Source organism: Halomonas sp. MMH1-48 (genome assembly GCF_022348105.1).
GTDB classification, from domain to species: Bacteria; Pseudomonadota; Gammaproteobacteria; order Pseudomonadales; family Halomonadaceae; genus Vreelandella; species Vreelandella piezotolerans.
Window position 1 is genome coordinate 114,133 of record NZ_JAKRFL010000002.1, and the last position, 222,022, is coordinate 336,154.

The 222,022-nt window shown below is 59.9% G+C and carries 211 protein-coding genes, 2 tRNA genes, 2 rRNA genes and 1 pseudogene (1 of these 216 cut by a window edge); 101 read left to right on the forward strand and 115 right to left on the reverse strand.

The genetic code is table 11. The features are described from left to right. The 5 genes in view from MHM37_RS02620 to MHM37_RS02640 are tightly spaced (at most 35 nt apart) and all read left to right on the forward strand, a layout consistent with a single transcriptional unit that may run on beyond the window. Positions 1-244 carry the 3' portion of an ABC transporter permease gene (locus MHM37_RS02620; protein ID WP_139525078.1) on the forward strand. The gene continues 734 nt to the left of window position 1, outside the view, so the window shows 244 of its 978 coding nt (coding positions 735-978); its start codon lies beyond the left edge, outside the window; the stop codon is at positions 242-244. Continuing rightward, entirely contained in the window at positions 241-1,074 is an 834-nt protein-coding gene (locus MHM37_RS02625) for an ABC transporter permease (RefSeq protein WP_153843997.1), read from the forward strand. The genes MHM37_RS02620 and MHM37_RS02625 overlap by 4 nt, the downstream gene beginning before the upstream one ends. 9 nt (positions 1,075-1,083) lie before the next feature. Continuing rightward, on the forward strand, positions 1,084-2,715 hold the full coding sequence (locus MHM37_RS02630) for an ABC transporter ATP-binding protein (RefSeq protein WP_239295846.1): 1,632 nt from the start codon (positions 1,084-1,086) through the stop codon (positions 2,713-2,715). Between the two features lie 35 nt (positions 2,716-2,750). Further along, the gene (locus MHM37_RS02635; RefSeq protein ID WP_239295845.1) at positions 2,751-4,133 is read left to right on the forward strand and encodes an FAD-binding oxidoreductase; all 1,383 of its coding nucleotides are present in this window, start codon (positions 2,751-2,753) and stop codon (positions 4,131-4,133) included. Positions 4,134-4,158: 25 nt separating this feature from the next. Next, a complete protein-coding gene (locus MHM37_RS02640; RefSeq protein ID WP_239295844.1) occupies positions 4,159-5,283 on the forward strand; it encodes a histidinol-phosphate transaminase in 1,125 nt (374 codons plus the stop codon). A gap of 52 nt (positions 5,284-5,335) precedes the next feature. On the opposite strand, the gene MHM37_RS02645 is transcribed toward MHM37_RS02640, so the two are convergent. From MHM37_RS02645 to MHM37_RS02700, 12 genes are all read right to left on the reverse strand, one after another. Beyond that, positions 5,336-6,292, reverse strand: a complete 957-nt coding sequence (locus MHM37_RS02645; protein ID WP_239295843.1) for a branched-chain amino acid transaminase — start codon at positions 6,290-6,292, stop codon at positions 5,336-5,338. Then, a complete protein-coding gene (locus MHM37_RS02650) occupies positions 6,289-7,395 on the reverse strand; it encodes a class II histone deacetylase (RefSeq protein ID WP_239295842.1) in 1,107 nt (368 codons plus the stop codon). The genes MHM37_RS02645 and MHM37_RS02650 overlap by 4 nt, the downstream gene beginning before the upstream one ends. Beyond that, on the reverse strand, positions 7,392-8,423 hold the full coding sequence (locus MHM37_RS02655) for a histone deacetylase family protein (RefSeq protein WP_239295841.1): 1,032 nt from the start codon (positions 8,421-8,423) through the stop codon (positions 7,392-7,394). The genes MHM37_RS02650 and MHM37_RS02655 overlap by 4 nt, the downstream gene beginning before the upstream one ends. Positions 8,424-8,443: 20 nt before the next feature. Then, a complete protein-coding gene (locus MHM37_RS02660; protein ID WP_239295840.1) occupies positions 8,444-9,718 on the reverse strand; it encodes a TRAP transporter large permease in 1,275 nt (424 codons plus the stop codon). Further along, positions 9,715-10,260 (reverse strand): TRAP transporter small permease subunit, encoded by a 546-nt coding sequence (locus MHM37_RS02665; protein WP_139525070.1) that lies wholly within the window; start codon positions 10,258-10,260, stop codon positions 9,715-9,717. The genes MHM37_RS02660 and MHM37_RS02665 overlap by 4 nt, the downstream gene beginning before the upstream one ends. Before the next feature lie 45 nt (positions 10,261-10,305). Further along, positions 10,306-11,379, reverse strand: a complete 1,074-nt coding sequence (gene dctP / locus MHM37_RS02670; protein WP_139525069.1) for a TRAP transporter substrate-binding protein DctP — start codon at positions 11,377-11,379, stop codon at positions 10,306-10,308. Between the two features lie 106 nt (positions 11,380-11,485). Then, positions 11,486-12,430, reverse strand: a complete 945-nt coding sequence (locus MHM37_RS02675) for an ornithine cyclodeaminase family protein (protein ID WP_139525068.1) — start codon at positions 12,428-12,430, stop codon at positions 11,486-11,488. 1 nt (position 12,431) lies between these two features. Further along, the gene (locus MHM37_RS02680) at positions 12,432-12,788 is read right to left on the reverse strand and encodes a RidA family protein (protein WP_139525067.1); all 357 of its coding nucleotides are present in this window, start codon (positions 12,786-12,788) and stop codon (positions 12,432-12,434) included. 116 nt (positions 12,789-12,904) lie between these two features. Next, positions 12,905-13,672: an AraC family transcriptional regulator gene (locus MHM37_RS02685; RefSeq protein ID WP_239295839.1), complete on the reverse strand. Its 768-nt coding sequence runs from the start codon at positions 13,670-13,672 to the stop codon at positions 12,905-12,907. 119 nt (positions 13,673-13,791) lie between these two features. Continuing rightward, positions 13,792-14,148, reverse strand: coding sequence for a RidA family protein (locus MHM37_RS02690; protein WP_239295838.1), 357 nt, complete (start codon positions 14,146-14,148; stop codon positions 13,792-13,794). Between the two features lie 191 nt (positions 14,149-14,339). Next, entirely contained in the window at positions 14,340-20,504 is a 6,165-nt protein-coding gene (locus tag MHM37_RS02695; RefSeq protein WP_239295837.1) for a calcium-binding protein, read from the reverse strand. 282 nt (positions 20,505-20,786) lie between these two features. Beyond that, a tRNA-Leu gene (locus MHM37_RS02700) sits at positions 20,787-20,873 on the reverse strand. 113 nt (positions 20,874-20,986) lie between these two features. Between MHM37_RS02700 and queA the strand changes: the two genes are divergently transcribed. From queA to secF, 5 genes are all read left to right on the forward strand, one after another. Further along, positions 20,987-22,018: a tRNA preQ1(34) S-adenosylmethionine ribosyltransferase-isomerase QueA gene (gene queA / locus MHM37_RS02705; protein ID WP_239295836.1), complete on the forward strand. Its 1,032-nt coding sequence runs from the start codon at positions 20,987-20,989 to the stop codon at positions 22,016-22,018. Between the two features lie 36 nt (positions 22,019-22,054). Then, positions 22,055-23,200, forward strand: coding sequence for a tRNA guanosine(34) transglycosylase Tgt (tgt, locus tag MHM37_RS02710; RefSeq protein WP_239295835.1), 1,146 nt, complete (start codon positions 22,055-22,057; stop codon positions 23,198-23,200). Positions 23,201-23,278: 78 nt separating this feature from the next. Further along, entirely contained in the window at positions 23,279-23,605 is a 327-nt protein-coding gene (gene yajC, locus MHM37_RS02715) for a preprotein translocase subunit YajC (protein WP_044628915.1), read from the forward strand. A gap of 134 nt (positions 23,606-23,739) precedes the next feature. Next, positions 23,740-25,593 (forward strand): protein translocase subunit SecD, encoded by a 1,854-nt coding sequence (gene secD / locus MHM37_RS02720; RefSeq protein ID WP_139525063.1) that lies wholly within the window; start codon positions 23,740-23,742, stop codon positions 25,591-25,593. Positions 25,594-25,642: 49 nt separating this feature from the next. Further along, positions 25,643-26,569, forward strand: coding sequence for a protein translocase subunit SecF (secF, locus tag MHM37_RS02725; protein WP_239295834.1), 927 nt, complete (start codon positions 25,643-25,645; stop codon positions 26,567-26,569). Between the two features lie 121 nt (positions 26,570-26,690). On the opposite strand, the gene MHM37_RS02730 is transcribed toward secF, so the two are convergent. After that, positions 26,691-27,485 carry an inositol monophosphatase family protein gene (locus MHM37_RS02730; RefSeq protein WP_139525061.1) on the reverse strand — a complete coding sequence of 265 codons (795 nt, stop codon included), beginning with the start codon at positions 27,483-27,485 and terminating at the stop codon, positions 26,691-26,693. 140 nt (positions 27,486-27,625) lie between these two features. Between MHM37_RS02730 and MHM37_RS02735 the strand changes: the two genes are divergently transcribed. From MHM37_RS02735 to MHM37_RS02805, 15 genes are all read left to right on the forward strand, one after another. Continuing rightward, the gene (locus MHM37_RS02735; RefSeq protein ID WP_239295833.1) at positions 27,626-28,372 is read left to right on the forward strand and encodes an RNA methyltransferase; all 747 of its coding nucleotides are present in this window, start codon (positions 27,626-27,628) and stop codon (positions 28,370-28,372) included. A 103-nt stretch (positions 28,373-28,475) separates the two neighbouring features. Beyond that, on the forward strand, positions 28,476-29,390 hold the full coding sequence (gene cysE, locus MHM37_RS02740) for a serine O-acetyltransferase (protein ID WP_343218240.1): 915 nt from the start codon (positions 28,476-28,478) through the stop codon (positions 29,388-29,390). 77 nt (positions 29,391-29,467) lie between these two features. Further along, on the forward strand, positions 29,468-29,935 hold the full coding sequence (gene iscR / locus MHM37_RS02745) for a Fe-S cluster assembly transcriptional regulator IscR (RefSeq protein ID WP_239295831.1): 468 nt from the start codon (positions 29,468-29,470) through the stop codon (positions 29,933-29,935). A 31-nt stretch (positions 29,936-29,966) separates the two neighbouring features. Further along, on the forward strand, positions 29,967-31,136 hold the full coding sequence (locus MHM37_RS02750) for an aminotransferase class V-fold PLP-dependent enzyme (RefSeq protein WP_239295830.1): 1,170 nt from the start codon (positions 29,967-29,969) through the stop codon (positions 31,134-31,136). 43 nt (positions 31,137-31,179) lie between these two features. Further along, the gene (locus MHM37_RS02755; protein ID WP_139525056.1) at positions 31,180-31,506 is read left to right on the forward strand and encodes an iron-sulfur cluster assembly accessory protein; all 327 of its coding nucleotides are present in this window, start codon (positions 31,180-31,182) and stop codon (positions 31,504-31,506) included. 177 nt (positions 31,507-31,683) lie between these two features. Beyond that, on the forward strand, positions 31,684-32,109 hold the full coding sequence (gene ndk, locus MHM37_RS02760; RefSeq protein WP_153843982.1) for a nucleoside-diphosphate kinase: 426 nt from the start codon (positions 31,684-31,686) through the stop codon (positions 32,107-32,109). Positions 32,110-32,191: 82 nt separating this feature from the next. Next, positions 32,192-33,376 (forward strand): 23S rRNA (adenine(2503)-C(2))-methyltransferase RlmN, encoded by a 1,185-nt coding sequence (rlmN, locus tag MHM37_RS02765; protein WP_139525054.1) that lies wholly within the window; start codon positions 32,192-32,194, stop codon positions 33,374-33,376. 115 nt (positions 33,377-33,491) lie between these two features. Beyond that, a complete protein-coding gene (pilW, locus tag MHM37_RS02770) occupies positions 33,492-34,226 on the forward strand; it encodes a type IV pilus biogenesis/stability protein PilW (protein ID WP_139525053.1) in 735 nt (244 codons plus the stop codon). 40 nt (positions 34,227-34,266) lie between these two features. Continuing rightward, positions 34,267-35,259: a RodZ domain-containing protein gene (locus MHM37_RS02775; protein WP_239295829.1), complete on the forward strand. Its 993-nt coding sequence runs from the start codon at positions 34,267-34,269 to the stop codon at positions 35,257-35,259. Positions 35,260-35,267: 8 nt separating this feature from the next. After that, the gene (ispG, locus tag MHM37_RS02780; protein WP_239295828.1) at positions 35,268-36,383 is read left to right on the forward strand and encodes a flavodoxin-dependent (E)-4-hydroxy-3-methylbut-2-enyl-diphosphate synthase; all 1,116 of its coding nucleotides are present in this window, start codon (positions 35,268-35,270) and stop codon (positions 36,381-36,383) included. Between the two features lie 69 nt (positions 36,384-36,452). Continuing rightward, the gene (gene hisS / locus MHM37_RS02785) at positions 36,453-37,763 is read left to right on the forward strand and encodes a histidine--tRNA ligase (protein ID WP_239295827.1); all 1,311 of its coding nucleotides are present in this window, start codon (positions 36,453-36,455) and stop codon (positions 37,761-37,763) included. Positions 37,764-37,842: 79 nt separating this feature from the next. Next, complete coding sequence (locus MHM37_RS02790) at positions 37,843-38,502, forward strand: tetratricopeptide repeat protein (protein ID WP_219862839.1); 660 nt, start codon at positions 37,843-37,845, stop codon at positions 38,500-38,502. After that, a complete protein-coding gene (gene bamB / locus MHM37_RS02795) occupies positions 38,502-39,683 on the forward strand; it encodes an outer membrane protein assembly factor BamB (RefSeq protein WP_239295826.1) in 1,182 nt (393 codons plus the stop codon). Before MHM37_RS02790 ends, bamB begins: the two co-directional genes overlap by 1 nt. Further along, positions 39,680-41,083, forward strand: a complete 1,404-nt coding sequence (der, locus tag MHM37_RS02800; RefSeq protein ID WP_139525047.1) for a ribosome biogenesis GTPase Der — start codon at positions 39,680-39,682, stop codon at positions 41,081-41,083. Before bamB ends, der begins: the two co-directional genes overlap by 4 nt. Positions 41,084-41,272: 189 nt before the next feature. Then, positions 41,273-41,887: a hypothetical protein gene (locus MHM37_RS02805; protein WP_139525046.1), complete on the forward strand. Its 615-nt coding sequence runs from the start codon at positions 41,273-41,275 to the stop codon at positions 41,885-41,887. A 15-nt stretch (positions 41,888-41,902) separates the two neighbouring features. On the opposite strand, the gene MHM37_RS02810 is transcribed toward MHM37_RS02805, so the two are convergent. Next, entirely contained in the window at positions 41,903-42,775 is an 873-nt protein-coding gene (locus MHM37_RS02810) for an ATP-binding protein (protein ID WP_153843976.1), read from the reverse strand. A 97-nt stretch (positions 42,776-42,872) separates the two neighbouring features. Between MHM37_RS02810 and MHM37_RS02815 the strand changes: the two genes are divergently transcribed. Next, positions 42,873-43,676: a M48 family metallopeptidase gene (locus tag MHM37_RS02815; RefSeq protein ID WP_139525044.1), complete on the forward strand. Its 804-nt coding sequence runs from the start codon at positions 42,873-42,875 to the stop codon at positions 43,674-43,676. A gap of 19 nt (positions 43,677-43,695) precedes the next feature. Beyond that, positions 43,696-43,953 (forward strand): hypothetical protein, encoded by a 258-nt coding sequence (locus MHM37_RS02820; protein WP_139525043.1) that lies wholly within the window; start codon positions 43,696-43,698, stop codon positions 43,951-43,953. A gap of 69 nt (positions 43,954-44,022) precedes the next feature. Here MHM37_RS02820 and aroE read toward each other — a convergent pair whose 3' ends face one another. From aroE to MHM37_RS02845, 5 genes are all read right to left on the reverse strand, one after another. After that, positions 44,023-44,841: a shikimate dehydrogenase gene (aroE, locus tag MHM37_RS02825; protein WP_219862832.1), complete on the reverse strand. Its 819-nt coding sequence runs from the start codon at positions 44,839-44,841 to the stop codon at positions 44,023-44,025. A gap of 9 nt (positions 44,842-44,850) precedes the next feature. Then, positions 44,851-45,783 (reverse strand): oxygen-dependent coproporphyrinogen oxidase, encoded by a 933-nt coding sequence (gene hemF, locus MHM37_RS02830; RefSeq protein WP_219862830.1) that lies wholly within the window; start codon positions 45,781-45,783, stop codon positions 44,851-44,853. A gap of 98 nt (positions 45,784-45,881) precedes the next feature. Continuing rightward, positions 45,882-46,439: a Sua5/YciO/YrdC/YwlC family protein gene (locus MHM37_RS02835; RefSeq protein WP_239295825.1), complete on the reverse strand. Its 558-nt coding sequence runs from the start codon at positions 46,437-46,439 to the stop codon at positions 45,882-45,884. Positions 46,440-46,487: 48 nt separating this feature from the next. Then, positions 46,488-47,609: a DNA-processing protein DprA gene (gene dprA, locus MHM37_RS02840; protein ID WP_239295824.1), complete on the reverse strand. Its 1,122-nt coding sequence runs from the start codon at positions 47,607-47,609 to the stop codon at positions 46,488-46,490. A 33-nt stretch (positions 47,610-47,642) separates the two neighbouring features. Continuing rightward, positions 47,643-48,689: a LysM domain-containing protein gene (locus MHM37_RS02845; protein WP_139525038.1), complete on the reverse strand. Its 1,047-nt coding sequence runs from the start codon at positions 48,687-48,689 to the stop codon at positions 47,643-47,645. A gap of 176 nt (positions 48,690-48,865) precedes the next feature. Here MHM37_RS02845 and def point away from each other — a divergent pair, with 176 nt between their 5' ends. The 8 genes from def (at position 48,866) to MHM37_RS02885 (ending at position 57,261) form a co-directional block, all read left to right on the forward strand. Further along, positions 48,866-49,378 (forward strand): peptide deformylase, encoded by a 513-nt coding sequence (gene def, locus MHM37_RS02850; RefSeq protein WP_153843971.1) that lies wholly within the window; start codon positions 48,866-48,868, stop codon positions 49,376-49,378. 137 nt (positions 49,379-49,515) lie between these two features. Next, on the forward strand, positions 49,516-50,508 hold the full coding sequence (gene fmt, locus MHM37_RS02855; RefSeq protein ID WP_153843970.1) for a methionyl-tRNA formyltransferase: 993 nt from the start codon (positions 49,516-49,518) through the stop codon (positions 50,506-50,508). Beyond that, positions 50,505-51,836 carry a 16S rRNA (cytosine(967)-C(5))-methyltransferase RsmB gene (gene rsmB, locus MHM37_RS02860; RefSeq protein ID WP_239295823.1) on the forward strand — a complete coding sequence of 444 codons (1,332 nt, stop codon included), beginning with the start codon at positions 50,505-50,507 and terminating at the stop codon, positions 51,834-51,836. The genes fmt and rsmB overlap by 4 nt, the downstream gene beginning before the upstream one ends. 38 nt (positions 51,837-51,874) lie before the next feature. Continuing rightward, positions 51,875-52,081, forward strand: a complete 207-nt coding sequence (locus MHM37_RS02865; protein WP_044628944.1) for a dodecin — start codon at positions 51,875-51,877, stop codon at positions 52,079-52,081. 111 nt (positions 52,082-52,192) lie between these two features. Beyond that, on the forward strand, positions 52,193-53,566 hold the full coding sequence (gene trkA, locus MHM37_RS02870) for a Trk system potassium transporter TrkA (RefSeq protein ID WP_219862816.1): 1,374 nt from the start codon (positions 52,193-52,195) through the stop codon (positions 53,564-53,566). 48 nt (positions 53,567-53,614) lie between these two features. Further along, entirely contained in the window at positions 53,615-55,063 is a 1,449-nt protein-coding gene (locus tag MHM37_RS02875; protein ID WP_139528406.1) for a TrkH family potassium uptake protein, read from the forward strand. Positions 55,064-55,099: 36 nt separating this feature from the next. Then, positions 55,100-56,353, forward strand: coding sequence for a TraB/GumN family protein (locus MHM37_RS02880; RefSeq protein WP_219862814.1), 1,254 nt, complete (start codon positions 55,100-55,102; stop codon positions 56,351-56,353). Continuing rightward, positions 56,350-57,261, forward strand: coding sequence for a DMT family transporter (locus MHM37_RS02885; RefSeq protein ID WP_239295822.1), 912 nt, complete (start codon positions 56,350-56,352; stop codon positions 57,259-57,261). Before MHM37_RS02880 ends, MHM37_RS02885 begins: the two co-directional genes overlap by 4 nt. Here the strand turns inward: MHM37_RS02885 and MHM37_RS02890 are convergent. The 3 genes from MHM37_RS02890 to MHM37_RS02900 all read right to left on the reverse strand — a co-directional run bounded on the left by MHM37_RS02890 (position 57,258) and on the right by MHM37_RS02900 (position 58,893). Next, positions 57,258-58,034, reverse strand: coding sequence for a DTW domain-containing protein (locus MHM37_RS02890; protein ID WP_239295821.1), 777 nt, complete (start codon positions 58,032-58,034; stop codon positions 57,258-57,260). The genes MHM37_RS02885 and MHM37_RS02890 overlap by 4 nt on opposite strands. A 77-nt stretch (positions 58,035-58,111) precedes the next feature. Next, the gene (locus tag MHM37_RS02895) at positions 58,112-58,591 is read right to left on the reverse strand and encodes a hypothetical protein (protein WP_176558261.1); all 480 of its coding nucleotides are present in this window, start codon (positions 58,589-58,591) and stop codon (positions 58,112-58,114) included. Then, the gene (locus MHM37_RS02900) at positions 58,588-58,893 is read right to left on the reverse strand and encodes a nucleotidyltransferase domain-containing protein (RefSeq protein ID WP_139528402.1); all 306 of its coding nucleotides are present in this window, start codon (positions 58,891-58,893) and stop codon (positions 58,588-58,590) included. The genes MHM37_RS02895 and MHM37_RS02900 overlap by 4 nt, the downstream gene beginning before the upstream one ends. Positions 58,894-59,062: 169 nt before the next feature. Here MHM37_RS02900 and bioB point away from each other — a divergent pair, with 169 nt between their 5' ends. Genes bioB through bioA form a run of 6 tightly spaced genes read left to right on the forward strand, consistent with a single transcriptional unit; the run spans position 59,063 to position 64,759 of the window. Further along, entirely contained in the window at positions 59,063-60,151 is a 1,089-nt protein-coding gene (gene bioB / locus MHM37_RS02905) for a biotin synthase BioB (protein ID WP_153843501.1), read from the forward strand. Next, a complete protein-coding gene (bioF, locus tag MHM37_RS02910) occupies positions 60,138-61,283 on the forward strand; it encodes an 8-amino-7-oxononanoate synthase (RefSeq protein ID WP_239295908.1) in 1,146 nt (381 codons plus the stop codon). Before bioB ends, bioF begins: the two co-directional genes overlap by 14 nt. Further along, complete coding sequence (locus MHM37_RS02915) at positions 61,280-61,993, forward strand: alpha/beta fold hydrolase (protein ID WP_139528399.1); 714 nt, start codon at positions 61,280-61,282, stop codon at positions 61,991-61,993. Before bioF ends, MHM37_RS02915 begins: the two co-directional genes overlap by 4 nt. Next, positions 61,990-62,775 carry a methyltransferase domain-containing protein gene (locus MHM37_RS02920; RefSeq protein ID WP_239295820.1) on the forward strand — a complete coding sequence of 262 codons (786 nt, stop codon included), beginning with the start codon at positions 61,990-61,992 and terminating at the stop codon, positions 62,773-62,775. The genes MHM37_RS02915 and MHM37_RS02920 overlap by 4 nt, the downstream gene beginning before the upstream one ends. Next, positions 62,772-63,494: a dethiobiotin synthase gene (bioD, locus tag MHM37_RS02925; protein ID WP_239295819.1), complete on the forward strand. Its 723-nt coding sequence runs from the start codon at positions 62,772-62,774 to the stop codon at positions 63,492-63,494. The genes MHM37_RS02920 and bioD overlap by 4 nt, the downstream gene beginning before the upstream one ends. Beyond that, entirely contained in the window at positions 63,491-64,759 is a 1,269-nt protein-coding gene (gene bioA, locus MHM37_RS02930) for an adenosylmethionine--8-amino-7-oxononanoate transaminase (RefSeq protein ID WP_239295818.1), read from the forward strand. The genes bioD and bioA overlap by 4 nt, the downstream gene beginning before the upstream one ends. A gap of 55 nt (positions 64,760-64,814) precedes the next feature. On the opposite strand, the gene MHM37_RS02935 is transcribed toward bioA, so the two are convergent. The 6 genes from MHM37_RS02935 to MHM37_RS02960 all read right to left on the reverse strand — a co-directional run bounded on the left by MHM37_RS02935 (position 64,815) and on the right by MHM37_RS02960 (position 71,847). After that, positions 64,815-65,528: an NAD-dependent deacylase gene (locus MHM37_RS02935; protein ID WP_239295817.1), complete on the reverse strand. Its 714-nt coding sequence runs from the start codon at positions 65,526-65,528 to the stop codon at positions 64,815-64,817. A 32-nt stretch (positions 65,529-65,560) separates the two neighbouring features. After that, on the reverse strand, positions 65,561-67,327 hold the full coding sequence (gene aceK, locus MHM37_RS02940; RefSeq protein WP_219862797.1) for a bifunctional isocitrate dehydrogenase kinase/phosphatase: 1,767 nt from the start codon (positions 67,325-67,327) through the stop codon (positions 65,561-65,563). 97 nt (positions 67,328-67,424) lie between these two features. Next, positions 67,425-67,934 carry a CIA30 family protein gene (locus MHM37_RS02945; protein WP_139528393.1) on the reverse strand — a complete coding sequence of 170 codons (510 nt, stop codon included), beginning with the start codon at positions 67,932-67,934 and terminating at the stop codon, positions 67,425-67,427. A 96-nt stretch (positions 67,935-68,030) separates the two neighbouring features. Continuing rightward, positions 68,031-69,464, reverse strand: a complete 1,434-nt coding sequence (eat, locus tag MHM37_RS02950; protein ID WP_239295816.1) for an ethanolamine permease — start codon at positions 69,462-69,464, stop codon at positions 68,031-68,033. Positions 69,465-69,596: 132 nt separating this feature from the next. After that, positions 69,597-70,439, reverse strand: a complete 843-nt coding sequence (gene eutC / locus MHM37_RS02955) for an ethanolamine ammonia-lyase subunit EutC (RefSeq protein WP_219862792.1) — start codon at positions 70,437-70,439, stop codon at positions 69,597-69,599. Beyond that, on the reverse strand, positions 70,432-71,847 hold the full coding sequence (locus tag MHM37_RS02960; RefSeq protein WP_219862790.1) for an ethanolamine ammonia-lyase subunit EutB: 1,416 nt from the start codon (positions 71,845-71,847) through the stop codon (positions 70,432-70,434). Before MHM37_RS02960 ends, eutC begins: the two co-directional genes overlap by 8 nt. 212 nt (positions 71,848-72,059) lie before the next feature. Between MHM37_RS02960 and MHM37_RS02965 the strand changes: the two genes are divergently transcribed. Then, positions 72,060-73,028 (forward strand): helix-turn-helix domain-containing protein, encoded by a 969-nt coding sequence (locus tag MHM37_RS02965; RefSeq protein ID WP_239295815.1) that lies wholly within the window; start codon positions 72,060-72,062, stop codon positions 73,026-73,028. On the opposite strand, the gene MHM37_RS02970 is transcribed toward MHM37_RS02965, so the two are convergent. Beyond that, the gene (locus MHM37_RS02970) at positions 73,009-75,813 is read right to left on the reverse strand and encodes a GGDEF domain-containing protein (protein WP_239295814.1); all 2,805 of its coding nucleotides are present in this window, start codon (positions 75,811-75,813) and stop codon (positions 73,009-73,011) included. The genes MHM37_RS02965 and MHM37_RS02970 overlap by 20 nt on opposite strands. Positions 75,814-76,321: 508 nt before the next feature. Here MHM37_RS02970 and MHM37_RS02975 point away from each other — a divergent pair. The 4 genes from MHM37_RS02975 (at position 76,322) to zigA (ending at position 79,281) form a co-directional block, all read left to right on the forward strand. Continuing rightward, positions 76,322-76,684 carry a helix-turn-helix transcriptional regulator gene (locus MHM37_RS02975; protein ID WP_176558260.1) on the forward strand — a complete coding sequence of 121 codons (363 nt, stop codon included), beginning with the start codon at positions 76,322-76,324 and terminating at the stop codon, positions 76,682-76,684. A 213-nt stretch (positions 76,685-76,897) separates the two neighbouring features. Further along, complete coding sequence (locus MHM37_RS02980) at positions 76,898-77,512, forward strand: class I SAM-dependent methyltransferase (protein WP_153843489.1); 615 nt, start codon at positions 76,898-76,900, stop codon at positions 77,510-77,512. Between the two features lie 119 nt (positions 77,513-77,631). Further along, positions 77,632-77,907: a TIGR03643 family protein gene (locus tag MHM37_RS02985; RefSeq protein ID WP_153843488.1), complete on the forward strand. Its 276-nt coding sequence runs from the start codon at positions 77,632-77,634 to the stop codon at positions 77,905-77,907. Between the two features lie 147 nt (positions 77,908-78,054). Then, complete coding sequence (gene zigA / locus MHM37_RS02990) at positions 78,055-79,281, forward strand: zinc metallochaperone GTPase ZigA (protein ID WP_239295813.1); 1,227 nt, start codon at positions 78,055-78,057, stop codon at positions 79,279-79,281. Between the two features lie 10 nt (positions 79,282-79,291). On the opposite strand, the pseudogene sulP reads toward zigA, so the two are convergent. From sulP to MHM37_RS03020, 6 genes and pseudogenes are all read right to left on the reverse strand, one after another. Next, a pseudogene (sulP, locus tag MHM37_RS02995) lies at positions 79,292-81,024 on the reverse strand (sulfate permease). Positions 81,025-81,093: 69 nt separating this feature from the next. After that, a complete protein-coding gene (locus tag MHM37_RS03000; RefSeq protein ID WP_153843486.1) occupies positions 81,094-81,522 on the reverse strand; it encodes a TIGR01244 family sulfur transferase in 429 nt (142 codons plus the stop codon). 33 nt (positions 81,523-81,555) lie between these two features. Further along, positions 81,556-82,464 carry an MBL fold metallo-hydrolase gene (locus MHM37_RS03005; RefSeq protein ID WP_153843485.1) on the reverse strand — a complete coding sequence of 303 codons (909 nt, stop codon included), beginning with the start codon at positions 82,462-82,464 and terminating at the stop codon, positions 81,556-81,558. Between the two features lie 166 nt (positions 82,465-82,630). Next, entirely contained in the window at positions 82,631-82,849 is a 219-nt protein-coding gene (locus tag MHM37_RS03010; protein WP_153843484.1) for a DUF1653 domain-containing protein, read from the reverse strand. Beyond that, positions 82,846-83,694 carry a tRNA cyclic N6-threonylcarbamoyladenosine(37) synthase TcdA gene (tcdA, locus tag MHM37_RS03015; RefSeq protein WP_239295812.1) on the reverse strand — a complete coding sequence of 283 codons (849 nt, stop codon included), beginning with the start codon at positions 83,692-83,694 and terminating at the stop codon, positions 82,846-82,848. Before tcdA ends, MHM37_RS03010 begins: the two co-directional genes overlap by 4 nt. 8 nt (positions 83,695-83,702) lie before the next feature. Further along, positions 83,703-84,476 carry a pseudouridine synthase gene (locus MHM37_RS03020; RefSeq protein ID WP_239295811.1) on the reverse strand — a complete coding sequence of 258 codons (774 nt, stop codon included), beginning with the start codon at positions 84,474-84,476 and terminating at the stop codon, positions 83,703-83,705. 266 nt (positions 84,477-84,742) lie between these two features. Here MHM37_RS03020 and sodC point away from each other — a divergent pair, with 266 nt between their 5' ends. Together sodC and MHM37_RS03030 are read left to right on the forward strand one after the other, a co-directional pair. Next, positions 84,743-85,273 (forward strand): superoxide dismutase [Cu-Zn] SodC, encoded by a 531-nt coding sequence (sodC, locus tag MHM37_RS03025; RefSeq protein ID WP_239295810.1) that lies wholly within the window; start codon positions 84,743-84,745, stop codon positions 85,271-85,273. Between the two features lie 200 nt (positions 85,274-85,473). Then, positions 85,474-86,943: a carbon starvation protein A gene (locus MHM37_RS03030; RefSeq protein WP_239295809.1), complete on the forward strand. Its 1,470-nt coding sequence runs from the start codon at positions 85,474-85,476 to the stop codon at positions 86,941-86,943. Positions 86,944-87,056: 113 nt separating this feature from the next. Here the strand turns inward: MHM37_RS03030 and bfr are convergent, their stop codons facing one another. From bfr to lptF, 5 genes are all read right to left on the reverse strand, one after another. Beyond that, on the reverse strand, positions 87,057-87,542 hold the full coding sequence (gene bfr, locus MHM37_RS03035; RefSeq protein WP_139528362.1) for a bacterioferritin: 486 nt from the start codon (positions 87,540-87,542) through the stop codon (positions 87,057-87,059). 183 nt (positions 87,543-87,725) lie between these two features. Next, complete coding sequence (locus MHM37_RS03040) at positions 87,726-87,932, reverse strand: (2Fe-2S)-binding protein (protein WP_139528361.1); 207 nt, start codon at positions 87,930-87,932, stop codon at positions 87,726-87,728. 157 nt (positions 87,933-88,089) lie between these two features. Then, the gene (locus MHM37_RS03045; protein ID WP_230834473.1) at positions 88,090-88,563 is read right to left on the reverse strand and encodes an RDD family protein; all 474 of its coding nucleotides are present in this window, start codon (positions 88,561-88,563) and stop codon (positions 88,090-88,092) included. 34 nt (positions 88,564-88,597) lie between these two features. Continuing rightward, a complete protein-coding gene (gene lptG, locus MHM37_RS03050) occupies positions 88,598-89,662 on the reverse strand; it encodes an LPS export ABC transporter permease LptG (RefSeq protein ID WP_153843510.1) in 1,065 nt (354 codons plus the stop codon). A gap of 5 nt (positions 89,663-89,667) precedes the next feature. After that, a complete protein-coding gene (lptF, locus tag MHM37_RS03055) occupies positions 89,668-90,747 on the reverse strand; it encodes an LPS export ABC transporter permease LptF (RefSeq protein WP_139528359.1) in 1,080 nt (359 codons plus the stop codon). Between the two features lie 134 nt (positions 90,748-90,881). Here lptF and MHM37_RS03060 point away from each other — a divergent pair, with 134 nt between their 5' ends. From MHM37_RS03060 to MHM37_RS03135, 16 genes are all read left to right on the forward strand, one after another. After that, the gene (locus MHM37_RS03060) at positions 90,882-92,402 is read left to right on the forward strand and encodes a leucyl aminopeptidase (RefSeq protein ID WP_153843480.1); all 1,521 of its coding nucleotides are present in this window, start codon (positions 90,882-90,884) and stop codon (positions 92,400-92,402) included. A 154-nt stretch (positions 92,403-92,556) separates the two neighbouring features. Beyond that, positions 92,557-93,678 (forward strand): branched-chain amino acid aminotransferase, encoded by a 1,122-nt coding sequence (locus MHM37_RS03065; RefSeq protein WP_239295808.1) that lies wholly within the window; start codon positions 92,557-92,559, stop codon positions 93,676-93,678. A gap of 80 nt (positions 93,679-93,758) precedes the next feature. Further along, complete coding sequence (locus tag MHM37_RS03070; RefSeq protein ID WP_153843478.1) at positions 93,759-94,190, forward strand: DNA polymerase III subunit chi; 432 nt, start codon at positions 93,759-93,761, stop codon at positions 94,188-94,190. Between the two features lie 55 nt (positions 94,191-94,245). After that, positions 94,246-95,424 (forward strand): MFS transporter, encoded by a 1,179-nt coding sequence (locus MHM37_RS03075; protein ID WP_153843477.1) that lies wholly within the window; start codon positions 94,246-94,248, stop codon positions 95,422-95,424. Positions 95,425-95,498: 74 nt separating this feature from the next. Beyond that, positions 95,499-96,278, forward strand: a complete 780-nt coding sequence (locus MHM37_RS03080; protein ID WP_153843476.1) for a SapC family protein — start codon at positions 95,499-95,501, stop codon at positions 96,276-96,278. 34 nt (positions 96,279-96,312) lie between these two features. Beyond that, positions 96,313-97,740 carry a TolC family protein gene (locus tag MHM37_RS03085; RefSeq protein ID WP_153843475.1) on the forward strand — a complete coding sequence of 476 codons (1,428 nt, stop codon included), beginning with the start codon at positions 96,313-96,315 and terminating at the stop codon, positions 97,738-97,740. Further along, positions 97,727-99,865: a type I secretion system permease/ATPase gene (locus MHM37_RS03090; RefSeq protein WP_153843474.1), complete on the forward strand. Its 2,139-nt coding sequence runs from the start codon at positions 97,727-97,729 to the stop codon at positions 99,863-99,865. Before MHM37_RS03085 ends, MHM37_RS03090 begins: the two co-directional genes overlap by 14 nt. Further along, a complete protein-coding gene (locus MHM37_RS03095; protein ID WP_153843473.1) occupies positions 99,862-101,178 on the forward strand; it encodes an HlyD family type I secretion periplasmic adaptor subunit in 1,317 nt (438 codons plus the stop codon). The genes MHM37_RS03090 and MHM37_RS03095 overlap by 4 nt, the downstream gene beginning before the upstream one ends. 106 nt (positions 101,179-101,284) lie before the next feature. Further along, positions 101,285-104,131, forward strand: a complete 2,847-nt coding sequence (locus MHM37_RS03100; RefSeq protein WP_239295807.1) for a valine--tRNA ligase — start codon at positions 101,285-101,287, stop codon at positions 104,129-104,131. Between the two features lie 201 nt (positions 104,132-104,332). Continuing rightward, positions 104,333-105,382, forward strand: coding sequence for an aminoglycoside phosphotransferase family protein (locus MHM37_RS03105; protein ID WP_239295806.1), 1,050 nt, complete (start codon positions 104,333-104,335; stop codon positions 105,380-105,382). Positions 105,383-105,406: 24 nt separating this feature from the next. Continuing rightward, positions 105,407-106,624, forward strand: coding sequence for an ABC transporter substrate-binding protein (locus MHM37_RS03110; RefSeq protein WP_239295805.1), 1,218 nt, complete (start codon positions 105,407-105,409; stop codon positions 106,622-106,624). Positions 106,625-106,660: 36 nt separating this feature from the next. Next, positions 106,661-108,349, forward strand: a complete 1,689-nt coding sequence (locus tag MHM37_RS03115; protein ID WP_239295804.1) for an ABC transporter permease subunit — start codon at positions 106,661-106,663, stop codon at positions 108,347-108,349. 24 nt (positions 108,350-108,373) lie between these two features. Next, the gene (locus MHM37_RS03120) at positions 108,374-109,009 is read left to right on the forward strand and encodes an ATP-binding cassette domain-containing protein (protein ID WP_239295803.1); all 636 of its coding nucleotides are present in this window, start codon (positions 108,374-108,376) and stop codon (positions 109,007-109,009) included. Beyond that, a complete protein-coding gene (locus tag MHM37_RS03125; protein WP_275437093.1) occupies positions 108,996-109,715 on the forward strand; it encodes a TIGR04283 family arsenosugar biosynthesis glycosyltransferase in 720 nt (239 codons plus the stop codon). The genes MHM37_RS03120 and MHM37_RS03125 overlap by 14 nt, the downstream gene beginning before the upstream one ends. Beyond that, positions 109,705-110,328: a TIGR04282 family arsenosugar biosynthesis glycosyltransferase gene (locus MHM37_RS03130; RefSeq protein ID WP_239295802.1), complete on the forward strand. Its 624-nt coding sequence runs from the start codon at positions 109,705-109,707 to the stop codon at positions 110,326-110,328. Before MHM37_RS03125 ends, MHM37_RS03130 begins: the two co-directional genes overlap by 11 nt. 54 nt (positions 110,329-110,382) lie before the next feature. Then, a complete protein-coding gene (locus tag MHM37_RS03135; protein ID WP_239295801.1) occupies positions 110,383-112,518 on the forward strand; it encodes an FAD-dependent oxidoreductase in 2,136 nt (711 codons plus the stop codon). A 37-nt stretch (positions 112,519-112,555) separates the two neighbouring features. Here the strand turns inward: MHM37_RS03135 and MHM37_RS03140 are convergent, their stop codons facing one another. Next, entirely contained in the window at positions 112,556-112,957 is a 402-nt protein-coding gene (locus tag MHM37_RS03140) for a helix-turn-helix transcriptional regulator (RefSeq protein WP_239285333.1), read from the reverse strand. Positions 112,958-113,117: 160 nt separating this feature from the next. Between MHM37_RS03140 and MHM37_RS03145 the strand changes: the two genes are divergently transcribed. Both MHM37_RS03145 and MHM37_RS03150 read left to right on the forward strand, forming a co-directional pair. Beyond that, positions 113,118-114,500 carry a sensor domain-containing diguanylate cyclase gene (locus MHM37_RS03145; RefSeq protein WP_219862722.1) on the forward strand — a complete coding sequence of 461 codons (1,383 nt, stop codon included), beginning with the start codon at positions 113,118-113,120 and terminating at the stop codon, positions 114,498-114,500. A 41-nt stretch (positions 114,501-114,541) separates the two neighbouring features. Next, positions 114,542-115,741 carry an FAD-dependent oxidoreductase gene (locus MHM37_RS03150; RefSeq protein WP_239295800.1) on the forward strand — a complete coding sequence of 400 codons (1,200 nt, stop codon included), beginning with the start codon at positions 114,542-114,544 and terminating at the stop codon, positions 115,739-115,741. Between the two features lie 12 nt (positions 115,742-115,753). Here MHM37_RS03150 and MHM37_RS03155 read toward each other — a convergent pair whose 3' ends face one another. Together MHM37_RS03155 and gloA are read right to left on the reverse strand one after the other, a co-directional pair. Beyond that, on the reverse strand, positions 115,754-116,173 hold the full coding sequence (locus MHM37_RS03155; RefSeq protein ID WP_231125620.1) for an META domain-containing protein: 420 nt from the start codon (positions 116,171-116,173) through the stop codon (positions 115,754-115,756). 67 nt (positions 116,174-116,240) lie between these two features. Then, a complete protein-coding gene (gene gloA, locus MHM37_RS03160; RefSeq protein ID WP_139528339.1) occupies positions 116,241-116,681 on the reverse strand; it encodes a lactoylglutathione lyase in 441 nt (146 codons plus the stop codon). Positions 116,682-116,894: 213 nt separating this feature from the next. Between gloA and MHM37_RS03165 the strand changes: the two genes are divergently transcribed. Continuing rightward, entirely contained in the window at positions 116,895-117,965 is a 1,071-nt protein-coding gene (locus MHM37_RS03165; protein WP_239285339.1) for a metal-dependent hydrolase, read from the forward strand. Between the two features lie 23 nt (positions 117,966-117,988). Here MHM37_RS03165 and MHM37_RS03170 read toward each other — a convergent pair whose 3' ends face one another. From MHM37_RS03170 to rho, 8 genes are all read right to left on the reverse strand, one after another. Continuing rightward, positions 117,989-118,717 carry an MliC family protein gene (locus tag MHM37_RS03170; protein WP_239295799.1) on the reverse strand — a complete coding sequence of 243 codons (729 nt, stop codon included), beginning with the start codon at positions 118,715-118,717 and terminating at the stop codon, positions 117,989-117,991. Positions 118,718-118,765: 48 nt separating this feature from the next. Further along, entirely contained in the window at positions 118,766-119,275 is a 510-nt protein-coding gene (locus MHM37_RS03175) for a DUF3087 family protein (protein ID WP_139528336.1), read from the reverse strand. 61 nt (positions 119,276-119,336) lie between these two features. Further along, a complete protein-coding gene (locus MHM37_RS03180; protein WP_239295798.1) occupies positions 119,337-120,410 on the reverse strand; it encodes a 3-deoxy-7-phosphoheptulonate synthase in 1,074 nt (357 codons plus the stop codon). A gap of 3 nt (positions 120,411-120,413) precedes the next feature. Continuing rightward, positions 120,414-120,593 carry a hypothetical protein gene (locus MHM37_RS03185; protein WP_139528334.1) on the reverse strand — a complete coding sequence of 60 codons (180 nt, stop codon included), beginning with the start codon at positions 120,591-120,593 and terminating at the stop codon, positions 120,414-120,416. Positions 120,594-120,965: 372 nt separating this feature from the next. Beyond that, positions 120,966-121,094, reverse strand: coding sequence for a hypothetical protein (locus MHM37_RS17075; protein WP_255303977.1), 129 nt, complete (start codon positions 121,092-121,094; stop codon positions 120,966-120,968). Between the two features lie 65 nt (positions 121,095-121,159). Continuing rightward, the gene (locus MHM37_RS03190) at positions 121,160-121,924 is read right to left on the reverse strand and encodes an NAD(P)H-flavin reductase (RefSeq protein WP_139528333.1); all 765 of its coding nucleotides are present in this window, start codon (positions 121,922-121,924) and stop codon (positions 121,160-121,162) included. Between the two features lie 42 nt (positions 121,925-121,966). Then, entirely contained in the window at positions 121,967-123,460 is a 1,494-nt protein-coding gene (gene ubiD / locus MHM37_RS03195) for a 4-hydroxy-3-polyprenylbenzoate decarboxylase (RefSeq protein WP_139528332.1), read from the reverse strand. Positions 123,461-123,510: 50 nt separating this feature from the next. Beyond that, the gene (rho, locus tag MHM37_RS03200; RefSeq protein WP_139528331.1) at positions 123,511-124,770 is read right to left on the reverse strand and encodes a transcription termination factor Rho; all 1,260 of its coding nucleotides are present in this window, start codon (positions 124,768-124,770) and stop codon (positions 123,511-123,513) included. A gap of 477 nt (positions 124,771-125,247) precedes the next feature. On the opposite strand from rho, the gene ppx reads away from it, so the two are divergent. Further along, positions 125,248-126,798 carry an exopolyphosphatase gene (ppx, locus tag MHM37_RS03205; RefSeq protein WP_139528330.1) on the forward strand — a complete coding sequence of 517 codons (1,551 nt, stop codon included), beginning with the start codon at positions 125,248-125,250 and terminating at the stop codon, positions 126,796-126,798. Here the strand turns inward: ppx and tilS are convergent. The 18 genes from tilS to rpsB all read right to left on the reverse strand — a co-directional run bounded on the left by tilS (position 126,795) and on the right by rpsB (position 147,501). Then, entirely contained in the window at positions 126,795-128,084 is a 1,290-nt protein-coding gene (gene tilS, locus MHM37_RS03210; protein WP_239295797.1) for a tRNA lysidine(34) synthetase TilS, read from the reverse strand. The two genes, ppx and tilS, sit on opposite strands and share 4 nt — an antisense overlap. Further along, positions 128,065-129,021: an acetyl-CoA carboxylase carboxyl transferase subunit alpha gene (gene accA, locus MHM37_RS03215; protein WP_139528328.1), complete on the reverse strand. Its 957-nt coding sequence runs from the start codon at positions 129,019-129,021 to the stop codon at positions 128,065-128,067. The genes tilS and accA overlap by 20 nt, the downstream gene beginning before the upstream one ends. A gap of 146 nt (positions 129,022-129,167) precedes the next feature. Then, the gene (gene dnaE / locus MHM37_RS03220) at positions 129,168-132,671 is read right to left on the reverse strand and encodes a DNA polymerase III subunit alpha (protein ID WP_139528327.1); all 3,504 of its coding nucleotides are present in this window, start codon (positions 132,669-132,671) and stop codon (positions 129,168-129,170) included. 42 nt (positions 132,672-132,713) lie between these two features. Then, the gene (rnhB, locus tag MHM37_RS03225) at positions 132,714-133,331 is read right to left on the reverse strand and encodes a ribonuclease HII (protein ID WP_219862705.1); all 618 of its coding nucleotides are present in this window, start codon (positions 133,329-133,331) and stop codon (positions 132,714-132,716) included. Then, positions 133,321-134,496 (reverse strand): lipid-A-disaccharide synthase, encoded by a 1,176-nt coding sequence (gene lpxB / locus MHM37_RS03230; protein WP_219862703.1) that lies wholly within the window; start codon positions 134,494-134,496, stop codon positions 133,321-133,323. The genes rnhB and lpxB overlap by 11 nt, the downstream gene beginning before the upstream one ends. 29 nt (positions 134,497-134,525) lie before the next feature. Next, positions 134,526-135,293: an acyl-ACP--UDP-N-acetylglucosamine O-acyltransferase gene (lpxA, locus tag MHM37_RS03235; protein ID WP_153843453.1), complete on the reverse strand. Its 768-nt coding sequence runs from the start codon at positions 135,291-135,293 to the stop codon at positions 134,526-134,528. Then, positions 135,290-135,733 carry a 3-hydroxyacyl-ACP dehydratase FabZ gene (gene fabZ, locus MHM37_RS03240; protein ID WP_044629712.1) on the reverse strand — a complete coding sequence of 148 codons (444 nt, stop codon included), beginning with the start codon at positions 135,731-135,733 and terminating at the stop codon, positions 135,290-135,292. Before fabZ ends, lpxA begins: the two co-directional genes overlap by 4 nt. Positions 135,734-135,868: 135 nt before the next feature. After that, a complete protein-coding gene (gene lpxD / locus MHM37_RS03245) occupies positions 135,869-136,906 on the reverse strand; it encodes a UDP-3-O-(3-hydroxymyristoyl)glucosamine N-acyltransferase (protein WP_219862701.1) in 1,038 nt (345 codons plus the stop codon). 51 nt (positions 136,907-136,957) lie between these two features. Beyond that, on the reverse strand, positions 136,958-137,458 hold the full coding sequence (locus tag MHM37_RS03250; protein ID WP_139528410.1) for an OmpH family outer membrane protein: 501 nt from the start codon (positions 137,456-137,458) through the stop codon (positions 136,958-136,960). Between the two features lie 19 nt (positions 137,459-137,477). Further along, a complete protein-coding gene (gene bamA / locus MHM37_RS03255; protein WP_239295906.1) occupies positions 137,478-139,808 on the reverse strand; it encodes an outer membrane protein assembly factor BamA in 2,331 nt (776 codons plus the stop codon). A gap of 121 nt (positions 139,809-139,929) precedes the next feature. After that, positions 139,930-141,288, reverse strand: a complete 1,359-nt coding sequence (gene rseP, locus MHM37_RS03260) for an RIP metalloprotease RseP (protein WP_239295796.1) — start codon at positions 141,286-141,288, stop codon at positions 139,930-139,932. A gap of 43 nt (positions 141,289-141,331) precedes the next feature. Next, positions 141,332-142,528, reverse strand: a complete 1,197-nt coding sequence (ispC, locus tag MHM37_RS03265; RefSeq protein WP_239295795.1) for a 1-deoxy-D-xylulose-5-phosphate reductoisomerase — start codon at positions 142,526-142,528, stop codon at positions 141,332-141,334. Further along, the gene (locus MHM37_RS03270) at positions 142,525-143,346 is read right to left on the reverse strand and encodes a phosphatidate cytidylyltransferase (protein WP_239295794.1); all 822 of its coding nucleotides are present in this window, start codon (positions 143,344-143,346) and stop codon (positions 142,525-142,527) included. The genes ispC and MHM37_RS03270 overlap by 4 nt, the downstream gene beginning before the upstream one ends. Further along, positions 143,339-144,124 (reverse strand): polyprenyl diphosphate synthase, encoded by a 786-nt coding sequence (gene uppS, locus MHM37_RS03275; protein WP_219862695.1) that lies wholly within the window; start codon positions 144,122-144,124, stop codon positions 143,339-143,341. Before uppS ends, MHM37_RS03270 begins: the two co-directional genes overlap by 8 nt. A gap of 87 nt (positions 144,125-144,211) precedes the next feature. Next, positions 144,212-144,769 carry a ribosome recycling factor gene (gene frr, locus MHM37_RS03280; RefSeq protein ID WP_139528318.1) on the reverse strand — a complete coding sequence of 186 codons (558 nt, stop codon included), beginning with the start codon at positions 144,767-144,769 and terminating at the stop codon, positions 144,212-144,214. 4 nt (positions 144,770-144,773) lie between these two features. Then, positions 144,774-145,544 (reverse strand): UMP kinase, encoded by a 771-nt coding sequence (gene pyrH, locus MHM37_RS03285; RefSeq protein WP_139528317.1) that lies wholly within the window; start codon positions 145,542-145,544, stop codon positions 144,774-144,776. A 122-nt stretch (positions 145,545-145,666) separates the two neighbouring features. Continuing rightward, the gene (gene tsf / locus MHM37_RS03290; protein ID WP_139528316.1) at positions 145,667-146,536 is read right to left on the reverse strand and encodes a translation elongation factor Ts; all 870 of its coding nucleotides are present in this window, start codon (positions 146,534-146,536) and stop codon (positions 145,667-145,669) included. A 212-nt stretch (positions 146,537-146,748) separates the two neighbouring features. Beyond that, positions 146,749-147,501: a 30S ribosomal protein S2 gene (gene rpsB, locus MHM37_RS03295; protein WP_139528315.1), complete on the reverse strand. Its 753-nt coding sequence runs from the start codon at positions 147,499-147,501 to the stop codon at positions 146,749-146,751. 322 nt (positions 147,502-147,823) lie between these two features. Between rpsB and map the strand changes: the two genes are divergently transcribed. The 7 genes from map (at position 147,824) to MHM37_RS03330 (ending at position 155,726) form a co-directional block, all read left to right on the forward strand. Further along, complete coding sequence (gene map / locus MHM37_RS03300) at positions 147,824-148,615, forward strand: type I methionyl aminopeptidase (protein ID WP_139528314.1); 792 nt, start codon at positions 147,824-147,826, stop codon at positions 148,613-148,615. Next, on the forward strand, positions 148,615-151,290 hold the full coding sequence (locus MHM37_RS03305) for a [protein-PII] uridylyltransferase (protein ID WP_239295793.1): 2,676 nt from the start codon (positions 148,615-148,617) through the stop codon (positions 151,288-151,290). The genes map and MHM37_RS03305 overlap by 1 nt, the downstream gene beginning before the upstream one ends. Before the next feature lie 248 nt (positions 151,291-151,538). Beyond that, the gene (gene dapC, locus MHM37_RS03310) at positions 151,539-152,735 is read left to right on the forward strand and encodes a succinyldiaminopimelate transaminase (RefSeq protein WP_239295792.1); all 1,197 of its coding nucleotides are present in this window, start codon (positions 151,539-151,541) and stop codon (positions 152,733-152,735) included. A gap of 33 nt (positions 152,736-152,768) precedes the next feature. Continuing rightward, positions 152,769-153,113, forward strand: a complete 345-nt coding sequence (locus MHM37_RS03315) for a Spx/MgsR family RNA polymerase-binding regulatory protein (RefSeq protein ID WP_239295791.1) — start codon at positions 152,769-152,771, stop codon at positions 153,111-153,113. Between the two features lie 42 nt (positions 153,114-153,155). Beyond that, positions 153,156-154,181: a 2,3,4,5-tetrahydropyridine-2,6-dicarboxylate N-succinyltransferase gene (gene dapD / locus MHM37_RS03320; protein ID WP_239295790.1), complete on the forward strand. Its 1,026-nt coding sequence runs from the start codon at positions 153,156-153,158 to the stop codon at positions 154,179-154,181. Further along, positions 154,168-155,340, forward strand: coding sequence for a succinyl-diaminopimelate desuccinylase (dapE, locus tag MHM37_RS03325; RefSeq protein ID WP_239295789.1), 1,173 nt, complete (start codon positions 154,168-154,170; stop codon positions 155,338-155,340). Before dapD ends, dapE begins: the two co-directional genes overlap by 14 nt. Then, on the forward strand, positions 155,337-155,726 hold the full coding sequence (locus tag MHM37_RS03330) for a hypothetical protein (RefSeq protein WP_153843443.1): 390 nt from the start codon (positions 155,337-155,339) through the stop codon (positions 155,724-155,726). Before dapE ends, MHM37_RS03330 begins: the two co-directional genes overlap by 4 nt. A 61-nt stretch (positions 155,727-155,787) precedes the next feature. On the opposite strand, the gene MHM37_RS17080 is transcribed toward MHM37_RS03330, so the two are convergent. Further along, complete coding sequence (locus tag MHM37_RS17080) at positions 155,788-156,318, reverse strand: cold shock domain-containing protein (RefSeq protein WP_139528307.1); 531 nt, start codon at positions 156,316-156,318, stop codon at positions 155,788-155,790. A 110-nt stretch (positions 156,319-156,428) separates the two neighbouring features. On the opposite strand from MHM37_RS17080, the gene MHM37_RS03340 reads away from it, so the two are divergent. After that, on the forward strand, positions 156,429-156,677 hold the full coding sequence (locus tag MHM37_RS03340) for a SlyX family protein (protein ID WP_139528306.1): 249 nt from the start codon (positions 156,429-156,431) through the stop codon (positions 156,675-156,677). Positions 156,678-156,699: 22 nt separating this feature from the next. Here MHM37_RS03340 and ald read toward each other — a convergent pair whose 3' ends face one another. From ald to radC, 7 genes are all read right to left on the reverse strand, one after another. Next, on the reverse strand, positions 156,700-157,818 hold the full coding sequence (ald, locus tag MHM37_RS03345; protein WP_219862680.1) for an alanine dehydrogenase: 1,119 nt from the start codon (positions 157,816-157,818) through the stop codon (positions 156,700-156,702). A 179-nt stretch (positions 157,819-157,997) separates the two neighbouring features. Beyond that, positions 157,998-158,435 (reverse strand): thioesterase family protein, encoded by a 438-nt coding sequence (locus MHM37_RS03350; protein ID WP_153843441.1) that lies wholly within the window; start codon positions 158,433-158,435, stop codon positions 157,998-158,000. A 48-nt stretch (positions 158,436-158,483) separates the two neighbouring features. Then, a complete protein-coding gene (locus MHM37_RS03355) occupies positions 158,484-159,674 on the reverse strand; it encodes a class I SAM-dependent rRNA methyltransferase (protein ID WP_139528303.1) in 1,191 nt (396 codons plus the stop codon). Positions 159,675-159,753: 79 nt separating this feature from the next. After that, complete coding sequence (gene mutM / locus MHM37_RS03360; protein WP_153843440.1) at positions 159,754-160,581, reverse strand: bifunctional DNA-formamidopyrimidine glycosylase/DNA-(apurinic or apyrimidinic site) lyase; 828 nt, start codon at positions 160,579-160,581, stop codon at positions 159,754-159,756. A gap of 136 nt (positions 160,582-160,717) precedes the next feature. Next, positions 160,718-160,873, reverse strand: coding sequence for a 50S ribosomal protein L33 (rpmG, locus tag MHM37_RS03365; protein WP_009098622.1), 156 nt, complete (start codon positions 160,871-160,873; stop codon positions 160,718-160,720). Between the two features lie 37 nt (positions 160,874-160,910). Further along, complete coding sequence (gene rpmB / locus MHM37_RS03370; protein ID WP_038481085.1) at positions 160,911-161,147, reverse strand: 50S ribosomal protein L28; 237 nt, start codon at positions 161,145-161,147, stop codon at positions 160,911-160,913. A gap of 263 nt (positions 161,148-161,410) precedes the next feature. Continuing rightward, positions 161,411-162,085, reverse strand: a complete 675-nt coding sequence (radC, locus tag MHM37_RS03375; protein ID WP_139528301.1) for a DNA repair protein RadC — start codon at positions 162,083-162,085, stop codon at positions 161,411-161,413. 218 nt (positions 162,086-162,303) lie between these two features. Here radC and coaBC point away from each other — a divergent pair, with 218 nt between their 5' ends. From coaBC to slmA, 5 genes are all read left to right on the forward strand, one after another. Beyond that, the gene (gene coaBC / locus MHM37_RS03380; protein ID WP_239295788.1) at positions 162,304-163,560 is read left to right on the forward strand and encodes a bifunctional phosphopantothenoylcysteine decarboxylase/phosphopantothenate--cysteine ligase CoaBC; all 1,257 of its coding nucleotides are present in this window, start codon (positions 162,304-162,306) and stop codon (positions 163,558-163,560) included. 2 nt (positions 163,561-163,562) lie between these two features. Next, complete coding sequence (gene dut, locus MHM37_RS03385) at positions 163,563-164,024, forward strand: dUTP diphosphatase (RefSeq protein ID WP_139528299.1); 462 nt, start codon at positions 163,563-163,565, stop codon at positions 164,022-164,024. 42 nt (positions 164,025-164,066) lie between these two features. Beyond that, positions 164,067-165,455, forward strand: coding sequence for a phosphomannomutase/phosphoglucomutase (locus tag MHM37_RS03390; RefSeq protein ID WP_239295787.1), 1,389 nt, complete (start codon positions 164,067-164,069; stop codon positions 165,453-165,455). A 97-nt stretch (positions 165,456-165,552) separates the two neighbouring features. After that, positions 165,553-166,452, forward strand: coding sequence for an acetylglutamate kinase (gene argB / locus MHM37_RS03395; RefSeq protein WP_054644931.1), 900 nt, complete (start codon positions 165,553-165,555; stop codon positions 166,450-166,452). 21 nt (positions 166,453-166,473) lie between these two features. Next, a complete protein-coding gene (gene slmA / locus MHM37_RS03400) occupies positions 166,474-167,082 on the forward strand; it encodes a nucleoid occlusion factor SlmA (protein ID WP_219862673.1) in 609 nt (202 codons plus the stop codon). A 93-nt stretch (positions 167,083-167,175) separates the two neighbouring features. Here the strand turns inward: slmA and rpoH are convergent, their stop codons facing one another. From rpoH to ftsY, 4 genes are all read right to left on the reverse strand, one after another. Next, entirely contained in the window at positions 167,176-168,045 is an 870-nt protein-coding gene (rpoH, locus tag MHM37_RS03405) for an RNA polymerase sigma factor RpoH (RefSeq protein WP_139528295.1), read from the reverse strand. 242 nt (positions 168,046-168,287) lie between these two features. Then, positions 168,288-169,334 (reverse strand): permease-like cell division protein FtsX, encoded by a 1,047-nt coding sequence (gene ftsX / locus MHM37_RS03410; RefSeq protein WP_153843436.1) that lies wholly within the window; start codon positions 169,332-169,334, stop codon positions 168,288-168,290. Continuing rightward, entirely contained in the window at positions 169,331-169,999 is a 669-nt protein-coding gene (ftsE, locus tag MHM37_RS03415) for a cell division ATP-binding protein FtsE (protein WP_139528293.1), read from the reverse strand. Before ftsE ends, ftsX begins: the two co-directional genes overlap by 4 nt. Continuing rightward, positions 169,996-171,396: a signal recognition particle-docking protein FtsY gene (ftsY, locus tag MHM37_RS03420; RefSeq protein WP_239295786.1), complete on the reverse strand. Its 1,401-nt coding sequence runs from the start codon at positions 171,394-171,396 to the stop codon at positions 169,996-169,998. The genes ftsE and ftsY overlap by 4 nt, the downstream gene beginning before the upstream one ends. An 89-nt stretch (positions 171,397-171,485) precedes the next feature. Here ftsY and rsmD point away from each other — a divergent pair, with 89 nt between their 5' ends. Together rsmD and zapB are read left to right on the forward strand one after the other, a co-directional pair. Beyond that, on the forward strand, positions 171,486-172,106 hold the full coding sequence (rsmD, locus tag MHM37_RS03425) for a 16S rRNA (guanine(966)-N(2))-methyltransferase RsmD (protein ID WP_219862669.1): 621 nt from the start codon (positions 171,486-171,488) through the stop codon (positions 172,104-172,106). A gap of 115 nt (positions 172,107-172,221) precedes the next feature. After that, entirely contained in the window at positions 172,222-172,416 is a 195-nt protein-coding gene (gene zapB, locus MHM37_RS03430) for a cell division protein ZapB (protein WP_139528290.1), read from the forward strand. Here the strand turns inward: zapB and rimI are convergent. The 8 genes from rimI to MHM37_RS03470 form a co-directional block, all read right to left on the reverse strand. Then, positions 172,413-172,859, reverse strand: a complete 447-nt coding sequence (rimI, locus tag MHM37_RS03435; RefSeq protein WP_239285346.1) for a ribosomal protein S18-alanine N-acetyltransferase — start codon at positions 172,857-172,859, stop codon at positions 172,413-172,415. The genes zapB and rimI overlap by 4 nt on opposite strands. Further along, complete coding sequence (locus tag MHM37_RS03440; protein ID WP_239295785.1) at positions 172,856-173,662, reverse strand: hypothetical protein; 807 nt, start codon at positions 173,660-173,662, stop codon at positions 172,856-172,858. Before MHM37_RS03440 ends, rimI begins: the two co-directional genes overlap by 4 nt. Next, complete coding sequence (locus MHM37_RS03445) at positions 173,659-173,967, reverse strand: BolA/IbaG family iron-sulfur metabolism protein (RefSeq protein ID WP_139528287.1); 309 nt, start codon at positions 173,965-173,967, stop codon at positions 173,659-173,661. The genes MHM37_RS03440 and MHM37_RS03445 overlap by 4 nt, the downstream gene beginning before the upstream one ends. Before the next feature lie 40 nt (positions 173,968-174,007). After that, a complete protein-coding gene (locus tag MHM37_RS03450; RefSeq protein WP_219862661.1) occupies positions 174,008-175,411 on the reverse strand; it encodes an MFS transporter in 1,404 nt (467 codons plus the stop codon). A gap of 89 nt (positions 175,412-175,500) precedes the next feature. Then, positions 175,501-175,887 (reverse strand): hypothetical protein, encoded by a 387-nt coding sequence (locus tag MHM37_RS03455; RefSeq protein WP_137093711.1) that lies wholly within the window; start codon positions 175,885-175,887, stop codon positions 175,501-175,503. 89 nt (positions 175,888-175,976) lie between these two features. Beyond that, the gene (gene lysS / locus MHM37_RS03460) at positions 175,977-177,488 is read right to left on the reverse strand and encodes a lysine--tRNA ligase (RefSeq protein ID WP_139528285.1); all 1,512 of its coding nucleotides are present in this window, start codon (positions 177,486-177,488) and stop codon (positions 175,977-175,979) included. A gap of 35 nt (positions 177,489-177,523) precedes the next feature. Further along, positions 177,524-178,622 (reverse strand): peptide chain release factor 2 gene (gene prfB / locus MHM37_RS03465; protein WP_139528284.1). Its coding sequence is split into 2 segments (ribosomal slippage): positions 177,524-178,546 and positions 178,548-178,622, totalling 1,098 coding nucleotides; the frame shifts between segments, so codons are not numbered across the junction. 272 nt (positions 178,623-178,894) lie between these two features. Continuing rightward, the gene (locus MHM37_RS03470) at positions 178,895-180,247 is read right to left on the reverse strand and encodes an outer membrane protein transport protein (protein ID WP_153843429.1); all 1,353 of its coding nucleotides are present in this window, start codon (positions 180,245-180,247) and stop codon (positions 178,895-178,897) included. A 262-nt stretch (positions 180,248-180,509) separates the two neighbouring features. Between MHM37_RS03470 and MHM37_RS03475 the strand changes: the two genes are divergently transcribed. Then, complete coding sequence (locus MHM37_RS03475; protein ID WP_139528282.1) at positions 180,510-180,956, forward strand: MerR family transcriptional regulator; 447 nt, start codon at positions 180,510-180,512, stop codon at positions 180,954-180,956. Further along, positions 180,929-183,442 (forward strand): heavy metal translocating P-type ATPase, encoded by a 2,514-nt coding sequence (locus tag MHM37_RS03480; RefSeq protein WP_239295784.1) that lies wholly within the window; start codon positions 180,929-180,931, stop codon positions 183,440-183,442. Before MHM37_RS03475 ends, MHM37_RS03480 begins: the two co-directional genes overlap by 28 nt. Before the next feature lie 88 nt (positions 183,443-183,530). Here MHM37_RS03480 and MHM37_RS03485 read toward each other — a convergent pair whose 3' ends face one another. The 11 genes from MHM37_RS03485 to ffh form a co-directional block, all read right to left on the reverse strand. After that, positions 183,531-184,148, reverse strand: coding sequence for a YitT family protein (locus MHM37_RS03485; RefSeq protein ID WP_153843428.1), 618 nt, complete (start codon positions 184,146-184,148; stop codon positions 183,531-183,533). 71 nt (positions 184,149-184,219) lie between these two features. Next, positions 184,220-186,007 (reverse strand): DHHA1 domain-containing protein, encoded by a 1,788-nt coding sequence (locus MHM37_RS03490; protein ID WP_239295783.1) that lies wholly within the window; start codon positions 186,005-186,007, stop codon positions 184,220-184,222. Between the two features lie 15 nt (positions 186,008-186,022). Continuing rightward, positions 186,023-187,411 carry a threonine synthase gene (thrC, locus tag MHM37_RS03495; protein ID WP_239295782.1) on the reverse strand — a complete coding sequence of 463 codons (1,389 nt, stop codon included), beginning with the start codon at positions 187,409-187,411 and terminating at the stop codon, positions 186,023-186,025. A 3-nt stretch (positions 187,412-187,414) separates the two neighbouring features. After that, on the reverse strand, positions 187,415-188,731 hold the full coding sequence (locus MHM37_RS03500) for a homoserine dehydrogenase (RefSeq protein ID WP_139528408.1): 1,317 nt from the start codon (positions 188,729-188,731) through the stop codon (positions 187,415-187,417). Positions 188,732-188,816: 85 nt separating this feature from the next. Continuing rightward, the gene (locus MHM37_RS03505) at positions 188,817-189,608 is read right to left on the reverse strand and encodes a DsbC family protein (protein ID WP_239383764.1); all 792 of its coding nucleotides are present in this window, start codon (positions 189,606-189,608) and stop codon (positions 188,817-188,819) included. Beyond that, the gene (gene xerD, locus MHM37_RS03510) at positions 189,583-190,464 is read right to left on the reverse strand and encodes a site-specific tyrosine recombinase XerD (RefSeq protein WP_239295780.1); all 882 of its coding nucleotides are present in this window, start codon (positions 190,462-190,464) and stop codon (positions 189,583-189,585) included. Before xerD ends, MHM37_RS03505 begins: the two co-directional genes overlap by 26 nt. Positions 190,465-190,568: 104 nt before the next feature. Further along, positions 190,569-190,925: a 50S ribosomal protein L19 gene (gene rplS, locus MHM37_RS03515; protein ID WP_054640811.1), complete on the reverse strand. Its 357-nt coding sequence runs from the start codon at positions 190,923-190,925 to the stop codon at positions 190,569-190,571. 147 nt (positions 190,926-191,072) lie between these two features. Continuing rightward, positions 191,073-191,849 carry a tRNA (guanosine(37)-N1)-methyltransferase TrmD gene (gene trmD / locus MHM37_RS03520; protein WP_139528407.1) on the reverse strand — a complete coding sequence of 259 codons (777 nt, stop codon included), beginning with the start codon at positions 191,847-191,849 and terminating at the stop codon, positions 191,073-191,075. Between the two features lie 77 nt (positions 191,850-191,926). Beyond that, positions 191,927-192,472 (reverse strand): ribosome maturation factor RimM, encoded by a 546-nt coding sequence (gene rimM / locus MHM37_RS03525; protein WP_239295779.1) that lies wholly within the window; start codon positions 192,470-192,472, stop codon positions 191,927-191,929. A gap of 51 nt (positions 192,473-192,523) precedes the next feature. Further along, positions 192,524-192,772, reverse strand: a complete 249-nt coding sequence (rpsP, locus tag MHM37_RS03530; protein WP_009098555.1) for a 30S ribosomal protein S16 — start codon at positions 192,770-192,772, stop codon at positions 192,524-192,526. A 295-nt stretch (positions 192,773-193,067) separates the two neighbouring features. Then, entirely contained in the window at positions 193,068-194,480 is a 1,413-nt protein-coding gene (ffh, locus tag MHM37_RS03535) for a signal recognition particle protein (RefSeq protein ID WP_139528275.1), read from the reverse strand. Between the two features lie 267 nt (positions 194,481-194,747). Here ffh and ccsA point away from each other — a divergent pair, with 267 nt between their 5' ends. Together ccsA and MHM37_RS03545 are read left to right on the forward strand one after the other, a co-directional pair. Further along, positions 194,748-195,545, forward strand: a complete 798-nt coding sequence (ccsA, locus tag MHM37_RS03540) for a cytochrome c biogenesis protein CcsA (protein WP_139528274.1) — start codon at positions 194,748-194,750, stop codon at positions 195,543-195,545. 101 nt (positions 195,546-195,646) lie between these two features. Further along, positions 195,647-196,921, forward strand: a complete 1,275-nt coding sequence (locus MHM37_RS03545) for an HlyC/CorC family transporter (RefSeq protein WP_139528273.1) — start codon at positions 195,647-195,649, stop codon at positions 196,919-196,921. Here the strand turns inward: MHM37_RS03545 and MHM37_RS03550 are convergent. Together MHM37_RS03550 and MHM37_RS03555 are read right to left on the reverse strand one after the other, a co-directional pair. Beyond that, positions 196,918-197,598: a 1-acyl-sn-glycerol-3-phosphate acyltransferase gene (locus MHM37_RS03550; RefSeq protein ID WP_139528272.1), complete on the reverse strand. Its 681-nt coding sequence runs from the start codon at positions 197,596-197,598 to the stop codon at positions 196,918-196,920. The genes MHM37_RS03545 and MHM37_RS03550 overlap by 4 nt on opposite strands. After that, positions 197,595-198,209, reverse strand: a complete 615-nt coding sequence (locus MHM37_RS03555; RefSeq protein WP_139528271.1) for a TetR-like C-terminal domain-containing protein — start codon at positions 198,207-198,209, stop codon at positions 197,595-197,597. Before MHM37_RS03555 ends, MHM37_RS03550 begins: the two co-directional genes overlap by 4 nt. Positions 198,210-198,398: 189 nt before the next feature. Between MHM37_RS03555 and MHM37_RS03560 the strand changes: the two genes are divergently transcribed. Then, positions 198,399-199,085, forward strand: coding sequence for an SOS response-associated peptidase (locus MHM37_RS03560; protein WP_139528270.1), 687 nt, complete (start codon positions 198,399-198,401; stop codon positions 199,083-199,085). Beyond that, positions 199,085-201,928: an insulinase family protein gene (locus MHM37_RS03565; protein ID WP_239295778.1), complete on the forward strand. Its 2,844-nt coding sequence runs from the start codon at positions 199,085-199,087 to the stop codon at positions 201,926-201,928. Before MHM37_RS03560 ends, MHM37_RS03565 begins: the two co-directional genes overlap by 1 nt. Before the next feature lie 17 nt (positions 201,929-201,945). Here the strand turns inward: MHM37_RS03565 and sbcB are convergent, their stop codons facing one another. From sbcB to minC, 4 genes are all read right to left on the reverse strand, one after another. Beyond that, positions 201,946-203,439 (reverse strand): exodeoxyribonuclease I, encoded by a 1,494-nt coding sequence (gene sbcB / locus MHM37_RS03570; RefSeq protein WP_139528268.1) that lies wholly within the window; start codon positions 203,437-203,439, stop codon positions 201,946-201,948. A gap of 123 nt (positions 203,440-203,562) precedes the next feature. Next, entirely contained in the window at positions 203,563-203,814 is a 252-nt protein-coding gene (gene minE, locus MHM37_RS03575; RefSeq protein ID WP_016915987.1) for a cell division topological specificity factor MinE, read from the reverse strand. Next, on the reverse strand, positions 203,811-204,629 hold the full coding sequence (gene minD, locus MHM37_RS03580; protein WP_139528267.1) for a septum site-determining protein MinD: 819 nt from the start codon (positions 204,627-204,629) through the stop codon (positions 203,811-203,813). Before minD ends, minE begins: the two co-directional genes overlap by 4 nt. Before the next feature lie 149 nt (positions 204,630-204,778). Continuing rightward, the gene (minC, locus tag MHM37_RS03585; RefSeq protein ID WP_139528266.1) at positions 204,779-205,516 is read right to left on the reverse strand and encodes a septum site-determining protein MinC; all 738 of its coding nucleotides are present in this window, start codon (positions 205,514-205,516) and stop codon (positions 204,779-204,781) included. A gap of 181 nt (positions 205,517-205,697) precedes the next feature. Here minC and MHM37_RS03590 point away from each other — a divergent pair, with 181 nt between their 5' ends. Further along, positions 205,698-208,505 (forward strand): DUF349 domain-containing protein, encoded by a 2,808-nt coding sequence (locus MHM37_RS03590; RefSeq protein ID WP_239295777.1) that lies wholly within the window; start codon positions 205,698-205,700, stop codon positions 208,503-208,505. Positions 208,506-208,605: 100 nt separating this feature from the next. On the opposite strand, the gene phbB is transcribed toward MHM37_RS03590, so the two are convergent. Further along, on the reverse strand, positions 208,606-209,352 hold the full coding sequence (phbB, locus tag MHM37_RS03595) for an acetoacetyl-CoA reductase (protein ID WP_139528264.1): 747 nt from the start codon (positions 209,350-209,352) through the stop codon (positions 208,606-208,608). A 276-nt stretch (positions 209,353-209,628) separates the two neighbouring features. Here phbB and MHM37_RS03600 point away from each other — a divergent pair. Beyond that, positions 209,629-209,705: transfer RNA gene (locus MHM37_RS03600), tRNA-Met, on the forward strand. 583 nt (positions 209,706-210,288) lie between these two features. Beyond that, positions 210,289-211,233: a co-chaperone YbbN gene (locus MHM37_RS03605; protein WP_153844039.1), complete on the forward strand. Its 945-nt coding sequence runs from the start codon at positions 210,289-210,291 to the stop codon at positions 211,231-211,233. Between the two features lie 21 nt (positions 211,234-211,254). Here the strand turns inward: MHM37_RS03605 and MHM37_RS03610 are convergent, their stop codons facing one another. Beyond that, positions 211,255-212,418, reverse strand: a complete 1,164-nt coding sequence (locus tag MHM37_RS03610) for a PatB family C-S lyase (protein WP_153844038.1) — start codon at positions 212,416-212,418, stop codon at positions 211,255-211,257. A gap of 39 nt (positions 212,419-212,457) precedes the next feature. Between MHM37_RS03610 and MHM37_RS03615 the strand changes: the two genes are divergently transcribed. Continuing rightward, on the forward strand, positions 212,458-212,889 hold the full coding sequence (locus tag MHM37_RS03615) for a hypothetical protein (protein ID WP_153844037.1): 432 nt from the start codon (positions 212,458-212,460) through the stop codon (positions 212,887-212,889). Between the two features lies 1 nt (position 212,890). Here MHM37_RS03615 and MHM37_RS03620 read toward each other — a convergent pair whose 3' ends face one another. Beyond that, on the reverse strand, positions 212,891-213,250 hold the full coding sequence (locus MHM37_RS03620) for a hypothetical protein (protein ID WP_139528241.1): 360 nt from the start codon (positions 213,248-213,250) through the stop codon (positions 212,891-212,893). Positions 213,251-213,356: 106 nt separating this feature from the next. Here MHM37_RS03620 and MHM37_RS03625 point away from each other — a divergent pair, with 106 nt between their 5' ends. The 5 genes from MHM37_RS03625 (at position 213,357) to MHM37_RS03645 (ending at position 216,119) form a co-directional block, all read left to right on the forward strand. Beyond that, on the forward strand, positions 213,357-214,163 hold the full coding sequence (locus MHM37_RS03625; RefSeq protein ID WP_239295776.1) for a hypothetical protein: 807 nt from the start codon (positions 213,357-213,359) through the stop codon (positions 214,161-214,163). A 66-nt stretch (positions 214,164-214,229) separates the two neighbouring features. Then, positions 214,230-214,637 carry a thioesterase family protein gene (locus MHM37_RS03630; protein WP_139528239.1) on the forward strand — a complete coding sequence of 136 codons (408 nt, stop codon included), beginning with the start codon at positions 214,230-214,232 and terminating at the stop codon, positions 214,635-214,637. A 40-nt stretch (positions 214,638-214,677) separates the two neighbouring features. Further along, positions 214,678-214,980, forward strand: a complete 303-nt coding sequence (locus MHM37_RS03635; RefSeq protein ID WP_139528238.1) for a hypothetical protein — start codon at positions 214,678-214,680, stop codon at positions 214,978-214,980. Between the two features lie 12 nt (positions 214,981-214,992). Continuing rightward, positions 214,993-215,514, forward strand: coding sequence for a DUF501 domain-containing protein (locus tag MHM37_RS03640; protein ID WP_139528237.1), 522 nt, complete (start codon positions 214,993-214,995; stop codon positions 215,512-215,514). A gap of 59 nt (positions 215,515-215,573) precedes the next feature. Next, a complete protein-coding gene (locus tag MHM37_RS03645; RefSeq protein WP_139528236.1) occupies positions 215,574-216,119 on the forward strand; it encodes a TIGR00730 family Rossman fold protein in 546 nt (181 codons plus the stop codon). A gap of 13 nt (positions 216,120-216,132) precedes the next feature. Here the strand turns inward: MHM37_RS03645 and MHM37_RS03650 are convergent, their stop codons facing one another. Together MHM37_RS03650 and MHM37_RS03655 are read right to left on the reverse strand one after the other, a co-directional pair. After that, on the reverse strand, positions 216,133-216,639 hold the full coding sequence (locus MHM37_RS03650; RefSeq protein WP_139528235.1) for a hypothetical protein: 507 nt from the start codon (positions 216,637-216,639) through the stop codon (positions 216,133-216,135). Positions 216,640-216,677: 38 nt separating this feature from the next. Then, positions 216,678-217,172, reverse strand: coding sequence for a tetratricopeptide repeat protein (locus MHM37_RS03655; protein ID WP_139528234.1), 495 nt, complete (start codon positions 217,170-217,172; stop codon positions 216,678-216,680). 249 nt (positions 217,173-217,421) lie between these two features. Here MHM37_RS03655 and MHM37_RS03660 point away from each other — a divergent pair, with 249 nt between their 5' ends. After that, on the forward strand, positions 217,422-218,453 hold the full coding sequence (locus tag MHM37_RS03660; RefSeq protein WP_139528233.1) for an NADP(H)-dependent aldo-keto reductase: 1,032 nt from the start codon (positions 217,422-217,424) through the stop codon (positions 218,451-218,453). A 113-nt stretch (positions 218,454-218,566) separates the two neighbouring features. After that, positions 218,567-219,346: a peroxide stress protein YaaA gene (gene yaaA / locus MHM37_RS03665; RefSeq protein WP_139528232.1), complete on the forward strand. Its 780-nt coding sequence runs from the start codon at positions 218,567-218,569 to the stop codon at positions 219,344-219,346. Positions 219,347-219,348: 2 nt separating this feature from the next. On the opposite strand, the gene MHM37_RS03670 is transcribed toward yaaA, so the two are convergent. Beyond that, positions 219,349-219,924: an isochorismatase family protein gene (locus MHM37_RS03670; protein ID WP_139528231.1), complete on the reverse strand. Its 576-nt coding sequence runs from the start codon at positions 219,922-219,924 to the stop codon at positions 219,349-219,351. Positions 219,925-220,066: 142 nt separating this feature from the next. Between MHM37_RS03670 and MHM37_RS03675 the strand changes: the two genes are divergently transcribed. Continuing rightward, a complete protein-coding gene (locus MHM37_RS03675; RefSeq protein ID WP_239295775.1) occupies positions 220,067-220,915 on the forward strand; it encodes a Tim44-like domain-containing protein in 849 nt (282 codons plus the stop codon). A gap of 121 nt (positions 220,916-221,036) precedes the next feature. Here MHM37_RS03675 and MHM37_RS03680 read toward each other — a convergent pair whose 3' ends face one another. From MHM37_RS03680 to MHM37_RS03690, 3 genes are all read right to left on the reverse strand, one after another. Further along, complete coding sequence (locus tag MHM37_RS03680) at positions 221,037-221,225, reverse strand: hypothetical protein (protein WP_139528229.1); 189 nt, start codon at positions 221,223-221,225, stop codon at positions 221,037-221,039. Between the two features lie 288 nt (positions 221,226-221,513). Continuing rightward, positions 221,514-221,629: ribosomal RNA gene (gene rrf / locus MHM37_RS03685) — 5S ribosomal RNA — on the reverse strand. A 155-nt stretch (positions 221,630-221,784) separates the two neighbouring features. Beyond that, positions 221,785-222,022 (reverse strand): 23S ribosomal RNA (locus MHM37_RS03690); the annotation flags it as partial.

Below are 222,022 nucleotides of genomic sequence, written 5' to 3' on the forward strand. Positions count from 1 at the left end.
TCTGCTTCCCATCATCACGCTGGCGGGCCTGCAGGCCGGGCAAATGGTGGGCGGGGCGATCCTAACCGAAACCGTGTTTGCCTGGCCCGGTATCGGCCGCCTGATGTTCGAAGCGCTGCAGCAGCGGGACTACAACCTGCTACTGGGCATTTTCTTCTTCTCGGCGGCGCTGGTCATCGTCTTCAACATCATCACCGACGTGGTGTATCGCCTGGCCGATCCGCGTATCAAGGGGGCGTCATGAGCCTTTTCGCACGCTTTGCGCAGAACCGTGGGGCCCTCGTGGGGCTGGTCATTCTGCTGCTGATGATTGCCATGGCGGTGCTGGCCCCCGTGCTGTTTCCTGAATCGCCCTGGCGCATGGTGCAGCGGCCTTTTTTGCCGCCGTTCTCCCAGGAGGGCTTTTTGCTGGGCACCGACACCATGGGCCGTAACGTGGCGGCGGGCCTGATGCACGGCGCGTGGGTCTCGCTATTGATCGGGCTGGTATCCACCTGCGTTGCTTTATTGATTGGCGTGCCGCTTGGGGCCATTGCCGGTTACTACGGGGGCTTGGTCGATGACGCGCTGATGCGCTTTACCGAGTTCTTCCAGACGATTCCCAACTTTGCGCTGGCCATCGTGCTGGTGGCGATCATGCAGCCCAGCGTCACCTCGATCGTCCTGGCGATTGCGATTGTCAGCTGGCCGCCGGTGGCGCGTTTGGTGCGCGCGGAGTTCATGTCGCTGCGCAACCGCGAGTATGTCGAAGCCGCCCGCTTGGTGGGCCAATCCAATAGCACGATCATTCTGCGCCAGATTCTGCCCAACACGTTATCGCCGATTATCGTGCTTGCCTCGCTGATGGTGGCCACCGCGATCCTGCTGGAGTCGGCGCTGTCATTTCTCGGTTTGGGCGATCCCAACGTGATGTCCTGGGGCTACATGATTGGGGCGGCGCGAACGGTCATTCGTCAGGCGTGGTGGCTAAGCTTCTTCCCTGGTTTGGCCATCCTCCTGACGGTGCTCGCGCTCAACCTGGTGGGCGAAGGACTCGACGACGCCCTTAACCCGAAACTTTCCCGCGAACGCTAGGAGCTCGCCATGACGGATGTCACTACAGAAACGGTCCTTAGCATTCGCGAACTGAGCATTGCCCTCCCGAAAGGGGCCGACCGTGCACTCGCGGTCGAGGGCGTGAGCTACGAGGTCATGCGCGGTGAAATCATGTGCGTGGTGGGTGAATCGGGCTCCGGCAAGTCGATGGCGGCGAACGCCATCATGGGCCTGCTGCCCAAAGGCGTGAATGCCACCCAGGGCGAGGTACTGTTCGAAGGGCAGGATCTGCTCGCTATGACGGAAAAGCAGCACCGCACCCTGCGCGGGTTGAAAATCGGCATGATTTTCCAAGAGCCGATGACCGCCCTGAACCCGCTGATGCGCGTCGGCGCACAGATTGCCGAAGTATTCGAAGCCCACGGTCAGCTTACCCCCAAGGAGCGCCAGGCCCGCGCACTAGAACTGCTCATCGAAGTCGGTATTCCGCAGCCGGAGAAAGCCATTCGCGCCTACCCGTTCGAGCTTTCCGGCGGCCAGCGCCAGCGGGTGATGATCGCCATGGCGCTGGCGCTGGAGCCCACGCTGCTGATTGCCGATGAGCCCACCACGGCGCTGGATGTCACCACCCAGGCGCAGATTCTGGCGCTGATTCGCGACCTGCAGCAGCGGCGCGGCATGGCCGTGATGTTCATCACCCACGATTTTGGCGTGGTGGCCGAGATTGCCAGCCGCGTGTGCGTGATGCGCCACGGTAAAATCGTCGAACTGGGCGACGCCCGCTCGGTGCTGGAGAACCCTCAAGACGCCTACACCCAGGCGCTGATTGCGGCCATTCCCAGTAATGCGGTGCCGCCCCACCGCGACACCGACCAGGTCGCGCCGCTGCTGGAAATCAAGGGGCTGCAAAAAGTGTTCCGCTCGCGAGGCGGCTGGTTCAAGCCTGCCCGCGAGGTACATGCGCTGAATGACGTATCGCTCACGCTCGCCCGGGGGGAAACCGTGGGTATCGTGGGCGAATCCGGCTCGGGGAAATCGACTCTGGGCCGCTGCGTGGTGCGCCTGGAGCATCCGGATAGCGGCGAGCTGCTGCTGGACGGCGTCAACCTCTCGCAGCTAAAAGGCGACGCGCTGCGCCGCGAGCGCCACCGGGTGCAGATGATCTTCCAAGACCCCTACGCCTCGCTCAACCCACGCACTAAGGTGGGCATGGCGATTGCCCAAGGGCCGATGGCCAACGGCACGCCGAAGGCCGCCGCACTGAAACAGGCAGGAGAGTTGCTCGATATGGTGGGCCTGGGCGCCAGCGCCGTGGAGCGCTACCCCCACGAATTTTCCGGCGGCCAGCGCCAGCGAATCGGCATCGCCCGAGCGCTGGCGCTCAACCCGGAACTGATCGTCGCCGACGAAGCCGTCTCCGCCCTCGACGTCTCCATTCAAGCCCAGGTGCTGGAACTGCTGGAGGAATTGAAACAGCGCCTATCGCTTTCGCTGCTATTCATTACCCACGACCTGCGCGTCGCCGCTCAGCTGTGTGACCGCATCGTGGTGATGCAACACGGCCGTATCGTCGAGCAAGGCAGCGCCGAGCAGATTTTTCTCGCCCCGCGTGAGGCGTATACCCAAGACCTGCTCGACGCCATTCCAGGCCGCGAAGCGCCCGTGGCAGCCACCGCGTGATTGACGAAATGGACACGATAGGCGAAGGAACACACATGCAAATACCCCTGAAAACGCTGCGTGCCATCGTCGGCGCGCCTCATGTATTGACCGGCGACGATGTGAGCAGTCGGCGTGAGGATTGGATGACCGGCGCCCCCTGCCAAGCAGGCGCTATCGTTCGGCCGGCGGATACAGAACAGCTCTCGGCGGTGATGCACGCCTGCCATGAGTCAAGGCAGCCAATCGTGACTCACGGCGGTTTGACGGGGCTGGTGCACGGCGCCGAAGCATGCCCCGACGAGCTGGTGATTTCCCTCGAACGCATGACGGCCATCGAAGAGATAGACCGCGTGGGCGGGACGCTGACCGTGCAGGCGGGGGCACCGCTGCAGCGGGTGCAGGAAGCCGCCAGAGAGGTAGGCCTGCAGTTCCCGTTGGATTTGGGCGCGCGGGGCAGTTGCACCATCGGGGGCAATATCGCCACCAACGCCGGGGGCGTGCGGGTGATTCGTTACGGCATGATGCGCCAACAGGTGCTGGGGCTAGAGGCCGTCATGGCCGACGGCCGGGTGGTCAGCTCCATGAACCGGATGCTGAAGAACAACGCCGGGTTCGATTTAAAGCAGCTCTTCATCGGCAGCGAAGGCACGCTAGGGATCGTTACCCGCGCCGTGCTACGCTTGCAGCCCCCGACGCCTTTTGAACAAACCGCAATGGTGGCCTGCCCCTCCTTCGACGCACTGACGGGGCTGCTCAGCCAGATGGGGAAAGCGCTGGGCGGCAGTTTGGGTGCTTTCGAAGTCATGTGGCAGAACCACTACCACTTGCTGACGGAAACGCTTGGCCGCCACGCTCCACCGATTGCTCCTGAGCACCCTTTCTATGTGATCATCGAATCGCTAGGCAGCGATGCCGAGCGTAACGCTACCCAGTTTCGTGAAGCCTTGGAAAGCTTGCTAGAGAGCGGGCTGATCGTCGATGCTGTCTTGGCGCAGTCGAGCACCCAGCGCGACGGCCTATGGGCAATACGCGAGGATATCGAAGGCCTGGTCAAAGGCCTTGCCCCCGTATTGACCTTCGATGTCAGCCTGCCGATTGCCGAGATGCAGCGCTATACCGATGCGCTGGAAGCGCAGTTGACCAAGCGCTGGCCCGACGCACGACTGGTGGTGTTTGGCCATTTAGGTGATGGCAACCTGCATATTTCCGTAAGCGCGGGCAGTGCCGAGCTGCCGGTTCGGCGCGAGGTAGAGGCCATGGTTTATCAACCGCTGGCCGCACTGGGCGGCTCGGTCTCTGCCGAGCACGGTATCGGCCTGGAGAAACGTCCCTGGCTAAGCACCTGCCGCTCTACCGAGGAAATCGAACTGATGCAGACGCTGAAGCACGCGCTTGACCCACACCGACTACTGAATCGCGGTAAGATTTTAAGCTAACCACTTTTATATTTAGGATTCGCCCATGTCCTCGCATACAACGCCCCGCTACCCCGCGCACCTGACCGGCGAAGGCCCCCACAACCCTTTCCCGGGTATCAAAGTATTGGAGCGGAAACTTGGCCGGGAGCTTCCCCATCGGCTGGGCTCTAACGAGGGGTTAGACATGCCGCACCGCGCCCTGCGGGAGCACTTTGGCGACGCGGTGGCACAGCACGTGTACTGCTATGGCGATGCCGAGGCCTTGGGAGTGCGCCAGCGCTTGAGCGCGCAGCAGAACATTCCGCTGGAGCATCTGCTGGTGGATGCCGGTGCCGATAGTCTGATCGCCCTGGCGCTGCGCACTACCTGCACGGCGGGCGATGCGGTGGTGAGCACCGCAGGCACCTACCCTACCTTCGGTTACTTCGCCCAGGGCCAGGGCTGCCACTTGATCGAGCCCAGCTACCGTGAAGCCCCCGGCGTGCTCGCCCCGGATTTAGAAGCGCTGGCAGCCGCCGCCCATCAAGAAGAGGCGCGGTTGGTGTATTTGGCGAACCCCGATAACCCCAGCGGTCACCTGCATAGCGATAGCGCGATTCTCAAGCTGCGCGAGGCACTGCCGGAAGCGTGCTGGCTGCTGCTGGACGAGGCCTACGGCGATTTTCGTGACGACGCGGGCAGCGAGTTTCTCGGCCAGGCGCTGCCGGGCGTGATTCGCCTGCGTACGCTCTCCAAGGCGCACGGCCTGGCCGGGATGCGTATTGGCTACGCGATTGCCGAGCCCAACGTGCTGGCGATGATGATGAAAGTGCGTATTCACTACGCAGTGTCGTCGTTCACCCAGGCGGCGGCTGAAGTCGTGCTCGATCACCCCGACGAAGTACGCCAGCACATCGAAGCGGTGAAAGCCCGCCGCGAGCAGCTGGCGCTGCACTTTATCGGCCTGGGGGCCGACGTGCTGCCCAGCGCGACGAACTTCGTCGGCATTCGGCTACCCAGCGCGGAGTTGGCGGCGGCGGTGCATCAGGAGCTGTTGGCCGAGGGCGTGCTGGTAGCCCGCCTCGCCCACCCGGAATTGGCCAACGTGATCCGGATTACAGCGGTCGAAGACGCGTTAGCGCCCGGCAGATTGGCCACGCTGGAAAAAGCGCTTCAGCAGCACGGCTAGCGCCGTTTGCCCCGGTGCGATGCCGGGGCGATTAAAAAGCGATCAGCCACCGTTATGCCGGTGTTAGCCAGTGCCGGTAGGCGTCTAACTCGCCGCGCACTGCTTGGCGATAAAGATGCTGGAGCCGAGCCGTCACGCTATTCGCCGCCATCGGCTCGCTAAGGGGCGGCGCCCCGGCGCGAGTGCCGATTCTGCGCCCATCCAGCTCTCTTAGCGGCAGAATTTCGGCGGCGGTGCCGGTCAAAAATGCCTCATCGGCGGTGTAAAGCTCATCGCGGGTAATGCGCCGTTCTTTGACTTCGATGCCCAACACATCCCGGGCCAGTTGAATGACGCTATCCCGGGTGATGCCCTGCAGGCAGGAGGTCACTTCCGGGGTGTGCAGCACGCCATCACGCAGTAAAAAGACGTTCGCCGCCGAGGCCTCGGCCACGTAGCCTTCGGGGTCGAGCATGATGGTTTCATCAAAGCCCGCTTTGACTGCCGTGTTGAGCGCCAGCATCGAATTCACGTAGTGGCCGCTGGTTTTAGCACGGCAAAGGCTGATGTTGACGTGATGGCGCGCCCAGGAAGAGGTCAAGGCGCGCAGACCGTGGGACGCTGCGTGCGGGGAAAGGTAGGGCCCTAGACCCCAGGCGGCAATCATCACATGGGTGGTCAGCCCCTGGGCACGCAGCCCCAGGCCTTCGGCGCCTAGAAACACGGTGGGCTTTAAATAGGCGCTGCTTAGCCCGTTTTTGGTCAGGCTCTCACGCTGAGCATCGATCAGTTCGGCTTCGCTAAACGGCAGCGGAATATCCAGCGCGTGGGCGCTTTCCACTAGCCTTCGCGTGTGCTCCGCCACCCGAAACAGCTGCGGGCCTTGCGGCCCTGCGTAGGCGCGCACGCCTTCAAAACAGCCCATGCCATAGTGCAGCGTATGGGTGAATATATGCACTTTGGCGTCCCGCCAGGCCAGCCACTGGCCATCTTGCCAAATCCAGCCGTCACGATCATAAAGCGGTGTCATCGGGTTATTTGCTCCCACTGTTGTTGCCAGCCATCGATGAGCGCCTGCTGATGCGGCTGCAGCGCTTGGTAGCCCCAGGCGGCAATTTCGTCGTTTTGCGGGTCGAATACAGCCGTGTGGCTGCCTGCGAGGGTTTGGATCACCGCGTGGCCGCAGAGCGGCACATAGCCTTCGGAGTAGCCGCCTTCATGCACCACCACCAGCTTGCCGCTGCAGCAGCGTTCTGCCACAGCCTTAACTTGGGCGGTCATAGTGGCGAAGGCTTGGCTGTTGAGCAGCATTTTGCCGAGCGGGTCTTTGGCGCAGGCATCATAGCCGCAGGCCACCACGATCAGGTCGGGGGCGAACGCTTCCAGCGCGGGCAGCACCAGCGTTTCCATGGCATACGCGTAGGCCCCTAGGCCACAGCCAGGAGGCAGCGGCAGATTCAGGTTGGCGCCTAACCCGGCCCCTTCGCCCTGCTCATTGAAACCACCGGTGTCCAGCGGGTAGTTGGCCGCTTGATGTATAGAAATGGTGAAGACATCGGGGTCGTGATAGAAAGCCGCCTGCTGGCCGTTGCCGTGGTGAACGTCCCAATCGAGTATCGCGACCCGGTTAGCTTGGCCCAGGGCGCGGGCACGCATCACCGCCACGGGAATATTGCCCAACAGGCAGAACCCTCGACCCTGGTCGGCTTCGGCGTGGTGGCCCGGCGGGCGACACAGCGCATAGGCGTTAGCCACCTCGCCCAGCGCCACGGCCTCCACAGCGGCAATGGCCAACCCTGCTGAGCGCGTCGCCGCCGCCCAACTGCCCGGCATGTAAGGCGCGCAGTCGCCGCCATTGCCACCCTGGGCGTTGTCTCCTGCCTGCAGTTCCCCCAGGTAGCGCGGGGTATGAAAACGCCGCAGGTCGGCCAGCGTGGCAGCAGGGGGCTTGACCACGTGCAGCTCGTCGATCAGCCCGCTGACTTCCAGAATATTTTTCAACCGCCGCTTACTCTCGGGACTTTCCGAGGCGGCTTGGGGCTGCAGGAATTCGCCGGGCGAAGAGAACACGCCGATGGCGCCCTGGTCGTGCCAAAAGCAGCGCTCGTGCCAATAGAAACCGGTGCTGCTCATACGTTAAACCCCTGCATAAAGGCCGCCAGGTTGGCGCTTAAATGCTCGGTGGGGTAGCCACCCTCCTGCACGATGACCATGGGTAGCGCGAGCGCTCGCAGGCGTTTTCCCACCTCGATGAACGCCTCGGTTTCCACGTTGAGGCCCGCGAGCGGGTCCTCTTTATGGGCATCGAGTCCGAGTGCCACCACGACGGCATCCGGTTCAAAGCGCTGCAGGTGGTCGATCAGGATCGCCAGGGCATCCAAATAGACCTCGCCATCGCTGCCCACCGGCAGAGGGAGATTGACGTTGGCCCCTACACCTTCATCGCCACCCTCTTCGTCCGCGCCGCCCCAGAAAAAGGGATAAAAATCACTCGGGTCAGCGTGCAGCGAGCCTGTCCATACGTCGCCCCTGGCGTAGAAAATATCCTGGGTGCCGTTACCGTGGTGCAGGTCCACATCGATGATCGCCACCTTGGCAAAACGTTCGCGCAGCACGGTGGCGGCCAGCGCCGAGTTATTCAGCAAACAAAAGCCGCCAGCCCGCTCCGGCCCGGCGTGATGGCCCGGCGGGCGGCATAGCGCATAGGCAACTTCCTCCCCCGCCAGCACGGCTTCAGCGGCTGCCTGGGCAGTGGCGGCGGAGGCCAGTGCGCCTTGAAAACTGGTCGCGCTAAGCGGGCAAGCCATATCGTGCAGGTGCCAGCCCGCTTGCCCAATGGGATGGCGGGGGTAGTGGAAGCCGCCGCCGCAGGGGTGAATGTTGGGTGCCACGAACTCGGCGGCATTGGGCAGCGCCTGCCAGCGGGCGTAGATCGTTTCGAGAAACGTCAAATAGCGCGGCGTATGAATCTGCTCCAGGCGTTTACGCAGCGTGGGAGAGTCTGACTCCACTGGCGCAGTGAGCACTAAGCCAGCCTTCTCTAACCCCTGCGTTAGCAGCTCGGCACGCACCGGGCCCTCTGGAGAGGCGGCGGGCTGGCCACGTAGCAGGAAGGTAGGCGGCGCATGCATCGCTTGGTCAGGGTGGTAAAAACACTTCATGAGTCGCAGTCCTTAGCTAGTCACAGCAGTGACGGTATCCAGGTGGAGAGCGCCGGGAAGGCCGCCAGCAGCACGATCACCACCAAGAACGAGACGTAAAACGGCAGCGATGCCACGATGGCCCGTTCGTAGGGCACCTCGGCTATTCGCGCGGCCGTCATTAGCGTCATTCCCACCGGCGGTGTAACGTTAGAGATATTGAGCACCACGATCATCAGGATAGCGAAGTGGAGCGGATCAAAGCCAAGCTGAATCATCGCGGGCACTAGCACTGGCGCAATGACCACCAGCGCGGGCAGTACGTCCATTACCGTTCCCACCACCAGAAGCAGCAGGCAGACCAGCATCAGCTGCACGAAGGCCGCATCGCTAAAGGTGGTGATGATTCTGGCCGCATCCCGAGCGATACCGGAGCGGGTCACGAACCAGCCCAGCACCGCCGAAGTGGCCAGCAGGAAAAACACCACCCCAGAAAAGCGCACGGTGGTGACGAGCGCCTCCCAGATTTTTCGCCACGTCAGGTTCCGGTAGAACACCACGCCGATCACGATGGCGTACACCGCCGCAAACCCCGACGCTTCGGTAATGGTCGTGAGGCCTGAGAGAATGCCGCCCAGAATGATCAGCGGTACCACCAGCGCGGGTAGTGCCAGCACGAACGACATGATCGCCATCTTAAACGGCGTGGGTGCCTGCTTCGGGTAGTTGCGCTTCCAGGCTAAAAAGAAGCTGACGCCCAACAATGCCAAGGCCATTAGCAAGCCAGGGATGATGCCACCGGCAAACAAGTCGATGACCGAAATATCCCGCAGCAACGTAGCGTAGACCACCATCACCACGCTGGGGGGAATGATCGGCCCGATGATCGACGAGCATGCAGTCACTGCCGCCGCATACTCCGCGTCGTACCCCTGCTTTTTCATTTCGGGAATCATGATTTTGCCGATGGCCACCGTATCGGTCACCGCTGCCCCCGTGAGGCCCGCAAAGAATACCGAGACCGAAATGTTCACGTGAGAAAGCGAGCCCCGTACTCGGCCAAACAGCGCATTGTTGAAGGCAATCAGCTTGTGGGTTAGCCCGCCCTGGTTCATTAGCTCAGCAGTGAAAATGAAGTAGGGTACGGCGATCAGCAGAAAGCCGGAAACGCCGGAGAACATACGGTCGGCGATGATGCCGAGCATCCGTTCGCCGCCAATGGCAAAACCGCCCGCCAACCCGGACATCGCCATCACGACGGCTACCGGCGCGCCAATCAGTAGCAGGACGACGAACGCAATGATCGCAGGTGTCATGAGCGGTGCTCCCTATCAGCGGTGTCGATAAGCTCGCCAATCACGTCCTGCTCGTCCATAAAGTGTTCCAGCAGTGCAAACCCATGCACCAAGTGCAGCAGCATCATCACGCCGCTTATCGGCACCACGATGGCAGTGACCTTGCTAGGAATGCGGATTTGGTCAGAGACCATGTACACCTGGGTGGCGCTAGTGAAGTAGTCCCAGCCGTACCAGGTGAGCAAGAGTGCAAATAGGCCGATCACCGCTAGGCAGAGCCCGGCGGCCACCTGCACCATCACTTTTGGCAGGCTGCGTACCAGCAGTGTCATGGCGACGTGCTCGCCATAGCGCAGTGAAATCGTCATCGAAAGAAAACCAATCCAAGGTAGGAACAGCCGCGCAAGCGAGTAGGTCCAGCTCAGCGTGCTGCCCGTGATCAGTTTGTATAAAAATGCGGTAAAAGAGATGCCCAGCATCGCCAAAATACAGCCTACACACACCACGATAGCGACCTGATTGACCAGATCGCTCACGCGACGTAAAGGAGTCAAAACGCCCATGGCCATTCCTCACGCTGGGGCGTAAGGCCCCAGCGTTGATTACCGTTATTGTCCGTAAATTCGCAGATCATCTTCCGCTAGCTGCTGGCCCACGCGTTCGACCTCATCCAGCAGGCCCTGCACACGCGCTTCGTCCATTCCGAAGTCATTGACGATCCACTCCTGCCAGGCGGGGCGGGCAATCTCGGCCATGCGCTCACGTTCGGCATCGGGCATCAGATAGCAGGCCTCGAAACGCTCGCATGACTCGACCCAACTGGCGGTGGCAAGGGCGCCCGACATGCCGTGGCTGAGCTGAATAGCCTCCCGTGCCGAGCTAATTACCGCCTGCTGATGGGATTCCGGCAGCGATTGGTACCAGGACTCGCTCACCATCCAGGGCGCGCTGTTATACACATGCCCGGTGAGCGTGGTGTAGTCGGTCACCGCATCGAAGTTGAACGTGGTATTGAGCACCGGCGCGTTGAACTGGCCATCGGCTAATCCGGTTTCCAGTGCGGTGATCAGCTCGCCCCAGGGCAGTGGCGTCGCGGAGGCGCCTAGCGAGCGCATGATGGCAACGTGGGCCGGGTTCTCTTCAGTACGAATATTGAGCCCTTCTAGGTCTTCCAGGGTCTCGATCAAGCGGACGTTGTTGGTGAAAGCCACGAAGCCGCCGCCGTCATCGAAGGTACCTAGATAGCGCATGTTTGCGGCCTCCACGGTGCCCGACATAAAGTCGGCAAACCACTCGCTATCGAAGAACGTCCACGCCTGCCGCCAGCTGGTAAAGAGGAACGGCGCGGTCACCGCTTGGTAGTCGCCATAGAACGACGACATGGCCCCGGCAGACATGATGGTGGACTGTAACGTACGGCCACCCTGCACTTCCGAGCCATTTTCTACTTCAGAGCCGAGTTGGCCGCCGCCGAAGATCGTCACTTCGAGATCGCCATCGGTGCGGGCTTCGACGAGATTCTTAAAATGCACCAGCGCCGGATAGATTTCGTTGTTGCTCATATCCTCCGGAAGTTGGGTCGCAATCACCATTTCATAAGATTGGGCCTGGGCCGTGTTGCTGGCAATGGCCAGCGGGAGGGCTGCTAGGGCAGTGAAGAGTAAAGAGCGCTTAGCGTTCATAACACACCTCGTTTTGGTTATTGATGGTCTTCGTTATGACTGGCGTTGCAGTGCTGTGGCATAGCGGCCTTTATTGTTGTTGTCTGGCCAGGCCTGCAGCGTGATTTTATGAATGATGCTTGGGCAGTGACTCCCATAGTTCGATGGCGGCGGCGAGATCCTCAAGAGAGGCGCCTACCGATTTAAACAGCGTGATGGCCTCCTTACCCGAGCGCCCTGGTTTGGCCCCGGACAGCACCTCGGCCAGCTCCGCTTGAATGGCGTCAAACTGAAAAGCGCCCTCCTCGATGGCCTGCAGAATATCCCCCGCTTCGCCTTTTGCGCCTGCGTAGGTGTCTACGAACACCTGCGCGCGGCCTAAACACGCGGCATCGGTTTCGCGCATTTGTGGGCGAAACGCGCCGATTAAATCCACGTGCGTACCCGGCGTGAGCCATTCGCCTTTGATGATCGGTTGGGTGGAGAGCGTCACACAGCTGATGATGTCGGCCTCAGCGACAGCGTCGGGTAACGCGTCTACCACCTGAGTAGCAAAGCGGTCTGCATACTCCTCGGCAATCGCGGCGGCTTTATTGGGGTTACGGCCCCATATCAGCACCCGTTTGATGGGGCGCACGCTGGCGTGGGCTTCGATCACCATCGGGGCCAGTTTGCCGGTACCCACCACTAGCAGGGTGTCGGCATCTTCATTGGCCAATGCTTGAGCCGCCAGCGCCGAAGCAGCGGCGGTACGGCGGCGGGTTAGTTCGCTGCCATCGATACACGCCAACGGCTGGCCGTGTTTGCCTTCGCTGAGCAAGTAAAGCCCCGAAATAGCCGGAACACCGTGCTCGGCGTTTTGCGGAAACACGTTGACCATCTTCACACCGATATAGCCAGCAGCTTCCCAGGCGGGCATCAGCAGCATGGTGGCTTCGCCGTCGGGCCGGTGCATGGCGTGATGGTGGCGCGGTGGTGACTCCACTCCGTTCACAAAGGTATGCCGCAAACGGTCGATGACGCCCTGCCAAGTGAGATGCTGTGCGACTTCCGCTGCCGAAACGACCTGCATATCAAGCCTCCGGCAGCGCAGCGATGACCATGATTTCCACCTTCCACTCGGGCTTGGCCAATTTGGCTTCTACCGCAGCACGCACCGGTGGGCGACCAGGCACGACCCAGGCATCCCAGGCTTGGTTCATTTGGTCGAATTCCGCCATGCTGGTGACCCAGATTTGCGCCGAGATCAACTGCTCTTTAGAGGTGCCTGCCTGGGCCAGCAGTTGGTCGATACGTGCTAACACCTGCTCCGTTTGTCCGCGCATATCGGCGGTGGCATCCGAGGGTACTTGGCCTGCGAGATAGACCGTGCCGTTATGCACGGCGACTTGGCTCATGCGGAGGTTGCTGTCTTGATAGGTCACGCCCATGGGATCTCTCCAAGGAAGGTGGGGTTCCTCTTGAGACTACGACGATGCCTTGGCGTGTGCTTGCCCGAAACTCGGGTAAATTTGCCCGCAAGTCAGGCAGACAGGGACGTCAGCCATTAGCGGTCAGATGAGGGGGAGATCTCGAAGTAACGCCGATAGGCGCGGGAAAAACTGCCCTGATCGCGAAAACCCACCAGCATGGCAATGTGACCAAGGCTCAGTGCGCTATGTCGTACCAGCGTGCGCGCATGCTCTAGCCGCCTGCGCTGCACATAGGCCAGCGGCGTTATCCCGGTGAGCTCTCGAAAACAGCTATGGAAGTGCCCAGGGCTCAATGCACACAGCGCCGCTAACTGCTCGACACGTATGTCATCTGCCAGATGTTGGTCTAGCCAGGCATCCAGGCGCTCTAAGTCGAGCCGTTCGCTGATACAGCGCACCCCAAGCTGGTCAGCCGTCTGTTTTGGCGCATCCTGCAGGTACATATAGAGGGCCCGCAGCAGCAGAACGGCAATTTCGTTTTGCAGCGCCGGGCACTGATCCAGCTGATGCGCCAGCGCATGAGTCAGTTGATTCAGGGCGGGGGGTACGGTAAAGAAGCGCGGCTTATCGAATAAGCGCTCGATCTCACTGCCTTTTTCCAGCGTGGCCAAGTGCTGTACGGGAATATCCAGCACCAGCGTTCGATTGCTGCCATCGCCTTGGTACTCGTGATGGCGCGATGAGGGGATCAAACAGCCTCGGCGAGCGGTCACCCGCTCACCCTGGCCTTCCATGGAGAGTTCAGTCACGCCACACGTCGCCAGTATCAACTGGTGAAAGTCGTGAGTGTGTGCCACCTGTTCTTGCGCTAGGTTGCGGCTATGCAGCTCGAACTGGGACATGACCGTACCGTTCGGGAAGTGTGAGAAGAAGACTCCACTATAAAACGATCGCGGAATAAAAAGCGAGGGGGCGTTAACGCTTGGTTAACGCCCCCTCGCTACTGCCTTGAGATAACCGATCAGGCGTCGGGCAGTGCCGCGATGACCATGATCTCCACTTTCCACTCGGGCTTGGCCAGCTTGGCTTCCAACGCGGCGCGCACCGGCGGGCGACCCGGCACTACCCAGGCTTCCCACGCTTCGTTCATTTCTGCGAACTCGGCCATGTCGGTGACCCACACCTGGGCAGAGATCAAGTGCTCTTTCGAGGTGCCCGCCTGCGCCAGCAGCTCATCGATACGCGCCAACACCTGCTCGGTTTGCCCACGCATGCCCACCGTGGCATCCGCCGGCACTTGGCCCGCAAGGTAGACGGTACCGTTATGAATGGCCACTTGGCTCATACGCGCATTGCTTTCGTGATAGGTCACGCTCATGGGGTTATCTCCAGCGAAGAGGGGTATGTTATTGCGTTGATATGCCATAAAGCACCGCCTTTATACGACGCTTGGCGGCATTCAACAATAGATAGGGGGGCTGGGTGATGGTGGGTTGAGGGAATCACGTGGGAAGCAAATTAAAACCCCCAGGCTGCCGAAAGGCTGCCTGGGGGTTGCTTGGTTATGCGTTAGGTAATAATGGAGTAGTTGGTGTTCACTTCTTCGAAATTATTGAGATCTATATTTTCGAAGTTGGCTATCAACTGAGTGTCGAAACTTGTATCCGACTCCTCTACCCGGAATAGCAGGGCATCATCATTGATGTCGACCGTATCGCCATTGCCAGCTAATAGATAAACAACGTTTCCAGTGCCAAGCCCCAGATTAGCTAACCAGCTTGCCCCGTCATTCACAAATTCTTCGGCACTGAAGACAACGAAGGCTTCATTAGCCCCTAGCGCTTGAGCTGTATCGTAATTAGCAAAGCCTGAGCCATCACCACGGAGCGAGTTGAACTCATCGTTCATTAATTCGACGATGAGCTGATCACCACCCGCGCCAGTGCTGAAGTCGATAATGGGGTCACCCAATGTTTCGCTACCATTCAGGGTGTAAGTGAGGCTGTAGGGTGATGCTGGAAAGCCTGCTTCCTCTGTATAGGCAATATCGGTGCCCGAGAAAGCCTGCCTGTTAGCTTGGCCCTCTCCGTTTTCTATCTCACCATTTACACCACTTCCAGTAATGATCACCCCATCGGCTTCACGCAGGTAGTCATTATTCGTCGTAATCCCAATATCCTCATAACCAGCCAGGGTATCTTTAACTACCCAGTCCATTAAGCTATCAACAGATACGTCAGCGCCATTTTGCGCCCCATCGATCAAACGCTCTACGAGCTGATAAATGCGCTGAGCATCGTAGGCATTAAGCTCACCAATATCGAAAGGGGTAGCATCGATCAAGGTATAGTTTTCTGCTAAGCCAAACTCTGATGGCAGCCTATCGAGAGCTTCCTCCAAGCTGTAACCGACAACGAAGCCAGCGTCCACAAAGGTATCTAGCTGCACCAGCGCTTCGTATTGCGAAATAGAAATTTCGCTATCCGTCACTCGCACTTCGGACGCATTTTGGATGCCTGCATCATCACGGACAATCACCTCTCCTGATACATCATCCAGCAGGTTGGTTGCAGAGTCTTCGACACGCCATGAGTAAGCATCTAGCTTTGACGGTGCTGTACCTGCAGCGTTGATAAGGTCATCGAGCGTTGCATCAAGTGTGTTGGCATCAGCAACATTGAAAGGAGTCGCAAAAGCCACCACCGGCGCACTCAATATACTTAGAGAATAGCCAGGATTGCTGCTAGCAATGTCTAAAAACGCAATTCTATTATCGTAAGCCTCTTGAGGCGTAAAGCTCACGTTTGTGAGAGTGCTGGTCTGAAGTGTATTCAGAACAGACACCTCATTATCTGCCACGGTTACGAATTTCAGGAACTGACTTGCTGTCAATTCTGTTTCAGTCAATTGGATTGCTTGCGCCAATTCAACCCATGGAGCATCGACGTCAATATTTTCCACAGAGTCTTCGATGGTCCAAACTACCAAAGACTCAATATTCACTGGTGGCACATTAGACGCGCCATCTACAACATCAAACACACGCTGATATTCAGCTTCAGCAGTGGCGGAAGAAACTCCCACATACTCTAGCGGGCCATTAGCATTCGCTAACACACCATAATTGTTTTCAAATTCTTCATTTTCAATAAAGGTGATATCAATATCTTCATCGTAATAAAAATCTACTCGCACATTGACCAAGTCAGAAGGAGTTAGCAATCCCTCCAAACCATTCAAGTACTCATCCTCGAACACGATCGAGGCATCCGTTAAAGTGATGTTTAAAGCTTCACTGATGATGGGTGGAAATTCAGTACCACTTTTTTGAGCAAGAATATTCTCTGCACTGTCTTCAATAGTCCAGCTGTAAAGCCCATCTAGAGTTGTACCATCTACCTGTGTATTACGGGCAGCACTGTCCGTACCACCAAGCAGAACATCGACGGCATTTCTATAGGTTAAAGCATCTGCGACCGAGAGATTTTGAGCTTGGTAGGGCTGCTCAGTATCAATAATATAATTCGTCGCCAGTCCACTATTATCCTCTAGATAAATACCCACCGCATCTTCGAGTGTATACGACTGAATTTCAAACCCAGGAATTTGCTCCAGAATGCCGTATTGATCAAACGTAATAACCGCCGTGTCGTTTATTTCGACCAGCGTCGCGTCGCGTATATGAGGAGGATGTTGATTACCGTTATTTGTATAGGCCGTGACAATGGCGGCAGCACTATCTAAAACGCTCCACTCGTAGATGTCTGTCACTGACAAAGTGTCGGTGCTTGCATTCACCAGTGCTAATACGGCGTTGTAGTACCCTGCTGCATCGGCCACATTGATGTTGCCTTCCCCAACGGCTTCGTCAATGTCGAATTTATCGAGAGTAAAGAAGAAACGGTCAGCTAAATCGCCTGGAGCAGCGAACGTTTCAGCTTCCTCATCAAACACGTAGGCCAGCGTGTAAGAGACTTCGTTATAATCAAAGCCGCCCTCACCCAGGCCATTGACCAAGGCATCGTACTCGGCAGCCAGAATATTGCCATTCGGCCCGCCATTGGCGGCGAGGATGCTATCTGCGCCTGCCAGCACTTCGTCGGGTACGCCGTTAGTGATGACCCCGAGGATATTGCTGGCGGAGTCGGTGATGCTCCACTCGTAAACGGTCTCGAAATTTAGCGTATTACGTGCGCCTGCAAGAATACTCTTGACGGTTTCAATTTCCGTTAAAGCATTCGCGACACTCAACGCCCCATTGGTATTTGTGTAAGTAGTATTGGCAGTAATGGAGTAAAAATCACTGGGCGCCAGCACACCGTTGGCTTGAGCTGAAACCGCTGCTGCTAAGTCAGCATAAGTGACAGTGGTGCGCGCGGCATTTTCTCCCGCTTCCAAACTCAGCGCGTCCCCCACAGCAGCCAGCAGCTCTTCATACTGAGCTTGAGTGATGGTGGTACCTGTCACACGCACCGTTTGGGCGTTCACCACAGCATCGTCGCCAAACGCAGTATCACCCGCGTTGACGTTACTGATTCCGTCGAGCAGGTTGCCAATGCTGTCTTCGACCTGCCACACCACTGCATCGCTGCCGAGTAGCGCAGTCCGGTTCTCTGCACCCGCGATAATGGCGAAATAGCTCGCTCCCTGGGCGACTGTCCAAACGTCGTTGAACGATGTTTCCAGGTCGATCACATAGTCGGCAACCAGGGGGCCATTGCCAGCATCGATGACAGAGATGGCGTTAGCCAACGTGTATTCCACTAGCTCACCGAGGCGAATGTAGTTGAAATCCGCTGTGCTTAGCGCTTCGAACTGCGCAATCGTAATGATGTCGTCACTAACGTTGACTGCATCTGCTCGAGTGAGATGAGGAACGTTACCCGCCGCGAGAATGGCGGAGGCACTGTCGACGACCGTCCAGTTGAACAGCGCATCGGCGTTGGGTGTTTGAGTGTTAAGGGCGCCATCGAGGATTCGTTCTACCGCTGCCAGCGTTGTGGCGGCGGCGTCGACGCTGACCTCACCAGCTTCAAAGGGCACGGTGGTGTCGATGTCGTAATTGGCGGCTAGCGCATCTGCATTGACGGCGTTTTCCAGCGTATAGCGAACGATGGTCGTACCCAGCTCAAAGTTGTCCAGCGTGTTGAGCTGGTCGAATTGAGCCGACGAGATCACTCGGTTGCTGGCCGAGACTTGGTTCGCCTCGGTCACGTGCCCTTGATCCAGGTCGGCGATGATAGCGTCTGCTGTATCGCGAATGACCCACTCGAACAGCGTGAGCGGCGGCTGATTATTCGCGCCTTCCAACACCCGGCTAACATCGGCAAACGCAGTTTCCGCCTGGGCGACGGTCACCGTGCCTGCACTGAGTACTTCTTGTAGATCGATGATGTAGTTGCTGGCGAGAGGATCGGCAGCCAGCGCTTCGGCCAGCGTGTAATCGACCTCGGTCTCGCCGAGCACGAAGTTAGGCAACGCATTGAGCTGTACGAACTGCGCAGGGGTAATGATCGCTTCCGTCACGCTGATGCTATTGGCTTCGGCAATTTGTGGGCGTGCGGAGGGCGTTCCTAAAATCGTGGCAAGGCTATCGACGATATTCCACTCTAGGAGCAGATCACGGGTGAGATTGTCGCTGTCAGTGTTTTGGGCGAGATCCAGTAGCACACGCGTGCTATCGATCAACTCAGCAGCCTCGCGCACGGTTAAGTCACCCGCGGAGAAAGGCCTACTTGGGTTGAGCGTGTAGTTAGCAGGCATTACGTCGGTCGCCAACGCTTGTTCCAACGTGTACGGCACGACCGTGCTGCCCAGATCGAAATTATCCAAGGTATTGAGATCAGCGAACTGATCCGGACGGATGGTGGTGTTGGTGAGCGTCACGCTTTGCGCCCCAACGACCTCAGGGCGACCTAGACCACCGCTCACCAACACATCTTCGGCATCCGCGCGAATCGACCACGTATAAATATCGCCTAATGCAATGGGGGCAGTCGCCACATCGAAGTCGCCCGCCAGCACGGTTTCGACCAACGCCAGCTGGTTGCCTGCAGCCGTCAACCCCAACGTACCTGCCGCAAACGGCTGATTGGGGTTGATCAAGTAGTTCGCCGGCAGTTCGTCATTGGCCGCCAGCGCCACTGCTTGTTGTAGCGTTAGATAAGGTACCTCGGCACGGGTACCGATCGTGTCGGAAAGGTCGCTATTCGGGTCTTGAGCATTTCTTTGCGCGTCCCGAAGCGGGTTATTGTTGCCGTCTCGGTAGGCATCAATATTAAGGCCGTCACTGGCGTTATCGATGGCGTCCAGTGCCTGCTTTACTTGGCCAGCAATGGAAGGAAGGCCCAACGCATCGGCCATTTCCTGATTGGTCAACTCCCGGCCAGCGTCGCTCGCTTGATTGAAGGCAGTTCCCAGCCGCGAGAGCGCATCGGCACTGCTAATCCCTGCCGTGGCCGCCATGGCCAGCAGGCTTGCCACTTTGACACCCGCAATGAGCAGATCCAGATTAGGCGATGCCTCTGCCAACGGATCTGTCGTCATCAGATCGATTCGCTGGTCGAGGCCAAGCGCCGTTTTGATCGCCGTTTGGGCATCAGCATCGTTCAAGCCGAACTGTTGCGAGAGCTGCACCATCAGGGTGGTCAACGGGGTAATCACCGTCGCATCTTCCGGTGCCCGTAATACGCCGGTAAACGGCAACCCTGTGGAGATATCCACACCACCAGTGGCAGTCAAGATACCGCTGCCCTGCAAACCACTAAAGAAGCCATCGTCATTCGTGGTGACTTGATTCGAGTTGACGGCACGCGTCACGGTGGCCCCGGAAATATACCCATCGATCACATAGCCGCTGATGGTGGCAGGACCACCATCACTACCGCCACCGCCGCCTCCACCGCCCGCAGCGGCAGCCCCTACCGCAATGGCGCCGCCGCCGACATACAGCCAGGGGGGAATATCACCAAACGAGCTGACTGGCTCGCTACTACTGCTTGCGGTACTCGGGAAACTGCTGGTGCTCGACGGCTGATTGGCGAAAGACGCGCTCGGCACGAATAATAAGTTGCCGAAATCTTCGCCGCTGGCAATGCCTTGTTGAAGGGCATTGCTAGGGCTGATGAGAAATAGATCGCCCTGCTGGACCAGCGCGCCGCGCTCGATGACCATTTGCGTGCCGTCGGGACGGGTGATCAAGACATTGCCGTCGGGCAACAGCTCCCAGGTTTGTACGTCAGGAAGCTGGCTAAGCGGGACGAGAAGACCGCTATCATTTCCCAGTAGCTCCATCAGCGAATCGATATCGACGACGACACGGCCGTTTTCCAGCGCCACATCCGCGGCGGCCATGTCGATACGCTGACCGCTGTTCATGATGAGCGTTAGACTACCGTTAGGTTGGCGAATCACTTCCGCCACCCCTTGTAGATCATTGACGGCGACCATTGGGTCGGCCAGCGCCTGCTGTGCGAGTAACGGCAGCACCAACGTCGCGGCCATCCCCCCTTGCTTCAATGCTTTTTGGTTGTTGGCCATCCAGCGACGAACGAAGGCCATGCGCTCTTGAGGATCGGCCGGAACGTCGATACGCACCACGTCGTCACGCGTATTGGCCAGTGAGTCCCAGTCGCTTTGGGCTTCTTGATGGCTGACCCTGACACCATTGAGCAGATGGCCACTCATAACTCCGGGCCGCGTTGACTTAAGCATATCGGCTGATGACTTCGCCATTGAGCACATCTCCACTAAAGATTCGCAAGCGCGTTGCGCCAAACGTTTTTATGAAAGTCTGGCGTTGACCGCCTTAGCGCTCTCATCCGTCGTGGATGACGAGCAGCCATAAAAAAAATTGATCCGAGTATTTCATAAAAAAGCAGGAAATAAACCTGCAAAAAGGCGGGGTAATCCCGTTCTTCCCGGGATTAGGGGAGAGCATCGCGGGCAAAAACATCAGCACGGCTTGAGAGGTAGGCACAAAAAAAGGCCTAGCGATAAACGCTAGGCCTTTGATGTTGGTGCCGGTGGCCAGACTCGAACTGGCACACCCGTAAAGGCGGCGGATTTTGAATCCGCTGCGTCTACCAATTCCGCCACACCGGCAATGGAGGCGGATTATACGCAGATCGCTCGTCAAGTCAATCACATCGCTGACTTTATCGACCTAAAGCGCTATCCTAGGCGGCCTGTTCGACCACTGAAAGAGCTTTTTTCACATGCAGCGCGCGGATTTCCATTTCGAGCTACCCGATGAGTTGATTGCCCGCTATCCGTCCGAACGGCGCAGCGATTGCCGATTACTGTGTGTGGATGGCCAAAACGGTGCGCTGGACCACCGCCGTTTTCCCGATTTGTTGGACCTGCTGGAACCCGGCGATCTGTTGGTCTTCAACGACACCCGAGTGATTCCCGCCCGCCTGCACGGCCACAAGGCCAGCGGGGGTAAGGTGGAAATGCTGCTGGAGCGCCCTCTAGATAGCCACCGGGGGCTGGCTCACCTTCGTTCTAGCAAGTCGCCCAAGCCGGGCACTGAGCTGATTTTCGAAGGCGACATCCACGCCGTGGTCGAAGGCCGCCGCGACGCCCTATTCGAGCTGCGCTTTTTAGGCGACACGCCGATGATCGCGCTGCTGGAAAAGCACGGCCATATGCCGCTGCCCCCCTACATTACCCGGGAAGACGAGCTAAGCGACCGGGAGCGCTACCAAACCGTCTACGCTCGCCGAGACGGGGCCGTCGCAGCACCGACCGCTGGGCTGCACTTCGACCAGCCGCTGCTGGATGCCCTGGCCGAAAAAGGCATCGGCAGCGCTTTCGTGACGCTGCACGTTGGCGCGGGCACCTTCCAGCCGGTGCGGGTGGATAACATTCTCGAACACCATATGCACAGCGAATGGATCGAGGTCACCGAGGCCACCTGCCAACAGATTCGCGAGACGCAAGCCGCCGGTAAACGCGTGATCGCCGTGGGAACGACGAGCGTTCGCTGCCTGGAGAGCGCTTGCATGAAAAGTAGCGATGGCCAGATAGCGCCGTTCAGTGGCGATACCGACATCTTCATTTACCCCGGCTACGAGTGGCGCTGCGTGGATGCTCTGATTACCAATTTCCATCTACCCGAATCCACCCTATTGATGCTGGTATCGGCGTTCGCGGGCTATGAGCACATCATGCAGGCCTACCGCACGGCAGTTGAAGAGCGCTACGCCTTCTTCAGCTACGGCGATGCCATGCTGCTGACCCGCTAACCGACGCGCTTACCGATTGAACAACGAGTTATTGTGATGCGAAACGAATGCTTCATGCGCTTCGAGCGCTTAGCCGAGGATGGCCGCGCGCGTCGTGGCCGTTTGCACTTCCCCCGTGGCACGGTGGAAACCCCTGCGTTCATGCCGGTCGGCACCTACGGCACGGTCAAGGGCATGACGCCCGAGTCGGTCAAAGAGATCGGCGCAGAGATCATCCTGGGCAATACCTTTCATCTCTGGCTACGCCCCGGCACCGACGTGATCGAAGCTCACGGCGACCTGCACGACTTCGCCCAGTGGGATAAGCCGATCCTGACCGACTCCGGCGGCTTCCAGGTGTTCTCGCTGGGCGAGATGCGCAAGATCACCGAGCAGGGCGTACATTTCCGCTCGCCGGTGGACGGCAGCAAAGTGTTCATGGGTCCGGAAGAGTCCATGGCGGTGCAGCGCTCGCTGGGCTCTGATGTCGTCATGATCTTCGACGAGTGCACGCCCTATCCGGCCACGTTCGAAGAGGCCGAAAAATCCATGGAACTATCGCTGCGGTGGGCCAAACGCTCCCGGGATGCCCACGGCGTCTCGCCCTCTGCCCTGTTCGGCATCATCCAGGGCGGCATGCACCCAGAGCTGCGTGAGCGCTCGCTCAAGGGGCTGTTGGAGATCGGCTTCGATGGCTTGGCCATTGGCGGCCTCTCGGTGGGCGAGCCCAAAGAGGAGATGATCAAGGTCCTCGACTACCTGCCCACTTGGATGCCCGACGACACGCCCCGTTACTTGATGGGCGTGGGCAAGCCAGAAGACCTCGTCGAAGGCGTACGTCGCGGGGTGGATATGTTCGACTGTGTGATGCCCACGCGTAACGCGCGTAACGGCCACCTGTTCACCTCCGAAGGCACCGTCAAGATCCGCAACGCCAAGCACCGTTTCGATACCCGTCCGCTGGATGAAGAGTGCGATTGCCACACCTGTCAGAACTTCTCCCGTGGCTATCTGCATCACCTGGATCGCTGCAATGAAATGCTCGGTTCCATGCTCAATACGATCCATAACTTACGCTACTACCAGCGGGTGATGGCTGATTTGCGCGCGGCAATCGAAGCGGGTACATTGACGACCTTTGTGGAAAGCTTCTATGCAAGGCGCGGCCTCCCGGTGCCACCCCTTGCGGGCGCTGAGTCCTAATCCTTTTATGGCCGCCCGCCGTTGCGGGTGGCATGACCCACTCACCCATTGAGTGTTCTAACCCAGGAGTTCCCTGCAATGCTGGATTTCTTCATCTCACCAGCCCATGCCCAAGAAGCCGCCGCTGGCGGTGGCATCGCGCAAATCGTCATGCTGGTCGGCTTCGTGCTGATCTTTTACTTCCTGCTGTGGCGTCCGCAAGCCAAACGTGCCAAGCAGCACAAGCAGTTGGTATCGGGCCTTGCCAAGGGCGATGAAGTCGTGATTGGCGGCGGTTTGGTTGGCCGCGTGACCAAAGTCAGCGACGAGTTCCTGACCCTGGAAGTCTCTGAAGGTACCGAAGTCAACGTGCAGAAAAACGCCGTGGCCGCCGTACTGCCTAAAGGCACCATTAAGTCCATCTAACGCTTGCACTCCCCCCTGCCGACCCAGTGCCAGCCACCCCGGCAGGGGTGACATGGTAGCGTCGATGGTGAACGTTGCTGTGCGCAGCCTGTCTGTGCACAGCGATTCCGTTTGTAATTGAAGGCAGGGCTTGCATGCTCAACCGTTACCCCCTGTGGAAGTATCTGCTGATACTGGTCGTCCTGGTGGTTGGCCTTATCTACTCGCTTCCCAATCTATTCCCCGCAGATCCCGCCATTCAGGTGAGCGATGCACAAGGCAACGCCCTGGATGAACGGCAGATTACCCGTGTCGAAGAAGCGCTCAGCGAGAGCGATATCGCCGTCAAAGCCGTCGAAGAGACCAACGGTCAGTGGCTGATTCGTTTACAGAGCGATGACGACCAGCTCGACGCCCGTGACATCGCCGCCGACGTGCTGGGCCCCAACGCCACCGTTGCCCTCAACTTGGCCGATGCCACCCCTGAGTGGCTGCAAGCGTTTGCGGCCTCCCCCATGACGCTGGGCCTCGATTTACGCGGCGGTGTTCACTTCCTGCTGGAAGTGGATATGGAGGCGGCGCTGACCCAACGCCTCGAAGTGAACGCCAGCGCCATGCGTGAGTTACTGCGCAGCGAGCGTATTCGCTACCGCAACACCACCATTGACGACCGCTCGCTGTCGATCGACTTCGCCAGCAGCGAAGACCGCGACGCCGCCCGCCGTTTGATCAGCCGCGACTTCCCCAACTTCGAGTACACCAACGAAGGGGATGGCCGCGCTTCGAGCCTGGTCATGACGCTAAGCGACATGACGGTCAACGAAATCCAGGACTATGCGATCAACCAGAACTTGACCACGCTGCGTAACCGGGTGAACGAGCTGGGCGTCGCCGAACCCATGGTGCAGCGCCAAGGCCCGAGCCAAATCGTGGTCGAACTGCCGGGCGTGCAGGACACCGTGGCCGCCAAGCGGATCGTCGGTGCGACGGCCAACCTCGAATTTCGTCTCGAGGCGCGCAACGATACACCGGATGCCGAAACCGAACGCTTCGAGTTTCGCAACGATCCCTCTCGTTCGGCAGAGCTGATGCGCGATGTGATCATCACCGGTGACAGCGTTTCCAGCGCCAGTAATAGCTTCGACGAGAACGGCCGCCCTCAGGTCAACATCAACCTGGACGGCACCGGCGGTACGCTGATGAACCGCGCCACGCGCACCAACATCGGGCGCAACATGGCGGTGCTGTTCATCGAGCATAAAAGCGAAGACCGCATCGAAGTCGACCCGGAAACCGGCGAAGAGACCATCGTTCGTGAGCCCTACACCGAGCGTGGCCTGATCAGCTTGGCGACCATTCAAAGTGCGCTGGGCAACAGCTTCCGCATCACTGGTCTCGACTCCCCCACCGAAGCCGCCGAACTCGCTCTGCTGCTGCGTTCCGGCTCGCTCGCCGCGCCGATCTACTTCGTGCAAGAGCGCACCATCGGCCCCAGCCTGGGCGCAGAAAACATCGAACGCGGCCTGCTCTCGGTTCAGATCGGCTTACTGTTGGTCGTGCTGTTCATGCTGGTGCGTTACAAAGTATTTGGCGTGTTTGCCAACGTGGCGCTGGCACTCAACTTGACGCTGCTGGTCGCGGTGATGTCGATGCTAGGCGCCACGCTCACGCTGCCAGGCATAGCCGGTATCGTACTGACGCTCGGGATGGCGGTGGATGCCAACGTGCTGATCTTCGAGCGGATACGCGAAGAGCTGCGTAACGGCATGTCGATTCAGCAGGCCATTTACGCGGGCTACGAGCGTGCCTTTACCTCGATCGTGGATGCCAACATTACCACCTTGCTAGTGGCAGTGATTCTGTTCTCGATTGGCACCGGCCCGGTAAAAGGCTTTGCCGTTACGCTCTCTATCGGCATTTTGACGTCGATGTTCACTGCGCTGCTGGTCACGCGTGCCATGGTCAATCTGACCTACGGTGGCAAGCCCGTCAAAAAGCTGTGGATCTGATATCGATGAGATCACAACACGCGCTCAGCAAAGAATTTAAGAGGTGGTCATGAAACCCCTAACCCAACTGCGCATCGACTTCATGGGACGGCGCAACCTGGCGTTCATCGTCTCGGCGGTGATGCTGATCGTCTCGATCGGTGCCATCGTCTTCCAGCAGCTCAACCTGGGGCTGGACTTCACGGGCGGCACCCTGGTGGAGGTTCGCTACGGCACCGCTCCCTCCCTGGATGCCATTCGGCAACTGCTAGAGAGCAGCGGCTTCCAAGATGTATCGGTGCAGACCTTTGGCGCGTCGACGGAGGTCCTGATTCGCTTACAGCAAGCCTTCGATGGTGATGTGGGTAACGACGTCGTCAACCTCCTGCGGGCCAACGGCGATAGCGTCAGTCTGGTACGCGCCGAGTTCGTCGGCGCCCAAGTCGGCGATCAGCTTCGCGACCAGAGTGGTCTGGGGCTGCTCGTGGCACTGGGCGTGGTCATGCTCTATGTAGCCTTTCGCTTCCAGTACAAGTTCGCACTCGGTGCCCTGTTGGCCTTGCTGCATGACGTCATCATTGTCGTGGGGGTCTTTGCTCTGTTCCAGCTCGACTTCGACCTGACGGTGCTGGCGGCGATTCTCGCAGTCATCGGCTACTCGCTAAACGACACCATCGTCGTGTATGACCGCATCCGCGAGACGATTCGCACCTCGCGTATCGACGACATGCCGCAGATTTTCAACGAAGCACTGAACGCCACGCTGTCACGCACGCTGGCGACATCGGGCACGACCGTTCTGGTCTTGCTGGCGCTACTAATGCTTGGTGGCGACATGATCGAGAACTTCGCCATCGCTTTATTAGTGGGTATCGTGGTGGGCACGTTCTCGTCTATTTACATCTCCGGCGCCCTGCTGATTCCGCTGAAGCTCTCTCGGGAAGACCTCATTCCTACCAAGAAAGAAGTGGATGAAGAGGAAGAAGAGCTGCCCTAACCATGGGATAGCCGCCAACGAAAAGGCCCTGCCGGACACCCGGCAGGGCCTTTTTACTACCATTGACGGCGTACCATCCACCACTCACCCATCACACACAACGCCATCGCGCCGCCAATGACTAGAAGTGCGGCGCCAACTGCTTGATGAGCGCCTTGTACAGGCGCGGGCCTGCCGCCATGAGCTGACCTTCGACATCCACGGATGGCTTGCCGTCCGGGGTGCCCATGAGTGCGCCCGCTTCTTTCAGCAGCAGCGTGCCGACCTGCATGTCCTGCTCTTCCAAGCCCAACACGAAGACGCTATCGACGCGGCCAGCGGCCAGCTCGCACATGTCCAGCAGGCCGCTACCCGTGGCCAGCAGCGACTCCACCTGCGGGGCGAGCTGCTGGGTAATGGTCAAGTAAGCGGGTAAGTGGCTCGGGCGCAGCCAGGCTTCCGGCAGGCTCATCGCCATGCGCGTTGCAGGGATCGAGGTCGGTTTGCTCACACGCATCCGTTTGTCGTTGTGTTGAGCACCGCGGCCACGGCTGGCGATGTATTCATCGTCACCAAAAGGAGAGATCACCACGGCGTGTTCGGGACGACCTTTGACAAGACACACCACTGAGAGTGCAAAGCCCTTACCGGCCACGGCTAGGTTAGAGTAGCCGTGCAGCGGTTCGATTTTCCAAACGATCTCTTCACCTTCGCCTTCCCCCGCTTTATGGGGGGTGTAGCGGCCGGAGAAACCATGCTGCGGATAACCGCGCTGCAGCTGTTGAACGATGGTCGCCTCGGCCTTGCGCGCCGTATCTTCTAACAATCGGTCGAGATTGAATTCTTCATGGGCGTTTTCAATGCGTTCGCGGACGCGTAAAAAGTGCTCAACGGCGCTACGCGCAGCGCGCAGCGTAAATTGGACCATCGGATTCATGATCGGGCCTTGTCACAGTGATGTTAAAGAACGGGGCAGGCGCCATGCGCCTTATGGCGGGCAATTCTAACAGAGCCCCCTCGGGCATGCCATCGACTCGTGCTAGACTGCGCGTTTTAGCCATTTTAACCGGGTCTACTATGCTTGAGCGCATCCGAATCGTTCTAATTGGCACCAGCCACCCTGGCAATATTGGCGGCGTCGCACGCGCTATGCATAACATGGGGCTGGCGGATCTCGCCCTGGTCGCGCCGCGCTGCGATGTGGTCACCCAAGACAGCATCTCACGCGCCTCTGGTGCGGACCACTTGTTGCATCAAGCCACGGTACACGCCACGCTCGAAGACGCGGTGGCCGACTGCACCCTGGCCGTGGGCGCCAGCGCACGCTCGCGCACGCTACCTTGGCCCATGATTTCTCCACGGGCGCTTGCCGAGCGCCTGCCGGGGGAGTGCCAGGCCGACTACGCCCGTGTGGCGCTGGTGTTTGGTCGTGAAGATAGTGGACTGACCAATGCCGAGCTGCAGCGCTGTCATGCCCACGTGCATATTCCCACCAACGCTGATTTCAGCTCGCTCAACCTCGCTGCGGCCGTTCAAGTGGTGGCTTACGAGTGCCGCATGGCGTGGCTTGGCCAATCCGAGGCCCCCGCAATGGCCGATGACAAGGACGAGCTGGCGACCCACGAGGAGCTCGAGCGTTACTTCGAACACCTGGAGCGCACGCTGATCGCTATCGAGTTCCACGACCCTGCACAGCCACGCCAACTCATGGCACGCCTGCGCCGCCTCTATTTACGGTCACGACCGGAAAAGATGGAAATGAACATCCTGCGCGGCATTCTGTCGGCCACTGAGAAAGCCGCCCAGCCACACGTAGAGAAGTAGGATGACAAGGCTAGACACGCGCGCCAGTCAAACGGCGATGACCTAAACTTGAAGTGGTGCTCACGCGCCCCAACATCGCACTGTCGACTGTCGCTGTGCGCTAATGACACGCCAACACCGACGTGCTGCCGCCCTCACCGCCCAAGGATCACCCATGTTTCAACGCCTGCGTGAAGACATCAATAGCGTTTTCGACCGCGACCCTGCGGCACGTAACTTTCTTGAGGTGCTGACCAACTACCCCGGCCTGCACGCCCTGCTGCTGCACCGCTGCAGCCATTGGCTATGGCAAAAGAACTTCAAATGGTTGGCACGGACGCTATCGACCTTTTCCCGCTGGCTGACCGGCATCGAAATCCACCCTGGCGCGACCATCGGGCGACGCTTTTTCATCGACCACGGCATGGGGGTCGTAATCGGCGAAACCGCCCGCGTCGGCGATAACGTGACGCTCTACCAAGGCGTGACGCTGGGCGGCACGAGCTGGAACAAAGGCAAGCGTCACCCCACTCTGGAAGACGGTGTCATCGTCGGTGCCGGCGCCAAAATACTGGGGCCGTTTACCGTAGGAGCCGGTGCCAAGATCGGCTCGAATGCCGTGGTCACCAAAGAAGTGCCGGCGGGGGCAACCGTCGTGGGTATTCCTGGCAAAATCGTCAAGCGCGCGGATCCGGACGTAGAGGAGGCACTGGACATCGATCCCGCCCGCCGCGAAGCCATCTGCCAGAAATTTGGCTTCGATGCTTACGGCGTCAGCCAAGACATGCCCGACCCGGTGGCACGTTCGATGCAGGCGATGCTCGATCATATGCACGCCGTGGACGAGCGTATCGAGCGCATGTGCTCCACGCTGCGCAAGCTGGACGCTAACTACCGTGACGGCCAGTTGCCAGCCCTGCGGGACGAAGACTTTGCCGAGATTCTGGAGGAGAACGATACTGGCTGCCCTGGCTTGCGTCGCCCCCCCCAGGAGCGTAGCGACGAGGCAGCCAAGAGCAGCACGACGCGCAATAGTTGACCAAAGCACTCAGGATTTCCATAATGGCGCAACATTTGCTGCCAGCGCGCTGAACGTTCAGCGACGAGGTACCTGCCATGCGCTTGACCACGAAAGGCCGTTACGCCGTTACCGCCATGCTGGATTTGGCGATCAACGCTCCAAGCGGCCCCACCAGCCTGGGCGATATTTCCCAGCGCCAGGAGATTTCCCTCTCCTACCTAGAGCAGCTGTTTGCCAGACTGCGTCGGGCAGGGCTGGTCAGCAGCGTACGCGGACCGGGGGGCGGCTATCTCTTGGCTAGAGAGCCCGAGGCGATCAGCGTGTCTCAGGTGATCGATGCGGTCAATGAAACCGTCGACGCGACGCGCTGTCAGGGGCTTTCCGACTGCCAGCAGGGCGATACCTGCTTGACCCACCATTTGTGGTGCGAGCTGTCAGGGCAAATTCGCAGTTTCCTCGACGATATTACCCTGGCGCAGTTGATACAGCGTCCAGATGTCATTCGTATTGCAACCCGGCAACAGCAGCGGGTCGAGGCTGGCATCCTCGCCTCCTCACCTTGAAAGCCTTTATTTCACGCTGGAACCCATGACGATGACTGCTACCCCTTCGCTGCCCATTTATCTCGATTATGCCGCCACGACGCCGGTCGATGAGCGCGTGGCCGAGGTCATGCAGCGCTACCTCACCGTCGATCAACTGTTCGCCAACCCCGCCTCGCGTAGTCATATGCTGGGTTGGCAAGCCGAGCAGGTGGTCGAACAGGCGCGGCGTCAAGTGGCCGACATGATCGGCGCCGACCCGCGTGAGATCGTCTGGACCAGTGGTGCCACCGAAGCCAACAACCTCGCACTCATCGGCTTCATGCGCGCCAACCGCGAGCGAGGCATGCACCTCGTCACCTCGTGTATCGAGCATAAAGCGGTGGTAGATACCGCCAAGGCCCTTGAAAGCGAAGGCTTCGAAGTCACTTGGCTCACGCCTGGCGATGACGGTCGGGTCACGCCCGAGCAACTGCGCGCCGCCATGCGAGATGATACGGCGCTGGTATCGCTGATGGCGGTGAATAATGAATTGGGCAGCATCCATGATATCGCTGCTCTGGCAGAGGTCGCCCATGACTTCGGCGCGGCGTTTCATAGCGATGCTGCGCAGGCGGTGGGTCGGATTCCGCTCGACGTGGTCGCCCAGCATATCGATCTACTGTCGCTTTCTGGCCATAAGGCCTACGGCCCCAAAGGCGTCGGTGCACTGTACGTGAAGCGCCACCCAGACATTCGCATCGAAGCCCTGATTCATGGCGGCGGGCATGAGCGCGGCATGCGTTCCGGCACACTGCCCACCCATCAGATCGCCGGGATGGGGGAAGCCTTTGCCGTCATGCAGCAGCAACAGGGCGAGGACCAAACGCGCATTGCGGCGTTACGCGAGCGTTTGTTGAGCGGCTTGGCCGACCTAGAGGGCGTCGTTTCCAACTCACCGCTGGAACACGTCGTCCCTAATATACTCAACCTGGCCTTCGAGGGCGTGGATGGCGAGGCCCTGTTGATGGCGCTGCGAGACGTAGCGGTATCCACCGGCTCGGCCTGCAACTCGGCCAGCGTCGATCCCTCTTACGTCCTGTTGGGTATTGGTACGCCCCGTCGGCTGGCACTGTCGTCGCTACGACTCAGTATTGGGCGCTTTACCCAAGAGGCCGAGATCGATCACGCCGCCACCCTACTGCGCCACGCGGTGAGCGGCTTACGTGCCAACGCGCGCTAGACGGCTGACGCACGGCTAACGATTTCTCAAAGGAGAACGCTCCATGGCAACACTGAACATTACGCCCGCAGCGGCAGAACAGATTCACCGAGTGCTGGACGAGCGAGGCCAAGGCTTGGGCCTTCGCGTATCGGTCAAACCCAGCGGCTGCTCTGGCTACAGCTACGTACTTGATTTTGCCGATGAAGCCCAAGCAGATGACGTTCGGTTCGAGGCACATGGTGCCAGCGTGTATGTCGCTCCCGAGGCGCTCGAAATGCTCGACGGCAGCGAAGTGGACTACGTCAACGAAGGCTTGAACCGCTTTTTCCGCTTCAACAACCCCAATGTCAAAGATCAGTGCGGCTGCGGTGAAAGCTTCACGGTCTAAGCCGCACGTTAAATACCTAGCGTATATCACCGGTATTCATCCCCACCGGGAGGCGCTATAATCGCGGCCACTCGGCAGCCGGTGAAGTAGGCGGCATTGGCCGACCCTTTTTTCCTGCGCCGCCTCGGCTTTCCGAGGCGGCAATTTCTGCTTTATCCCTTTTGAGGAGATTTCTGCATGGCGACTGAACGTACTCTTTCCATCATCAAGCCCGATGCCGTTGCTAAAAATGCCATTGGCGACATCATCGCGCGCTTCGAAAAAGCCGGCCTGAAGGTCGTTGCCGCCAAAATGATGCACCTCTCCGAAGAGAAGGCTGGTGGCTTCTACGCCGAGCACAAAGAGCGCCCCTTCTTCAAAGACCTGGTCGGCTTCATGACCTCCGGTCCGGTCGTGGTACAGGTATTGGAAGGTGAAGGCGCCATTGCCAAAAACCGTGAGTTGATGGGCGCCACCAACCCGAAAGAAGCGGCTCCAGGCACCATCCGTGCCGACTTTGCGGAAACAATTGACGCCAACGCTGTCCATGGCTCTGATTCTCCGGAAAGCGCCGAGCGCGAAATTAGCTACTTCTTCGGTAACGACGAAATCTGCCCGCGCTAAATCAAGCGCTGCCGTTTCAACCTTCGTTGCCGGCCATTTTTGCGGGGGCTTTGCCCCCGCCTCTTCCTGAACGCTGACCGCCATGACCACCACCGTAGCTCAACACACGCCTGCCACTCGTACGACGCCGGACAACACCACGGCCGAACACCCAGCACCCGCTCGCCAGAACCTACTGGGACTCTCCCGCGAGCAGATGGAAGCGTTCTTTTTGTCGATCGGCGAAAAGAAATTTCGCGCCACGCAGGTCATGAAATGGATGCATCAGGAGGGCATCGACGACTTTACGGCGATGACCAACCTGTCGAAGGCCCTGCGCGACAAGCTCTCCCAGGTGGCCGAAATCCGCGGTCCAGGCGTCGTCTACGAAGGCACGTCTAGCGACGGCACGCGTAAATGGGTGTTAGAGGTAGAAGATGGCAGCTACGTCGAGACGGTGCTCATTCCTGCCGAAAACGGTAAGCGCCGCACGCTATGCGTCTCTTCCCAGGTGGGCTGCTCACTGGACTGCAGCTTCTGCTCGACCGGTAAACAGGGCTTTCAGCGTAATTTGACCGCCGCCGAGATCATCGGCCAAGTGTGGGTCGCCCAACGCAGCGTTGGCCCACGCCGTGATACCGCCAATCGCCCGGTGACCAACGTGGTCATGATGGGCATGGGCGAACCGCTGCTCAATTTCGATAACGTCGTGCCAGCCATGAAGCTGATGCTCGACGATAACGGTTACGGACTCTCCAAGCGCCGCGTCACGCTCTCCACTTCCGGCGTGGTGCCGATGATGGACAAACTGGGCGACGAACTGGATGTGAGCCTTGCCATCTCGCTACACGCCTCCACCGATGAGCTGCGCAACGAGCTGGTGCCGATCAACCGTAAGTACAACATCCGTGCGCTGCTGGACGCCTGCCACCGCTACCTGGCCAAGTGCCCCGATAATCGTCAGGTCACCATCGAATACACGTTGATCAAAGACGTCAACGATCAGCAGGAACACGCTGAACAGCTCGCGGCACTGCTCAAGGAGCTGCCGTGCAAGATCAACCTGATTCCGTTCAACCCGTTCCCTCATTCAGGGTACGAGAAGCCGTCACGCAACCAAGTGATGCGCTTTCAACAGTGGCTCTACGATTTGGAGTACAACGCCACCGTACGAACCACCCGAGGCGATGATATCGACGCCGCCTGTGGCCAGCTGGTGGGCCGCGTGAAGGATCGTACCAAGCGCAGCGCACGCTACATTCAGTCTGTACAGCTCGACGCTGACTGACCGCTGTCGTCTTGACTTCCAACCGACACAGCGCTTTGATGGACACGTTTTTTGCCGGGCGCTTGGCAATCGCCCGCTGTATGGCAATGGTTCAACCCGACACAAGAGGGCGTAGATGATCGGTCACCGCAGGCGCATTATTTCCATCAGGATGCCCATGCTGTCCGTGCTTGCTGGCAGCCTGCTGCTAGCGGGTTGCGCCACCTCTGGTCAGGCCGTTCGCAGCGATGCCAATCCCGCTGCGGTAGAGGCGTATACCCAGCTTGGCGTCGCCTACTTAGAGCGTGATAACCTGACACGTGCCCTGAATGCCCTCGACCGCGCTTTGGAGCTAAACCCACGTCATCCCGAGGCACTTCAAGCCCTTGCGCTGGTCTACCAGCAGCAGGGAGAGAGCGAGCTTGCCAACCGTTATTTCGAACAAGCGCTAGATGCCGAGCCATCGTTCACCCGCGCACGTAACAACTACGCCGCGTTTTTGTACCAGCAGGAACAGTTTCCACAAGCCTGCGAACAGTTAGAAAGGGCATCCCAAGATGCCCAGTACGCCAATCGCGCCCAGCTATTCACCAACTTAGGGCAGTGCTATTTGGCCATCGACGAATTGGATAAGGCGCGCGAACGTTTGCAGCGCGCGCAAAGCATCGACCCGCGCAACCCCCGCGGGTATTTAATGTTAGCCGAACTGGAAATTTCACAGGGCAATTATGATCAGGCCTGGGCGCCGCTGCAGAACTACTTGCAGCTGGCAGGCCCCGACCCAGCAGCACTGGAACTGGCGATCGATGTCGCCCTCGCCCGCGGTGACGACGCCGCGGCCACCGACTACCAGCGCTTGCTCAACCGCTGATCGACGCTCTGATCACCACATTATTGAAGGATGCTCAGCCATGAGCGACACACAGTTACACGATAGCGTTACCCCAGCCCCCAGCACAGCAACCCCTGGTGAGTTGCTCTCGCGTCAACGCGAGTCGCTTGGTGTTCCGTTAGCGGAAGCCGCCCGCGCCCTCAACCTGCGCCCCGCTGTGGTGGATGGCCTAGAGCGCGATCACTACGGAGAGATTCCCGTCGCCGCCTATCGTCGCGGCTACCTTCGCGCCTATGCCAAATACCTGGGCATGGACGACCGCATGGTGCTCGACGCTTACCAAGCGCGCCATGGCACCAGCGATGCCGACCGTAAAGTAGCGCCAGTTGCCGTCACCAAGCCCCCTTCTAAGGTAGGTGCCTGGCTTTTCAAATTGGTCACCCTGTTGGTGATTGCGGGGCTGATTGCCGTGACGGTCGCTTGGTGGCAGAGCCGCGGCGGCAGCGAGCCGCCGAGCATTGGTACCTCTTCCACGATGGAAGATAACGAAGCGCCGATCAGCGAGCCAGCCCCCGAGCCCACGCCAGTCGCCACGTCGGTGATCACGCCCGAGCCTGCCGTCACGCAAGAGCCGACCAACGACACCGCTAGCGATGCCTCGCCCGACAGCGATCTCAGCGATGCGGCCACCGCACCGGTGGCGAGCAATGACGAGCCCGCACAGGCAAGCGATGAAACGCCTGCCGACCAAACGGCCGAGACCGAGGCCGCCGTCGACGCCACCAACGCGCCTGAGGAAACCGTGGCCGAGGCGGCTCCCGCCGCCAACCCTAACCTGCTCGAACTGACGTTCAACGAGCAATCCTGGACCGAGATTTTCGATGCCAACAACCAGCGCGTGTTCGTCGGCCTGCAAAACCCCGGCACCACCGCCAGCGTTGAGGGCGAACCGCCTTTTCGTTTAACCGTTGGCAACGCCACTGGCGTGGAGCTGCGTTACCAAGGTGAGTTAGTCGACCTTGCCGAGCGCGCCGGTGCCAATAACGTTGCCCGCTTTACCCTGGGAGAGTGACCCGTCTTATGCACGCCCCTTCTCCGATCAAACGCCGCCCGTCACGCCAAATTCACGTTGGCAACGTCGCGGTGGGCGGTGATGCACCGATTTCAGTGCAAAGCATGACCAACACCAACACGCTGGACGTCGAGGCCACTGTCGGACAGATCCAGCAATTGGAAAAAGCCGGAGCGGATATCGTCCGCGTCTCGGTGCCCGACATGGATGCCGCAGAGGCCTTCGGCAAGATCAAGCAGCGCGTGGCCGTGCCGCTGGTGGCCGATATCCACTTCGATTACAAGATCGCGCTACGGGTCGCCGAGCTGGGCGTGGACTGTCTGCGCATCAACCCCGGCAATATTGGCCGGGAAGACCGCGTGCGCGCGGTGGTGAGCGCCGCCCGCGACCACGGCATTCCGATCCGTATCGGCGTGAACGCGGGGTCGCTGGAGAAAGACCTGCAAAAGAAGTATGGCGAACCCACGCCTGCGGCGCTGGTCGAGTCGGCGATGCGCCATATCGACCACCTGGATCGTCTCGATTTCCAAGAATTCAAAGTCAGCGTCAAAGCATCGGACGTGTTCATGGCCGTGGCCGCCTATCGCGACCTGGCAAACCGCATCGAGCAGCCGCTGCACCTGGGCATTACCGAAGCGGGCGGCCTGCGCTCGGGCACGGTGAAATCGTCCATTGGCCTGGGCATGCTGCTGATGGACGGTATCGGCGACACGATTCGCGTCTCGCTGGCCGCCGACCCGGTAGAAGAGATCAAGGTCGGGTTCGACATGCTCAAGAGCCTGAAGTTGCGCGCCAAGGGAATCAACTTCATTGCTTGCCCGAGCTGCTCGCGGCAGAACTTTGACGTCATCAGCACCATGAACCAGCTCGAAGAGCGGCTGGAAGACGTGATGACACCGCTGGACGTCTCGGTGATTGGCTGTGTGGTCAACGGCCCTGGCGAAGCCAAGGAGACCGATATCGGCCTCACCGGCGGCTCGCCTGCCAATTTGGTCTATATCAATGGCAAGCCGGCGAGCAAGTTGCGCAATGACCACCTCGTCGACGATCTGGAAAAGCTGATCCGCGATAAAGTGCGTCAAAAAGAGCAGCAGCAAGAGAACATGATTGCGCGCAGCGTTTAACGCCCGTGTCGCAGGCCTAGGCGATGTCGACGCCCGCCTCGTCCGCTGCCGCCCCATAAGGAGTTTTCATTGAGCAAGTCCGCCGCTAAAAAGATTCAAGCCATCCGTGGTATGAACGACCTATTGCCCAGCGATAGCCCTCGCTGGCAATTTTTTGAGGGCAAAGTACGCCAACTGATGCACCGCTATGGTTTCGATGAAATTCGTACGCCCATCGTCGAGCAAACGGCGCTGTTTGCACGCTCGATCGGTGAAGTCACCGATATCGTCGAAAAAGAGATGTACACCTTCGACGACCGCAACGGTGACAGCCTGACACTGCGTCCCGAAGGCACCGCCAGCTGCGTACGGGCGGCCATGGAGCACGGCTTGCTGCATAACCAAACCCAGCGGCTTTGGTACCAAGGGCCGATGTTCCGTCACGAGCGCCCCCAAAAAGGGCGCTACCGACAGTTCCACCAAGTGGGCGTGGAGACATACGGCTTCGAGGGCCCTGACATCGATGCCGAAGTCATCCTGCTCTCGGCGCGCCTATGGCAAGAGCTCGGCTTGATGGAGCACGTCACCCTGGAGCTGAACTCGCTAGGCTCCACTGAGGCGCGTGCGGCCTACCGCGATAAGCTCGTGGCCTACTTCGAGCAGCACCAAGACGTACTCGACGAGGACTCCAAACGCCGCCTGACCAGCAACCCGCTGCGCATTCTGGACTCCAAAAACCCGGACATGGCCGACATGCTCGATGCGGCCCCGCAGCTGATGGACCACCTGGACGACGAGTCCCGCACGCATTTCGAGCAGCTCAAGGCGATGCTGGAGACTGCCGGTATACCGTACGTGGTCAACCCGCGCTTGGTGCGCGGCCTGGACTACTACTGCCGCACGGTGTTCGAGTGGACGACCGCCGCGTTGGGCAGCCAAGGCACCGTGTGCGCTGGCGGCCGCTACGATGGCTTGGTCGAGCAGCTTGGTGGCAAACCCACGCCGGCCGTGGGCTTTGCCATGGGCATCGAGCGCCTGGTGTTGCTGCTGGAAACGCTCGACCTGGTGCCCGATGAGGCCATGGGCGGCTGCGACGTCTATCTGATGCCGATGGACGACAGCGCTAGTGTGGCCGCCCTGACACTCGCCGAGCAGCTGCGTAGCGCGCTGCCCACCCTGCGTCTGCAGCTGCACTGTGGCGGCGGCAGCTTCAAAAGCCGCATGAAAAAAGCCGACAAGAGCGCCGCGCCGGTGGCGATTTTGCTGGGCGAAGACGAGCTTGCCCACCAAACCGCCACACTGAAGTATTTGCGCGATGATCGCGAGCAGCAGCAAGTGGCCCAAGCCGAGCTGGCCGACGCGCTTCGCGAGATACTGTCGTCGAACGTACTGTCTCACTAACGTAACTGCCCAGCACGGTTTGGGCAGATGAACATCGTTGGCCGCAGCAGCGGTTGACCCATGGAACAGGAGGCCGCCCGTGGCGGAGCTGAGAAGCGAAGAAGAGCAGCTAGAAGTCGTCAAACGCTGGTGGAAAGAGAACGGTACCTCGCTGATCGCTGGTGCCGTACTCGCGGCGGCGGGTGTCTTTGGGTGGAACGCATGGCAAAACTACCAAGAAGGTAAAGCGGAAGCCGCCTCTGCCCGTTATCAGCAGCTCATCAATATGACGGCTGGCACGACCTTGGAAGACGACCAGCTAAGCGAAGCACAGACGCTGATCGATGAGCTCACCGACGACTACGGCAACACGCTGTATGCCGAACTGGCACAGCTCTTGGAGGCTCGTCTTGCCGTCGAGCAAGGCGATCTGTCCACGGCCAAGCAGGCACTGCAAGACGTCGCCAGCCACTCATCGCGCCGCTATGTGCAAAGTGTGGCGTGGCTGCGCCTAGCGCGCATCGAGGTCGCGCAGGGCAATCCAGAAGCCGCGCTCGCGCTGCTCGACCAGCCCATTTCCGATGCACTGGCGGCTCAACAAGCCAATGTGCGGGGCGATGCGTTCTTCGCACAGAACCAGCCCGAGCAAGCGCGCGAAGCGTGGCAAACTGCGCAGTCCATCGCCCAAAACCAGAACCAGCCGCTGTACGGCGTACAGTTCAAGCTCGACGATCTCGGCGCCGAGGAGGCGACACAGTGATGACGACTCACCCGTCTAAACCGCTCTTTTCCAAACATCTGATGCGCACCACCCTGGGAGCCCTCGCGCTAGCGCTGCTAGCGGGTTGTGCCAGCAAAGGCCAACCTGCCTTTACTCCCAAAGAGCTGCGCAGCTTCGATGAAACCTCGTCGCTGGATAGCGTGTGGGACCGCCGCGTCGGCGATGGCTTTGGTCGTGCCCGCTATCCCATCGCCCCGTCGCGTGAAGGCAATACGCTCTTCGCAGCGGATGCCAACGGTTTGGTCGCCGCGTTCAATGCCGACAGCGGCGCGCGTGAGTGGGAAGTCGAGCTGGATAGCCCGATTTCCAGCGCGCTGAACGCCATTGCAGGTCACGTCTATCTCGGTACCCGTAACGGTGAGGTGATTGCCCTCGACCAACGCGACGGCAGCGTTACTTGGCGCTCGCGGGTCTCCAGCGAAGTGCTGGCGGCTCCGCAGGCCAATCAACAATTGTTGCTAGTTCAGAGCGTGGACGGCCAGATCACGGCCCTGGATCGCGCTAGCGGCGAAGAGCGCTGGGTGTATACCAGCTCGCAGCCTGCCTTGACGCTGCGTGGTACCGGCACGCCAATGGTCATCGACCCGGTTACCTTCGTGGGCCTAGCCAACGGGCGTCTGGCCACGCTCGATAACCGTAGCGGCCAAGCGCTATGGGATATGCAGATTGCCACCCCACGCGGACGTAGCGATGTCGAGCGACTGGTAGACCTAACGGGCCAGCCAGTGCTCAGTCCGGATGGCCGTCTGTTCGTGACTAGCTACAACGGCCGGGTTGCCGCACTGGAAGCCACCCGTGGCGGCATGCTATGGGAAACCAGCCTCTCCAGCCGCCATACACCGATTCTAGTCGGTAATGTCCTGTTCGTAGTCAGCGACGATAGCCATCTCGTGGCACTCGACGCCAATAGCGGCCAGGAGATGTGGCGTAACGACGATCTCGAAGACCGCTGGCTCACCGCTCCCGCCTTTGCCGATGGCCGTATCGTCGTGGGCGATTTCGAGGGCTATGTCCATCTGATCGACGCCCGCGATGGCAATCTGGTCGGCCGCACCCGAATCGATGATTCGGGCATCAGCGTGCGCCCGGTCACGGAAGGCAGCACCATTCATGTCCAGGCCAACAATGGTCGCCTGGAAACCCTGGAAGTCACTCCATGACACCCGTCATTGCATTAGTCGGTCGCCCCAATGTGGGTAAATCGACGCTGTTCAACCGTCTGACCCGCTCGCGCGATGCGCTAGTGGCAGACTTCCCTGGCCTGACCCGTGACCGTAAATACGGTAACGGCATGCTGGGTGGAAAGGCGTACACCGTCATCGATACCGGCGGTATCAGCGGTGACGAAGAAGGCATCGATGCTGCGATGGCCGAGCAGTCGCTGGCGGCCATCGACGAAGCCGATATCGTGCTGTTCCTGGTCGATGCCCGCGCCGGACTGAACGTCGCGGACGAAGCCATCGCCAATCATCTGCGCGTCAATCAGAAAAAAACCTGGCTGGTGGTCAACAAGACCGACGGTTTGGAAGAGCACTCGGCCATGGCCGACTTCTGGACGTTGGGTCTGGGCGATCCCTGGCCGATTGCGGCTGCCCATGGCCGCAACGTGTCACTGCTGATCGATACGGTGCTCGAGCCCTTCCCTGAGCGGGATGCTAGCATCCCGGCCGACACGGGAACCAAAGGTATTCGTATCGGGGTCATCGGCCGCCCGAACGTGGGTAAATCCACGCTGGTCAATCGCCTGCTAGGCGAAGAGCGGGTGGTGGTGTTCGATGAAGCGGGCACCACCCGCGACGCCATCGAAATCCCCTTCGAGCGCAACGGCAAACCCTACGTGCTGATCGATACCGCAGGTATTCGGCGACGCAAGAACGTGCGTGAAATCGCTGAGAAGTTCTCGATCATCAAAACACTGGATGCGATCAAAGAGAGCCACGTGGCGGTGATGGTGCTGGATGCCCGCAGTGGTCTCGTCGAACAGGATCTGCACCTGCTGGATTACGTGCTCACCACGGGCCGTGCGCTGGTACTGGCCGTCAACAAGTGGGACGGCCTAGAGAGCGACGCCAAAGAGAAGATGCGCGCCGATATCAAGCGCCGTCTGGGCTTTGCTGATTACGCCGAGCTGCACTTCATTTCCGCGCTGCATGGCACGGCGGTGGGCGATCTCTACCCTTCCATCGAACGGGCGTTCAACGCTGCCAACGCGCACTGGTCGACCAACCGCCTTACCACGTTGCTGCAGGATGCGGTCAGCCAGCATCCGCCCCCCATGGTCAACGGCCGCCGCATCAAGCTGCGTATGGCGCACCAGGGCGGCAGCAATCCGCCGATCATCGTGGTACACGGCAACCAAACGTCGTCGCTGCCCGAAGCATACCGCCGCTACCTCACCAACACCTTCCGTAAAGTGTTGAAGGTGCGCGGTACGCCGATGCGCTTCGAGTTTCGTTCCGGCGACAACCCCTATGACCCTATGGCGGGGGCCAGCGACAAAGAGAAAGCCAAAAAGCGCGAGCTCAACCGTACCAAAGAGGCACGCAAAAGCCGCCGCTAAACGCGGCTTCGTGTCTTCACGCCCGCTGCTGTCGCAGCGGGCGTTTTTATTGTGTCATTACTGACAAATCTGCTTGACAGAAACCCTCGCCCACCCTCAAATAGCGGCGCTTTTCTGGTCCAGCTTCATCGCTACTCACCTTACCTACCCTTAGCTCATTCACCCTTGTCCTTCTCAGGAGGGAGTCACATGCACGTTGTTTTTCGTCGCGGACGCGGCCTGGTGTTACTGCTGTTAGCCAGCCTGTTGACGGGCTGTTTGGCGCTGCCACAAACAGGGTTGTTTGCCTTTCGCTTGGCGGTCACCTCGCTCGGTATCGAAGACGTGCGTATTGGCCCCTATAGTGTCAATGCCGGGCTGGACACCAGCGACCTTTCGAGCCTGCTGGCCTCTAGCCTGGGCACAGGCAGTCTACCGGTGCAGGCCACGCTGGCGATGGGGCTTGGCTTGCCCATTGGCATGCCGCCGGTCGAGATGTCAGGCTTTCGCTGGACGCTGGACATGCCTGGCGTGGACCCAGTGCAGGGCAACTATCAGCAGAACGTTACCCTCACCTCTGGCGAGGACGCCAATCTGCGCCTGCCGGTGGCGTTCGATATTCTCGCCGCCGACCGTCAGCAAATGACGCCGATGTTGACGTTAGCTCGCCAGCTCGCAAGCCAAGGGGAACTGCCCGCAGGCAGCGAACTGGCCATTACTCCTGGCGATTTGCGCGGTTTGGGCATGACCCTGCCGTCAGGCCTGCTCACTCCGACGATTCGCCTGAACGTCGGTGACGACGGGCAGCTCATTCCTCAACGCTGAGTCTTGCCAAGCGCGTTACTCACCGCGCTCATGCAGCCGTTTGCGGCCCACGTACTGGGCCGCAAATTGCCACGCCGTGCGGCCGCTTCGCCCTCCGCGCAGCGTGGCAAAGCGAATCGCCTCTGCCCGTGCCGCATCGTCCCAGTCCTGGGACGTGCCGATACGCCCCACCCAGTGTTCGCATACCTCCAAATAGGTCGCTTGGCTGAAGGGGTGGAAACCCAGCCATAGGCCGAACCGATCCGACAGCGAAATTTTCTCCTCCACCGCGTCGCCATGATGCAACTCCTCGCCGACCAGCCGTGAACCGCTGTTATCGTCCATGGACTCCGGCAACAGATGGCGACGATTCGAGGTCGCATAGAGCAGTACGTTATCTGGTGGCCCGGTCAGCGCGCCGTCTAGCACGCTCTTAAGCGCCTTATACGCGTCATCGTTACCCTCGAAGGAGAGATCATCACAGTACACCACGAAGCGATGCGGCTGATGCCGAAGCTGTTCCACTAGCAGCGGCAGACTCGACAAATCATGTCGGTCAACCTGGATCAGCCGTAACCCCTCTGTGGCCAGCGAGTTGAGCAGTGCGCGTATCACCGATGATTTTCCGCTTCCACGGGAGCCCCACAGCAGCGCATGGTTGGCAGGTAGCCCTTGTAAAAAGGCGCGCGTATTATCGACCAACGCCAGCTTTTGCCGCTCGATACCGAGCAGGTCGTCCAGCGTCATCGTGTCTCTTGGCGGCACGGGCACCAGCCGCCCACCCAGCGGGTGGCGTTGCCAAATGGCCGCCACGTGTTTTTCCCACTCGACCGGGACAGGTGCGGGTGGCAACCAGTGGTCGACATGATCGAGTAATCGCGCCAGGCGTTGGCTTAATTCGGCATCCATCGTCATCCTCAGAGTGCGTTATGATAGGGGTTGATTTACCACGGTCAGTGGTTATCTTGTGTGCAAGGATCCCTACTCGTCTATAAGGAAACTGTCTATGCGTTGGCTTCGCCCATTAGCGGTGACGGCGCTGTGCGCCTCGATCGCAGCCTGCTCGACCTCACCCACCGGCCGCTCACAGCTATTGCTGCTCTCCGATGATCAGCTGAATCAAATGGGCCAGCAGGCCTTCGCCGAATATCAGCAAAACATTCCGACCGCTGGCCAGGCGAGCCACCGCTACGTGCAGTGCATCACCAATGCGATCGTCGACGTTCTCCCCAACGAACAGCGTAACCTCGATTGGCAAATTCGTGTCTTCGAATCCGAACAGCCGAATGCCTTCGCCCTCCCGGGCGGCTACATGGGCGTCAACACCGGCATGTTGGATATTGCCACCACGCAGGACCAGCTCGCCTCGGTCGTCGGCCATGAAATCGGCCACGTGCTCGCGCGTCATGCCAACGAGCGCGCCTCCACCCAAAGTGCCACGTCGCTGGGTCTCTCGGTCATTTCCAGCACCTCGGGGATGCAGACCCCGGCAGGCCAGCAGCTCATGGGCGTGCTCGGCTTGGGTGCCGAATACGGGATCGCGCTGCCGTTCTCCCGACGTCATGAGAGCGAGGCCGATGTGATTGGCTTACAGCTCATGGCGCAGGCGGGGTTCGATCCGCGCGAAAGCGTCACGCTATGGGAGAACATGCAGGCCGCATCGGGCGGCGGCGCGCCTCCCGCCTGGATGTCGACCCACCCGAGCCAAGGCCAGCGGATTCAAGGCCTGCAAGCCAACATGGATCAAGCGCTGGCCACCTACGAGCAGGCGCGCAGCAGCGGCCGCACGCCCAACTGCCCACGCCCGTAGCACCAGTTAGAGGTTTTCGATGATCCGATTGGGTTTACTGCTATTAGTGCTACCAATTCTGGTGCTACTAGGCGTCTATTTTTGGGAGTTGGGGGACGTCCGCGCTTGCCAACTCGATGGCGGCTATTGGAACTATCTGGATGGTGCATGCTATGACACACCGCAGCCTTTCGTGTCGTGGCTCGAGCGTTCACCGCTGCTGGTCAACGGAGGCATGCTGCTATCCGTGGTGGGGCTGGTGATGTGCATGGTGGGGTTTTATACCAAATCGCGTTAGACCGACCCTTTCTCTCGCTCTCGTGAGCTCACGACGACACGATGGGGGCACTCGCCCCCATCGCCCTGCTCAATAATTGAGCGATTGACGTAGCAGCGTGCGTACGCTGGCCGTTTCGGGTCTCACGTTGCGCCATGCAAAGAACGACTCGGCCGCCTGCTCGACCAGCATACCCAAACCATCCAGCAGCTTTGCGCCGCGCGGTCCTGCCCACTGAAGAAACACCGTCGGCTCGGCGCCGTACATCATGTCGTAGGCCCAGGCACCTTCGCCAAACAGTGTCTCCGGTAGCGGCGGCAGCTCGCCTGACAGGCTGGCACTGGTGCCGTTAATGACCACATCGAACGGCCCCTCTACCGACGCAAAGCCACCGCCATGAATACGCCCCAGATCCACGAACGCCTCCGCCAACTGCTCGGCTTTTGCCACGGTCCGGTTGGCGACGACCACCTCGCTGGGTTTTTCGGCCAGCAGTGGCTCTAAAATGCCACGCACGGCACCCCCAGCGCCGAGCACCAGCACGCGCTTACCCGCCAGAGGGACGCGGTGATAGGCCAAATCACGCACCAATCCAATACCATCGGTCGTATCACCGTAGGTGCGCCCGTTACCCCCCACGATCAGCGTATTGACCGCTTGGGCGCGCTTGGCGCGATAGCTCAACGTATCGCAAAGCGCAAAAGCATCGCCTTTGAACGGCACGGTCACGTTGGCACCCCGGCCACCGCCCGACACGAAAGCTCGCCATGCGTCTGTAAAACCATCCTCAGGCGCCAGTTCCGCCGTGTACGTCATGGGCTGCTGGGTTTGACGGGCGAACTCACCGTGAATCAGCGGTGATTTCGAGTGTTTGATCGGATTACCAAACACGCAGTAACGGTCGCTCATCGACACTCCTTAGGCATGGCGCTGCTGGGCGGCTTCGGTCAGCCAATCGCGGGGCACCAGATAGTCGTGCAGCACGGCTTCACGGCTACCTGCCTCAGGCGTGAAGGCGTACTCCCAGCGGGCCAGCGGCGGCATGGACATCAAAATCGATTCCGTGCGTCCGCCGCTTTGCAAGCCAAACAGCGTGCCTCGGTCCCACACCAGGTTGAATTCGACGTAGCGGCCACGCCGATAGAGCTGGAACTCCCGCTCCGGCTGGCCCCATGCGTCCTGTTTCCGGCGCTCGACGATGGGAAGGTAAGCGTCCAGAAAGCTATCGCCTACCGCGCGCTGGAAGGCAAAACACTCTTCGAAGCTGCCCTCGTTCAGGTCGTCGAAGAATAGGCCACCCACCCCGCGAGTCTCGTCGCGGTGCTTGAGGTAAAAGTAGTCGTCGCACCACGCTTTGTAGCGCTCATAAACACCCTCTCCAAAGGGCGCGCAGGCGTCGCGTGCGACCTGATGCCAGTGCACTACGTCCTCGAACACGGGATAGTAGGGGGTCAGGTCGAAGCCCCCGCCAAACCACCACACCGGTGGCTCGCCCTCTTTTTCGGCAATGAAAAAGCGCACGTTGCCGTGGCTGGTGGGTACGTTGGGGTTCTCCGGGTGCATGACCCAAGAGACGCCGACCGCGTGAAAACTGCGTCCGGCCAGCTCCGGCCGTGCGGCGGTGGCAGAGGGCGGCAATTGTGCACCGTACACATGGGAAAAGTTGACGCCGCCTTTTTCGAAAACAGCGCCCGACTCCATCACCCGCGAGCGCCCTCCGCCCCCCTCTTCTCGCTGCCAACTATCCTCTTTGAACGCGGCCCGTCCGTCAGCGGCGGCAAGCCCTTCACATAGGCGCTCCTGAAGATCGAGTAGATACGCTTTGACGTCGTCTAGGTGCTCGTGGGCCACGTTGACTCCTGGTGAGGTGAATCGTGAATCGTGAATCGTGAATCGTGAATCGTGAATCGTGAATCGTGAATCGCTGACAGTGTGACGAAGCCGAGCAGCTAGTCACGCATCACTTTGCCGGTCACTAAATCGCGGATGGTGCTGGGTTTGGCATTGCCGCCCAATTCGCCCGCCACGATAGCTGCGACGTCTTCGCCAAAAATGGTGTCGACCTCGTCTGCGCTCATGGCAGGCGGGTCACCGGCTCGGTTGGCCGAGGTGGAAACGAGCGGACCACCAAACGCCTCGCACAGCGCTTTCATCAGCGGATGGTCGGTGACGCGTAGCGCCACGCTTTGATGAGCGCCGCGCACCAGGCCGTGGCTCCTGCCGTTATCGGGCACCAACCACGTATGGGGACCGGGCCAACTGGCGGCCAGCGGCGCATGTAACGCTAACGGTAGCTGATTGAGCCAGGGCTGAAACTGCTGAATGGTCGCCGCCACCAAAATCACGCCCTTGGCCGGGTCGCGCTCCTTCATACGCATGAGATGCGCCAGCGCTTCGTCATTATCGGGGTCACAGCTCAACCCCCACACCGCTTCGGTGGGGCAGGCAATCACACCGCCTTTACGCAGCGCAGCTACCGCCGCTTTCACGTCAACCGCCGGTTTCATAGACGCTCCTGATAAGCTCTCAGCCAATCGAACAAAGGTGACTGCATCTTACCACGGGGCCGTCATTCTCACCCAGCCACCTGCCTGCTGCGTCGCCTGACCTTCGAGCTCCAGCATTAACAGCCGCTGTTGGCAATCACTGACCGAGAGACCGGTGGTTTGCACCAGCAGATCGATCGGCGTTGGCGAAGTGCCCAGTGCATCGAGCAGCGGGTCGCCGGTGATAGGCGAAGGGCTGTCGGTGCCATGGGAGACCGGCTTGGCACCGGCAGCCGCCTCTTCGTGCAGGTAGTGGGGCGCCCATTGCTGCAATTCTTCGAGCATGTCGTCCACATGGCGCACCAGCGTGGCCCCGCTACGCAGGAGCTGCAGGCAGCCACGGGCTTGCACGTTATGCACCGAGCCCGGCAACGCAAAAAGCTCGCGCCCTTGCTCCAGGGCAAGGCGGGCGCTGACCAGCGAACCGCTTTTTTCGGTGGCTTCGACCACCAGAGTGCCAAGCGATAGTCCAGTGACGATACGGTTACGGCGGGGAAAAAAGGCCGGACGCGCCGTCGTGCCCGGCGGGTGTTCGGACAGCACCAAACCGCCGGCCTGGGTGCTGAGCTGTTCATAGAGATCCCGATGGCGTGCGGGGTAAATGACGTCGATACCGCTTCCCAGCACGGCAATGGAGGTGCCACCTGCCTCCAGCGCGGCACGCTGGGCAATGCCATCGACCCCCAAGGCCATACCGCTCACCACACACCAGCCGCGCCCAGCCAATTCGCGGGCAAACGCTTGTGCATTGCGACCGCCCTCCGACGTGGGCCGGCGGGTACCGACCATGGCAATGCTCGGGGCGCTCAGGGCACGTAAATCCCCCTGCGCCCACAGTACCACCGGTGGGTCTGGAAGCTGATCGAGTAACTCAGGCCAATCGGGATGATCGCGGTGCAGTAGATGACGATGAGGCGCGCCTTGCAGCCAGGTCAAGGTGTCGTCCACCGCGTGTTGCAAAGGGCTGCGCGTCGGGTGAGCGAGCCACAGGCGTAACGCATTGGCGGCACTACTGGGCAACGCCGCCAACCAGCCTTGCGGCCACGATGGCTGCCGCGCCACCAGTTGTGCAATGCGCGTTGCGCCCATCCCAGGCAGTGCATGCACTGCCAGCCACTCCTTGGCATCCATCGCTGTTCCCTCTTGTAACGGATGATTCGTTCGTTAGCGCGTGGGCGAACGCACGCGATCCCCGACGGCCAATACCCGTGACGCCTGCATGACCAGAGCGAAACTCATGTGATCGTAAGGTCGAAAAACCATCACCAGCCCCGCTTCAGTGTCAGGTAAGCGCAGCAGCTCTTGGGTGCGAGGATCGGTGACGAGCTCGCCCTGCTGGTCGACACGCAGGACGTGCCCCGGCTGCAGGCCATCCTGGGTGCCTAAGTCCAGCGCAACGATCTGTAGGCGCCCAATAAAACGCACCCCGCCCGGTACTGCAACGATCTGTCCAGAGACGTCATTCAACGGTGCGCGGGGCTCGAACGACGCGCTCAGCTCACGATCCTCTAGGGGCAGCAGAATGTCGTTGTTACGTACTTCCTGATAAGCACTGAGCACCTCGACCCGGGCGATATCGCCCTCGCTGCTAACGTAGCGCGCTTCGCCAATATTGATCAGCTCATCGCCCAACCGTGTGCCATCGGCGGCGATGTAGGGCTCGCCTGGACGATAAATGCCTAAGCTCGCGCGCTCCGGCAGCTCTCCACGCACGTACAACCTATCGCCTGCCCCGCTAATCAGACGCTGGTTGTCGCCGCCTACCACGTAGGCGAGTTCCTGCAGGGGCTCGCCTGGCTCGACCACGCGATGCTCGCGCAAAAACGCGCGGACCACTTCCATCGGGATGGGAGTAATGGCCTCACGCTCTGGCACGGTGCGCATTTGCGGGGAGAGTTTGACGATGCTCTGACCACGCTCCAACGTGACGCAAGGCTGGCCTTCGCAGCTGCCCAGCAGCAGCACGTCGCCAGGATAAATGAGGTGTGGATTGCGCACCTGTGGATTCGACCGCCACAGCGACGGCCACTGCCACGGGGAGTGGAGGTAGCGGGCCGAGATATCCCATAGGGTATCGCCAGGCACTACCTCGTAGCGCTGCGGCGCATCGTGACGTAAGCCTTCCAGAGCTAAAACAGCTTGGCTGGACAACAGCACCCACGTTAAGAGCACGCCAAAGACGCTATAATAAAGAGGCTTTCGGGCCGCCATCCGGTTCTCTCCAGGCAGTCGTTGGTAAAGCAGAGGAAGAGGGCCACACGGTGTCGCGCGTGCCCAGGAACGCTATCAGCATGATATAGTGGCCCATAGTAAAGTAGTTAGGCGCGCTGACACAGGTTCGCCGCTAACTCATCTTAAAGACTCAGCATAACGGTGATTGTAACGCCATGGCCAAACTTCCTATTCTCGAATTCCCCGACGAGCGCCTGCGCACTAAGGCGGTACCGGTGGAAACCGTTGACGACGAGGTCCGCCAGCTCGTCGACGATATGTTGGAGACCATGTACGACGCACGCGGCATCGGCCTTGCTGCAACGCAAGTCGATGTCCATCGCCGCGTGGTCGTCATGGATGTCAGCGACGATAACTCCCAGCCGCTGGTGCTGATCAACCCGCGCTACGAGCCCATCGGTGATGCCAAAGAGCCGCTCTCCGAGGGCTGCTTGTCGATCCCTGAGTACTATGCCGAAGTACCGCGCTACCTGAAAGTGACGCTCAACGCGCTGGACCGTAACGGAGAGCCCTACGAGTTGGAAGCGGACGGCTTGCTGGCCCACTGCATTCAACATGAACTCGATCATTTAGAAGGTGTCCTGTTCGTGGATTACCTCTCTCCGCTCAAGCGCGACCGAGTGATGAAAAAAATGCAGAAGCGCCACAAGCTTATGAACGACGCCTAATCGGCACCTCATCACCTGGCCACTGGCCGAGCTGACACGCTGACTCACAGGCTGAATGCCTGCACGATAGCGCTGCCTCTCGGCCTTTGTGCGTTTCATAGATGGCACTTTCTCTCTTCTCCTAGGGGCTCTCCACCATGTCACCGTTACGCGTTGTTTTTGCTGGCACGCCAGACTTCGCCGCCTCCAGCCTTGCTGCCGTTCTCGACAGCGAACATGAAGTGGTGGCGGTTTACACCCAACCCGACCGTCCCGCTGGACGTGGCCGCAAGCTCACGCCCAGCCCGGTCAAACAGCTGGCACAAGAGCACGGGCTGCCGGTGGTCCAACCCGTCAGCTTGAAAGACGCCGATGCGCAAGCCGAACTGGCGGCGCTGAATGCCGATGTGATGGTGGTGGTCGCCTATGGGCTGCTGCTGCCCCAGGCGGTGCTGGATACGCCGCGGTTAGGCTGTATCAACGTCCACGCCTCGCTGCTGCCCCGCTGGCGCGGCGCGGCGCCGATTCAGCGTGCCATCGAAGCGGGTGATAGCGCCTCCGGCGTCACCATCATGCAGATGGACGCGGGGCTGGATACCGGCGCTATGCTCTACGACGTGCGCACCCCGATCACCTCACGCACCACGGGCGGCGACCTCCACGACCGGCTGGCCATTCAAGGCGCCAATGCATTGGTGACCGTACTCGATCAGTTGGACAGCGGCAGCCTAGAGGCAACCCCGCAGCCCGACGAGGGGGTGACCTACGCCGCCAAGCTCAGCAAAGCCGAAGCCGAACTCGACTTCAGCCAGCCCGCCGAGCAGTTGGCGCGTAAAATCCGCGCCTTCAACCCTTGGCCGGTGGCTTGGTGCACCCTGGGGAACGATCGTCTGCGGCTGTTGATGGCCAGCGTAGAACCCGGTGAGCAGTCGCCCGTCGCCCCAGGTACGCTGTTGGCACATGGCGACGAACACCTGCGCATTGCCTGCGGTGCCCAGGGCCAGGAAGTGCTGTGCGTTAGCCGTGCCCAGCTGCCCGGCGGCAAAGCCATGGCAGTGCGTGATCTTTTGAATGCCCGCCAAACGCCCTTGAGCGAGGGTGTTCGCCTTGGACAGCCTTCACAGCCAGCCTCGCAAGGAGCGCACCCATGAGCGAGCGACCCACCAAAGGCGGCAGCGGCCTGGACGTGCGCGCGGCGGCGGCCAGAAGCCTGGTGCCGATTCTCACCGATAAAGGCTCCCTGGCCGGGCTCGATGAGCACAGCGTCATTGCCAGAGACCGCGCGCTACTCAAAGAACTCTGTTACGGCACCTGCCGATGTTTGCCGCGCCTGCAAGCGTTGGCCAGCCGCCTGCTGAAGCAGCCCTTCAAAAAGCGTGACACGGATATCCAGGCGCTGCTGCTGATCGGTATCTATCAACTGCTCTACATGCGCACACCTGCCCACGCCGCCGTGGGGGAAACCGCCGGGGCCGCACGCCTGCTGGACAAAGAGTGGGCAACTCGCGTGCTTAACGGTTGCCTGCGCCGACTGCAGCGCGAGGCCGATGCGCTGCAGGCCGAAGTGGACCGTGATGAGAGCGTGGCCTTGGAACACCCCCAGTGGCTGCTCGGCAAGCTGCGCAGCGCCTGGCCCGAGCAGTGGCGTGTCATTGCCGAGGCCAACAACGAACCGGGGCCGATGACGCTGCGCGTCAACCAGCGCCACAATGATCGTGAAGCGTACCTGCAGCGACTCACCGAGCAGGGCTTGGATGGCCACCTCTGCCTCCATGCCCCCGATGGCATCACGCTGACTCACCCTTGCGATGTCTCGACGCTGCCTGGCTTCGAACAGGGCCACGTCAGCGTGCAGGACGAGGCGGCACAGCTCTGCGCCGCGCTGCTGGGCCCGGCTCTCGCGCCACGTCCCGGCGCCCATGTACTGGACGCCTGCTGCGCCCCTGGCGGCAAAACCGCTCACTTGCTAGAGCAGTTCGACATTTCCCTGACCGCGCTGGATAGCGACAACCAGCGGCTGGCAAAAGTCGACGACACGCTCGGCCGTTTAGGGCTCAGTGCCGAACTAAAACATGCCGATGCCACCACCCGCGACTGGTGGAGCGGCACGCCCTTTGATGCCATTTTGCTGGATGCCCCCTGCTCCGGCACCGGCGTGATTCGTCGCCATCCGGACATCAAAGCGCTACGCCGTAAAGAGGACATTCGCCAGCTCGCCAAGCTCCAGCAACGGCTGCTGGATAATCTATGGCCACTGCTACGCCCAGGTGGGACCCTACTCTACGCTACCTGTTCGGTGCTGCCCGAAGAGAACGCCGCACAAATCGATGCGTTTTTAGACCGCACCCCGGACGCCCATGCCACCACGCCCCATGACGTGGCCTGGGGTGAGCAAAGCGGCACGGGCCGCCAGCTGTTTCCTGCCGTGAACAGTCACGATGGCTTTTTTTATGCCAGACTAGAGAAGCGCAAGGCCTAAGCACTAGGCCGCCTTTTCATGACACGCAAGGAGACAGCATGAGTCATCATACCTATAAACATATCGAGCTAACCGGTTCATCCGAAAAAGGAATCGAGGACGCCGTGCAGAATGCCCTGACCAAAGCCGCCGAAAGCGTTCGCAATATGCGCTGGCTCGAAGTCACCGACACGCGTGGGCACATCGAGGATGGCCGCGTGGCACACTGGCAAGTCACGATCAAAGTCGGCTTCACACTGGAATAATCCCTACCTGCTTTTCGACGGCGGCTGGTTTACACTGGCCGCCGTCTTTGTTGCAGCGCACACCGCGTGCTGATAAAACGTTGGCGCTCATAACGTAACCGATGCTTAGCGATGAAAATCATCATTCTCGGCGCCGGCCAAGTCGGCGGCACCCTTGCGGAGCACCTTGCCCGCGAGGAGAACGACATCACCGTCGTCGATACCGACGGCGCAAAACTGCGCGAGCTGCACACCAAGCTGGATATCCGCACGGTGACCGGCGCAGGCTCCTACCCGATCGTGCTGCGCCAGGCGGGCTGCGAAGACGCCGATATGCTGATCGCGGTGACCAACACCGACGAGATCAATATGATCGCCTGTCAGGTGGCTCACACGCTGTTTCGCACCCCCACCAAAATTGCCCGGGTCCGCTCCACTGCCTACCTGACTCGTAAAGGCCTCTTCGCCCACGAAGCCATTCCCATCGACGTGCTGATCAGCCCCGAGCAGGTGGTGACGGATCACGTGCGCCGCTTGATCGAGCATCCCGGCGCGCTGCAGGTGCTGGAGTTTGCCGGCGGGTTGGTACAGCTGGTAGCGGTGAAAGCCTTCTACGGCGGTCCATTGGTGGGCCAGGATTTGGCTTTTCTGGGCAAGCACATGCCCAACGTGGAAACCCGCGTGGCGGCGATCTACCGTCGCAACCGGCCGATCATCCCCCGGGGCGACACCATCATCGAAGCCGACGACGAGGTGTTTTTTCTCGCCGCCCGGCGAGATATCCGCGCGGTGATGAGCGAGCTGCGCAAGGTAGAGCGGGACTTCCGCCGGGTCGTCATCGCCGGAGGCGGCAATATCGGCGAACGCTTGGCGGAGCACTTGGAGCACAGCCATCAGGTCAAGATCATCGAGCACAGCCTGGAGCGCTGCACCACGCTCTCCGAGCGGCTAGACCGCACCGTGGTGCTTCACGGCAGCGCCACCAGCAAGCGTCTGTTGGAAGAGGAAAACATCGAAGACTGCGATATCTTCTGCGCGCTGACCAACGACGACGAAGTGAACATCATGTCGTCGCTGCTGGCCAAACGGCTGGGAGCGAAGAAGGTCCTCACGCTGATCAACAACGCGGCCTACGTGGATTTGGTGCAGGGTGGCGATATCGACATCGCCATCTCCCCCCAACAGGCCACCATCGGCAGCCTGCTGACCCACGTACGCCGGGGCGATATCGTCAACGTACACTCGCTGCGCCGGGGCGCGGCAGAGGCGATCGAGGCCATCGCCCACGGCGATAAGCAGTCGTCGAAAGTCGTGGGCCGCACCATCGCCGATATCGACCTGCCCGAGGGCACCACCATCGGTGCCATCGTACGCGGCAAAGAGGTGCTGATTGCCCACGGCGATGTAAAGGTGGAGAGCGGCGACCACGTGATTCTGTTCGTGATCGACAAGCGGCGTATTCGCGACGTGGAGCGCTTGTTCCAAGTCGGGCTAACGTTTTTCTAAGGAGCGTGCCAGAGTGATGACACAGCCACAACCGGGGCGAACAGCACGATGAGTTTGCGGGTCATTTTACGAATTTTGGGCCTGCTGCTGATGCTCTTCAGCCTAACGATGCTCCCTCCCATGCTCATGTCGCTCTGGTTTCGTGACGGCGTTTGGCATGCCTTCATGAGCGGTATTGGAATTACCGTCATGACGGGGCTGCTGCTCTATCTGCCCAACCGCCGTGCCCATAAAGAGCTGCGCATCCGCGACGGGTTCATCATCGCCGCCATGTTCTGGACCGTGCTGGCGCTGTTCGGCTCGCTGCCGCTGATGCTGTTTGGCGAAGACGCGCTGAGCATGACCGACGCGGTGTTCGAGTCGTTCTCCGGCCTGACCACCACTGGGGCCACGGTGATCACCGGCATCGATTTCTTGCCTGAGTCGATTCTTTACTACCGCCAGCAGCTCCAGTGGCTGGGCGGCATGGGGATCGTCGTACTGGCCGTGGCTATTTTGCCCACCCTGGGCGTCGGCGGTATGGCGCTCTATCGCACCGAGATCCCCGGCCCGCTCAAGGACTCCAAGCTCACGCCACGCATCACCGAAACCGCCAAAGCGCTTTGGTACATTTACGCGACGCTGACCTTCGCCTGCACGGTTGCCTACATGCTGGCGGGCATGAACTGGTTCGATGCCCTGGGGCACAGCTTTTCCACTGTCGCCATTGGCGGCTTTTCTACTTACGATGCCAGCATTGGCTATTTCGATAGCGCCGCCATCGAACTCATCTGCGTGGCCTTCATGCTGATTTCCGCCTTCAGCTTTAGCCTGCACTTCATTGCCTGGCGGGAAAAGCGCTTGCTGCACTATTTCCAAGATCCCGAAGCGCGCTTTCTGATGCTGTTTTTAGCCGGGCTCACCACCATCACCGTGGTGACCCTATGGCTCACCGATACCTACGAGAGCATCACTGGTCTTCGGCACGCGCTTTTCGAGGTGGTCTCGGTGGCCACGACCGCGGGCTTTGCCGTGGCGGACTTTTCCGGTTGGCCAGGGGCGCTGCCGTTCTTGCTGTTCGTGGCGGCATTCGTCGGCGGCTGCTCGGGCTCCACCGCCGGGGGCATGAAGGTCATCCGTATCATTCTGATTTTGAAGCAGGGCATGCGCGAGGTGATGCGTCTGATCCACCCCAACGCGGTGATTGCCGTCAAGGTCGGTAAAGTGAGCGTGCCTGATAGCATTGCGCAGGCCGTCTGGGGATTTTTCTCTGCCTATGTGATGCTGTTCTTTTTGATGCTGGTGGGTGTGATGGCGACGGGCGTCGATCAGGTGACGGCATGGTCGACCGTTGGCTCTGCACTGAACAACCTGGGTCCTGCGCTCGGTGAAGCCAGTAGCCACTATGGCGACTTGCCAAGCCTTGCCAAATGGATCTTAGTACTGGCCATGTTACTGGGCCGCTTGGAAATTTTTACGGTATTGGTGCTGTTTACCCCCGCCTTTTGGCGGCGTTAAACACACTGCGAGTGACTTATTCATTGAGACTTTTTAATGACCCAAGATGATGCAACACCGCTGGCTCAAGAGAGCCTCGTGCTGCCCACGACTAGCGGCCCGCTGACGACCGTTCAAGTGGGCACGACGCACTATACCCTGCTGGGAACGGCCCACGTGTCGGCCGAGAGCGCGGACGACGTTCGCCAATTGATCGACAGCGGCCAGTTCGACGCCGTGGCCATCGAGCTGTGCGACGCTCGTCACCAAAGCATGGACAATCCCGACGCCATGGGCGAGCAGGACCTGTTCCAGGTATTCAAGCAGGGCAAAGCGGGGATGGTCGCAGCAAGCCTCGCCCTCGGCGCGTTCCAGCAGCGTATTGCCGAGCAGTCCGGGATTCAGCCTGGCGCCGAAATGCGCGCTGCCGTGGAAGAGTGCCGCTCGCGCGATCTACCGCTACTGCTGGTCGACCGGGATGTAGGCATCACCCTCAAACGCATTTACCGCAACGTGCCGTGGTGGCAGCGCTTCTCGCTGTTTTCCGGACTAATTGGCAGCGTGCTCTCGCGTCAGGACGTCTCCAAAGAGGATATCGAAAAGCTCAAAGAGGGCGACATGCTGGAAGCGACCTTCAGCGAGTTTGCCGCAGAGTCGGAGGCACTCTATACGCCGCTGATTCGTGAACGCGACCGCTATATGGCACTGCGTTTGGCGGAAGACGCACCTCCCGGACGCTACCAGAACGTGCTGGTGGTACTGGGCGCCGGACATTTGAAGGGGACGAGCGAGCACCTGGAAGCACCGCTGCCGGAAAGCCCCACCATCGAGAGGGCGTCACTCGAAGCGACACCGCCGCCCTCCAAACTGTGGAAAGCCACTCCCTGGCTGATTACCGCGCTGGTCATTACCGGTTTCGTGGTGGGCTTTTCGCGCAATACCGAGCTTGGCTGGCAGCTAGTCATCGAGTGGTTTTTGATCAACGGAATTCTATCCGGCGGGGCCACCATTGCCGCTCTCGCCCACCCGGTGACGGTCATTGCCACCTTCTTTGCCGCGCCGCTCACATCGCTCAACCCAACGATTGGGGCCGGCTTCGTGGCCGCTGGGGTAGAGCTCTATATGCGCAAGCCCAAAGTGCGCGACTTCTCTAGTCTGCGCCACGACGTGACGCAGCTGAAAGGCTGGTGGAAGAACCGCGTCTCGCGCACCCTACTGGTGTTCATTCTCGCTACGCTGGGGTCGGCAGTGGGCACCTGGGTCGCTGGGTTTAGAATCGCCGGTGCGCTATTCGGCAGCGGCGCTGCGTGAGTTCGATCAAGCAAGCCCCCTGGCAGGCCGACGCACTGCTTCTGCTGGTCACGGTGGTGGCCGCTGGCGGCTGGATATTCTCCAAAGAAGCGCTGGCGGGCATGCCGCCGCTGCTGTTCATCGGCACGCGCTTCTTACTCGCCGGGCTGATCCTACTGGGATTCTCTTGGCCTGCTCTGCGCCGTATGCCGATACGCCGGATCCGCCGTGGCCTGCTGGTCGGCGTTTTGTTCAGCGCCGCCATCGCGTTTTGGGTACTCGGGCTGCACTACTCCGATCACCTGGGTGAAAGCGCCTTCATCAATAGCCTGGGCATCCTGCTGGTTCCCGTCGTCGCTCGGCTGCTGTTTGGTGACCGCCCACCGCGCAGCACGTGGGTCGCGCTGCCCATTGCGCTGCTCGGTTTTGCGCTGCTATCGCTCAATGCGGGATTTCGAGTGGAAGCCAGCCAGCTATTGATGGTGTGCGCCGCGCTCTGTTTTGCGCTTTTGATCAACGTCAATACCCGCGTAGTGCGCAATGTGCCTGCGCTGCCGCTAACCACGCTGCAACTGATCTCGGTAGGCGTGGTGCTAACGGGGCTTTCCCTGGTGGTGGAGCACCAGCCGCTGGCGCTCAGCCCGTCGATTCTCAGCTGGTTCATGGCCAGCGTGCTGCTGGCCAGCTCGCTGCGCTTCTTTCTGCAAATCAAAGCGCAAGGCATGACCACGCCTAGCCATGCGGCGGTGATTCTGATGCTAGAAGCCGTCTGGACCGCGCTGTTTGCCGCTTGGTGGTTTGGCGAAACCATGACCGCATTGCAACTGCTTGGCTGTAGCCTGATCTTTATGGCACTACTGATCAATCGCTGGTACTGGGTCCGCAAAGTGCTGCTGCGCTGGCTGCCCGGTGGCAATCCTTCCCGCTAACCGTGCTCTTCTGCCCGCTGCCGCTCCAATAGCCGCTGCATGGCTGCCGTAGGCTCTTCGATCTTGCGATAATAGCGGCTCTCTGCGTAGCTATCGTTGAACACGTCAAAGTAGTCATCCAGCACGCTAGCCGCTGCTTCATCGCCACTCTGACGCAGTAACTCAATAGCGACTTCAGCAGTGCACAGATGCGCTTTCGAGGCGGGCTTGCGCAGCCGGTAGCGGGTCTCCCGCTCGGTACGCAGCGGCAGCACCGGTAGTGCATCCAGGTAAGGGCTTTTGCGGAACATGCGCCGCGCCTGACGCCAGGTGCCATCCAAAATGATGAACACCGGTATCTGCGCCTGCTGCTTGGCAGCATGCACCGCGCCGATATCCACCACGCGGTCGGCGTAATCCGGCTGGTCATCGGGGAAAATCACGAACGGCGCGTAGCGTGGATCGTCCAACAGCGCCGCCAGCGTGTCGTCCGGCGCGGTGCGATACCAAGTAAACACGCGAGTATTGGTGAGCACATCGCCAATCAAACGCCCGGTATTGGTCGGCTTGTAGTGCTCGATGGAGTGGGTTAACAGCCATGCCTGAGCGTCGCTCTCCGCCTTGACCTGATACGGGCAGAGGCAGTTCAGCTCAGGTAAGTTGCAGCCCTCACAGCGCGTCACGAAGCTGCCCCGCGCTTTGAATTCACGACGAGGCGGGCGCGGATGCCCGGTGGCCGGGTCGCGGTCGGTCAATGCATCATGTTCAGGGGGCAGCGAGGTCGCGTCAGGCATCTGCGCTCCAGTGGGTCATCAAAGGGCGCAGAGTATAAAGCAGCGTGGGGTTGAACAGCCAGATGCTATTCCGGCAGCTATCTTTCAAATGTCAGCGACAACTTTTGACCAATACGCTCAAGCATAGCCACCAAACTAGGCACAGATTCAATGGCTAGCATTAATAGCGCTGCATTTTTATCCGGGTCGTCTGGATACTCATGGGCAAAGCGATTGCGAAGCATCCGTAGGGACTGCCACTGCTCACTTTCTTCCAAATAGCCCAATTTCTCTAAACGATGGAGCTTATCCAGCATTGGGCGATCTTCGTAGGGCTCTTGCAGGTAAAGCAGCACCGAGGGGAACAGCCGAGTCCCCATCGCATCTTGTAATTTGCCAAATCTTAGTACGAATTGATCCAAGCTTTGAATCTGCGCATCGTCCAGCGCCGCTAATTGACTCCCCGACAGCGGTAAGCATGGTGTAAGAGAGGAGAGCGCATAGTCAATAAAATGCATATGCCGTTGGCACTCACGCCATGCTTCTTGCAAACGTAGTAGTGCAATATCCTGTGTCATAATGGAAGTCCTGCCCGCTCAGCAATGCTAAAAATGGCCGGATAATTCTGGCGGTTGGGATAATCAATCAGCATATCGATTTTTTGCTCGCCGAGTAGCTGCTGAAGCTTTACTTGGCAGCGCATTTCAGCCCGTACTATGTCATTGACATCGCGGATATCGGTTGTGATCAGAAGATCAATATCGCCACCTTTGGCTTGATCATCCGTGCGGGAGCCAAAAAGCTTTACGTTCGCTTGCGGCCCAAAACACGACTTCACGGCGCTGACGATGGCCTGACGCTGAACATCATTTAAGCGCATCGTTGACCTCCTTAGCCTACGCACTAGCCATTTATTACTTTCAAAAGGCTAGCATATTTTAGCCTTTCTTATCCCCACTCATGGTAAACCAACTCTCTTCAAAAAGTTGACACCTTCGGCACAGCCCCGCTAGAGTCCTGTCAACTTTCAAAAGAATATAGGTTTACCCGTGACCGCCACCTCGACTTCTTCTCACGCGGCGGATGCCGCGCCGCGCTACGACTGGACGCTTGACGAGATCAACGCGCTGTTTGCGCTGCCCTTTAACGACCTGCTGTTTCGCGCCCAGCAGGTACATCGGGCGCATTTCGACGCCAACGCGGTGCAGGTGTCTACCCTGCTGTCGATCAAAACCGGGGCTTGCCCGGAGGACTGCAAGTACTGTCCCCAATCGGGTCACTACAACACCCAGTTAGAAAAAGAGAAGCTGCTGGAAATCGAGAAGGTGGTGGCGCAGGCCAAAGCAGCTAAAGAAGCAGGCGCCAGCCGCTTTTGCATGGGGGCCGCATGGCGTAGCCCACGGGATAAAGATTTAGTGGCGGTGGAAGAGATGGTGCGCCAGGTAAAGGCGCTAGGGCTCGAGACCTGCATGACGCTGGGCATGGTCGACGGCGAGCAGGCCACGCGGCTGGCCGCTGCCGGGCTCGACTACTACAACCACAACCTCGATACCTCCCCCGACTTCTACGGCGAAATCATCACTACCCGCACCTACAGCGACCGCCTGGAGACCCTGGCCACCGTGCGCGACGCCGGTATGAAAGTGTGTTCCGGCGGCATTTTAGGCATGGGTGAGGGCGCACAGGATCGCAGCGCATTGCTGCAGCAGTTGGCCAAGCTCTCGCCGCATCCTGAATCGGTGCCTATCAACATGCTGGTCAAAGTACCGGGGACACCGCTGGAAAACGTCGAGGATTTAGACCCGCTGGCGTTCATCCGCGCCATCGCCGTGGCCCGTATCATGATGCCCCAAAGCCATGTACGCCTCTCGGCGGGTCGCGAGCAAATGAGCGAATCCACCCAGGCGCTCGCTTTCCTAGCCGGTGCCAACTCCATTTTTTACGGCGACAAGCTGCTGACCACCGGCAACCCTCAAGCAGAGCGCGACCGCGCGCTGTTTGCCAAACTAGGCCTGCACCCCGAGCGCCGCGACACTTGCGAAGACGACACGCAGCATTCCGAGCGGCTGGCCCAACAGGCGCAGCGTAATGCACAGGCCGAGCGCGCTGCGGCGCTGGCGGTGGATGCCAGTGTCTGAGGTGTGGCACCAGCGCTTGGCGGCAGCCCGCCACGAGCGCGAGCGTCAGCAGCGCTGGCGCAGCCGCCGGGTTTCTGCCCATGGGGCACTCGACTTTTCAGGCAACGACTATCTAGGCCTTGCCCAAGACCCACGCGTACAGGCGGCTCAGGCGGAAGGCGCGAAACGCTTTGGCGCCGGGGCCGGGGCGTCGCACTTGGTCAGCGGGCACCTGGGCATTCACGATGCGTTGGAAGAGGCGCTGGCCGAGTGGACCGGGCGCGAGCGGGCGCTGCTGTTCTCCACGGGTTATATGGCGAACCTGGGCGTACTGCAGGCGCTAGCGGATTCGAACACCGCGGTATTTCAGGACCGTCTCAATCACGCCTCGCTACTCGACGGGGCCGCGCTGAGCGGCGCACGCTCCCGGCGCTATCACCACCGCGATGGTCACGATCTACAGCGCCTGCTCGAGCGCAGCACGGCCACCCATAAGCTGGTGGTCAGCGACGGCGTGTTCAGCATGGATGGCGATATCGCCGACATCGAGCAGCTCGCCCACCTCAGCCAGCAGCACGACGCCTGGCTGATGATCGACGACGCCCATGGTCTCGGTGTACTGGGTGAACACGGCGCGGGCTGCGTAGAAGGTTTTGATAGCCACGCCGTGCCGATCTTGGTCGGCACCCTGGGCAAGGCACTAGGCACCGCAGGCGCATTTGTGGCGGGTGACGCCGCGTTGATCGAACAGCTGATTCAGTTTTCCCGCAGCTACGTGTATACCACCGCCCAGCCGCCCGCGATTGCTGCCGCCACGTTAGAAGCACTCACCATCGTGCAGCGGGAGCCCGAGCACCGCCAGCGGCTCACTCGCCACATACACTACTTTCGCCAGCAGGCGGCCGCCTTAGGGCTGCCACTCGGCCACTCCCAAACGCCCATCCAGCCGCTGCTACTGGGGAGCGAACAGCGTACCCTGGCCTGGGCGTCCACGTTCGACCAGCACGATATCCAGGTAGGGGCGATTCGACCGCCCACAGTGCCCAACGGCGAGTCGCGGCTGCGCATCACCCTGAGCGCTCGCCACACCCAAAGCGATATCGACAGGCTCTTGGAGGTTGCTGCTGCCTGCCTGCGGGAGAAGCAACAATGAAGCTCATCCTGCTGTCAGGCTGGGGCGTTGATTACCGCATTTGGCAGACGCTGGCGGCGCACTGGCACCCTACCATCGAACCCACCCCAGTGGAGTGGCCCGGCTACGGTGAGTCTCCAGCGCTGTCCACGCCGATGAGCATCGCCGCCCTGGCCGAACGGATGGCCCCCGAGCTACCCAGCGATGCCGTCTGGGTAGGCTGGTCGCTGGGAGGGTTGCTGGCCACAGCGCTGCTCGATCACTTGCCGCCGCCCCAGGCCCTGCTGCTACTGGGTGCAGGCAGCCGTTTTTGCAGTGACGGGGAGGATGGCGGTGTGACGTATGAGGAGCTGGCCAGCTTTCAGCGCGCCTTCCATCGTGATCCGGTTGCCACGTGGCGGCACTTTCTACGCTGGCAGGCCCAAGGCGAGCCCAACGCCCGCGAGGCCCACCGCCAGCTACGCGCACGGTTAGGCGAGACTCCCCACGCCGATACCGACACGCTCGCGCAAGGGCTCATGTGGCTCGAGACGCTGGATAACCGAGCACTGCTCGCGCACCCTCCCTGCCCTATCCGCCGATTGGCGGGAGCCCATGACCCGCTGCTACCCGGCCGCTCTCGCCAGCAAGCGCTACGGCTGGAAGCCGCAGGACACTGCCCCATGCTCTCCCAGCCCGCCCCACTGGCGGCACGGCTGGCCGAGCAGGCCATCCTCCAGGAGCCGCGATGAACTCACCGGCTACCCCGCTTCCACTCACCCACTGGCAGGAGCGTGTGGCTCGGGCCTTTTCCCGAGCGGCACCACGCTATGACACCCTCGCCAGCGCCCAGCGCGATATCGGCGAGGCGCTTTGGCAAACGCTGCCCGAGAGGTCTCATCACGTGCTCGACCTGGGCTGCGGCACCGGCTACTGGACCCAGCGGCTAGCGGAACACTATCCCGATGCTGCCATCACCGGGCTCGATCTAGCGCCCGGTATGCTCGCCCAGGCACAGGCGCAGTATGGCGATGCCATACGCTGGGAGCAGGGAGATGCCGCCGCGCTACCGCTCAGCGATGCCAGCGTGGATCTCGTGTTCTCGAACCTGTCGATTCAGTGGTGTCCGGATATCGGCGCAGTGATGCAGGAGCTCGCCCGGGTGCTCGCCCCGGGTGGGCAGGCGCGCATCACCACCCTGCTGCCCGGCACGCTGAGCGAAGTCGCCACCGCTTGGCAGCGGCCCGAGGCGCTGCTGCAAACACCGGATGCCAGCACCGTACAGCGGGCGATTCAGCAAAGCGGCCTGCGCCTCATCCAGCATACCCGTGCGCAGCGGCGGTTTTTCTATTCCGATATGAACGCCGTCATGGCCTCCATCAAAGGCGTAGGCGCCCAAGTAGCCAGACCCAACGCTCGACTGACCCGCCAAGCGCTCATTAATGCCCAGGCTCGCTATGAATCGCTGCGCACACCGCAGGGGCTGCCGGTGAGCTACCACTGCCTGACGCTACGACTGGAAAGCGCGAGATGAACAACACTTATTTCGTTACTGGTACCGACACCGATGCGGGCAAGACCCTGGCCACCAGCGCGCTGCTGTGCGCCGCCCGCCAGCGCCAGCTCACCACGCTAGGGTTGAAGCCCATTGCCTCAGGTAGCGAGGCCACGCCCAACGGCCTGCGCAACCGCGATGCCCTGGCGCTACAGGCGCAAAGCTTCCCGCCAGTGGATTACCCAACGATCAACCCCTGGACCTTTGCTCCCGCCATTGCACCGCATCTCGCCGCCCTGGAAGCAGGTGCGGTGCTTAACGTGGCAAGCGTTACTCAGGCGCTCAGCGACACGTTAACCGGCACGCCACGGGATCTGACGCTAATCGAAGGCGCAGGCGGCTGGCGGGTGCCGCTGAATGATGCAGACGACTTTTCCGACCTGCCTTGCGCGCTCGGGCTGCCGGTGATCCTGGTGGTCGGGCTAAAACTGGGCTGCCTCAACCATGCTCGGCTCACTGCCGAGGCCATCGCTGCCGATGGCTTGACGCTGGCCGGCTGGGTGGGCAGCGTGGTAGAACCTGCCTTTGCCAGCGATAGCGCACGCTTCACGGCCAATGTGGCGCTGCTGAAGCGCGCCTTACCTTCTCCCTGCCTAGGGCTCATTCCTCATTTGGCACACGCCGATGCCTCCACCGCGCAGCGCTTTATCTTCCTTGATGCGTTGCTCCCTTTTGCCACCCAGGAAGCAACGCTATGAACTCTCCCGTTTGGCACCCCTACGCCCACCTCAAGACCCAAACGCCTGCGCCCAAGGTGGTGGGCGGCAGCGGCAGCTACTTTACGCTAGACAGCGGTGAGCGCCTGCTGGATGCCACCTGCTCCTGGTGGTGCATGATTCACGGCTACGGCCATCCGCGCCTCGTCGCCGCCATTCGCGAGCAGGCGGGGGAGCTTTGCCATGTGATGCTGGGTGGCCTCACCCACGACCCCGCCGACCAGCTGGCGCGGGCGCTGGTGCGCATTACCCCGCCGGGGCTGAATCATGTGTTCTTCTCCGATAGCGGCTCGGTGGGCATGGAAGTCGCCATGAAGATGGCGCTGCAGTACCAAGTGCTCTCGGGCCTCCCCGGCAAGCGCAAAATGCTCTCGCTGATGAAGGCGTATCACGGTGACACCACCGGCTGCATGGCGGTGTGCGATCCCGAAGAGGGCATGCATGGTCTGTTCGCCAGCCTGCTGCCCCAGCACCACTTCGCCCCAGCCCCCACGGCCCCCTTCGACGCGACGCCAGAGCAGGTAGAGCGGGACCTCGCCGGGCTGCGGGAGGTGCTAGCGCGCCACCACCATGAGATTGCTGCACTCCTGATGGAGCCGCTGCTGCAAGCGGCGGGCGGGCTGAACATGACCTCGCCGGACTACCTGCGCGGCGCACGGGCGCTGTGCGATGAGTTTGGCGTGCTGCTGATTTTTGATGAAGTCGCTACCGGCTTTGGCCGCACCGGCAAGCTGTTTGCCGCCGACCACGCGGGCGTTACGCCAGACATCATGGTGCTCTCCAAAGGGCTGACCGGCGGCTACTTGGGCCATGCGGCCACGCTGGCCACCGACCGGGTTCACGGGGCGTTCATTGGCGACAGCGAGCACCACGCGTTCATGCACGGCCCCACCTTTATGGGCAACCCCCTGGCCTGCCGCGTGGCGCTGGAGAGCCTGAAGGTGTTCGAGGAGGAGCATTACCTGGAGAAAATTGCCGCGCTCAGCCAAACGTTACAGCGCGAGCTATTAGAAGACGTAGCGCTGCGCGCACATCCGGCCGTCGCGGACGTGCGCGTGTTGGGCGCAACGGCGGTGATCGAAGCCCACAGCAGCGAAGCGCTGAAAGGCGTTGGCGCATTCGCCCGAGCGCGGGGCGTGTGGCTGCGCCCCATTGGCCGCTGGCTCTACACCATGCCCGCCTATATCGCAACAGATGCCGAGCTCACCCAGATTACCGGGGTGATGAAAGCGTGGTTTTTAGAATAGCGTCATCCAACGTCATGAACAGGTCAGGTGAGGACGTGGAGAGCGATCCTGCCGATCAAGGCAGTATCAAATTCCCCTGCTTACGCCACTGGTTAACCAGCGCCGGCACGCCTTCCCCCGCCGTGGTATTGATCGCCAGCACGCCGGGTGGGCTTAGCTCATCGGCGTCGGGGTCTACCAGCGCACAGGGGGTGTCATAATCGATATAGGTGAGCAGCGATGCGGCGGGCATCACTGCCAACGAGGTACCCACCACCAGCAGAAAGTCCGCTTGGCTCACCAGCTCGCAGGCCTCTTCGAACAGCGGTACCGCTTCGCCAAACCACACCACGTCTGGGCGCAGCTGGCTGCCTTTATCGCACACATCGCCCAGGGCAATTCCGCCCTTTGACAGTGGGTAGCGCAGCCGCGCATCCACCGATGAGCGGGCCTTTAAAATCTCGCCGTGCAGGTGCAGCACGTGACGGGAGCCTGCCCGCTCGTGCAGGTCATCGATGTTCTGGGTAATCACGCTGACCTTGAAGCCCTCCTGCTCCAGCGCCGCCAGCGCTTTATGGGCGGCGTTGGGCTTTGCCCGGCGAATCTGCTCCCGGCGCTGGTTGTAGAACGCCAGCACCCGCTCCGGGTCTTGGCGCCACCCTTGTGGCGTGGCGACCTCTTCCACCGGGTGATCCTCCCAGAGGCCATCGCTGGCGCGGAAGGTTTTGATACCGCTCTCCGCGCTGATTCCCGAGCCGGTAAATACCACCAAGTGCGGGGCTGAAGTCATGCTGTCCTCGGCTTACGTCGTCCAGTGAACGCCTAATGTACCAGTTGCCCCACGGTGCCCGCGAACCGCTGCTTGTTGCGATACGGGTACACGTCGATCACCCGCCCCTCCAGAATCGCCCGCTGCAGCCCCAACCAGTAGTCCGGGTCGAACAGCTCCGGATGCTGCTCCATGAATAGTGCGCGCAGTTCCGGGTTGGCAAACATGAACGGGCCAAACTCTTCGGGGAAGATATCGTTGGGGCCAATGGACAGGCTGGCCCCGCCATCCATGTAACTGTCGACCCCCTGGGATTTGGGAATATGACGGAAGCGGCACTCGGTGAGATAGCTCACCTCGTCGTAGTCGTAGAAAATCACCCGCCCGTGGCGCGTGACGCCAAAATTTTTCAGCAGCATATCGCCAGGGAAAATATTCGCCGCCGCCATCTGCTTGATGGCGTTGCCGTAATCTTTTAGCACCATCACTCGCTCATCGGCACTGCACTGCTCCAGATAGATATTCAGCGGCGTCATCATTCGCTCGGTGTAGCAGTGCTTGATGATCACCTTGTCCTCTTTCAGCGACACTGTGGAGGGAGCGACCTCCAGCAGGTGGGCCAAACACTCCGGCTCGAAGTGATCCTGGCGGACGATAAAGTTGGAAAAATCCTGAGTGTCGGCCATGCGCCCTACCCGGTCGTGGCGTTTTACCAGCCGGTACTTCTCCCGCACGATGGCGTGGGTGACCTCTTTGGCGGGGTCGAACTTATCCTTGATGATCTTGAACACGGTACGAAAGCTCGGCAGCACGAATACCGCCATCACCATGCCCCGTACCCCCGGCGCGATCATGAAGCGCTCTTCGCGCTTGGCCACCTGCTGATTCAGCGCGCGGAAAAATTCGGTTTTGCCGTGTTTGAAAAAGCCAATGGCGGCGTACAGCTCGCCCTCGGGCTTGTGGGGCATGAGCTGTTTTAGATAGGCGACGAACTCTCCCGGCACCGGCACGTCTACCTGGAAATAGGCGCGAGTGAACGAGAAGATGATCGACACTTCATCGGTTTCGGTGAGGACCGTATCCAAGTGCAGGCAGGGGTCGCCCCCCTGCTGCTCGCCATACCCTTCCCCATGTAGAACGGGCAGCACCAAGGGGACCTGCTCGCCGCCACCTAGAAGTCGCCCCACCAGATACGCCCCTTTGTTGCGGTAAAACACGCTGTTGAGTAGTTCTACCTGGGCATCGTCTGCCTGCCAAATCGCAGCAGGGAGCTGAGCTTCCAGCAATCCAGCGCCGAGCTGGCTGTCGCGCTCGACGTCGGCAAAGGGGGACTCGAACGGGGCTTCGCTCAGCGCCCAAGCGAGCGCCCCTGCCCAGTCGCCGTTGACGTCATACCGACGGCACAGATCGATGCCCGAGCGGTGCGCGGCATTCTCCCGGGAGCTGTAGACGAACATCCAGTCGTTGCGGATATGGCGATGCTGAAACACCGAACAGAACAGCGAATTGAAGAAGGTTTCCGCCAGCTCGTAATCCAACCGCTGGCTGATCAACTGGGCGTAGTGTCCGCGTGCTTCCTGCCAGGTTTCGCAGTGGGCCAGCACCTCCTGGGCAAAGGTGCGCTGCAATCGACCGAGCGTCTCCTCGACTTTTTCACCGTACAGGTTGATCCGCGCGGCGGAGGCTTGCTGCGCCTCTCGCCAGGCGGCGTCGCGAAAGCGGCGGCTGGCATCGGAAGTGATCTGCTTGAAGCGGGCACGGTACTCATCGAAACCGTGCAGCACGGTGGCCGCTAGGCGGTACGCGGGGGAGTGTTTCATCACGCGGGCTCACGTCGAAAGAGAGCTTCCCAGGGTCCGTGAACGGCCCACTACATACGAGACGACCTTAGTCCTGTCAGTGTTAGCCCTGTCAGTGTCAGCTCTGTGAATACGGCGCAATGGAGGCAACCTCCAGACGAAACGGCCCCGCGGTGCGGTCGGCAATCAAAAATCCGAGCTGGTGAATAGTCGATGGGTCGAGAGCCGGCGCGCTGGAAAGCAGCGTGCCCCGGCGCACCGCATCGAACTGCGCCCAGGTGAATCGATGCGTTTCCCACTGGTGAGCCGTGGGCGTGAAGGCCACCCGGTAGGCGCTGGCCTCCTTTAGCGCGCTGCTTTTGAACCGTAGCTGATAGGTACGACCATCGCCACGCACGCGCAGCGTAACGCCTAGGCCGTGGGCTAGGGTCGGCTCGAAACCGTCTGGTTCACGGCGCACCGAGGCAAAGCCGCCGCCGTTTTCCAACGACACCTCGCCATAAAAGCAGCCAGCGCCCGCGTCCAAACGAAAGCCGCTGTGGGACACGCCGCCCATCACGCCATCGTCCACCGCGTACCAGCGCCGCTGCTCTGCCTCGGCCATGTTCGATTCGTTAAAGTTCAGCATCCTTCGAGCTCCTCCTTGTCCGCCAAAGACAACGCCCCTGAGCAAGAGCCCAGAGGCGCATTGACATGGTTCAGACTAGGCGATGCGCCGCCGTGATTACAGCTTTGCGGAAGCAGCCGCCGGAGCGACGGGCTCGGCCTCCTCCGGCGAGGCGGTCACTAGCGCGAACTCCTCTTCGGCGGTTTTCGCCACCAGATGGTGTTTGCTGTAGAGGAAGTAGTACGCCGCTCCAGCAATGAACAGCACGATGGTGTAGTTGAACGCCCGAGGATCGAAGGCATAAACGCCGGTCAGCGCGACGAGCGAGAGCACCAGGGAGATGCCTGAGGTGACCACGCCGCCTGGGGTTTTATAGGGGCGCGGCAGATCGGGCTGCTTGAGACGCAGCCAAATATGGCTAAAGGCCATCAATGCATAGGAGATAGTCGCACCAACGACCGCCATGCCTAACATCAGATCGCCTTCGCCGCTCAGCGACGCGAGAAAACCAAAGATGCCGGGCACTATCAGCGCTAAGTAAGGCACTTTACGCTCGCTGGTCAGCGACAGCGGTTTGGGCAAATAGCCTGCCCGAGAGAGCGCGAACACCAGGCGACTGTAGCCATAAATGATCGAGAAGAAGGAGGCGATCAAACCCGCCAGGCCCAGCACGTTGACCAGGGTCGCCAGCGTCGGGTTACCTGCAGCATTCAAGGCATCCACCAGCGGCACGCCGCTTTGGCCAATCATCTCCGCACCTGCGGCACCGGCTAACAGCACCACCACGAGCAGGGCGGTGAAGAGCAGAAACAGCATGGCACCGATAATGCCTTTAGGCATATCGCGAGCAGGGTCTTTCGCCTCTTCGGCCGCCAACGGCACCCCTTCAACGGCCAAAAACAGCCACATACCAAAGGGCAGCGCCGCCCAAATGCCGTACCAGCCAAAAGGCATGAAGGTGCTCGCACCCGCCGCCTCGGTGGGGGCAATATCGAACAGGTTGGCCGCATCGAAGTCACCAATTAGCGCTACCGCAGTGGCCAGAATGGCAAAGACCGCCAAACCGCTGATCACCATCATCACTTTCAGCGCTTCACCGACACCCGCCAAGTGAATGCCAATGAACACCGCATAAAACAGCAGATACACCAGCGGCCCGTTAACGCCTAACAAGGCCTCTACCGCCGAGCCGATAAAAATCACGATGGCCGCCGGGGCCAGCGCGTACTCGATCAACACGGCAAGTCCAGTCAAATAGCCGCCCGCAGGCCCCATGGCTTGCCGAGCGAAGCTGTAACCGCCGCCAGCGGCAGGAATCGCAGCGGACATTTCCGCCAGCGCCAGCACCAGCGCGAGGTACATCAGCGCCATCAAACAAGCAGCAATCGCAAACCCGCCCCAGCCTGCTTCAGCGATGCCAAAGTTCCAGCCCGCAAAGTCACCGGAAATGACATAGGAAACCCCAAGCCCCGCGAGCAGCATCCAGCCTGCCGTACCTTTACGCAGCTGGCGCTTGGCCAGATACGCCTGATCAACCGTTGGTTGTGTCATCGTTTTGCCCTTTTCAGTGTGGAACGCAATGGGTGTCAGCGGCGTGCTGTGGTCCTGGTTCCGTCTTGTTATTGGGAGAGCCATCAGCGGTGTTATTGAAAATATCGTTAGCGTTGTTGCGCGTGGTGACCGTCAATCGGCCACCAGGAAGTTTCGAGTCGAACCGCTGCCGCCCTCCAAGACGTTATCTTCGCTGCGATCTTTGAGCTTCACGCCGGAGAGCTTGCGCTCCCGCGCCTCGGTTAACAGCAGCAGCAAACGCCGGGCCGCTTCTTCATACGCAAGCCCGGCCGGGCGCACGTTGGAGATGCAGTTGCGCCGGTCATCTTTTAAGCCCACCTCGGGGCCCCAGGTCATATACAGCCCTAAGCTATCTGGGGAGCTAAGGCCGGGGCGTTCGCCGACCATGACCAGCACCGCGTCGGCGTTGAGCAGCGCGCCCACTTCGTCACCTATGGCCACGCGACCTTGCTCGACAAGGATCAGCGGCGCGAGCTGCCATTCGTTCTTGTCGCGCCCGAGTGCGTCATACAGCGCGGTGAGAAACGGGGCGCTGTTTTGCTGTACCGCCAGCGCCGAGAGGCCATCGACGATCACCACCGCCAAATCGAACCGTTGGCCGCCCTCTGCCGCTTGCTGCAGCGCCTGCCGGGAGTGTTCATTGAGCCGTCGGCCATAATCAGGCCGCTGCAGGTACATCGCGCGGTCCTCTGCACGGCTATGTACTGCAAGCGGTGTGGTGCTCAAGCCAAGCGTTTGGGTCAGCTCCTCGGCCAGCGTCTGGCAATCCAGCGGGCAGTGGACCGCATCTTGGGCTTGGGCATGGGCGAGCTGAAACGCAAGCAGCTGCTGGGTGGGCAGGCTCACGCCCGCACGCCCTAGCCCAATGCGCGCATCGGTGAAGGCGCGCAGACGCTCCCAGGGGTTCTCGATGACGATCGGCGCAGTGGTTTCCTGCGTGGGGTGTTTAGGCATCTTGGTCGCTCCCCTTCGGCAAGTGGCGCAGGCTGTTGGCAAAGGCAGCAGGCAGCTGGTCGTTCAGGCGATGGGTGCTCACATCTTGAAAGATCTGCATCTTGGCCAGCCACTGCTCGAACTCCGGTGCGGCTTTTAACCCCAACACCCGACGGGCATAGAGCGCATCGTGAAACGAGGTGGTTTGGTAGTTGAGCATGATGTCGTCAGAGCCAGGAATGCCCATCACGAAGTTGCAGCCTGCCACGCCCAGCAGCGTCAGCAGGTTGTCCATGTCGTTTTGATCGGCGTTGGCGTGGTTGGTGTAGCACACGTCGCACCCCATCGGCACACCCAGGAGCTTTCCGCAGAAGTGATCCTCGAGCCCGGCACGGGTGATCTCTTTGCCGTCGTACAGATACTCGGGGCCAATGAATCCCACCACCGTGTTGACCAGCAGCGGATTGAACTTGCGCGCCACGGCGTAGGCCCGGGCTTCGCAGGTTTGCTGGTCGAGCCCGTGATGGGCGTCGGCGGAGAGCGAACTGCCCTGGCCGGTTTCGAAATACATCACGTTGCGACCCACGGTGCCGCGATTGAGCGTTTGTGCGGCGGCTTCTGCTTCCGCCAGGATGCTCAAATCGAATCCAAAGCTGCGGTTGGTGGCTTCGGTGCCGCCGATGGATTGAAAGACCAGATCCACCGGAGCGCCCTGCTCGATGGCCTCCAGCGTGTTGGTCACGTGAGTCAGCACGCAGGATTGCGTAGGGATCTCGTATTTCTGGATCACGTCGTCCATCAGGCGCATCAGCTTGATGCTTTGGGCGACGTTATCGGTGGCCGGGTTGATACCGATCACCGCATCGCCGCTGCCATACAGCAGGCCATCGAGAATACTCGCCGCGATGCCGGTCACATCATCGGTGGGGTGGTTGGGCTGTAAGCGGGTCGAAAGCCGCCCCGGCAGCCCAATGGTGTTGCGAAATGCCGTCGTCACTTGGCACTTTTTGGCCACCAGCATGAGGTCTTGGTTGCGCATCAGCTTACTCACCGCCGCGGCCATTTCCGGTGTAATACCGGGGCGGGCAGCTGCCAGCGCTTCGCTGGTGGCGTGGTCAGAGAGCAGCCAGTTGCGAAAATCGCCTACGGTGAGGTGCTTTAGCGGTGCAAATGCCTCTACATCGTGGTCGTCGATGATCAGACGGGTGATTTCGTCCTGCTCGTAGGGGATCAGCGCGTCGTTCAAAAAGGTGGTGAGCGGTAGCTCCGCCAGCACCATTTGGGCGACGACTCGCTCTTCTGCCGATTCTGCCATCACCCCGGCAAGGCGGTCGCCCGAGCGCGGCGGCGTGGCTTTGGCCATCAGTTCGGCGAGTCCGCTAAAGCGATAGCGGCGGCTTCCCACCGTGGTGTGATAGGTCTGCGCCATGGGCCTTCCCTTCTCTTACCTATTCGATACTCAAGGCGCGGTATGCGCGTTGAGGAACAAAACTTGCTTGTTCTCACAATAGCGCTATCACTTAACGGGGAGTATCGAGTTTTGGCAAAACACACCAAGGATATAAAAACCAATAAGAAACAGTGGATTAATAACGACAACAAGGCGTGGGCGCCAGTCGGTCACGCCACTAGGAGCGGGTGATGTCCTCGACGCCGACTCAAAGCGCACCAAAAAAGTGCATTCAAGAAGCCTTCGATGCCGATGAGCATGCGCAAAATCTGACCCGCTGGCAGCAGCAGTACGACCAGCTCACCCCGGGACGTTTTTACGGACGGCTGGATGAAATTGCGCTGCCTGCCCTTCAAGTCTTCAAAGAGCACACGGGCCAAGCGCTGCGTCAGGAGTGTCGGGTGTGGGAGAACTCACTGTGGCTGGGGATTCCACCCCGCTCGGCGGGGTCGCGTATCAATGGACAACCCCTCGACGCACAGCAAGTAATGTGCCGCCCCGGCGGGCGCGATTTTGAATTGGTGACCCCGGAAGGCTTCGATATTTACGGGATGGTGATACGTCTACCGGCGTTATACGCCGCTGCCGAGCGCCAGGGCATCACGCTGGATGAGCAGTGGATGACTGCGCCCCGCCGTCATGTGAACCCTGTCACGCTGCGCGCCTTACTGTTTCTTTTGGAACGCCTGTTAGGCCAGCAGCAGAGCGCCATCGCCGAGAGGCTGCATCAGGATATTCTCTTGACTGGCCTGTTAGAGCTGCTGGATGCCCAGCAGCCCAGCAAAGAGCTGCCTCCTAGCTACGTTCACCGAAAGGCCGTCGTCGACCGGGTCAAGCAGTATGTCGATGCGCATCTAGACGCGCCGATTACCATGGAAGCATTATGCGAGCTGACACATGTGAGCCGACGCACGCTGCAATATAGCTTTACGACGATTTTAGGTATCAGCCCGCTGCAGTTTCTAAGACTAACGCGGCTGAATCGCGTTCGCCGTGCGTTACGCGCGGCCGAGCCGCCCCAAACGGTCACCGAGATTGCGACGTACTGGGGCTTTTGGCATTTGGGGCAGTTCGCCCACGACTACAAGCAGCAGTTTGGTGAGTGCCCGTCGCACACGCTCAATCAGTCTCCAAACGGCACTATGTCAACCAGTGCTTAGCAAACTGCTCGGCACTCAGCGGTCGGCCATAGTAATACCCTTGGGCCTGGGTACAGCCCATGGCCAATAGCGCCTCACTTTGCGCTTTGGTCTCGATGCCCTCTGCAATGGTTTCCAGCCCTAACGTTTTGGCCATGGCGATGATAGTGGCCACGATGATGCGGTCATTGTCGCTAGTGAGCATATCGCGCACGAACGAGATATCGATTTTGATCCTATCGGCGGCAAAGCGTTTTAAATAGGCCAATGACGAATAACCGGTACCAAAGTCATCGATCGAGAGCCCCATGCCATGCCCCTTCAATATCTCGGTGATGGCGATGGCATCGTCTGGGTGGGCCATGATCCCGCTCTCGGTGATTTCGATACTCAAGGCGTGAGGAGACACGCCGTGCGTGCGGCAACTGGCCAGCAGCGTCGCCACCAGATCGCTATCTTCGAACTGGTCGGCCGCAATGTTGATAGCTAACGGCACGTGCAGTTGCAGACCTTGACGCTGCCACTGGGCTAACTGCTGGCAAGCTTTATCGATGACACAGTTGCCAAGCGGCACGATCATTCCACGCTCTTCGGCAATGGCGATGAACTGCCCGGGCGAGACGTCTCCCAACTCGTCGTCCCACCAACGACACAGCGCTTCCGCCCCAATGAGTTGGCCACTGCGCATATCCACCTGCGGCTGGAAATGTAAATAGAACGAGTGGTTTGCAATCGCCAGTGCCAGGCGCTTGGCAATATGCAGCTGTTGTGCGACCGCATGCCCCATCCAATACTCGAACGTACGCGTCGACAGTTTCTGGCGCTTTGCTTGGTACATAGCGATATCGGCATGCTTCAAGAGCGCTTGCGCCGATTGACCGTGGGCCGGGTATAGCGCGATTCCCACGCTCACTGACAGTTCAGACGAGTGCTGCTCTATCATGATCGGCTCATGGAGACTCGCACAGAGGGTGTCCGCTATTTGTTGGGCGTGTTGCTCGTCGTTCGCTTCCTGGCAAATGATCACGAACTCGTCTCCACCTAGCCGGGCGACAAACTCTCCCGTAGGCAGTACGCTGCGAAAGCGCTGCGCGACTTCTTTTAGCACCAAATCACCGACATCATGGCCAGCGGTGTCATTAATCTCTTTGAAGTGGTTGAGATCGAGCAGCAATAGCGCAAAAGGTAGCTGCGCTTCGGCGTTGACACACTGCTCGAGCCGCTGCATGAAAGCCGTGCGGTTGGGTAACCGAGTGCCTGCATCACAATAGGCCAGTTGGCGTATGCGAGCCTCGTCACGTTGGCGGCCAAGTTCGGACGCTGCTCTTGCGGCGAATATTTGCAATACCGCGCTGACGATTTTCGTCTCCGAGAGCGGTGCTTTGAACATCACGCCAATAATGCCAATAGGACGCCCATGGGCATCGTCCAAGCGTCGACCAACGTATGCGTTGACCCATGACAGTGCGCCATTGGACTCGACCGGCAAACGAATACCAGCCCCTTCGAGCACGATACATTCACGCTGTGTCAACACGTCCTGACAGGGCACGCCTGCCAAATGGTAGCTAAACGCAGGCTGACGCTCGCCGTTAACGTAGAGCGACAACACATTGGCAACGTTGGGGTCCTGATCATCGAGCGTCGCAATGAAGCCGACATCGGCAGCCAACGCGTTGGCCATGTGATCGGTCAATTGCGTCAGGAAGGCTTCGCCGTGCTGCGCCGACACGGCGGTGGCCACTTGAGCCACCGCATGCTGGATACGCTGTTCGGCTTGACGGTGTCGAAGGCAGTCGATACCAAAGGCGATATCGTCAGCCAGTTCACTCAATAAGCGCACTTCGGCAGCCGTCATGGGCGCATCATCGCTTTGATAGAGCGTGATGACACCGAGCAGTTGCCCCCGATACACCAACGGCAACGCCACCAACACGGCGACGTCTAGCGCCACCAGCGTGGCATCGTGCCCCGAAGCGTCGGGATCGAGCCGAGGCGAATATACCACCGGTGCACGGCGGGCCATCGCTTGGTGACGTAGTTCGCGGCTATAGCCCTCCACCAGCAGCTGCTTTGGACTTAACCAACCCGACACATCGGTTTCTCTATCGACACAGGCTTTTAGCCCCCCTTCGACGCCTTCCTCCCCAGGCAGACCATGATGCACCCAAGCCGCCGTGTAGCCTCCGACGTCCACTAGAACGCGGCACGCCGACTGCAGTAGCGACGTTTCATCGTGGGCGTGAAACCGTGCGTCATTTCCTCTACTCAGCAACCTCAACGCCCGTTGCTTACTGGCAATACGCTGATCGGCCTGATGACCGATGATCTGACGGGAGAGTTCGACGCCTGCTAACGAGGCAACGATACGCATGACCTCTTTCGTGTATCGAGGCAACCGAAGCGGTCGCGAATGCATGAGCACGAGAATCCCATGGCAGCGGCCCGATGCATCAGCCATGGGGACACCGAGATAACTTTCGACACTGAGCGCTGTCAGTCGAGCATCGTTAGGGAAGCAGGCACGCGCCTGGGAAGTGATATGAAAACAAGCGTGCGCACTCTTCACTCGCTCACAGGGGGTGCCACAAAGCAGATAGGAGGTCGCCTCGACAAACGTACCTTCGGACCACATGGCCAATGGCGTGGCGGTATCGCGATGATCGATACGAGCGACCAATGCGTGGTCGACGCTGAGCAACTTCGCCAAGGTGCTTGCTAAATGGTGAAAGAACCCGCTTTTATTGACACGGGACAATCCTTCGGCGAGCTGTTGGAAAATTTCTGGTGCCGTCGTAGGAGACATGATATTAAGCGCCTTCGGGTTTGATAGGTAAGCCACGTTGGCAAGCCAAATGCTTTGATCAAAGCCGAATTGACCGCTGTGTGATCATCCCTGAACCATACAGTGATAGTGGCTGTTACGTTTGAACAGCTACCTTAAAGAGCATTGTCCGTCCTTGTTATTCATGCCAATGGATACCACCTGAACCATAGTGTTCAACAGGGATGTCTTTTAATGACTTAACGTACGGCAGACATCTCATCTCTTGCTCTTCCAGCCAACACTTCAAACAATAACGCTTATGGCCATTACTATACGGCCTTTAAGTTTTAATGAATCTCACCACGTTTTTATTTTAGATGATCAATTTAAATAGATTTAACTTTGTTAGTTATCGCCTTTCAGTACGCGTTGCAAAAAAAGCAGATGATGCCACTCATTATCAACCTGCGAAGGTGATATTCAACCTAAACAGTCCTTCATGTCAATAGGCCGTTCCCCAACCATTCAAGGTTATATGGAGGACCGTGTGAATAAAACCGAACAGAAACGGCTAGCTAGCAACATCGGCAGAGCCATCGCCAAACAGCGAATACGCAGCCAGTTGACCCAAGAAGAAGTAGCCGAACGCCTTGGGGTTGGCAACGAAGCCGTTTCTCGAATCGAGCGAGGGCGAGTTATTCCCAATATTATACGCTTATTAGAATTAGCCGAGATATTCAACTGCGAAGCAGCGGAGCTTTTAGGCCAAGCCAGTATTCATGTCGATGATCAAACACACCGAATTAAAGCGTTATTAGCTCCATTAAAACAACGTGATCGAGAGTTGATGTTAGAACTCGTAGAGAGCTTGGCCATACGTTTTCAACAAGACGAATCGACCGAAAAGTAGCCTCACGCCCAACGAACACCTCTTCGGATATCGCCACATCGCTTGGCGTTTGTCGTGGAATGCGCGTCATGTTTCCAGCGTTTTGGAGCTTATCAACGCTTCGTGCTATAGATACTGGACGGAGTAGCTATTGAGCACCTTATGCAGTGCGCATGATCCATACCCAGCATGACGCAACCTCTGCGCTAGCCCAACCGTCTCTTGAGGGGCCCTATGCTGAATACGACGACCTGGAATCGCCTTCGCTATAGTGCCTATGCACCTTTCTATGATGCGGTCGTATCGCGAGCGTTACGTCGTCCACGGCGTGTCGCGCTCAGCCACGTCGACTGGGAGCCCGGTATGCGCATTCTTTTGGTGGGCGCAGGAACGGGCTTGGACCTTCCCTTCATACCCCATGGGCTAGAAATACACCTGACCGACCTTACACCTGGTATGGTCCGACGCGCCAGCGCCAGGGCCGAGCGTTATCAGCGAGATGTGGCTTGCCATGTCATGGATGCCACTCAACTGCTCTATCCCGATGAGCACTTCGATGTCGTCGTCATGCATCTGATTTTGGCGGTGATGCCCTGCCCCGAGCAGGGACTGACCGAGGCCTACCGTGTGCTTAAGCCCGGTGGGCAGCTGTGCGTTATGGATAAGTTCCAACCCGATGACCAACCGTCGGGCTGGGGACGACGCGCAGTCAACATCCTTACCTCCTTCATCGCAACCGATATCACACGGCAAGCCACGCCCATGCTCCAACACGCAGGTTTTCGTATTCAGCGCGACGAACCGGTGCTCATGAGCGGCCTGTTCCGCGCACTGCTTGCAGTGAAATAAGTGAGCGAAATTGCTAGCCATCAACAAAACTCTATACAATAAAATATCAATGTATAGATTTTGCACATAAACCGACATAGCATGACTGTCCTGCTTCATGTCACCGACGAGGACGCGCCATGCCTAAAGCGGCGGTCAAACGCTTTCGCTGCCTACCTGAGGATGAACAATCACGCGTCATCGAAATGGCCTGGGAAGACCGCACACCTTTCGAAGCCATCGAGCGGCTCTTTGGATTGGACGAATCCGATGTGATCGAGGTGATGCGTCACCAGATGAAGCCAAGTTCATTCCGCCTATGGCGCAAGCGGGTCACGGGCCGCACGACCAAGCACCGAGCCCTGCGTTCGCCCGATGTCATGCGTGGCTACTGCCCTACTCAATACAAGCGCTAAGCTTTTCTTCTCACCGCTGCCTAATGCCTCTCATTTCACTGGCAAAGTCGCCGTGCCGCCCACGTTCATGTCGCCATGACAGGATATGTTCAGCCGCCACTAAGTGTTATATTATCACATAACATATAAAAGTGAGAGGACCTATCCGTGTCTGCATTTTCTCCCCTGCCCGTGACCGTGCTTTCCGGCTTCCTGGGTGCCGGTAAAACCACCGTGCTCAATCATATTCTCGCCAATCGCGAGGGCCGACGTGTTGCAGTGATCGTCAACGACATGAGCGAGGTCAATATCGATGGTGCACTGGTGCGTGGCGGCCCAGGCGAGCCGACGCTGGATAGCGACGTCGCCTTGAATCGCTCGGAAGAGCGCCTCGTCGAGATGAGCAATGGCTGTATTTGCTGCACCTTACGCGAGGATCTGCTGGTGGAGGTGAGCCAACTGGCCCGTGAAGGGAAGTTCGATTACCTAGTCATCGAGTCCACGGGCATCTCCGAGCCGCTGCCCGTGGCAGAAACCTTTACCTTCGAAGACGAAAGCGGCCAGAGTCTTTCCCAGGTCGCAAGACTGGACACGCTGGTCACCGTGGTCGATGGCGCCAACTTCCTGGCTCAGTATCAGGAAGCGCAGAGCCTGGCCGAGGCGGGAGAAAGTCTGGGCGAGGACGATGAGCGCAACGTTGCCGACCTGCTGGTGGATCAGATCGAGTTTTGCGATGTGCTGCTGATCAGCAAGACGGACTTAATCAGTGAGACTGAACTGGCGTCATTGAAAGCGATTCTACGCTCGCTCAACCCGGAGGCCGAGCTGGTGCCCATCACCCAGGGCGGCGTCCCGCTGGACAAGGTGTTGGATACCGGCAAGTTCGATTTCGAGCGCGCCCAGCAGGCGCCCGGCTGGCTCAAGGAGATGCGCGGAGAGCACGTGCCGGAAACCGAAGAGTACGGCATTGGCAGCTTCGCCTACCACGCCCGCCGCCCCTTCCACCCGCAAAAATTTCACGACCTGCTGAATGCCGAGTGGTTCGGCAAGGGCCTGCTGCGCTCCAAAGGCTTTTTCTGGCTGGCTACTCGCCCCCGCTACGCGGGCCAGTGGAGCCAGGCAGGCGGCATTGCCCATCACGGCCCTGCCGGAGTGTTCTGGAAGGCCATCCCGGAAGCCAGCTGGCCGGAAGACCCGGAATACCGCCAGTTCATTCTGGAGAAATGGCAAGAGCCGTTTGGCGACATGCGCCAGGAGCTGGTGTTTATCGGCCAGAACCTAGATGAGACCAAAATGCGTGAAGCGCTGGACGACTGTTTACTCAGCGAGGCCGAACTATTAGAAGGGATGGAGACATGGCAGCAGTTGCCCGATCCATTCCCGGCCTGGGAGTAAAAGCACCACTTCACACCGACACCACCTCAGCACTGGCCGGATGCGCCAGCGCCTGCCAAGCATCATAGGTGGTAAAGAACACTTGGCCGGTGAGTTCGTGGTAGAACGCCGTGTGCTTTAGGCGATCCATCACTGGCCCTTTCACCTCGGCCAAGTGGAGCATGGCACCGGCGTCTTTCAGCCGACCGTTGATGACCTCCAGGCTCTCCAGGGCCGAAGCATCGATGACATTCACTGCCTGACAGGTGAGCACAATGTGCTTGATCGACGGCGAGCGGGCAGCCAGCGCCATGACGGTATCTTCGAGATAGCGAGCGTTGGCAAAATAGAGGCTTTCATCGATGCGCAGCATGGCCACATGCTCGTCGGTTTCTACCTGATGGCGCTTCACGTTACGGAAATGCTCGGTACCCGGCACCCGCCCTACCACCGCACTGTGGGGCTGGCTGGTGCGGTAAAGGTGTAACCCCAGCGAGAGCACCACCCCACTGATAATGCCCACTTCCACGCTGTGCAGAAGGGTCAGCAGCAAAGTAGCGACCATCGCCACCCCGTCACTGCGGGAGTATTGCCAGGTCCGCTTTACCGCAGGCAAATCAATCAACGTCCCCACTGCCACGATAATCGTGGCGGCCAGCGTGGCGGTGGGTAAAAGCCAGTAAGTCAGTGAGTAGCAGCGTGGCCAACACAATCCCAAGCGCGGTAAAAGCCCCCGCCAGCGGCGTCGCCGCCCCGGCTTCAAAATTGACCACCGAGCGCGAAAAACCGCCCGAAACCGGCGAGCCACTGCTAACGCCAGCGCCAAGATTCGCCATACCGAGCGCAATCAGCTCTTGGTTAGGGTCAATACGCTGACGGCGCTTGGCGGCCAGGGTCTGCGCCACGGACACCGACTCTACAAACCCTACCAAGCTGATCAGCAGCGCCGCCGGCAGCAGGCCGAGCCATAGCGATTGATCCAGACTCGGCAGCGTAATGGCAGGCAGGCCACTGGGCACAAAGCCCACCACATCGACCCCGCGCTGCTCCAGTTGGAGGCACCAGGCCAACAGGTTGGTCACTACCACGGCCGAAATAGGCGCGGCTTTGACCATTAACCCTGCCCAACTGGCAGGCATTCCCAGCTTGGTCAGCCAGCCATTCAAACGCTTGCGACACACCCATAGATACGCCCAAACGCCAAGGCCAATGAGCAGCGTTATGACATTCACCTGCTGCCACTGGCCCAATAGCGCACGCAGCAGTTCCACCACGTTATGGCCGGATGCTTCGACCCCAAAAAATGTGCTTCAACTGGCTGATCGCGATCAAAATTCCCGAGGCAGTCACAAACCCAGAAATCACCGGATGGCTGAGAAAGTTGACTAAAAAGCCCAGCCGAAGCACGCCCATGGCGATAAGAATCAGCCCAGAGAGCGCGGCAAGCACCAGCGCCGCACCGATATACTCCGGGCTGCCCGGCGCGGCAAAACTGCTCAGCGCCGAGGCCGTCATCAGTGCTGCCACCGCCACCGGCCCTACGGCCAAACTCGCGCTGGAGCCAAAGATGGCGTATAGCACCAGCGGCAGCATGCTGGCGTAAAGCCCCATTTCCGGCGGCAACCCTGCCAGCATGGCGTAGGCCAGCGCTTGCGGCACCAGCATCAGCGTGACGATCACTGCGGCAAGTACATCCCGCGTGAGCAACCCCCGATGATAGGTTCGCAGCCAGCCGATTAGCGGCACCCAGCGCTCAATGTTCATGATGCAGTCTCATAATAGGTATCTGCTGATACGGGGCCTTCGTACTAGGGTTTTACTCATCTTCGCTTTTTATTGGACGCTCCGTTCAAGACCTTGGCGCTGATCTTCCAAGTCCACCCCTGCCGCATGGGCCGCCGTAAACAGTTCCGCCAAATCGCACTGCTCGTGCTGACGCTTGGCGTAGGCCCACAGGTGTGTGGCCCGCTTACCTGAGCGGCAAAACGCCAAGAGAGGGCGCGGCAGCTGTTGGAGCGCTTCAGCAAAGGCGCGGATGTCAGCTTCGCTGTACTCGCCTGGCTTCACGGGGATATACACCCAGGCAAGGCCAAGCTGCTCGGCTTTTTCGCGATAGCGCGCCTCGTCGGGAAAGTCTTCGCTCTCACCCTCGATGCGGTTACACACCACCGCATTGAAACCACGCGCTTTTACCTCTTCCAACTCATCCACCGCCAGCGCTGAGGTGATCTCAACGCCTGGCTCCAATGGCTTCGTTTGCATGACCGAGCACACCTCCTATTGGGTTGGATAACCTTAATCCCAGGCCGCACCTTCCAGGGCATCCAGGGGGATTTTCAGATAGCGCTTGCCGTTGGCTTCTGGTTCCGGCAAACGGCCGCCGCGAGTATTCACCTGCAGCGCGTGCAAAATCAGCTTGGGCATGGGCAGCTCGATATCCCGCTTGTGGCGCAGGGCGATGTACTCTTCCTCGCTTTTGCCTACCAAGTGCGGGTTGTTGGCTCGCTGCTCATTGACGCTGCTCTCCCACTGCGGTTCACGGTCGTCGGGCATATAGTCGTGGCCGGTGAACAGCCGCGTATTGCCCGGTAGTGCGAGAATCTGCTGGATGGAGTTCCATAGGGACTTGGCATCCCCACCGGGAAAATCGGCGCGCGCCGTCCCAAAATCAGGCTGGAAAAGGGTGTCATGCACAAAGGCGGCATCACCGATGACGTAGGTGATGGAGGCCAGCGTATGGCCAGGCGAGTGCAGCACGCGGGCGCTGAGTTCTCCAATGGCAAACGTATCGCCCTCCACAAACAGCGTGTCCCACTGGCGGCCATCGGTGGGCATCTCTGGCCAGTGATAAATCTCCTTCCATAGTGCCTGCACTTGGGTGACGTACTGGCCAATCGCCGTCGGTGCGCCGGTTTTCTGTTTTAGGTACTGGGCTGCTGAAAAGTGGTCTGCGTGGGGGTGCGTATCCAGAATCCACGCCACTTTCAGTCCCTCTTCCTCGATATATTTCAACAGCGCGTCAGCGCAAAAGGTGGCCGTTGCGCCAGACTTTTCGTCGAAATCCAGCACCGGATCAATAATCGCGCACTGCTTGGTGGCAGGGTCGCTGACGATGTATTGGATGCTAAAGGTACGTGGATCAAAAAAGCCCGCAACATCAGGTGAGCCTGTGCCTGTGCTTTGAGAAAGGGCAAAGGTCTGCATGCTTATCTCCCGGCTACTTGAGTAGGGTTGCCTGACGCCAAAGCGCCAAAAATTGTTATAAAGATAGCTGATTATGAAATATAAGCAATAACAACCACAAAAACGCCGCCTCCCTGCTAACAGGGGGCGGCGACAATAAGAGCGACGATGGAGCAATCAATACGGGCTAGAACGTTTTCTCCAACGCAAAGCGCGGCTGGGTGTTCCCTTCTTTCGTCACGCTCTCCATGAACATCGCCAGCGGGCGCACCCAAAGACCGTAGTCGCCATATAGCGCGCGATAGACTACCAGCGGTTCTTCGCTTTCGCTGTGCTGGGCGGTGCCCATCACTTCGTAAAGGCTGCCTTTGTAGTGGCGGTAAATACCGGGAACGGGAGTGGTCATTCGTTTTCCTCTTGAATGGCTTGAGTGGCGGAGGGCTGATTCGCTTTCTTGGCGAGGCGCTCCAACACTTTGGAGGCGGCCACGAAGCCAAAGGTCCCGGTGAGAAAGGTCGCCGCGCCAAAGCCAGAGGCGCAGTCCAGCCGTGTAGCCTCGTTGCTGCCGGGCTTTTGCAGGCACACTTCGCCGTCGGCACTGGGGTAGATCAACTGCTCATCGGAGTAGACGCACTCCACCGAGAAGCGCCGCTTGGGATTGCGGGAGAAGCCGTAGTCGCGGCGCAATCTTGAGCGCACTTTGGAGAGCAGCGGGTCGTGCTCGGTGCGGGTCAAATCCGCCACTTGAATGCGCGTGGGGTCGGTCTGCCCGCCCGCCGCGCCGGTGACGGTAATCGGGATTTTGCGCCGCTTGCACCAGGCAATCAGCGCGGCCTTGGCGATGACGCTGTCGATGGCATCCACCACGTGGTCGGCATCGTCGGGTATGCGTTCGGCCAGATTGGTGGGCGTGACGAAGGCGGTATCCGCGATAATCTCGATCTCGGGGGCAATCAGGCGGCAGCGCTCGGCCAGCACGTCTACTTTGGGCTGGCCAATCGTGCCATCCAGCGCGTGGAGCTGGCGGTTAACGTTGGAGACAAACACGTCGTCCAGATCGATCAGCGTAAGCTTGCCTATGCCCGAGCGGGCGAGCGCCTCGACTGTCCAACTGCCCACACCGCCGACCCCGACGACGACGACATGGGCACGGCGAAATGCCTGCGCCGCACGCTGGCCGTAGAGGCGCCGAATACCGCCAAAGCGGAAGTCATAATCGCTGGAAGACGTCGTGGATTCATTCAATGACATGGGCAGGCTCACAGTGCTTGCAGGGCAGAAGGCATGGCGATGGGCGGCGTGCGCACACTATCCAAAGGCAAGTGCCCCTGCCAACCAAACTGCTCGAACAGATGTTTCATCGTCTCATCCACGGCGCAGCTGAGCTGAATGCGTTTATACAGCAGCGGGTGATCAAACACTAAATAGGTGGCGGCGAGCAGCAGCCGAGGGGCAGCCAGCTGCTCGGCAAAAAAGCGGTTGTGGACACTTTTGCCATGCTTGGAGTCGCCAATGATCGGGTAGCCGCGGCGGGATAAGTGGCGGCGAATTTGGTGCCGCCGCCCGGTCAGCGGCCGTGCTTCCACCAGGGAATAGCGCGCCACTGGGTAGCGGTCTACCTGCACCGGCAGCTCGACGCTATCCAAGCGGCGAATATCGGTCATCGCAGGCATGGCGGGCATTTCCGCCTTGGGGCGCGTGCCGTCCTCCTCCCGTAACGGGTAATCCAACCGCTCCTGCTCCGGCGCTTTGCCGCGCACCACCGCTAGGTAGCGCTTCTCTACCTGGCGTTCGCTAAACCCTTCGCTCAGCAGGGCGGCTGCCTCGGAGGAGAGGCCAAACACCATCACGCCGGAGGTCGGCCGGTCCAGCCGGTGCACCGGGTAGACCCGCTTGCCGAGCTGGTCACGTAGGCGCTGAAGCAGGAACTCGGTTTCCCCACGCGCCAACGCTGAGCGGTGCACTAATAGGCCCGACGGCTTATGCACCGCTACAAGATGCTCATCCTGATAGAGGATGGTGAGTGGCTGCATGAAACTCCTCGCAACGTAGGCCGAGAACACGGCAACTGGGATATGTGTCGCAGGCTATTGTCGCGACTTAAGGCGCTTATGTCATCCGCTGAGGCGAACGTAACGCTGCGCTAACGCGCCCATGATCTCCTGACCGAGTGGATGAGCCCTACCGGCGCGAGCGCAACCGAGGGCTCGCATCGTTCTGGCAGGGGACGCAGCAGGCAGCTACCTTGAAAGAGTGCCCTGGAGCAGGGCTTCCATGGACAAGGAAAGGAGTAACCAAGATGCGCTATCTACTACCCCTCACCGGTATCGCGGCGAGTATGCTATTGGCCACGGCGGCTTACGCCAACGAGTCGTTGGATGTCGAGATGCATAAGGTCAGCGCCGATGGAGTGGAGGAGTCCATCGGCACGGTGGCCATCGAGCATACCGAGCATGGCGTGCTGCTCACCCCTTCGTTAACCGGCCTGGAACCAGGCGTTTATGGCTTTCACGTTCACCAAAACGCCAGCTGTGAGCCCGCTGAAAACGACAGCGGTGAAATGACCGCTGCGCTCTCGGCCGGCGGCCACTACGACCCCGAAGAGACCGGCACCCACCAAGGCCCCTACGGTGACGGCCACTTGGGCGACCTACCGGTGCTGACCGTGAATGAGGATGGCGACAACCTGCCGGTACTAGCCCCACGCTTGAGCATGGAAGACATGCCAGGCCGCAGCCTAATGATTCACGCCGGTGGCGACACCTACGCTGATGAACCCCACCTGGGCGGCGGCGGCGCCCGTATGGCTTGCGGCGTTGTCTCCTCTTAACCCTCAATTTGATGGCATTTTCACTTCGGGCAGCCAAACGGTTGCCCGTTTTTCTTTGTTAATCAGCCACTAAAGTCGTAGACCACTAAAGTCGTAAAGCACTAACCGGTACGTCTCTGTACATTCACCCCGGCTAAATAAGCGCGGCTTGCTGCCTAGCCGTTCGCTTGACACCCTCCCTGACCCGTTGAGTGCTTTCTATGATTACGTTCATTTTCTCGATAGTGCTATTAGTCGTGGGTTACTTTACCTACGGCAAGTTCGTCGAGCGCGTGTTTGTCGCCGACCGTAAGCGTCAAACACCGGCGTTCAGTATGCGCGACGACATCGACTATGTACCGATGAATACCACGCGCAACTCGCTCATTCAGCTGCTGAACATTGCCGGGGTAGGCCCCATTTTCGGCCCTATCCTGGGGGCGCTCTATGGCCCGGTGGCGTTTGTATGGATCGTGATTGGCTGCATTTTCGCAGGTGCGGTTCACGACTACCTGACCGGCATGATCTCCATTCGCAACCACGGTGCTCACCTTCCCCAACTGGCGGGTAAGTTCCTGGGCAAAACGATGAAGCACGTGGTCAACGGCTTTGCGATCTTGTTACTGCTGTTGGTGGGCACCGTGTTCGTCACGTCGCCTGCGGCGCTGTTGGCCAACATGACATCGCTATCGCTGACACTGATCATCCTGGCGATTTTTGCTTACTACCTGATCGCAACGCTACTGCCCATCGATAAAGTGATTGGGCGTATTTATCCCTACTTCGGAGCACTTTTGCTGTTTAGCGCCGCAGGCATCGGCATTGGCTTGGTCGTCACGGGCGCGCCGATCCCTGAGCTGTCATTCCAGAACATGCACCCGGATAGCGCACCGATCTTCCCACTGCTGTTCTTGACCATTTCCTGCGGTGCGCTGTCCGGCTTCCACGCCACCCAAACGCCGATCATTTCGCGCATCACTGAAAACGAAACCAACGGCCGTAAGATTTTTTACGGCATGATGATTGCCGAAGGCGTGATTGCCATGATTTGGGCGGCGGCCGCCATGAGTCTTTTCCAGGGCGAGCAGTCGTTGTCTGACGTGTTGGCGGCAGGCGGCCCGGCCGCTGTGGTCAGCGAAGTCTCGACCACCATGCTGGGCGCCGTTGGTGGCACCCTGGCCGTGCTGGGTGTCATTGTGCTGCCCATCACCTCCGGCGATACCGCCTTCCGCAGCGCTCGGATGATTATTGCCGACTATTTGAAAGTAGAGCAGAAGCCTATCGTTAAGCGCATCCTGATTGCGCTGCCGCTGTTTGTGGCGTCTTACGCGCTCACCCATATGGACTTCACGCTGCTGTGGCGCTACTTCTCCTGGGCCAACCAAACCACCGCCGTGATCGCGCTCTGGACAGGCACCATGTACCTTGTGCTCTCGCGTAAGCCGTACCTGATCACGTCCATCCCAGCGGTCTTCATGACCATGGCAACCTTCACTTACCTGGCCTATGCACCGATTGGCTTTAATCTGCCGCTGCAAACCAGCTATATCGTCGCCGCCCTTGGCACGCTGGTCTGTATCGCGCTGTTTATGAAACGGGTACGCCGCCTGAGCCGCGCCACGTTTAGCGTGGATGAGCCGGTGCCTGGTGCGCTGGATCAAGACGCTACGCTGGCCACGAGCAGTCGATAAATATCAGGTCAACACTTTGCATTGAAACGCAAAACGGGCAGCCCCAAGGGGCTGCCCGTTTTGTATTAGCTAGCGCTCGGCGCTTAATCGCCTACTGCCAAGCGGACGACGTCTTACTCTTCGTCAGTGGCCAGTGCCATATGTTTTTGCAGGTAGTTTTGGATACCGACCTGATCGATGAGTTGCAGCTGGGTTTCGATGTGATCGATGTGACCCTCTTCGTCGGCCAGCAGATCGCGAAGCAAATCGCGGGTCACGTAGTCCTTGACGCTCTCACAGTAGGTGATGGCCTCAATGTAGTCGTTGCGGCCGTCGTGCTCGATCTTCAAATCGCACTCGAGCATCTCTTTGACGTTTTCACCGATATGCAGCTTGCCGAGATCTTGAAGGTTCGGGATACCTTCCAAAAACAGAATGCGCTCGATCAGCTTATCGGCGTGCTGCATCTCTTCGATGGATTCATCATACTCCCATTTAGCAAGTACTTTGAGGCCCCAGTCTTTGTACATTTTGGCGTGCAAAAAGTACTGGTTGATCGCCACGAGCTCGTTGCCAAGCGCGATATTGAGATGCTGAATTACTTTCGGATCGCCTTTCATGCCGTCACCTTTTTAGCGTATTGATCAATAACGTACTGTTTTGCAGCGTACTCTTACATTAATCAAGGAGTATAGGCCATAAAAAGGCTAACTCCCAATGCTGTCGAGAGTATCAGTCGTGACGACAAAAATTCAAGCAAATCAGTTATTTGCTAACGATAAGTCTAACAAGAGTGATTCGCGTCATACGGCGTAAGCGAGACTCATATCAGACTCGGCGCGTACGGCCTGAACGGCCTCGCGGGTGAGGGATTTGGCGAAGCAGGCGCATTTACCACACTGGGTGCCGCAGCCAGTGGCTTCGCGCACTTCTCGCCAGCTGCGCGCTCCATCGCTAATCTGCTGGCGAATCTGATGATCGGTTACTCCCTTGCACACACACACGTACATGGCGACACCTCATAAAAATCATGAGATGAATGTAAATGATTCGCATACATCTTTTCAAGTAGAAAACGTTGTTCTTTAGTATCGATTCGCCTTAAGCCCATTGAGACATACGATAACCCGTTGACGGGTGAGCTATTTTCAATAAAAACGCCCAAAATTATTTTTTCGGAAGCACCACGGTTTCGGTCTTGGATGCAATGTCTGGCCAGCTTCTACGCTGCCCATCGAACAGCACCCACCAATAGCCGATACCGAAGGCCGCCAAGGACAGCCAGGCCGTCGCGCAGCGTATCAGGCTCTGCTTTAACGTGATCGCATGGCCATCCAGCGTTTGCACCCGCAGCCGCCACGCCTGCATACCTAGCGTCATCCCTCCTCGACGCCAGGAGTAGACGAAGAACAGCGTCACGAAAAACAGCAGCATGAGCCGCAGGCTCCAGATGTCGAAGGCCGTGGTACCGATCTCTTCTGCCGTTTGACCCAGCACGAAGCGGAAAAAGGCCAAGTGAGCCACGGTGACGGCGATCCAGATGGCCGTCACCAAAAAACCGTCGTACAGCATGGCGCCCAATCGGCGACCTATGCCGGCGGGCCAAACGTCATCCAACTGGGTAAAACGTCGCGTCGTCACTGCTCTATTCTCCTGATGTGCGTCTGCGCGGCCTTTAGCCATTTCGGCGCAAGAAATAGATGCCCACCGCGGCACAGGCAAGAGTCGGCACCAGCACCGCCCAGACAGGGGAAAAGCCAAAGATGGTCGACGCCGGGGCGAGCAAATCCTGCACGTACTTGAACACCAGACCGGTCACTACGCCATAAAAAACCCGCGTACCCGCTGCCACCGAGCGCAGTGGCCCAAACACGAACGAGGCGGCAATCAGCACGAGCGACCCCATGGTGAGCGGCATCAATACCTTTTGCCAGAAATAGAGCAGCGGCTGGTCTGCCTGAAGGTTCTGGCTTTGGAGGAAATTGGCGTAGGCCCATAGCTCGCTGGGCGCCTGGCTTTCGATGTCACGTAGCAGCCGCTCCAACTGGGTCGGGGTGAGCGCCGTTTCCCATGCCGCACTCGGTTGATACGCCGACTCCGTGCGGTTATCGAAAATACGTGTCATGGTCACGCCTTCCAATTGCCATGCCCCCTCCTCCCAGTGGGCACGATTGGCATGGGTCGCTTCGATGAGACGGCGCTCGTCGAAGCGGTAGCGGGTTAAGTCCAGCACCACGTTATCCGCTCGAATGGCCCCAAAGCGGTAGACGCTATCGCCTTCGAACTGCCAGCCACTGCGGGTAGTCAGCATGGCGCCCTCGCCTTGGCGCTGCTCCAATCGCCACGCTTCGGCATACTGCTCGGTTTTGGGGCTAACGAACTCCGCTACTAGCAGCACCACGATGACCACTAGCAGCACGGGCTTCATCACGCCCCAAACGATGCGCGCCAGCGAGCGGCCAGCAGCGCGCATGACCGTCAGTTCGTTGCTGGAGGCCATGCTGCCCAAGCCAATGAGTGCGCCAATCAGCACGGCGACCGGCGCGTACTGGTAAAAGCGCCATGGGAGTCGCATCCCCAAGTAGAGCAACACGTCCAGCGCGCTGTAGTCGCCCTGGGTGTCCCCTAAGTCACCGATATAGGCAATGGTGATATCAAGCCCCAGCAGCACGAACTGCACCACCACGATGGCAGCCAGGACGTTGCGGGCGATATAGCGATCCATTCGATCCATGGCGATCAGCATTAGCGCATTCCCTTTCGTTGCGAGTGCCACAGCAGCAGCACACCGAGCCCCAAGAACAGCGCATGCACCGGCCAAACACCCAGCGCCACGGCCAGAGAACCACTCCCAATCGCATCGACAGCGGCAAGCAGTAAACTCAAATAGGCAACGTATAGAAACACAGCGGGCAACAGTTTTGCGAAGCGCCCTTGCCGTGGGTTTACCCGTGACAGCGGCTGGGCCAACAGCGCTAAGATGAAGACCATGAGCGGCAACCCTGCCCGCCACTGAAATTGTGCCTGAGCGCGTGGATCGGGATCTTGCCACAGCTCGGCGGTCGTGGCGTACTCCAACGAATCCAGCTCCTGGCGATCTCGGCTAAGTCCCAAACGCAGCGTGTAGCGCTCGAAGGTCAAACGCTCGGCATCCTGGCGTCCGGGCGTTACGCCGTAGCGTTCGCCGTCTTCCAAAATGAGAAAACGGCTGCCGGTATCGACGTTCGTTTCCTGGTAGCCCGATCCCGCGCGCGTGATGTAGCTATGCGTTTTTTCTGCCCCCGCCATGGGCTGCTCGTGCACCAGCACTTCCTGCATTTGAGTGCCGTCGCTGCTGAAATCGGTAATGTAAGCCGTGCGCCCTCCGCCAAAATCCTGGAAGCGCCCTGGCGCGAGCACCGATACGTCCAAACGGCTGCGCTGCTCTTCCAGGGTCGCCTCGGTTTGCAGTGCCCCCGCAGGCGTCAACCATAGGCTGCAAAGACCGACCAGCACGGCCACTACCGTAGCGGGTAGTAGCGTCACGCGAAACAGCCGCGTCGGACTCATGCCACACGCCACCATCACGGTAATTTCGCTGTTCATATAGAGCTGCCCATAGGCCAACAGAATGCCGAGAAAAAACGACAGCGGCAGGATCAGCTCCATGAAGCCGGGCAAGTGAAACAGCATCAGGCTGCCGAGTATCGTGACCGGGAAATCCCCCTCGGCAGCATCCGAAAAATAGCGGATAAAGCGGCTGCCCATAATCACCAGCAGCAGGATGCCCGCCACGGCAGACATGGTCAGTAACACTTCACGAGTTAAGTACCGGAATAGAATCAACGCGCTCTCCGACTAGTGGTGCAGGTGGCCATGCAATGCGCCCATGGCTTGGGTACACTAATCAAACTGGTAGCAAACACTAAATAACGGGGCATTATCCCGAATCACTCGTTGCTTGTCTTGTTGGAGACGTCATGGAATTTTCCGTTCAGACCGCAAACCCCGCCAAAGCCGAAACGGCTTGCCTCGTTCTCCCTGTCTATAAAGGTAGCGACTTACTGCCTGCCGTGGCCAAATTAGACGACGCCAGCGAGCGCTTGATCGGCCAACTGTTGGAGCGCGGCGACTTCGACGCCGCACTGGGTAACGTGCAGCTCGTGCCGTTTGCACCGGGGCTAGGGGCGGAGCGTATTCTGCTGGTGGGTTTGGGTGAGCGCGATAAATGCCAGGAAGCCGCTTTTATTAAAGCCCTCGACACCGCCATGGCAGCGCTGATCAAACTGCCCGTCGACGAAGCCAGCGTCACCTTTACCGACGTACTGATCGATGATCGAGACGCCGTTTGGAAAGCGCGCAAGACCCTCGAGGCCGCCGAGCGTGCTATTTACCGCTTCGATCAGTTCAAGTCGTCGCCAGCCAAAGCGCCGAGCCTGGCCAAACTGACGCTGATCGTCAGCGATGCCAATGATGCGCCGCTCGCCAAACAGGGGGCCGCACTCGGCATTGCCATTGGCCAAGGCATCAACGTCACCCGTACGCTGGGCAATCTGCCGGGCAATGTATGTACGCCGCGCTACCTCGCCGAGCAGGCCCAAGCGCTGGGACGCGATTCCCAAGGCGCGCTGGCCGTCGACATCCTAGACGAAGAGGCACTTGAAGCCCTTGGCGCCCACTCGCTGCTATCCGTTGGCCGCGGCAGCGCCGAGCCGTCGCGCCTCATCGTGATGAAGTACCAGGGCGCCGACGACCCCGATGAAGCGCCCCATGTATTGATCGGTAAAGGCATCACGTTCGATACCGGCGGTATTTCGCTGAAGCCCGGCGAGGGCATGGATGAGATGAAATTCGATATGGGCGGCGCGGCCAGCGTGTTTGGCACGGTCAACGCCATATTGGCGATCAAGCCCAAGCTCAACGCCGTGTTCATCGTCGCCGCTGCCGAAAACATGCCCGACGGCGCCGCTACCAAGCCGGGCGATATCATCAAGACCCTCAAGGGCCTGACGGTCGAAGTGCTCAACACCGATGCCGAAGGCCGTTTGGTACTGTGCGATGCCCTCACCTACGCCGAGCGATTCACCCCCGCCAGCGTGGTGGATATCGCCACCTTGACGGGTGCGGCCATTATTGCCCTGGGCCACCACGCCACCGGCCTGCTCTCCAACGACGACGATCTCGCCCTCGACTTGTTAGAGGCCGGTGAAGTCGCCTGGGACCGGGCATGGCATCTGCCACTGTGGGATGAGTACCAGGAGCAGTTGGACTCCAACTTCGCCGATTTGGCCAACATCGGTGGCCGACCGGCCGGCACCATCACCGCGGCGTGTTTCCTATCGCGCTTTGCCGACCACTTCCCCTGGGCGCACCTGGATATCGCAGGTACGGCGTGGCACTCCGGCAAGCAGAAAGGCGCCACCGGCCGCCCAGTGGGCCTGCTCACCCAGTATCTGCTGGACCGTGAAGCCGACGCCCAAGTCGAAAATGGCGAGGCCTAATCCCACAAACCGGCCAACAATGGTTGCCTTTCGTTGACGCAACCGTTAAACCTGAACGCATGAGCGTGTGCCCTGGATAGGCTGGCACACGCTGTCCAAACGATACGCTTAATAGATGCCCTTCGGGGCTTGGCTCTAGCGGAGAGAACACGCCGTGCCCACAGCTTCAGATGCCCAGTTAGAAACACGCTTTGAGATCCTGCCGACCAACCAGCCGATGGCCGATGAGATCCGCGACAACGTTCTGCAAAATCCAGGTTTCGGTAAACATTTCACCGACCATATGGCCCACGTGCGCTGGACCGTCGATGCCGATTGGCACGGCCACCAAGTGCGCCCCTACGGCCCACTGACCCTCGACCCCGCCGCTTCCGTGCTGCACTACGGCCAGGAAATTTTCGAGGGTATCAAAGCATATCGCCATGCCGACGGCTCGATTTGGACCTTCCGCCCCGAGAAGAACGCCGAGCGTTTCCGCCGTAGCGCCCGCCGCTTAGCGCTGCCCGAGCTGTCGGATGACGATTTCATCGGCTCACTGAAAGCGCTGCTGGCGCAAGACCACGCCTGGGTGCCCACGCCCGCCAGCGACGCCGACGAGTGCAGCCTCTACCTACGCCCGTTCATGATCGCCTCCGAGGCTTTCCTTGGCGTACGCCCAGCTCATGAAGTCGACTACTACGTGATCGCCTCCCCGGCGGCCGCCTATTTCAAAGGCGGCATCGAGCCGGTCTCCATCTGGCTCTCCTCCCACTACAAACGTGCGGCCCCCGGCGGCACTGGCTTTGCCAAGTGCGGGGGCAACTACGCCGCCTCGCTGGCCGCCCAAAAAGAGGCCGCCGCCAACGGCTGCAGCCAGGTTGCCTTCCTCGACGCTGCAGAAAACAAGTGGATCGAAGAGCTGGGCGGCATGAACCTGTTCTTCGTTTACAAAGACGGCCGCATCGTCACACCGCGCCTGACCGATACCATTCTGGAAGGCGTGACGCGTAATTCCGTCCTGACCCTGGCCAAAGACGCGGGACTGACACCGGAAGAGCGCGCCATCAGCATCGACGAGTGGCGCGAAGGTGCCGCCTCTGGAGAGATTACCGAAGTCTTCGCCTGTGGCACGGCAGCGGTCATCACGCCGGTGGGTGAGCTGGTCACGGAGAACGAGCGCATTCGTTTGCAGGGCAATGGCAACAATGAAGTGGCCAAACGCATCCGCAAGACGTTGCTCGACCTTCAATACGGCCGCAGTGATGACAAGTACGGCTGGCTGACCCGCTTGGTATAATCCCCTAGCGTTACAAACCTAGCCGCCACTCGCACCGTGGCGGCTAGGTTGCCAGGCGCGTTGACACCGCTGGAGCCACCATGGCACGCATCGATTTTTATATTCTGCCCGACACCACCCTAGAAGCCCGCCTGCAGTTCGCCTGTAAGCTCGCCGAGACCATCCACCGCAAGGGCTATCGGCTGCACCTGCACTGCGAAGACAAAGCGCTGGCCGAGCAGGCCGACGACGCTCTGTGGCAGTTCCGCGAGGACGCCTACCTTCCCCATGCGCTGGAAGACAGCGACTTGGCTGACAGCGTGCCCATTACCCTTGGCTGGCAAACCCTGCCCAGCCCGCAGGCAGACACCGCCCTGCTGAATCTTCACCCTGACATTCCCGATGGGGTCGAGCGTTACGCCCGCGTCGCGGAAATCATCAACCAGCACCAGCAGGTACTGGTCGCCAAGCGTGCCTGCTGGCAACGCTACAAGGCGCTGGGGCATGAGGTCGTGCCGCATAAATTGGGATAAGTGTCCAACGACTTGAAAGCCCTCCATAACAACAACTCAATGGATGAGACGGCCGATGCTTTCCCATACCTTGTTAGCCCGCACGCCGCTAGCGGTCATCGTCATTGCCCAACTGTTTGGCACCTCGCTATGGTTTAGCGTTAACGGCGTTGGCTTAGCGCTGCAGGAAGCCGTGGGCCTTAGCGAAAGCGACCTCGGGCTGCTTACTATCGCTGTGCAGGCGGGGTTTATTACCGGCACCCTGCTGATTGCGACCACGGGCTTGGCCGACCGAGTGCGCGCCAGCCACCTGTTTGCGATGTCTGCCGTACTCGGCGCGCTGATCAACGCGGCGTTCATCAGCGTGGCGGATAACGTCACGTTGGCGGCAGGGGCTCGCTTTTTGGTCGGGCTTTGTCTTGCGGGCATCTATCCGCTGGGCATGAAGCTAGTGGTGAGCTGGACGCCCACCCACGCAGGCTCGACGCTTGGCTGGTTGGTCGGCATGCTCACCCTTGGCATTGCTTCGCCGCACCTGCTGCGCGGGCTCACCCTGCATCTTCCCTGGCAGTGGCCACTGCTATTGGCCTCTGCCCTTGCTCTTCTGGCAGCGCTGATGATTTTCCAACTAGGCGTGGGGCCACATCTGCCTGCCAAGGCCAACGGCGGGCGACCTTGGGCGGGGCTTGCCGCATTCAAAGAGAAGAACTTCCGCGCCGCCGCGCTGGGCTACTTCGGCCACTGCTGGGAGCTTTACGCCCTCTGGGCGCTGGTGCCCTTTTTAGTCACCAGGGAGTTGGAGCGCTTGGGCGCGGCCCCTGGCTTGCAGCCGTGGCTAAGCTTCGCGGTCATCGCCTTGGGGCTTCCCGGCTGCGTGATGGCAGGCCGGTGGAGCCGACGCATCGGTAGCGCACGGGTCGCGTTTATCGCACTGGCGGTCTCTGGCACGCTGTGCCTTGCCTATCCGCTGCTAGGCGGCCTGTCGCCCTGGCTGCTGTTGGCCCTGCTTGCCCTCTGGGGCGTGAGCGTGATCGCCGACTCAGCGCAGTTCTCTGCCCTGGCGTCTGCCAGCGCACCGCCGGAGCGACTGGGCGCCGCGCTGGCCATGATGAATGCGATTGGCTTTGGCCTGACGATTCCCTCCATTGCGCTGGTCACGGCACTATGGGCCAACCAGGGGCCTTTGGTGATTTGGTGGCTGCTGCCTGGGCCGATCATTGGCCTCATCACGATGCGTAGACTGATCACCCGCTGACGGTAGAAGCGACGTTTGGTAAGGTGCCTTACCGTTTATTACCCCTCAACGCCCGATCACAGAAGGTTGTCGCCATGAATCACGCTGCCCAGTGGGTGCCGCTCAACCCAGAGCACCACGGCGGTTTAATGTGGCAGCGTTTTACCGCCTACCACTTTGCGCAAACCACTACCCAAGTCGCATTGGCAGACGCTGAGCTGCGCCATGCGGCGGCTAACTTTCCCATCGCGCTGGCGGACACGGGCGCAGGTTGGCAGGCTGTTGCGCTGCTGGGACTGGAAGATGGCCAGAACCTTCTGGTGGATGACCAAGGCCGCTTTCGGGCCGCCTACGTGCCTGCCGCGCTGCGCAGCCACCCGTTTGGGCTGCACCCTGACTATCCCGGTAGACTGTGCATCGACCAGCACTCGCCCTATGTCGTCGAGCGCCTGGATGCCGAGCCTTTTTTCAACCAGCACGGGGAGCTTGCCCGCTTTCCCGCCCAAGTGCTGGCATTTCTACAGCAGCGTGAGCAAGGCTGTCAGCGGCTTTCCACGCGTATTACCGCGCTATCCAAGTCGGCACTGCTGACGCCCTGGCAGCCCCACGGCTATCAAGGCAGCACACCGCTGTATCAAATCGACGAGCGCGCTTGGCAGGCCCTTTCTGCCAAACAAATAGGGCTTTTCTGGCAATTGGGCGCCGTTCCTTTGGTGTACGCTCTGTTGCAATCGCAACAGCAGCTTGGCCGTTTGCAGCTCTATCGGCAACGCAAGGCGACGGCAGAGCCTTCGACGCACTCCTCAGACCCCCTTGCCCAATGGCAAGAAGCGCTGAGCAGCGAAGCCGAATATGACTGGCCGAGCGCTACCTAAACGCGCTAAGTACCGATGCTCTTCAGGAACGATAATGAATGTGAACGTAACCAGGTCGCTCATACTCGGCCTACTGCTGGTCAGCCCCCCACTGATGGCGCAACCCGTGCTGGAGGAGCCACTGGCCGAGACGGCCGCCTTGCCCGCTTCCTCTCTGGATGGCCCGGCGTTTTCGCCCGAGCTCCAAGAGCTCCTCGACCGCTTGCGATGGCAAGCCAGTGAGGCGACAGGCAGTTCTATGGCGCTGATCGCGTTACGTGAAAAAATTCAGCAAGCCATCGAGCAGCAGCCCGGCATTCTGGCTCAGCGCTCTCGAGAGCGGGAATCCGTGCTGCGCATTGACGAAGTGCGCGCGGTGCGCCGCCCGCAGGTGAACGCAGGCCTCGAGTACCGCAACGACCTCCAGCGTACTGAATCACTGCCCGATCGCGGCTCGCGCGTCGATGCCGTGGTCACGCTGAGCCAGCTACTGCTGGATTTCGGCGCGAGTCGCGAACGCGTTCGCGCCGCCGATCTCAGCGCAGAAGCGGCGTTTTGGCAGTCCCAGTCTAGCGTTGAAGAGGAAGTCCTCTACGCGGTGAACGCTTACCTGGATGTGGCCCGCTTGACCGCCCAGCGCCAACTGGCCGAGCATAATCTTGAGCAGCATCAGCGTATTTTTGAAGACGTGAGCCTACGCCGTGAGGCGGGCGCTGGCTCGCGGGCCGACGTACTGCGCGCGCAAAGCCGATTGAGCGACGCCGAATCACGCTTGGTCACACTGGAGGGCGAGCTGGCCCGAGCGATCAACGTGTATCAGGAAGCGTTTTTCTCCACGCCGGATGTACTCGCGCTGCCCCAGGGTGCCGCGCTATTGAGCGATGCCAACGCAGACCGCCTGTTGGACAGAGCGCTGGCGAAAAACGCCGCGCTGCGCAGCCAAACGCTCACCAGTGAAGCCAGCGATGCCGAGGCCCAGGCCACCCGTAATGCCCGCCTGCCCAGCCTAAGCGTGGCGGTCGAGGGCCGTCAGTTCGATGTGAACGATTTCAACGAATCCGATAACGACGTCGCGCTACTTTTCAATGTCGACTACACCCCCTACAGCGGCGGCGCCACCTCCTCGCGGGTTGCTCAAGCGGTCGAACGCCAGCAGCAGAGCCAGTACGAGCAGCAAGCGCTGCGCCGTGAGTTAGAGCGCGAAGTCCGCTCGGCCTACACCGATACCCGCACCCGTCGTGCGGAGCTGGAAGCGCAAACCGCCACGCTCGCCGCCGAAGAGGAGGCCCTACTGGCCTATCGCGAGCAGTTTGCCGTTGGCCGCAGCAGCATCAACGACTTGCTCGACGCCCAGCGCGACTTATTTCAAACCGCGCTGGAGCTGATCAACCGCCGGGTGCGCTGGGAACAGGCCGCTTTCCAGCAGCTCGCGGTCACTGGTGAACTGCTGGATGTGATGGAGATTCACCTTGAACGCCGCTAACCCCTATCAGGACGATCTAGAGCAGTGCTTGACCTTCGTGGCCGCCCATCTAGCGCTGCCCGTTTCCGAAGCTGCCGTGCGTGCTCACCGAGTAGGCAACGAATCCCCACTGACACCTGATGGCTTCATTGATGCCGCCGAACGCCATGGCATGGTCGCCGCACTGGGCGAGCATCCTCTCGCCACGCTGGGTAACTCCCTGCTGCCTGCAGTGGCGCTGCTGAAAAATGGCCGCGCGGTGGTCCTCATCGAGCGTATCGATGACAATCGCTTCGCGCTGTTTGATCCGGCCCTGGGTAAACAGCCCGTCGAAACCCATGTAAGCGCCCTTGAAGAGGCGTATATCGGCCACCTGATTGCCGTACGCGCCCGCTACCGTCCGGTCAGTTTGAATAGCGAACCGGCCATTCAAGGCGGCCACTGGTTCTGGAGTGCGCTCTCCTCGAATCGCTGGGTGTATACCCAAGTGGTGATTGCCGCCGCGCTCACCAACTTTTTAGGCCTGGCCACGTCGCTGTTCATCATGGTGGTGTATGACCGCGTACTACCCAATGAAGCGGTTGAATCGCTGGTGGCGCTCACCATCGGTGTGAGTATCGCCCTGCTGTTCGATTTTGCGGTAAAAACCCTGCGTCAGCTGTTTATCGAACGGGCTGGCCAGGAAGCAGACTTACGCATGGGGCGGCGTATCTTTGATCACGTGCTCAACCTGCAAATGAGTGCCAAGCGCGGCTCCACCGGCGGCTTTGCCAATACCCTCAGAGAGTTCGAGACGCTGCGCGATTTCTTCGCCTCGGCGTCGCTGGTCGCCATCGTCGATCTACCGTTCATCCTGCTATTCATTGGCGTGATTTATCTGATCGGCGGGCCGCTGGCCCTCATCCCGATGATCGCCGTTCCCCTCGTATTGCTGATCGGCATTGCTGTTCAGCCGTTTCTCAAACGTCTTTCTGGTCAAGCCTTTGAAGAGAGCCGCTCCAAGCAGGGCGTGTTGATCGAGGCCGTTGCGGGCTTGGAGACCATCAAGGCCAGCGGCGCAGCACCGATGATTCGCAAACGTTGGGAAGAGAGCGTGCACCAGCAGTCGACTGTAGGGCGTCAAGGTCGCGCGATTCAGCAGTTCGCCCTCAACGCCACCGCCTTTGCCCAGCAGGCCGCCCAGGTGAGCATCGTGGTGTACGGGGTCTTTCTGGTGGGCGCTGGCACGATCTCCATGGGGGCCATGATTGCCTGCGTCATTCTCACTGGGCGCGCGCTGGCGCCGCTGGCACAGCTGGCGCAAACCATGACCCGCATCAACCAAGCGCGTACCTCCTACCGCGCGCTCGACCAGCTGATGAACATGCCCTCCGAGCGCCCGGCAGGCCGCCACTACCTCAGCCGTCCCACGCTGGAAGGCAAGCTGCGCCTGCAGGACGTCAGCTTCCGTTACCCCGAGCAAACCACCGCTGCGCTGGCAAATATCAACCTGACCATCGAGCCCGGCGAGAAAGTCGCCCTGCTTGGCCGCGTCGGCTCCGGCAAGAGTACGCTGGCACGTCTGCTGCTGGGCATTTACCCACCGGAACAGGGTGCCGTGCTGGTCGACGATACCGACCTTCGCCAAATCGACCCTGCGGATTTACGCCACAACATTGGCAGCGTTCTACAAGAAGCCTGGCTCTTCTCCGGCACCGTGCGGCAAAACATTGCCATTGGAGCCCACCACCCCACCGATGAGCAGATTCTCAACGCCGCGAAACTTGCCGGAGCCCATGACTTCATTGCCCGCCACCCGAAAGGCTACGACATGCCAATTGGCGAGCGCGGCGAGGGACTTTCCGGCGGTCAGCGCCAGCTGATCTGTCTGGCCAGAGCCCTGCTGGGCGCGCCGCCCATTCTACTGATGGATGAGCCCACCAGCGCCATGGACATCCAAACCGAAAAAGAGGTCATTGCGCGCTTGAAAGCCGCGAGCACAGCACAAACGCTGGTGGTGGTCACCCACCGTACCAGCCTGTTGGAGCTGGTGGATCGCGTGGTCATTCTCGACCAGGGCCAGATCGTGGCCGACGGCCCCAAAGCTCAGGTCATGCGCCCTGTGGAAGCCGCCCCCCACCGTTCGCGTGAAGGAACTACTCAGTGAATCGTCCTACTTCTCAACTGGATTTCGAGCACTTCGTACGCCATGGACGTGCCAAGCGTCCCATCGGCAGTAGCCTACTTCTGCTCACGATCATCGCGTTTCTGCTGATTGGTTTCATTTGGGCGTATCTCACGGAAGTCGATGAAGTCACCCGCGGCCAGGGCAAAGTCGTGCCCTCACGCAGCTTGCAAGTGGTCGAAAGTCTGGAGGGCGGCGTGGTCACGGAGATCAACGTGCGCCGGGGCGATACGGTCGCCCAAGGCGATACGCTCATGGTGCTCAGCGGTGGTACGCTCGAGGGTGACTACGAGGAAAGCCTCCAGCGCCTGCGTTCGCTCCAGCTGCGTATCCAGCGCTTAGAGGCCGAAATCAACCAGACGCCGCTGGCGCTGGATGACGCTCTGAGCCAAGCCGCCCCCAGCGTGGCCGCCAGTGAAACGCGGCTTTTTCATGGCCGCCAACTAGAGCTAAACGCAGAGCTACAGGTGCTGGAGCAGCAGGGCTACCAGCGGCGCCAAGAGACAGCGGAGCTGGAAGCCGCCCTTAGCACGGCACGCTCAGGCGTCCAGCTAGCCGAGCAGGAGCTGGCGATCATCCAACCGCTGGCCCAGCGCGGCATCGAACCGGAAACCTCGCTACTGCGGGTACGCCAATCGCTCAACGAGCTGCGGGGTGAAGTGGCCCGTCAGCAGAGCGCAGTGGCGCGCGCCGAGGCGTCCATTGCGGAAATCGAAGATCGCAAAGTGGCGGCACGCAACGCCTTCGAGGCCGATGCGTTAGCCCAGCTGGCCGAAGCGACCTCCCACGTCGCTGAGCTGCAAAAAACCCTGCCGGGACGCGCGGACCAAGTCGCCCGCACCACGATTCGCTCGCCGGTAGACGGCGTGGTCAATCAAGTACACATCAGTACGGTGGGCGGCGTGGCAGGCTCTGGCGAGCCGCTGGTGGAAGTAGTGCCCGCCGACGATGCGCTGGTGGTAGAAGCGCATATTCGTCCGTCCGATATCGCCTTTCTCTACCCCGGCCAGCCGGTCAAAGTAAAATTGACCGCCTACGATTTTGCCCGCTACGGCGGCTTGGACGGCGAGTTGGTCACCATCGCCGCCGACGCGGTAGAAATGCCGGAAAGCGGCGAGCTGATGTACCCCGTGGAAGTGCGTACCGACGGTTATCTCTACGACGCCGATAACCAGCCGTTGGATATCATGCCCGGCATGGTGGCAGAGATCGACATTCTCAGCGGCAAGCGCAGCGTGTTGGATTACCTGATGGAGCCGGTGGTAAAAGTTCGCGACCGCGCCCTGCGCGACTGATCACCGCATCGAGCGCCCATACGAGCAAAGCGCAACGCCCCTGACGAGCCCAGGGCGTTCGCGCTATACTTGCCACCATTTTTTGCAAGCCGTGAGCCGACTCCCCATGGAAAAGACCTACCAACCCGAACAGATCGAAACCCGCTGGTACGAACGCTGGGAAGCCGATAACCGCTTCGCCCCATCTGGCCGCGGCAAGCCCTTTTCGATCATGATTCCGCCGCCCAACGTCACCGGCAGCCTACATATGGGCCACGCGTTCCAGGACACCATCATGGATACCCTGACGCGCTGGAAGCGGATGCAGGGCAACAACACCCTGTGGCAGGTAGGCACCGACCACGCCGGGATAGCCACCCAGATGCTGGTGGAGCGCAAGATTGCAGCCGAAGAGGGCAAGACCCGTCATGACCTCGGCCGCGAGGCGTTCATCGAAAAAGTGTGGGAGTGGAAGGAAGAGTCCGGCGGCCACATTACCCGACAGCTGCGCCGCATGGGCGCCAGCGTCGACTGGAGCCGTGAGCGCTTCACCATGGACGATGGCTTCTATAAAGCGGTTCAAGAAGTTTTCGTGCGCCTGCATGAAGAGAAACTGATCTATCGCGGCAAGCGCTTGGTCAACTGGGATCCGACGCTACACACCGCTATTTCCGACCTGGAAGTGGAAAACAAAGAGCAGCAGGGCAGCTTCTGGCACTTCCGCTACCCGCTGGCCGACGGCGTCAAGACCGACGACGGCAAGGATTACGTGGTGGTCGCCACCACCCGCCCGGAAACCCTGCTGGGTGACACCGGCGTGGCGGTCAACCCAGAAGACCCGCGCTACGCCTCCTTGGTGGGCAAGTTCATCGAGCTGCCGCTGGTAGGCCGCCGCATCCCCATCGTGGCGGACGAGCACGCCGATATGGAGAAAGGCTCGGGCTGTGTGAAGATTACCCCGGCCCACGACTTCAACGACTACGAAGTCGGCAAGCGTCAGAACCACCTGCTGATCAACGTATTCACCAAAGATGCAACGATCCTCGAGCAGGCGGAAATCTTCGACCTGAAAGGTCAGCCGCAGCCCGATGAAGATGCCACCCTGCCCGCGAAATACGCGGGCTTGGATCGTTTCGAAGCACGCAAGCAGATCGTCGCCGACATGGAGGCCCTCGGCCTGCTGGTACAGGTAGAGAGCGTCAACAACACCCTGCCCTACGGCGACCGCTCCGGCGATGTCATCGAGCCGCTGCTGACCGACCAGTGGTTCGTGGCCGTGGAGAGCCTCGCCAAACCCGCCATCGAAGCGGTGGAGAACGGCGACATTCAGTTCGTGCCGAAGAACTACGAGAACATGTACTTCGCCTGGATGCGCGACCTACAGGACTGGTGTATTTCTCGCCAGCTGTGGTGGGGCCACCGCATTCCGGCTTGGTACGACGCCGACGGCAACGTGTATGTGGCTCGCAGTGAAGAGGAAGCCCGCGAGAAGCATGGCCTGGGCGCTGACGTGGCGCTGACCCAGGACGAAGACGTGCTGGACACCTGGTTCAGCTCGGGCCTATGGACGTTTGGCACCCTGGGCTGGCCGGAAAAAACCCCGGAGCTGGAAACCTTCCACCCCTCCAGCGTGCTGGTGACGGGTTTCGACATCATCTTCTTCTGGGTCGCCCGGATGATCATGATGACGCTGAAATTTACCGGTGAAGTTCCCTTCAAGACCGTCTACGTCCACGGCCTGGTGCGCGATGGCCAGGGCCAGAAGATGTCCAAATCCAAGGGCAACGTGCTGGACCCCATCGACCTGATCGATGGCATAACGCTGGATGACCTGCTGGAAAAACGCACCGGCAACATGATGCAGCCCCAAAAGGCCAAGGCGATTGCCAAAGCCACCAAAGAAGAGTTCAAAGACGGTATCGAAGCCCACGGCACCGATGCACTGCGCTTTACCTTCTTATCGCAAGCCACTACCGGTCGCGATATCAAGTTCGATATGAACCGCCTGGATGGCTATCGCAATTTCTGTAACAAGCTCTGGAACGCCTCACGCTACGTGCTAATGAACGCCGAAGGCGAGGACTGTGGCGCCTTGGGAGAGGAAGTGGAGCTCTCGCTGGCGGACCGCTGGATCATCTCCCAGCTACAGAAAACCGAAGCGCAGGTCACCAAAGCCATGGACGAGTACCGCTTCGACCACGCGTCCCAGGCGCTTTACGAGTTCGTCTGGAACGAGTACTGCGACTGGTACCTGGAGCTTTCCAAGCCGGTCCTCTGGGACGAGGCGGCCAGCGATAGCGCCAAACGCGGCACCCGCCGCACCCTGGTGCGGGTACTGGAAACCATTCTGCGCCTGGCCCACCCGATGATGCCCTACATTTCGGAAGAGATCTGGCAGCGGGTGGCTCCCCTGACGGGCACCTACATGGGCGACGGCGCCTCCATCATGCACCAGGCGTGGCCGGAAGCCGACGATAGCAAGATCGACGAGCAGGCCACCCGCGACATCGAATGGCTGAAAGGCGTGATCATCGCCGTGCGCAACATCCGCGCTGAGATGAACATCGCCCCTGGTAAGCCGCTGGACGTGCTGCTGACCAAAGGCCAGCCCGAGGACGCCGAGCGCCTGGAGCAGAACCGCCGCTTCCTGGCCAAGCTGGCGAAACTGGAAAGCGTGACGTGGCTGGCCAACCCAGAAGACGCCCCTCTTTCGGCCACCCAGCTGGTCGGCGATATGGAAGTGTTGGTACCGATGGCAGACCTGATCGATAAAGACGCGGAGCTTGCCCGCCTCGCCAAAGAGATCGAGAAGCAGGATAAGCTCATCGGCGGTATCGAGAAGAAACTGGGCAACGAAGGTTTCATTGCCAAAGCCCCCGACGCCGTGATCGAGAAAGAGCGCGGCAAACTGGCAGAGTACCAGTCCGCCAAAAAGTTGTTGGAAGAGCAGCAAGCGAAGATTGCCGCGATGTAATCCCCCGCTCATGACAGTCTCACAACGGCACCTACTGGGTGCCGTTGTCGTATCTACATCGCCTTTTTCACGCGACGACCTGCATGGCCATCGTTTTTTATGACGAACCGTGTAAGGTTAAACGTCATGCTGTCACTGACTGACAGTCGCACGCGTCGACCATTCATGACATGACCTCTCGTCAATCACACGGAACGCTTTATGCCGACACTCTCTGAGGCGCGCCTGAAGGCATTGGGCAGTACGCTGCAGCAAGCAAAGATCGACTACCGTTCGCTGACGCCCATGGCGGATACGGGCCTAGCCCACGACCACGTGTGGATCCACCGAGACGCCGATGACTGGGTGGCTCGGCTGCCCAAACAGAGCCAGATGAATCTGCCGCCAGAAGAGAACTTGGCCTATCAAGCCGCCTGCTATGAACGGGCCAGCCAAGGCGGACATACGCCTGGGTTGCAGGGCGTACTACCGCCCAGCGAGTCGCTACCACGCGGCGCGCTGCTGGTCGAGGCAATTCGCGGGCGCTTGGCCGACCTTCCCCAGGACCTGCCTGCCATTGCCGACACCCTCGCCAGCCTGCACCGCCAGCCGCTGCCTCGCCACCGCCCACCGTTACTGGCCCCTGCAGCCCCTTGGCAAGCCATGGTGGAAGAAGTGTCTCAGCAGGCAAAATGGCTCGACGACGCCCAGCTTCCCAGCAGCATTCATCTGCGTATTCAACAGGAGCTGGATTTACTGCCCAGCACGCTGGATGATGCCGCCGCTACGCTGATCAGCTTCGATACCCACCCCGGCAATTTTTTGGTCACGGACGAGGGGCGCGCCATACTCGTCGATCTCGAAAAATGCCGCTACGGACTGCCGGGCATCGATTTAGCCCATACCTCACTCTACACCTCGACCACCTGGGACCTTAACAGCCAAGCGGTGCTCAGCTTGGACGAGGTCATTGCGTTCTATCGCCGCTGGCAGACGGCCATGGCCGCCACGCCTGATATCGTGCTTCCCAGCGTGAATACGCTAATTGCCTGTCGGCGCGCGACGTGGCTATGGTCGCTGACGTGGTGTGCCAAGTGGCGCGCTCAACACCTGCAACGCCAGGATAGCGAGCGCCGGGGAGAGGATTGGTCGGCGGAGCTCACCGATGCCGCCGTGATCGACCACGTGCGCGACCGCGTGGAACACTATCTCTCACTGCCCATTATCGACCATGTTCACAGTGAACTTCAGTGCCTACAAACCGCTCTATAACCAACTGATTTGATGAGGTGTGCGATGAAACCACGCTCTGCTCTGGCCACCGCCGTGGCGTTTGCTCTGATAAGCCTAGCCGCGCCTGCGGTTGCCACGCCCGACCCGCAAGAGTGGGAGAGCGTACTGGACGCCGCCGACGGCCAAACCGTGTACTGGAATGCCTGGGGCGGCGATGCGCGCACCAATCGCTATATTGCCTGGGTCGCAGAGCAGATGCAGGAGAGCTACGGCGTTCGCGTAGAGCACGTGAAGCTCGACGATACCAGCAGCGCCGTGGCGCGGGTGCTGGGTGAACAGCAGGCGGGCAACGACAGCGATGGCAGCATCGACTTGATTTGGATCAACGGCGAAAACTTCGCCGCCATGCGTGAGCAAGACTTGCTGTTTGGGCCTTTTGCGGCGTCGCTGCCGAACTTCGCTCTTACCTATCCTGACGAGAATCCCGAAGTCGTCACCGACTTCACTCTACCCACCGAGGGTTATGAGTCCCCCTGGGGCAAGGCGCAAATCACCTTCTACTACGACAGCGCCCAAACCGATACGCCGCCCCAAAGCATCGAGGAATTACTCACCTGGGCCAGAGCGAATCCTGGACAGTTCAGCTATCCGCGTATCCCCGACTTTACCGGCAGTACGTTCCTAAAACAGGCGCTGATCGAGCTCACCGACCAAGCTGACGCGCTCTATGCCCCTGTCGACGAGACCACGTTCGAAGAGATCACCGCGCCGCTGTGGGCCTACTTGGACGAATTGCACCCACATCTCTGGCGCAGTGGACGCAGCTTTCCCGATTCCGGCCCCAACCTTCGCACGCTGATGAGCGACGGTGAGCTTAGCCTGGCTTTCTCGTTCTACCCCACCGACGCTGCCGTAGCGGTGATGGAGTATGAACTGCCGCAAAGCGTGCGCAGCTACGTACTCGAAGGCGGCACCCTGGGCAATGTGCACTTCGTAGCCATTCCCTACAACTCGCCGCATAAAGCGGGCGCGTTGGCGCTAGCCAACTTCTTACTCTCCCCGGAAGCGCAGGCCCAGAAGCAGTCGCTCAGCATGTGGGGCGACCGCAGCGTGCTGGCCATTCAGCAGCTCGAGCCAAGCGACCAGGCACTCTTCGAGCAGGGTGACCACCATCCCTCGGCGCTGCCGGTCGATGCGCTATCCAGCACCCTCGCAGAACCCCATCCCAGCTGGATGAACGCCCTACAGGATGCTTGGCTCGAGCGTTACGGTGTCAACTAAGCGCACTCCTCCTCTTCGCGTGCGACTCACTGAACCATGCTACGGCTAGCGCCGATCGTGATCATTGCCCTGCTGGTGATGCCCGTCACCGCGGGGCTTGGCATGGTACTACTGCCCGCCTTTGGCTACTTGCCGGTACTGGGGAGCGATCAGGCCAACCTCTTTGCTTGGCAAATGCTTTTCGCACAGCCGGGGCTTGGCCGCTCGGTGGCGGTGAGTTTTGCCAGCGGCCTGGCCAGTACGGCGTTAGCGCTGCTCATCGTCGTGCTGTTTTTAGCTGCCAGCCAAGGCACTTGGCTGGACCGCAGCCTGCGCCGGTTAGTGTCACCTTTGCTGGCGATTCCCCACGCGGCGGTGGCGTTTGGCTTTGCTTTTCTGATTGCGCCTTCTGGGCTGATGGCACGACTGATCTCCCCGTGGCTCTCCGGCTGGGAGGCGCCCCCCGATGCGCTGATCGTCAACGATCCGTGGGGACTTGCGCTCACGCTTGGCCTCGTCTTGAAGGAAGCGCCCTTTCTGCTGCTAATGAGCCTCGCGGCACTGCCTCAGCTCCAGGCCGAGCAGCGCCTGCGGCTGGCACGATCGTTGGGCTACTCGCCCACGGTTGCTTGGCTCAAAGGGGTGCTGCCATCGCTCTATCCACTCATCCGCCTGCCGGTGTATGCAGTGATTGCTTATGCGACCTCCGTGGTGGACATGGCGCTAATATTGGGTCCACGCTTGCCGCCCACCTTGAGCGTCTCGATTCTTGGTTGGTTTAGCGACCCCGACCTCACCCGTCGCTTCATGGCGTCGGCGGCGGCAGTACTGCAGCTGGGCGTAACGCTGGCCGCGCTGCTGAGCTGGTGGCTGTTGGAGCAGCTGGCCCGCAGGCTGGGCCAGCGCTGGTTGATCAATGGCGAGCGCACGCGGGGAGACGCCGCCGTTCGTGTGTTCGGACGCGTAGGGCTTGCTCTGGCAAGCGCCGCCGCGCTGGCCTCACTGGCGGGGCTTGGGCTCTTCTCGGTGGCCGGGTTTTGGCGTTTTCCTGAGCTGCTGCCGCAGTCGCTTACCGTCGACCACTGGCAGCGCAGTGTCAGCATGCTGGCTGGCCCACTGACCCATACCGCACTCATTGCCCTACTTTCGACCGGCGTGGCGGCCGTGCTGGTCGTCGCCACGCTCGAAAACGAGCAGCGCCAGCAGCGTCACCCTACTCGCTCGCTCTGGCTGCTCTATTTACCGCTTTTAGTCCCGCAAATCGCATTTTTATACGGTTTGGTGGTGGCCGCCGAGCGCCTGGGCATTCGCCCCCAACTGGCGCTGGTGGTAGCGGGCCACCTGCTGTTCGTATTGCCTTATGTGTATCTTTCGCTGGCGGAAGCCTATCGCCGCTTGGATCCGCGCTGGCTCTACATGGCCCAATCATTAGGCGTTTCTCGCCGCCGGGCGTTTTGGCGCGTGCGGCTACCGCTCCTGCTTGCCCCACTGCTCACCGCCGCAGCGGTGGGCTTTGCGGTGAGTATTGGTCAATATTTACCCACCCAACTATTAGGCGCAGGCAGAGTCCCAACGGTGACCACCGAAGCCGTGGCGCTGGCCTCCGGGGGAAACCGCCGCTTAATCGGCGTATGGGCGCTGGTGCAAGCGGGCCTGCCGCTCGTCGGCTTTATGGTCGCCGTCGCCTTGCCAAGGTGGCTAGGCGCTCCAAGACGCACGCCTCTTAACGTTAAACGCCAAGGTTAAGACGCCCTGTGGATAAGGAACCTCATGAATAACGCTGCCAACGCCCTGACCCTCGAGCAAGTAAGCATTCACTTAGCTGAACGCCTGCTGTTGACAGTCGATGCAACGGTGGCCCCCGGCGACGTGCTCACCGTGATGGGTCCCTCGGGTTCTGGTAAATCGACGCTGCTAGCGTTTATCGCCGGTTTTTTACCCAACACGTTCACCGCCCAGGGGCGGGTTCGCCTTGGGGGTACCAACATACTACGCCTGCCCGCCGAGCAGCGCGGCGTGGGGTTACTGTTTCAAGACCCGTTGCTGTTTCCCCATTTGAGCGTCGGCGGAAACCTGCGCTTTGGCCTGCCCCGTAGAAGCCCGCAGAAAAGTGCTCAGATTGCCAAGGCGCTCGACCAGGTAGGGCTTGCAGGGTTTGAAGCCCGCGATCCGGCCACGCTTTCCGGCGGGCAGCAGGCTAGGGTGGCATTGATGCGGCTGCTGCTCTCCCAACCCCGCGCCGTATTACTGGACGAACCCTTCTCCAAGCTGGATACGACCCTACGCCAAGAGATGCGCGCGCTGGTCTTCAGTCAACTGCGGGAAGCGGGCCTACCCGCTCTACTCGTCACCCATGACGACGCCGATGCCACCGCCGCAGGAGGACCGATCATTGCCCTTGGCTGATCCGCACCCTACGCCTTTGTCACTGAGTATCATCATTCCGATGCTCAATGAAGCAGCCGGTATTCAGGCAACGCTCACGCGGCTACAGCTGCTGCGCGCCTCAGGCGTTGAACTCATCGTCGTGGATGGCGGCAGCACCGATGCCAGCGTGGCCTTGGCCACGCCACTTGCCGATACGGTCCTGAAGAGTGAACCTGGGCGCGCACGTCAGATGAACCTGGGGGCGCAACACGCCCGCGGCCTGGCATTGCTCTTTCTGCATGCCGATACTCGACTACCGCCCGACAAAGAGCAGCGTGCGGTGACGAATCTACAGCAGGCGCTTGCCCAACACGCCTGGGGGCGGTTCGATATTCAGCTCGCGGGCAAAAGCCGCTGGCTGCCAGTGGTCGCGAGCTTGATGAACCTACGCTCGCGACTCAGTGGTATCGCCACCGGTGACCAGGGCATCTTTGTGCGCCGGGACACGTTTTTCGCACTGGGCGGCTTTCCCGATCAGCCGCTGATGGAGGACATCGAACTCAGCAAACGGCTGAAGGCCCATTCATCCCCCGCCTGCCTGCGCCAGAAGGTGATAAGCTCGGGCAGGCGCTGGGACGAGTTCGGCGCTTGGCCCACCATTCGCCTGATGTGGCGGCTACGCTACCGCTACTGGCGCGGTGTCAGCGCCACGCAATTGGCTAAGGAGTACCGCGATGCACGTTAAGCCCGCCGCGCCCCACCTGCACCTGCTGGCCAAAGCACCGCTGCCGGGGCAGGCCAAAACGCGTCTGATCCCCTGCTTGGGCGCACAGGGCGCCGCCGACGCCCACGCAGCCATGGTGCGTCACTGTGTAGCCACCGGCTGCGAAGCGCTGGGGGCGGAGAACGTCACGCTGTGGACCTCGTTAGATCACCGCCACCCGCTCTTTTTAGAGCTTCAGGCCCAACACGGTATTGCCCTGGCCGCCCAGCAGCAGGGCGACGTGGGCAGGCGTGTTCGCCATGCGCTGAACAGTACCGACGGCCCTGCGATGGTAATGGGCACCGACTGCCCCAGCATTACCCATGCCATGCTAAAGCGCTGCCGAGCCGCCTTGAGCACCTTTGCCGTCGTGATTCTACCGGCCGAAGATGGCGGTTACGGACTGATTGGCAGCCACCAGGACTACCCCAGCCTGTTTGCAGACATTCCCTGGGGCACCGAACGGGTATTGAGCGTGACCCAAGCGCGCCTAGCGGCACTGGGCCTGGAAGCCGCCTACCCAGATACCATGTGGGACATCGACCGCCCCGAAGATTGGCAGCGCTGGCAGCGGCAGCGCCACGCCAACGTGTAAGGAACCCCTCCATTTGAGCACTGAGTCAGCCCCCCTTTTTCCAAGGAGCCTGCCATGAACCGTCAGCGCCTGCTGATTATTGCCCTACTGCTATTGGCCGTGATTGGCTTCTACGCTAGCGGCGCCCATTCGTTTTTCACGCTGGACACCCTGCAAACCTACCGCAGCGATTTTCAGGCAGCTTTTCAGCAATCGCCTTGGCAGGTGGCGGGTATGTTCTTTGCGGTGTATGTGGTCATGACGGCCCTGTCACTCCCCGGTGCAACCCTGCTCACCCTACTGGGGGGCGCACTGTTTGGATTGGGCTGGGGGCTGCTCATCATCTCGTTTGCCAGCGCCATCGGCGCGACGCTCGCCTTTCTGCTTTCCCGTTTTCTGTTTCGGCAGCCCATCGAAAAACGCTTTCCCCGCCAGTTCGACACGGTGAACCGGGGCGTCGAGAAGGATGGCGCGTTTTATCTGTTCACCCTGCGTTTGGTGCCCATTTTTCCGTTTTTCATGATCAACCTCGTCATGGGGCTCACGCGGATTAAAACCACCACGTTTTACTGGGTGAGCCAGCTGGGCATGCTGCCCGGCACGGCGGTGTACGTGAATGCGGGCGGCCAGCTCGGCGAGCTGGAAAGCCTGAGCGGCATTATTTCGCCTGGGCTCATTGCCTCGTTTGCGCTGCTGGCGGTGTTCCCTTGGGTGGCCCGGCGCATTGCGGTGTTGGTGCAAAAGCGCAACGCCTATAAAGGCTTCACGCGCCCTAGTCGCTTCGATTACGACATCGTGGTGATTGGCGGCGGCTCGGCGGGGTTAGTCACTAGCTATATCGCCAGCGCCGTGAAGGCCAAGGTGGCCCTGGTCGAAAAACACAAGATGGGCGGCGACTGTCTCAATACGGGCTGCGTCCCCTCGAAAGCATTGATCCGGGCGGCTCGTGCGGCCCATGACATTCGCACGGCGCACCGCTTTGGCGTGAGCGCCAGCGAGCCCCGCGTGGATTTCTCCAAGGTGATGGGGCATGTGCATCAGGCCATCCGTGATATCGAGCCCCACGATAGCGTCGAGCGCTACACCCAGCTTGGCGTGGAGGTGTATCAAGCGCACGCCACCCTGGTATCACCGTGGGAAATTCGCGTGGGTGAACAAACCCTCACCGCTCGCCATATCGTGCTGGCCACCGGGGCGCGCCCCCGCGTGCCGCCCCTACCCGGTATCGAGCACGCGCCGCTGCTCACTTCTGAAAACCTCTGGTCGCTCACCGAACTGCCCAAACGGTTGGTAGTGCTTGGCGGCGGGGCGATTGGCTGCGAACTCAGCCAAAGTTTTGCCCGTCTGGGCAGCCAGGTCACCTTGGTCGAGGGCGCGCCACAGTTACTGGGCCGAGAGGATAACGAGGTCAGCGAGCACGTGGAGCGCACCCTCACCCAAGAGGGCGTAACGGTGATGACCAGCGCGAAAGCGCTGGAGGTGAACCAAACGGACGGTGAGCATCAGTTGGTGATCGAGCACGAGGGTGAGCGCAATACTCTGGCGTTCGATTACCTTTTGGTGAGCGCAGGCCGTCAGGCCAACGTGGAGGGGTTAGGGCTGGAAGCGCTAGGAATTACCACCACGGATATCGGCACGCTGGCGCTCAACGAGCGGCTGCAGACGCGCCTGCCCAACATCTGGGCCTGTGGCGACTTGGCCGGCCCCTACCAGCTCACCCACGCCGCAGCCCACCAAGCGTGGCACGCCGCCGTGAACGCCCTGTTTGGCGAGCTAAAGAGCTTCGCAGTGGACTACCGCTTCATGCCCGCCGTGACCTACGTGCAACCGGAAGTGGCCAGGGTGGGGCTCAACGAAAAAGAGGCCACCGCCAAGGGTGTGGCCTTTGAAGTGACCCGCTACGCCATGAGTGACAGCGACCGCGCCATTGCCGAAGGGGCGCCCGAGGGCTTTATCAAAGTGCTCACCGTGCCCGGCAAAGACAAAATTTTGGGAGCAACGGTCGTGGCGGAAAACGCCGGTGAGTGGCTGGGCGAGTTCACCATCGCCATGAAGCACGGGCTGGGGCTGAATAAGCTGCTCGGCACCATTCACCCTTACCCCACCCTGGGCGAAGCGACCAAAGCCACCGCTGGGGTATGGAAAAACGCTCACAAGCCGGAGCGGGTACTGGATCTGTTGAAGCGCTATTTCGACTGGCGCCGGGGCTAAGAAGACCGAGTGCGATGACAGCCTTTCGCCCATGCAGTCATTCGCGCTCGGCACCTGCCGGCGAATCACCATAGGCTTTGGCAAACGTTTCTACCACGTCATGGACGATTTGACGCTGAGGGGGCGGCAGCGTCTTGTACATGGCCAGCAAATGACGCTCTTCTCTCGTGAGCGGGGTTTGCCACGGCCCTGACGGCTCGTTGACCGCATTCTCTTCGGTGCCGCCATAGCGCAGATAATGGGGCGTGACCGATAACCAACGCGCCAGTACCTGTAGCTTTTCCTGACTTGGAATCGAGTCTCCCCGCAACCAGCGCCTGACGGCCTGGAAGGTGATCGGTTTTCCCCAGTAGCGCAAATTGAATTCACGCTCCAGCACAGAGGGCCGCGTGTCGTACCCTGCCGTTTGCATGGAGGATTTCAGGCGCTCGGCAAACATGATTTTTTCATTCATGCCGCCAATGTGAATCGATTATTCAATAATGGTTGAATAATGATTTACCTTTTGGTTGAATCGTTAATTCAATTTCGATGTGACGTGACGCTCGGCCTTTGGCCAACATGGACGTGTTATCTCATGTATTGAGGAGTCATTCAGGATGAGCGAGCAACCTCTTTGTCATGAGCGCGACGAGCTTTACGACTCCCTGCTAACGATTAGCCAAGCACCGACGCCAACAGCACTCTTCGAACGGATCGCTTACACGCTTCATAAAGCCACCCGTCAAACCCCCATCCTCGTTTACCATCGTACCAAGGCCCTGAAGCTACGTTTGGTCTATGGTTTTCCACCCACGTGTCCGCTAGAGGCCTATCCCCACCTAACGTCCATTTGCTCGCTCGATGCTCTGGCAGCCTCCAGGTTGCAGTATTATGAATTAAAAGGAGAAGCGGGAACATGGGGCTATGTCGCCCACCCCGCCTCGCGTCACGCGGCTTCTTCAAAATGGTGCAGTTTGATCGTCATGATGGCGGCGCAGCGGCTGCGCCTACTAAAAGTAGAGCAGCTGACTATGCAACGGGCCAAGTTGACATGTTACCGCCAACAACTCGCCGCCGATATCAGACGCTTTGCTGGTATCGAACAAATCCTCCAGCACCATGGGGAGCGCCTATGTCAACTCTTCGATGCCCAGGGCATTGCCTTGATGAGGCACCGTCAGCTTCACTGCTTGGGCGACTGCCCTCCTGAACGGCATCTTCTCGATGCGCTCGACACACTACCCAACGAGGCCTTGAGCAGCGGCACACTCGAGCTTGATGGCCTGTGTCAGGGTGGCTTGGTGGCCCGCTTGGACATCGCGTGCTGCGCTCCATGTTGGCTACTGCTGTTTCGTCACACATCCCCTCTCAAACAGCCCTGCTCTCTCTCCGGCCCGGTGACTGATTGGCTGCCGATAGAGGCCTCCATGGTGAGGGAGCTGGCCGACGACATCGCCGTGGCGATTACCGCCATAGAGGTTGCCTACCTCAATCAGCAGTTGACGAAGACCAATCAGCGGCTGCAAGCGCTCGCCCGCCTGGACCCCTTGACCCAGTGCTGGAACCGCCACTACACCAACATGGTCCTGAACCGCCTCATCAGCTCGGACGTTACCCTCTCTGTCGTCCTGTTCGATGTCGACGACTTCAAGAAAATCAATGACACCTATGGCCACTCAGTGGGGGACGACGTATTAGGGCGTCTCAGCCGCGTTGTGCAGGACACACTACGCGAAGGGGATCATCTTGGCCGCTGGGGAGGCGAAGAATTTTTGATCATCCTTCAGGAGACGGATATCACGACCAGCTTACCTCTTGCACAGCGGCTGTGTAGCATCGTCTCGACGACGTTTTTCAAACTACCGTTCCCCGTCACGATCAGCATAGGTCTTACAGCCAAACAGTCAGGCGATACCGTGCGTCAATTAGTGGAACGCGCCGACCACGGCATGTACCTGGCCAAGAAAAGCGGCAAAAATCGGGTGGTCATAGGCGAATAACGCTCAGCAGCGGCGCCTCATCGCTCGTTCAAGGAGGCAACATGCAGAAATTACTGCTCATCGGTGCAGGCCACGCCCACGCCTTCGTGCTGGAGGCGTTTGCCTTACAGCCGGATAAAACGGTGTCGATCACCGTGGTGAGCGATAGCCGATTTGCCGCCTACTCGGGCAGCGTGCCTGCATGGTTAGCCGGGGAGTGCACGCTAAGGGAGACGCAGATGGATATTGCGGCACTCTGTAAGCGCGCAGGCGCTCACTTCGTCGCGTCTCCTGCCGTGGCGCTCAGTACGAGCGAGCGCCAGATAACACTGGCAGATGGGAGCGTAGTGGCGTTTGACGTGGCCTCCTTCAACGTCGGCTCGACGCTAACGTTACCGCAAGTCATTGCTCCTAAAGGTAATGAAAATCGCGAGGCGAGTGCCAAGAAAAGTATCGAGAAGAGTGTCGAGAAAAATGCGCTGCCGACGCTGCTGGCCATGCGTCCGCTCAGCTCCTTGCACCATCGCTGGCAAGCATTACGCGAAGAGGTGGCTAAGCTGCCAGCCGGAGCACGCCAAAACGTCGTGAGCGTTGGCGGTGGCGCAGCAGGTTGCGAGACGCTGATGAGTGTCCTCGCGCGGCTTCGACAACAGCGCCCGGACATTCACTGGCAAGGCACACTGATCAGCGCCGCTGAGACGCTGCTGCCGGGGGCGGGTTGGCTGCCCCGCTGGTTAACGGCGCGGGCGCTCAAAAGCGCGGGCGTGCGCGTCCTCACAGGAGTGCGGGGGCGCGCCTTGGTACCTGGCGGTGTGGAAACCGACACTGGTGAGCACATCGAAGCGGATATCGTACTCTGGGCGACCGGCGCCGTGGGCCAAACGTGGCTGCAACGAACGGCGCTGCCGCTGGATGAGAAAGGCTTTATTTCTGTGGACGAGGCGCTTCAAGTGACTGGCCAGCGCGGCATTTTTGCCGCTGGCGACTGCGCTGCGCTGCGCTCCTCCCCACTCCCTAAGGCAGGCGTTTATGCGGTGCGTATGGGCCCCGCATTAGCAGAGAATCTGCGGGCCGCCTGCCACGGTTTAACGCTCACCCCGTGGCAGCCTCCGTGTCGCGTGCTAGCACTGATTGGCACAGGCGACGGCCACGCGATTGCCAGCCGTGGGTCCATAGGCTTTTCGGGCCGCTGGGTATGGCAGTGGAAACAGCGGATCGATGCGCGCTTTCTTGCCCGCTTCAACCCGCCTTTTACTGATTAAGCCGATAGCGGCTTAGTTAGCTTCTCGCCAACCGCCGAGGACGCGGCTATCTGGTCCGAAGAACACCAACCGGTCATGGTCGATCAAATACCGATAGGCATTATCTAGCATATCAGTCACCCGCTTGGCGTCCTCCATGTTCGGACACGCCATTCGGGTAGAGGCCAGCTCGCTAAACGAGATGCGTTGGCTTTCACCTAAACTCACCTTACCGGTGAACTGGTTGCAGCCATCAGAGCCGTTAACCTTCCCGTCGCGTCCAATACGAAAGAACGGTGTTTCGGGCATGGAGAGCCGCTCATCGGTCCCTACCAGCAGTAAGTTCCAGCGCTGCTCCACTACCGGCCCAGAGAGCGTACCGCCCTGCGGTACATCCGTTCGCTCTTGCTGCGGTGTGCTGCCACAAGCGCTCAGCAGCAGCGCAAGCCCCATTCCCATGATGATATGGCGGGTTTGTCCTTTCACCTTGTTCGTACTCCTTATGCGTTTTACCAGCGACTTACCAGCTACCCGTGTTTTCCATGGAGGCCCAAGGCTCCTGGGGAGACAATGCATCGCCTTTTTGTAACAGCTCGACAGAGATGCCGTCGGGCGACTTCACGAACGCCATGTGGCCGTCGCGGGGCGGACGGTTAATGGTCACGCCGTTATCCTGAAGTTTCTGGCAAAGGCCATAAATATCGTCGACTCGGTAGGCCAAATGGCCGAAATTACGGCCACCCGTGTACTCTTCCGGGTCCCAGTTGTAGGTCAACTCGAGCTCGGGGGCAGTAAGGCGCTCGGAGCGGGCTTCGTCGTCGGGTGCGGCGAGAAACACCAGTGTAAAGCGACCTTTTTCGTTCTCTTTACGGCGCACTTCTTTGAGGCCCAGCAACTCACAATAAAAGTGAAGCGAGGCGTCCAAGTCGCTGACACGTACCATGGTATGTAAAAACTGCATGTCATTTCCTCTTCATCGAAAAAGGGTAATTATATCCTGTAAAACCGTAGCGCACGTTGTCGCGCGGGTCATGTGGCACCCTCAAAACATAGACAAGAGTGCCACATTAAAATAGAAGATAGATGTGCTGTACAATAATGTCATGGTGGTGCATCTCGTGCGTCATGCCAAGTAACTATGACGATTCGCTATCGGCTCGTCGAGGAGAGGTCTGTGGATTCGATTACGCAAGCAGCGCTTGGGGCAGCCGTCGGAGGGGTGGTATTGGGTAAGCGCCTGGGCAGAAAGGCCATCGTCATAGGTGCGCTACTGGGTACTCTACCCGATTTGGACGTGGCGCTGGATTATGGCGACGCCATTGCCAACGTCACCGAGCACCGTGGCTTCAGCCATTCCCTGTTCGTATTGACGGGCCTTGCCACGCTGCTAGCCGTGCTCTGCGCTCGCTTCGCGCCACCGCAGGACATCTCGTTTGGCCGCTGGTGGAGTTTTTTTACGCTGATATTGGTGACGCACCCGCTGCTCGATTCGCTCACCACCTATGGCACACAACTGCTATGGCCGCTGGACGCGCCACCGGTCGCGTGGCCTATCGTCTTCATCATCGACCCTTTTTACACGCTGCCGCTGCTGATAGCGCTCACCATTGCCAGCGTCTCCGGCAAGGTACACAGCGCTTGCCGAGCGGGGCTAGCCATCTCCTGCGTTTATCTCATAGCAGCGGCTGGCGCCAAGTGGAGCGTGGAGCAACGTCTTGCACCGACACTGGCCGACGCAGATTTACAGACGGCTCCTGTACTGATTCAACCGACGCCGTTCAACATCGCGCTATGGCGGGCGACGGTCATCGACGATGATCGTTATTACGAGAGTTTGATCAGCGTGTTCGATCGTGAACGGGCCCCAGCCTTGGAGCCGTTGCGTCGTAACGTCGAGCTGGAGCCAAGTGCTCTGGAGGGGCCGCTAGGCCAGCGGCTTACATGGTTCACTGGGCCGTTCTTACGTTTCGAGACACGTCACATCGATGGGCAAGAGACGCTTATCGCCACTGACATTCGGCTAGGCTTTCCCGGTTTTCACCCTTTCAACTTTACCCTAGCAACCCGAGAAGGCGATCGCTGGGTACCCGTTGCGATCAGTGAAGAAGTACGCAGCCCCAGAGGACTGCACTTGGCGACACTGGCACGTCTTGCCGCCCGGGCAGGCGGCGATGTATCGGCCCTGTGCGCCAGCGACTACGTAGAGCCACAGTGGCGCGCAGAGCCGTTCCTCTATCGCTGCTAGTGGCCGTACAAGGCCATGACAGGCTACGGCGCAATGCCTTGTGCACATCCTTTATATTGTTCGCCATCCATGGTGAACGTCACGCGAGCAGGATAGGGTTCGCCACTCATGTCGTCGAAACAGGCACCTGATTCAATACGTACGCGGAAAAACTGCTCGGCGTTGGCATTCTCGATCACCACCCGGCCCGCGTCGTTATCCATCACGCTGACCATATAGGGCATGGTCGCCGTGTCGCTGCCGTAATTAGTGGTCCAGGTCATGACGGGCGCATCGTTCGCCAGTTCGATCGTCCAGCCGGGCTCGTTACCGCGGGCTAACAACATCACACCCGGGTGGCTGCCACGCGTGGCAATCTCCCGCTGAACCCCTTGATGGCATTGTAGCTGCCCTCGCGGCGTTTCGATTTGCGCCCGATCGCCGCGATTCCAGAAGCTGATATCGCCATCCTGATAACGGGCACCGCTGGCCACTACGGCTTGAGGCAATCGCCACGCACCGTGCAACGACCACAGCCGTAACTCGTTCCCATTGACGGCCGTGACCAAGTCTTGATTGGCTGGTTGGCAGTTCCAGGCCTGAAAACGCTCGGCGCTGCCGGGAAACAGCACCGAAGGCAGCAGCGGCGCGCTGCTCTGCACGGTGGTTTTCACTGGCTGCTCATCGACTGGCGCACTGGTGGCGCAGCCGCCCAGCAGTATCGCGGTCGCTACCGCGGTGGCGAGTAGTAGTGATGCCGTATTAGCCTTCATCGAACGTGCTCCCTATCGAATCCCTCATTTCATGGCTTATTACACCACTTACTTCTTAAAAGCGCTCAGGTCGTGCGGGTCGAACGTAGCTACCTCTTTGGGTAGCCCTAGTTCGTCACGCTTTACTTTGACCTGCATTTTTTCTGCGAGCCGTTCGGCATCGTCATCGGTGGTGCGGCCGTTCAGTTCTGCCAGTTGAGCCATGCCTTGGTGGTAGAAGGTCAGAATATCCAGCGCTAAACGATTATCCTGTTCCACCGCACGGCGCAGCGGCTGCAGATAGCTACTAATGCGCGACAAGTGGTGCTTGAGCTGCCAAACGTAGCGCATTTCGGCCATCCACGGGCGCTCTCTGAGCGCAGCGAACATGGCGCTGGTGGCGAGCAGGCCCAGCAGAACGCCCAGCGCGTTCAGCCAGATGCTGCTTCCAAAGGTAGCGGTGAGCAGCATGGAAAACAGCAGGCCAAAAATGATCAGTTGCCCGGCCATTGCCACGCTGATGATACGGGCTTTGCGACGGTACGTAGCAGGGTCGTGCTGTTCAAGGGTAAAGGCCATGGCCAACCTCGTGATCGAAAGGAGTCCTTATGATACGGGGCTGGCCGGGTCAGTCAACGCGCTAGGTCAGTCGCTCCGCGGCGGTTTTCAGCAAGCGCTCGGTGGTCTCCCAGCTGACGCAGGCATCAGTGACCGAGACGCCGTAGCGTAGCGCACTGGGCGTCAACGCTTGTTTGCCTTCGTACAAATGACTCTCTAGCATCAATGCCACCAAATTTGCGTCGCCCGCTTGACGCTGAGCCAATACGTCCAGCATGACTTCACTTTGGCGGCGGTGATCCTTACGGGCGTTGGCGTGGCTACAGTCCACCATCAAGCGCGGATTCTGGCCCGCCTCGCATAGCGTATTCACGGCGCGGCGCACATGGTGCGCTTGGTAATTAGGTTCACCGTGACCACCGCGTAATACCACATGGGTGTGTGGGTTGCCTGCGGTCTCCTGCATGATCGGGCGGCCCTGACTATCCATGGCAAAACGCTGATGGGAGTGGGCCGCCGCCTGCATGGCATCGATGGCTACCTGCACGTCACCGCTGGTGGCATTTTTGAAGCCTACGGCAGCGCTGAGATCGCTAGCCAATTCACGGTGTAGCTGGGACTCCGTGGTGCGCGCCCCAATCGCCACCCAGCTCAGCAGGTCATCCAGGTAGGGGGCCAGCATCGGCTGCAATAGCTCGGTGGCTATCGGCAGGCCGCGGGAGGCGACGGCGTGCATCAATTCACGAGATAGTGTCATACCGCGCGGCATATCACCGCTACCATCCAGATCAGGATCGTAGGCCAGCCCTTTCCAACCGACCGTAGTGCGCGGCTTCTCAACGTACACCCGCATCACCGGCAGAATCCGTTCGCTCACCTCGTCGCTGAGCGCTGCCAAACGATCCGCGTACTCCAGGGCAGCATCCGGGTCGTGGATGGAGCAGGGTCCTACCACGACGAGCAGGCGATCATCATGCCCGTTGAGAATACGCTGCACCGCTTGGCGCTGCTGATCGATTTGGGAACGGAGCGTGCTGTTCACACTCACCCGCTGACGCAGCTCAGCGGGTAGCGGCAGAGCCGTTGCAGACATGAGCGAGGAAGCCGGGGCAGTCGTGGGGCAAGCAGTATTGGCAGTATGGATAGGGGCATTCATCAGTTAACTCTCCGAATTCGTAGGGCATAGCGCGTGACATCGCATCACCAACTTGCCACCCAAATGGGCACGGTCGGAGGTGGCAGCTAGCACCGACCGCGCGACGCTAAATCGCCAGCCATAGCCATAGCCGATATAACGGATGGCGTTCAGACTAGCGATAAAGTGTGCGCGGTAAGACATGGTGCAGCTCCTGAATGAATGACGTATGAAATGTGGTTGCGTAAAACGAAAGAAGCCTCGGTGGAGTTACCCACCGAGGCTTCTTTGCATGCGGCAGGCAACCGGAGCGGTGTGCCTGCTGGCGCGACGCTAAGCGTCAGCCAGGGGCACACCGTGGCTAAACCAATACGCTGCATAGTAACCGAATTGAGTGACACCGACGCTCGCCCAAGCGTACGTCACCGTTTCCGGTTTGGCGGTGACGCTTGATGACAGCGTGCCGTGTAGCATGGGGCTTCCTCAATCGATTAATGACGAACTGTCTTTATCCTGCCTGCGCAGGCGCCAAATGGCAACCGAGAATTTGCGTGCGGGTTGCCCATGAGCAAGTGATTAGCTGCCGAACGCTTGGATCCAACCAATCGTGGCGGGCAGTGCACTCATACCGACCAAGACCACGATGCCCAGTATGATCGGCAGAATGCCAGAATCGTCTTTGAAATTGTCGTCGTGATGGGCCATGACAGCCTCCTCAATAGCGGATCGAGTTGACGGCTTAAGCCGTACACTAAAAGTGATCAATCATTTTAGTGAGGCCGAGGAGCGTAGGCAAACACATCCGAAAACATTTGCGCACTGCTCACCCCAAAACGTTCCAGCACGTCCACGCAAGCGTACACCATGCCGGGCGAGCCCGAGAGGTAGACATCGCAATCGCTTGGCTGGATGGGGGCCTTGGCAAGCTCACTCTCCAACACCAAGTCGACGCGACCTTGGTGATGGACGATGCGTTCTCCAGAAGCGAGCGGCTCGGTGAGCGGAAACTCGGTAACGGCATGGAACGCTATGTGGTCATGCTGCTGTGCCCATGCGCAGGCGAGGTCTTCGGCATACAGGTCACGGTGCTCACGGTTTGCCCACCATAGCGAAATGGGTCGTGTGGGCTGGTCACGCAGGGCAGCCTCGACGATGGCCTTCATCTGGGCGAACCCCGTCCCTGCGGCAATCAGCAGTAGCGGACGCTCACTCTGGGTATCCAACACGCACTCTCCGCTCGGCAAACGAACGGTGAGCTGATTCGCCACCTGTAGCAGTTGGCGTAGACGTTGGGAGTTATCTCGCTCGGGCCAGTGCTGAATCTGTAACTCCAGCGTGCCGTCGCCTCTGTCGCAGCTCGCAATCGAGAAGGGCACCCACGTGGCCTCGTCCAGCATTAGCTCGAGGTACTGACCGGGCGCATGCTGCATTGCCTCAGCGCGACCGGCAAGCGTCACTTGGAACACGTCGGGATTGAGGTCCTCGACGGCGGTGACTTGGCAGGTTAGCGTTTTGCACGTTAACGTAGCGCTCATGAAAGCCTCTTTGTGGAAAGTCGTTCGGCCCCACACATCCGCTTAACCATGACGCGGTGTGGGTAGCGGAATATCAATGCCCAGTTCGCCCCAGCGCTCGTCGACACGGGTTTTCACCGCTTCGTCCATGACGATGGGCGTCCCCCACTCGCGGTCGGTTTCGCCGGGCCATTTATTGGTCGCGTCCAGTCCCATTTTGGAGCCAAGCCCAGACACTGGCGACGCAAAGTCGAGGTAGTCGATGGGGGTATTTTCGACCATGACGGTGTCTCGAGCAGGGTCCATACGCGTGGTGATCGCCCACATCACATCTTCCCAATTGCGTGCATCCACATCGTCATCCAGCACGATGACGAACTTGGTGTACATGAACTGGCGCAAGAAGCTCCATACGCCCATCATCACGCGCTTGGCGTGACCGGGGTACTGCTTCTTCATGGTGACGACCGCCATGCGGTAAGAGCACCCTTCCGGAGGCAAGTAGAAGTCGACGATCTCAGGAAACTGCTTGCATAGGATGGGCACGAACACTTCGTTGAGCGCCACACCTAAAATGGCGGGCTCATCAGGGGGGCGGCCAGTGTACGTGGAGTGATAGATGGCGTCGCGACGCATGGTCATGCGTGTCACAGTGAAAACGGGAAAGTGATCCACCTCGTTGTAGTACCCAGTGTGGTCACCAAACGGCCCTTCTGGCGCCATGTCATCCGGATAGATGAACCCTTCCAGGATGATTTCGCTGGAGGCGGGCACGTCGAGGTCCGCATGGCCACATTTCACTAGCTCGGTGCGCGAGCCGCGCAGCAGGCCTGCAAAGGCATATTCGGAGAGCGTGTCCGGTACGGGCGTCACCGCACCGAGAATGGTCGCCGGGTCGGCGCCTAACGCCACCGCGACGGGGAACGGTTCGCCGGGATGGGCTTTTTGGAACTCGAGAAAATCCAGCGCGCCGCCGCGATGGGATAGCCAGCGCATGATCAGGCGATTCTTGCCGATCTTTTGCTGGCGATAGATGCCCAGGTTTTGGCGCTTTTTATGGGGGCCTTTGGTGATCACCAGCGGCCACGTGACCAGCGGTGCCGCATCGCCCGGCCAGCAGTGCTGAATCGGCAAGCGCCCCAAGTCCACGTCATCGCCTTCGTAAACGACTTCCTGAACCGGCGCACGCTTGACGCTCTTGGGCCCCATGCTGAGCACTTGCTTGAAGATCGGCAGTTTGTCCCAAGCGTCTTTTAACCCTTTGGGCGGGTCTGGCTCCTTCAAAAATGCCAAGAGCTTGCCCACTTCGCGCAGCGCCTCGACCGAATCCTGCCCCATGCCCAGCGCGACCCGTTTTGGGGTGCCGAACAGGTTTCCCAACAGCGGCATGTCGTGACCCTTCACATTTTCGAACAGCAGTGCAGGACCACCGGCACGCAGCGTGCGGTCGCAGATTTCGGTGATTTCCAAGTAGGGATCTACTTCGGCCGTGATGCGCTTAAGTTCACCCTGCGCCTCCAGCGTTGCGATAAAGTCACGCAGATCGTTGTACTTCAATGCCCTCTCCTCAACCCGGCTGTCTGGCGGAACCGCCACCCTGGAGCGCCTTAACGGCGCTTCATGGCTTCGAAGAATTCGAGATTGGTCTTGGTGTCTTTCAGACGATCGATCAAGAACTCGGTGGCTGCGGTATCTTCCATCGGGTTGAGCAGTTTTCGTAGGATCCACATACGCTGCATTTCATCTTCAGAGGCCAATAGATCCTCACGGCGAGTGCCGCTGCGGCGAATGTTGATCGCCGGGAAGACACGCTTCTCCGCCAGTTTGCGGTCAAGGTGCGCTTCCATGTTACCGGTGCCCTTGAACTCTTCGAAGATGACTTCGTCCATTTTCGAGCCGGTATCGACCAGCGCAGTGGCGATGATCGTCAGGCTGCCGCCCTCTTCGATATTACGCGCCGCCCCAAAGAAGCGTTTCGGCTTCTCGAGTGCATGGGCATCCACACCACCGGTGAGCACCTTGCCAGAGCTGGGTACGACGGTGTTGTAAGCACGCGCCAAGCGAGTGATGGAGTCGAGCAGGATCACCACGTCTTTCTTGTGCTCAACCAAGCGCTTGGCTTTTTCGATGACCATTTCGGCTACCTGTACGTGGCGGGCAGGCGGCTCATCGAAGGTGGAGGCGACCACTTCACCGCGCACGGTGCGGGACATCTCGGTGACTTCCTCCGGGCGCTCGTCGATCAGTAGCACGATCAGATGACACTCGGGGTTATTGCGCGTGATCGAGGTCGCGATGTTCTGCAGCATCAGTGTCTTACCCGCTTTCGGGGGAGACACCAGCAGGCCGCGCTGACCTTTACCGATGGGCGCGGTCAGATCGATGATCCGGGCGGTCAGATCTTCGGTCGACCCGTTGCCGATCTCCATACGCAGACGGTCGTTCGGAAACAGCGGCGTCAGGTTCTCGAAGAGAATCTTGTGCTTGGCATTTTCCGGACGATCAAAGTTGATCTGGCTGACTTTGAGCAGCGCAAAATAGCGCTCGCCCTCTTTGGGCGGACGAATTTTGCCGGAAATGGAGTCGCCCTTGCGCAGATTGAAACGACGAATCTGTGAAGGCGATACGTAGATATCGTCCGGTCCGGCGAGGTACGAACTGTCGGCGCTACGCAGGAAGCCGAAGCCATCCTGAAGAATTTCCAGCACACCGTCGCCATAAATATCCTCGCCGCTTTTGGCATGCTTCTTGAGGATGGCGAAAATGATGTCCTGTTTGCGCGAACGGGCCAGGTTGTCGATGCCCATTTCACGGGCGATATCGAGCAGCTCGGGAACGGTTTTTTGCTTGAGTTCAGTGAGATTCATCGGTGTGTTAGAAAATTGCTCATGAAAGCTAGGCGCTAAGCGCCAGGAATAAGACAGGAGGCTTGGCCGATATCATAGGGTCAATATCATAGGGCTAAGCGCCGAGTGATGCGTTCAGACCCCATTTAGGCACACGCTCGCGTGGTAAAAGCCGGGCAGTCGCCATAACGATACCTAATACGTAAAAGCGGCATCACTGACTGCTTAGCATGAGGGTGCAAATAAACTAGCTAATCTGATTGGCACGGAGAATGCGTTTCAGCGGGCTGTCTGACGACTTGGACATCTGGCTGATGCCATCTGGGTACGTACTGCTCGGGGTGCCCGAGTCAGTGCGCTTGTTTAGACGAACAAGCCAACTCGGATCAAGCCAGTAGCTCGATGGTAGTCAAGCCCCGCGACAAACGCAAGCCTTTGGCAATTGACAATAGTCAGAGGTCGCAGCAACCTTGGCATAGCCAATTTGAAGGATAGCTCATGCCCAAGGACATTTCGCTCCCCATCGCCGCCGCCCCTGCCGAGTTCGAGAGCGGCGAGCCGCAGCGCCTAGCCGCCATTGACCTGGGCTCCAATAGCTTTCACCTGCTGGTGGCTAATTACCAAAATGAACGATTGCAAGTCGTGGCACGCCTGGGCGAGAAGGTCCAACTGGCGGCAGGACTCGACGAAAACGGTTATCTCAGCGAAGCCGCCATGCAGCGCGCGCTCGACTGTCTGGGCCGATTTGCGCCGTTTTTGACCGATATTGAGGGGTCTCACCTGCGCATCGTGGGGACCAACGCGCTGCGAGACGCCCATAATAGCCAAACGTTCATCGAACGAGCGGAGGCGCAGCTCGGCCACGCCATCGAAATCATCGCCGGGCGTGAAGAAGCCCGTCTGATCTATCTGGGCGCCGCCCACGCGCTGGCCGAAAGCGGCCGACGCTTGATTGTCGATATTGGCGGTGGCTCTACCGAATTCATTATTGGCGAAGCCTTCGAGCCCAAAGCGCTGGAGAGTCTGCGCATGGGGTGCGTTACCTTTACCAGCCGTTTTTTCGCCGATGGCGATCTGACGGAAAAACGTATGCGTCGCGCCGAGCTGGCGGCCCTCTCGGAGCTGGCCAATATACAGCGTCCCTACCAGCGCCTGGGGTGGGACGACCCCGTTGGCTCCAGCGGCACGATCAAGGCCGCCGCTAGCGTCCTGTTCGCCTATGGCGACACGCCACAAGAAGGCGTAATCACACGCAGCGGGCTCAAGAAGCTGCGCGAGCGGCTGCTCAAATGCAAACAGCTCGACAAAGTGGAATTGGAGGGATTGAAGCCTGATCGTGCGCGCGTTTTCCCTGCAGGCATTGCTATCTTGAGCGCTATCTTCGAGGCGTTCGACCTCGAACAGATGCGCTTCGCAGATGGCGCGCTGCGTGAAGGAGTCCTGTACGACATGGCGGGACGCAATAGCGCCGAAGACACCCGCTCCAACACACTGGAGATGCTCAAACGGGTCTACGACGTCGATACGCGCCAGGCGGACAACGTCGCCGACACGGCCAATCGTCTGTTCGAAGCGATTAAAAAGCCGTGGGGGTTGACCGCCGAGCAGGGCCACTACCTGACGTGGGCTAGCCATGTGCATGAAATCGGTCTGGCCATCTCCCATAGCCAGTTTCATCGCCACGGCGCTTATCTATTGGAGCACTCCGACCTAGCCGGATTTTCACGCCCCGAGCAGCGGTTGCTGGCGTTTTTGGTGCGTGCCCATCGGCGTAAATTCCCCATTAAAGAGTGGCAAGCGCTGCCGGCGTCCCAGCAGGCCAGCGCAGTCAAACTGGCGCGCTTGCTGCGTCTCGCGGTCTTGATCAACCACTCGCGCCCGGAAGGCGCGCCGATCCCGCCCGAGATCACGGTGGATCATCAAGGTGAAACGATGACCATCACGCTGCCCCCCAGCGATGAACCAACGCTGCTCAGCACTGATTTAGAGCAGGAGCAGGCGTTCATGACCAACGCAGGTTTGACGCTTCATTTGAACATACCGACCTAACACTCGTGCTCGAACGTGACCCCCTTCGCCTGCCAAAGTACCTTGGCAGGCGGTTGGAGCACGCCTAGACAGCGCTCTCCCGCCATGACGATCACCAAACGCCTGCGCTCCCAGGGTGGCAGCGCCTGCTCTTGCAGCCAGCGTTTGAGATCACGCCGACCGCGCCCAGGCAGGTCGAGCACCTCGCCGCCCTGTCGCCAGCGCAGCATAACGGGGGCGGTGCGGTCGCCATCGACGCCTAGTCGCAGCTGCAGCGGCCCCAGTGGCGTTGAAACCCCCGGCGCGCCGTTCCACGGCGTTTGCCAATTTGGCAGCGCAACCAATGGCGCCATCAGATACAGCCTGTGCCGCCATACCCGCGCCTGGGCACCGGACCACTCGACGAGCACCTGGGCATCCTGGGCAGCGCTGAGCTGGCCGAGCAGGCTGGTCAAGCGTGCCTGGGGAGGCGTCGGCAGCCCGCATTGCTGGCAGAGTGTGCGCACCAGCAGGCGCTGGCGGGGTAGTGGCAGCGCCATCAGTGCCGACGCGTCGAGACAGCCCGGCGCTAACGTGAGTCCGGCCAGCTCATCGGCAGCGTAGCTGGCGAGCAGCGTATCGGCCTCACCAGCCAAGCCTGCACTTTGGGCCAGGGAGCGCACCGCCCCTGGCCAGCGCTGGGTCAGCGTTGGCAGGATCTCATGGCGCAAGCGGTTGCGATCGAATGCTATATCGCGATTGCTGGGGTCTTCACACCAATCAAGCGACAGCGCGTGGGCCGTATCGGCCAGGGTTTGACGCGTGACGCCAAGCCACGGGCGCAGCAGCGTGATGCCCTGCCACTCCCGTCGAAATGGCATGCCTGCCAGCCCACGAATGCCGCTACCCCGCAACGCTGCCAGCAGCAGCGTTTCTGCCTGATCGTCCTGGTGCTGCGCCAGCCATAGGGTGTCACCCGCAGGCACATGCAGCGCAAAGGCCGCGTAGCGGGCACGCCGGGCGGCGGCTTCCACACCGTCTCCCTTGACGTCCACGGCCACACGCTCGATGGTGAGTGGGACGCTCAGGCGCTGGCACAGCCGCTGACAGTGGCTTTCGAAGTCATTGGAGGCGGCTTGAAGACCGTGATTGACGTGCAACGCGCGCAGTCTATTGCCGCTGCCGCGACACACCTCGGCAGCCAGCGCCAGCAGCAACGAGGAGTCCAAGCCGCCGGAGAGGGCAACCCAAACGCAACGCCCTGGCGGGGTCTCCGCCAGGGCGTCTTCGAGCAGGCCTAACAGCCGTTTAGGCGGCTGGGGCGCCATAGCTCATCAGCCGCGCATAGCGGCGCTCTAGCAGGGCGTCGCTATCCAGCGCCTGCAGGCGTTCGAGGCTGGCCGACAGCGCTTCTTTAACCCGCGCTGCGGTATCGATCGGGTGACGATGAGCGCCGCCCAGCGGCTCTTTGATCAACGAGTCCACGAAGCCCAGCTCCTTCAAACGCTCGGCCGTAATGCCCATGGCCTGAGCCGCGTCGGAGGCTTTCTCGGCGCTCTTCCACAAAATGGAGGCGCAGCCTTCCGGAGAAATCACCGAGTAGGTCGAGTACTGCAGCATGTGCAACTCGTCGCACACACCGATCGCCAGCGCTCCACCGGAGCCACCCTCGCCTACCACGGTGGAGACGATCGGCGTCTTCAAACGTGACATGACCGCCAAGTTATAAGCAATCGCTTCCGACTGGCCGCGCTCTTCGGCATCGATACCCGGGTAGGCCCCTGGGGTGTCGATGAACGTCAGGATCGGCATCTTGAAACGCTCGGCCATCTCCATCAGACGGCAGGCCTTGCGATAGCCTTCCGGACGCGGCATGCCGAAATTACGGCGCACTTTCTCTTTCACGTCGCGACCTTTCTGATGCCCAATCACCATGACCGGGGCGTCGTTCAAACGGGCGACCCCGCCGACCAAAGCGGCATCGTCGGCAAAGTTACGGTCGCCGTGCAGCTCGTCGAAATCGGTAAAGATGTGCGCTAGGTAGTCCAGCGTGTAAGGACGCTGGGGGTGCCGCGAGAGCTGCGACACCTGCCACGGTGTCAGGTCTTTGAAGATGGATTCCGTTAACTTGCGGCTCTTCTCCTCCAGCCGTGAAATCTCATCGGAGAGATTCACTTGGCTGTCAGAACTCACCAAACGCAGCTCCTCAATTTTTGCCTGGAGTTCGGCAACGGGCTGTTCAAAATCGAGATAGTTAGGATTCATCGGCTCTGCCTGTAAGCTGCCTATAAAAAAATAAGCCTTGTCGAAACGAGCATATTGGGCGCCATTATCGCACCCTGACCCTGCCACGCAAGGCAATGCCCGCTCAATTCCGTACGAGCGCCCTGGGGCGCTCGTACGCTAGGTGATTAACGGTAGCGTAACTGGACGCCTACCTGCCCTTGCACATCACGCAGCGCAAGCAGCAGATCATCGCTCGGCGCAACCTTCCACTCCTCGGCCAGCTCCAGCCAAGCGGTCGCGTCTGGATGGCGGTACTGCAACCGCACGGGGAGTCCGGTGTCATCCCGAAAAGGGGTCAAGCTATCTCGCAGGCTCTCGACCAATCGGCCATTGATCTGTCCGGCATCCAGCGCCAGCTCGACGGCTTGGCCGTAGCGCACGCGGGCCGTGACCATCGGCGTCACATCTTTGCCGCGCAGCCGTAGGCCACCGGAAAAGTCGTCGCTGGAGACTTCGCCCTCCACGATGATCACTTGATCCGACTCGATTTGGCCGCGTAGCTGCTCGAAAAGTTCGCCAAACAGCGACGCTTCGATACGTCCGGTGCGGTCGTCCAGGGTGATGAATGCCATGGTATCGCCACGTTTGGACTTCATGGTGCGCATGGCGACCACCAAACCCGCTACCCGCTGCGGTTCCCGAGAGGGTTTCAAATCGCTGATACGCGTCGACACGAAGCGCTTGAGTTCGCGTTCGTACTCGTCGATGGGGTGCCCGGTCAGGTAGAGCCCCAGGGTGTCTTTTTCACCAGAGAGCCGCTCACGGTCCGTCCATTCGCGCACATGACGATACTCGGCGTAAACATCGCTGGCCTCTTCTTCGGCGACGAAGGCATCGCCAAACATGTCCATCATGCCCAGGTTCTGGTTGGCGTGATTTTGCGCTGCCGCCTTCAGTGCGTCTTCCATCGCCGCGAACAGCACCGCCCGGTTAGGCCCCAGGTTATCCAACGCGCCAGAGCGTATCAGCGCTTCCAGGGTACGCTTGTTCATCCGTTTCGGATCGATGCGGCGGCAGAAGTCGAACAGATCCTTGAACGGTCCGTCCGCGTTTCGCGCTTCCACAATCGCGCCAATCGGGCCTTCTCCGACGCCACGTATCGCGCCCAAGCCGTACACCACCCGCCCGTCGGTATCCACGGTGAACTTGTAGCCACCGACGTTGACATCCGGTGGCGTCACCGTCAGCTTCAAGTGACGACACTCTTCGATCAGCGGCACCACTTTGTCCAGGTTGTCCATCTCGGTGGACATCACCGCCGCCATGAAGGGCCCTGGGTAGTGAGCTTTGAGCCATGCGGTTTGATAAGACACCAGCGCGTAGGCCGCCGAGTGCGACTTGTTGAAACCGTAACCGGCAAACTTCTCCACCAAGTCGAAGATATTGCCCGCCAAGTCTTTGTCGATGCCGTTGGCGGCACACCCTTCCATGAAACCTGCCCGCTGCTTGGCCATCTCTTCGGGCTTTTTCTTACCCATGGCACGGCGCAGCATGTCGGCCTGCCCAAGGGTGTACCCTGCCATGACCTGGGCGATCTGCATGACCTGCTCTTGGTAGAGAATGATGCCGTAGGTAGGCGTCAACACCGGTTTCAACAGGTCGTGCTGATAATCCGGGTGTGGATAAGAGACTTCCGCCCGGCCATGTTTCCGGTTGATGAAGTCATCCACCATGCCCGACTGCAATGGACCGGGGCGGAACAGGGCTACCAAGGCGATCATATCGTCCAGGGAGTCGGGCAGCAGGCGCTTGATTAGCTCCTTCATACCGCGGGATTCCAACTGGAAGACCGCCGTGGTTTCTGCCCGCTTGAGCATCTCGAAGGTTTTGCCGTCGTCCAGGGGAATGGCGTCGATATTGAGCGGCCCCTGGCCGTTAGCGTCACGCACCTTATCCACCATCTCAAGCGCCCAATCGATGATGGTGAGGGTACGCAAGCCCAGGAAGTCGAATTTGACCAGCCCGGCGTCTTCGATATCGTTCTTATCGAACTGCACCACCAAGCCCGCGCCGTCTTCATCGCATAGCAGCGGCGAAAAGTCGGTGAGTTTGGTGGGAGCGATCACCACCCCCCCTGCGTGTTTACCGGTACCCCGCGTGGTGCCCTCGAGTTTCAGGGCCATTTCCCAGATCTCTTCGGCCTCTTCGTCATTCTCGATGAACTCTTTGAGCGCGGGCTCCTGCTCGATGGCCTTGGCCAGCGTCATGCCCACTTCGAACGGGATCAGCTTGGAGAGCTTGTCACCCAGCGAGTAGGGCTTGCCCTGGGCACGGGCCACGTCGCGCACCACGGCTTTGGCCGCCATGGTGCCGAAGGTGACGATCTGGGAGACCGCGTTACGACCGTAGCGGTCGGCCACGTACTCGATGACCCGGTCGCGCTTCTCCATGCAGAAGTCGACGTCGAAGTCGGGCATGGACACACGCTCAGGGTTAAGAAAGCGCTCGAACAGCAGATCGTAGCCGATGGGGTCGAGGTCGGTGATCTTCTGCGCGTAGGCCACTAGTGAACCCGCACCGGAGCCACGCCCTGGCCCCACCGGTACGTTGTTGTCCTTGGCCCACTGGATAAAGTCCATCACGATCAGGAAGTAGCCGGGGAAGCCCATCTGAATGATGACGTTGAGCTCGAACTCCAGCCGGTCGCGATAGCGCTGGTCGATCTCGCGAAACGCGTCGCTGTCTCTGGGGTACTGCTCGGCGGGAAACAGAAAATCGAGCCGCTCCGTTAGGCCATCGTGGGAGACCTTGCGAAAAAACTCATCCTGGGTCATGCCTTCGGGAATGCCGAACTCGGGCAGGAAGATCTCTCCCAGACGCACATCGACGCTGCAGCGCTCGGCGATCATCACGCTGTTTTCCAGCGCCTCGGGGATATCGGCAAACAGCGCCGCCATCTCGTCGGGGCTTTTGAGGTACTGCTCTTCGGTATAGCGGCGTTCGCGGCGCGGGTCGTCCAGGGCTTTACCCTCACCAATGGCGACGCGGGTTTCGTGGGCCCAGAAATCCTCACGCTCCAGAAAGCGCACGTCGTTGGTGGCGACGACCGGCGTGCCGGTCTCGATCGCCAACTGAACGCTAGCGTGTACGCAGGCCTCTTCCAGAGGGCGGCCGGTGCGGATGAGCTCCAGGTAGAAGCGGTCGGGAAACGCCTGCTGCCACTCTTCCAGCAGCTGGCGCGCTTCCCGCTCGTGCTCGGAGAGCAGATGGCGGCCAATCTCGCCTTCACGCCCGCCCGACAGGGCAATCAGACCTTCGCTCTGCGCCAATACCCACTGTTTATCGAGGATCGCCCGTCCCTGGCGCTGACCGTCGGTCCAGCCTTTGGAGATCAGTTCGGTCAGGTTACGGTAGCCCACGTCGTTCATCGCCAACAGCGTGATGCGATAGGGGTGCGCCTCATCATGGGGATTCGAGAGCCAGAGATCGCTACCGATGATCGGCTTCAGCCCGGCGCCCTGGGCGGCTTTGTAGAATTTGACCAAACCAAACAGGTTGGCTTCATCGGTGAGCGCCAGCGCCGGCATCCCGCGCTCAGCGGTCGTGCTGACCAGTGACTTGAGTTTGACCAAGCCATCGACCAGAGAGTATTCACTGTGCAAACGAAGATGAACGAACGGAACCGTCATGGGACTCTCAGCATTGAACGCTAAATGAAATGAAGTGTGCGACTACAGCAGCGCTAACTGGCGCTGTACGGGCGCGAAGCTCTTCCGGTGCTCGGCCAGTGCACCGTGGGCTTCCAGCGCCGCCAAGTGTTCCTTGGTGGGGTACCCTTTGTGGCGGGCAAACCCGTATTCAGGATAGCGCAGATCCAGCTCGGCCATTTGCGCATCCCGCGCCACCTTGGCCAGAATCGAGGCGGCGGCAATCGCGGGATGACGAGCGTCACCCTTCACCACGGCCTGCCCCGGCAGCGCATGCCCCGGCAGCCGATTGCCATCCACCAGCAAGTACTCGGCCTGGGGACGTAGGGCATCCACCGCGCGCCGCATGGCCAGATGCGTTGCATGATAAATATTGAGCGTGTCGATCTCCTCTGCGCTCGCCTCTGCCACGGCAAACGCGAGGGCACGCTCGCGAATGAGCACATCCAACGACTCACGCCTGCGGGCAGTGAGCTTTTTGGAGTCGGTTAAGCCGTCGATAGGTGCCTTGGGGTCCAGAATCACGGCGGCGGCGACGACGCTCCCCACCAACGGCCCACGACCGACTTCATCGACCCCCGCCAGGAAATCCCCCGCATACTCCACCACCAGCGGTGGAAAGTCGGCTGGTTTAGTCGGCATCCGATTTAGCCTCCAGCGGCTCGCCTGCAACCAAAGCGGTAATCGCCTGCGCGGCGCGCTCGCTGGCCGTGCGTTGCAACGTGGCATGCATCGAGGCAAAGCGCGCTTCTAGTGCGTGACGCGTCTCGGCATCGCTCAGTCGCTGGTCTAACTGCTCGGCAATCGCCTCCGGCGTCGCCGCGTGCTGAATCAGCTCTGGTACCACGCTCTCCTGAGCGATCAAATTCGGCAGCGAGATCCACTGGGTTTTCACCAGTCGTTTGGCGAGCCAATGGGTCGCGGGTGCCATTTTATACGCCACCAGCATGGCGCGATGGCACAGCATGGCCTCTAGCGCCGCCGTACCGGAGGTCAGCAGTACCGCATCGCTGGCGACCATCGCCTTGCGGGCTTGGCCCTCCAGCAGCGTGATCCGCTGGGCCAACGCGGGGTAGCCTGCCAACAGCGCGCCAAGCTCGGTATAGCGCTGAGCGGTGGCCGCAGGGATCACCACCTGCAACTCCGTGTGGCGCTGGCACAGCAGCATCACCGCCTCCAAGAAGGTGGCCCCCATGAAACGAACTTCGTTCCGCCGAGAGCCGGGCAGTAGCGCTAATACCGGTGCGCCCGGGTCCAAGCCCAGCGCACGGCGGGCCGCCTCGCGATCATTTTCCAGCGGCAGTTCGTCGGCCAACGGATGACCAACGAAGGCCACGGGAACGTGGTGGCGATGGTAGAAATCCGCCTCGAAAGGCAGCAGCGTGAGCATGGCATCCACCGCGTTGGCGATTTTCTTCACACGCCCCTGACGCCACGCCCATACCGATGGGCTCACGTAATGGGCCGTCGTGATACCCGCGGCACGAAGTTGCTTCTCCAGGCCGATATTGAAGTCGGGGGCGTCGATGCCGATCATGATGTCCGGCTGCCAAGCCAGCGCCTCTTCACGCAGGGTACGGCGCACACGAATGAGTTCGGGCAGGTGCTTGAGTACCTCGACCAAGCCCATCACCGAAAGGGTTTCGAGAGGAAAGCGGCTCTTCAAGCCTTGGGCCTCCATACGAGGGCCGCCCATGCCGCGAAACTCCACCTGGGGATGGCGGGCGCGCAGCGCCTGCATCAGTCCCGCACCGAGGATATCGCCGGAGAGTTCGCCTGCCACAAGGTATACGCGCTGCAGTGTCATAGTGACGGGAGAGCCGGTTAAGAGAAGAGTTAGCGAACGATACCGCGGGTCGAGCGCTCAATGGAGTCTGCAAACTGCGTGACTTCCGGCAGATCGAAGCGGCTGCGCATTTCGCTGACTGCTTGTTCGACGGTCAAGCCTTGACGATACACCAGCTTGTAAGCGGAGGTCAGCGCAGCGATCGCTTCACGGCTAAACCCGCGGCGCTTCAAGCCGACCAAGTTCAAGCCACGCGCCTCTGCGGGATTACCATTGATCATGACGTAGGCAGGCGTGTCTTTGGTAATGATCGAGCCGCCGCCCGCCATGGCGTGCTCCCCAAAGTGACAGAACTGATGCACGGCGGACAAGCCGCCCAAAATGGCGTGATCGCCCAGCGTCACGTGACCCGCCAAGGTCACTTGGTTGGCCAAGATGCAGTCGTTACCAATGACACAATCATGGCCGACATGTACGTATGCCATAAACAGATTGCGCGAGCCGATAGTGGTCTCGCTGCGGTCTTGCACGGTACCACGATGCAGCGTGACCCCCTCTCGGATCACGTTATCGTCACCCATCACGAGACGCGTTGGTTCGCCCGCGTATTTCTTGTCCTGGCAGTCTTCGCCCACCGAGGCGAACTGGAAGATACGCGTGCGCTCCCCCAGTATCGTGGGGCCTTTCACCACCACATGGGGGCCAATGACCGAGCCTGCGCCAATCGTAACGTCTGCCCCAATCACGCTAAACGGGCCAACCTCGACGTCATCGGCAAGCCGTGCCGCTGGGTCGACCAAAGCAGTAGGATGTATCAAGCCACCTTCCTCTCGGCACAAATGATTTCCGCTTCGCAGGCCAGCTCGCCGTCGACCGTGGCACGGCAGGCAAACTTCCAAATGCCCCGTTTGCCGCGAATGACGTTGGCTTCGAGCGTTAGCTGGTCACCTGGCATGACAGGACGCTTGAAGCGTACGTTGTCGCTGCCTACGAGGTAATAGACATAGCCGTCGGCCGGCAGCTTGTTGACCGTTTTGAACCCAAGGATACCGCATACCTGTGCTAGCGCTTCAACGACCAGTACGCCGGGCATGATGGGATGGTGAGGAAAATGGCCGTTGAAGAACGGCTCATTGATGCTCACGTTTTTGTACGCAACGATGGTTTCGCCCACGGTTAACTGCGTGACTCGATCCACCAGCAAGAACGGGTAGCGGTGGGGCAAGTATTCGCGAATTTCGTTGATATCCATAACCATCGTAACGACCTCTAAAATGACGAAAGGCCTGAGCAGTGTCAGGCACGTACCAGCAATCCTACTGGTAAAAAGGCAGTGGATTATAACCTGCTGCTATGAAGCCTCAAGCCACTCCCTTAGGAAATCCTTCTTTCTTCACGATTCACGCTGGCTTTTTTCTACCCGCGCCAAACGCTTGGCGATATCGTCGAGCTGCTTGAAGCGCACTGCATTTTTGCGCCATTGGGTGTTGCTCATGGCACCGGTACCCGACGAGTACACCCCCGGTTCGTGAATTGAGTTGGTGACCAAACTCATGCCTGTGACCTGCACCCCATCGCAGATGGTCAGGTGGCCCGAGAGTCCCACGCCGCCGCCCAACATGCAGTGCTTACCCACTTTGGTAGAGCCTGCAATGCCGACACAGCCAGCTAGCGCGCTATGGTCACCAATGGTGACGTTGTGCGCAATCTGCACTTGGCTGTCGATTTTGACATCGTTGCCAATTACGGTATCGCCCAACGCGCCTCGGTCGATACTGGAACAGCTTCCGACTTCCACATCATCGCCGAGCACCACGCCGCCCAGCTGAGCAATCTTGTGCCAGCCAGCCCCATCGTGGGCAAAACCGAAGCCGTCGCCGCCAATCACGCAGCCGCTTTGAAGAATGACGCGCTTGCCCATCACGACGCCGTGACACACGGTCACATTGGCGTGCAGCCGCGTGTCATCGCCAATCACGCAGTCCGCGCCAATCACGCTACCTGCCCCAACGACCACGCGATCGCCCAGCACGACGCCAGGCTCGATCACTGCATTCGCTTGCACGCAGACACCGTCTCCCAGCATGACGCCATCGGCGACCACAGCCGTGGGGTGAATGCCCGGCACGTCACGCGCAGGCAGCGGATCGAAGAGCTGGGAGAGCTTGGCGTAACCCAAGTAGGGGTTTTCCATCTCCAAGCGCGGCACCGGGCAGTTCTTGCCATGCTCTGGGTGCAGCAGCACGGCCGCCGCCTGGGTGGTGGCCAAGTCTTTCAAGTAGGCGCGATTGGCAAGAAACGCGACCTGATCCGACGCTGCTTCCTTGAGCGTTGCCAAACCGCGGATGGGCTGATGGTCGTCGCCTTCGAAATCAACGCCGAGGTGACGTGCGATGTCCGCAAGGGTGAGAGTGTAAGAAGCGTGCGTCATGGGAGCCCAAGGAAGCAGTGGTGCGGCCAAGCCGCACCGAGGGTCATTAAATTAGTTCAGCGAATCGAAAATCTGGGTGACTTCGTTGGTCACGTTGGGTAGATCCGTCGAGGAGTGCAGCACACCTTGCGGCTCTACGAGGACGTCAATGTTATGACGTTCGAGCACTTGCTCGACGGCCTGCTCCAGTTTGGCTTCGGCCCCTTGCAAGAATTGCTGCTCGGAGGCCTGTTGCGCTTGCAGCACTTCACGGCGCAGCTGCTCGAAGCGACCGCCCTTCTGCTGCAGCTCGGCAATCAGCGACTCGCGCTCCGATTGAGACATGGTCTCCCCTTCCTGCTGCAGACGCGTCTGCAACTGCTGTAACTCGCCGCCCAGCGCCTCGGCTTCACGCTGCTGGCTACCGATTTGCCCTTCGAGCTGACTCAGCGAAGATTGAGCCGACTGTGTATTCATCAGCGCCGCACGCCAGTCCAGTACCGCAACTTCAGCGGCATACGCCGGTAGGGTCATCGCCCCTAATAGACACACAGCAGCAGTCAGTTTACGCACCATGATGTTACTCCTTCAATTAGAACGTTTGACCCAGCGAGAACTGGAAGAACTGCGTATCATCACCACTTTCGTCATTCAGCGGCTCAGCCACGCTAAAGGTCAGCGGGCCTACCGGCGTCAGCCACGAGAGGCCAACGCCCACGCTGTAGCGCAGATCGCCAAGGTCAACGCCCGAGCTGCACTGCTGGCGTCCTGCATCCGCTTCCAGCACGTCGTAGCACGAGCTCAGGAAGGTGTTACCTGCATCCAAGAACAGCGAGGGCTGTACCGAGCGCTGGTTCTCGACGAACGGCATCGGGAAAAGCACTTCGGCGGAGCCTTCTACCAGTACGTTACCGCCCAAGGTGCGGTCACGGCCACCCTCACGGGCGGGCGTGGTGCGCTCGCCCAAGGTGTTGGAGGTAAAACCACGCACCGAGCCCAGGCCGCCTGCATAGAAGTTTTCGTAGAACGGGTAGGGATCGTTGCTGCCCAGCGTATCGGCGTAGCCCAAATTACCGCTGAACTTCAGCACCCAGGTTTCGTCATCGTTAAACGGGAAGAGCTGCTGCGCGCGGGCCTGGAGTTTGTAGTACTCCGCATCGCTACCCGGCACGCCGGTTTCCAACGAGACGCGCTGGTAATTACCGGCGGTCGGCATGATGCCCCGGTTCAGGTTGTTGCGTGTCCAGCTCGCGGTCAACTTCAGGCTTTGCGCATTTTCGCCTTCATCTTCCACATAGCGGCGGATTTCCGAGGCAGTGTCGAAGTAGGTTTTCACCGTGACGTCTTCGACGCTGGCACCGAAGTTCAGGCGAGACAACTCGCTGATGGGGTAGCCGAAGTTGATACCGGCACCGTAGGCATCGGTCGAGAACGTCGAGATATCGGAGTCGGCGTAGTCGGTTTCGCGGTAGAACACGTTGTACCCGCGAGAGATGCCGTCCAGCGTCCAGTAAGGATCGGTGAAGGCGAAGTTGACGCTGGTGAAGGTGTCACTGCGTTGGGCGCCGACGTTGACACGGTTACCGGTGCCAAGGAAGTTGTTTTGAGCCAGGCCGACCCCGTAAATCACGCCCGCGCTCTGCGAGAAGCCGACGCTTGCAGAGACCGAACCGGAGGGCTGCTCTTCCACGTTATAAGTCACGTCCAGCAGATCGGGCTCACCCGGTACCGGCTGCGTGTCGACTTCCACTTGGCTAAAGAAGCCCAAACGCTCCAGACGCTGACGCGACTGCGTGATCGACTCCGTCGATGCCGGTGCGCCTTCGAGCTGGATCATCTCGCGGCGCAATACTTCGTCCTGGGTCGTGGTATTACCGTAGAACTCGATTCGACGCACGTAAGCGCGCTGACCTGGATTCACAGCAATCACGAGATCGACCGTTTCACCGTCATCGGCCACTTCAGGAATGCCCTGCACCTCGGCAAAGGCGAAGCCTTCCGCGCCCAGACGCTGGCGCAGCGCTTCCGTCGAGGCGTTGACATCGCCACGGGAGAAGATATCGCCGCTGTTGATTTCGAGCAGGTTGCGGGCTTCGTTTTCGCTGATCTGCAAATCACCGGCAAAGCGGATATCGCCTACGCGGTACTGGCTGCCCTCATCGACATTGAGCGTAATGAAGATGTCGGACTTCTCGGGGCCAATCGATACCTGGGTCGACGTCACATCGAAGTTGACGTAGCCACGATCCAAATAGAACGAACGCAGACGCTCGATATCGCCAGAGAGCGCTTCGCGGGAGTACTCGTCTTTGGAGAACCAGCCAAAGATACGCCCTGGGCGGTCGTTCAGCTCAAAGACGTCGCGCAGCGTCTCATCGTCGAAATCCTGGTTACCGACGATATTGATCTGGCGGATCTTGGCCACTTCGCCTTCGTTGATATCGATGTTGACCTGAACGCGGCCTTCGTCGATCTCCTCGACGTTAACGTCGATGCTAGCGCTGTAACGCCCCTGGGATTGATAGACGCCCTCGAGCTCACGCTCGATCTCTTCGAGCGTCGAGAGCTGTAGGACCTGCCCTTCCGACAAACCCGACTGGCGTAGCCCGTTGCGCAGGTCTTCATCAGAGATCTGGTCGTTACCTTCGATGTTCAAGCGCGCGATGGTGGGGCGCTCGACCACTTGGATCACCAGCACATCGCCTTCCCGGGCCAACGAGACGTCTTCGAACAAACCGGTGGCGAACAGGTCACGGGCGGCCGCGGCGAGCTGCTGCTCGTCGACACGGTCGTTGGCGCTCACCGGGAACGCATTAAAGACCGAGGCGGCGGAAACCCGCTGCAGTCCTTCCACACGAATGTCTGAAACGTCAAAGGATTGTGCTTGGGCGCCGCTGGCGCCTACCAGCAAGAGTGCCGCCATTCCAAGGGTCTTGATTTTCATGCAGTCAGTTCGCTCGCGTTGGTCTGCCCGTCGGTTAAGACAGGCACCATATACATTTGTGCAGGCAGATGACAAGGCATCCAGCGCGCTACACGCGTTATTACCACAGGCGCATCAAATCGAAATAGAGCGCCATTAGCATCAGGGTACCGACCATGGCGAGCCCGATGCGCAGCCCTATCGCTTGTGTTTGCTCGGATACCGGCCGCCCACGTAACACCTCGACGAAATAGTAAAGCAGATGACCGCCATCAAGCACGGGGATGGGCAGCAAATTCAGCACCCCTAGGCTAATCGACAGATAGGCGAGGAAGCCTACGAAGGCTTCGAGCCCCGCGCGTGCCGAGTCGCCGGAGATTTGTGCAATGGTGATCGGCCCGGAGAGGTTAGAGGGGGAGATAAGCCCCACCAGCATCTTTCGGATCGCATCTACCGTCAGTAGAACCATTTCACCGGTGCGCGACAGCGCTTGGCCGACGGCTTCGATCGGCCCATAGCGAATTTCGCGTTGCAGCGACTCAGGCCAGCTAAACGGCTCTGCACCGGCTCCAATGTACCCAACCTCGTCACCACTCTCCAGCGTATTACGTCCTGGCGTGAGCGAGAGCGTGCCCTGTTCGCCTCCACGCTGGTACGCAACGCTTAAGGTCTCACCCGCGCTGTCGCGAATCACAGCGACGAACTGCATCCAATCATCGATGGGTTCGCCATCGAGCGACACGATACGATCCCCCGGTTGAAGCCCTGCGACATCGGCCGCCTGCCCAGAAACGACCTGACCGAGCACTGCTGGTATGTCAGGGCGCCAGGGTGAAAAGCCCAGTGTTTGCAACGGTTGAGGTGGATCCTGGCGCACCATGTAGTTACTGATTGGCAGTTGATAGCGGCGTGTGGCACTCGCCCCCTCTGGCGTTGCCTCGATGGTGAGCTCGCCGCTATAGCCGATCATGGACACCAGCTTCAGATTGATCTCTTCCCAAGAGCGCGTTGGCTCGCCCTGGATAGCGGTGATTTCACTGCCCTGCGCCAAGCCCGCCTGCGCAGCCGGCGAGTTCGGAGTAACGTCGCCGACGATCGGTGCCACCGTGGTCGTTCCCGCCACGAACAGTGCCCAGTAGGCGACGATGGCGAGCAAAAAGTTGGCGATGGGACCCGCAGCGACGATGGCAATGCGCTGCCATACGGTTTTGCGATTGAAGGCTTGGTCCAACTGGTCGTCTGGCACCGGCGCTTCGCGCTCGTCGAGCATTTTGACGTACCCGCCCAGCGGAATGGCCGCCACCGCAAACTCAGTGCCGTGACGATCCACCGTCGACCATAGCGGTTTACCAAACCCTACTGAAAAGCGCAGCACTTTGACGCCGCAGCGACGCGCGACCCAAAAATGCCCGAATTCATGAAAGGTCACGAGCAGTCCCAGCACCACAATGACAGCTAAGATATTCTGTATCAGGCCCACTTTTCGCTCCTTTGCACGACGCGCTGCTCAGCATTAGCTGAGGCTAAGCGATTGACTGACGTAGGGTAAGTGCCGCCTGTTCGCGCGCCCAGCGATCCGCCGCTAGCACGCACTCCAAAGAATCGGCCTCGCCACGGTAGGGCAGCGCCATGACATCGGCGACGAGCTCTGGAATCGCGCCAAACGCAATGCTTCCCGCTAAAAATGCCTCGACGGCCACTTCATTGGCTGCATTCAAGATGGCCGGGGCGGCACCACCGGCCTGCATCGCCTCACGGGCGAGACGCAGACAAGGAAAGCGCGCTTCATCGGGAGCCTCGAAATCGAGTCGCGCCACCTGGAACAGGTCAAGTGCTTCTACACCGGCGTCGATCCGCTCGGGCCAAGCCAAACCATAAGCGATGGGCGTGCGCATATCGGGATTACCCAACTGCGCGATTACCGAACCATCGTCATAGGCCGCCATGGAGTGAATGACGCTCTGGGGATGAACGACCACTTGAATCTGCTCGGGCGAGGCATCAAAGAGCCAGCACGCCTCGATCAACTCGAGACCTTTGTTCATCAGTGTGGCGCTATCCACCGAGATTTTTCGCCCCATGGACCAGTTAGGATGGGCGCAAGCTTGCTCGGGCGTGGCACGTGCGATCTGCTCGGCCGACCAGTTACGAAAGGGCCCGCCGGAAGCCGTCAACAGTAGCTGACGCACGCCGTGCTTGGCCAATCCACCGCGATGTTCGCAGGGTAGACACTGATAGATGGCATTATGTTCAGAATCGATCGGCAGTAGCGTGGCCCCTGAACGCGACACGGCGTCCATGAACAGTGCCCCACTCATCACCAGGGCTTCTTTATTGGCGAGCAGTACGCGCTTACCCGCCTCGGCCGCCGCCAGCGCGGGCAACAGTCCCGCCGCTCCAACGATTGCCGCCATGACGGTATCGACCTCAGGGGCACGGGCGACATCGCACAATGCTTCCTGCCCCGCCAGCGCCAGGGTATCAGAGCCTGCTTGGCGAAGCGCCTGCTGCAGCCAATCGGCATCGGCGGCGTCATCCAGCACGGCAAAGCGGGGGCTATGGGTATGACACTGTTCCAGCAGTGCCTCTTTCGAGGTATGCGCTGTCAGTGCATGGACCCGGTAGCGATCAGGATGGCGCGCGATGACGTCCAGCGTACTTTTCCCAATGGAGCCAGTGGCACCCAGTACGGTGACCGATTGAATCGAGGCCTGACTCATAGCGCGCTCACCTGAAGGGATAGCACCTGCAGATAGAACAGCGCGAAGATGGGAATGGCCGCCGTGAGGCTATCGATACGATCCAACACACCGCCGTGGCCCGGCAGTAGCTGGCTGGAGTCTTTGATATTGCGGTAGCGCTTCAACATACTTTCGAACAGATCACCCAACACGGAGGTGAGCGTGACCACCGCGGTAATCGCTACCAGTGCGACGCCACCCAGTACACCCAATGGCTGCCAGGCGGCAAATAGCAACGCCAGCAGCGTCGTAGCGGCCAACCCGCCGTAGACACCCTCCCAGGATTTTCCTGGGCTCACCCGCGGTGCCAGCTTGCGCTTGCCCCAACGGCGTCCGGCAAAATAGGCACCAATATCGGCCGTCCAAACCAACAGTAACACAAACAGCAGCCACACCGCCCCGCTCTCGCGCAGTACGTTGAAGCCTACCCAGCACGGTAGCAGCACCCACACACCCATTAGCAGGCGACGCGACGTGGTATGCCACTGCTGACTACTTTGCGGGTAATGCGTCACCCAGTAAAGATTGAGCAGCCAACCGACGGCCGCCAGCCATAGCGGCCACACTGCATACGCCGCACCGCCCAGCCACAGCAGCGCCAACAGTATCGCCATCCCCGCGACCAGCGCCATCCGCGTGCGCGACGCGCCTACGCCTGCCAGGTTGGTCCACTCCCAGGTACCCAATAGCACGATCAACGCCGTAAACAGCGCAAAGGTACCTCCCTGTAAGCCAAACAGACCGATTAGCGTCACGGGCGCCAACCAGGCTGCGGTGATCATCCGCTGTTTAAGCACCTTGCGCCTCTATTTGTTCGTCAGTCATTCCAAAACGGCGACGTCGTAAGCAAAAATCGTCGAGCGCTTTGTCGAAGGCCGCCCCATCGAAATCTGGCCAAAGCAAGGGCGAAAAATGCAGTTCGGCATAGGCCAGCTGCCATAGCATGAAGTTCGAGAGCCGCTGCTCGCCGCTGGTGCGAATGCACAGATCCACCGGCGGTACGGCGTCGGTGTTCATGGCCGCATCCAAGCGTGCTTCGTCGATGTCGTCGGCCGACAGCTCTCCGGCCGCCACCTGCTCGGCGAGCTCGCGGGCGGCTCGGGCGATGTCCCACTGGCCGCCGTAATTGGCAGCGATCACTAGGTGCATGCCCGTATTATCGGCCGTCAGCGCTTCGGCACGCTGGATATGCTTTTGAATTGCATGGGAAAAGCCGCGCTGCTCACCAATAATCGAGAGGCGGATATTGCGCTCGTTGAGCTTTTTGACCTCACGTTTGAGCGCCATCAAAAACAGCTCCATGAGCGCGTTCACCTCGGCGGCTGGGCGCTTCCAGTTCTCACTGGAGAAGGCGAACAAGCTCAGCGTTTGCACGCCTCGCTCGGCCGCACGCTCGATCACCGCACGTACGGCTTCGACACCCGCACGGTGGCCGCGCACTCCCGACAGCCCCCGTGCCCGCGCCCAGCGGTTGTTACCATCCATAATGATAGCAACATGGGACGGCAGTGCTTCCTCGGATCGAGAAAGCATCGTGCCGCCCGGCTGCTCTTGGGGAAGCTGCGGAGACGTCATGGGTTCTCGCACCAAAGATCAGTCATAAGTAAGCCAAGCGATGGCCCACGGACGGCCAAGCCGCCCGTGGCAAAGTGAACGCAGGCGTTATACCTGCATGAGATCCTGTTCTTTTGCGGTCAGCGCCTTGTCGATCTCAGCGATATATTTATCGGTCAGCTTCTGGATCTCGTCTTCGCCCTGACGCTGATCGTCTTCGGTGATCTCTTTATCCTTGAGCAAGGATTTGAAGTCACCGTTGGCATCGCGGCGAACGTTGCGCACGGCGACACGGGCAGTTTCCGCTTCGCTACGTGCTTGCTTGATGTAGCCTTTACGGGTCTCTTCGGTCAGCATCGGCATCGGCACACGAATCACGTTACCGGCGCTGGACGGGTTCAGACCCAGATCAGAGGTCATGATCGCTTTTTCGATTTTCGGCACCATGCCCTGCTCCCAGGGCGCCACGGTCAAGGTACGCGCATCTTCGACGTTCACCGATGCCACCTGATTCAGCGGTACTTGGCCCCCGTAATACTCGACGGTCACGGCATCCAGGATGCTGGGGTGAGCACGGCCCGTGCGGATCTTGTTGAAGTTGCTGTGCAGCGCCTCAACGCTCTTCTTCATGCGAGACTCTGCATCTTTCTTGATGTCGTTGATCACGTTGTTACCCTCTGTCTATCAGCGTGCCTTCCTTGCCCCCAACCACGAGGTTGAGCAGGGCACCAGGCTTGTTCATATCAAATACCCGCACCGGCATATTATGGTCACGTACCAGGCAGATTGCGGTCAAATCCATTACCCCCAGCTTCTGATCCAGAGCATCGTCATAGGAGAGCTGGTCGTATTTTACGGCGTCGGGGTGCTTCACCGGATCCTTATTGTACACGCCGTCTACTTTGGTGGCCTTGATGACGACGTCTACGTCCACTTCGATGCCGCGCAAACAGGCCGCGGAGTCCGTAGTAAAGAAGGGGTTTCCGGTGCCCGCGGAGAACAGCACCACGTCACCCGAGGTCAAATAACGGATGGCCGTGCGGCGGTCGTAATGCTCCACCACACCGCTCATGGGAATCGCTGACATCACGCGGGAGCGTATATTGGAGCGCTCCAGCGCATCGCGCATCGCGAGCGCATTCATGACCGTTGCCAGCATTCCCATGTGATCACCCGTGACCCGATCCATGCCGGCTTCGTTGAGCGCCGCGCCACGGAACAGGTTCCCCCCCCCAATGACGATACCGACTTGGACGCCAATCCCCACCAACTGGCCAATCTCCAGCGCCATGCGATCCAACACCTTTGGATCGATACCAAAATCGTGCTCACCCATCAGCGCTTCGCCCGACAGCTTCAGCAAAATACGCTTGTACTTCGACTTCGACTTATCGATTTTGGTGGCAGCAGTGGGGGTAGACTCTTGAACATCACGTGACATGGCATCTCTCCTGGGGCAGACCTGGGCACAGGTGGGCGAGGCAGCGCCTGTATTTCACAGGGGCCGGATACACGAAGGCGTGCGCTCGCGCGCACGCCATCTTCTGACTGGAACCTCTGACCTTAGCGACGGCCAGCCTGTTCCATGACTTCTTTAGCGAAGTCGACTTCTTCTTTCTCGATGCCTTCGCCCACTTCGAAGCGAGTGAAGCTGACCACTTCGCCACCGGCGGCTTTGACGAATTCAGCCACGGACTGGTTCGGGTCTTTGACGAACGGCTGCTCGGTCAGGCTGTTCTCAGCCAGGTACTTCTTCAGGCGGCCTTGAACCATCTTCTCAGCGATCTGCTCAGGCTTACCGGCCATGTCCGGCTGGGCCAGGATGATCGCTTTCTCTTTGTCCAGCTGCTCTTGCGGCATCTCTTCGGGATGCGCAACGGCCGGGTTGATCGCCGCGACGTGCATGGCAACGTCTTTGGCCGCTTCGCTGGTGCCGCCTTTCAGGACGGTCAGGACACCAATGCGGCCGCCGTGCACGTATTCGCCTACCAAACCACCGTCAACGGCATTGACGACCACGGCACGACGCACGCCGATGTTTTCGCCGATTTTCTGAACCAACTGCTCACGAGCGGACTCGAGATCACCCGCCATCACGGCGGCAACGTCTTCGCTCTTCGCTGCAAAGAACGCATCGGCGATCTTGTTGGCGAAGCCGATGAAGTTATCGTCACGAGCAACGAAGTCGGTTTCAGAGTTGATTTCGACCATGACGCCGTAGCTGCCATCGTCTGCTACGCGAGTCACCACCGCACCTTCTGCAGCGGTACGACCCGCTTTCTTCGCGGCTTTAAGACCAGAGCTTTTACGCAGGTTTTCGATCGCGACTTCGATGTCACCGTCGGCTTCGGTGAGTGCTTTTTTACACTCCATCATGCCAAGACCGGTACGTTCGCGCAGTTCCTTAACCTGAGAGGCGCTGATAGCTGCCATGAGATTTCACCTCGGAAATGGTTCTAACTGAGAGTTAAACGCGCTACAGAGTATAAGCACGATAAATGACCGTTGCGTATCACTGTGCAGAGCGCTTGCCGGCATTGATCCGGCATGATCGGCCCGCCTGGGCGAACCCAAAGCGGGAAAAAGGGGGCATAAGGCCCCCTCTGATACGATGCGGCTCACCTGCCCGCCGCACCACTGCAGCCTTACTCGGCAGCAGCGTTTGTGTCGGCAGAAGCGGCTTCTTCTTCAGTCACTTCGACGAACTCGTCCGGACGACCTTCTTTCGCGCGACCACACGCGTCGGCAATCGCCTTCACGTAGATCTGGATAGCGCGGATGGAGTCATCGTTGCCCGGGATCACGTAATCAACGCCATCCGGGTTGGAGTTGGTATCGACCACGCCAATGACCGGGATGCCCAGCTTGTTGGCTTCGTTGATCGCAATGCGCTCGTGATCAACGTCGATCACGAACAGCGCGTCCGGCAGGCCGCCCATGTTCTTGATACCGCCGATAGAACGCTCGAGCTTCTCTTGCTCACGCGTGGCCATCAAGACTTCTTTCTTGGTCAGCTTCTCGAAGGTACCGTCTTCGCGCATGGTTTCCAGATCACGCAGACGTTTGATGGACTGACGAATGGTCTTGAAGTTGGTCAGCATGCCGCCCAACCAGCGATGGTTGACGAACGGCTGGCCAACGCGATTCGCTTCTTCTTTGATGATCTTGCTGGCGCTGCGCTTGGTACCAACGAACAAAATCTTGTTGTTGGACGCCGCCATCTTCTCGACCACGTCGATCGCTTCGTTCAGCGCCGGCAGAGTGTGCTCGAGGTTGATGATGTGAATCTTGTTGCGCGCGCCGAAGATGAATTTACCCATCTTCGGGTTCCAGTACTTGGTCTGGTGACCGAAGTGAGCGCCTGCTTTCAGCAGGTCACGCATATTGACGTGAGACATGGTAAAACTCCTGAAACTCGGGTTAGGCCTCCACGCACCCCATGGATCCGACCAGTAGCGCCGACGAACGTCGCTAGAGGCACCCGGGACCATGTGCCGGTGCATGTGTGTTTTCAAGGCTTGCTGTCGTGCAACTCAGCGGTGCTGGGTTGCGATCTCGTTACTCTTTCCACGCGCCGCCGCCCTGGAAAGAAGCGAGGGATGGCGATTGCAGGAAAGCGCGCGGCTTTATACCATAGATCATTGCCAAGATGAAGTCGCAGGCGCGTTTAGACGCTGAATTTGCCACTCATCACTCACCCAGAAGCCACATCGAGAATTCATGAACGTTCCTATCAAGACGCCTTCTGAAATCGAGAAAATGCGCGAAGCCGGTCGCCAGGCAGCCAGCGTTATCGAAATGATCACTCCCCACGTCACAGCGGGTATCAGTACCGGTGAGATCGACCGCTTGTGCCATGCGTACATCGTCAACGAACTGGGCTCGACGCCAGCACCGCTGAACTATCACGGTTTCCCTAAAGCGACCTGCACCTCGATCAATCACGTGGTATGCCACGGCATTCCCGATGATGGCAAAAAGCTCAAAAACGGCGACATCATGAACCTGGACATCACGGTGCGCACGCCAGACGGCTACCACGGCGACTCCAGTGTCATGTTCGTGATTGGCGACACCATTCAGGGTGAACGACTGTGCCGCATCACCCAGGAGTGCCTATATAAAAGTATCGAGCTAGTGAAGCCCGGCGTACGCCTTTCCGAGCTGGCCCGGGTGATCCAGCAGCATGCCGAAGCCCACGGCTACTCCGTGGTGCGCGACTTCTGCGGCCACGGCATTGGCGCGGACTTTCACGAAGATCCGCAGTTCTTGCACTACGACGGCTATGCACCGGATGCCGACATTCGCCTGGAGGCGGGCATGTGCTTCACCATAGAGCCGATGATCAACGTAGGTGGCTACAAAACCAAGGTCCTGCGGGATGGTTGGACCGCCGTCACGAAAGACCGCAGCCTGTCGGCGCAGTGGGAGCACACCCTGCTTGTCACCGACACCGGCGTTGACGTGCTGACCGCACGCAGCGACGAAGACTTTAGCTTTTTGAACGCCTGATGCTTCTTCACCACTACCGGTTCGAGCCGGACACGTCGCTTTTCGATCTCGACCTGTTTCGCACCGAGCTTGCCGGATCACGCTCGCCCATTGCGCCGTTCAAAGCGGCCTTACGGGACATTCAGGCGCGGCTGGACGAGCAGTTTCGCGCTGGGGCCGATATTCGCGATTTGGTACGCGGCCGTGCATGGTATCTCGACCAGCTGCTTGCCATCGCCTGGGAGCAGCATGCCTGGCCCGACGACGGGGTCGCGCTGGTAGCGGTGGGTGGTTACGGGCGTGGAGAACTACACCCCCACTCGGACATCGACCTGCTCCTATTGCTCGAACACGACGACGACTCCCCCTACCGTGAGCCGCTGAGCGCCTTCATCACCTTTTTGTGGGATATCGGCCTCGAGATCGGCCATAGCGTGCGCTCACTCAACGACTGCGAGCGCGAAGCCGAAGCGGACGTCACGGTGATCACCAACCTGCTGGAGTCACGCCTCATCGCCGGGCCGGAAAGCTTGCGCGAAAAGATGCGCGAGCGCTTGAGCGCAACGAACCTGTGGCCTGCCGACCGATTTTTCGAGGCCAAGTGGCAGGAACAGATCGCCCGCCACTACCGCTACAACAATTCCGAGTATCACCTGGAGCCCAACCTCAAAAGCTCCCCCGGTGGCCTGCGCGATATCCAAATGATTGGCTGGGTGGCCAAGCGCCATTTCGGCACCGAGCAGTACACCGACATCGTCGCCAACGGCTTCATGAACGACGCCGAGCTGCGCATTCTCAGCCAGGGTCAAGCATTTCTCTGGCAGGTGCGCTACGCTCTGCACATGCTCACGGGCCGGGCCGAAGATCGGCTGCTGTTCGATCATCAGCGCACCATTGCCGAGATGTTCGGCTTCAAGGACACTCCCGAACGACTCGCCGTCGAACAGTTCATGAAGCGCTACTACCGCCATGTAACGGCCCTCGCCGGACTCAACGACATGCTCTTGCAGCATTTCGACGAAGTCATTCTGCGCGGTAAAGAGTCGTTGGAAACCGTCAAGCTCAACGAGCGCTTCGAAACCAAAGGCGGCTACATCCAAGTGCGCTCGCGCAACCTGTTCCGCGAGCGACCGGCAGCCATGCTGGAACTCTTCTTGCTAATGGCCAAACACCCGGAGATCGAGGGGGTACGCGCCGATACCATTCGGCTGATTCGTGACCACCGTCATCAAATCGACGATCACTACCGGGAAGAACCGCGTCACCAGCGGCTCTTCATGGCCCTTATGCGGGCACCGGGAAACGTTCCTCGCCAACTGCGGCGCATGAACCGCTACGGCATTCTCGGCAAGTACCTGCCAGAGTTTGGCCGCGCCGTGGGGCTGATGCAGCACGATCTGTTTCATATCTACACGGTCGATGCCCACACCCTGCGCCTGCTGAAATTCCTGCACGGCTTCCGCAAGCCCGAGGCCAAAGGCGACTTCCCCGTGGCAGCGACGCTCATCCACCAGTTGCCCAAGCTCGACTTGCTGTGGATAGCAGGCTTGTTCCACGACATTGGCAAAGGCCGTGGCGGCGATCACTCCGAAATCGGTGCGCGAGACGTCGAGCAGTTTTGTCATCGCCACCATATCTCCCAGCACGACACCAACTTGGTGAGCTGGCTGGTGGAGCACCACCTACTGATGTCGATGACCGCGCAAAAGCGCGACATCAGCGACCCGGACGTCATCCGCGACTTTGCGCTGATCGTGCGCGACGAGACCCGCCTGGACTACCTTTACGTGCTCACCGTCGCCGACATTAACGCGACCAACCCAACGCTGTGGAACGGCTGGCGGGCATCGCTTTTGCGCCAACTTCACGCGGAAACCAAACGCGCCCTGCGGCGCGGCCTGAAAAATCCGCCAGATCGCGACGACTGGGTACGCGAAACGCGCACCGAAGCGCGCTCGCTACTGCAAACGGTGGGTGTCGATAGCGCTCACATCGACCGGCTTTGGGAATCGCTGGGGGAGGACTACTTCCTGCAGTACGCACCCAGCGAGATCGTCTGGCAGACCCAAGGCATTCTCAACCACCAGCCCTCACCGCTGCCGCTAGTGCTGATCAGTGCGCCCACCGCCGACATGGCCGAGGGCGGTACCAAGGTCTTCATCCACACCCGCTCGGCGGATGATCTGTTTGCCGCCACGGCCGCCGCCATGGAGCAGTTGGGGCTGTCCATCCACGATGCGCGGATTGCCACGTCCCACAACGACTGGACGCTGAACACCTTTATCGTACTGGATAGCCATGGCCAGCCGATTCGTGACTCAGAGCGTATCGAAGAGATGCGCAGCCACCTGGTTGAAGAGCTGGACGACCCGGATGACTACCCCGAAATCGTCACCCGCCACACCCCGCGACAGCTCAAGCACTTCAAAGTGCCGACCGAAGTGGTGATCGAGCAGGACCCAGCCAACGAGCGCACCCTGCTGGAGCTGACCGCCCCCGACCGCCCCGGTCTTCTTGCTCGGGTAGGGCGCATCTTCATGGAGCAGGATATCGCCCTCTCGGCCGCCAAGATCGCTACGCTGGGCGAGCGAGTAGAGGACGTGTTCTTCATTACCACCAAGGCAGGCGAGCCGCTCACCGACCCCGACCGCCAGCAGCAGCTTCGCGAACGGCTGATTGAGGTATTGGGGGTTTAAAGCTCGCGCTGTCTATAAATGCCGGGGGCTGGTTGAAGCGAGGGTCTTTCGCCATGGATGGCGAAAGTAGCGCCCATGGATGGGTTCACAGCGCCCTCGCAGCAACCTTCCCCCGGAACCACTAAACACAATTGGCTGTTTTGCTTGTTCGGTTAGGTTTGAGCCTGCCCCAGGGCTTGCCTATAATCGGCGGTTCGATAAATGGTTTTGCCCACAGCTCCCGCCTTCACGCTCTCAACGGACGCGCCATGAACCCAGATCTCAACGCCCTTCATCCCTATCCGTTTGAAAAGCTGGCCGCTCTCAAAGCGACACTCACGCCCCCGGCGGGGCTGACGCACATTCCGCTGACGATCGGCGAACCCCAGCATGTGCCTTACCAGGGCGCGCTGGATGCCCTCGTTGCCCACCAGCTCGAGATGGCCCGCTACCCGGCCACCAACGGCCTGCCCGCGCTACGTGAGACCATCGCTGCCTGGGCGACCCAGCGCTTTGGCCTCGCCGGCCTAGACGCCGAACGCCAAGTTCTGCCCGTGAACGGCACCCGCGAGGCCATCTTTGCCTTCGTGCAGGCAGCGCTGGACCGCACTCGCCCTGCCCAGGTCGCCGTGCCCAATCCGTTCTACCAGATTTACGAAGGGGCGACGCTACTGGCAGGCGGCCAGCCGCTCTACCTGGACTGCACGGCCGAGAACGGCTTTCGTCCCGATTTTTCTGCGGTCAGCGCCGACACTTGGCGCGACGTGCAGATCGTGTTTATTTGCTCGCCGGGCAACCCGACCGGCGCGGTCACACCGCTGGCCGAATTCAAAGAGTTGATTGCCCTGGCCGACGAGCACGACTTCATCATCGCCTCCGACGAATGCTACTCCGAGCTTTATCTGGACGAGAGCACACCGCCGCCGGGGCTGCTGCAAGCCTGCGCCGAGCTTGGCCGCGACGACTACCGCCGCTGCGTGGTGTTTCACTCGCTCTCCAAACGCTCCAACCTGCCGGGGCTGCGCTCAGGCTTCGTGGCAGGCGATGCAGACCTGCTCGCCCCGTTCAAGCGCTACCGCACCTATCACGGCTGCGCCATGTCGCTACCGCTGCAGCACGCGTCCATCGCTGCTTGGCAGGACGAAGCCCACGTACGGGCCAACCGCGACGCCTACCGTAAGAAATTCAGTGCGGTCACGGAGGTGCTCGCCCCGGTGATGGATTTCCCCACGCCCGAGGCGAGCTTCTACCTCTGGCCTGCGGTTCCGGGCGGTGACGATATCGCCTTTAGTCAACGGCTATTCAGCGAGCAGCACGTGAGCGTACTTCCCGGCAGCTTGATGGGCCGCCCAGGACAACATGGCCATAATCCCGGTGCTGGGCGGCTACGCTTAGCCCTAGTGGCGGAGCTCGAACCGACGCTGGAAGCGGCCACGCGTCTTCGCCAACTGCTCGAACGCGGCTAGCCCGCGCCGACCAAGACGACGAAAGGAGGCTGTATGCTGACGCTCTATATGATTCACAACTGCGACACCTGCCGCAAAGCACGCAAAGCGCTGGACGACAAAGCGCTGATGTATAAAACCCACGACCTGCGTAAAGATGGCCTGTCGGCGGCACTGCTTGAACACATCTTGAATCGCGCGCCGCTGATCGAGGTGATCAACAAGCGCAGTAAGACCTGGCGCGAGCTCTCCGATGAAGAGAAGGATTTTGATGCCAACTCGGCGCGCCAGCTGTTGCTTCAGCACCCTACGCTGCTCAAGCGGCCGCTTTTGGAACTCGACGACGGTACCATCATGATCGGCTACCGAGACGGCGACTACGATTCGCTAAGTGGCTAATCCTGACCGACACCTCTCACCAACCTCTAAGGAATACGCGTTATGCTGAGCTTCGCGCTTGGAATCGGCACCCAAAACACCCAGGGCGACTGGCTGGAAATCTACTATCCGGCTCCACTACTCCACCCAGACGAGAGCCTGGTCGCAGCGGCCAAGGAAGCCCTGGACGCACCAACAGGCAATGCCCCGGTCAGTTTCCTGCCAGAAGATTGCACCCGCTTGGCCAAAGCGCTGGAAGCGGCAGGCCACTCCGACCAAGCCGCACTGGCAGAGTCACTGGCGGCGAGCCAGCGTCCGCTGGTGGCGATGTTCTTAGAGAGCGATCAGCCGCCGCAAACCGCGCCTGAGGTGTACTTGAAGCTGCACCTGCTGTCCCACCGCCTGGTGAAGCCCCACGGCCTGGACCTGACCGGTATGTTCGGCTTGCTGCGTAACATCGCCTGGACCAACGAAGGCGCCATCGACATCGAAGAGCTGCCCGCCCGCCGCCTCAAGGCACGTCTTGCTGGCCGTGCGCTGTCCGTCGACTGTGTCGATAAATTCCCCAAAATGACCGATTACGTGGTGCCTAGCGGCATCCGCATCGGCGACACCGCCCGCGTGCGCCTGGGCGCTTACCTGGGCGAGGGCACCACGGTCATGCACGAAGGGTTCGTCAACTTCAACGCGGGCACCGAAGGCCCCGGCATGATCGAAGGGCGTATCTCTGCCGGCGTCATGGTCGGCAAAGGCTCCGATCTGGGCGGCGGCTGCTCCACCATGGGCACGCTCTCGGGCGGTGGCAACATCATCATCAAAGTGGGCGAGGGCTGCCTCATCGGCGCCAATGCCGGTATCGGTATTCCGCTGGGCGACCGCTGTACCGTGGAAGCGGGTCTGTACATCACCGCAGGCTCCAAAGTGACACTGTTGGATGACAAGGGCCAAGACGTCAACACCGTCGCCGCCCGCGAGCTGGCAGGCCAAGACGACCTGCTTCTGCGTCGCAACTCACAAAATGGCCGCATCGAGTGCTTGACCAATAAAAGCGCCATCGCGCTGAACGAGGCGCTACATGCCCATAACTGAGCCTGACTCACTGTCGCCGACGCTCACGCTGGCGTTCGACCTGCTGAGCCGGGCATCGGTGACACCCGACGATGAAGGCTGCCAAGACCTGATGATCGAGCGCTTAACGGCGCTCGGTTTCCATATCGAGCAGCTCCCCTTTGGTGATGTAAAGAATTTTTGGGCTGTGCGCGGCCACCACGGGCCGGTGATCGCGTTTGCCGGACACACCGATGTGGTGCCCAGCGGCCCCCATACCAACTGGGAATTCCCGCCGTTCGAGCCCTGTATCGACGACCAGGGCATGCTCTGCGGGCGCGGCGCAGCGGACATGAAGGGCAGTCTGGCGGCGATGCTGACGGCAGTGGAGCGCTTTGTGGCGCGCTACCCCAATCACGAGGGTCGCATTGCGTTTTTGATCACCTCCGACGAGGAGGGGCCTGCCATCGACGGCACCCGCGCAGTGGTCGAGCATCTTCGCGAGCGCAATGAGCGTTTGGACTACTGCATCGTGGGCGAGCCCTCCTCTACCGATCGCCTAGGCGATGTGATCAAAAACGGGCGGCGCGGCTCTTTGGGCGGCGTGCTTCACGTCAAAGGGGTGCAGGGCCATGTGGCCTACCCTCACTTGGCACGCAACCCTATCCATCAGGCGATGCCTGCGCTGGATGCGCTCGTCAACGAGCATTGGGACGCGGGCAATGACTTCTTCCCTGCGACCAGTTTTCAGATCTCCAACGTGCGTGCTGGAACGGGCGCCACCAACGTGATTCCAGGTGACGTGGAAGTCGTGTTCAACTTCCGTTACTCCACCGACGTCACCCACGACGAATTACGCTCACGCACCGAAGCGATCTTGGATGCGCATGGCCTCGAGTATCATCTGGATTGGACGTTGAACGGCGAGCCCTTCCTGACCGCAGAAGGCGAGCTCGTGGATGCCACGATTCGCGGCGTAGAAGCCGTCACCGGCGAACGCCCGCAACTCTCCACCAGCGGCGGCACCTCGGACGGTCGCTTCATTGCCACCTTGGGCGCCCAAGTCGTCGAGCTTGGCCCACTCAACGATACTATCCACAAGGTGAACGAACGGGTGCGCGCCAGCGACTTGGACGAGCTGAGCCGTATTTACGAAGCGACGCTTCAGGCGCTGCTGACCACCGACGAGGTACGCGTATGATGGAGCGGTTTCCAGACATAGAAGTGTATCTGGCGCAGGCCACGCTGGATGACGTCAACGCCTGGCTGGCCGAGGTGCTCAGTGCACCGCCGCTTAGTCCAGCGGGCAAAGGCAAATGGAAAACCCGCGGCCAACACCAAGGCGATAGCGTCCCGGTACTCCTGGTGGATAACGCCGCCGATGGCTTTGCCAGCCTCTGGTTCGACAGCAACCAGACGCCGTGGCATACCGATCAGGAGTGCGCTCAGCATGCCGCTGAGGCGCTGCAGGTGGAAGTTCGCTGCTCGCTAGGCGGCTGGCATCCCGGCGATGACCCTGACCGTTTTTGGCAAGTTCTACCCAGCGGCCAAGAGCGTGCCATCGAATGGCCCGATTCGGGCCGCTAAATGCAAAAACCCCCGCCAATGCGGGGGTTTTCTCTACCAGCAAGGGACGCTGTGAGAACGCTTACTCGATAATACTCACATCATCGGCCTGCAGGCCACGATCGTTTTTGATCACGTGATAGCGAACGATTTGGCCTTCGGCCAGCATCCGTGGGCCGCGGCCACGGATGGCACGAAAGTGAACGAATACGTCCTCTCCGTTATCGCGGGTAATGAAGCCGTAACCTTTATTGGTATTGAACCACTTGACCTCTCCCTCTTCACGGCCATCGTTGGGATCGATGATGTCTTCTTCATCATCGTCCGCTACCGGCGACGTCGCTTGAGGCTGACGCGGTGCTGGTTTCACTCGGGCAACGTCCGCTTTGACCACCATGGGCGGCGCCAGGGCAGCGGCGGCTAACGTGCCAATGAACAACATGACAAAGCAGCCAAGGGCGACGGCGGCATACACACTAAACGCCGCGCCAGCTAGCCACTGTTCAGCCATCGGTGCATTGGTTAAATGAACAATCCCCGCCAACAAAAGCGGCGTGGGGGCGGCCAGTAAGATACTGATAAAGAAACAGCGAAAAACAACTTTTGGGTTCATAGATGATGAAAGCTCTCTTGTTGTATGGGTAACAGACGAAGGACAATACTCGAACTACCAGGCCCATTCCTAACAGTACCGAGCATACTACACAAGGTGACGATGTTATCATGACAAACGATTTATCGCCTGCCGAGCTCACTCAACGTCTTGAATCGTTGGAGAGTCGGCTGGCTTATCAAGAGCACTGGCTGGATACGCTCGACCAAGCGGTCGCCCAGCAAGAACGACGCTTGGAAAAACTCGAGCAACTCAGCGCCTTGATGCGCGAACGGCTACGTGAACAGCATCAGGCGCTCCAAGCAGGCGATAGCCAAGGCAGCTTTCGCCCTGAAGATGACGTTCCGCCCCACTATTGAGCATTAGACACGCTTCAGCCCTTTATCGCCCCACCACACTGCTGGGGTCGACGCTCGCCAAGCCAAAGGCCTCGGCGACCGCACGGTAAGTGATCTGGCCATTATGAACGTTCAGACCGGGCAAGAAGTGCGCATCGTCGGCGAGCGCCTTTTGCCACCCTTTGTCGGCGAGTGCCAGCACGAACGGCAGCGTGGCGTTGGTCAGCCCTAGCGTAGAAGTCCGCGCCACGGCACCGGGCATGTTGGCCACGCAGTAGTGGACGATGCCATCGACGATATAAGTGGGCTCGGCGTGGGTGGTGGGCTTGCTGGTTTCGAAGCAGCCGCCCTGATCGATCGCCACGTCGACCAGCACGCTCCCCGGCTTCATGTCTGCCAGCATGGCGCGCGTGATCAGCTTGGGTGCTGCAGCCCCAGGAATGAGCACGGCACCCACAATCATGTCCGACTCCCTGGCCGCGTGATCCAACGCATCGGCCGTGGAGTAAACGGTCTTGATGCGCCCTTGATAGCGATCATCCAGCACCTCCAGGCGGGCAATGGATTTGTCCAGGATCGTGACGTCCGCGCCCAGGCCGAGTGCCATGCGGGCGGCGTTTTCGCCGACGACACCGCCGCCGATCACCGTCACCTTGCCCGGCGACACACCGGGGACCCCCGGCAACAGCACACCGGAGCCGCCCTGCGCTTTCTCCAGGCTGTGCGCCCCCGCCTGTACGGCCATTCGACCCGCCACGGTACTCATGGGGGCAAGTAGCGGCAGACCGCCTTTGGCATCGGTAATGGTTTCGTACGCAATACAGGTGGCACCGCTGTCCATTAGCCCTTGGGTGAGCGACTGTTCAGCGGCCAAGTGCAAGTAGGTAAACAGCGTATGCTCAGGGGTGAGACGCGCGACCTCCTCTGGCTGCGGCTCTTTGACTTTCAAGATCAGCTCGGCGTGTTGCCACAGCGCCTCCACGCCTTGTTCGATGGTGGCCCCCGCGCTTTGATAAGCACTATCGGGAAAGCCTGCGCCTTCGCCCGCCCCGCTTTCCACGCAGACATGATGGCCACGCCCGGTTAGCTCGCGTACCCCTGTGGGCGTGAGTGCAACACGGTACTCGTGATTTTTAATCTCTTTGGGAACGGCAATTTTCATGACTGAACTCTCCACAATCCGGATGAACGACACGTCGCTCACTGCATTACAGCACAGCCGGTGAGAACCACCACGCCTATGAATCAAAACGAAAAAAACGCCGGCTAAGGCGTTTTTTGACAGAAAGATCTAGCGCTTGAGCGCAGCGCACGAAAAAATCGACGCCACTCAGTAGCGCATCACCCTTCCTCTACTACCGCACTACCATAGAGACGCTGATACTCCTCGGGCAGGCGCTTTGGACGACCGCTGGAGAGTGCCACGCAGGCAAAGCGAGTACGGGCATTGAGCAGCGTTTTGCCATCGTCGACACGCTTGAGCTGGAAGCGACGCGTCAGACTAAAACGCCCGTCGCACGCGACGATCCAGGTCGCGAGCTGCAGCGCATCCCCTAAAAAGGCTGGCGCGAGGTAGTCCAGCTCGTGACGATGGACCACCATCGCCCTATCCAGCGTTCGGTAACGCTCGAGAGAGAGCCCCAATGCCTCGGAGTGGGCCCAGCTAATTTGCTCGACCCAACGCAAGTACTCGCTGTTGTTGACGTGCTGGTAGGCATCGATCGCCTCTGGCAGCACCTCCAGGTCAATGACAAACGGGTCTGGCAGTGCCCACTCCATGTGACTCGCTCCCTGTCTACCTACCTCATGACGACGATTTGCGGATGATTAATCGCGGAATACGCGAACACCCAGCGCCTTCAAATAGGCCGTTTCTGGAATGGCCGGGTGTACCGGATGATCCGGCCCTTGGTGGCCCTGGAAGATGACCTGTCCGTGACGATCCTGATGGCGCACCGCGCCGCGCACCACGTCGACCAACCGCTCGGACGCCAAGTGCATGGAGCACGACGCCGACAGCAGCAGGCCGTCGCGGCCCAACAGACGCATCGCTTCACGATTGAGACGCGAGTAGGCGCGCTCACCGTTGGGGATGTCCTTGCGCTTTTTGATGAACGCCGGCGGATCGAGAATCACCACGTCGAACTGCTCGCCATCGGCCTTCAGCGCCGCCAGGGCTTCGAAGGCGTCGCCTTCGCCGATGGCCACCTGCTCTTGGACACCGTTCAGCTCGGCGTTGCGCGCCACTTGCTCCAGCGCCGCGCCAGAGGCGTCCACGCAGAGCACTTCGGAGGCGCCGCTGGCGGCTGCCTGGACGCCCCAGCCACCCACGTAGCTGAAGACGTCCAGCACGCGTTTGCCAGCCACTTGGCCGTTGAGCCAGGCGCGGTTGACACGATGGTCATAGAACCAGCCGGTTTTCTGGCCATTCAGCACCGGGACGGCAAAGGTCACGCCATTCTCGACCAGCAGCACTTCATCGGGTAGCGTGCCTTTGACCACCTCCACGTGGGCTTCCAGGCCCTCCTGGCGGCGGCCACCGGTGTCGTTGCGAAACACGATCGTGCTTGGTTTGACGACTTTCTCCAGCGCATCGACGATCTCCTCCGCCAATGCCTGCATACCCGCCGTGTTGAGCTGCACCACCAGCACGTCGCCAAAGCGGTCGATGACTAGCCCCGGCAGCAGGTCGCCTTCCCCATGAATCAGACGATAGAAGGGCTGATCGAAGAGACGCTGACGCAGCGCCAGCGCCTGATTGAAGCGATGCACGAACAGCGAGCGGTCCAGGCGCATTTCCGGGTCTCGAGACATGATACGCGCACAGATCAACGAGTGCGGATTCACGTAGGCCACGCCCAACGTTTTTCCGTTGGAGGCCTCTACGAGCGCGGACTCACCCGCCGCGAAGTTCTTTAACGGCGTCTCTTTGATATCGACTTCGTTGGAGTAGATCCACAGATGGCCAGCCTTCAAGCGGCGATCGGCGTTCTTGTTCAGGCGCAGGCGTTGAGTCACAACAATCTCCAAAAAAGCAGGCGGGCAGCGCTCTAGCGCTGCTCAAATAAGCAAAATGGGTCGCCGCGCGAGGCGACGCTTAACGCTGGCAGCCAGGGCAGAACACGCTGGCCCGCTGGCCCAGAGTGATACGTCTCAGCTCGCTTCCGCAGCGTAAACAGGGTTGCCCGTGACGTCCGTAAACGTTGAGCCGCTGGGCAAAGTAGCCGGGCTCACCCTGGCCGCTGACAAAATCGCGCAGCGTCGTGCCGCCTTGGGTAATGGCTGCCGTCAATACCTCTTTGACGGCAGCCGCCAGCGCATCGTAGCGGGCTCGGGAAATACGCCCCGCCGCACGGCGCGGGTCGATGCCCGCCATGAACAGCGCTTCGGCGGCGTAGATATTGCCCGCGCCCACCACCACGCGGTTATCCATCAGAAAAGGCTTGACCGCTACGCGCTTGTCGCGGGACAAGCGGTAGAGCCACTGGCCGTCGAAGGCTTCGCTGAGCGGCTCGGGGCCCAAGTGAGCAAGGCGGGTATCGCGACTGCCGTCGCCCTGCCGCCAATCGACGAAACCGAACCGCCGCGGATCATGATAGCGCAGCACGTAACCGCTAGCCGTCACGACGTCCACATGATCGTGTTTTTTGGGCACGTCGCCCAGGCGCGCAATACGCAGGCTTCCCGACATGCCCAGGTGCCACAGCAGCGTGGCGCTGCCTTTGGGTGTGGCCAGCGGCATCTGCAAATACTTGGCACGGCGTGAAAGCTCGCCGACGCGCGCGCCGATCAGCCGATCGGCCAGATCGTCAGGCACTGGCACCCGCAGGCGCGGCTGGCGCACCCGCACTTCGGTAATCTCTTGCCCTTCGATATAGGGGGCAATGCCACGTCGCGTGGTTTCTACTTCAGGCAATTCGGGCATGATGAAAGCCTATGATGACAGCGCCATGACAGATGACCCGTCAGCGCCCTAACGACAGACATGCAAAAACCCGGCTTTGGGCCGGGTTTTTCAACAGGCGCTCGCCTGCGGTGAAAGCCGATCATCGTAACCGCGATTACTTGATCTTGGCTTCCTTGTAGATAACGTGCTTACGGACCACCGGGTCGTATTTCTTGAATTCGAACTTATCCGGAGTGTTCCGCTTGTTCTTATCAGTGGTGTAGAAGTGGCCAGTACCGGCACTAGACACCAGCTTGATCTTATCGCGCATGGTTTAACTCTCCCAAAAGTGCGTAGCAAAAGCTCGCTTAGATTGCGTCGCCGCGTTTGCGGATATCGGCCAGAACCGTCTCGATACCTTTCTTGTCGATGATGCGCATGCCTTTAGAGGAAACGCGCAGCTTGACGAAGCGGTTTTCGGATTCAACCCAAAAACGATGGGTGTGCAGGTTCGGCAAGAAACGACGACGTGTCTTACGCTGGGAGTGAGAAACGTTGTTACCAGTTACCGGACGCTTGCCGGTAACCTGACATACTTTGGACATGAGAGCCTCCAACCGCTTGGCGAGTTGTTCAAAACTGTCGGGCAAACCGGAGCAGGGAGGGAGTCGACGCAGTTAACCGCCTAGCTGTACCCAAATCCGTTATTCAACCCAAGTTCAAAGGTGGCACTTTATACCAGAGCACCTGGCTACCAGCAAGCGAAACCGCCCAAAAAGGCCAAAAAAGCGCGTTTCTGGACAATTTACTTAGAAAAGGGGCATCGGCCCTACGACCCGCCGCGCGTTTTCTCCTGCTGAGTTGATGACTATAGCCAGCCACGCTCGGCAAAGGACACCACGTCTCCGTCTCCTACCACGAAATGATCGAGAACCCGCACGTCAAAGAGTGCAAGGGCATCTTTCAAGCGCTCGGTGATACGTCGATCGGCATCACTGGGCTCCGCTACACCCGAGGGGTGATTGTGGGCCAGGATGACAGCACCAGCGTGTAGTTCCAACGCACGCTTGGCAACTTCGCGGGGATAAACGGATGCGCTGTCTAGGGTACCGCGAAATAGGGATTCATAGCGAATAATTCGGTGCTGAGTGTCCAAAAAAAGGACCGCAAACTCCTCGTGTCCCAAGTGACGGAGTTGAGAACTCAAATAGTGACGCACCAGCGCTGGCGACGTCAGCGCGTTACCCCGGGCCAGCTGACTGGCCAAATGACGCCGCGAAAGCTCCAGGGTGGCCTGTAGCTGAGCAAACTTGGCATCCCCCAACCCCCGAGCGGCACAGAACTGGGCTTGGTCGGCTTCCAGCAACTGCCTTAAACCACCAAAGCTGGTCAGCAAGTCCCGCGCTAAATCCACCGCAGAGCGTCCCTGTACGCCAACGCGCAGAAAAATGGCGAGAAGCTCAGCATCCGAGAGAGCCTGCGCGCCCATCGTCAGCAGTTTTTCCCGCGGCCGTTCCCCCTCGGGCCAATGATTGATTCCCATCCACGCCTCCTTGCCCATGCGCTGCCGTTATCGGCCTAGTTAAAGACAGAGCGCCGCCTTCAAACGCCAACTCAATGGCGCCGCCTCACTATACCTAGCCCCTACATTTGCCGAGCATGCCAAAATAATCGGTCAAATGGTATGGTAAGCGCCTTGTTGATCGTCACACTGGACTGCCGACCATGGCCTCATTTTCGCATTCCCCTTTGTCATCACGTATGTCATCACGTACGTCGTCACTTGCGGGTAAGCGCCTGCTGCTCGGCGTTAGCGCGGGCATTGCGGCGTATAAAAGCGCGCTGATCGTACGACTGCTCAAGCAGGCGGGCTGCGAGGTTCGCGTGGTGATGACGGAGGGCGCCCAGGCCTTCATTACGCCGCTGACACTTCAGGCGCTCTCGGGGGAGCCGGTGCGTACGTCGCTGCTAGATCCAGAAGCGGAAGCCGGCATGGGCCATATCGAGCTGGCCCGCTGGGCCGACGCCATCGTGATCGCGCCCGCCACGGCCGATCTGATCGCACGATTGGTGCACGGCATGGCGGATGACTTATTGACCACGCTCTGTTTGGCGTCCGAGGCGCCGCGCCTCATCGCGCCAGCGATGAATCAAGCCATGTGGCGCCACCCCGCCACTCAGCGCAACGTGTCACAGCTGGCCAGCGACGGCTGGCAGCTGATAGGCCCTGCCGCGGGCGATCAAGCCTGCGGCGATGTCGGCCCAGGGCGCATGAGCGAGCCTGATGAGATTCTGGAGGCCGTGAGCCGCCATTTTGCACCGCCCATTACCCCCTCGGCCAGCGCCCCCCATGTCGTGATTACCGCTGGCCCCACGCGGGAGGCACTAGACCCTGTCCGCTACCTGTCGAATCACAGCTCGGGGAAGATGGGCTATGCCCTGGCGGCCGAGGCAGCCGCGCAAGGCGCACGAGTGACGCTGATCAGCGGGCCGGTGAACCTACCCACGCCGCCAGGCGTCGAGCGGCTCAACGTCGACACGGCCCTGCAGATGCACGAGGCAGCGCTCGATCTCGCGCCAACCGCCGCGCTGTTCATTGGCTGCGCAGCGGTAGCCGACTACCGCGCCGCCAACGCGGCCGAGCACAAGCTGAAAAAAACCGACGACCAGGACACCCTAACGCTCACGCTGATGAAAAATCCCGACATCATTGCCGATGTGGCGGCGCTACCGGACGGCCTGCGCCCCTTTGTCGTGGGCTTTGCCGCCGAGACCCAAGACATCGAGCGTTACGCCCAGGATAAGCTCACCCGCAAAGGGCTCGATATGATCGTCGCTAATGATGTTTCCCAACAGGGGCTAGGGTTTGGCAGCGACGACAACGCGGCGCTGCTGCTATGGCGAACATCCGACGGCAGTGAACGACTCGTCGCACCGCCACAGCCTAAAACGCAGCTGGCCGCGCTGATCGTTCGGCACGCCCTCACCCACCTCTCTTTGACCTCTTCTGGAGCCTAACCATGAGCAGTTCCCGCCCTCGCCTACAGTGCAACGTCCTGGACGAGCGCCTCCACGACTATCTCCCCACCTATGCCACGACAGGCTCTGCGGGCATGGACTTGCGGGCGTTGCTGGATGAGCCGTTGACGCTCGCCCCCGGCGAATGCCAGCTCGTGCGAACCGGGCTTGCCATCTATATTGAAGACTCGGGCTTAGCGGGCATGATTTTGCCACGCTCGGGCCTGGGCCATAAACACGGCATCGTACTGGGCAACCTGGTGGGTTTGATCGACTCCGACTATCAGGGAGAGCTGATGATCTCGGTTTGGAACCGAGGCCAACACAGCTTCACCGTGACGCCGTTCGAGCGGCTGGCCCAGTACGTCTTGGTGCCCGTGGTGCAGGCCGACCTCGACATCGTCGAGCGCTTCAACGACTCCTCCCGCGGCGGCGGCGGTTTCGGCAGCACCGGTCGCCAATAGCTCGCCTTACGACGCCCCCTTTTGCCTTTTCAAGGATCGATGATGACCGTACCCGCTTCGATATTTCGCGCCTATGACATTCGCGGCGTCGTCGATGACACGCTCGACGATGCCACCACCGAGCTGATTGGCCGCGCCGTCGGCTCCGAAGCGGCCGCTCGCGGCGAACACACGGTGATTGTGGCGCGGGACGGCCGCACGTCTGGGCCACGCCTGCAGGCGGCGCTCATTCGCGGCCTGCAGGCCGCGGGAAGAGACGTGATCGATATCGGCATGGTGCCCACGCCGGTTCTCTATTTTGCCACTCACACGCTCGCAGAGAGCTGCTCAGGCGTGATGCTCACCGGTAGCCACAACCCGCCGGATTACAATGGCTTCAAGATCGTCCTGGCGGGCGACACCTTATCGGGCGACGCAATTACTGCGCTCTTTGAGCGCATTCAAGCAGGTAACTTCACCCAAGGCGACGGTCGCGTGCGCCACTACGATCTGCGCGCCACCTATCTGGAACGCATCTTGAGTGATGTGAAGGTAACGCGCCCGCTTAGCGCCGTGGTGGATTGCGGCAACGGGGTGGCTGGCGAGCTAGGCCCGCAGTTGGTCGAGCGATTGGGAGTAACGACCACGCCGCTCTATGCCGAGATCGATGGGCGCTTTCCTAATCATCACCCCGACCCCGGCAAGCCTGAAAACCTCCAAGACCTGATTCACCACGTTCAACACAGCGGAGCCGACATCGGCCTGGCCTTCGACGGCGACGGTGACCGCCTGGGCGTCGTGACGCCTCGTGGACGCATGATTTACCCCGACCACCTGATGATGCACTTTGCCACCGATATGCTGTCGCGCAACCCTGGCGCCAAGGTGGTCTTCGATATCAAGTGCACCGGCAACTTGGCCAAGGTGGTTAGCGAGGCTGGGGGTGAACCCGAGATGTGGCGCACCGGGCACTCGCTCATCAAAGCGCGCATGAAAGAGACGGGGGCACTGCTCGGCGGTGAGATGAGTGGCCACCTTTTTTTCAAAGAGCGCTGGTACGGTTTTGACGACGGTCTCTACTCAGCCGCCCGGCTGCTGGAGATTCTTGCCCAATTCCCAGGGGATGCGGATACCTTCTTCGACCAATTTCCTCAGGATGTGAGCACGCCCGAAATCAACATCAGCGTGGCCGATGACAAAAAATTTACCATTATCGAGACGCTTGCCAGAGAGGGCGACTTCGGCGAAGGTATCAAAACCACGCTGGATGGCATTCGCGTCGATTACCCCGACGGCTGGGGTTTATGCCGCGCCTCGAATACGACGCCCGCCCTGGTGCTGCGTTTCGAAGGAAAGGATAGCGCTGCACTTGCTCGCATCCGTGGGCGTTTTGCCGAAGCGCTCAACGGCATCGCACCGACACTGACCATACCGGCCACCACAACGACATGATCGCGCCTTTAGAACGCGCGACGTGTTAAACACGCTGTGATTGCCAGCCGCGCACAGCCATGCAACAGACATTAAAAAAGAGCCAAGGGACATCGTCATGAGTTCAGCTAGTCGCGACCCTCAGGTCGTCGTGGAGGTGCTGTCAGAAGCGCTTCCCTACATTCAGCAATTCTCCGGCAAAACCGTCGTCGTCAAATACGGTGGCAACGCCATGACCGAAGATACGCTGATCGACTCATTTGCTCGTAACATCGTGCTGATGAAGGAGGTCGGCATCAACCCCGTGGTGGTACACGGCGGTGGGCCGCAAATTGGCAGTCTGCTGGAGAAACTCAATATCGAATCCCGCTTCGTCAACGGCATGCGGGTCACCGACTCGCAGACCATGGACGTGGTCGAGATGGTGCTGGGCGGCTTGGTCAACAAGAGCATCGTCAACCTGATCAATCAAAGCGGCGGCAAAGCGATTGGCCTGACGGGGAAAGATGGTGCCCAAATTCGCGCCCGCCAGCTCAAAGTAGAGCATCAAAGTCCGGAAATGACCGCGCCGGAGATCATCGACATTGGCCACGTGGGCGAGGTGGAGTCGATCTCTACCGATCTCATCGAGATGCTGGCCGCGCGTGATTTCATACCGGTCATCGCACCTATTGGGGTAGATGACAAAGGCAACAGCTACAACATCAACGCCGATTTGGTAGCAGGCAAGCTAGCCGAAGCGCTGAACGCCGAAAAACTCATGCTGCTAACCAACGTGGCGGGTTTGATGAATAGCGAAGGTAAGGTATTGACCGGACTCACGACCGTTCAGGTAGACGGCTTGATTGCCGACGGCACCATCTACGGCGGGATGCTCCCCAAGATCCGCTGTGCACTGGACGCGGTGAAAGGTGGTGTCAACAGCGCCCACATCATCGATGGTCGCGTGCCCCATGCCGTACTGCTGGAAATCTTTACCAACGCCGGGGTAGGCACCCTGATCACTGACGCAGGCTAATCGCGACGGAGGGCACGAGTCATGAGTGACGATAGCAAACCTCGCCGCCGCGAGCAGATACTGCAGGCGCTGGCCATCATGTTGGAAGAAGATAGCGGTAAACGCATCACCACGGCCGCCCTGGCGCGGCAAGTGGGCGTTTCCGAGGCAGCGCTGTATCGCCATTTTCCCAGCAAGGCGCGCATGTTCGAAGGCTTGATCGACTTCATCGAAGAGAGCATTTTCGCCAGGATCACCCGCATTCTCGACGATATTCCTGATGCCACGACCCGCTGCGGAACGATTCTCTCGCTCTTGCTCGGGTTTGCCGAGAAGAACCCTGGGCTTGCCAGGGTACTGGGCGGCGATGTTCTCACTGGAGAGACCGCTCGGCTGCGCCAGCGGGTACACCAGCTCTTCGAGCGCTTGGAAATGCAGCTCAAGCAGGTGCTCCGTGAGGCCGAGCTGCGTGAAGGGCGGCGCACCAGCATCACCGCCTCGGCAGCGGCCAACCTGCTCATCGCCCAGGCCGAAGGGCGTATTTCGCAATACGTCCGCAGCGACTTCAAGCGGCTGCCTACCGAGTATTGGGAGGATCAGTGGACGCTACTCTCGGGCCAGCTATTTAGAAACGCTTCCCAACCCGCATAATGAGGCGCGTGCCCTCAGCACATGCACAAAGCAAATGAAAACGCCCCGCCGTAACGATACCGGCGGGGCGTTTTCCTGCGTGAGGCGTGAGTGTTACGCAGCGATGGCCGCGTCGCCCATTTTCTGACGTAGCTTCTTCATGGCGTTCTTTTCGAGCTGGCGAATGCGCTCAGCGCTAACGCCATACACGTCGGCCAAATCGTGCAACGTGGCTTTGTCATCGGTGAGCCAGCGGCGCTGCAAAATGTCCCGCGAGCGCTCGTCCAACGCTTTGAGTGCCAGTTGAAGACGGCGCGTGGCGTCTTCCTCGAAGTCGCTGTCTTCGAGCTGTGTCGCCGGGTCAGCGGAAGCGTCATCGAGGAAGTACGCTGGCGCTTGATACGTACTCTCTTCGTCGTCACTGGGCGATGCGTCGTACCCTGCGTCGAATGCCGAGAGGCGCCCTTCCATATCGCGCACGACTTCCGGTTTCACGTCGAGATCTTTGGCAATTGCGTCGACCTCGTCGTTGTTCAGCCATGCCAAACGCTTTTTCGCGCTACGCAGATTGAAAAACAGCTTACGCTGCGCCTTGGTGGTGGCGATTTTGACGATACGCCAGTTACGTAGCACGAACTCATGAATTTCGGCTTTGATCCAGTGCACGGCAAACGACACCAAGCGTACCCCTTGATTGGGATCGAAGCGCTTGACGGCTTTCATCAAACCGACGTTGCCTTCCTGAATCAAGTCCGCTTGCGGCAGACCGTAACCGGAGTAGCTGCGAGCAATGTGCACCACGAAACGAAGGTGCGATAGCACCAATCGACGTGCTGCCTCTAGATCGCCCTCATCGTAAAGACGGAACGCCAGCTCGCGCTCCTCTTCGACGCTCAGCACCGCGATGCCATTCACCGCTTGAATGTAGCCACCCAGGTCATTGCCTGGTGAAAGCTGTCCCACCGGTAGAAGACTAGTGCTCATGTGCAGATGGTCTCCCTTAAAACCTATCGTGGTTGACGTGCTGGCGTCGCGTGAATGTGCGCAGCCAAACGTCTTGCGTTAACCTTAAGACCTTAGTCGAACCCAGAGGTTCAAACGATCGACGCACAGTTGGCATCGATCACGCCACGGGGGTAGAAATTCCCGTGACTGCCCACATGGACAATATCGCGGAGTCTATGTACTGCCTATAACGTGAAGATGACAACGCGACAGACGCATGCTCAGCGCGGGCGTATGCTGGAAAGATGGCGCGTGACGGCAAGCCAAGCTCCCAGCCAGCCAAGTAGTGTACTGCAAGATAGCAGAATTGTAGAGCCTGTCACGTCCAACTGCGGCAAGGTGAAGCTAGCGCCATAGCTTGCCGCGAGCGCCGCCACCGGCAGCGATAGCCAGTGATTGCCCAAGGCCAACAGACCCAGCGCCAAGAGCCCGCCTCCAGCGCCATACCAGGCTCCACTGTACAGGAACGGGCGACGCACGAAGGCGTGCGTTGCGCCGATCAGCATGACCACTTCGATTTCACGGCGTCGGCTCTCCACCGACAAGCGAATGGTATTACCGACGACCAGCAGTACACCGAAACCAAACAGCACCCCCAGCGCCAGCGCCACGCGGCGTCCCAACGCCGCCAGATGGCGCAGCCGCTCGACCCAGGCCAAATCGACGCGTACTTCATCGATGCCAGTTACCCCCTCGAGCCGCTCGGCCAGTTCAGCCATCGCAGCGGGCTCTACATCTTGAGGGGAAATGACGATACTCGCGGGGAGCGGATTATCGTCAAGCCCTGCCAGGGTATCGTCGATGCCCAACGACTGCTGGAAATCCGCCATGCCCTGCTCTGGGCTGATCATGCGCGTCTGCGCCACGCCGCCGTCAGCGCTCACCGCCTCTTCGATCCGAGCCGCCTGCGCTGCATCAATCCCCATATCGAGATAAACGGTGAGCGACGCGCTTTCATCCAGCTCGGCATCCAGCAGCTTGGCGCTGTCCAACGTCAGCCATAGAGCGGCGGGAAGCACCAAGGCAATGGCAATGGCCAGCATGGTCAGCAGGTTGCCCAACGGGTAGCGCACCAGTCGAAAAAGGCTATCCAGCGCCATGGCCCGGTGGTGACGCCCCCAGGCCCGCAGACGGCTGCCCATACGTGTTTGCTGCGAGCGAGCCCCACCGCGGGGCGTTTTTTCCGTTACAGGGGCATGGGGCTTTGCGGGCGCGCGGGCAGCACGGGGGGCGGCGCCGCTTTGGCGAGGAGTGGCCGAACGCTTCATACGGCCCCCTCATCGGCTACTAGACGGCCATCCCGCAGACGCAGAATCCGATGACGCAAGCGCGCAATCAGGGCCAAGTCGTGGCTCGCGATCATCACGGTGGTGCCGATACGATTGAAGTCTTCGAATAGCGCCATGATATCGGCTGAGAGCTGGGGGTCCAGATTCCCGGTGGGTTCATCGGCCAGCAGCAGCGCGGGTTTGTTGACCACAGCACGGGCGATGCCCACACGCTGCTGCTCACCACCCGATAGCTCGATAGGAAGGGCTTTTTCACGGTGCAACAGGCCAACTTTGTCCAGCGCAGCGCGCACGCGCCGGGCTGCCTCACGGGGCTCTACTCCTTGAATGTCCAGCGGCAGCGACACGTTGTGGAACACGCTACGATCGAACAGCAGCTGATGGTCTTGAAAGACCACACCTATCTGACGTCGATAGAACGGCACTTGACTGACGTGGAGCTGGGCAATGTCGTGCCCAGCCACCACCACCCGGCCACGGCTGGGTTTTTCCAACCGCATGATCAAGCGCAGCAGCGAACTTTTTCCCGCCCCCGAGTGGCCGGTGAGAAAGACCATTTCGCCTCGTGCGACGCGAAAGTTCAAGTGTGCCAACGCCTCGAAGCGCCCTCCATAGCGCTTCCCCACATGCTCAAAGGCTATCATGCGTGGCCATCGTCTCCTTGGCGGTCGAAGAGCGCGTTGACGAAGTCATCGGCGTTGAAGGGGCGCAGATCATCCAGGCCTTCGCCCACCCCAATAAAGCGGATCGGCGTTTCGAGCTGCTTGGCCAACGCAAAGATGATGCCGCCTTTGGCGGTGCCATCCAGCTTGGTCAGGGTAATCCCACTAATCGGCACCGCTTCGTTGAAGGTCGACGCTTGGGAAATGGCGTTCTGCCCCGTGCCCGCATCCAATACGAGCATGACCTCGTGGGGCGCCGTGTCATCGAGCTTCTGCATCACTCGATGCACTTTTTTCAGCTCTTCCATTAGATGACTCTTGTTGTGCAGTCGTCCAGCGGTATCGGCAATCAACACGTCTACACCGCGGGATTTGGCGGCCGCCACCGCATCGTAAATCACCGAGGCGCTATCGGCACCGGTATGCTGGGCAATGACCGGCACATGGTTACGCTCGCCCCATACCTTCAACTGCTCGACCGCGGCCGCACGGAAAGTATCCCCAGCGGCCAGCATGACGCTCTTACCCTCGCGCTGAAAGCGCTGGGTGAGCTTGCCGATGGTGGTGGTTTTGCCGACACCATTGACCCCGACCACCAAAATCACGAAGGGGCCGTCGCGCTCTTTCTCGAAGCTGAGTGGCGTCGACACGGGGGCCAGCAGTGCGGCCAGCTCTTCTTGCAAGCCACGGTAGAGCGCCTCGGGGTTGTTGAGCTCTTTACGGGAGACGCGCGCTTCCAAGCGTTCGATGATCTCGCTCGTCGCGTCGATGCCCACATCGGCCATGAGCAGCTGGGTTTCCAAGTCCTCCAGCAGCTCGTCATCGATCTGCTTTTTGCCGAGGAAAAGATCGGCCAGGCCGTCGGTCAGGTTGGCGCGAGTTTTCCCTAGACCAGACTTGATGCGCGCAAACCAGCCTCTTTTTTCGCCTTTTTCTGCCACCGGCTTTTCCTGAAGGGCTGCCTTCGCGGCGGGCTCTGGCTCTGGCTCTGGCTCTGGCTCTGGCTCTGGCTCTGGCTCTGGCACAGTATCCATGAGCGACGCAGGCGTCACATCTTCATCGACGCCGGTGGGCTGAACGTCTTCTTTATCGACCGGTTCGGGCGACTGCTCCTGGGCGAGCACCTCGGCAGCGTCACCTACGGATGCCGGTGCATGTGAGGGCGATTCGTCTGCCAGCGACTCAGAGGGCGCAGGGGGTTCCGCAGGGGGTTCCGCAGGGGGTTCCGCAGGCGCTTTGGCAGGTGCCGATCTCTCCTCCGCAGCAATCTCTTGCTCAGTCGAGCCCTCGGGCTCCTCCGACAGCGCAGGCTGCTCCTGGGCATCCTGAGGCTCCTGCTGGGAGTCGTGCTTTTTCTTACGTTTGAAAAAACCGAACATAGGGGTCATCCGACGAAATAGGTGAACATTGCGATTATCCTACCACCGCAGACCAAGACTTTGGATAAGTAGCCCGCTACAATCGCGTCATGAAACGACAACGCTCTTCGCGCGCCTCCTCGCGCCCATCGACATCTTCTCGCGGCCAAGCCAAACCGCCGGGAAAACTGCGCATCATCGGCGGTGATTTCCGGCGCCGCCAACTGCCGGTGCTCGACCATCCTGGCCTGCGCCCAACCCCAGATCGCGTACGTGAAACGCTGTTCAATTGGCTCGGCCAAGCGCTTTACGGCAAGCAGGTGCTGGATCTATTCGCGGGCACCGGTGCACTAGGCATCGAGTCGCTCTCGCGGGGGGCCGCCGAAGTCACCTTCGTCGAGCGTGACGCCCAGGTGGCGTCGCATATTCGCGAGAACCTCACCATCTTGAAAACCGCGCAGGGCAAGGTCATCACCGCCGATGCCCTATCGTTTGTCGCGTCGCCAGGACAGCCGATGGACGTGGTATTTCTCGACCCGCCCTTTCATCAAGATTTGGCCGCGGATTGCTGCAGCGCGTTAGAGGCGAACGGTTGGCTCGCTAACGAGGCGATGATCTACCTGGAGACCGAGTACGGCCTGACGCCCAAAGTACCCACCCATTGGCAGCTTCACCGAGAAACCCGGGCAGGTGAAAGCATGGCTAGGCTCTATCGACGCTTGCTCACCTAAAGCGCTTGCCGACAAGTAACAGCGGCGTTACGCTCGCCCCATCGAGTGACGCACCACGCCCGATTTTATGACATAACGACAGGCAGCCGCCTGTCGTTCGTTACTGGAGGTAGGCATGAGCCTTGAGCTGTTCAATCAGTTGGAACAAAAAGTCACCGACACCGTCGAGGCGTTGGAGATGATGAAGCTAGAAAACGAAGAGCTACGCAACGAAAATGCGCAGTTGAAGCAAGAGCGTGAAGAGTGGGAGCGCCGCTTGCAGAGTGTTCTCAGCAAGTTCGATGGCATGGACGACAGCAGCGCCTCCTAAGCCAGCGTTCGCGACATCAGCAGCGCGTCTTCCCGCCCGGTCGCGCCGTTGGCGGCCGGGTAGTAGTTCTTCCGACGGCCATCCTCCTGAAACCCTGCCTGCCGATAGAGCGCAATGGCTCGCTGGTTGCCGACGCGCACTTCCAGCAGTAATCGTTCTGCTTGCCAGCGCGTGGCTATGGTAATGGCCTCACCCAACAAGCGTCGTGCCCTGCCTTGCCCCTGACACTCAGGCCGCACGCCAATGGCCTGGAGCTCGGCATCGAACGGGAGTTGCGCGACCAGGGCGTAGCCTGCGAGCACGTCGCCCTGCCAATCGCCCAAGACCCACGTTTGGTCATCGGCTAACGCCTCCGCCAACTGCTGGCCACTGGCGCCGCTTTGGGCGAGGGCTTCCAGTTTCAGAAGCGGAGCTCGATGGTCCGGACGCAAACGCTCGATCACGCATCGCCCCACTGCTTGCCTAAAGCTACCAAACGCGGCCATAGCGCACGTTTGGCATTCGCGTCTTGGGTCAGCGCAGCCAGCGAGGGCCCTTGCCAAACCGGTAGCGCGAGCGTTTCGCTATGCCCACCATCGAGCGCGATGACGCGCTCCAAATCGGCCGTTGCGCTCTCAGCGCCCCACCAAAGCACCTGCTCTAATTGCCAACCTTGCCGACTTACCGCACCGGCAATAAACGCTGCCACGCCCTCTTGCGCTTCTTCAAGGGGCTCTTCAGGCTCGAAGGCAGTGGCCATGGGCGGCCAGGTGAAGTGAGTCACCGTGGGCAGCTCGCCATGTCCGATGCCCGCAGCACGCAGCATGTTGGCCAGCAGCTGCTGCTCGACCGCCGAGATCTCGCCTTCACAGAGACTGAGCCAGCGCCCGTCGATGCAAGCGCAGGAGAGGCTGAACGTCAGTGGCTCGGCGCGTTCGACCTGTGTTGTCGGTGCAAGCTCTGTGCTCGCCTCTGGCTGAGATACCTGCTCTGTGGGCGTTGGCTGGCCCAGCAGCGCTTTGACGGCCGAGGGAGACGCAGCGACTGTGGGGGCAAGATCGGAGTCACGACCGGGCTGGCGAGAGGGCTGGCGCGCGGGGGCGTCGTCGAGCAGCGCCTGCAAGCGCTCGCGCGGCGCCGCTTTGGCCGGTGCGTCTTGCCACTCACAGACGTCAGTGGGCAGGGCGTTGGGTAACTGATAGCGGGACGCCCAGGACGTAATGCCCATGGCATCCAGATAGTGCCGACGAGTGACTTCTTGGGTCACTGGCCGCCGCCACGACAGTTGGGAGAGTTGGGACGCTCGCTGCCGCGCGCCTGCCACTCGCGGGGCGTATAAAGGTGTAGCGCCAGCGCGTGGACCGGGCCCGAGAGTTCGTCAGCCAACAGGGCATATATTTGCTGATGACGCTTCACCGGCATCATACCGTCGAAGCTGTCGCTTACCAGGGTCACTTTGAAGTGCGTTTCCGAGTTGGCCGGCACGTTGTGCATGTGGCTCTCGTTCTCGACTCGGAGCACGTCTGGGGTTAGCGCCGCCAACTTTTGCTCGATTTGTGTCTGTATCGCCATGGGACTCTCCTTCCGTCAGCAACGGCCCTATTGTACGCCGTTACTCGCCAACAGACGATGCCCTCCGCTCGACGAGCGCCCGCTGGGCCAACGACACACGGGAAAGACTTGCCAGCAATGCCAACAGCGTCGTCCCTGCCCCCAACCAGAGGGTTAACTGAACGGGCGATCCAAGCGCCAGCGCCGCGCCGACCAGCGCAACCCCGAGTGACTGCCCCACCGTGCGCGTGGTGCTCATCACGCCGGACACGTTGGCGCTACGCTCAGGCGGCAGGCTGCCCATCATTTCCCGGTTATTGGGCGGCTGAAAAAGCCCGAAGCCAATCCCGCAAAGGGCCGTTCGCCACAAGCTTCCCGCGACCCCCGTACTCTCGTCCACCAGCGCCAACGCCACCAACCCGACGATCAGCAGCAGCAGCCCCGTACTCGACAGCAGGCTGGGGTTGAAGCGATCTGCCAAACGCCCTGCGACCGGCCCCACCAGCATGATCGCCAGCGGCCAGGGCGTGAATAGCCACGCAGTCTCCAAGGGCGAAAATCCCATCTGCTCCTGATAAAAGAACGACAGCGCCACAAAGGTGAGTCCCTGGCCGATAAACGCTAGCCCCGACGCGGACACCGCCAGCGTGAAACGCTTTTCGGCAAACACGCTTAGCGGCAGTAACGGGTAAGGCGCCCGCCGCTGGCGACGCACAAATAGCGCGCAGCCCACTACCGCCAGCAGCCCCCATCCGCCGCTTTGCCACAACGGTGCGGCGTGGCCCACGGCATCCATGGCGATAAAAAAGCTCGCCAGCATCAGCATCGAGTAAAGCGCCCCCAGCGTATCGAAGCCACCTTGGCGCGGGGTCTCTCTCGGCAGCGCTCGGCGGGCCAGCCAGAGCGAGCAGAGCCCTAGCGGCACGTTGAGCGCGAACAGCCACGGCCAGTCCGCGAACGAGAGAATGACGCCACTGAGGGTAGGGCCTGCGGCATAACCGCCCGCCACGACCAGCGCACTGAGCCCCAGCGCGCTGCCGAGCAGACGGGACGGAAAAATGGCGCGGTAGAGCGACGGCCCAATGGAGAGCGTGGCCGCTGCGCCCAAGCCTTGCAGCGCACGAAACACGAGTAGCGTTTCGAGGTTACGCGACAGCGCGGCACCGAGTGCCGCCATTACGAAGGTGGCCAAACCCAACAGGTAGAGCCGTCGTCGGGTTATCAGCTCGCTGACACCGGCAAACACCAATAAAAAGGCCGCGCAAACGACCTGAAACAGGTTAGTGATCCACACCGCCCGGGATGCCGACACGCCTAAATCAGCGGCGATGGTGGGCAAGGCCAAATTGATCATGGTGGTATCGACCACCGCCATTAGCGTGCCGGTCACGAGCGCCAGCACGGCCAATAGGCGCTCGGGCCCAGGCAGGCCGTCGTCGCCGGGGCGAGTTTCAAACAGTCGCATGGTGATGAGTTCCTGAACAACACCCTCTGAAACGGCAAAACCGGCCGAAGCCGGTTTTACAGTGCGCTTAGCATAAGAATACTAGCACGCTAATCTTGCTCATGGTCGAGCAGCAGCGAGTCATCGACATCGGAGATTTCCAACGCCGTTTCGTCATCCAGGTCGATGGCGAGGTAGCTATGCTCCACGCGCAGGAAGTCCTGAAACAGCGACCAGTCGAGTTTTTCTGGCCACTGACGCTCATCCTCTTCCCAAGCACGCAGCTCGGTTTCTAGGATTTCTACGTGACGTTCACGAACGAATGTCTCCAACGCCTCTGGGGTATCCATCTCAGGGATCAGGTAGACCGTACTTTCACGTTCGACGTCGTCCAGGGTCAGGTCGTCGTCTCCCATGGTGGGTTCGAGCGCATTGATCCAGTCCACGAAGGTCTGGGTCGGCCTGACGCTCAGGGCAGAGCGATTAAGCAGTTTCATGGGATTCTCCTCGCCGTCGAAACGTTGACCATTATGGGCGCTAAATCGCGCCCTTACCAACTTTTCGTCCGCTAGCGCCACGTTTAACGTCAATCAACTTCGGGACGCATCGCCGGGAATAGCAGCACGTCACGAATGGAGGGGCTGTCGGTGAACAGCATCACCAACCGGTCGATACCGATCCCCTCGCCCGCTGTCGGCGGCATGCCGTACTCCAAGGCGCGCACGTAGTCAGCGTCGTAGTACATGGCTTCCAGGTCACCGGCGTCCTTTTCGGCCGCCTGCTCGCGGAAGCGCTCCGCCTGGTCTTCGGCGTCGTTCAGCTCCGAGAAACCGTTGGCGATCTCGCGGCCACCGACGAAGAACTCGAAGCGATCGGTGACGAAGGGGTCGGCATCGTTACGCCGCGCCAGCGGGCTGACCTCTGCCGGGTACTCGGTGATGAACGTCGGCTGATCGAGCTGGTGCTCGGCCACCTCTTCGAAAATCTCGGTTTGGACTTTACCCAGCCCCCAACTCTCTTTCACCTTGATGCCGAGCCTTTCCGCCGTTGCACGGGCGGCGTCCAGGGTATCCAGGTCGGCGTCGGTGATGCCGTCACCGTGATCCAGAATCGCCTGGCGCAGGGTGAGGCGCTTGAAGGGCTGGCCGAAATCGTAGCTGGCCCCTTGGTAGGTGATCGTAGTGGTGCCGAGCACCTCCTGCGCGGCGGTGCGCAGCATGGCTTCGGTCATGTCCAGCAGGTCGCGATAATCCGCGTAGGCCCAGTAGAACTCCACCATGGTGAACTCGGGGTTGTGGCGCGTGGACAAGCCCTCGTTACGGAAGTTGCGGTTGATCTCGAACACTCTCTCGAAACCACCCACCACCAGACGCTTCAGGTAGAGCTCAGGGGCAATACGCAGGTACATGTCGATGTCCAGCGCATTATGGTGGGTGATGAACGGGCGCGCCGCCGCGCCGCCGGGGATCGGCTGCAGCATCGGCGTTTCCACTTCCATGAAACCACGGGCTTCGAAGAAGCGGCGCATGGAGCTGATCACCGCCGCGCGGGTCTCGAACACCTTCCGCGACTGCGGGTTCATGATCAGGTCCACGTAGCGCTGGCGATAGCGTGCTTCTTGGTCGGTCAGGCCGTGGAACTTGTCCGGTAGCGGACGTAGGCTCTTGGTCAGCAGCTGCGCCTCGACCATCATCACGTACAAGTCGCCCTTGCCGGATTTGTGCACCGGGCCGCGGGCGGCCACGATGTCGCCGATATCCCAGCCCTTGATGTCTTCCAGGACGTCTTCCGGGAGCCCCTTTTTATCCACGTAAAGCTGGATCTGGCCCGCCACATCCTGAATCACGATGAAAGGACCGCGTTTGCGCATCACGCGACCGGCCACCGACGCCTGATGATCCAGCGCTTCCAGCTCGGCTTTGTCTTTCTCACCCAGCAGGTTGTGCAGCTCGACGGTGAGGCTGTCGCGGCGGAAATCGTTCGGGAAAGCGCTCTTGCCCTGCTCGGCCGCTCGCTCACGGCGAGCCGCCAGCTTGGCACGGCGCTCGGCGATCAGGTGATTTTCGTTATCGAGAGAAGACGCGTCTTGGTTAGCCATCGGGCACCCTATTTCTGTTCAAACGCTAAAAAAGATTACAAACCCTGCTTCAGGCTGGCGACGATGAACTGATCCAAGTCCCCGTCGAGCACCTTGTCACAGTTGCTGGACTGAACGCCGGTACGCAGATCTTTAATACGCTGATCATCCAGTACGTAAGAGCGAATTTGGCTGCCCCAACCGATATCGGCTTTGGAGTCTTCCGCCTCCTGCTTGGCCGCATTGCGCTTTTGCATTTCGTGTTCCCACAGCTTCGCCTTCAACTGCTTCATGGCGAAATCGCGGTTGGCGTGCTGGCTACGCTGGCTCTGACACGCCACCACGATACCGGTCGGCTCGTGGGTAATCCGCACTGCCGAGTCAGTGGTATTGACGTGCTGACCACCCGCACCGCTGGAACGATAGGTATCGACACGCAGATCCGATGGATTGATCTCGACCTCGAAGCTGTCGTCGATTTCCGGCGACAGAAATACCGAGGCAAACGAGGTGTGACGGCGGCCGCCGGAGTCGAACGGACTCTTGCGCACCAAACGGTGAACGCCGGTTTCGGTACGCAGCCAGCCAAAGGCGTGGTCACCTTGAATATGCAGCGATGCCGATTTGATGCCGGCGACTTCGCCCGCCGATATCTCGATGATCTCGGTTTTAAACCCGTGGCTCTCGGCCCAGCGCAAGTACATGCGCAGCAGAATGTTGGCCCAATCCTGGGCTTCGGTGCCCCCGGAGCCCGATTGAATATCCAGGTAGGCGTTGTTCTCGTCCATTTCTCCCGAGAACATGCGGCGAAACTCGAGCTTCTCCAGAGCGCCCTGTAAGCCGTCGAGCTCTTTGCGTACTTCTTCGACGGTGCCCTCGTCCTCTTCCATCTCGGCGAGCTCCAGTAGGTCGCGGCTATCCGCTAGCCCCTGGTCCAGCTCGTCGATAGTCGCCACGATGGCCTCGAGGGTGGCGCGCTCTTTACCCAATTTCTGGGCATAGTCGGGGTCGTTCCAGACGTTGGGATCTTCGAGTTCGCGGGAGACTTCCTCTAGCCGATCTTTACGCTCGGCATAGTCAAAGATACCCCCTAAGAACGTCTGTCCGCTCAGACAGGTCCTTGATCTGGTGATGAATCGGGTTGGTTTCCAACATGGATCGCTTTGGCCTTGGTCGGTGACTGGGTTTGTAAATGGACGACGTCTCCTGCACGCTGGATGGTAGCGTAAAAGAGACAGGCGCCGCTGTGGCAGCTCACGGTTAGGTGGTCGACACCTGCGCAAGCTACCCCAGCGGCGTTATTCTGGGACGCATTGTAACGAAACCCAGCGCTCACCGCACCCACCCAGCCCGTTGCGCATCACGTAAAAAACCCGGCCGAAGCCGGGTCAGTAGGTCGAAGACCGATCAGTAAGCGCGAGCGTCGATCAGAACCGATAGGTCAACTGGGCACCGAAACCATGGGCTTCGTTTTTGTAGTCGGCTGAGTAAGTCGCGCCGCCGACGGGAATACCACCGGTTTGGGCACTGGCAAGCAGGTCTTGGCGATCTTGCTCAACAAAGGTGCTGCGCTCGGTGAGGTAGGAGTAGGCAAAGTCCAGCGTCAAGTCAGGGGTCGGACTCCAGCCTGCGCCAAGCGAGAAGATGCGCCGGTCATCGGACGGAATACGTACGCTGCGGTCTTGGTCATTGGTAGGCGTGAAGTCTAACGTCACACCTGCACGCAGGGCTAAGGTCGGCGTTAACTGATACTCACCGCCTGTGGCAAAGGCCCAGGCATTCGAGTAGTTTTGCTGCTCGTTGGTAATTTCATTGCCCTGGCTGCCTACAATCGAGATTTCTTCAAACTGGCTCCAGCGCACCCAGGAAGCCCCGAACATCAACTTCAGGCGATCCGTCATTTGCTGCGTCAACGATAAGTTGACCGTTTCAGGCGTGGTCAAGTCCAGGCTCGCCGTATCGGCACGCACGACGTTACCCAGCGGGTCTGTGGCTTGGAAGGTGCCCTCCAGCTCATAATCCACTGCCGAGCGATAGGTCAAGCCCAACGTGGTCTCGGGTACCGGCTGATAAATAACACCCAGGTTATATCCCCAACCGTCATCGTCACCCTCTACCCGAGAGTCGATGTCGCCTGCTGCATTAAAGGCTGCGCTGGTGGGCAACTGGCGACGCAGCTCACCCTCTACTTGGTTATACGTAATACCGATACCGGCCGACCACTGATCGTTAAAACGGTATGAAACGGTCGGCTGGGCGCTCACGACACGTAGTTCGGTATAGTCGCCAAAATAGCGGCCTTGGAACGTATCTTCGTACTCGGTTTTAGAACCAAACGGCGCATAGACACCAAAGCCGAACGCCAGCTGTTCGTTGACAGGATGAGCATAAAACGCGAAGGGAACCAGCGTGCCGGGCACCATATCGCCATCGTTAGTACCTGGGATGCCACCCACAGGTATCTGCACACCATTCGGTGCGCCACCCTGAGCAACCCCAGCATCCAACGTACGGCTAGCGCTCACATTACTAATATCCGTATCGACGCTCAGAAAAGTACCGCCCGCCGTAATCTGGGCGCGGTCGAGGAACGACATACCCGCCGGGTTACCGTACACGATCGTGGCATCATGAACGTTGGAGCTGCGTCCTGCATGGCCGTAACCCTGGCCGCTGACGCTCTGCTCGTTGATTTGATATCCGCCTGCGTTGGCTTGGCTAGCAAAAGCTACTGATGCTACCGCGGCCACTAGGGTTAGTTTTTTGAAGTTATTATGCATTGTGGGCCTCTCTCCCGATGATCCGGCGGATTCTGCCATCCACCCGCGTTGTTCTTACACCTCAGTTTTCGCCCAATGTCGGGTTTGGTTCAAGGGCAAACGAGCGTTTTATTTTGTTTTTTGCTTATACATTAGTCGCACGACTGTTTTAAATCAGTGTTTTAGTCCTTTCGGCTGAGTGACCAGCAACGCTTGACCTATGGGTCACCCAAAGGTTTTACACTCACAATACGTTAACCACACACAGGGGTTGGGCATGCCAATGAGCGATTTAAAAGTGGGGGAGCTCGCCAAGCGTGCTCACGTGACGCCTGAGACGGTACGCCACTATACGCGCGAAGGCCTGCTCTCCCCCCGCCGGCATCCTGAAAACGGCTACCAGCTCTTTTCTAATAACGACCTGGAGCGTCTGCACTTTATTCAGCGAGCGCGAAAATTGGGGTTTAGCGTCGCGGAAATCCGCGACATTTTGGCCCATGCCGACCAAGGCGACTCCCCCTGCCCGCTAGTGCGCGATCTGCTCGCTCACCGGCTGCCGCAAATACGCGCACGCATTGCCGAACTCGAAGCACTCGCCCAGCGAATGGAACAGGCACTGGAAAGTTGGCAGGACATGCCCGATGGCACCCCGGATGGCCACAGCCTGTGCCGCTTGATCGAAAGTTTTCCCGAGGAGGCCCCATGCAGCACGACACCGAGCAAACCATGATGCTGACCCGCACCGTGCCGGGCATGAACTGCCAGGGCTGCGTCAAGCGCATGCGCGAGGCCATTCAAGCGCATGACCCAGCGGCCCAAGTGGAGGGCTTTCCGGCAGAAAAGCGTCTGGAAGTGGCCAGTTCCCTCGACGATCAAGCTCTGGATAGTGCTCTCAACGAAGCGGGCTACCCACCCAGCAACGACACAAGTGACGTATCTCACCAAGACGCGCCGTCGTCCACCGACTCACAGAGCACTCCCGTGGCTGCGCCCCAACAGCGCCTGCTAATTAGCGGCATGACCTGCGCGGGCTGTGTCAAAAGCGTCGAAAAAGCGCTTGCCAACACGCCCGGCGTCAGCGGCGCCTCGGTGAATTTCGGCACCCACACCGCACACGTCACCGGCAGCGCTACTCAGGAAGCGCTAATGGCCGCCGTGGCCGAAGCGGGCTATAGCGCCGAACCGATTGTGGATATGCGCAAAGCAGAGCGCACGCGCGAGGCGCAAGAGGCCGTTACCTACCGCCAGCGCCTAAAGGGCAGCGTGCTGTCACTCTCCCTCGCGATTCCGCTGATGATGAGCATGTTCGTCTATCACCCACACCCCATGGGCGTTGGCCGCCTGTACTGGCTGGTGATTGGCCTGCTGACGCTCGCCATTTTGGCCTTTCCTGGGCGGCACTTTTTCACCAACGCCTGGAAACAGCTCAAGCATCATCAGGCCAACATGGACACCCTGGTGGCAATGGGCACCGGCACCGCTTGGCTCTACTCGATGATGGTGGTGCTCTTCGCCCCCTGGCTGCCGGAGGTGGCTCAGGGCATCTATTTTGAAGCGTCGGCCATGGTGGTGGGGTTGATTCTCCTGGGTAACGCCATGGAGCTACGTGCCCGCGGTCGCACGAGCAATGCCCTTAAACGGCTACTCGACCTGCAGGAAAAAACCGCCCGGGTGATACGCAACGGCGTTGAACAAGAGATTGCGGTTGACGATGTCGCGCTGGATGACCCTATTCGCGTGCGCCCCGGTGAGAGGCTGCCGGTGGATGGCGTGGTACTCGACGGCCAGAGCTATATCGATGAGTCGATGCTCACCGGCGAACCCGTGCCGGTGCACAAAAGGGCGGATGACGAGGTCAGTGCGGGCACGGTGAATGGCAACGGCAGCTTGGTCTACCGCGCCACGCACATCGGCCGCGATACCCGTTTGGGACGCATTACCGAACAGGTTGCCAGCGCCCAAAACTCTCGCCCGCCAATTGGTGAGCTGGCCGATAAAATCTCAGGCGTGTTCGTGCCCGCCGTGATGATCATGGCCGTGTTGACGGCCCTTGCCTGGTACAACCTGGGGCCTGCCCCGGTGGTCATTCATATGCTGGTCACTGCCACGACCGTGCTGATCATTGCCTGCCCCTGCGCGCTGGGCTTGGCCACCCCGATCTCCACCATGATTGGCGTGGGCAAAGCCGCCGAGCATGGCGTACTGGTGCGCAGCGGCGAGGCGCTGCAAACCGCGAGCCGCCTGACCACCCTGGTGGTCGATAAAACGGGAACGCTGACCGAGGGCAAACCGCGCGTCACCGAGGCAACGGTGCTGCATAACGACAGCCCCCAAGTGCTGGCCTGGGTGGCCGCCCTAGAGAGCCGCTCGGAACACCCGCTGGCCAAAGCGCTGACGGCCTACGCCGAAGAGCACGACGCCCGCCCCGATACGCTGGCTAGCTTTGATAGCGTGACCGGCGGCGGTGTGAAAGGCACCAGCCAAGCCAATGACGCGCTGCTGCTGGGCAATGCGCGGCTATTGGAGGAGGATGGAGTCGACCTCTCCCCAGCGGACGAGCACATTCGCCAGCTGGAAGCCAAAGCGCGCTCGCTGGTCTATTTAGCGGTGAACGGCAAGCTGGCCGCCCTTTTCGGCGTTAGCGACCCGCTGCGCAACGATGCCGCGGCCGCCGTGAAGCGCTTGCAGGACGATGGGTTAACCGTGGTAATGCTCACGGGCGATAATGAACATACCGCCGCTGCGGTGGCCCGCGAGGTCGGCATTAGCGAGTTCAAGGCTGGGATGACGCCCGATGACAAGCATGCAGAGATCGAGCGCCGCCAAGCGGTGGGCGAAGTCGTTGGCATGGTGGGCGACGGCATCAACGATGCCCCCGCACTGGCCCGGGCCAACGTCGGCTTTGCCATTGGCCAGGGCACCGATATCGCCATGGAGAGCGCCGGTATCACGCTGATGCGCGGCTCGCTGCACGGCGTGGCCACCGCAATCGAACTGAGTCGGGCCACGCTGACCAACATCAAGCAGAACCTGATCGGCGCGTTTGGCTATAACGTGCTGTGCATCCCAATTGCCGCCGGCGTGCTCTACCCGATGACCGGCATGCTGCTCTCACCGATCCTTGCTGGGGCGGCCATGTCGCTCTCGTCGATCACCGTGGTCAGCAACGCCAACCGCCTGCGGTTATGGAAGCCCAGCCAACAGGAGGCCGTATGAGTTTACTGATCAACCTTGCGGGTATTGCCATCATTGGCTTGATCGTCTGGTGGTTTTGGCTTAACTAGATGATTTTACGTCATCACGGCTAGCTCACCCCGATATAACGCCCTGGCTTATGGTTCAGAGCGATGATTAGATTGAGCATCAGCGCGCCGAGTACGGAGTAGCCTACTCGATCCAGGGGGAGCTGAGTCAGGGCAATCAGCAGAATCACGCCGTCAATGCCGAGCTGCACATAGCCCGCCCGCAGGCCGTGTTTGTCCTGCAGGTAGAGGGCGAGAATGTTGATACCGCCAAGGCTGGTACGGTGGCGAAACAGCATCAGCATGCCAATGCCCATCAGCGCCCCGCCCATCAGCGCCGCGTAGAGCGACGGCACGTTGGCAAATTCGACCCACCCCTGGGTGAGCTCGGAGAACAGCGAGACCAAGCCAATGGCGACAAAGGTGCGCAGCGTAAAGCTCCACCCCATGCGTTTGATCGCCAGATAGTAAAACGGCAGGTTGATGGCAAAAAACCAGACGCCAAAACCCCACCCGGTCAGGTAATTGAGCAGTAGCGCCATCCCTGCGGTGCTACCGGTGAGCAGCACCGCGTGGGTATAGAACGTCACCCCGAGTGCGACGAACAGCGTCCCCAACAACATCGCCATGATGTCTTCGTAGGGCTTGTGGGGGTCCTTGGGAAGATCTTCCATGCGCATGAGAGCGTCCTTTTTTGGGATTATTGGAGCGGCCGCTCGAGCGGCCAAGGACGCGAGGATAGCGGAGAGCGTTAAACGGGGCTAGCGTGCTCCACCATCAGCTGCAGCGACTCACGTCCCCGCCAGCGGTTACGATTGAGCTTGTACGCGCAGTGCAGCGTGTCGCCCACGCCAAACGAGGGCAGCTCCCCCGGCGTGAGAGCGCGAAACCAGATCGCTTTGCGGGTCACCGCTCCCATGGAGAGCTCCATCATTAGGTGTGAACCCTCCGCCCCAACGGGGCGTAACGCCTCGACGATAAAGCGCCCTTCGAACAGCGGCGGATCGAACTCCCGCCCGTAGGGGCCCAAGGTCTCGATCTCTTCCAGCGTGGCCAACGAGAGCTGGGCAGTCGAGAGCTCGCCATCGGTCCACAGACGCGGGTAGAGCGGTGTATCGCCCAACTGCTCGCTCACCGCCTGCAAAAACGCCGTTTTGAAGGTATCGAGCTGCTCCCGCGGCACGCCGACGCCTGCGGCACCACTGTGCCCGCCGAAGCGCGGCAGCGCCTCGGGCGCAAGCTCGAAGGTGCGCTGCAGGGCATCCCTTAGGTGCAGCCCCTCGATGGAGCGCCCAGAGCCGGTGAGCATATTAGGTGCCGCTGCCCGCGTCAGCACCACGGCTGGACGCCCGTAGGCCTGGACCAGCCGCGAGGCGACGATGCCCTGCACGCCGGGGTGGCCATCTTCCAGCAGCACCACGACGGCAGGCTCGTTGGCTTCCAAAGCAGGTGCGGCGAGCGCCCGCGCCTCCTCGGCCATATCCGCTTCGATGGCCTTGCGCGACTGGTTATCCTGATCGAGCACCTCGAGCTGCCGGTTCGCGACGCCGTCACTCTCGGCCAGCATGAAGTGAAGTGCCGCGTAGGGGTCGTCCAATCGTGAGCGAGCGTTGATTCTCGGCCCCATCTGGAACGCCAGTGTTTCGGCATTGAAGGGCACGCTGTCGGCCCCTAAGCGCGCGGCCATGGCTCGCCAGCAGGCGGCGTCCATGCGGTTGATTAGCGTCAGGCCATGGCTGACCACCGCCCGATTGGCGGGGCTTCCGCCTAGCGAGACGCAGTCCGCCACGGTGCCTAACGCCACGTAGGAGAGCCACGGCGAGAGCTTCGGCGTGGCCTCGGGCAGCGCGCCCCACTCCACCAGTACACTGCGGGCGAGTGACATCAGAAGCCACGCCACCATGCAGCCTGCAATGGTTTTATCCGGGTAAGCGCAGTCGCTGCGGGTCGGGTTCACGCAGGCGTAGGCCGAGGGCGGCGGGCCCTCCAGGGGCAGCGCGTGGTGGTCGCTGACCACCACATCGATACCCGCTGCTTTCAAGCGCGCAATGCGCGGCTCGTCAGAACTGCCGCAGTCGGCGGTAATCACCAGCGTCGGCAGCGGTTTTAAGCTCAGCGTTCGATCCACCAGCGGCAGGCTGATGCCGTAGCCATCGTGAATACGGTGGCCAATCAAACTGTGCAGCTTGTGCTCGGGCACGCCAAACAGCTCGACCAGCGTGCGCCGAATGACCACGTGGGAGGTGATGCCATCCACATCGTAGTCGGTCAGAATACCGATAGACTCGCCCTCGGCGACCGCTTGAGCAATGCGCTCCGCCGCACGACGGCCATCGGCGAGTTTTTCAGGATGGACGAGATAGCGCAGGCTCGGTGACACCAGCGGCGCCAACTCACCGGTATAGCCTGGCAGCCGCGAGGCCAACAGCCGCGCCTGCAGCTCGCTCAGTCCTTCTGACTGGGCACGTAAATAGACAGCCTCGTCCAGGGGACGAGGCTCTAAGCGAGGGTGGTGACTCTGCTGAGAAAGGGGTGACACCTGGGTCATATCACCTCAGCGGCGGTTGTCAGCAACGAACTGCTGGACCGCGCTCAATTCGGCGGGCAACACCGTGTAGCGCTCTTCGCGCTCCAGCAGGTCGTCCATGTGGGTCGGCAGCGGTACGCCCTGGAAGCCCGCTTTCACCACGGCTTCGGCGAACTTTGCCGGGTGCGCGGTAGCCAGGGTGATCATCGGTGTGGTGGTATCCACACGCGCCCGCTCGGCCGCGCGGTAGCCAGTGGCCGTGTGCGGGTCGAGAATTTCCCCGGTGCGATGATGCGCTTCTCGAATCACTTCCAGAATCGTCTCGTCATCGACGCTGTAGCTCGCGAACTTCTCGCGCAGCTTGGCCAGCGGCGCACCGGCAAGCGCGGTGGGCGCTTGCTGGAAGCGCTCCAGCAGCGCGGCCACGGCGGCCCCGTCGCGGTCGTAGGCATCGAACAGTAGGCGCTCGAAATTGGACGACACGACGATATCCATAGAAGGCGCCAGCGTGGCTGCCAGCTCTTTTTTGGAGAAGTCGTTGGCCGCGAGCGTGCGGTGCAGAATGTCGTTGGCGTTGGTGGCGATGATGAACTGCTTCACCGGCAGTCCCATCTTGTAAGCCATATAGCCTGCAAAGACGTTGCCGAAGTTGGCCGAGGGCACGCAGAAGCTCACTTCCCGCTGGGGCGCACCCAACGCCACGCCAGCGGCCACGTAGTAGACGATCTGGGCCATGATGCGCGCCCAGTTGATCGAGTTCACCGCCACGAGCCGCGTGCCGTTCAGGAAGTCTTGATTGGCAAAGCTGGCCTTGACCATCGCCTGGGCGTCGTCGAAGTTGCCCTCGATGGCGATGTTGAACACGTTGTCGGCAAGCACCGAGGTCATCTGGCGACGCTGCACTTCGGAGACGCGGTTGTGGGGGTGCAGAATGAAAATATCGAGATTGTCGCAGTGGCGGCAGCCTTCGATGGCCGCCGAGCCAGTATCCCCGGACGTGGCCCCCATGATCACCGCGCGCTCACCGCGCTTTTTCAGGAAGTGGTCCAGCAGTCGTCCCAGCAGTTGCAGCGCCACGTCCTTGAAGGCTAGTGTCGGGCCGTGAAACTGCTCCAGCAGGAAGTGGCTGGCATCCAGCTGCTTCAACGGCACCACCGCGTCGTGGTTGAACGTGGCATACGCCTCGGTCACCAGACGGCGGAAGGTCTCGTCATCGATCTCACCGTTGACGAACGGCTTCATCACCCGAAAGGCGATCTCGGCGTAGGAGAGCCCGGCCATGCTGGCCAGCTCCTCTTTGGAGAATTCGGGCAGCGTTTCCGGAACGTAAAGACCGCCGTCGCTGGCCATGCCGGTGAGCACTACCTCTTCGAAAGAGAGCGCGGGCGCTTGCCCACGCGTGCTGATATAGCGCATCGGTTACTCTCCCTCGTCCAGGCTTTCCACGCGAATTCGCGTGACGGGGCCTGCAATATCCGCCATGGCTTCGATCTCACGGATCGCTTCGTTCATCTGCTTCTCTTTGGTGCGATGCGTCAGCAGAATGATCGGCACCAGTTCGCCTTCGGTGGCCTCTTTTTGAATCAGTGCCTCGATGGAGATGCCCTGCTCGGCCAAAATCGTGGCCACGCGGGCCAGCACGCCAGGACGGTCCACCGCCAGCAGGCGCAGATAGTACGCCGTGGTGATCTCTTCCATCGGCATGATCGGCAGCTGACTAACGTCTTCGTCGATGCCGCTAAACGCCAGATAAGGCACGCGGTAGTGGTGGTCGGTGGCAATGTCCCGCGCCACGTCCAGCAGATCGGCGACCACGGCTGACGCCGTAGGCTCGGCACCGGCACCCGCGCCGTAATAGAGCGTGGGACCAACCGCATCGCCCATCACCGCAATGGCGTTTTTCACGCCGTGTACATTGGCGAGCAGACGCTCTTTGGGAATCAGCGTGGGGTGAACACGCAGCTCTAACCCTTGATCGGTGCGCTTGGAGATCCCCAGATGCTTGATGACGTAGCCGAGGTTGTCGGCCTGCTCCACGTCCTCGGCGGTGATGCGGGAGATCCCTTCGGTGAAGGCTTTTTCGAACTGCAGCGGCACACCGTAGGCAATGGAAGCCAGGATGGTCAGCTTGTGCGCCGCATCGATGCCTTCCACATCGAACGTCGGGTCGGCTTCGGCATAGCCCAGCGCCTGGGCTTCGGCCAACACGTCTTCGAAGGCACGGCCTTCGTCGCGCATGTGGGTCAAAATGAAGTTGCCGGTGCCGTTGATGATACCGGCCACCCACTCGATACGGTTGGCCCCCAGACCTTCACGCAGCGACTTGATGACCGGAATGCCGCCCGCCACGGCGGCTTCGAAGGCGACGATCACGCCCTTTTCATGGGCGGCACGGAAAATTTCGTTACCGTGGACGGCGATCAGCGCCTTATTGGCGGTGACCACGTGTTTGCCGTTGGCAATCGCGGTGAGCACCAGTTCACGGGCGATATCGTAGCCGCCAATCAGCTCGACCAGTACGTCCACATCGGGGTTGTTAGCGACTTCGAACACGTCGGTCGTCGCTTTGATGCCGGTAATGTCGCAGTCGGGATGAATACTGCGGTGGGCTACCTGCTCGATCACAATCGGGCGGCCTGCACGGCGGCTGATATCGTCCGCGTTGCGCGTCAATACGTTGAAGGTGCCACCACCGACAGTACCTAACCCACAAATGCCTACTCTTACCGGTTTCAAAATACGTCCCCTTTCATGTTGGGCACCCGCAGGTGCCGCTTCTTGAATCAGTGTCTCAGCGTGTGCGTTCGTCACTCATGTGACGTTATTCGTCTTCCAAGCCTAACATGGCCACGAGCCGCTCGGGGGGCACGAAGCCAGGCACCATTTGCCCATCGGGCAGGATGATCGCGGGCGTGCCTTGCACCCCTAGCGCTTGCCCCAGCGCGTATTGATTGGCCACCGGATTGTCGCAGCTGGCCGAAGCGGCGATCGTCTGGCCCTCTTTGGCCCGATTCATCGCTTCGCTACGGTTGTCGGAGCACCACACCTGCTGCAAGGTCTCGGCGGCACCGCTGCCCATACCGGCCCGCGGGAAGGCGAGATAGTGTACCGCAATTCCCCGCTCGTTGAGCTCGGGAATGGTCTCATGAAGGCGCTCGCAGTAGGGGCAGGTAGGGTCGGTAAATACCACCACCGTGGCCTTGGGCTCATCGATGGCTCTAAACACGACGCGCTCGCTCTCGGGAATCGCCGCTAGCGCCGCTGCACGCTCTTGATTGCGAGCCTGCTCGGTCAGATTCACCAGCCCATTATCCCCGTTTTGATAAAGGTCCCCTACCAAAAAATGACTACCGTCTGCATTGGCGTAAAACGACTCACCGCTCTCCAGGCGTACATGGTAGATCCCTTCCATCGGCGTGGCGCTCACCTGCTCTACCGGCATTGGTTGGCCGTTCACCTGCAAGCTGTCAGCCAAGCGTTCGGCCACGTCATCGGCGAAGGCTGCCGCAGGGATTAAACTACTCGCCAGCACCAGCCAGGGAACACAGGATTTCGCAACGGACGGCATACGTAGGTGCATTCTTTGATTAACCTCGCGGATGGTGTTCAGCATGCAGTTGCTCCAGGCGCGCCTGGGCAACATGGGTATAAATTTGCGTGGTGGACAGGTCGCTATGACCCAACAGCAACTGTACGACCCGCAAATTCGCCCCATGATTCAATAAATGGGTCGCAAAGGCGTGGCGCAGCGTGTGAGGAGAAAGCGGCCGAGCAATGCCCGCCGTGATGGCATGGGCTTTGATACGATGCCAAAACGTTTGCCGCGTCATGGCCTTATCGCCTCGACCAGGGAACAGCGCCGGGCGTGTGGGGTCTTGCATCAGCGTTGGCCGCGCCGTTTCGATATAGTGCGCCAGCCAAGCAGCGGCCTCGTCCCCCATGGGCACCAGGCGATCTTTATCGCCTTTACCGCGTACCCGCACCACGCCTTGGCGCAGGTTGATCGCGTCGCCGGTCAGCCCGACCAGCTCCGACACCCGTAGCCCGCAGGCGTAAAGCAGCTCCAGCATGGTGCGATCACGCACACCCAGCGGCGTGCCCACATCCGGGGCCAGCAACAAACGCTCGACCTCGTCTTCTTCCAACGTATCGGGCAGGCTGGGGCGCACTTTGGGGAGCGACACGTTGGCCAGCGGGTCGCTGTCGATATGTCCATACAGTCGTGCCCAGCGATAAAAACTGCGTAGCGACGACAACATCCGTGCATTGCTGCGCAGCTGGTATCCCTGCTCTAGGCGCTGCTCCATCCAAGCGCCAAACCGCGCGGGGGACGCCGTGAGCAACGTTTCATCATCGCGCTCGAGCTGCTCTTGCCAAGCGGTCAAATCACGACGGTAGGCCGCTAGCGTATGGTCGCTGGCGCCCTGCTCTAACCACAGAGCATCCAGATACGCATCGATCACGCTCATCGGCTAACGGTCTCATTGCAAAGCCATAAACAAAAACCCCGCCCCGCAAAGCGGTGACGGGGTTTTCCGTATCCGAGCGCCAAGCGCTCGAGAAAAAGTGGCGATTAAGCCAGCTTTTCCTTGATACGCGCCGACTTACCGCTACGCTCACGCAGGTAGTACAGCTTGGCTTGACGAACGTCACCGCGACGCTTGACTTCGATGGAGTCTACCAGCGGGCTGTAGGTCTGGAAGGTACGCTCGACGCCAACACCGTGGGAGATTTTACGCACGGTGAAAGCGGAGTTCAGGCCACGGTTACGCTTACCGATGACCACACCTTCAAACGCCTGCAGACGCTCACGAGTGCCTTCTTTTACTTTAACTTGAACGACGATGGTGTCGCCCGGTGCAAAAGCAGGAATCTCTTTGCTCATTTGCTCGGCTTCGATCGCCTGGATCACCTTGTTCTTGCTGCTCATCTTCATACTCCTAAATAACGTAATGGCTTGCCACGCAGTCGTGGAAGGGGCAAACCGTGATCCCGGCGCTCGAAGCGAGCTACGCGGGAGTCGTTATGGGTGACGCAGGTACGCACGGCTGTCGTCGTCCTGCACCGCCGCTTTGTGCTACGGGCGGACAACCGCCGTAGAGGACAAAGCGTATTCCTCGATAAACTCGTCTAGCAGCGTTTGCTGCTCGGCGTTAAGAGTACGTCCTGCCAACAGATCAGGACGACGCTGCCAGGTACGCCCCAGCGACTGCTTCAACCGCCAGCGCTTGATGGCTGCATGATTTCCGCTAAGCAGCACGTCAGGCACTCGGCGCCCGTCAATCACTTCAGGACGGGTATAGTGCGGGCAGTCTAACAAACCGTCGTTAAACGAGTCTTCGATAGCGGAATCCTGGTGGCCCAGCACGCCGGGTACCAGCCTTGCCGCTGCGTCGATCAGCACCATCGCGGGCAGCTCGCCGCCGCTCAGCACATAGTCGCCAATCGACCACTCTTCATCGATGTCACTCTCCACCACACGCTCGTCGATACCTTCGTAGCGCCCGGCGACCACGACCAGCGGGCCTGCCGACGCGAGCGTTTGAACACCCTGCTGATCCAACCGACGCCCTTGGGGCGACAGGTAGATCACCGTTGGCGTCAGGCCGGTGGCCTGCTCGGCACGTTGGCGCGCATCAAAGATAGCCGCTCGGAGCGTATCTACCTTCATCAGCATGCCTGGGCCGCCGCCATAGGGGCGATCGTCCACGCTGCGGTGGCGGTCGGTGGCATAATCACGCGGATTCCAGAACTCAAGGGCAATGCGCTGCTTCTCTACCGCTCGACCGATCACACCTTGCTGGGTTATCGCATCGAACATGTCGGGAAACAGCGATACCACGCCAATCCACATCGCCGGTACGTCTGTCGCGTCCTCTTCGAGCACCGCTGGATCGTCCGCTGGCCGTTCGTTCAAAGCGTCTTGGCTCATCAGAACTCAGGATCCCAGTCGACCACCATACGGCCATCTTCCAGGTCGATCTCAACGATCACATCATCGGGCAAAAAGGGTAACAGCCGCTCGCGCTTGTCGATTGCGTCGTTATCACCGCGTACCACCATGACATCGTTCGCGCCGGTCTCGAACAGGTAGCTGACCTGCCCTAACCGTTCGCCTGACCGAGTGAAGACGGTAAGGCCTTCGAGCTCATGCCAGTAATACTCGTCGTCGGTAAGCTCGGGCAGCGCCTCTTTGGGTATCAGGATGTCCGCTTGGGCCAACCCTTCGGCGGCCGTTCGGTCATCCACGCCTTTCAGCTGCACGACAAGCCCTTTGCCTTGCCGACTCCCCTGCAAGACGGTCATGCGCGTGAGGGTTTCCCCTTGGCGCACCCACCATTCGGGGTACTCTAGAATGCTGTCCATGGGATTGGTATAGGAGTACACCTTCAGCCACCCTTTGATCCCGTGAGGGCTGGTGAGCTTACCAAGCACCACATGCGTGTCGTCAGTATGGCCAGTATTGAAACGCGTCATCGACGACCACTCCCGCTACAACAGCATCGATTGCTACAGCGTGCGACAGGCTTACGCCTGTTTGCGCGCTTCCTTGACCAGCTCGGCAACACGACCAGACAGCTGGGCGCCTTGGCTCTGCCAGTGAGTGACGCGATCCAGATCGACGCGCAGACGTTCTTCTTGACCACGGGCGACCGGGTTGAAGAAGCCGATACGCTCGATGAAACGGCCGTCACGGGCGTTACGAGAGTCGGTCACGGTCAGGTGATAAAAGGGACGCTTTTTGGCGCCACCACGTGCCAAACGAATGGTAACCATACGATAACTATCCTTCGGTTGAGGTTACGCGAGTGGGACATAGCGCAAGCCGCTATCAGAACACTCGTCATACTGTTTTCTTGGCGCACCGCCTGCTTATCAAAGCGTTGGCGAGACTCCATCAGGACCTTCACTGGGCAGTGTCGGAGACCACGCTGACGCGCATTTTCTCAACACCCACGCATGAAGAGGCAGCATTCTACGCAAATGCGCCCGGCTTGGAAAGCCTGATAGCCAGAAAACTCACAGGCCGTCAACCATGCCGAACGCGCTCAAGCGCACTCTCCAGGCGGTACTAGCGCCAGGGTAAGCCGCCAGGGCCACCCATACCCCCCATGCCGCCGGGGCCACCCGGACCACCACCGCCGCCCATCATGCCCGACATACCGCGCATCATTTTCTGCATGCCGCCTTTCTTGCCCGCTTTCTTCATCATCTTCTGCATCTGCTTATGCTGCTTGAGCAGGCGATTTAGATCGGGCACCTGAAGGCCTGCGCCAGCAGCAATACGCCGTTTGCGAGAGCCGTTGATGATATCGGGCTTGCGGCGTTCGTGGGGCGTCATGGAGTTGATCAGCGCCTCCAGCTTGCCCAGCTCTTTTTCAGGACCAGGGCCTTGCGCCAGCTCGGCCATTTGTCCCATGCCGGGCAACTTGCCTAGCAAACCGCCCATGCCGCCCATTTTCTTGAGCTGCTGGAGCTGGTCGCGAAAGTCTTCCAGGTCAAAGCCATCGCCTTTCTTGACCTTGCTGGCGAGCTTCGCGGCCTTGTCTTTATCGACGGTGCGTTCGGCCTCTTCGATCAGCGACAGCATGTCGCCCATACCCAGAATGCGCGACGCGACCCGGTCAGGATGGAAAGGCTCGAGGGCATCGACTTTCTCGCCCACACCCATGAATTTGATGGGCTTGCCGGTGATATGGCGCACCGAGAGCGCGGCACCGCCGCGCGCATCGCCATCCGCCTTGGTCAGTATGACACCGGTCAGCGGCAGCGCATCGTGGAAGGCTTTTGCGGTATTGACCGCGTCCTGGCCGGTCATGGCGTCGACGACGAAGAGCGTTTCCTGGGGGGAGATCGCCTTATGCAGCGCCTGGATTTCCGCCATCATCGCTTCATCGATGGCCAGACGACCAGCGGTATCCACCAGCACCACGTCGTGGAACTGAATCTTGGCGTGTTTGATGGCCGCATTGGCGATATCGACCGGTTTTTGATCGGAGCGCGAGGGGAAGAAGTCGACCTGCACCTCTTTCGCCAGCGTTTCGAGCTGGTCGATGGCCGCCGGACGGTAGACGTCTGCCGACACCACCAATACCTTTTTCTTCTCGCGCTCACGCAGGTAGCGGGCCAGCTTGGCGACGGAGGTGGTTTTACCGGCCCCCTGCAAACCCGCCATCAGCACCACGGCAGGCGAGCCCTTCAGGCTCAAGCCTTCGTTGGCCTCGCCCATGATCGCTTCCAGCTCTTGCTGGACGATTTTGACGAACTGCTGGCCCGGCGAGAGGCTTTTCGACACCTCTTGGCCGACGGCGCGCTCGCGCACGCGCTCGATGAAGGCTTTGACGACCGGAAGCGCCACGTCGGCTTCCAGCAGCGCTTTGCGCACCTCGCGCAGAGTATCTTTAATATTGTCGTCGGTTAGCCGTGCTTGGCCTTTGATCGACTTCAGCGTCTGGGAAAGACGCTCACTCAGATTCTGAAACATGGGGCCTCTGCCTCCGTCGCTGTCGTCGGGCGTATTCACCGGACGAATGTGGCGGCAATTATACGCGCTCGCGGCTTGAGTCTCCATGGCCGTCAGCGTTGGCGCTCGACGGCTGTGCGACGCCGCTTTGATTGGTTATAGTAGGGTAGCCGTTCTAGAGGGAACGGAGAAAGCCTGAGGCGCGCTGGCAAGTCGCCCCTCAGCAAACGTTGTCGCCGATTTGGCCCTAATGTTCAACAACGCGCTGCAAGGCGCATGGATAGCATCATGCAGGCGCTCCCGTTCGCCACGATCGCTTTTGTACTCTATGTCGCCGCTGCCATCTGGCAGGGCATGACGCTGTTTCGCCGGGTGCCACCTCGCCAGGGGATGGTGCGCCTGCTGGGTGCACTCGGCCTACTGCTCCACATCCCCGTCGTCGTCAAACTAGTGGGTGCATCTCCGGGACTACTCCCCGGATTTACCACCAGCGCCACGCTACTGATGGCGGTGGCCGTCAACGTGGTGCTCGTCGCCAGCCTCTTCAAACCGGTACTGAATGCCGGTATTGCTCTCTTTCCGCTGGCCGGTATTGCGCTGATCGCGGCGACATGGCTACCCAGCCAGGGTAGCCATAGCGGCCTGACGCCGGGCATCTTGCTCCACGCGGTAAGCTCTGCACTGGCCTTTGCCGTGCTGGCCATTGCGGCAGTTCAGGCGGTGCTGGTGGGCTTGCAGAATCAGGCGCTGCGTCATCACCATATTCGCGGCATCGTTCAGTCGCTACCACCGCTGACCACCATGGAGCGCGTACTGTTCGAGCTGGTGTGGGCAGGCATCGTGCTGCTCACCCTATCGATCATCAGCGGGCTTATCTTCCTCGATAATCTTTTTGCCCAGCACTTGGTGCATAAAACGGTGCTATCGCTGGGCGCTTGGGTCATCTTTACTACGCTTTTAGTAGGGCGTTACCGGTTTGGCTGGCGTGGCATGCGCGCCGTACGCTGGACACTCGGCGGTTGTGCTCTACTGCTGCTGGCCTACTTTGGTAGTAAATTCGTGCTGGAAATTCTGCTTAACCGCTAAGCCTGCGGGCATTGCGGTCAAGCAGCCCTGGCGGCATGCTTGACACGCTACTGGCATCCTTCTACAAATCGAGCTTCATACGCCATAAAGGAACTTTCGACTTGAGCGACGACTTCCCCCTGGGGTTACTGTTCGGCCTGCTAGCCTTACTCATTTTGCTGTCTGCCTTCTTCTCAAGTTCTGAAACGGGCATGATGTCGATCAACCGCTACCGGCTTAGCCACCAGGCCAACAGCGGCGACCGCAGAGCCAAGCGTGTCATGCGCCTGCTCACCCGGCCCGATCGTCTCATTGGCGTCATCCTCATTGGCAATAACTTCGTCAACAACCTAGCCGCATCGATTGCCACCATCATCGCCATTCACTTTTTTGGCGATGTATCGGGCCCCGCCATCTCCACCGCGCTGTTGACCATCACTATTCTGATCTTTGCGGAAGTGACGCCCAAGACGTACGCAGCCATCAAGCCAGAGCGCATCGCCTACCCCACGTCCTTTGCGCTGGAACCGTTGCTCAAACTGCTCTACCCCTTGGTATGGCTGGTCAACGTAATGTCTAACGGCCTGCTACGCCTGGTGGGCGTCAAAAGCGTCGATAACGGCGGCGACAATCTTACCCGTGACGAGCTGCGCACCGTGGTGCACGAAGCGGGCACGCTAATCCCCTACCGCCACCGCGCCATGCTGCTATCGATTCTGGACCTCGAAAATGTGACGGTGAACGACATCATGGTGCCCCGCCACGAAGTGCTGGGTATCGATTTGGACGATTCGCTGGAAGACATTCTGACCCAGATCCGGACCAGCCAGCACACACGCCTACCGGTCTATAAGGGCGATATCAACAACATCATTGGCATGCTGCACCTGCGTAACGCTGCGCGCTTTTTATCCCGCAGCGAGGTGACTAAAGCCGCCATCGTTCAAGAAGCGCGGGAGCCCTACTTCATTCCCGAGTCCACACCACTGCATACCCAGCTGCTGAATTTTCAGAAGCAGAAGCGACGGATCGGTATCGTAGTGGATGAGTACGGCGATGTAGAGGGCCTGGTGACGCTGGAGGATATTCTCGAAGAGATCGTCGGCGAGTTCACCACCGACGTTTCCGAAGATGACGAAATTCATCAGCAGGACGACGGCAGCCATGTCATCGAAGGCACGGCGAATATCCGCGAGATCAATAAGATGCTTGGCTGGCAGCTACCCACCGACGGCCCCAAGACGCTGAACGGGCTGATTCTCGAACACTTGGAGGCGTTCCCAGAAGGCCCTGCCTGCCTGCAAATCGGCAATACACGGATGGAAATTCTGGAGATTCGCGACAACTTGATCACATCGGCACGTTGCTGGCAAAAACTACGCCTGCCCCGCCGTTAATCCGCCTGCTTCGACGGGCGCCGAGCGATGTCGCTGTCGCCCGCGGCTTTCAATGCTCTAACGCGCTGCTCCAAAAAACGCCTTAGCGCGACGCCTTCGACCTCATGGACGGCGATGGGTGGGCCAAAATGCAGGCTCACTGGCGCCCTAAAACGGGAGGGCCACTTTTTCAACGCCTTGCCGCCGTAGTGGGACGTCCACGACCCCCATAGTCCCGCCAGCCCGGCAGGAATCACCGGTACATTGTCACGCGCGAGGATGGTTTCGAGACCACGACGGAAGGTGTGAATCTCCCCATCGGGGGTCAAGCGCCCCTCTGGAAATACCATGACGATATCTCCCTGGCGCAGCGCCCTGCTCACCTCATCCAGGGTGCGCCGCAGCGCGCCGGGGCTGTGGCGCTCCGACTCAATCGGAATCGCCCCCACCAGTTGGAACCACCACTTCAGCCAGCGGGATTCAAAAATAGGCTGGTCCATCACGAAGCGCAGCGGGCGGGGGCTTCCACCGCCCAGCACCAGTGCATCCATGAAGCTCACATGGTTGCACACGACCAGCGCCGCCCCCTGCTTGGGAACATTGAATTGACCGTGTACAGATAGCCGATAACAGCCGCGCATGGCCAGGTAAATGACACGGCGTAATAAGCAACGGGTGGTCTTGATCCCCCATGTCACGTCGTGGCACCCCGGTGACGCAACCCAGCCAGCACCGTGCTCATGAGCTGCTCCAAGAGTTCATCGACCTTGAGTTGCTGACCCTGCCAATAGCCAAGCCGCTCATTCAAGCCAAGCTGCACCAAGCCATGTACACTGCCCCAGAGCGTGCGGCCTAGACGACGCGCTTCCAAGTCGTCTAGAACGGGTTGATACTGCTTTAACGAGGTTTCTACCTGCGTAAACAGCGCCTCGATGAGATCGCTCTGACGCTGGTCCAGCTCACCCTCCTGAGCCAGCGGATAGTCGAACAACAGCTGCCAGCGATAACAGTCCTGCTCGGCGAACCGCCAGTAAGCATGCGCCAGAGAACGCAGCCAGGGCTCGGGATCGTCTTCAGCCAAACTCGTGATGGTGTGCTGCAAACGTGCGAGGGTTTCTACGTTGACGTGCTGCAATAAATTGTTAAAGCTGCCGTAGAGTTTTAGCAGCGTACTGGGCGCGCAGCCCACCTCTCTGGCCAGAGCACGTAGTGATAAACCATGGACTGGCTGCTTAGCCAACCACTCATCACAAGCGTGCATGACCTGCGCGTGGAGGGCATCGGGCGCATGCTGTCTAGGACGGGCCATGGCGATCTCTTCAGGTCAGCGGCAAACAGGGAAGAATGCCTCCTCGCGCTTTAGCGTGAGCAAGGTATACGATAGGATACCTTACATCGAACACTGTTTTCGACACTAAAACGCGACATTTAACGTATTACGACTTCCCTTTGCCATTTTGCATCAGCGCCGCAGGCATCGCGCCCTAAGGAGACCGGCATGACGGGACGCCTACACGTACAGCGCCTATCCCTTGCCCGCCTTGCGCCAGACCTCAAAAGCACCGCTTTGCTCATCGAGTCTCCCAACTTAGCACCGCGCCAGCCCGTGTCCGCCCTTCGTTTAGAGCAGGGGCAGTTAACGCACACGCCGCTCTTTTGGGGGCTGACGCCGCCCTGGCTCAAGGTCCTCGACCACGCCCCGCACTGCGCCCGAGCGGAAACGCTGAGTGAGCGCCCCATGTTTCACGAAGCGTTCAACGCTCGGCGCTGCGTGATTCCGGTGAGTGGCTTTTACGTGTGGAAGCCCCAGACACGCAGCAAGCAACCGTTTCTGGTGACCCACGTGAACCGCTCCCCGCTGCTACTCGGTGCGCTCTGGTGCCGTTACCACACCACGCTGACCACCTTTACCGACTCGACGGCGCTGATTAGCGTGCCAGCCAACGCCTGCCTATCGTCGCTCACCGACCGCTTGCCGGTGATCATTCCCCCTCAGGCGCTACACCGCTGGCTAGACCCTGGCACCGACGTCGAGGCACTAACGCCCATGTTGATGCCCGCCCCACTGGAACTGTTGGGCGCTTTTCCGGTATCAAAGCATGTGAATAACCCTGCCTATCAGTCACCCTCTTGCGCACACCCTACGGGGCCCATGTTGCGCTGGTCCGTGTCACAGGAGCCGTAATGTTGCCCACTATGTCTGTTATTCCGCCTCGCCTGCTGGCAAGGCGCGCGCTTGTTGGCCTGACCATCGGCCTGCTCTTGGCGCCCGCCACTCCCCTCTGGGCAGAAGAGAGCCCGGTCGCCGAGGCCATTACCCCGACCATCAGCCCTTTCGATGACCGCGACTACCGGGTCATCACCCTCGACAATGGCTTACAGGCGCTGCTGGTCAGCGACCCCGATGCCGACAAGGCCGCCGCGTCCATGAACGTGCGGGTCGGCAGTGCTCAAGACCCGGACGACCTCCAGGGTCTGGCCCACTTCCTTGAGCATATGTTGTTTTTAGGTACCGACCCCTACCCGCAGTCGGATGCCTATCAGCGCTACATCTCGGATAACGCAGGGTCGCACAACGCCTTCACGGCTCAGCAGGACACCAACTACTTTTTCGATATCGAGCCCTCCGCGCTGCCCGGCGCGCTGGATCGCTTTAGCGAATTCTTTCTCTCGCCGCTGTTCAATGCCGACCACCTGGAGAGCGAGCGCAACATCGTCCACTCCGAGTACATGGCGCGCATCCGCGATGAGTCCCGTCGTGAAAACGATGTGCTGAATCAACTGCTCAACCCAGACAATCCCACCACCGGTTTCGCGGTGGGCAGCAGAGACACCCTGGCCAACCCGCCAGAGGGCGAAGCAACACTGCGCGAGCGGGTGATCGATTTTTACCACCGCTACTACGACGCCAACGTCATGAACTTGGCCGTGGTGGCCCCCCAGCCGCTCGACGAATTGGAAGCCCTCGTGGTGGAGCGCTTTGCCGACATTCCTGACCATGGTTTAAGCGCACCCACCGTCGACGAGCCGCTGATCGACCCCGACACCTTGCCGCGCTATATCGAACGAGAGTCGCTGCAGGATCGCCGTCAACTGCGTTTCTACTTCCCAGTTCCCGACCCCACGGACGAGTACCGCACCAAGCCGACTCAGCTCATCGCCCACTTACTAGGCGATGAGGGCGACGGTAGCCTGCTGGCCGTGCTGCGTGAGGCGGGCCTGGCCGATGGGCTCTCAGCGGGTGTGGGCCGCGGTGATGGCAATGAAGCACTATTTACCGTCTCCATTAGCCTGACGCCCACGGGTGCCGAACGCCTTGACGACATCGAAGCCACGCTGTTTGCCGCGATCGAGCAGATTCGCGCCGACGGGCTGGCCGAGTGGCGCTACGACGAGCAAAAAAGTCTCAGCGAGCAGGCGTTTCGCTTTCAACAGCACGGCGCCCCCCAGCAAGAGGCCACCCGCCTAGCCATGAGCCTTTCGCGCTACCCGGTGGAAGACGTGCAGTACGCCGCCTATCGCATGGACGGCATGGACAGCGAGCGCCAGCAGCTCTACTTGGACGCCCTAACGCCTGACAACCTGCTGCGCGTCTACTCTGCGCCGGATGTGGAGAGCGATACCGTCTCACCGTGGTTCAATACCCAGTGGAAAGAGCTGCCACCCACGACGGCCGGTCAGATCTTGAGCGGTCTCGCGCTCCCTGCCCCCAACCCTTTCATTGCCAGCGACCTAACCCTTCAAGCGGGCCAGGACGAGCAGCCGTCGACACTCATCGATACGCCGACGTTTACCGCTTGGCACATGCAGGACAGCCGCTTCAATACGCCCAGCGTCGAATGGCGGGTGAGCCTACAGCACCCCAGCGCCAGCTACTCGGCGGAAGAGGCCGTGCTGACGCGGTTACTCGCAGGCTGGCTCAACGACAGCCTCAACGAGTCGCTTTACCCCGCGTGGCTTGCCGGTCAGTCGTTTAGCGCCTACGCCCACGCGCGCGGTATGACGCTGTCGTTTTCCGGTTGGCGGGATGGCCAAACGCCGCTCATCGAGCAAGCCATCGAGCAGCTTCAGCAGGCGGATATCTCTGCTGGCGCCTTCGAGCGGGTGCGCTACCAGCTACAGCGGGAGTGGCGCAACGCGCCACGCGCGTCGTTGACCGGCCAAGCCAGCCGAGCCCTGGGTGAGGCGCTGCTCTCCCCCCAGTGGTCGACCGACGAACTGCTGGCCGCCAGCAAACGACTCGATAAGCACCACCTGGAGGATTTTCGCGAACGCTTCCTCGATGGTCTATACATCGACGCCATGGCCGTGGGGAACCTGACCGCCGACCAGGCACGAGAACAGGCCAGTCTCATTCGCGGCGCGCTGACCCCGCGCTTGACGCGGGATGACATTCCCACGCTGGCGCCACTGGAGGCGAGCGAGGAATCGACGGTGCTTCATCCACACAGCACCCGTGAAGAGTCACTGGTACTGCGCTACCTGCAGGGGCGCGATACCAGCATCGACGAGCAGGCGCGCCTCAGCGTTCTGGCCCAGTGGCTGGACACGCCCTTCTACCAGCAGTTACGCACCGAGGAGCAGCTTGGCTATATCGTCAATGCGGGCTATTCGCCGCTGCTGGAAGCACCGGGCATTGGTCTGATCGTGCAGTCGCCGGACGTGGATAGTGGCACCATTGCCGAACGGATGGACGCCTTCATGGCAGCCGCCGGGGAGCGCCTCGAGACGCTCAGCGATGAGGAGCTGGCGGCCCACCGGCAAGCGGTGCATGACCGACTGCGCCAACGGGATACCAGCCTGCAGGTCATGGCCAATCGCTATTGGCAAGCCACGGCACTCGACGAGGTACGCTTCGACCGCCGTGAGCAGATCGCAGAACGCGCCCTCGAGGTTAGTGTCGAGGAGCTGCAGGCGCTCTGGCCTGCGCTGCTCGCACACCCGCTAGACATTCGCTTCAATCCTGGGGATGCGCCCAGCGATATCGCCGCTTACCGTGAGACGCTCGCCCCCTTCGACGCTCGCTAGCCGTCACCATTGCCAGCTTAGGCATCGAATGCCTGGGCTGGCATCATGGCCTCGACGAACATCACCAGCTCTTCGAGAATCTGCCGCTCATGATCGGTGAGCGGCTGCTGATTGTAACGCTCGATGTCACGCGCAAACGCTTTGAGCGTCAATCCCGATAGCGCAGGATCGTTCATACGCATCCAGCGAAACGCCTCCCACTGCTCGCGCTCTTCACCCTCCAGGGTGTCGGGGTAGCTGCGGGCACGCAAGCGAAACAGCATCTCCTCCAGGCGCGGGTCTTGAAAAGCAAAGCGTTGGCCCACCAAGTCCCAGGGGTCCATCGCCAGCACCCGCTCCATCTGCTGACGATCCGCCGCAGAGAAAAAGCTGCCGGAGTAGAGCATCAAATCAGGGTCTTGGGGCGACTCTTCGTAGCCGCCGCTGAATACCTCGGTCACCTTCTGCGCCACGCCGCTGGCCTCGCGCAGAGTTTTCCAGTGCCCTCGACAGGCGGCGATGTCGATGCCCAAGCGCGCCACGATCGCACCGTACTCGCCCTTCTGCTCACCTTCCACGTCTTTGAGCACCGTGGCGGGAAAGACCACCGGACAGCGATTGATATGAATCACCTTGAGCGGAATGCGCGCCTCACCTTCAGAAAGGTCCTGCTGACTGACGAACACGCGTTCACGAATCTGCTCGGCACTGAGCGACAGCAAATCGCCGGGGTCGACGCTCAAATCGTACACGATCACCCCGTTGGGGTTGGTGGGATGCTCTGCCAACGGCATGACCAGGGCGCTACAGCCTCGGCTGGCCGGATAACGGCGGGAAATGTGCAATAGCGGTTTGGCGCTGGGAAGGTCGAGCTGTTTGGCCACCGCGCGCTTGCCGCGCAAACCGAGCAAATAATCGAACAGCTTGGGGTTACGCGCTTTCAGAAGTCGTGCCAAGGCGATGGTGGCGCGCACGTCGGCCACCGCGTCATGAGCCCCCTCATGGGCAATGCCGTTCGCCGCCGTCAGATGCTCTAGTTTGAAACTGGGGGCGCCATCCTCTCGCAATGGCCATTCGATACCCTCTGGGCGCAGCGCATAAAACGCCCGCACCACATCGATCAAGTCCCAGCGGGAGTTGCCGTTTTGCCACTCGCGGGCATAGGGGTCGAGCAAGTTGCGATAAAACAGATGGCGCGAGACTTCATCATCGAAACGCAGGCTATTATAGCCTGCCACGCAGGTGCCGGGCTCACTCATGGCGCTCTGCACTTGCCGCGCGAATTCCGCTTCTGGCAGCCCACGGCGCTGCGCTTTTTGAGGGGTGATACCGGTAATCAAACAAGCCGCGGGGTGAGGTAGGTAATCATCAGCGGGCTTACAATACAGTTCGATGGGCTCGCCGATTTCATTGAGGTCCGCATCGGTACGTAATGCAGCAAACTGAGCGGGCCGATCGCGGCGAGGATCGGCACCAAACGTTTCATAATCGTGCCAGAGGAAACTGGCAGGGGCGGCATTCGGTGTCGCCATGGATGCAAACTCCCTTGAGCGTGACCGCCCATCCATGCGCCGACAACCTTCGCTGGATGGGAACAAAAGCCCAAGACTAGCACACCCGCGACGCCACCCGCCGCCCCGAACGCACATTGACGCTTAGCTTTTGGGCAGCGTTACGTTCAGTTCCAGTACCGAGCAGTTATCTTCACTATCCAGTGAAATTTGAATGGCATCGTCGTCCACATGCACGTAACGACGAATCACTTCGAGCAGTTCGCGCTCAAGCAGCGGCATGTAATCAGGCTGACCACGCTGGCTACGCTGATGCGCCACGATGATTTGTAATCGTTCTTTGGCCACCGAGGCGGATTTCTTGCGCTCACGCTTCAAGAACTCCAACAGTTTCATCGACGACTACCCCCAAACATCCTGCTCAACAAGCCTTTACGCTGCATCTCATGAAAGCGCAGCGGCATCTCCTCCCCTAGTAGGCGTGACACAGTATCGGCGTACGCCTGGCCCGCATCGCTCCCGCCATCATGGGTGACGGGCACCCCTTGGTTAGAGGCTCGTAACACGGCTTCGGATTCTGGAATGAGACCCAATAGATCGATCGCCAGAATCTCGCGAATATCGTCCAGGGTCAGCATATCGCCTGAGGTGACACGGGCAGGGTTATAGCGGGTAATCAGCAAATGCTCTTTGACCGGATCGAGGCCCTGCTCGGCACGCTGAGTTTTCGAACCTAGCAACCCAAGAATGCGATCAGAGTCACGTACCGAAGAGACTTCGGGGTTAGTCACGACGATGGCTTCGTCGGCGTAGTACATTGCCAGTTGCGCGCCGCGCTCGATCCCAGCGGGGGAATCGCACAAGATGTAGTCGAAATCATCTTTCAACTGCTCCAGGACTTTCTCAACGCCTTCTTGGGTCAGCGCATCCTTATCCCGGGTCTGCGAGGCCGGTAAAATGAACAAATTCTCGACGCGCTTATCACGGATCAGCGCCTGATTCAGCCCCGCCTCGCCTTGGATCACGTTGACCAAGTCATACACCACTCGGCGCTCGCAGCCCATGATCAAATCCAGGTTGCGCAGCCCCACGTCGAAATCGATCACGACCGTCTTTTTGCCACGCAGCGCGAGCCCTGTCGAAATCGCCGCAGCGCTGGTGGTTTTACCGACCCCCCCTTTACCTGAGGTCACAACTATAATTTTGGCCAAGAGTCACTTCCTTCTTGAAGTCGTTCATTGCGAGCGCGTGGCGCTACCCGCATAACGGGAACATCACTGTCAACAAAACACACACTGTAACGGATCGCAGCCGTGGCGTCGCTAAGCACGATGCACTATCCGACACTCAGTCGTGTGGCTTATCCCAGCGGCTTAATCTCTAACTGCTCTTTGACAAAATGGACTTCGGCAGCACGTCCCAACAGTTGAGAGTCGATATCTTCCAGCCGTTTGTAATTACCCGCCACGGAGAGCAGTTCGGCTTCCAACTCGCGACAAAAAATACCCGCTTGAGTATTGCCATGAATGCCTGCCAATGCGCGGCCACGTAACGCGCCGTAAACGTGAATACTGCCTGCCGCCAACACTTCAGCGCCTGCATTGACGGCACCGATGACGATCAAGTCGCCCTCTGCAGCGCTCACCTGCTGGCCTGAGCGCACCGTGCCACGATAAAGCCGGGATGCTCCCAAACCGCTCGTTTCAGGCTCGCTGTCGGTTTCCTCGGGTTCGGCAATCGGTTCAACGCTTTCCAAGGCGCGTACGCGACCCTCTTCAACGGGTGCGAACCACCCCAGCCCTAGCGCCCACGCCGACTGTCGAATCGGCTCGGCTCCACCGCGCACCGCTACGGGCAATAGTTTGTGATCACGGCATACTGCGCAGATGCGCTCCAGGGCCAGGTGGGGCTCATCGAGTTTTTCCACGCTCAGCACAACGGGTGTATGCTGAAAGAACGCAGGAGATTGCGACAGTTTGCCAGCCAGCTGACGCCGGATACGCTCCGGGTCAGCGCTCGTCAACTCCATGACGGTCATCGGCAGCATGCCGCCCTTGAAGGTGAAGGCTACGTCGGCACTGTTGGCGTTGAGGCTCATGGCCGAACTCCATGTCATGTTCAGGTAAGATAAGGGTAGCGCAATCTCGCGCCTTGCGTGGTGACTGGCTGGAGAACTCACCGCGCTAAGGCAAAGCTAAGCGACAGCGACGAGGACTGCAACCGCCTGCTCATCGATGTCTGATTTTTTTCACGTTCCGCACCTCACAGCAGGATGATCCATGCACGGACTGTTACGACGCCTGTTCGCTCCTCGGTGGCAACACCCCGATCCCGAGGTGCGCCGCAAGGCACTTCAATCCCTCGACCCGCAGCACTCAGAGCAGCGGGAGGCCCTACTCTCTCTGGCCAGCGATAGCGACAGCGACATCCAGCTCGCGGCCCTGCTTGCGCTCGACGATATCGAAAAACTGCTGGCTGCCTATCCGCCGCATCAGGAGAACGAGTCATGGTTCAACGCGGTGTGTCAGCGGCTCACGGGTGCCGAGGGGCATAGCGACCTACAGCAGCGCCAAGCCCAGGTGGCGTTGCTGAGCGACCAACGACTGCTCAACGCGATTGCGCTGCAGGGCGACAATCTAGGCCTGCGACTCATCGCCGTTGAACAGTTGAGCAATGAAGCCGATCTAGTCCACCAAGCGTGCCACAATAGCGTAGCAGCGGTACGCCATCAGGCAGCGCAGCGTATCGATAGCGAGGAGTCGCTCAAGCGGCTATTGAAAGAGGCGCGTCGCGACCGCCAAATCATACGTTTTGCGAAGGAGCAGCTCACCCAGCGGCGTAACGACGAACAGTGGTTAGAAGAGCAACAGGAACAGCGCGAGCACCTATTGAGGCAGTTGGAGCAGCACGCCCGTGCCCCGTGGGAGCCACTTTACGGCGGCCGTTTGCGCCACTTGGAGCGCGAGTGGCAGCAGCTCAATCATCCGCCCAGCATCAGCCAAGAGCAGCGTTTCCAGCAAGCCATGCTGGGATGCCGTAAAACGCTGCACGATCACGAAACCCAGGAACAGGCGCATCAACAGCGCCTAGCCCGCCGCGCTGAAGCGGATAGTACGCGTGACCATCTGCTGGAGGGGTTAGAAGAAACCTTAGAAGGCCTCACCCAGGCCGAGGAACTGACCGCCCAGGATATCGACAGCCTGCGCGCCCAGCGTCAGCTTTTGGGTCAGCGCTGGCAGGCGCTGTCTGACCTTCATCCTCCTAACGAAGTCACGCAGCAACGTTACAGCCAAGCGCTGGCGCAGTACGAGCAGAGTATGGAAGCGTGGCAGCGCTGGCAAGCACAATGCCCTGCGGTGGAGCGCGCCCTGGCCAATAGCGATGATCAAGCGTTGTCAAAGCATGTCAACGCATGCCGCTGGCCCGAGGCCCTGACCCCACCTGCGCTTCTGGCTCAGGCGCAAAAACAGCTAGCGTCTCGGCAAGCGGCCCCCGCAAGCCCAGAGGTGTCGCACGATGCGCTTGAGGGTGAGCTCGATAACTTCGAGCACCTGCTAGAGCGCGGCGCGTTCAAGAGCGCCAGCCGCCTCCACCAACGTTTGAAGCCCACCTTCGATGCCCTCACGGACGAAGAGGCCAAGCCGCTCAAGCGTCGCTTGAAACATCTTGGCGCGCGGCTTACCGAGCTGCGCGACTGGCGCGGTTTTGTGGCAGGTCCCAAGCGTGAGCAGCTCTGCGCCAGTATCGAAGCCTTGGCCGACGATCCTCATATGGCCGAATCGGCGCTGGACCGTCATCACCGCCAGCTCGTAAAGGAGTGGAAAGCACTGGGCGATGCGGCAGCCAATAGAGAGCAATCCGCGCGCTTTCGGGCAGCGTCTGATCGTATTCATGAGCGCTTAGCGCCCTGGCGTGACCAGCTCGACCAAGAGCGCGAGGCCAACTTGCGTGGCCGCGAGGCACTCTGTGAGCAGCTTGAAACGCTGCTGGCTCAGCCCGCCGAGGATGCAGACCCCGACGTGCTGCGGGAGATCCGTGACAAAGCACGTCACCAATGGCGCCACTACTCTCCCATCCCCCGAGAGCACTCCGAAGCCATTGGCCGCCGATTTGGTGCGATTCGTCACCGCCTTCAAGCACTGATCGACCAGCGCGCCGAGCAAATCGCAGCGCAAAAACGTTCAATGATCGAGCAGGTACAGGCGTTGCAGAACGATTCCGAGCAGCCGCTGGCAACGCGTATTGCTCACACCAAGCGGCTACAGCAGCAGTGGCGGTCACTCGGGCGGGCGCCAAAGGGTGACGAACAAGCGCTCTGGAAGACCTTTCGTAGCGCCTGTGACCAGCTTTTTGCGCAGCGCGACGCTCAAAAACAGGAGCAAGCCGCTCGGCAACAGCAAACGCTCGACCAGCTTCAGCATCTCATTGATGACATGGATAGCTGGCAACCCGCCCACGCCAATGAGGCCGAGCGGCTAGAGGCTTACCTTGCCCGTCTTCAGCAGCTAGAGCCGCTGCCCCGCAACCGCCGAAGCGACGGCATGCAGAAACGGCTTGGCGGCATCTTGCGTGCAAAACGGGAACGCTTGAGCCGCCTTGAAGTCGTCGACAAGGTGCAGCAGTGGCATGCGCTACTGCCCCTGATCAATGCACATCTGGCAGCGGACCATCGGGCACTCAGTGGTGAAGATGCTCAGACGGTGGACGCCGCTGGCGTGCTGACCGCGCCTCTGCCCACTACGTATCGCGATGCGCACCAGCGCCGTAACGAGGTCCGTTCGTCTACCACGCAGCCTCTCTCCAGCGCACAGCAGGACGACGTTGAGGAGCAGTTGGCACGCCTGCGTGTCCATCTCTCACTGCTTGCTCTCGGCAGCGTCAAGCAGCGGGACGAACCGCTAAGGCTTGCCATTCAAGTAGAGCGTTTGAATAATGGCCTGAACGCTGAACGCAGCAAAGCAGACGAACTAGAGGAGGTGCTGGTCGACCTCTTGGCCCTCGGCCCTATGCCAAAACGTCTTTGGCAGCAGGAAGTCAACGAGTTGGACAACCTACTGGGCCGTTTAGCGCGCCCACCGCAACCCTAACCGGAGCGTACCTAGTCGCTAAATAGCAAACGGGAGGCAGATCGCCTCCCGTTTTGCGTTCTCTTTCTTGTGGAAAGAGAACGTGGGGGATGTCGGGGGCTTAGCCCATGAATTGGCCACCGTTGATATCGATGTTGGCGCCTGTAATGAAGCCGGACTCTTTATCGGCCAGGAAGGTCACCAAGCGGCCAATCTCTTCGGGAGTGCCGTAGCGCTTGACCGGAATCGTTTCACGAATCGCTTCGCGCACCTGCTCCGGAATTTTCATGATCATATCGGTGGCGATATAGCCAGGCGAGACGGTGTTTACGGTAATGCCCTTGGTCGCCGTTTCTTGCGCCAACGACATGGTCAACCCGTGCATCCCCGCTTTGGCTGCGGCGTAGTTCACCTGCCCGAACTGTCCTTTGCGACCGTTGATGGAAGAGATGTTGATGATGCGACCGTAGCCGTTCTCCAACATCATCTCGATAACGCTGCGGCAGGTATTGAACACACTGTTCAAGTTGGTATCGATGACCTGATACCACTGCTCGTAGGACATTTTCTTCATGGTGCCATCGCGAGTGATACCGGCACAGTTGACCAGCACGCTGATCGGACCATGCGTTTCATGGATCTCACGGGCACCTTCGACGCAGGCATTGTGGTCGGATAAATCAACACCCGATAGCGCGATGTTGTTATAGCCGTCGGCTTTTTGCGCTTCTAACCAGGTCTTGGCCTTGTCGGGATTGTGATACCCCGCCACTACCAAATAACCCGCATCCGCCAACGAACGGCAAATTGCCGTTCCGATTCCACCAGTTCCACCAGTTACCCAGGCGACGGGGGCTTGATTGGCCATTGACTACCTCCCTGATATGACAAATGGCTTGGACTTTAAGCACTGTTATGGCGTCGCAAGCCACTTTGAATGAGCGCTTTCACGCTTCTTTCACTCACGGCATGCCGCGTGTTCTCTTGGGCGACACACCGACAGTAAGCTTTTTGTTATGCCTATTGAAAGCATAGCTTTACTCTTTCAATGTTGCAGCACGATGAAGCTGACCACCAGCAAGGAAACGTTTTATCGAAGGGGTTGACTTATTGCCATAAATACGTAGAATACGCCCCACGTTGATGCGGGGTGGAGCAGTCTGGTAGCTCGTCGGGCTCATAACCCGAAGGTCATCGGTTCAAATCCGGTCCCCGCTACCAAACATAGAAAAAGCCGATTCTTTCGAGAGTCGGCTTTTTTGTGTGCATCACGCCTAGCATTGGCGGTCGAGAGCGCGTCGGGCTCAGCGCTTTATCACCCCAGGAAGGTCATCGGTTCACATCCGGACCCCACTACCCAACATAGAAAAAGCCGATTCTTTCGAGAGTCGGCTTTTTTGTGTGCATCACGCCTAGCATTGGTGGTAGAGCGCGTCGGGCTCAGCGCTTTATCACCCCAGGAAGGTCATCGGTTCACATCCGGACCCCACTACCCAACATAGAAACAGCCGATTCTTTCGAGAGTCGGCTTTTTTGTGTGCATCACGCCTAGCATTGGTGGTAGAGCGCGTCGGGCTCAGCGCTTTATCACCCCAGGAAGGTCATCGGTTCACATCCGGACCCCGCTACCCAACATAGAAAAAGCCGATTCTTTCGAGAGTCGGCTTTTTTGTGTGCGTCACGTCTAGCATTGGTGGTAGAGCGCGTCGGACTCAGCGCTTTATTTCCTTTCATTTCCTTGAATCCCTGGGCGGGTGCCTGCATATCATGAGGTAACCTTTTTCATGCGAAGCAGAGTTTACCCATGTCGATTATCGATCCCCGTACCGGCAACCCGTTGACTGCCGATCCTGTCGCAAGCAATAGCACGCCTACTGGCGGCGAGCGCCCTAGCGTAACGCGCGAGGAGGTCATCATTGAACTCAATGCGGGCAACATTCAGCAAGTGTTGGAAGCCTCGATGCAGGTGCCGGTACTGCTGGATTGCTGGGCGCCCTGGTGCGAGCCGTGCAAAAACCTCATGCCGGTACTCGAAAAGCTGGCCATTGAGTATGGCGGCGCGTTTTTGCTGGCGACGCTGGATGTCGAGGCGAATCCAGAAATCGCAGGCCAGTTGGGTGTGCGTTCGGTACCAGACGTGAAGCTAGTGAGCCAGGGCGGCCTGGTGGATAGCTTCCAGGGTGCCCTGCCAGAGAAAGAAGTTCGTGAGTGGCTCAACCGCTACTTCCCTGCCCCCGGTGACGCCCCGCCCAGTCCCGAAGAGCAAGCAGAGGAAGCCTTGAGCGCGGGCGATGCAGCAGGCGCGCGGGAAATTTATCAAACGCTGATGGGGCAATACCCAGAGCATTACGCGTACCACATTGGTTTTGCCAAAACGCTAGTGGCGGAGGGGCGCGGCGACGAAGCGCGTAGCGTGCTGGATAACCTGCCGCCAGAGGAGCGCGATGCGGCGCCGGCCCGTGGCGTGCGCGCCAGCATCGAGTTCAGCGAACAGGCGCTCTCAGCGGAGGAGATCGCCGCGCTGGGTGATCGGACCGACAGCGAAGCGCAGTACCAGCGGGCGCTGCGTCACGTGGCCGATGGTCAGTACGATGTAGGCCTCGATGCTCTGCTGGCATTGATGAAGCAGGACCGCGCCTATAACGACGACGCGGCCCGCAAAACGCTGCTGCAGGTCTTCGATGCGCTAGGGGCTGACCATCCTCTCACGGTCACTTACCGCCGCAAGCTGTTCGCCCTGCTCTATTGATATCGCCTGACGAAGGCAACGTTACGCTTTTAGCAGCGTATCCATCCGTGATAACGCCGCTTCCAGTTGGGAAGCGGTGGTGCCGAAATTGAGCCGCACGAAGCCGGGGCAGCCAAACGCCGCCCCCTCAGAGAGCGCTACCCCTGCTTGCTGCAAGAGCGTGCGCGCCGGGGAGTCACCCAAGCCTGCCTCACGCATGTCTAGCCACGCCAAATAGGTCGACGACGGCGCACTCATCGATACGCCGGACCACGTGGCCACACGCGCCTCGAGCGTGGCACGGTGGCTACGCAACACGTCCAATAGCGCCTGACGCCAGGGCTCGCCCTCGCGATAGGCCGCCTCGGCTGCAACCAGGCCCAACACGTTGCCGTCCGGCAAAAAGCCTTTGGTAGCCTCGGCAAATCGGCGGCGTAGTGCCGGATCGGGAATGATCGCGCAGGCGCTGGTGAGCCCGGCAAGATTGAAGGTTTTCGAAGGTGCCCACAGCGTGATCGTGCGTTTGGCCAGCTCCGGAAATAGCGCCGCCAGGGGGCGGTGGCGAGCGCCTTCGTCCAGCAGCAAATCACAGTGCAGCTCGTCGGAGACCACCCATAAATCGTGGCGCTCGACCAGAGCAGCGAGCTGTTCGAGTTCCTGGAGCGTCCATACGCGCCCGGTCGGGTTATGCGGATGACACCAGAGCAGCAGCCGAGTCTGCGGGGTGATGGCCGCTTCCAGCGCCTCGATATCCAGCCGCCAAGGCTCGCCAGGGGCAGCAGGCTCCGCTAACATCGCCCGTTGCGCTAGCCGCCCGGTGCGTTCGGCCACGGCCAGAAAAGGCGGGTAGATCGGCGCGATGGTGAGCACACCCTCGCCAGGCTGCGTCAAGGCCATGGCGGCAAAGTGCAGTGCAGGCACCACGCCCGGCAGCCACTGCTGCCATTCGGGTTCAATGGACCACGCATAGTGATGAGCGCTCCATTGACACAGCGCCTCACTCAGCGTGGTGGGCACTTCGCCGTAGCCGTAAACGCCGTGAGCGACCCGTCGCTGGAGCGCGTCGATCACCGCGGGCGGCGAGTGAAAGTCCATATCGGCGACCCACAGCGGCAGCACGTCCGCCGCGTAGCGGTGCCACTTCTGCGAGGCATACTGTCCTTCGGGAGCGCGCCTTTCCACGGGCGTGGCAAAATCGAACGCCATAACAGATCTCACTTATTTCTACGGGAGTAGACACTGAGCATGCCGCAAGATGACTTTTATACCAAGATGCGCGCAGGCCTGTCGGCGCTGTTGCGGCAGTGGCGCTCGCTGGGTCAGGCAGACGCCGACCAGCTCGCGCTGATTCTGGCGGAGACCGCCCGGGTCGCCAAACTGGGCACCCCCGATGCCACGCCAAACGGGGCCACGCTGGAGCAGTGGAGCCAAGACACGCAGGGCGAGATGCCTCTCTGGGCACCGCGGACGGCCGTCTTTCTGCTCAATCAAATGCCTGCTAGGCCTACCCCGCAAAGCGACGAGGAAGCCTGCGCCTGGGCCTACTGTTGGCTGCGCAACCGCTCGTTCGAGTCACTCGACGCCGCCCGCACTGCGCTGCCTAGCCACCTCGTCGAACCGCTTGCGGAGGCACTAGAAGCCGCTTGGCGCGACCAGCAGGGGCTTAGACTGGTCTAGCCTAGCGCCGCTTGCGCACGGGCGATTTGGGCTTGAAGCCAGCAGGCTTGGTGGCCAGCCACTCCACGAAAGCACGAATATCGGCATCGCCCTTCAGCGCCTCCAGGTTGGCAAAACGATCGGCTAGCTCACGCTCGCTATACAGTCGGTGGATATGCTTATGGCAAGGGTGGCAAAGCCACACGATGGCCGTGAGTCGCTCTTCGCGTGTATGACGCTTTTGATAACGCGGCTTGTTGTGCAGCGTGCGCGGAATGAGATGATGTTTGGTCAAGGCCGATGCACGCTGGCACAGCTCACAGCCATCGGGTTTGGGCGGCGGGGAGAGCGCATGGGCGCCTGAATCTGATGAATGGGTCACGGCAACGAGCCTCCCAGACAAATAATGTCACGGTGGTACATACCCACTGCGCCGATCACGCTAGCGCTATGTTCACATCGATATAATAACGAAAGGAAAACGCCGCATGGTAGACGTTCCACTCACTTGGCAACTGGCCAAGTTTGGCCTCTCCGTCAGCATGGTGCTGGGGTTGGGCACCATCGCCGTACGGGCTAGCCCTCGCATTGCTGGGCTACTATCGGGCTATCCGCTCGGTACGGCCCTGGCGCTGTTTTTTATCGGCTTGGAGATATCGCCCACCTTTGCCACTCAAAGCGCCGTGCATACCTTAGCAGGGTTTACCGCCACCATGGCGCTGGGCGCGGGTTATCTCGTCGCAGGCCGCCAGACCGGCCTCAAAGGGGTGATGGGCGGTCTGCTAGGAGGCTTTGCGGCTTGGCTTGCGGTGAGTACGCTGCTCGCCCAATTCAGCTTCACACGCCTTACCGGCACGCTGGTCACACTGTGCGCCATTGGCGTCTTCAGCTGGCTGTTTCGCGCCATACCGGATGTGAAGAGTAGCGCTAGACGCGCCTTTTCGTGGCCCGCTTTGGCGGCACGGGCTGGGCTAGCGACGCTCATCGTGTTTGCCATTACGCGCACTGCCCACTGGCTGCCGCCCGAATGGGCCGGCACGCTGGCGGCGTTTCCGGTAACGATGCTGCCGTTTTTACTGATCCTTCACGTGGGGCACGGCCACGCGCCCGTGGCGACGGTCATCAAGCACTATCCCGCCGGCCTTGGCTCGTTGCTGAGCTACACCCTATGCGTTTCGTATACTTACAGCTCGCTAGGGCTTTTTTGGGGAACGCTGGCGGGGTTTCTCGCCGCCACGCTATGGCTGCTTGGCTGGATGCAGTTGACGGCTTGGTATCAGCGCCGCAACACTTGACCAAGCGCTCGCTTGGGTTAATGCTGGGTCGGGCTCACTTTACACACTAATAACAAGGATCGCGTCATGTTTACTCGCACCATAGAACCCGCCTTTTACGATACCGATGCGTTGGGCCATATCAACAACACACGCCTCCCCGCATGGTTCGAGCTGGCGCGTAACGATCTCTTCAAGTTGTTCACGCCCGACCTGAATCCTAAACAGTGGCGACTGATCATGGCACGTATGGAAGTGGACTATCGCGCTGAACTGTTTTACGGCCACGACATCGAAATTCGTACCTACTTGACCCGGCTGGGCAATAGCTCGTTTACCGTCACCCAGGAAGCCCGGCAGCATGGTACGCTAACCAATCTGGGCCATACGGTGATGGTGCAGTACGATCATCAGGAGAAGCGAGCCGTTCCCATCGAGGGTGCTCTTCGCGAGGCTTTATCGGCGCATTTAGAAACGGCGCCCGCTTCCGCTTAATTTTGCCCGCCTAACATGGCGGGGCCTTCCAGGAGTCACCATGGCCATCCGCTACAATCTCTGGATAGATCCTGATAACACGGCGCAGCATCGCGCCGTGGAAGCCGACCTAGAACGCTACTTCATGGAGCGCTTCGCCGATTACCCGCATATCCGCTTGTTCGGCGCGGACCCCTACGATTATGATGCCCCGTTCAATCGACTCTACGACGTGCTGATGGCGCGCGCCGCCGAGTATTGCGAAGAGAAGTGGCGCTACGTCGCCTCTCCTGAACAGCTCAACCGCTGCTTTTTCCGCGCCGTTGGCCGCTCGACTAAATTTGTTCAAGACGACCGAAAGTGAGACTGCTACACAATGGTAATTCGTACCGACCAAGCCCCCGACGAGCGCCAGCTGGCGATCATTACTCAACAGCTCGGGCGCGCGCCTCGCGGTATCGAAGCCGTTGCAGCCACTGACGCCCAAGGCACGCCACTCGTACTGCGTATGGCGCCGATCGTGGATGGCAAACCTTTCCCCACGCTTTACTGGCTCTGCTCGGACCTGCTGAAAATCGAGATCTCGCGCATCGAAGCCGTGGGCGTGATCAAGTCTCTAGAGCAGCGCTTGCAGGAAGAGCCGGCATTTCTCGCCGCTTATCAGCAAAGCCACCGCGACTACGTCGACGCCCGCTGGCGCTCGATGAGCGAGGCTCAGCGCGAAGAGGTGGGTCGCTTGGGCTACACCGATGTACTCACCGAGCGCGGCGTGGGCGGTATCAGTAATTGGCAGCAGGTGCGCTGCCTACACACCCAGTACGCTCACCACCTATGCGGCCACAATGTCATCGGCCAGTGGATGGACGAGCACTACGACGTTCAGCGCTGCTTGGCCTAGCGCCGCGTGCGAATTGAACCGCTGTCATCAGATCTCTCTGCGATAAGGACGCCCTGACGATGTCACGTATTTGTGTTTACCTTGGTTCTCGGGAAGGTAACAGCCCGGCCTTTCGCCAAGCCGCGCACACCCTCGGCACGAGCCTTGGGCAGCGCGGGCATACATTGGTATATGGCGGCGCACGCGTTGGGCTCATGGGAGAGTTGGCCAATGCGGCGCTGGAAGCAGGAGGTCACGTGATCGGCGTGATGCCGGATCACTTGGTCGAGCGTGAACAGGCGCACTTTGGCTTAACGGAACTGATTCGCGTGCCCAATATGCACGAGCGTAAAGCCACTATGGCAGCGAATGCCGATGCCTTCATTGCTCTACCGGGCGGTATTGGTACGTTCGAGGAGCTATTCGAAATCTGGACCTGGGGCTATTTGGGGCTCCATGACAAACCAATGGGGCTGCTAGATACCGAAGGCTTTTACGCGCCCCTGCTAGCCTTTTTGGATAGCACGGTTAGCCACGGCTTTCTGGCCCAAACGACCCGTGACATGCTGCTTGATGCTTCGACGCCCGATCTTCTATTGGATGCCCTTGAAGCCCAGTTGGATTAACGTCGAGACGCGGTTAGGCTTTGAGGGTCAGCGTGCGAGTGCGCTGATAGGTAAGCTGGAGCAAACGGGCATCTTCTCCGGCACGATGGCGGTGGATGCCTCGCTCTGCCACGACGGCCTCTTTGGTATCACTCCACAACGCCTGCTGCTCTTCACTAAGCAGAATGCGTAGCGCTTCCAGGCGAAAACGGGGCAACATACCAGCATGGTGGAACAGCAACGATAGCCACGTATTATCGTAGCCCCAGCTATCGCTGTACGCCTTACCTAGCTCCCGCAGCTCGTCGTTGAGCCACTGGGCCACTTGGCGCACTGGGTAGCCCTCTTTCATCAGCCGCTCGCGAGAGATGCCATGCAGAAGCTCTGCTTTGGGGTCCCAATGCACCCACTCATCCAACGGCTGAATAAGAAACGCGCAGCAGCTACCGTCGGCGCGGGCGATGCCCACCTCGATCGGATAGCTGCCGCGCCCGAATCCGGACGCTTCAATATCTAGCACTGTAGGTAGCGTCTCGGACACTGATTTCCTCTTTTCTATATCGCCACCGGGTACGGGGCTCAGGCGGCGGCCATTTCCGCCGCAGGCTGCCGCTCGGCCATACGCTGCCAGTAGTCGGCTTGTTCATGATCCACGGCTAAGCCTAGCTCGCCCAAGCGGTAGGCACGCGCCAGGCGATCCGCTGCCAGATAGTGGCCTGCCTGCGCTGCACGGGCGTACCACGTCACCGCATAATCCTCACGGCGAGGATACTGCACACAGCCGTGCTCATGAATTTGTGCCACCTGATACTGTGACTTTACATCGCCTGCCTGGGCCGCTTCCAGTACGTAGCGCGCGCCACGCGCTTTATCCTGTGGCGACAAGCTGCGGTGGAACAACATGTGCCCATAGATCGACTGTGCATCCGGGTGCCCCGCTTCGGCACACCGCTTGAACAGTCGCATGGTGAGACGCTGCGTGCGCGGTGAACGCGGAAGTAACCAACGGGTGTGAAACAGCTGCTCGGCGAGACGAAACTCCAACCGGGTAAACAACGATGATGCCTGCGGCATGGCAAACCACCCTGCCTATCTGTTGAGACCTTCGGCTAACCATCTCACCTTCCACGATGGCTAACCATACGATAAACCGGCGCTTGGCCGGTCAATGGGCTGGCAAGCATACGCCTGCCGTCGTCCTGACTCAACCCTCTTGATTTGCTGCTTTTGTAGAGCCTCGCTAACATGCCTCCCACAGGCTGGTAACGTCGATAGGCATCGCTCATTTTCCAGCCACGTTTTTGCCTAAGCGAGGAGACAAGCATGCAAACGCGCCCACTGGGGAGAACCGGGATGGAGGTCAGCCGACTCTGTCTAGGCACGATGACCTTTGGTGAACAGAACAGCGAAGCCGAGGCTCATGAGCAGCTCGACCGCGCGGTCGCGTTCGGTATCAACTTTATCGACACGGCAGAAATGTACCCGGTTCCGCCAAAGGCAGAGACGCAAGGCCGGACGGAAGCCTATATCGGCAGTTGGCTAAACGCTCGCGGTGCTCGCGACGATGTGATCATTGCCACCAAAGCGGCAGGCCCAGGTTTAGAACACATTCGCGGCGGCCCTAAGATGAGCCGCAACCATCTCCACCAAGCTATCGACACCAGCCTTGAGCGCCTGCAAACGGACTATGTCGATCTGTACCAATTGCACTGGCCTGATCGTCACACCAACTTTTTTGGCAAACTCGGCTACACCCACGCGGAGCAGGAAGACGCCACCCCGCTGGAAGAGACGCTTTCCGCTCTGAAAGAGCTGGTCGATGCTGGGAAGATTCGCGCCATCGGTCTCTCCAATGAAACGCCCTGGGGCGTCATGCGGATGCTTCAGCTCTCTGATCAACTGGGCCTGCCCCGCGTTGCCTCCATACAAAACCCTTACAATCTGTTGAACCGCTCGTTCGAAGTAGGCTTGGCAGAAATTGCCCATCGCGAAGACGTCGGGTTACTGGCCTACTCGCCGCTGGGGTTTGGCGTGCTGTCCGGTAAGTATCTCAACGGCGCCCAGCCGCCAAAAGGCCGCTTGACGCTCTATGAGCGCTTCAAACGCTATACGTCGCCCGAAGCCGACGCCGCGACACAAGCCTACGTCGATCTGGCCAACGCGCATGGGCTCGACCCCGCGCAAATGGCGCTGGCATTCGTCAATTCGCGCAGCTTCCTGACCAGCAACATCATTGGTGCCACGACCATGGAGCAGTTGGAGAGCAACCTCGCCAGCGAGGGCCTGAAGCTCGACGACGATGTGTTGACTGCCATCGACGATATCCACCGCCGCATGCCGAACCCCTGCCCCTAACGGCTCCTATCGTGTCGATAGCCTCGGCTGCCGCCAAGGCTTGATATAATCTCACTATCCATATTGTGGCCGCGTTCCGCGGCCCCCTTTTGTCACGGCACAAGGAGCACGCCATGCTGAGCGTCATTTCCCCCGCCAAAACGCTGGATTTTGAAACACCTCCGACGACCCAAAACGTCACACAACCGGATTTCCTCGAACACAGCCAGCCGCTGATCGATATTCTACGCGGCTACTCCCCTCAGCAAATCAGCGACCTAATGGGCATCAGTGACAAGCTAGCAGGCCTGAACGCGGCTCGCTTTGCCGAGTGGCAGCCCCCTTTCTCGCTGGACAACGCCAAACCTGCCGTGCAGGCGTTTCAGGGAGACGTCTACGCGGGTCTGGAAGCCGAGACCTTCAGCGATGCGGACAATCAGTTTGCCCAGCAGCATTTGCGTATTTTATCGGGTCTCTATGGTTTGCTGCGTCCGCTGGACTTGATCCAGGCCTACCGCTTGGAAATGGGTACCAAACTGCCCAACGATGCGGGCAAGGATCTTTACGCTTATTGGAAGCCCCTCCTGACACCTGCGCTGAACAGTGCGATTGCCGAGAGTGGGTCGAAAGTGCTTGTGAACCTAGCCTCCAACGAATACTTCAAAGCCATCGAAGCTAAGAAGCTGGATGCCCGAGTGATCACTCCCGTCTTCAAGGATGAGAAAAACGGCACGTTCAAAATCATCAGTTTCTATGCGAAAAAAGCGCGCGGGTTGATGAGCGCTTGGATCATTCGACAGCAGATCAATGACCCCGAAGCGCTCAAAGACTTCGATGTGGCAGGCTACCGTTTCGATTCCGCCGCCTCCGAAGGCGATACGCTCGTGTTCACCCGTCGCGAAACGGATCGTTAAGATCAATAAAAGGTGACCGCTTGAGCCGACCTTGGCTTTAAAAACCGGCGATGAATCTCTTTAAAAGTGGCCGTATCACAGCGGTGGAGCCACTCATAGGCCACCATATCCGCGGACACCGCCACCGCCCCATTGGCACACGCACGCTGACGAGCAAGGCGCGCCTCATCCGACCGGCGACTGGCGGTGGCTTCACTCAGCCAAAATACTTGATACCCCGCCTCCAACAGCCCCAGCGCGCTCTGCAGTACGCAGATGTGCGCTTCGGTACCGCACACGATCACCTGCTTGCGTCCAAGCGCGGCCAGCGCCTGACTAAACGACGCCTCTTCTGTCGCACTAAAATGCCGCTTTTGCCACAGCTCGTGCGTTCCCAAGCCCTCCAACAGCGTCGGTGTAGTGCCACCCAGCCGCTCAGGATACTGCTCGGTTAGCCATACCGGCACCTGCAAAGCACCGGCAATACCGGCAAGCCAAGCAGCCTCTTTAATCGCCGCCTCGCCACCCTCGATGACGGGCAGCAAACCGGCTTGAAAATCGATCATCAATAGGACGCTTCGAGACTGATCTAAACGCACTTTTCGCTCCTTTTTTTGTCTTTATAACAGCGCTTACCATCACCTAGGCGAGGTATTACACGGTAAACTGACAGCCCAACCTTTTCTATCTGCTTCGCACCGAAGCATTTGGCATTCCCTGCATCCTTATTGGAGAATCAACATGTTAAGGCAATTCTTTGTGATGCTATTGGTGAGCGTTATGGGCGTTAGCGCCGCCATCGAACACGCAGAGGCACGCCGCCTAGGCGGTGGCAGCAGTATGGGTAGCGTGTCACGCTCCGCTGATCGTCCAGCCAGCACGCCCGCACAACAACAGGCTCAAGGCACCCAGCAACAGGCAGGCGCCGCGAGTGCTGCCCGCCGCGGCGGCATGGGGGGCATGATGGGTGGTTTGCTGGCGGGCGGCTTGCTGGCGGCGCTGTTTTTCGGCGGGGCGTTCGACGAGCTACGCTTAATGGACCTGCTTGTCATGGCGGGCGTTGCCGTGCTGGCTATTGTCGCCTTCCGAGCCTTCATGCGGCAGCGTCGACCCGCATCCGTGACGCATGGCTATCAGCGTGAGCGTCAAGAGATGCCGCATGCATCGACCAGCCACTTCACAGCAACCCCTGGGAGCTTAGCAAGCGGTTTGCAGAGTACCCCCGCCTGGTTTGATAAAGAGCGCTTCCTAGGAGGTGCGAAAGAGCACTTTATGACACTCCAACGCGCTTGGGATAATAACGATTTCAGTAAAATACAGGAGTATGTGACCCCTGAACTTTATAACCTGCTGCGTCAAGAGCGTGCCGAACAGCCTGCTAACAATCAGACCGAGGTGGTGAAACTATTTGCCGAACTTGGGGATGTTAACGAGTATGAGGGGTATGCTGAAGCGACCGTGATTTTCCACGGTATCTTGGACGAAAACGGTGAACAAACCGAGTTCAACGAAACCTGGCACCTGACTCGCAGCATGCGCGACCAAGCGCCTTGGTACTTACAGGGTATCGAGCAAAACCCAGGTGCATAATGACAACTCGCCTGACCACTTCCCAAGCCTAAAATTTTAAGCCTCAAAACCTAAAACAGCCGCTTATCAGCGGCTGTTTTTGTATCGGTGGTGTATCGCTATACTGCAAAGAGCCTTTTACTTACTCCTCTGCCGACTCTTCGATATTTTCGCCCATCTCCTCCAGGCTTTCACCCGCATCTTCCATGCTTTCATCGATGCTCTCACCTGCTTCTTCTGCAGGGCCCTGGTTATCACAGGCTGCTAAGCCGCCCACCATCATGGCCATCAGTAGGGCAACCGCTAGCTTCTTCATCAACGGGGTACTCATATCGCGTCTCCTCCTGAGATGCTGCTTGAATGATAGGTACCACACCATACTAGTTGTCGTGCGGTACACTCGCCACTACAAAGCAGTAACTCCTTGTTATTTAATTTATTAAAACAGCCGTTTCAAGGAAGCTTTGTGCATGGGCTATCGTTGATCGAGTCGTTTGCAGTGTTTCAAACGCATAGCAAAAAACCCCGAGCACAGCGTACTCAGGGCCTGAATAATGGCGCGCTTATCGAGCGCGCAACAAAAACCCAGCCGGTTGGCTGGGTTCTTTGCGGTATAAGTGCCTGACGATGACCTACTCTCGCATGGGGAGACCCCACACTACCATCGGCGCTAAGCGGTTTCACTTCTGAGTTCGGCATGGGATCAGGTGGTTCACGCGTGCTATGGTCGTCAGGCGTAACGGGTAATGCATATCATGCTGACGGCGTCGTTGACGCGGTAAGTGATCGTCTCATGTCCACCAGCACGTTGGCTGGCGGATGCGTATCCGGTTTTTCGAGTGGCTGTCCACTCGGTCGTTATCACGGCGACCAGACCCCTTGGGTGTTATAGGGTCAAGCCTCACGGGCCATTAGTACACGTTAGCTCAACGCCTTGCAGCGCTTCCACACCGTGCCTATCCACCAGCTGGTCTCGCTGGGCCCTTTAGGAGACTCTAGGTCTCGGGGATGTCTCATCTTGAAGGGGGCTTCCCGCTTAGATGCTTTCAGCGGTTATCCCGTCCGACCATAGCTACCCGGCAATGCCACTGGCGTGACAACCGGAACACCAGAGGGTCGTCCACTCCG

Bases quoted from the DNA above. Each gene is read 5' to 3' on its own strand.
- MHM37_RS02625 (WP_153843997.1), top strand. From the start codon at position 241: ATGAGCCTTTTCGCACGCTTTGCGCAGAACCGTGGGGCCCTCGTGGGG.
- MHM37_RS02630 (WP_239295846.1), top strand. From the start codon at position 1,084: ATGACGGATGTCACTACAGAAACGGTCCTTAGCATTCGCGAACTGAGC.
- MHM37_RS02635 (WP_239295845.1), top strand. From the start codon at position 2,751: ATGCAAATACCCCTGAAAACGCTGCGTGCCATCGTCGGCGCGCCTCAT.
- MHM37_RS02640 (WP_239295844.1), top strand. From the start codon at position 4,159: ATGTCCTCGCATACAACGCCCCGCTACCCCGCGCACCTGACCGGCGAA.
- MHM37_RS02645 (WP_239295843.1), bottom strand. From the start codon at position 6,292: ATGACACCGCTTTATGATCGTGACGGCTGGATTTGGCAAGATGGCCAG.
- MHM37_RS02650 (WP_239295842.1), bottom strand. From the start codon at position 7,395: ATGAGCAGCACCGGTTTCTATTGGCACGAGCGCTGCTTTTGGCACGAC.
- MHM37_RS02655 (WP_239295841.1), bottom strand. From the start codon at position 8,423: ATGAAGTGTTTTTACCACCCTGACCAAGCGATGCATGCGCCGCCTACC.
- MHM37_RS02660 (WP_239295840.1), bottom strand. From the start codon at position 9,718: ATGACACCTGCGATCATTGCGTTCGTCGTCCTGCTACTGATTGGCGCG.
- MHM37_RS02665 (WP_139525070.1), bottom strand. From the start codon at position 10,260: ATGGGCGTTTTGACTCCTTTACGTCGCGTGAGCGATCTGGTCAATCAG.
- dctP (WP_139525069.1), bottom strand. From the start codon at position 11,379: ATGAACGCTAAGCGCTCTTTACTCTTCACTGCCCTAGCAGCCCTCCCG.
- MHM37_RS02675 (WP_139525068.1), bottom strand. From the start codon at position 12,430: ATGCAGGTCGTTTCGGCAGCGGAAGTCGCACAGCATCTCACTTGGCAG.
- MHM37_RS02680 (WP_139525067.1), bottom strand. From the start codon at position 12,788: ATGGGCGTGACCTATCAAGACAGCAACCTCCGCATGAGCCAAGTCGCC.
- MHM37_RS02685 (WP_239295839.1), bottom strand. From the start codon at position 13,672: ATGTCCCAGTTCGAGCTGCATAGCCGCAACCTAGCGCAAGAACAGGTG.
- MHM37_RS02690 (WP_239295838.1), bottom strand. From the start codon at position 14,148: ATGAGCGTGACCTATCACGAAAGCAATGCGCGTATGAGCCAAGTGGCC.
- MHM37_RS02695 (WP_239295837.1), bottom strand. From the start codon at position 20,504: ATGGCGAAGTCATCAGCCGATATGCTTAAGTCAACGCGGCCCGGAGTT.
- queA (WP_239295836.1), top strand. From the start codon at position 20,987: ATGCAGCGCGCGGATTTCCATTTCGAGCTACCCGATGAGTTGATTGCC.
- tgt (WP_239295835.1), top strand. From the start codon at position 22,055: ATGCGAAACGAATGCTTCATGCGCTTCGAGCGCTTAGCCGAGGATGGC.
- yajC (WP_044628915.1), top strand. From the start codon at position 23,279: ATGCTGGATTTCTTCATCTCACCAGCCCATGCCCAAGAAGCCGCCGCT.
- secD (WP_139525063.1), top strand. From the start codon at position 23,740: ATGCTCAACCGTTACCCCCTGTGGAAGTATCTGCTGATACTGGTCGTC.
- secF (WP_239295834.1), top strand. From the start codon at position 25,643: ATGAAACCCCTAACCCAACTGCGCATCGACTTCATGGGACGGCGCAAC.
- MHM37_RS02730 (WP_139525061.1), bottom strand. From the start codon at position 27,485: ATGAATCCGATGGTCCAATTTACGCTGCGCGCTGCGCGTAGCGCCGTT.
- MHM37_RS02735 (WP_239295833.1), top strand. From the start codon at position 27,626: ATGCTTGAGCGCATCCGAATCGTTCTAATTGGCACCAGCCACCCTGGC.
- cysE (WP_343218240.1), top strand. From the start codon at position 28,476: ATGACACGCCAACACCGACGTGCTGCCGCCCTCACCGCCCAAGGATCA.
- iscR (WP_239295831.1), top strand. From the start codon at position 29,468: ATGCGCTTGACCACGAAAGGCCGTTACGCCGTTACCGCCATGCTGGAT.
- MHM37_RS02750 (WP_239295830.1), top strand. From the start codon at position 29,967: ATGACTGCTACCCCTTCGCTGCCCATTTATCTCGATTATGCCGCCACG.
- MHM37_RS02755 (WP_139525056.1), top strand. From the start codon at position 31,180: ATGGCAACACTGAACATTACGCCCGCAGCGGCAGAACAGATTCACCGA.
- ndk (WP_153843982.1), top strand. From the start codon at position 31,684: ATGGCGACTGAACGTACTCTTTCCATCATCAAGCCCGATGCCGTTGCT.
- rlmN (WP_139525054.1), top strand. From the start codon at position 32,192: ATGACCACCACCGTAGCTCAACACACGCCTGCCACTCGTACGACGCCG.
- pilW (WP_139525053.1), top strand. From the start codon at position 33,492: ATGATCGGTCACCGCAGGCGCATTATTTCCATCAGGATGCCCATGCTG.
- MHM37_RS02775 (WP_239295829.1), top strand. From the start codon at position 34,267: ATGAGCGACACACAGTTACACGATAGCGTTACCCCAGCCCCCAGCACA.
- ispG (WP_239295828.1), top strand. From the start codon at position 35,268: ATGCACGCCCCTTCTCCGATCAAACGCCGCCCGTCACGCCAAATTCAC.
- bamB (WP_239295826.1), top strand. From the start codon at position 38,502: ATGACGACTCACCCGTCTAAACCGCTCTTTTCCAAACATCTGATGCGC.
- der (WP_139525047.1), top strand. From the start codon at position 39,680: ATGACACCCGTCATTGCATTAGTCGGTCGCCCCAATGTGGGTAAATCG.
- MHM37_RS02805 (WP_139525046.1), top strand. From the start codon at position 41,273: ATGCACGTTGTTTTTCGTCGCGGACGCGGCCTGGTGTTACTGCTGTTA.
- MHM37_RS02810 (WP_153843976.1), bottom strand. From the start codon at position 42,775: ATGGATGCCGAATTAAGCCAACGCCTGGCGCGATTACTCGATCATGTC.
- MHM37_RS02815 (WP_139525044.1), top strand. From the start codon at position 42,873: ATGCGTTGGCTTCGCCCATTAGCGGTGACGGCGCTGTGCGCCTCGATC.
- MHM37_RS02820 (WP_139525043.1), top strand. From the start codon at position 43,696: ATGATCCGATTGGGTTTACTGCTATTAGTGCTACCAATTCTGGTGCTA.
- aroE (WP_219862832.1), bottom strand. From the start codon at position 44,841: ATGAGCGACCGTTACTGCGTGTTTGGTAATCCGATCAAACACTCGAAA.
- MHM37_RS02835 (WP_239295825.1), bottom strand. From the start codon at position 46,439: ATGAAACCGGCGGTTGACGTGAAAGCGGCGGTAGCTGCGCTGCGTAAA.
- dprA (WP_239295824.1), bottom strand. From the start codon at position 47,609: ATGGATGCCAAGGAGTGGCTGGCAGTGCATGCACTGCCTGGGATGGGC.
- MHM37_RS02845 (WP_139525038.1), bottom strand. From the start codon at position 48,689: ATGGCGGCCCGAAAGCCTCTTTATTATAGCGTCTTTGGCGTGCTCTTA.
- def (WP_153843971.1), top strand. From the start codon at position 48,866: ATGGCCAAACTTCCTATTCTCGAATTCCCCGACGAGCGCCTGCGCACT.
- fmt (WP_153843970.1), top strand. From the start codon at position 49,516: ATGTCACCGTTACGCGTTGTTTTTGCTGGCACGCCAGACTTCGCCGCC.
- rsmB (WP_239295823.1), top strand. From the start codon at position 50,505: ATGAGCGAGCGACCCACCAAAGGCGGCAGCGGCCTGGACGTGCGCGCG.
- MHM37_RS02865 (WP_044628944.1), top strand. From the start codon at position 51,875: ATGAGTCATCATACCTATAAACATATCGAGCTAACCGGTTCATCCGAA.
- trkA (WP_219862816.1), top strand. From the start codon at position 52,193: ATGAAAATCATCATTCTCGGCGCCGGCCAAGTCGGCGGCACCCTTGCG.
- MHM37_RS02875 (WP_139528406.1), top strand. From the start codon at position 53,615: ATGAGTTTGCGGGTCATTTTACGAATTTTGGGCCTGCTGCTGATGCTC.
- MHM37_RS02880 (WP_219862814.1), top strand. From the start codon at position 55,100: ATGACCCAAGATGATGCAACACCGCTGGCTCAAGAGAGCCTCGTGCTG.
- MHM37_RS02890 (WP_239295821.1), bottom strand. From the start codon at position 58,034: ATGCCTGACGCGACCTCGCTGCCCCCTGAACATGATGCATTGACCGAC.
- MHM37_RS02895 (WP_176558261.1), bottom strand. From the start codon at position 58,591: ATGACACAGGATATTGCACTACTACGTTTGCAAGAAGCATGGCGTGAG.
- MHM37_RS02900 (WP_139528402.1), bottom strand. From the start codon at position 58,893: ATGCGCTTAAATGATGTTCAGCGTCAGGCCATCGTCAGCGCCGTGAAG.
- bioF (WP_239295908.1), top strand. From the start codon at position 60,138: ATGCCAGTGTCTGAGGTGTGGCACCAGCGCTTGGCGGCAGCCCGCCAC.
- MHM37_RS02915 (WP_139528399.1), top strand. From the start codon at position 61,280: ATGAAGCTCATCCTGCTGTCAGGCTGGGGCGTTGATTACCGCATTTGG.
- MHM37_RS02920 (WP_239295820.1), top strand. From the start codon at position 61,990: ATGAACTCACCGGCTACCCCGCTTCCACTCACCCACTGGCAGGAGCGT.
- bioD (WP_239295819.1), top strand. From the start codon at position 62,772: ATGAACAACACTTATTTCGTTACTGGTACCGACACCGATGCGGGCAAG.
- bioA (WP_239295818.1), top strand. From the start codon at position 63,491: ATGAACTCTCCCGTTTGGCACCCCTACGCCCACCTCAAGACCCAAACG.
- MHM37_RS02935 (WP_239295817.1), bottom strand. From the start codon at position 65,528: ATGACTTCAGCCCCGCACTTGGTGGTATTTACCGGCTCGGGAATCAGC.
- aceK (WP_219862797.1), bottom strand. From the start codon at position 67,327: ATGAAACACTCCCCCGCGTACCGCCTAGCGGCCACCGTGCTGCACGGT.
- MHM37_RS02945 (WP_139528393.1), bottom strand. From the start codon at position 67,934: ATGCTGAACTTTAACGAATCGAACATGGCCGAGGCAGAGCAGCGGCGC.
- eat (WP_239295816.1), bottom strand. From the start codon at position 69,464: ATGACACAACCAACGGTTGATCAGGCGTATCTGGCCAAGCGCCAGCTG.
- eutC (WP_219862792.1), bottom strand. From the start codon at position 70,439: ATGCCTAAACACCCCACGCAGGAAACCACTGCGCCGATCGTCATCGAG.
- MHM37_RS02960 (WP_219862790.1), bottom strand. From the start codon at position 71,847: ATGGCGCAGACCTATCACACCACGGTGGGAAGCCGCCGCTATCGCTTT.
- MHM37_RS02965 (WP_239295815.1), top strand. From the start codon at position 72,060: ATGTCCTCGACGCCGACTCAAAGCGCACCAAAAAAGTGCATTCAAGAA.
- MHM37_RS02970 (WP_239295814.1), bottom strand. From the start codon at position 75,813: ATGTCTCCTACGACGGCACCAGAAATTTTCCAACAGCTCGCCGAAGGA.
- MHM37_RS02980 (WP_153843489.1), top strand. From the start codon at position 76,898: ATGCTGAATACGACGACCTGGAATCGCCTTCGCTATAGTGCCTATGCA.
- MHM37_RS02985 (WP_153843488.1), top strand. From the start codon at position 77,632: ATGCCTAAAGCGGCGGTCAAACGCTTTCGCTGCCTACCTGAGGATGAA.
- MHM37_RS03000 (WP_153843486.1), bottom strand. From the start codon at position 81,522: ATGCAAACGAAGCCATTGGAGCCAGGCGTTGAGATCACCTCAGCGCTG.
- MHM37_RS03005 (WP_153843485.1), bottom strand. From the start codon at position 82,464: ATGCAGACCTTTGCCCTTTCTCAAAGCACAGGCACAGGCTCACCTGAT.
- MHM37_RS03010 (WP_153843484.1), bottom strand. From the start codon at position 82,849: ATGACCACTCCCGTTCCCGGTATTTACCGCCACTACAAAGGCAGCCTT.
- tcdA (WP_239295812.1), bottom strand. From the start codon at position 83,694: ATGTCATTGAATGAATCCACGACGTCTTCCAGCGATTATGACTTCCGC.
- MHM37_RS03020 (WP_239295811.1), bottom strand. From the start codon at position 84,476: ATGCAGCCACTCACCATCCTCTATCAGGATGAGCATCTTGTAGCGGTG.
- sodC (WP_239295810.1), top strand. From the start codon at position 84,743: ATGCGCTATCTACTACCCCTCACCGGTATCGCGGCGAGTATGCTATTG.
- MHM37_RS03030 (WP_239295809.1), top strand. From the start codon at position 85,474: ATGATTACGTTCATTTTCTCGATAGTGCTATTAGTCGTGGGTTACTTT.
- bfr (WP_139528362.1), bottom strand. From the start codon at position 87,542: ATGAAAGGCGATCCGAAAGTAATTCAGCATCTCAATATCGCGCTTGGC.
- MHM37_RS03040 (WP_139528361.1), bottom strand. From the start codon at position 87,932: ATGTACGTGTGTGTGTGCAAGGGAGTAACCGATCATCAGATTCGCCAG.
- MHM37_RS03060 (WP_153843480.1), top strand. From the start codon at position 90,882: ATGGAATTTTCCGTTCAGACCGCAAACCCCGCCAAAGCCGAAACGGCT.
- MHM37_RS03070 (WP_153843478.1), top strand. From the start codon at position 93,759: ATGGCACGCATCGATTTTTATATTCTGCCCGACACCACCCTAGAAGCC.
- MHM37_RS03075 (WP_153843477.1), top strand. From the start codon at position 94,246: ATGCTTTCCCATACCTTGTTAGCCCGCACGCCGCTAGCGGTCATCGTC.
- MHM37_RS03080 (WP_153843476.1), top strand. From the start codon at position 95,499: ATGAATCACGCTGCCCAGTGGGTGCCGCTCAACCCAGAGCACCACGGC.
- MHM37_RS03085 (WP_153843475.1), top strand. From the start codon at position 96,313: ATGAATGTGAACGTAACCAGGTCGCTCATACTCGGCCTACTGCTGGTC.
- MHM37_RS03100 (WP_239295807.1), top strand. From the start codon at position 101,285: ATGGAAAAGACCTACCAACCCGAACAGATCGAAACCCGCTGGTACGAA.
- MHM37_RS03105 (WP_239295806.1), top strand. From the start codon at position 104,333: ATGCCGACACTCTCTGAGGCGCGCCTGAAGGCATTGGGCAGTACGCTG.
- MHM37_RS03110 (WP_239295805.1), top strand. From the start codon at position 105,407: ATGAAACCACGCTCTGCTCTGGCCACCGCCGTGGCGTTTGCTCTGATA.
- MHM37_RS03115 (WP_239295804.1), top strand. From the start codon at position 106,661: ATGCTACGGCTAGCGCCGATCGTGATCATTGCCCTGCTGGTGATGCCC.
- MHM37_RS03120 (WP_239295803.1), top strand. From the start codon at position 108,374: ATGAATAACGCTGCCAACGCCCTGACCCTCGAGCAAGTAAGCATTCAC.
- MHM37_RS03130 (WP_239295802.1), top strand. From the start codon at position 109,705: ATGCACGTTAAGCCCGCCGCGCCCCACCTGCACCTGCTGGCCAAAGCA.
- MHM37_RS03135 (WP_239295801.1), top strand. From the start codon at position 110,383: ATGAACCGTCAGCGCCTGCTGATTATTGCCCTACTGCTATTGGCCGTG.
- MHM37_RS03140 (WP_239285333.1), bottom strand. From the start codon at position 112,957: ATGTTTGCCGAGCGCCTGAAATCCTCCATGCAAACGGCAGGGTACGAC.
- MHM37_RS03145 (WP_219862722.1), top strand. From the start codon at position 113,118: ATGAGCGAGCAACCTCTTTGTCATGAGCGCGACGAGCTTTACGACTCC.
- MHM37_RS03150 (WP_239295800.1), top strand. From the start codon at position 114,542: ATGCAGAAATTACTGCTCATCGGTGCAGGCCACGCCCACGCCTTCGTG.
- MHM37_RS03155 (WP_231125620.1), bottom strand. From the start codon at position 116,173: ATGGGGCTTGCGCTGCTGCTGAGCGCTTGTGGCAGCACACCGCAGCAA.
- gloA (WP_139528339.1), bottom strand. From the start codon at position 116,681: ATGCAGTTTTTACATACCATGGTACGTGTCAGCGACTTGGACGCCTCG.
- MHM37_RS03170 (WP_239295799.1), bottom strand. From the start codon at position 118,717: ATGAAGGCTAATACGGCATCACTACTACTCGCCACCGCGGTAGCGACC.
- MHM37_RS03175 (WP_139528336.1), bottom strand. From the start codon at position 119,275: ATGGCCTTTACCCTTGAACAGCACGACCCTGCTACGTACCGTCGCAAA.
- MHM37_RS03180 (WP_239295798.1), bottom strand. From the start codon at position 120,410: ATGAATGCCCCTATCCATACTGCCAATACTGCTTGCCCCACGACTGCC.
- MHM37_RS03185 (WP_139528334.1), bottom strand. From the start codon at position 120,593: ATGTCTTACCGCGCACACTTTATCGCTAGTCTGAACGCCATCCGTTAT.
- MHM37_RS17075 (WP_255303977.1), bottom strand. From the start codon at position 121,094: ATGGCCCATCACGACGACAATTTCAAAGACGATTCTGGCATTCTGCCG.
- MHM37_RS03190 (WP_139528333.1), bottom strand. From the start codon at position 121,924: ATGAGCGCTACGTTAACGTGCAAAACGCTAACCTGCCAAGTCACCGCC.
- rho (WP_139528331.1), bottom strand. From the start codon at position 124,770: ATGAATCTCACTGAACTCAAGCAAAAAACCGTTCCCGAGCTGCTCGAT.
- ppx (WP_139528330.1), top strand. From the start codon at position 125,248: ATGCCCAAGGACATTTCGCTCCCCATCGCCGCCGCCCCTGCCGAGTTC.
- tilS (WP_239295797.1), bottom strand. From the start codon at position 128,084: ATGGCGCCCCAGCCGCCTAAACGGCTGTTAGGCCTGCTCGAAGACGCC.
- accA (WP_139528328.1), bottom strand. From the start codon at position 129,021: ATGAATCCTAACTATCTCGATTTTGAACAGCCCGTTGCCGAACTCCAG.
- dnaE (WP_139528327.1), bottom strand. From the start codon at position 132,671: ATGACGGTTCCGTTCGTTCATCTTCGTTTGCACAGTGAATACTCTCTG.
- rnhB (WP_219862705.1), bottom strand. From the start codon at position 133,331: ATGCCGACTAAACCAGCCGACTTTCCACCGCTGGTGGTGGAGTATGCG.
- lpxB (WP_219862703.1), bottom strand. From the start codon at position 134,496: ATGACACTGCAGCGCGTATACCTTGTGGCAGGCGAACTCTCCGGCGAT.
- fabZ (WP_044629712.1), bottom strand. From the start codon at position 135,733: ATGGTTATGGATATCAACGAAATTCGCGAATACTTGCCCCACCGCTAC.
- lpxD (WP_219862701.1), bottom strand. From the start codon at position 136,906: ATGACGCACGCTTCTTACACTCTCACCCTTGCGGACATCGCACGTCAC.
- bamA (WP_239295906.1), bottom strand. From the start codon at position 139,808: ATGGCGGCACTCTTGCTGGTAGGCGCCAGCGGCGCCCAAGCACAATCC.
- ispC (WP_239295795.1), bottom strand. From the start codon at position 142,528: ATGAGTCAGGCCTCGATTCAATCGGTCACCGTACTGGGTGCCACTGGC.
- uppS (WP_219862695.1), bottom strand. From the start codon at position 144,124: ATGACGTCTCCGCAGCTTCCCCAAGAGCAGCCGGGCGGCACGATGCTT.
- pyrH (WP_139528317.1), bottom strand. From the start codon at position 145,544: ATGTCACGTGATGTTCAAGAGTCTACCCCCACTGCTGCCACCAAAATC.
- tsf (WP_139528316.1), bottom strand. From the start codon at position 146,536: ATGGCAGCTATCAGCGCCTCTCAGGTTAAGGAACTGCGCGAACGTACC.
- rpsB (WP_139528315.1), bottom strand. From the start codon at position 147,501: ATGTCTCACGTCAATATGCGTGACCTGCTGAAAGCAGGCGCTCACTTC.
- map (WP_139528314.1), top strand. From the start codon at position 147,824: ATGAACGTTCCTATCAAGACGCCTTCTGAAATCGAGAAAATGCGCGAA.
- MHM37_RS03305 (WP_239295793.1), top strand. From the start codon at position 148,615: ATGCTTCTTCACCACTACCGGTTCGAGCCGGACACGTCGCTTTTCGAT.
- dapC (WP_239295792.1), top strand. From the start codon at position 151,539: ATGAACCCAGATCTCAACGCCCTTCATCCCTATCCGTTTGAAAAGCTG.
- MHM37_RS03315 (WP_239295791.1), top strand. From the start codon at position 152,769: ATGCTGACGCTCTATATGATTCACAACTGCGACACCTGCCGCAAAGCA.
- dapD (WP_239295790.1), top strand. From the start codon at position 153,156: ATGCTGAGCTTCGCGCTTGGAATCGGCACCCAAAACACCCAGGGCGAC.
- dapE (WP_239295789.1), top strand. From the start codon at position 154,168: ATGCCCATAACTGAGCCTGACTCACTGTCGCCGACGCTCACGCTGGCG.
- MHM37_RS03330 (WP_153843443.1), top strand. From the start codon at position 155,337: ATGATGGAGCGGTTTCCAGACATAGAAGTGTATCTGGCGCAGGCCACG.
- MHM37_RS17080 (WP_139528307.1), bottom strand. From the start codon at position 156,318: ATGAACCCAAAAGTTGTTTTTCGCTGTTTCTTTATCAGTATCTTACTG.
- MHM37_RS03340 (WP_139528306.1), top strand. From the start codon at position 156,429: ATGACAAACGATTTATCGCCTGCCGAGCTCACTCAACGTCTTGAATCG.
- ald (WP_219862680.1), bottom strand. From the start codon at position 157,818: ATGAAAATTGCCGTTCCCAAAGAGATTAAAAATCACGAGTACCGTGTT.
- MHM37_RS03350 (WP_153843441.1), bottom strand. From the start codon at position 158,435: ATGGAGTGGGCACTGCCAGACCCGTTTGTCATTGACCTGGAGGTGCTG.
- mutM (WP_153843440.1), bottom strand. From the start codon at position 160,581: ATGCCCGAATTGCCTGAAGTAGAAACCACGCGACGTGGCATTGCCCCC.
- rpmG (WP_009098622.1), bottom strand. From the start codon at position 160,873: ATGCGCGATAAGATCAAGCTGGTGTCTAGTGCCGGTACTGGCCACTTC.
- rpmB (WP_038481085.1), bottom strand. From the start codon at position 161,147: ATGTCCAAAGTATGTCAGGTTACCGGCAAGCGTCCGGTAACTGGTAAC.
- radC (WP_139528301.1), bottom strand. From the start codon at position 162,085: ATGGGAATCAATCATTGGCCCGAGGGGGAACGGCCGCGGGAAAAACTG.
- coaBC (WP_239295788.1), top strand. From the start codon at position 162,304: ATGTCATCACGTACGTCGTCACTTGCGGGTAAGCGCCTGCTGCTCGGC.
- dut (WP_139528299.1), top strand. From the start codon at position 163,563: ATGAGCAGTTCCCGCCCTCGCCTACAGTGCAACGTCCTGGACGAGCGC.
- MHM37_RS03390 (WP_239295787.1), top strand. From the start codon at position 164,067: ATGACCGTACCCGCTTCGATATTTCGCGCCTATGACATTCGCGGCGTC.
- argB (WP_054644931.1), top strand. From the start codon at position 165,553: ATGAGTTCAGCTAGTCGCGACCCTCAGGTCGTCGTGGAGGTGCTGTCA.
- slmA (WP_219862673.1), top strand. From the start codon at position 166,474: ATGAGTGACGATAGCAAACCTCGCCGCCGCGAGCAGATACTGCAGGCG.
- rpoH (WP_139528295.1), bottom strand. From the start codon at position 168,045: ATGAGCACTAGTCTTCTACCGGTGGGACAGCTTTCACCAGGCAATGAC.
- ftsX (WP_153843436.1), bottom strand. From the start codon at position 169,334: ATGAAGCGTTCGGCCACTCCTCGCCAAAGCGGCGCCGCCCCCCGTGCT.
- ftsE (WP_139528293.1), bottom strand. From the start codon at position 169,999: ATGATAGCCTTTGAGCATGTGGGGAAGCGCTATGGAGGGCGCTTCGAG.
- ftsY (WP_239295786.1), bottom strand. From the start codon at position 171,396: ATGTTCGGTTTTTTCAAACGTAAGAAAAAGCACGACTCCCAGCAGGAG.
- rsmD (WP_219862669.1), top strand. From the start codon at position 171,486: ATGAAACGACAACGCTCTTCGCGCGCCTCCTCGCGCCCATCGACATCT.
- zapB (WP_139528290.1), top strand. From the start codon at position 172,222: ATGAGCCTTGAGCTGTTCAATCAGTTGGAACAAAAAGTCACCGACACC.
- MHM37_RS03445 (WP_139528287.1), bottom strand. From the start codon at position 173,967: ATGGCGATACAGACACAAATCGAGCAAAAGTTGGCGGCGCTAACCCCA.
- MHM37_RS03450 (WP_219862661.1), bottom strand. From the start codon at position 175,411: ATGCGACTGTTTGAAACTCGCCCCGGCGACGACGGCCTGCCTGGGCCC.
- MHM37_RS03455 (WP_137093711.1), bottom strand. From the start codon at position 175,887: ATGAAACTGCTTAATCGCTCTGCCCTGAGCGTCAGGCCGACCCAGACC.
- lysS (WP_139528285.1), bottom strand. From the start codon at position 177,488: ATGGCTAACCAAGACGCGTCTTCTCTCGATAACGAAAATCACCTGATC.
- MHM37_RS03470 (WP_153843429.1), bottom strand. From the start codon at position 180,247: ATGCATAATAACTTCAAAAAACTAACCCTAGTGGCCGCGGTAGCATCA.
- MHM37_RS03475 (WP_139528282.1), top strand. From the start codon at position 180,510: ATGAGCGATTTAAAAGTGGGGGAGCTCGCCAAGCGTGCTCACGTGACG.
- MHM37_RS03480 (WP_239295784.1), top strand. From the start codon at position 180,929: ATGCAGCACGACACCGAGCAAACCATGATGCTGACCCGCACCGTGCCG.
- MHM37_RS03485 (WP_153843428.1), bottom strand. From the start codon at position 184,148: ATGCGCATGGAAGATCTTCCCAAGGACCCCCACAAGCCCTACGAAGAC.
- thrC (WP_239295782.1), bottom strand. From the start codon at position 187,411: ATGCGCTATATCAGCACGCGTGGGCAAGCGCCCGCGCTCTCTTTCGAA.
- MHM37_RS03505 (WP_239383764.1), bottom strand. From the start codon at position 189,608: ATGCTGAACACCATCCGCGAGGTTAATCAAAGAATGCACCTACGTATG.
- xerD (WP_239295780.1), bottom strand. From the start codon at position 190,464: ATGAGCGTGATCGATGCGTATCTGGATGCTCTGTGGTTAGAGCAGGGC.
- rplS (WP_054640811.1), bottom strand. From the start codon at position 190,925: ATGAGCAGCAAGAACAAGGTGATCCAGGCGATCGAAGCCGAGCAAATG.
- trmD (WP_139528407.1), bottom strand. From the start codon at position 191,849: ATGTGGATTGGCGTGGTATCGCTGTTTCCCGACATGTTCGATGCGATA.
- rimM (WP_239295779.1), bottom strand. From the start codon at position 192,472: ATGACGCGTTTCAATACTGGCCATACTGACGACACGCATGTGGTGCTT.
- rpsP (WP_009098555.1), bottom strand. From the start codon at position 192,772: ATGGTTACCATTCGTTTGGCACGTGGTGGCGCCAAAAAGCGTCCCTTT.
- ffh (WP_139528275.1), bottom strand. From the start codon at position 194,480: ATGTTTCAGAATCTGAGTGAGCGTCTTTCCCAGACGCTGAAGTCGATC.
- ccsA (WP_139528274.1), top strand. From the start codon at position 194,748: ATGCAGGCGCTCCCGTTCGCCACGATCGCTTTTGTACTCTATGTCGCC.
- MHM37_RS03555 (WP_139528271.1), bottom strand. From the start codon at position 198,209: ATGGCCCGTCCTAGACAGCATGCGCCCGATGCCCTCCACGCGCAGGTC.
- MHM37_RS03560 (WP_139528270.1), top strand. From the start codon at position 198,399: ATGACGGGACGCCTACACGTACAGCGCCTATCCCTTGCCCGCCTTGCG.
- MHM37_RS03565 (WP_239295778.1), top strand. From the start codon at position 199,085: ATGTTGCCCACTATGTCTGTTATTCCGCCTCGCCTGCTGGCAAGGCGC.
- sbcB (WP_139528268.1), bottom strand. From the start codon at position 203,439: ATGGCGACACCGAATGCCGCCCCTGCCAGTTTCCTCTGGCACGATTAT.
- minE (WP_016915987.1), bottom strand. From the start codon at position 203,814: ATGAAACTGTTGGAGTTCTTGAAGCGTGAGCGCAAGAAATCCGCCTCG.
- minC (WP_139528266.1), bottom strand. From the start codon at position 205,516: ATGAGCCTCAACGCCAACAGTGCCGACGTAGCCTTCACCTTCAAGGGC.
- MHM37_RS03590 (WP_239295777.1), top strand. From the start codon at position 205,698: ATGCACGGACTGTTACGACGCCTGTTCGCTCCTCGGTGGCAACACCCC.
- phbB (WP_139528264.1), bottom strand. From the start codon at position 209,352: ATGGCCAATCAAGCCCCCGTCGCCTGGGTAACTGGTGGAACTGGTGGA.
- MHM37_RS03605 (WP_153844039.1), top strand. From the start codon at position 210,289: ATGTCGATTATCGATCCCCGTACCGGCAACCCGTTGACTGCCGATCCT.
- MHM37_RS03610 (WP_153844038.1), bottom strand. From the start codon at position 212,418: ATGGCGTTCGATTTTGCCACGCCCGTGGAAAGGCGCGCTCCCGAAGGA.
- MHM37_RS03615 (WP_153844037.1), top strand. From the start codon at position 212,458: ATGCCGCAAGATGACTTTTATACCAAGATGCGCGCAGGCCTGTCGGCG.
- MHM37_RS03625 (WP_239295776.1), top strand. From the start codon at position 213,357: ATGGTAGACGTTCCACTCACTTGGCAACTGGCCAAGTTTGGCCTCTCC.
- MHM37_RS03630 (WP_139528239.1), top strand. From the start codon at position 214,230: ATGTTTACTCGCACCATAGAACCCGCCTTTTACGATACCGATGCGTTG.
- MHM37_RS03635 (WP_139528238.1), top strand. From the start codon at position 214,678: ATGGCCATCCGCTACAATCTCTGGATAGATCCTGATAACACGGCGCAG.
- MHM37_RS03640 (WP_139528237.1), top strand. From the start codon at position 214,993: ATGGTAATTCGTACCGACCAAGCCCCCGACGAGCGCCAGCTGGCGATC.
- MHM37_RS03645 (WP_139528236.1), top strand. From the start codon at position 215,574: ATGTCACGTATTTGTGTTTACCTTGGTTCTCGGGAAGGTAACAGCCCG.
- MHM37_RS03655 (WP_139528234.1), bottom strand. From the start codon at position 217,172: ATGCCGCAGGCATCATCGTTGTTTACCCGGTTGGAGTTTCGTCTCGCC.
- MHM37_RS03660 (WP_139528233.1), top strand. From the start codon at position 217,422: ATGCAAACGCGCCCACTGGGGAGAACCGGGATGGAGGTCAGCCGACTC.
- yaaA (WP_139528232.1), top strand. From the start codon at position 218,567: ATGCTGAGCGTCATTTCCCCCGCCAAAACGCTGGATTTTGAAACACCT.
- MHM37_RS03675 (WP_239295775.1), top strand. From the start codon at position 220,067: ATGTTAAGGCAATTCTTTGTGATGCTATTGGTGAGCGTTATGGGCGTT.
- MHM37_RS03680 (WP_139528229.1), bottom strand. From the start codon at position 221,225: ATGAGTACCCCGTTGATGAAGAAGCTAGCGGTTGCCCTACTGATGGCC.